Below are 230,686 nucleotides of genomic sequence, written 5' to 3' on the forward strand. Positions count from 1 at the left end.
CATCTCAGGATGGGTGGCGGCAGCCACGATCGCAATCGCGGGCATCATTTTGCCCGCGGGCGCGGATGCCGGCATGGGTTATGCCGTCGTCCCGACGACGATCATCTACCCCGGCGACACATTGTCGGGCAGCCAGCTTCAGGAGGTCGAGGTCACCAACCCTAACCTTGCCGGAGATTATGCCAAATCGATTTCGCAGGTCGAAGGCCTGGTCTCCAAGCGCACGCTGCTGCCGGGCCGCACAATTGAGGTTTCCGCCTTGCGCGAACCCTATACGGTGACGCGCGGCTCCTCGATCCGCCTGGTCTTCTCTCTTGGCCCAATGACGATCTCTGCCGCCGGCTCGCCGCTTGAAGACGGTGCGACGGGGCAGCTCATCCGCGCGCGCAATATGGATTCCGGTGTCATCGTCAGCGGCACGGTGCTTGCGGACGGCACGGTCCATGTGAGGGCAAAATGAAATTGTTCTTCCGTTTCTTAACCCTTGTCGCGGTTCTCGCCATGAGTTTGGTTGATGTCGCGCCCGCCTGGGCGCTGACGTCCCGCATCAAGGACATCGCTTCCCTTCAGGCTGGTCGCGACAACCAGCTGATCGGTTATGGTCTCATCGTTGGCCTGCAGGGGACCGGCGACGGCTTCCGTTCCTCGCCCTTCACCGAGCAGTCGATGCGGGCGATGCTGCAGAACCTCGGCATCTCGACCCAGGGCGGCCAATCCAACGCCAAGAATACGGCGGCGGTCATGGTCACCGCCAACCTGCCGCCTTTCGCAAGCCCCGGCAGCCGTATCGACGTCACCGTGAGCTCGCTCGGCGATGCGACGTCGCTGCGCGGCGGCACGCTCGTCATGACCTCGCTCTCCGGCGCCGACGGCCAGATCTATGCCGTCGCGCAGGGAGCCGCCATCGTTTCCGGTTTTCAGGCGCAGGGCCAGGCGGCGACCGTGACCGAAGGCGTGACCACCGCCGGCCGGGTGCCCGGCGGCGCGATCATCGAACGTGAACTGCCGTCTCGCTTCAAGGACTCGGTCAATCTCGTCCTGCAACTGCGCAATCCCGATTTCTCAACGGCGACCCGCATCGCCGACATCGTCAACGGCTATGCCTCGAAGCGTTTCGGCGGGCCGGTCGCCGAGGCGAAGGATTCGCAGGAGGTGGTGATCCAGAAGCCGCGCACGGCCGATCTCACCCGGCTGATGGCCGATATCGAAAATCTCATCGTCGAAACCGACACGCCGGCCAAGGTCGTCATCAACGAGCGAACCGGCACGATCGTCATCGGCTCGGACGTCCGCGTCTCGCCGGTCGCCGTCAGCTACGGCACCTTGACGGTCCAGGTCACCGAGACGCCGCAGATCATCCAGCCCGAACCCTTCTCGCAAGGCCGGACCGCGGTCCAGCCGCAGACCGATATCGCGGCCGAGCAGACCGGCGGGCGCGTCGCCATCATCGACGGTCCCGATCTCAGGACCCTCGTCGCCGGCCTCAACAATATCGGCGTGAAACCCGATGGCATCATCGCCATTCTCCAGGGCATCAAGTCGGCGGGCGCCCTGCAGGCGGAGCTTGTGCTGCAATGATGAAAATATTCAATCCTGATATGACGGTCCTGCAGCTGCTGCGCCGGCTGGCGCTGCCGGCAGCAGGCCTGGTCCTTCTGTCGATCCCCGGCGCCTTCGCGCAGGAGCATCCGGAAGGCGACATCACGTCCCAGGACGAGATCAAGCAGTTCTGCACCAATATCGCCGATCCCGCCCGCGACCAGCGTTATCTCCTGCAGAAGCAGGAGCTGGAAAAGCTTCGCGCCGACATCGACGCCCGCATGGCCGAGATGGACAAGCGCAAAGCCGAATACCAGGACTGGCTCAAGCGGCGTGACGATTTCCTGAAGCAGGCGGAAGCCGGCCTCACCGAAATCTACAAGAAGATGAAACCGGACGCGGCCGCAATCCAGCTGCAGGACATGAAGATCGAGGTGGCCTCCGCCGTGATCATGCGCCTCGGGCCGCGCCAGTCGAGCCTCATCCTCAACGAGATGGACCCGCAGAAAGCGGCGGCCATCGCCAGCGTCATCGCCAGTGCGTCCGATCCCAATACGTCGAAGGATCCTTCATGAACATGCGTTTCCCGGCCGCGATCGCCGCCCTCGCACTCCTTGCAGGCTGCCAGTCTCCGACGGCGGTCAGCGAGATCGGCCGCGCGCCCGCCATGAGCCCGATCGGCAGCGGCCTTGCCTACGGCCAGACGCCGCAGATGGCACTCTATCCGAAGCAGCCTCGCGCCGTGGCGCAGGGCTATTCGTTATGGAGCGATTCGCAGGCTGCTCTCTTCAAGGATGCGCGCGCTCTCAACGTCGGCGACATCCTGACGGTTGATATCCAGATCAACGACAAGGGATCCTTCGACAACGAAACCAACCGCAGCCGCAAGAATTCGAGCGGCATGAACTGGGATGTCAACGCCCAGATCTTCGGCTGGACGCCGCAGTCCAAGACGGATCTGACCTACGGCTCTGACACCAGCACCGACGGGAAGGGCAAGATCGAGCGCACTGACAAGCTTAACCTTCTGGTTGCCGCTGTTGTCACCGGCATTCTTGAAAACGGCAACCTGGTCATCTCGGGCTCACAGGAAGTGCGCCTGAACCAGGAACTGCGCATCCTGAACGTGGCCGGTATCGTTCGTCCGCAGGACGTCAACGCCGAGAACCAGATCTCCTACGACAAGATCGCCGAAGCCCGCATTTCCTACGGCGGCCGCGGCCGCCTGATGGAAGTGCAGCAGCCTCCGCGCGGCCAGCAGGCCGTCGATCTTTTCTCGCCGCTTTGAGGCTGAACGACGATGGCAGATCTAGACGCAGCCGCAGGTCAACCGAAGAAATCCGGCTCGCTGATGACCATCATCGGCATCGCGGTGCTGACGCTCGTCGGCGCCGGCGGAGGCTGGGCGGTCGGCACGATCGTCGCGCCCAGCATCAAGGGCGCCAAGGAGGCCGAGCAGGCCAAGGACGCCGAGGCAAAGAAGAAGGCCGAGGAAGGCCTGGCGCGTATCTCGACCAAGGAGAACAACGTCGTCCAGCTCGAGCCGATCACCTCGAACCTCGCCTATCCCTCGGAAAACTGGGTCCGACTCGAAGTCGCGCTGCTGTTCAACGGGCCGCCGGATGTCAAGATTTCCGAGGATATCCATCAGGATATCCTCGCCTATATCAGAACCGTTTCCCTTCAGCAGATCGAGGGGCCGCGGGGCTTTCAATATCTCAAGGATGACATACAGGAACGTGTTGACCTTCGCTCGCAAGGGCGGGTATCGAAGGTCATGTTCAGGACATTTGTCATCGAATGATTCGATTTATAGTTTTCCTTGCCGTCATGATGGCGGTACCGGAACTGGCGGTAGCCCAGCAGCTCCCGACCGATTTGTTGAACGTGCCGGTCGACGGCTCCGTCGCCGCCTGGATCATTCGCACCTTCGGCCTGCTGACCGTTCTTTCGGTCGCGCCGGGCATCCTGATCATGGTGACGAGTTTTCCTCGTTTCATCATCGCCTTCTCGATCCTGCGTTCGGGCATGGGCCTCTCCTCGACGCCCTCCAACATGATCCTCTTGTCGCTGTCGTTGTTCATGACCTTCTACGTCATGTCTCCGACCTTCGATCAGGCCTGGCAGAACGGCGTGCAGCCGCTACTTGCCAACCAGATCAACGAGACCGAAGCCGTCCAGCGTATCGCTGAACCCTTCCGTACCTTCATGTCGGCCAATACTCGCGACAAGGATCTCGCGCTCTTCGTCGATCTCGCGCGCGAACGCGGGCAGAAGATCCAGACGACCGATCCGATCGACTATCGCGTGCTGATCCCGGCCTTCATGATTTCCGAGATTCGCCGCGGCTTCGAGATCGGCTTTCTCGTGGTATTGCCGTTCCTCGTCATCGACCTTATCGTTGCCACCATCACCATGGCGATGGGCATGATGATGCTGCCGCCGACCTCGATCTCGCTGCCTTTCAAGATTCTCTTCTTCGTGCTGATCGACGGCTGGAACCTGCTCGTCGGCAGCCTGGTGCGCTCCTTCAGCTGACCGGCCGCGGTTCATATCTTCGCCAATGAGAAAACCCGCCGGATTGCTCCGGCGGGTTTTCGTGTAGGTTGGCGGGGTCACTCGGCCGCGAAGGGCTCCGTGCGCGGCGGCAGCGCCGCAATGTCCATATGGTCGGGTGCGAGACCCTGCTTGGCGCGCTCGGCCATGATTTCATAGGCCTGTTCCAGATGATGGCAGAAGCGCTCGGCGTCGAAGAGCGGCGCGATATAGCGCTTCTCTTTCAGATGCTCCTTGTACTCGGCGATGCGGCCGGGATTCTCAGCGAGCTCGACGGCCATATCCTCATAGGCTTGCAGGTCGTTCGCGACGAGATCGGGCAGGTCGATGGCCCTGAGCAGGCTCTCGCTGACGCGTGAGGCGAAGTTGGTGCCCTTGACGGTCAGGACCGGCAGGCCGCCCCAGAGCTGCTCCGAAGTGGTCGTGTGACCGTTGACGGGGAAGGTGTCGATGCCGAGGTCGGCTGCCTGCTGGCGGTCGATATGTTCCTCGTACTGCGCGCGTGGGCAGAAGATGATCCGCTTGCCGGAAATACCGGCCGCCTGGAACTGCTTCGAGAGGTTCGCCTGGTTTCGCGGTGAATTCGCCATCAACCAGAGCACGCTGTTCGGCGCCCGCTTGAGGATCCGGCACCAGCTGTCGATCGTTTCCGGCGTGATCTTGCGGTTGCCGTTGAACGAGGCGAAGATGAAGGCCTCTTCCGGCAGGCCAAGCTTTTCGCGCGTGACGGGACGGGGCTTCGGACGATGGGTCGGGTCGTTTGGCTGGTAGCTCTCCGGCAGCCGGCAGAATTTCTCGTGATAGAAAGGTTTGGCCACATCAGGCAGCACCGAATGGTCGCCGATGACGTAGTCGAGATCGATGTTGACAGTGCTGCCGGGAAAACCGAGCCAGCCGACGTGCACCGGTGCGAGCGGCATGTTAAAGGCCAATGCGCGGCTGCCCGAGGTATGGCCCTTCAGGTCGACCATGATGTCGATATTGTGTTCGCGGACCGCTTCCAGCGTCTCTTGGTCGGAGAAGCCGTCAACGATCACGATCTTGCCCCAACGGCTGCGATCGGTATCGTTATGCTTCAGGGATTCCGAACTGGTATGGCAGAAGAGCGTCACCTCGAACCGGTGCTTGTCGTGCAGTTCCAGGATGCGCTGCAAGAGCTTCATCGTCGCGTGACGATCCCAGAAGTCCGATGACATGTAGCCGATCCGTATTTTGTCCGACCAACTGTGCGGCTGGCTGCGGCGGAAGGCCACCCGTTCCCGGTTGAGGGGAGTGGTGCCGATCGTTGCATATCTGTTGTAATCCTCATTGCCGCACCAGTGCAGGTGATAGAACGGATTGTCCTTGCGTAGGACCTCGATATCGCCTTTCGCAAGCGCCTCGTCGATCACAACCTGATGCCTGGCTGCCTCCTCGAACTCGTTGAATTCGCGGGCGAAAACCAGATAGAGGAAGCGGACTGCATAATTGCCCGGAAAACGCTTGAAGAGGTTGCGCGCAAGCTTCTGGTTGGTTGCGTCGTTGAGATCGTCGCTGAGCAGCAGGGCTGCCAGGCGCATATGATCCGGATTGGAGCTCTGCGACAGCACCGTCTTGAACGGCCGGATGATATCCCGCTGCTGGCGCTTCAGATAGATCGCGGTGATGATGAAGGCGAGTTCCGCGTCTTCCTGCGCCTTGGCGAGGTTTCGCATGGCGATCAACAGCGCGTCGTCCTCGTTGCCGGCCTCGTAGTGCAGAATTGCAGCCTGTTTCTGGTATTCGTAGGCGTTCGGTCCCTCGCAATTGCCGGCCAGCCCATAGGCCTTCGCGGCATCGGCCTTGAAGCCGAGCTGCACGAGGTTCTTGGCCAGCAGAGCATAGGTCTTAGCGTCCTGCTGGATATCCATCAGCTGGTTGAGCGTCGCCAGGGACTGTGTGTAGCGGCCCATCTGGTAATCCTTGGACGCCGCAGAGAACGAAACTTTGCTGTTCAAAACCCAACTCCGTGAAGAAATGTTCCGGCATGACTATCAATCGCCGACGCGCCCATGGGTCGTCCTCCCTAAAAGCGGGCGGATCGGTCCGATGATGCTATCCCGGCGCCTGCCACATTGCCATTCGAAGCTTGCTTGAAACCGGTGGCTCGATGGACGCCTGCTCCCCGGGGAAGGCGCGCTTTTTCCGCCGAATTTGGGCCTAAGAAGGTGCATTCAGCAGACATTAACTATGCGTCGTGAGGAGGTATTAACTATGCAACGTGAGCGGCCGGCACGGGCTCGCACTTTTAAGAAGTTGGCAAGCATTGGCTGCGAGATTGCCCTGGACATGACGGGTTTGGGCCAAAACAAACAGGCGCCGAGTAGCATGAAGCTGGTCCGTCATCGCCGGTATCACAGTCCGGTATGTCCTCCTTTTTTGTATCTAGTTTCCAGGGGACAGACTTATGACAAGCATTAACACGAACACTTCCGCACAGGCCGCTCTCCAGACGCTGCGCAGCGTCAACCAGGGCCTCAACCAGACGCAGAACCACGTTTCTTCTGGTTACCGCGTTGAAAAGGCTTCTGACAACGCCGCTTACTGGTCGATCGCAACGACCATGCGTTCGGACAACAAGGCTCTTTCGGCCGTCTCCGACGCTCTCGGCATGGGCGCTGCCAAGGTCGATACCGCTTACACCGCCATGTCCAGCGCCATCGACGTCGTCGGTGACATCAAGGCCAAGCTGGTTGCCGCTACCGAAAACGGCGTCGACAAGGCGAAGGTTCAGGAAGAAATCGGTCAGCTGCAGCAGCAGCTCCTGAGCATCGCTCAGTCCGCTTCCTTCAACGGCGAAAACTGGGTTGCTGGCGCTTCCGGCACCAAGAGCGTGGTTTCCTCCTTCGTTCGCGATGGCTCCAACGCCGTTTCGGTCACCACGACCGACTATGCTCTCAACAACGGCGCCACGGGCAACGTTCTGTTCGGCATGAGCGGCGGCTCGGTCGACACGGCCTCGGGTATCCTCGGCTCCACGAGCGGTTCGAGCGGTTCGATCTACTCGATGAACATCACCACCTTCACTACCGGCCAGATCCAGACGGCTCTGACCAACGTTGAAACGGCGCTGAAGTCCATGACCAGTGCCGGCGCTGCTCTCGGTTCGCTCTCCAAGCGTATCGACAACCAGGATGACTTCGTCAACGCTCTGAGCGACTCGATCGACTCCGGTATCGGCCGTCTCGTTGACGCGAACATGGAAGAAGAATCCTCCAAGCTCAGCGCCCTGCAGACCCAGCAGCAACTGGCGATCCAGTCGCTGTCGATTGCGAACTCCTCTTCGCAGAACATCCTATCGCTGTTCCGCTAAGACCAGTCACTACAGGCTTCCAAGTTTCGCGGCCGGGTCGTCCCCGGCCGCGAAATGTTTTAAAATAAGGTTAATAGAAATCCATCTAAGCCTCAGATATTTTTACGTTATTTCAATTTCGAATTTAGCCTTCGTTAACCATCTTGCTGTTTTCTAGGCCCATCGAAACGGCGAGTTAACCCTAACAGAGATGGTTAACAGGCATGATGCTGATCGCTGTGGGCCGGCCGAAAATCCGGAATGTCCCTGTTTAAAATCTGCCAACAAGGGGCAAGCAAACTATGACGAGCATCAACACCAATAACGCTGCAATGGCAGCCCTCCAGACTCTCCGTGGCATCAACCAGGGTCTCCAGACGACTCAGGCTCACGTTTCTTCCGGTTATCGCGTCGGCAAAGCCTCTGACAACGCGGCTTACTGGTCGATCGCAACGACCATGCGTTCGGACAACAAGGCTCTCTCGGCCGTCTCTGACGCTCTCGGCCTCGGCGCCGCAAAGGTTGACACCGCTTACTCCGCCATGTCCAGCGCCATCGACGTTGTCGGTGACATCAAGGCCAAGCTGGTTGCCGCCACTGAAAACGGCGTCGACAAGGCCAAGGTGCAAGAAGAAATCGGCCAGCTGCAGCAGCAGCTCCTGAGCATCGCACAGTCGGCTTCCTTCTCCGGCGAAAACTGGGTTTCCGGCGCTAACGGCACGAAGAGCGTCGTTTCTACCTTCGTCCGTGATGGCTCCAACGCCGTTTCGGTCATGATGACCGACTACGTCCTCGACAACAGCGCCACGGGCAACGTCCTGTTCGGCATGAGCGGCGGCTCGGTCGATACCTCCTCGGGTATCCTCGGCTCCACGAGCGGTTCGAGCGGTTCCGTTTACTCGATGAACATCACCACCTACACGCTCGGCCAGATCCAGACGGCTCTGACCAATGTTGAAACGGCTCTGAAGTCCATGACCAGCGCCGGTGCTCAGCTCGGTTCGATTTCGAAGCGTATCGAGATGCAGGAAAACTTCGTCAACGCTCTCAGCGACTCGATCGACTCCGGTGTCGGTCGTCTCGTCGACGCCAACATGGAAGAAGAATCCTCCAAGCTCAGCGCGCTGCAAACCCAGCAGCAGCTGGCGGTCCAGTCGCTGTCGATTGCGAATTCCTCTTCGCAGACCATCCTCACGCTGTTCCGCGGCTAATAGCCCGCGTAAACATCAGCCCGCCGGCCTCCGGCAGGCATCCAGGAATAGAGCCGCGCTTCGATGGAGCGCGGCTTTTTTGTTTTCGTTAACTGTTGATTAACCATAATGCTGTCTTCTGCCGCTAACGAGACGGCGAGTTAACCAAATTTAAAAACCGGTTAACAGGCATGAGGCTGATTTCCCGTTCCCGGTAGCCTTCCGGAATGTCCCTTTTTCCCACCTGCCAATTAGGGGCAATCATTTCATGACCAGCATTTTGACGAACGTCGCGGCGATGGCCGCTCTTCAAACACTCCGCGGCATCAACAACAACCTCGAGGACACGCAGAACCGCGTATCGTCGGGTTACCGGGTCGAAAAGGCTTCCGACAACGCCGCTTACTGGTCGATCGCGACGACCATGCGCTCGGACAACAAGGCCCTCTCAGCGGTTTCGGACGCTCTCGGTCTTGGCGCCGCCAAGGTCGACACCGCTTACTCGGCCATGGACAGCGCCATCAACGTCATCAGTGAAATCAAGGCGAAGATCGTTGCCGCCACGGAAAAGGGTGTCGACAAGACCAAGATTCAGGAGGAAATCGGCCAGCTCCAGCAGCAGCTCCTGAGCATAGCCCAATCGGCCTCCTTCTCCGGTGAAAACTGGGTTGCCGGCCCTGACGGCACCAAGAGCGTCGTTTCGACCTTCGTCCGCGACGGCAACGGCAATGTCTCGGTCAAGACGACGGACTACGTCCTGAGCACAGGCTCGATGGGCAACGTCCTCTTCGGCATGACCTCGGTTGGCGCGATCGAGACGACCTCTGGCATCATCGGCACCTCCAACGGTACGATCGGCTCGATTTTCTCGATGAACATCAGCACCTTCGGTTCGCCTGAGATCTCCATGGCACTGACCTCGATCGAGGCTGGATTGGAGGCGATGACCAAGGCGGCATCGCAGCTCGGCTCGATTTCGACTCGCATCGAGCTCCAGGAAAATTTCGTCGGTTCGCTGAGCGACTCCATCGACTCGGGCGTGGGCCGCCTCGTCGATGCCAATATGGAAGAGGAATCCAGCAAGCTGACGGCGCTGCAAACGCAGCAGCAATTGGCCATCCAGTCGCTGTCGATTGCCAACTCTAGCGCGCAGAACATCCTCACGCTGTTCCGCAGCTAAATCGGGCGCTGAAGCTGGACCGAATCTTGCGCCTTCGTCCAGCAGCAACCGAAAGGCCTACCGGACCGCGCCCGAAACGGCGCGGTTCTTCTTTTTATATCAATGGCTTGATCGGTTCTGTGCTTGGCCGGCGGCACTCGCTCCTCCACTCTTGCCGAAAAGGTTGATATCGAGTTAACTTTGCCTTGAGTTGATTTGCTTTTTTGCGACGGCCGGTGGAAATCGCCGGAGGCATGACGCCACTTCAGTCGCCGCCGGCAATCCGGCCTGCCCTTTCACCTTTTCCGAGACCCTGTGATGACCGTTAAGATTACCAGCGCGGCCGCGGTGAATGCGCTTGCAGTGTTGCGCAGCATCAATAAAGAAGCCGGCCAGACCCAGCAGCAAGTTTCCTCGGGATATCGTATCGAGACGGCCGCCGACGATGCGTCCTACTGGTCGGTCGCGACCGTCATGCGTTCGGACAGCACCAATCTCGGCACCATTGGAGATGCGCTCGGCCTCGGCGCCGCCAAGGTGGATGCGACCTACACGGCGATGAACTCGGGGATCGATCTCCTTACCCAGATCCGCACCAAGCTCGTTTCAGCAAGAGAGCCTGGCACCGACAAGGACAAGATCAACGCCGAAATCAGCGAGCTCAAACAGCAGCTGCAGACGGTCGTCGAATCGACGTCCTTTGCGGGCGAGAACTGGCTGCTGAACGGTGACACCGCCGCGCCGCCGACATGGTCGGTCATCTCGGGCTTCGTGCGCGCTCCGACAGGCGAGTACCAGGCGCAGACGATCGATTTCCCATCGTCGCAAACCATCCTCGTCGACAAGAACAATGCCAGTGGCGGCCTGTTGACCAAATCGGTCGATGCCCAGGCGATCAACAAGAGCGGTACGGGCCCGCGCAACTATTACCTGCTGAACGCCAACTCGACCACGCCGGCGACGGGCACGGAGATTGCGATCGGCAAGAACACGACCGATACCCAGCTCTCGGATATGCTCGATGTGACCGACTCGCTGCTCTCTTCGCTGACGACGACGGCCGCTTCCATCGGCGTGATGAAAGCGCGTATCGACGATCAGATCGATTACACCGCCGATCTGTCGGATTCGATCGACAAGAGCGTCGGCGCCCTGGTCGATACAGACATGGACGAGGCTTCCATCCGCCAGAAGGCGATCGAGACCCAGAAGCAGATGGCCGTCGAAGCGATCTCGATCCTCAACACGGCATCGAGCAAGATCCTCATTCTGCTGGAATAAAGGTGGGCGCGATTGCGAGTGGCGGCGGCGCCATTCATCCTCGCGCAAGTTTGACTTCCTAGTTTCCGGCATGAAGGCATCGCCCGAATCCGTGCCGGCGCAAGGTCAAGTCCTTGCCCGTTTCGAAGGAGCATGCCGGAGCGCAGGTCGTTTTGAGCCGGGCGGGCATGCTGCATGCCCCCCGAATGCTGGATGGTTTTAATGAGCATTTCGCTTTCCCGGTATTTGAAGGATTTCGGTCAGCCGGAGCCACCGGCGCCGATGATCGACATCGATGACTTCCCCGGCGATGGCTTTCCCGAAATCCTGGCCGAACCAGCGATCGACGTCGAGGCGGAGCGCCGCGAAGCCTATGCGCAAGGCCATGCCGCGGCGACCGTCGAATTGAGCGAAAAATACGAACTCGAGGCGCGGACGCTGGCTGAGGTCCATGCGCGCGAGATCGAGGAGTTGAAGCTTCGTTACGAAGTCGAGGCCGCGGCGGTCATCGCATCCCGCATCCGTGATATCGCCGAAGAGGTCGCCGAGCTGGTCAGCGCCGGCGCGGCTGCGGTCATCGCGCCCGTCATGACCGAAGCGCTTGCCGTCAAAGCCACCGAAAGCCTCGCTGCTCTGCTGCGCGACGCCATCCTCGAGGGCGCGGCCGCACCGATCCTCGTCAAGGGGCCGGTGCGACTCTTCGACAGATTGAAGGCCGAGCTCGGCGAACACGCAGGAGCGGTTCGCCACATTGAGACCGACGATATCGATCTTGCCGTCGAAATCGCTGAATCCGTCATCGTCACCCGCATGTCTGCCTGGGCGGCCAGCTTGAAGAAAGTTCTCGAATGAGCGAAGGCGAAAACCATCACCACGGCAAGAACGAGATCATCATCGTCAAAAGGCATGGCGGCGGTGATCACGATGGCGCCCATGGCGGTGCGTGGAAAATTGCCTATGCCGACTTCATGACGGCGATGATGGCGTTCTTCCTTGTCATGTGGCTGGTCAATGCCGCCAACGAGGAGACCAAGGCGTCGGTGGCGACCTATTTCAATCCGATCAAGCTTTCCGACGAAAAGCCGACCGAGAAGGGCGTGAAGAAGCCCGTCGACAATGCGGAAGGCGAGGAGAAGAAAGACAAGTCGAAGCAGAAGGAAGAAAATCCGACCGAGGGCAAATCTGCGAAGGATGGTGACGACCAGACTTCGACCTCAGGCGACCACACCAATTATTCGGAAGCCGATTTCTTCGAGAACCCTTATTCGGTTCTCGCAGAGATCGCCCAGGAAGTCGGCCAGCAGGCCAATGTCAGCGCCAAAGGTGACGGCGGTGCCGCCGATTCCGGCCCGGCCACCGGTGCCGATGGCGGCGAGGCCTATCGCGATCCTTTCGATCCGGATTTCTGGACGAAGCAGGTCGAGGTCACGACGGCAGGCAAGTCGCAGGCCCCCGGCAAGAATGAGCAGCAGCTGGAAAGCGAAACGACCGAGATCGCCAAGGCAGAGAATGTGAAGCCCGAGGACATCAAGGCGGTGCCCGCGGAGCAGAAGACCGGCAAGGAAACCAAGGGCGCGGTCGAGGCCAAGGATGGCAAGGCGGCGAGCGGAAAGTCGCCTGACAAAGACAAAGCCGAAGCTCAGAAGGACTCCGATCATCAGAAGGATGCGGATAAGACCGAAGAGCAGCAGCAGAAAGAAGCCGAGCAGCTGCAGCAGCAGATCGCCCAACAGATCGGCGGCGTTGCCGGCAAGCTCGCCGAAGGCCTGACTGTGACGGCATCGGAAGGCGGCCTGCTGGTCAGCATCTCCGACCAGAACGACGATTCGATGTTCAATATCGGCTCCGCGGTGCCGCGCCAGGAGATGGTGCTCGCCATGGAAAAAATCGGCGCGATCCTGAAGGAGCGGGGTGGGGCAGTCGCCATTCGCGGTCATACGGACGGGCGCCCGTACAAGGGCGGGCAGAACGAGAACTGGCGGCTTTCGATGGACCGCGCCCAGAGCGCCTATTACATGCTTGTGCGTGGTGGGCTCGACGAGAAGCGTATCTCCCAGGTCTCCGGCTTCGCCGACCGCCGGCTGAAGCTGCCGTCCGACCCGTTCAACGCGGCCAATCGCCGGATCGAGATTCTGGTGCAGGCGGATCAAGGATAGTCGGATGGCGCGTCGGCAACATCGCTACGTCAGATTTGTGGCTCTCGGTATGGCGATGCTTTCGCCTGCCGCAGGCAATACGCAGGATCCGGACGACCTCGCGCCGTACAAGATGTTGCGGTCGCTGCAGTTCGTGCAGGATTCCGTCGTAACCGGCGATCATTCGGCCGGCGAGATGCAGCGCTTCATGCTGGGCACCATCGACGAGCGGTTGCGCACTGTCGATCCTTCGATCTTCGACGATGACCGCAATGTCGATGCGGCGCTGATCTATGCGATGAGCGGCGGCAATCCCCAGACGCTCGAATATCTGGTTGCCCACGACGTCAACGGCTATTTCGACAACCGCATCACCGATGTGCTGCGCAAATATCTGAGCGGCAAGGGTCTTCTCGTCGCAAAGACGCTGGAGGAAACGGCCAGCGAATATCGCGACAAGAAGATTGGCCCCTACCTTGCTCTGATCGGCGGCAACGTCCTGATCGCAACGAAGCCGACGGACGCGCTCGATCTCTACGACCAGGCCCGTCTCGCCGCCCCGGGCACGATCGTCGAGGAGGCGGCATTGCGCCGCTCCGTCGCCATTTGCCTAGACAAGGGCATGCTCGACAAGGGGATGGCCTATTCGCAGCGTTACATCAGACGCTTCTTGCATTCGCCCTATGCCGGCCAGTTCGCCGATCTCTTCGTCAAGCTCGTCGTCGGTCACGATCACGACGTGAAGCCGCAGGATGTGGCCGACATCCTGTCTTTCATGGACGCGCCGCGCCAGCGTGAGGTCTATCTGCGCATCGCGCGCGCGGCCGCAATCGCCGGCAAGCCGGAACTGGCGCGCATGGCGGTCCAACGCGTGCAGTCGCTCGGCGCGGGCACCGACAATGCCTTTGGCCCGCTCGCGGATTTCTATGGCGGCATGGCCGGCCTTCCCACGGAGAATATCGACCAGGCGGCGAAGAATGTCAGCGGCATCGACGGCAATGTGCTTTCGCCGCGGGATCAGGCGCTGCAGGAAGCGGCAAGATCCGTCGCCGACCAGATCTTGCGCGCCCCCGATCCGGCAAGCCTCACGCAAGCATCCAATCCTAACACTGATCATCAAGAAATCACTTCTGAAAAGGCTGCGGCGATAGCCATGCAACCGGGAGCGCCAGGCGCGCTTCCCGAGCCTGTTCCGGGAGGTGTGGCATCGGCTGGCCAAGGCCAGGATACCGACCCCTCATTCAACGCATTTGTGACGACCAATCGGTCCAAGCTCGACGAGATCGACGGTCTTCTGGCGCAAGAAGGCAATTAAAATGATGGATATGAGCGTCTCGGGCGGAGCCTCTGGTACGGAGGCAACCGCGGTTGCAAAATCCGCACGCCAGACTGGAAAGGGTGATGCCGCCGGTCAAAAGAACGAGTTCTTTGACGCGCTCGCCAAGGCGGGCGGCGCTGCGGCCAGCGACGAGGCCGATGACGCGCAGCCGGATCAGGGCGGGATTGTCGAAAACGGCGCCGAGAAGTCGGCGCGGGCGCTCCGCAGCCGTGCGAAACCGCTGATCGATCTCAGGGACGCCGCGTTGAAGGCGCAGGCAGATGCGCAGCCGGAAACCATCGCCGATGCCGAAAAAGGCGTCGCGAAGCCCGCAAAAAACCCGGCGAAAATGCCGGCCGATCTCGGTTTCGAGAAGCTTGATCCGAAGGACCGCTCTGCAGAAGAAGCCGCCCAGTCAGCCAAAAGCGTCAAGCACGCCAAACCAGATGCGTTGGAAAGCCATACCGACAAGGATGGCAGCGAAGACGATGACGGTGGGGTTTCCGATGTTCTCGGCCTGCTGAAGCAGGGGGGCGCCGACGGAACCGCGGCCTTGCCGGCAGCGGCGGCGGCCCATCAAGCCTCCGCCAAGACCGGTGAGGCCGGAACGGCCGACAAGAAGGTCGACGGCATCAATGCCAAGGCAGGCGGCAATGCGTCCGATGCTCTGGCGGCCGTCAGCGCCAATGCCGACGACCTCAGGGTGCCCGGAACGGAAAATGCCGACGCCGCCGATGGCAAGACGTTCAGGATCAGCCGCGCCGATGGCCGCGGCGTGTCGATGGACGTTCATATCGGTGCGGATGAAGCGGGGCCGAAGGACAGCTCGAAGAAGGCCGATGTCGAAAATGTCTCGGTGCTCGAATCGCGCCGCTATATCGGTCTTGCGCAGAACTCGAATTCCGCCGCCGTGACCGCCGCTCTCTCCGGCGATTCCGAATGGGCGCGCGCCATGGAGCCGAGCTCGGCGCTCTCCAACGCGGCGGAATGGACGAGCACCGGGAAGGTCGTCAATACGTTGAAGATCCAGATGAACCCGATCGACCTCGGCCTGGTAACGGCGACCATGCGCCTGTCGGGCGACGCGTTGAACGTCGACCTGAAGGTCGAAACCGGGGCGGCCTACCGTCAATTGAAGGAGGATCACGGCAAGATTCTCGAAGCGCTGCGCAGCCAGGGCTATGCGGTCGACAACGTCACCATCAGCATGGCGCCGGTCGAGCGTTCCGACGCCGGCAACCAGGCGGGAAGCCAGAACCAGACCTCCCAGCAGTCGCTCGCGCAGCAAGGACAGGGCGGCGAGGCGCGCGAGCGCCACAATCAGACGACGCAGCGGACGAATGGGGGCTTCAATGGCGCAGGCGAGACCGGTATTGAAGACGTTTCTGCTGGCCGGACTGGCAGCGGCAGCGCTGGCGGGGTTTACCTCTGAGGCATCAGCCTCCACCGGCGCCTGTGAACGCGAGATCCAGTCGGCGGCGGCCAAATACGGCATCCCGGAAGGCATCCTCTATTCGGTCGGTCTGACGGAAACCGGCCGGAAGGGCTCGCTTTATCCTTACGCCATGAATGTCGAAGGCAAGGCGATCTTTCCGCCCTCTCAGCAGGATGCGATGAGGCAGTTCGACATCGCCAGCAGAAGCGGCGCGAAGCTCATCGACATCGGATGCATGCAGATCAACCACTATTATCACGGCGAGAATTTCAGCTCCGCCGAGGATATGTTCGATCCGCATCGCAACGTGGAATATGCGGCGAAGTTCCTCCGCAACCTGCATGACCGTCATGAGACATGGACGATGGCGGTAGCCAGATACCATGCCGGCCCCAACAACGACCCCGCGCAGAAGCAATATGTCTGCCGCGTCATCGCCAATCTGGTCGCCACGGGCTACGGCAAGTGGACTCCTAATGCGAGTAACTTTTGTGGAAATTGATTCAATCAAAAATTGAGACGGGATATTGTGACGAAACTGTGTCATAATATGGCAAGAATTCGGCGCAATACGTTGGGCAAGTCATAATTAAGAGACCGTTAACTTTTCCACGAAATTTTTGTGTGGATATTCAGCAGTGGCCACTAGATGTAGATCAAATCGCCACCCAGGTCTTAATCAATTATTAATTTCTGCCATTAACTTTAACGAGTTGTCGCCGATTCGTGCGATTCGTACCCATAGATCATCGAAGTGCCACACTGATTCGGAGGCGGACGAATGATCGTAGTGGTTGATGAGCGTGAGCTCGTGAAAGATGGATACACATCTCTGTTTGGTCGAGAGGGCATTCCCTCCACCGGCTTTGATCCTGCGGAATTCGGCGAGTGGGTTCAGACCGCAGCGGATTCCGATATTGCTGCAGTCGAGGCCTTCCTGATCGGCCAGGGCCAGCGCAATTTCGAGCTGCCCCGGGCGATCCGGGATCGGTCGATGGCGCCGGTGATTGCGGTCAGCGATCAGCCCTCGCTCGAAAACACCCTTGCGCTTTTCGATTGCGGCGTCGACGACGTGGTGCGCAAGCCGGTTCATCCCCGCGAAATCCTCGCCAGGGCGGCCGCGATCCGGCGCCGGCTGAAGGCGATCGCCAACTACACCGATATCGGCGGAATCCGGGTCTTCTCGGATGGTCGCGACCCAGAGATCAACGGCGAAGTCTTCGCGCTTCCCCGGCGCGAGCGCCGCATCCTCGAATATCTGATCGCCAATCGCGGTCGCCGGGTCACCAAGACCCAGATCTTCAATGCCATCTACGGCATCTTCGATGAAGAGGTCGAGGAAAACGTCGTTGAAAGCCACATCTCGAAGCTGCGTAAGAAGCTGCGTAAGAAGCTCGGTGTCGATCCGGTCGATTCCAAGCGCTTCCTTGGTTACTGCATTGATTGGGCTTGATTTTCTCGGCCGGGTGGCGATGCCCGGCTGAACCTGGATATTTGGCCTCGCAGCTCGCCATGACAGACAGCTTCACGCAAGGCCCGACAAATACTCTCGATTTTAACAGGTAAAACGAGGTTTTCAGATGAGCATTTTCGGCAGCATGAAGACGGCAGTATCGGGGATGAACGCTCAGGCAAACCGTCTCAGCACCGTCGGCGACAACATTGCCAACGTGAACACCACCGGCTACAAGGCCGTGTCGACGAGCTTCTCGTCGCTCGTTCTGCCCTCCTCGGGCGGCAACTACAATTCCGGCGGCGTTCAGACTTCGGTCCGCCAGGCCGTTTCCGACCAGGGCGATATTTCCTACACCACCTCGAGCACCGACCTTGCGATCTCAGGCGACGGCTTCTTCATCGTTCAGGGTCCTGACGGTACGCCGGTCCTGACCCGCGCCGGCGACTTCACCAAGGACGACGAAGGCAACCTTGTCAATGCCGCCGGCTTCCAGCTGATGGGCTATTCGTACGGCTCGGGTGCTCCCGCCGTCGTCGTCAACGGCTTCGATGGGCTCGTTCCCGTCAACGTCAGCCAGGATGGCCTGACCGCTATTGCCTCCACGTCAGGTTTCTTCAAGGGCAACCTCGATTCCAACGCCAAGGTCGCTCCGGTCGCTCCCGCGACGCTGCCGAGCGCCAACCTCGCCACCACGACGACCGATACCAAGAAGGTCTCGATGGTCGCCTACGATCGCCTCGGCAACAAGGTGATGTACGACTTCTACTTCACGAAGACTGCAGTCGCGGCAGCGCCGCCGCCGGCGCCGCCCGCTACCGCAGCGACCTGGGAAGTGGCAATGTATCGCAACGCCAACGCGGCGACGGGCGGCACCACCTCCTTCCCCTACAGCGCCGGTGGCTCAGTCGGCAACGGAACGCTCACCTTCGACGCCAACGGCAAGATGACCTCGACCGGTGCCGTCACCATCAACGATGGGGTAACGGGCCAGGCGATCGCCATGGATTTCTCGGGCTTCACGCAGCTCGGCGCCGCCTTTTCCGGTACCGGTACGCCGAATGGTCAGGCGGCGACCCCGGTCCAGGACGTCACGATCGATGGCGACGGCATCGTCTATGCCAAATATGAGGACGGCAGCACCAAGCCGCTTTACCGCATTCCGCTCGCCAACGTCGCAAGCCCCGACAAGCTGACGCTGATGAGCGGCAACGTCTACAGCGCCAACGGCCAGTCTGGCGTCACCGTCACCGGTTTCCCGCAGACCAACGGCCTCGGCACGATCAAATCGGGCGCTCTCGAAGGTTCGAACGTCGACCTCGCCGGCGAACTGACCGAAATGATCGAAGCACAACGCAGCTATACCGCCAATTCAAAGGTCTTCCAGACGGGCTCGGACATCATGGACGTCCTCGTCAACCTCAAGAGATAAGTAGGGTAACGGGTAAGCCATGTCGCTCACATCCGCACTTAATACCGCGCAGAACATATTCAACAATACCGGCACGCAGAGCAGTGTCGTATCGAACAATATCTCGAATGCGGGCAACAAGGATTATGTGCGCCGGCAGGCGATGCTCACCACGTCCCTGAACGGCGCGCAGGTCGTCAAGATAGACCGGGCGCAGGAAGACGCCCTGCTGCGCCAGTATCTGAAGTCGTCCTCGCAGGACAGCGCCCAGCAGGCGCTGCTGAGCGGTCTCGGGGATCTCAAGTCGATCATGGGCGGCAACGACTATGAAACGGCGCCGTCCACCTATCTCGGTGTTTTCCAGCAAAAACTGCAGGCGTTCAGAACCTCGCCGGGCAGCACCGTCGCGGCTCAGGGCGCCATCACCGCCGCCCAGGACGTTGCCAACTCGCTGAACAACGCATCGAACTCCGTTCAGGACGTTCGCGCCTCCGCCGACAAGCAAATCGCTACGGCGGTCGACAGCCTGAATACGCTTCTCAGCCAGTTCGAGAAGGCCAACAATGCGGTGAAGACCGCGACGGCCTCGGGCGCGGATGCATCGAGCGCTCTCGATGAGCGTGAGAAGGCCCTCAAGCAGATTTCGCAGATCGTCGGCGTCAACACGACGACACGCGACAACAACGACATGGTGCTGAGCACCTCTGACGGGACGATCCTCTTCGAGACGGTCTCGCGCAAGGTAACGTTCCAGGCCAAGGATGTCTACAACGCCAACATCGCCGGCAATTCGGTCTATGTCGACGGCGTGGCGCTTCCGCGCGGCAGCGGATCGACGACCACAGGGCAAGGGAGCCTTCAGTCTCTCCTCCAGATCCGCGACGAGATCGCTCCCAATTTCCAGAAGCAGCTCGACGAAATCGCCCGCGGCCTGGTCTCGCTCTTCAAGGAACAGAACACGGCAGCTGGTCCGGCCTATGTGCCCGGCCTCTTCACCTGGGGCGGCGGCACGGTCGATACCGGTGCCACTGCCGTTGCCGGCATGGCGGCGACGATCAGTGTCAGCAGTCGCGTGATCACCTCGCAGGGCGGCGATCCGATGCGCCTGCGCGATGGTGGCGTCAACGCCACAGGTCTCGTCGCGAATCCGACCGGCCTCAGCGGCTACACGAATGAGCTTGATCGCCTATATACAGCGATGGGCTCCGATATCGATTTCGATCCGGCGGCGGGACCCGCAGTTGGTTTCGACAACTCGACGGGCATCGATTCGAACGTCAGCATCATGGAATATGCGACCAATTCCTTGGGTTGGCTCGAGCAGTACCGCAGCAACGCCACGACGGCGGCGGAGAATACCTCGGCGGCGCTGTCGCGTTCCGACGAGGCCTATTCCAACGAGACGGGCGTCAACCTCGACGAGGAACTGACCCTGCTTCTCGACATCGAGCAGTCCTACAAGGCGGCGACCAAGATCCTGAACGCCGTTGATGAAATGTTGAAGTCATTGCTGGATATTGCGAGTTAAGCCATGAAGAGCTCATTTATTTCAAGTTCGGCCATCCAGAATGCAATGCGGTTGACGATCCGTCAGGCGCAGAACCAGATGACGAAGGCGTCGACGGAAGCGACGACGGGAGTCTATGCGGATATCGGTGTCTCCCTCGGCGGCAACGCTGCCAGGAGCGTGGACTTCAGTCGTGAGGTCGACAGGATAGATTCGATCAAATCAAGCAATTCGCTGGTCAACGCGCGCATGGAATCCTCGCAGCTCGGCCTCTCCAAGATGAAGGACGTCGGCGACGGTCTCGTTTCGAAGCTGACGGCGCTTCAGGGCAGCCGCGATCCAGGCAGCATCACCGTCGCCATCCAGTCGGCGACCAGCGCCCTGTCCACCATGATGGATACGGCCAACACCATGGTGAACGGCGAATATCTCTTCTCCGGCATCAACACGGATGTACAGCCGCTGACCGACAAGACGGCTGCGACGAGCGCGGCGATCGTTACGGCGCTGAACACATATGCGACGGGTCTTGGCAAGCCGGTCAACCAGTTGACCGGCGCTGAAATGGACACTTTCATCACCACGCAGGTCGAGCCGATGTTCAGTCAGGCCAACTGGACCAACCCGGCGACCGGCTGGTCGCAGGCGTCGAACCAGAACATGACGAGCCGCATCAGCAACTCGGAAGTGATCGAATCCTCGACCAACGCCAATTCCGAAGGCATGCGTTATTTCGCTCTCGCCTCGGTCATGACCTCGGCGTTGCTCGGGCAGAATCTCAGCACCGACGCGATGGGCAAGGTCTCCAGCAAGGCAATCAGCTATACGACGAAGGCGACCACCGGCCTGGTCACCCAGGCAAGCCAGCTCGGCCTTTCGCAGGAGCGCGTCAAGAAGTCCAACGACGCTCTCGATGCTCAGTCTAACATCATCAAGAACAAGCTCGTCGATCTCCAGGGCGTCGACCCCTATGAAGCTTCGACCCTCGTCAAGACTTTGGAAACGCAGCTTGAAACCGCCTACACGATCGTTTCGAAGATCCAGCAGTTGAGTCTCGTAAACTACCTTTGATGAGCAAAGGCGCGCAATATAAAGAAGGATGCATGAATGTATCAGTTCTCATATGCCGAAGTCATGCAAGACTCGGTGGCCGACGCGAAAGAGCGGGAATGGCAGGTTCTTGACCGGTCCATAGACCTGCTGTCGTTGGCGCGCGACAAGGAAAAATACGGCCGGGAAGCCATTGAAGCCCTGTTTTATACGCGCCGGGTCTGGATCAGCTTCATCGAGGATCTGAAAAATCCCGACAATCAGCTGGAGATCGAGCTCAGGGCCAACCTCATCTCGATCGCGATCTGGATACTGAAGGAATGCGACAGGATCAGAAAACGTCTGTCTAACAACTACCAGGGCATCATCGACGTTACCACCATCATCAGGGATGGACTTAAATGAAAAGTACACTTCGCATTTCTCTGAAAGCCGGAGAAAGAATCTTCATCAACGGCGCCGTCCTGCGCGTCGACCGCAAGGTCGCGCTGGAATTCCTGAATGATGTGACGTTCCTTCTCGAAAATCACGTGCTCCAGCCGGAAGGCGCCACGACGCCGCTCCGCCAGCTCTATTTCATCGCGCAGATGATCCTCATCAACCCCGAGGGCAAGGACCACTCGACGGCGATGTTCCGCAAGTCGATCACCATGCTGCTCACCTGCTTCAAGAACGAAGAGATCCTCGCGGAACTGAAGCGCATCGATGCACTCGTCTCGACCGGCCGCGCCTTCGACGCGCTCAAGGCCATTCGCGGCCTCTACGCGATCGAAGACAATATCCTCAACAACCACGAACTGCCGCCGACGATGGTCGAGCAAATTCGCAGGGAGATCGCACCATGGCGGTAGATGCAACGTCGAAGGTGAACACTTCCACAGCCTCGACTGATATGACGAATACGGCTCAGAAGAAGGCGACGCTGAACTACGACAACTTTCTTCAGCTGCTCATCGCGCAGATGAAGAACCAGGACCCGACCGATCCGATGAAGGCGAGCGAGCAGGTGGCGCAGCTTGCGACCTTCTCGCAGGTCGAGCAGACGGTCCAGACCAATACCAAGCTGGACACCCTTCTGGCAAGCTCGAGCCTCACCCAGGCCAGCAGCTATGTCGGCAAATACATGGAAAGCGCCGATGGCACCGTCAAAGGCGTCATCGATTCCGTCAAGGTTTATTCCGACGGCATCATTGCGACGACCGAGAATGGCGGTAAGATACTCGTGCAGGCGGGAATCACCGTTGCCGACAAGGCTCCAAGCGGCAGCTCCTGATGCAACCCGCGCCGTGCGCCGGTTTGATGCCAACAATCGCGGCCTTGCCAAGGCGGGGCCGCTTCAAGGCGATATGAGGTTGCCTTTCGATGAACGAAGCTGATGCATTGGATCTGTTCCAGGCCGCGATCTGGACCGTGCTGATCGCCGCCGGTCCCGCCGTCATCGCCGCGATGGTGGTGGGCCTCGTCATTGCCTTGATCCAGGCCCTGACCCAGGTGCAGGAAGCGACGCTGACCTTCGTGCCGAAGATCGTCGCGGTGCTCGTCACGGTCGGCGTCACGGCCCCCTTTGTCGGCTCGCAGATCTCGATTTTCACCAATCTGGTCTTCTCGCGCATCCAGTCAGGTTTCTGAGCCACCTTCGCGCAAGCTTCGCCATTTAACTCTCGATCCGAATTGGGCGGACTTCATGTCTGCCTCCTCTCATGAAGAGACGGAATCGTTATGGCGCAACCACCTGCACTACCCCTTCCTAAAGTCGCCCCGAGCCTGCGCGACGTCGGTTTTGCTCTCGGCATCGTCGGCATCATCTGCATTCTCTTCCTGCCGATCCCGCCGTTCCTCATCGATATGGGACTTGCCTTCTCGATCGCCTTCTCTGTGCTGATCCTCATGGTCGCGCTGTGGATTCAGAAGCCGCTCGATTTCTCGTCCTTTCCGACCATTCTGCTGATCGCAACGATGACCCGCCTGGCGCTGAATATAGCGACGACGCGCGTCATCCTGTCTCATGGCAATGAAGGTCACGACGCAGCCGGCGGCGTCATCGCCGGTTTCGCAAGCCTTGTCATGTCCGGCGATTTCGTCATCGGTCTGATCGTCTTCCTGATCCTCATCACCATCAACTTCATCGTCATTACCAAGGGCGCCACGCGTATCGCCGAAGTCGGCGCGCGTTTCACCTTGGACGCCATCCCCGGCAAGCAGATGTCGATCGACGCCGATCTCTCGGCCGGGATCATCGACGAGAAGGAAGCCCAGCGCCGGCGCAGGGAGCTCGAAGAGGAAAGCTCCTTCTTCGGCGCGATGGACGGTGCGTCGAAGTTCGTACGTGGTGATGCCGTCGCTGGCCTCATCATCACCGCCATCAACGTTTTCGGCGGCATCATCATCGGCTATTTCCGCCACGGCATGCCGATCGGCGAAGCGGCCGACGTCTTCGTCAAGCTCTCCGTCGGCGACGGCCTCGTCTCGCAGATGCCGGCCCTCATCGTCTCGCTCGCCGCCGGCCTTCTCGTCTCGCGCGGCGGCACCACCGGCTCGACCGACCAGGCGGTCGTCAACCAGTTGAGCGGCTATCCCCGCGCGCTCTCCGTCTCGGCCGTGCTGATGTTCGTCCTGGCCTTGATGCCGGGCCTGCCGTTTGTCCCCTTCGTCATTCTCGGCAGTCTTCTCGCCTTCGGCGCCTGGTTCATCCCGCGTCAGGTCGAGGCTGAAAACAAGCTTCGCCGCGAGCAGGAGGAAAAGAAGGTCGTCCAGAGCAAGGAGCTGGAAAAGGATTCGGTCAAGTCGGTGCTTCGCACCTCGGAGATCGAGCTGGCGCTCGGCAAGATGGTCTCGACGCGCCTGCTCGGCGCCCACCAGGAACTCGCCTTCCGCGTCGGCAAGATGCGCAAGAAGTTCGCCACGCAATACGGTTTCGTCGTGCCCGAGATCAAGGTGACGGACGATATCGCCATCGCCGAGAAGTCCTACCAGATCCGCATCCACGGCACGACGGTCGCCTCCAATCTGCTGCGCGTCGGCGAAGTCCTCGTTGTCACCGGCGCCGGCCGCCGGCCGAGCATTCCGGGCGACGAAATCCGCGAACCTGCTTTCGGCATGCCTGCCGTCTCGATCCTCGAAAACTTTGCCGACGATCTGAAGCGCGAAGGCTTCCAGCCGATCGACAACGTCTCCGTCGTGCTCACGCACATGAGCGAGGTCATCCGCAACAACCTGCCGCAGCTTCTGTCCTACAAGGACGTCAAGGTGCTGATCGACCGCCTCGACCCCGAATACAAGAAGCTCGCCGACGAGATCTGCTCGTCGCACATGTCCTATTCCGGCCTGCAGGCGGTACTGAAGCTCCTGCTTGCCGAGCGCGTCTCGATCCGCAACCTGCACCTCATTCTCGAAGCGGTGGCCGAGCTTGCCCCGCATGTCAGGAAGACCGAGCAGATCGTCGAGCACGTCCGCATCCGCATGGCCCAGCAGCTTTGCGGCGACCTGGCCGACAACGGCGTGCTGCGCGTGCTGAGGCTCGGCAGCAAGTGGGATCTCGCCTTCCATCAGGCGCTGAAGCGTGACAACAAGGGCGAGGTGATCGAATTCGACATCGATCCCCGCAGCCTTGAGGAGTTCAGCGAGCAGGCGACCAAAGTTATCCGTGAGTTCATGGATCGCGGCCTGCCATTCGCCCTTGTCACGTCGCCGGAAACACGCTCCTATGTGCGCATGATCATCGAACGGCTGTTCGCCACGCTGCCGGTCCTGTCGCATGTCGAACTGGCCAAGGGCATCGAGATAAAGATTTTGGGCTCTATTTCATGATAACAGACCCGCAAGGGACCGTTCTCGCGCTGTTTCTGGTTTTCTGCCGGATCGGCGGCTGTGTGCTGGCTCTTCCTGGTTTTTCTTCGGCGCGCGTGCCCGAACAGCTGCGCGTCTTTATCGCTTGCGCTCTCTCGATCGCCGTCATGCCGTTGCTCTGGGACACCGTCTATCCGGCCGTCCATACAGGCGCCGGAACCTATATCGGCCTGATCTTCACCGAATCACTGGTCGGTGTGATGTATGGGATGCTGGCGAGAATCTATACGCTCGGCATGCAGTTCGCCGCTTCGATCCTCGCCACGATGGTCGGCTACACCCAGCCGGGTTCTGCCGACGTCATCGAAGACACGCCGGAGACCAGCCTATCGGCCTTTGTCACCTTCGCCGGCATCATGATTCTCTTCATCATGGATTTCCATCATATCGTCTTTCGCGCACTGATCGATTCCTACACGACCATGCCCTTCGGTGGCCTTGTGCAGATGCGCTCGACGCTGATCACCTTCACCGACACGCTGGAACAGACCACCTACATCATGCTGCGGCTGTCGAGCCCCTTCCTGATCTACGGCCTGATCTTCAACGTCTCGATCGGCTTCATCAACAAGCTCGCGCCGCAGATCCCGGTCTACTTCATCTCCACGCCTTATCTGCTGATGGGCGGGCTCTTCCTGATCTATTTCTCGATTGCCGCGATGGTCAGCCAGTTCGGCCAGGCCTTCGATTCGATCTATATCGGGCGATGAGGCTGATATGGTCGACAAGAACCGCTCCCAGAAGCTCAAGCGTCTCATGTCGGTGCAGCGGCATATCGAGAGGATGGCCGAGAACGATCTGGCCGAAACCAGCCGGCAGCGCGTCGAGGTCAATGCGGCGATGGACGACGTCATCACCGCACTCGGCTCGATGGACCCCGTTCACCATGCCTTTTCTCAGAATTACGCCGATCGATTCGGCCGGCTCACCATCAAGGACCAGCAGCTGACCGGCATGCAGCAGGTTCACGAGATGCGGTTGATGCGCGAGCGCGCCAAGGCCGATCGCCTGGAAGAAGGCATGAAAGAGGCCCTTGAGGCCGAGCGTCGCGAGATCGACGACAATGCCGTCTACGATGTAATCGATCAGCAATTCGCAACGCCAGCCTCCAGCAAGCTTCAAAAACCATAGTCGCTACGATCTTAAATTAGAGGATTGTAACGTGGCTATTTCGCCCCCCAGTGATCTGGTCCTGGACGTTGTCAAAGCTGCCGACCCCATGGAGGTTCAGGCAGCTCAGGAAAAATTGAAGGCAAATCGTGCGGCCTTTGCCGCAACGAGCCTCGCCGAGAATGGCAAGGGCTTTTCCAATACTGTCGACGTTCTCGATCATGTCGGTCAGAAGAGCGGCCTCTCCAACATCCAGAACCGCACCAAAACCGAGGACGTTCCGGAAAGCTACCGGAAGTTCGAGGCCATGGTTCTGCAGAATTTCGTCAAGTCCATGCTGCCGAGTGAAAGCGACGACGTCTATGGCAAGGGCGCGACCGGCGATATCTGGAAGGGCATGATGGCCGAGCAGCTCGGCAACACCATGGCCAAGGGCGACGGCATCGGCATCGCCAAGCAGATGTACAGCGAGCAGCTGCGCCGGCAGGAAGGCAAGATCGTCAACGCTTCGACCGATGATCACGACCGCAACACCGCGCTCAGCATGATCGACGACTTCCAGCGCAAGACGTTTGGCACGCCGACCGCCGAAGCCAAGACCGCAAGCGACGCATAACCGAGGGTAAGATGGAAATAGTTTCGAACGAATACAGGATCAAATCCGTTCTCGGACGCCTCGAGATGATCATCGACAATGAGAACACCCGGATCGGCAGCGATCCGCAGTTCGATCTCAAGGTCTCCAACGCGCACAAGAGCCGTTGCCTCTACGAGCTGTCGATGCTGTTTCGCGATACCGATCCGGCCGAGCTTGCCGCTGCCCATCTCGATCAGCTGCACGGCTTGAAGAAGAAGCTGGTTCTCAATGCCCGTCGCGTCGAGGCCCATCTCGAAGCGGTTCGCGCCGTCGCCGATCTCCTGAAGAATGCGGTTCAGGACGCCGATGCCGACGGCACTTATTCCCAGGAACAATTCGCCTCGCGTGGAAACTGATGATCAAGCTCGTCCTCACCGGTATCTGGGTTTGCGCCATCACTTTGGCATCGGTCTATTTTTCGGTGTACCTGGCGACCGCGCCGGCGCCTGCGGCAACGGATTCCAAGCAGAACGCGCTCGAGCTGGTGAAGGGTGAAACGATCACGGTGCCGATCATCGGCGACGGTGCGGTCACTGGCTACTTCCTCGGCCGCGTTTCCTTCATGATGAACAAGGACATGCTGAAAGGCGTGACGCTGCCGCTGACCGAAATGACGACGGACGAGCTTTTCAGTCTGCTCGTCGGCAACAAGATGGTCGATATCGCCCACATCAAATCCTTCGATCCGAAGGCCTTTCGCGAAGAGGTCAAGAAGGGCATGAACGAGCGTCTCGGTGGCGAATACGTCGCCGAAGTAATGCTGGAGCAGCTCGACTATCTCTCCAAGGAAGACGTCAAGGAAAACTCCTCCGGTAAGCCGACGAAGATGGGCACACCGGTCAAGATCGTCGAGACCGCGCCAGCCGGCGAGGCGCCGGCGCCAGCCGCTCACTAAAGCGTGCCGTCATCTTTCAGTCTCGCTTGTCACGCCTGTGCGCAACCTGCTCCAGGCGATATCGAATCATTCGCGACAGACGGCGCCCGAGGGCGCCGTTTGTCGTTGGCGCGTGTGGTTAATAAACCACTTATACGAGCATTGAAATTCAAGCCATTTTCCTAAGGGTTGTTTGAAACCCGCCTGATATAACCGGCGCCACAGCTTGGCATGCGCTGCCTTCCGGGATCGGAGCGGCGCCGTCCCGGCGGGACGCGACCGGTCCTTTCGAGACCTCCGGTGCGGAAATATGGGCTTGTTTTCCGGGATGTCGGGGCATGAAGCACCCACGGCAGGAGGTTGGAATGAATCTGATTGCGAACTTCGCGGTGCTCGCATCGCGGCGGACGATCTTCGATCTGCCGGTCTGTGATCTCGGCTGGGACGACGCCCTCGTTTTCATCAACGAGCTGGCCTCCATTCCTGTCGGTCAGACCGTGGTTTGCTTCGTCAACGCCCACAATATGCTGACGGCGCTGCACGACGATGAATATTACCGGATCATGTCGCACAATCTGGTGCTGCCGGATGGCATTGGTCTCAACATCGCATCGCAGATCGCCCATGGCGCGCCGTTTCCCGCCAACCTGAACGGCACCGATTTCGTGCCTGCCTTCCTGACCTTCATGGAAGCTCCGCGCCGCATCGGCCTTATCGGCGGCAAGCGCGAGATCGTCGAGGCGGCTGCGGAAAATTTCCGCAAGCATGCGCCCTGGCACGAATTCGTCGTCGTTTCCGACGGCTACTTCGACAAGATCAACTCCGCCCCCGTGGTTGAGGATATCGAGCGTCACAAGCTCGATATCCTGATCGTCGGCATGGGAACGCCGCTGCAGGAGAAATGGGTCCACGATAACATCCGCGCCGATCACGCGCGCCTGGTGCTGACCGTGGGCGCTCTGTTCGACTTCGTTTCCGGCGCTGTCCCGCGCGCGCCCAAGACGGTGCGGATGATGCGCATGGAATGGGCCTACCGCATGATGCAGGAGCCGGCGCGCCTCTGGCGCCGTTATGTCGTCGGCATCCCGGTCTTCCTTTATCATGTCCTGCGCTACCGCTTCCGCCGGCGCGAGAGGATTCTGAGCTATCCCGAAGAGAGCGCCGGCGCACTGCAGCAGCCGTCGCGGGCGGATCATAAGAAGGCAAGCTAAGCTCAAAGCATGTCGCGCAAAGGTGTGCCGTGGTTTTGCGACCACGGCATAAGGCGTTGCGGTTTCTTGCCGACCGCGGTTAACCATTTATTTGCCATGAATATTTAAAGTAGCTTAATCATCCGCATTTCGTGCGGATGATCGAACTCGGCCATCATGTGCATGAGATGTGGCGCAAATGTACGATATCAGGGCCAGAAGCAGCTTCCACGATCGCGCAGCCGCAGCGCCGCGCACCCATGACGATTCCTATCGGCCGCCCCGGCCGAACCGGTCGGACGTCGCGCCGCCGGAGGCCGAATTGCTGCGGGCTATCGGCCGCGCACTGGAAGAGCAGCGCGAAAAGGCGGCACGCACGGCGCCGCTGGTCGACCGCATCGAAACCATCCTCGGCAATCACCTGCGCGCTGCCAACGACGTCGGCTCTCGTCTTTCGCCGGAGCCCTTGGAGAATGAGGGGCTGATCGTACCGGCCGACGAGCCAGTGATCGAACCACCGGCCGCAATACATCAGGAACGCGCTGTGCGCCGGCCCGCAGCGCCGCAGCGCAACGCGCGCGGCACCGGCCTTGCGGCGATGGTCGCCGCAGCCACGATCCTCGGTGCCGGCTCGCCGGTGTTGATGCCGGCGTCGCCGTCTCTCTACCGCGCGGAGACGACGCTTGCGGTGAAGACGGATGCCGCAAGTCGGGCGGCCTTCACCCAAGCCGCGGCGAAAGGGCTGCTGTCGGCGCGGGTTGTCGCTTCGACGGTCGCCGCCCTGAAGCTCGATCACGATGCCGAATTTGCCGGCGCCGGCGCCAATGCGCTGGGCGTCGCGCTCGACCTCCTCTCGGCGACCGGCGCCGCCGCTGATCCCGCTTCCCGTGCCGAGGCGACACTGAAACATGCCGTCGAGATATTGCCCGATGGCGCCGCCGGCACGATCCTCGTGAGGGTGACGACCGGCGACAGCGGCAAGTCCACGCGTATTGCCGCAAGGTTGGCCGATGCAGTTTCCGTAGGGGATAGCCCCGCCGGGAGTGCCGAAACCGACGCCGCCTTGCGCAAGACCTATGACGACGCCAAAGCCGAGCTTGCCGCCTTCACGGCAAAGAGCGGCGAAGGCAACGTCAAGGTTGCGATCGATCTTCGCCGGCAGGTCGACGGGCTCGATGCCGATCTCAAGGAGGCCGATCAGAACATCCTCGCCGCCAAGGCGCAGGCGGACCGGCTGAAGGCCGCAAAACTCGCTGAGGTGCTCGACGGCTCGTTGCCTTCCGATATGCTGTCACCGGCGCTGCAGGACTGGCGCGACAAATATGCCGTCGCCAAGACGACGCTTGCGCAGCTTTCCGCCGAACTCGGCCCGCGCCATCCGCGCCTGCTGCAGCAGCAGGCAGAAGCCGATGGCCTGAAGGAAAATATAGGCAAGGAGCTTGTCCGTCTTGCCCAGGCTGCCAACGCCGCGGCCAAGGCCGCCGTCGATGCACGCAAGGGCCTGAACGATCGCCGGAACACGCTGATCGCCCAGAGCCGGGATACCGGCGTCGATCTTTCCCGGTTGACCGAACTGCGCGAAAAGGCGAATGCCGCGCGTTCGCGCCTTGAAGACGCGACGTCCACAGCGGTCGGAGCGGCCGCCGACGGTCGTATCGTTCTCCTGAAGCCGGCGCTGGTAACCGCGGTATCGGGAGCAGATGGCCTGACCGGCCGCTCGCTGGCCGGTGCAGCGGCGGGTCTTGCGATAGGCCTTGCCGCGGCTTTCCTGCTACGGCTGTGCAGGCCTGCCGCCGCGCCCGCAAAAAGGGAAATGCCGCTCTCCCGGGCACAGGCTCCATTGCCGTTAATGCCTGCGCCGGATCCCGCGCCAGTCGGCGAAATGGAGGCATTGCGCTCCGAAATCTCCGGCCTGCGCGACCGGCTGCGTGTTCATGCGCTCGAAGCGCGGCAACCGCTGCGCTGAGCGAAATTTCCTTGCAAGTTTGCTATTGCGTTGCCGCTTTCGGACAGGATAGGGCGTTGGTGAGCAATTGACGCTCGCCGACTATCCATAGATTGACGCGAAACAGGGCGGAGAGACGCGTGACGACAGTAATCGATGGCAAAAACGTAGCCGCATCCGTCATTCAGACGGTAAAGGCTGCAACGGCAGCGCTGGAAAAGACGAGCGGCGTTACCCCCGGTCTTGCGGTCATCATCGTCGGCGACGATCCGGCAAGCCATGCCTATGTCGGCTCCAAGAGCCGCATGGCCAAGGAGTGCGGCTTCAAATCGGTGCAGCACACGCTGCCGGTAGACACGAAGCAGGAGGAGCTTGCATCCCTCGTCGCCAGCCTCAACGCCGATCCGTCGATCCACGGCATCCTGGTGCAACTGCCCTTGCCGAAGCCGCTCGACAGCGAGCCGATCATCCAGTCGATCCTGCCTGAGAAGGATGTCGATGGCTTGAGCACCGTCAATGCCGGCAAGCTAGCCATCGGCGACCTGAAGACCGGGCTGGTCTCCTGCACCCCGGCCGGCGCCATGGTCTTCGTCCGCCGTACCCATGGCGAGGATCTCTCCGGCCTTAATGCCGTCGTCATCGGCCGTTCCAACCTGTTCGGCAAACCGATGGCGCAATTGCTGCTCAATGCCAATGCAACGGTGACGATCGCGCATTCGAGGACCAAGAACCTCGCCGAGGTCTGCCGCAATGCCGATATCCTGGTGGCCGCGGTCGGCCGGCCGGAGATGGTGAAAGCCGACTGGGTCAAGCCGGGTGCGACGGTGATCGACGTCGGCATCAACCGTATTCCGGCACCCGAAAGAGGCGAGGGCAAGACCCGGCTCGTCGGCGACGTCGCCTTCGCGGAGGTCTCCAAAGTCGCCAGCACCATCACCCCGGTTCCGGGCGGCGTCGGGCCGATGACCATTGCCATGCTAATGGCCAACACCGTCATCGCCGCTCATCGCACTGCCGGACAGACCCCACCGCAGTTCTGATTATGACCGCTGCGGGGCGGGGCCGGTCGAGGACCTGACGATCAGCTCTGTCTTCCAGAGCTCCTGGTCGGGGAAGGGGCCGGCCTGTTTCACCGTTCCGATCAGCCGCTGGGCGATGCGCGCACCTGCCGCCCGCAATGAAGAGCGCGTCGTCGTCAACGGCACGGAGAAGTTTTCCGGCTTCAGCAGCGGCAGCACATCGTCATGCGCAATCAGCGAAATATCTTCGCCGAGCCGCAATCCCGCCTGGTTGACGGCGCGGATCGCGCCAAGCGCCAGCACGGTGCTGGAGCAGAGGATCGCTGTCGGCCGCTCGGGCAGCTGCAGGAAGCGTTCCATTGCCAGCAGCCCTTGCTCATCGGTCATGAGCGCGTGGCTCACGCAGTCTTCATCGAGCGTCAGTCTGCGTTCGGCAAGGGCTGACATGACGCCGTTCCTCCTGCGGATGGCGAAATCGAGATGCATCGGCCCGTTCATCAAGGCAAAGCGCGTGTGGCCGAGCTGCAGCAATAGCCGCGTCGCATCGTAAAACGCCCCTTCGTTGTCGATGTCGAGAAAGGGATAGTCCGGCTCCGATCCGAAGGAGCGGCCGTGCACGACATAGGGCATGGAGAGCGATTTCAGCATGGCGAGCCGGGGATCGTGGCCACGCATGTAGGCGACGAACAGCGCATCGACATTGCCGCTGATCGCAAGGCGCCGGAGCGCGGCCACCTCATCGTCGGGATCGGCCGGCATGATGACGAAGTGGAAGTCGTGGCGCACCGCCTCCTCGCCGAGCCCCGCCAGGAATTCGCCGAAATGCACGTCGGACTGGTGGCCCGGCGCTGTCGGCATGACGAGGCCGATCGAGCCGGCCTTGCCAGTCGCAAGCCGCTGCGCCGCCTTGTTGGGCCGGTATCCGGTTTCCTTGACAGCCTGAAGCACGCGCTCCCGGGTCGCCTCGTTGACCTCGGGATAGCCGTTGAGCGCCCGGCTCACGGTCGTCTGCGAAAGTCCCAGCAATTCCGATAGCTGTTTGAGATTCACCTGCTATGCTTCCTCCCGGCCCGTTCTGGCGCCGTCTTGAAAGATGCAGCCTCCCAGCAGCACCCAAAGCGCTTTCAATTATGTATCATTTGACGCGCTTGACTCAAGAAAAATCGCTCCATATTCCCCAATAGGCGTTGCTGAGCTGCGTATTCTGCGTGTTCACGGCGAGATTTCGTGAAATGACTTGACTCCATTCCACCGAAAGTGGAATGAGTGAAGCTGTCAAAGCGCTTTGAAATTTCCTTTTGAGGGAATTCGGCGTGGGTTGGGATTGTGATGGGAGGATGATCACATGAAAAAGTCATTTTTGATGGGCGTTGCCGCGGCAGCGCTTTTTGCCGGCGCTGCGTCGGCGGCCGATTTGAAATTTGCCCCGGGACAGGATGCCAAGTTCAACTGGAAGAGCTATGACGAATTCAAGGCTGCCCATGCCGACCTGAAGGGTCAGCCGCTGACGATCTTCGGGCCGTGGCGCGGCGAAGACGAGGCGTTCTTCCTGAGCGTTCTCGCCTATTTCACCGAAGCGACAGGCGTCGAAGCCAAATATTCCTCGTCCGAAAACTACGAACAGCAGATCGTCATCGACACGCAGGCGGGCTCGCCGCCGAACATCGCCGTTCTGCCGCAGCCCGGCCTGCTCGCCGATCTCGCCAGCAAGGGCTTCCTGACGCCGCTCGGCGACGACAACTCCAAGTGGATCAAGGACAATTACGGCGCCGGCGACAGCTGGGTCGGTTACGGCACCTACAAGGGCAAGGACGGCAAGGAAGCCTTCTACGCCTTTCCTTACAAGGCCGACGTGAAGTCGCTGGTCTGGTACGTGCCGGAGAATTTCGAGGAAGCTGGCTACAAGATCCCGACGACCATGGAAGAGCTGCATGCGCTTACCGATCAGATCGTCAAGGATGGCGGCGTTCCCTGGTGCATCGGTCTCGGTTCCGGCGGCGCCACCGGCTGGCCGGCGACCGACTGGGTCGAAGACATCATGCTGCGCACACAGCCACCGGAAGCCTATGACAAATGGACGACCAACGAGCTGAAATTCACCGATCCGGCCGTCGTTGCCGCGATCGACGAGTTCGGCAAGTTCGCCAAGAACGGGAAATATGTCGATGGCGGTGTTGCGGCCGTGGCCTCGACCGATTTCCGCGACAGCCCGAAGGGCCTCTTCGCCGTTCCGCCGAAGTGCTACATGCACCACCAGGCCTCGTTCATTCCGTCCTTCTTCCCTGAGGGTACGAAACTCGGCCAGGATGCCGACTTCTTCTACATGCCGACCTTTGCGTCGCATCCCGAGCTCGGCAAGCCGGTTCTCGGCGCCGGCACCCTCGTCTCGATCGCCAAGGACTCGAAGACGGCCCGCGCCTTCATCGACTTCCTGAAGACCCCGATCGCGCATGAGGTCTGGATGGCGCAGTCGAGCTTCCTGACCCCCTACAAGGGCGTCAGCACCGAGGCCTATGCCAATCCGCAGATGAAGAAGGAAGGCGAGATCCTGACGTCGGCTACCACCTTCCGCTTCGACGGTTCCGACCTGATGCCGGGCAAGATCGGCGCCGGCGCTTTCTGGACAGGCATGGTCGATTTCGTCGGCGGCAAGTCTGCACAAGATGCTGCTGGCGAGATCCAGAGCGCCTGGGATGGCATCAAGTAATCCTTCAAATTATGCCGCCGGCTTGCCGGCGGCATGGCTTGCATGACTGGCCGGGCTCGCAAACAGCCCGGCCATAGCAGGATATATTGTGGTCAGGCAATACAAAGAGATTGACGATGACCGGCGTTGACCCGTCAGAATAAAAACCGGTCGGAATAAGATCAGGGGAAGCAGGGGAGGGACGAAATGCTGTTGCAGATTGTGTCCGCTTTGGGCGTCGTGGTCGTCGCCGTTTTCGCGTGCTCGGCCTATTTCTATTTTTCGAACAAGATTCTGGATCTCGCTCTGCCGGTGAAGGATGGCGACATCCGCGCCGCATCGCGCAATCTCAACCGTCGTGCGCTCGTCCGGCCCTGGCTGTTCGTCGGTCCGGCGCTCTTTCTTCTCGTCGTCTACCTCGTCTATCCCGTTGTCGCGACGGTCGTCCTGTCGTTCTACGACCGGTCGGGCCTGCAGTTCGTCGGCCTCGCCAATTATCAATGGGCGCTCGGCGACCGCGAATTCCGCCAGTCGATCTTCAACAATATCCTTTGGCTCGCCGTCGTGCCGGCCGCCTGCACCTTCTTCGGCCTCGTCATCGCCGTGATGACCGACCGCATCTGGTGGGGCAATATCGCCAAGAGCATCGTCTTCATGCCGATGGCGATCTCCTTCGTCGGCGCCTCCGTCATCTGGAAATTCATCTATGAGTATCGCGGCGGCAACGACGTCCAGATCGGTTTGCTGAACGCCATCGTCCAGCTGTTCGGCGGCACGCCCGAGGTGTGGATCTCCGTTCCCTTCTGGAACAACTTCTTCCTGATGATCATCCTGATCTGGATCCAGACGGGTTTTGCCATGGTCATCCTGTCGGCGGCACTTCGCGGCATTCCCGAGGAGACGATCGAGGCGGCCGTCATCGACGGCGCCAATGGCTGGCAGATTTTCTGGCGCATCATGGTGCCGCAGGTCTGGGGCACCATCGCCGTCGTCTGGACGACGATCACCATTCTCGTCCTCAAGGTCTTCGACATCGTGCTAACCATGACCAACGGCCAGTGGCAGACGATGGTGCTGGCGAACCTGATGTTCAACTGGTTGTTCCGCGGCGGCGGCGATTCCGGCCGAAGCGCCGTCATTGCCATCATCATCATGCTTGCCGTCACGCCGATCATGGTGTGGAACGTGCGCCGCGCCAATCGCGAACTGAAGGGGCACTGAGATGACCGCTGCCGGAAGCTATTTCAAGATCGGCCCCGCCCGTCTCTTCGTTCACGCCGCCGTCCTGCTGATCGTCATCCTCTGGCTGATCCCGACGCTCGGCATCTTCGTCAGCGCGCTGCGTGACAAGGACCAAATCGTCGTCTCCGGCTGGTGGACGTCCTTCGTCGGCTCGACGCAGACTGTCGCGGTGCGCTTGGGCACGCCGGACCAGCAGAAGCAGGAAGGCGCCACCTACGTCATCTCGGGCAATGTGCTGGAGGGTCAGACCGGCCGCTCGGTCAAGGCTTTCGGCAACCGCGTGCAGCAACCGGCTGCCTTCAAGGCCGGCGAGACTGCCGACCTCGGCGACGGCGAAACGCTGCAGATCAACAGCGACGGCAGCTATCGCTACATGAAGAACGCCGCGTTTTCGCCCGATGAACGTCCTCGGCGCATCTACGCCTCCGTCTCCGCGCCGCCGCAATTCACCACGCAGAACTACAACACGGTTCTAACCGGCGAGGGTATCGGCCAGTCCTTCATCAATTCGCTGACGGTCACGATCCCCGCGACGATCATCCCGATCCTGATTGCCGCTTTCGCAGCCTACGCGCTGAGCTGGATGGAGTTTCCCGGCCGGGCGCTGATGATTGCGCTGGTCGTCGGCCTCATCGTCGTGCCGCTGCAGATGTCACTGATCCCGCTTCTGCGTCTCTATAACGAGATCGGCAACCTGCTCGGCCAGCCGTCGAAGACCTATCCCGGCATCTGGCTTGCTCACACCGCCTTCGGCATGCCGCTCGCCATCTTTCTCCTGCGGGCCTATATCGCCGGCCTGCCGAAGGAGATCATCGAATCCGCCCGCGTCGACGGCGCAAGCGATTTCGAGATCTTTACCCGCATCGTTTTGCCTCTGTCCTTCCCGGCGCTCGCCTCCTTCGCCATCTTCCAGTTCCTGTGGGTGTGGAACGACCTGCTCGTCGCCATGGTCTTCCTCGGCACCGACAAGGATCACCTCGTGCTGACCGGCAGCCTGAACGCGCTGCTCGGCTCGCGCGGCGGCAACTGGGAGATTTTGACGGCGTCAGCCTTCGTCACCATCGTCGTGCCGCTGCTCGTCTTCTTCGGGCTTCAGCGTTATCTGGTGCGCGGCCTGCTGGCGGGCTCGGTCAAGGGAGGCTGACCATTTCCAAACGTGACTTCAGACAGGATATTCCATGAACGTGGCTTCCCAATCGATCTTGACCGCCGATAAGGACTGGTGGCGCGGCGCGGTGATCTACCAGATCTATCCGCGCTCCTACCAGGACTCGAACGGTGACGGCATCGGCGACCTGAAGGGCATCACCGCCCGCCTGCCGCATGTGGCAAGCCTCGGCGCCGATGCGATCTGGATCTCGCCCTTCTTCACCTCGCCGATGCGCGATTTCGGTTATGACGTCTCCGACTATGAGAATGTCGATTCCATCTTCGGCACGCTGGTGGATTTCGATACGCTGATATCAGAAGCCCATCGCCTCGGCATCCGTGTGATGATCGACCTCGTCATCTCCCACAGCTCGGATCAGCATCCCTGGTTCGTCCAGAGCCGTTCCAGCAAGACCAACGCCAAGGCCGACTGGTATGTCTGGGCGGACGCCAAGCCGGATGGTACGCCGCCGAACAACTGGCTGTCGATCTTCGGCGGCTCGGCATGGGCGTGGGATCCGACGCGCATGCAATATTACCTGCACAATTTCCTGACCTCGCAGCCTGATATGAACCTGCACAATCCGGAAGTGCAGGACCGTCTGCTCGATGTCGTGCGCTTCTGGCTTAATCGCGGCGTCGACGGCTTCCGCCTCGACACCATCAATTTCTATTTCCACGACCCGCTACTGCGCGACAATCCAGCCCTTGCCCCCGAGCGGCGCAACGCTTCGACGGCGCCGGCGGTCAATCCCTATAACTTCCAGGAGCATGTCTACGACAAGAACCGGCCGGAGAACCTCGCCTTCCTGAAGCGCTTCCGCGCAGTTCTCGAAGAATTCCCGGCGATTGCCGCCGTTGGCGAGGTTGGCGACAGCCAGCGCGGCCTCGAAATCGTCGGCGAATACACCTCCGGCAACGACAAGATGCATATGTGCTACGCCTTCGAGTTCCTGGCGCCCGATCCGCTGACGCCGGAGCGCGTCGAGGAGGTCATGCAGGATTTCGAAGCCGCTGCCCCCGATGGCTGGGCCTGCTGGGCTTTCTCCAATCACGACGTCATGCGCCACGTCAGCCGCTGGGGCGGACTGGTTGCCGATCACGACGCCTTCGCCAAGCTTTATGCCTCGCTGCTGATGACGCTGCGCGGTTCCGTCTGCCTCTATCAGGGCGAGGAGCTGGCCCTCACCGAGGCGGATCTCGCCTATCAGGATCTGCAGGATCCCTATGGCATTCAGTTCTGGCCAGAATTCAAGGGCCGCGACGGCTGCCGCACGCCGATGGTCTGGGACAGTCAGGTCGCCCAGGGTGGCTTCTCCACCGTCAAGCCCTGGCTGCCGGTGCCGGTCGAGCATATCCTGCGCGCCGTCAGCGTCCAGCAGGGCGACGAGGCTTCGGTGCTGGAGCACTATCGCCGCTTCATTGCCTTCCGCAAGCTGCACCCGGCCTTTGCCAAGGGCGAGATCGAATTCGAGGAGACGGAGGGCGATGCCCTGGTCTTCACTCGCGAATACGGCAATGAGAAGCTGCTCTGCATCTTCAACATGAGCCCGATCGAGGCCGGCGCCACTTTGCCCGCAGGAGAATGGCAGGCATTGACGGGCCATGGCTTTACCAGCAACAACTATGGCGACAAGATCGATATTCCGGCCTGGGGGGCGTATTTCGCCCGTCTTGCCTAAGGGAATGCAGGCCTAAGGAAGACAGGCCCAGGGAACACAGGGAGAGAGACATGACTGGACTGACGCTGAAGGATATCCGCAAATCCTACGGTTCCGTGGACGTTCTCCACGGGATCGACCTCGATATCAAGCAAGGCGAATTCATCGTCTTCGTCGGTCCGTCGGGCTGCGGCAAATCCACGCTTCTGCGCATGATCGCCGGTCTCGAGGCGATCACCGGCGGTGAGATGTATATCGACGGCCATCTCGTCAACGACGTGCCGCCCTCCAAGCGCGGCATCGCCATGGTGTTCCAGTCCTACGCGCTCTACCCGCACATGACCGTGTTCGACAACATGGCTTTCGGCATGAAGATCGCCGGCGAAAGCAAGCAGGAAATCGACCGCCGCGTCCGGGCGGCGGCCGAGAGCCTGCAGCTCACCAAATATCTCGACCGCCTGCCGAAGGCACTTTCCGGCGGCCAGCGCCAGCGCGTGGCGATCGGCCGCGCCATCTGCCGCGATCCGAAGGTCTTCCTGTTCGACGAGCCACTGTCCAACCTCGATGCCGCGCTGCGCGTCGCGACCCGCATCGAGATTGCCCGCCTGAACGAACAGATGGCGGATACGACAATGATCTACGTGACCCACGATCAGGTCGAAGCGATGACGCTCGCCGACCGCATCGTTGTTCTCTCGGCCGGCAACATCGAGCAGGTCGGCGCGCCGCTGGAGCTCTACGAACGCCCCGCCAATCTCTTCGTCGCGAAATTCATCGGCTCGCCGGCCATGAACATCATCCCCGCGACGGTCGTCGGGACGGGAAGCGAGACGACGGTGACGCTGACCGGCGGCATGTCGGTGACGCTCGATGTGGCGACCGACGCATCCGAGAAGGGCAAGCAGGCAAGCTTCGGCGTTCGTCCCGAAGATCTCAGGATCGCCGACGGCGCCGACTATGTTTTCGAGGGCGAAGTCTCGATCGTCGAAGCGCTCGGCGAAGTGACGCTGCTCTATATCGAGGGCCTGGTTCCCGGCGAGCCGATCGTCGTCAAGCTGCCCGGCATCTACGATGTGCATAAGGGCCAGAGGATGCGATTTGCCGCCGACAGGCAGAAGCTGCATCTCTTTGATGCGAGCGGCCACACCTATCGGAAATGAGGCAGCCATTTTTGGGGTAATAATACCAGAAATTGTGCGGCGTGCGCCGGATTCTCACTTTCTGTTAAAGATCGGCTGCTACCTTTTCCCAGTCAATTTATGAGGGGGATAAGCAAGTGGCCGCTTCCAATCCGTCACAGCCAAAATCTCATTTCCTGAGCAAGGAAGAATCCTTCATGTACGACCGCGAGGCGCGGTTCAAGATGGAGGACACGATGAATGCCGCGCGCATCGAATATACGGAAAAGGGCGTCATGCACGCGGCTTCGCGCCGCTGCGATATCGTCCGGATCTCGATGAGCAGCGCGACGCTGGCGATTCTGACCCAGTTCAACCTGCCGAAGCAGTTCTATCTGGATATTCCGGATGCCCGCATCACCAAGGTCGGTTGCCTGCTGATGAAGGTCAACGCCAACAATACCGTCGAAGTTCGCTTCCTGCGCCTGCTGACGCAGAAGGAGTTGAACAAGATCTTCGTCTACAGCACTCATCCGGCGCACCGCGACTACGTCCTCGATATTCGAGCCTGATAGCACCGGACTGACAATATGAAAAACCCGCGGGGTGCTGCGCGCGCCACGCGGGCTTTTGTTTATCTGGGAGCCTCTGTACTCAGTGGAAGAGCACGCTGGCGCCCTGATCCGAAGCCCCGACGGCGCGGCGGAACGGCGCGAAAAGCTCGCGGCCCATACCGAATTCATTGTCGGAGAGATCGACGGTCACCGGCTCGCGCTCGGCCAAATCGGCCGCATCGACGAGCAGCTCGAGCGTGCCCTTGATCGCGTCCAGGCGAATGATGTCGCCGTTCTTGATGCGGGCGATCGGGCCGCCGTCGACTGCCTCCGGGGTGACGTGGATCGCCGCCGGTACCTTACCCGACGCGCCAGACATGCGCCCGTCGGTCAGGAGCGCCACGCGGAAGCCGCGGTCCTGCAGCACGCCGAGCGGCGGCGTCAGCTTGTGCAGTTCCGGCATGCCGTTCGCCTTCGGGCCCTGGAAGCGCACGACGGCGACGAAATCGCGGTTGAGCTTACCTTCCTTGAAGGCGTCCTGCAGTTCCTGCTGGCTGTGGAAGACGATGGCCGGCGCCTCGATGATGTGACGCTCCGGCTTGACGGCCGATATCTTGATAACAGCCTTGCCGAGGTTGCCGCGCAGCATCTTCAATCCGCCATTCGCCTGGAAGGGCGTCTCGATGCTGGAAAGCACCTTCGGATCGTGGCTCTTCTCCGGCGAACGCTGGCGCAGGACTGCACCGTTTTCGCCGAGCAGGGCATCGACCGTATAGGCTTCGAGACCCTGGCCGAAGACGGTGCGCACGTCGTCATGCACCAGGCCATGCTTCAAGAGTTCCTTGATCAGGAAGCCCATGCCGCCGGCCGCCTGGAAATGGTTCACGTCGGCAAGCCCGTTCGGATAGACGCGGGCAAGCAGCGGAACGATCTCCGAAAGCTCGGCGATGTCCTGCCAGGTGAGCTGGATTCCGGCCGCCCGCGCCATGGCGACGAGGTGCAGCGTATGATTGGTCGAGCCGCCGGTCGCATGCAGGCCGACAACGCCGTTGACGATCGAGCGTTCGTCGATCATCTCGCCAGCCGGCGTGAATTCGTTGCCGAGTGCGGTGATCGCCAGCGCCCGCTTGGCGGCTTCGCGCGTCAGTGCTTCGCGCAGCGGCGTGCCGGGATTGATGAAGGAGGAGCCGGGCAGATGGAAGCCCATGATCTCCATCAGCATCTGGTTGGAATTGGCCGTGCCGTAGAAGGTGCAGGTGCCCGGGCCGTGATAGGATTTCGATTCCGCTTCCAGGAGCTCGGCGCGGCCGACCTTGCCCTCGGCAAAGAGCTGGCGCACGCGTGACTTCTCGTCGTTCGGCAGGCCCGTCGTCATCGGACCGGCCGGCACGAAGATCGACGGCAGGTGCCCGAAGGAGAGTGCGGCGATGACGAGGCCCGGCACGATCTTGTCGCAGACACCGAGGAAGAGGGCGGCATCGAACATGTTGTGCGACAGGCCGACGCCCGCGGCCATGGCGATCAGGTCGCGCGAGAACAGCGATAACTCCATGCCCGGCTGCCCCTGGGTGACGCCGTCGCACATGGCAGGCACGCCACCCGCTACCTGGGCGACGCCGCCCGCCTGGGCGGCCGCCTCGCGGATGATCGCCGGATAGGTCTCGAACGGCTGGTGAGCCGAGAGCATGTCGTTATAGGCGGTGATGATGCCGAGATTGGGAACGCGGTCGCCGGCGAGCGCATCCTTCTCGGCGGGGGAACAGACCGCAAAACCGTGGGCGAGGTTGGCGCAGCCGAGCACTGAGCGTTGCACGCCCTTGGAAGCCTCGGCGCGCAGGCGCCCCAGATAGCGCTCGCGGGTAGGCTTCGAGCGTTCGACAATGCGGTTCGTGATCGCAGCAATGCGTGCGTGAGCGGACATGGAAAATCCCTGCCTTGTTCTAGTTCGTCTCTGTTTGTTCGCCGGCTCCGGCGGCTGTCAGGCCGTATCAGGGAGCCCAGTAAATCTCGACCGGGGAAGTGGCCCGGCGCAGAATGGCGCGGATCGGCATCTCTGCCTCGTCACCGCTGCCTTCCGCCTTGGCGAGAACCTCTTTTTTGCCTTCGCCCTCAATATGAAGAACCAGGAGTGCTGCATCCTGAAGACTGGAGAAGGTGAAGGTCAGGCGCGGTTCGCCGGCCCCTTCCGCTTCCATGGTAATGATGCCGCGCGGCGTCGAAGCGTCAAGCGCCTCGGCAAGATTACTGCCGCCTGGAAAGAACGAGGCGGTGTGGCCGTCGCCGCCCATGCCGAGGATGACCACGTCGAAGGGGATGCCGATCTCGGCGCTCTTGACCGTCGCAAGCCGGGCGGCCTCCTCGACAGAGGCCGCCGGCTGGTAAAGCGGCACGAAACGCGCCGCCTTCGCCTTGTTCTGCAAGAGATTGGCATCGACCAGCAGGTGGTTCGAGCGTGCATTGTCGGCCGGAACGAAGCGTTCGTCGACGAGCGTGATCGTCACCTTGTCCCAGGCAATATCGTGCGTCGACAGCGCCTGGAAGAAGGCCTTCGGCGTGGACCCGCCGGAAACGGCGATGGATGCCGATCCGCGCGCGGCAATCGCCGCCGAAAGCGTCTTGGCGACCTTGTCGGCGAGGCTGCCTGCGAGGTCTGCGGCACTGGCGAAGGAATGCAGGGTCGATGCCATCGATTTCCTCCTAGATATCGTCATGCCAGGTGCGGCCGTCACGCTCGATCAGCGCGATGGCTTGGCTCGGACCCCAGGTGCCGGCCGTATAGCCCTGCACCTGCTGGCCGGTCGTTTCCCAACCCTTGAGGATCGGATCGACCCATTTCCATGCGGCTTCGACTTCGTCGCGGCGCATGAACAGCGTCTGGTTGGAGCGGATCACGTCCATCAGCAGGCGCTCGTAGGCGTCAGGATTGCGGACGTTGAAGGCCTGGGCGAAACTCATGTCGAGCGACACGTTGCGCAGGCGCATGCCGCCCGGGCCCGGATCCTTGATCATCAGCGACTGCTTGACGCCCTCATCCGGCTGCAGGCGGATGATCAGCTGGTTGGCGACGATGCGCCCGGCCGCCTGATCGAAGATCGCATGCGGGATCGGCTTGAAGGTGATGACGATCTCCGACATGCGCCCGGCAAGGCGCTTGCCGGTTCTGATGTAGAAGGGAACGCCCGCCCAGCGCCAGTTGTTGATCTCGGCCTTGATGGCGACGAAAGTTTCGGTGTTCGACACGCCGCCTTCGAGCTCTTCAAGGTAACCCTTGACCGGGCCGCTGCCCGATGCGCCGGCGCGATACTGGCCACGGACCGTCGCCTGCTCGACGTTGGAGGCATCGAGCGGCTTCAGCGCGCGCAACACCTTGAGCTTCTCGTCCCGCACGGCTTCCGAATCCATCGACGAGGGCACTTCCATCGCCGTCAGGCAGAGCAGCTGCAGAATGTGGTTCTGCACCATGTCGCGCAGCGCGCCAGCGGTATCGTAATAGCCGGCGCGGCCTTCGAGGCCGACCGATTCAGCCACCGTGATCTGCACGTGGTCGATGTAATTGGCGTTCCACAGTGGCTCATAGAGCGCATTGGCAAAGCGCAGCGCCATCAGGTTCTGCACCGTTTCCTTGCCGAGATAGTGATCGATGCGGAAGATCTGCTCTTCCTTGAAGACGCGGCCGATATTGTCGTTGAGCTGCAGGGCGGAGGCAAGGTCGCGGCCGATCGGCTTTTCGACGACGATGCGGGTCGACTTGGTGATCAGCTTGTGCTCGTGGATCTTCTGCGAGATATCGCCGAAGATGCCGGGTGCCACGGCGAGATAGAAGGCGCGCACACGGTCCTTGCCTTCGTCGAGCAGCTTCTTCAATTGATCCCAGCCGCTGTCGGCGCGGGCATCGACCGAGACGTAGTAGAGGCGGGCGCAGAACTTCTCTACTTCCTTGTCGTCGTATTCGCCCTTCTTGAGGTGTTCCTTCAGCGCATCGCGGGCAAACTTGCGGTATTCCTCATCCGTCAGCGGGCTGCGCGAGGCGCCGATCACGCGGGTCGGTTCGCCGAACTGGCCTTCGATCTGGCGATGATAGAGGGCGGGCAGCAACTTGCGTTCGGCAAGGTCGCCGCTGCCGCCGAAAACGACATAATCAAAAGGCTCAACGGGAATGATCTGGCTGCTCATGAGCTTGTCTCTCAATCAGGCTTGGTTGACGGCTCTTTTAATCTAATCGATTTAAAAAAGCCAGTGTGCAGTGCAATGAATCTCTCGGGCACCGGTTTTAGAGCGAATTTCCGGAAGTGGAAATCCCGCAATCGGACTAAAACTTGTCGCGAAGCGCAAACCACGACAAGGCGAGGAAAAGCAACGGCGTCCGCATTCGGGCACCGCCGGGAAAGGCGGGAATATCGAGCGATTTGAAGAGGTCGAGATCGCCGGATTTTCCAAGCACCATTTCTGCATAGAGCTTGCCACAGTAGTTTGACAGCATGACGCCATGGCCGGAATAACCGCCGATCGAGGTGACGCCGGGCATGACTTCGCGCACGAAGGGTTCGCGCGGCATGGTGATGCCGACGCTGCCGCCCCAGGCATGAGTGATCTCGATATTCTCTAGCGCGGGATAGATCTCGGCGATCTGCCGCCGGATGTGCTGTGAAATGTCCCGCGGATTGTCCGACGTATAGGCCTCCCGCCCGCCGAACAGCAGGCGGCCGTCTCCGAATTTGCGGAAATAGCGCACGACGAAGCGCGAATCGGCCACGGCCTCGCCGCCTGGCAGTACATCGGGATGGCCGTCGAGCGGCGCCGTGGCGCCGATGAAGGAGCGGATCGGCATGACATGGCTTGCCGTTACCGGTTCCAGGCCGTCGATATAGCCGTCGCATGCGATCAGCACGCGCCCGGCGGTGATCGTTCCCTTTTCGGTTTCTATCGTCACCTTGCCGCCGCTCTGGCGGATCGCCTTTGCCCTGGTCATCTCGAAGATCGAAGCACCGGCATTGGCGGCGACCCGGGCGAGGCCGACCAAGAGCTTCAGCGGATGGATATGGCCGGTGCCGACATCGCGCACCCCGCAATGGAATCGCTTCGAACCGAGCCTCTCCTGCGTTTCCTTCTCGTCCATGAAGCTGATGTGCGGATAGCCATAGCGTAGCGCGGCGATCTCGGCATTTTCCTGATAGTCGCGCTGGTAGCTCGCCTTGTGCGCGACGTTGAGTTGGCCGGGCACATAGTCGATCTCGATCTGATGCTCGCGGGCGAAATCGATGAGGTGGCGCTTGGCCGCCTCGGCAAGATCGAACAGGGCCTTCGAGCGTTCGTAGCCGATCTTCTTTTCGAGCTCTTCCGGCCACCATCGCTGGCCGGTCCCGAGTTGGCCGCCATTGCGGCCTGACGCCCCGTCGCCGAAGCGGCAAGCCTCGATCAGGACCACCGAGGCGCCTGATTTGGCAAGATTGTAGGCGGCCTGCAGGCCGGTATATCCGCCGCCGACGATGGCGACGTCGGATGTTATCGACCCGTCGAGAGCGGGATAGGTGGGCCGCTCGCCGACGGTTGCCTGATACCAGGATAATCCCGGCGCGATCGGGCTCTGCCACATCTCTTTCGATGCCATGACAATTCCCTCACACGTTGAGCAGAAGGAATTCCCGCTCCCAGGGGCTGATCACCTGCATGAAGGTCTCGAACTCGCCGCGTTTGACGCCGGCATAAAGGCCGATGAACTGCGAACCGAATATCTCCTCGAAGGCGGGCTCGTCTTCCAGCAGTGCCACGGCTTCCAAGAGGCCACGCGGCAGGTCGATAGAGCCTTCATTGGCCGAATCCTCGGTCGGCGCCGTCGGCTCGATCTCCTTCATGATGCCGAGCAGACCGGCGGCAAGCGAGGCGGCGAGCGCCAGATACGGATTGGCGTCCGAACTCGGCAGCCGGTTTTCCACGCGCCGCGCCTGCGGATCGGAAACCGGAACGCGGAAGGCGGTCGTTCTGTTGTCATAGCCCCAGGCATTGTTGACGGGGCAGGACATATCGGGCTGCAGGCGCCGGTAGGAGTTCACGTAGGGCGCCAGCATCGCCATCGCGCTCGGCACAAATTTCTGCATGCCGCCGATGAAATGGAAGAATTCCTTCGAGGCCGATCCATCCGCATTGGAGAAGACGTTCTTGCCCGTCTCGATATTGACCACCGACTGGTGGATATGCATCGCCGAGCCTGGCTGGCCCTGCATCGGCTTGGCCATAAAGGTCGCGTAGATATCGTGTTTCAGCGCCGCTTCGCGGATCGTGCGCTTGAACAGGAACACCTGGTCGGCAAGCTCGATCGGGTTGCCGTGGCGCAGGTTGATCTCGAGCTGCGCCGGTCCCTCCTCGTGGATCAGCGTATCGATCTCCAGGCCCTGCTTTTCCGAGAAATGGTAGATGTCGTCGATCAGTTCGTCGAATTCGTTGATGCCGGCGATCGAATAGCCCTGGCCGCCGAGGATCGAGCGGCCGGACCGGCCTTTCGGCGGATGCAGCGGATAATCCGGATCGTCGTTCTTGGCGACCAGGTAGAATTCGATCTCGGGCGCCACGATCGGCTTCCAGCCGCGGTCGTGATAGAGGCTCATGATGCGCTTCAGCACGTTGCGCGGCGTGTAGGGCACCTCCCCGCCGTCCGAATCGACGATGTCGCAGATCACCTGCGCCGTCGGGTCGGTCTCCCAGGGCACGACCGATAGCGTCGAAAGGTCGGGCATCAGCTTCAGGTCGCTGTCGCGCGGCTCGTATCGGAAGCTCTCGGTCTCGTCTGGATATTCGCCCGAAATCGTATGCCGGTAGATCGCCGAAGGCAGCGCCAGCGAGGTGTTCGAAGTGAATTTCGAGCTCGGCATCATCTTGCCGCGCGGAACGCCGGCAAGGTCCGGCGTGATGCATTCGATGTCTTCGATGCCCCTGTCCCGCAGCCACCGTGCTGCTTCCTTCCAGTTCGCAACGCCGCGCAGGGATCCGGGGTCCGGGGGAGCTTTCGTCGAGGCGGGTACGTTTCTGGCAGGCTTCAGCGTCGTCTTTTTTGGGGACATGACACACCGGTTTGCGTTGATCTTGACGCCATCATAACCAGACTTTGCCAATTGGCGAGGGGTTGATAACGTTGACTTTCGCCCTTTGATGGAAAAAGAAGACGCTGTCTTGATCGGGGAAACGGGTTTGCAGCGTAAAAGCGACGTCATCGTCATCGGCGCCGGGGCGGCGGGCATGATGGCGGCCATCCGTGCGGGAAAACGCGGCCGCTCGGTCGTGGTTCTCGATCATGCAAGGGCGCCCGGCGAGAAGATCCGCATCTCAGGCGGTGGGCGCTGCAATTTCACCAATATCCATGCTGGGCCGAAAAGCTTCCTCTCGGCCAACCCGCATTTCTGCAAATCCGCGCTTGCCCGTTTCACGCCCGCCGACTTCATCGCCATGGTCGATCGCCACCGCATAACCTGGCACGAAAAGACGCTGGGCCAGCTTTTCTGCGACGATAGCGCCAAAGACATCATCCGCATGCTGCTGGAGGAGATGCGTGCAGCTGGCGCCGTGCTGCATCTCGGCGCCGAGATATCAGGCGTCGAAAGGGCAGGCGAGGTGTTCCGCGTCGCCACTAGCGACGGCGTCTATGAAGCGCCGTCGCTGATCGTTGCAACCGGTGGCAAGTCGATCCCGAAGATGGGCGCCACCGGCTTTGCCTATCGCCTCGCCGAGCAGTTCGGCCTGGCCGTGCTCGAAACCCGCCCCGGCCTCGTGCCGCTGACACTCGATCCCGGCCTGCTCGAAAGCATCGCGCCGCTCGCCGGCATTTCCGCCCCGGCCGAAATCCGCCATGGCAGGACCGCATTCCAGGAGGCGCTGCTCTTTACCCATCGCGGGCTGAGCGGCCCCGCCGTCCTGCAGATTTCCTCCTATTGGCGCGAAGGCGACGAGATCGTCGTCGCTATCGAACCGGATATCGACATCGCGGCGCATTTGAAGACGGCAAAGCAGCGCAACGGCCGCCAGTCGCCGCAGACGGCACTCGGCGAGATCCTGCCGAAGCGGCTGGCGCAGTTTCTCGTAGAACGCGAAAAGATCGCCGGCAACATGGCCGACCTGCCCGACAAAGCGCTGCTGCGTCTTGCCGCTAGCGCCCAGAGCTGGCCGGTCAAACCGTCCGGCTCCGAAGGCTACCGCACCGCCGAAGTGACGCTCGGGGGCATCGATACGGCAGCGCTCGATTCACGCAGCATGGAAGCGAAAGCCGTGCCCGGCCTCTATTTCATCGGCGAATGCGTCGACGTCACCGGCTGGCTCGGCGGCTATAATTTCCAATGGGCCTGGGCCTCCGGTTTTGCCGCGGGCGAATGCGCCTGAAGCGCCTCAAGCCCGGCGTTATTCCCGAACGATCGTACACTTCCGTACGGCATATATTAGCAATAGTGATTCAAGACTTCTTAAGAGAGGTGCGCCATCCTGTCTCAATTGGCGGTTTGCAAAGCTCTTCCTAGATTAAGCTTTACCAGCAAGCCGTTTTGTTGGATTGTTGTGTCAGATAGAAGTGAGGTTTCGAGCATGACCAGAAACACACGACGCGCCCGCGCCATTGCAATTGCGCAGGCAAAGCCGGATGCCAGGATGGTCGCCCTGCGGTATCTGATGCTTGCTGCCGGCGCCACCGCCGCCAGTCTTGCGCTGCTGCTGTCGCACTTCATCTGATCCTGTCGGCAATGCTGGATGACTTTCCGGCATCATGATCGCCGCGTCTGCGGCATGACGGCCCACAATTTGCAATTATTTCACCGCCTTGGCTTAACCCGCCACCACCGCTTATCCGAAAATTAATATCTAATCTGACACAATTGCCCGCGAATATTTGGGCATCTCCAAGTTGTTGGAAATGAATTGGCAATGACTGCCGCCTGGCCTCCGGGTTTCCCGATGTAATTAAATTAAGAATAGCTCGGTGTGCACCCGGCTGGCGCCATGTGGCCGCCTGCGGGAGGAGTGGTGTATGAAAGGCCCGGAACGCAATGTTGATTGACAAGATTCTTTCCCGCTTCAGGATCAAGACGAAGGTCCTGATCTTCGTTCTGCCCTTCGTCGTCACCATTTCGGCCGTGGGCTTCACGGGGCTCTACGCTTCGGGACTTCTGCAGGGCCGCATGGAAATCTCCAACAGCGTGCTGCAATCGCTGAGCGGCTTCAAGGATCTCTACGGGTCCATGGACGATTTCCTGCGTGTCACCAGCCCTGCGGCCCGCGACAAGCTGACCGCCGATCTGAAAACCCAGCAGGGTGTGCTCGATGCGACGCTGCAGCAGGTTGGTGACGAGGCGGCCGGCCGCGACAGTCTTGCCGAAGCGTCCAGCCGCACCAAGGACATATCGGGCGTGGTCGATAAACTCTGGGCTCTGCATGAGCAGGAGCAGGCGTTGCACGAGCAGATCGATGCGGCGCAGAAGAGCCTGATCAGCACCCGCTTCACCGTCTCTTACCAGGCCGAGGAATTGCAGACCGCGCTCCAGCAGGACGAGGGCGCCGCCACCATCACCCTTCGCACGGCCGATCGCCTGCTGAAGGGCGGCGATTTCCTCGGCGCCGTCGCCAGCGGCTACAGCAAGCCGCAGACGCCGCAGGACAAGATCGCCTTCATCAACGAACAGATGCCTGAGATCATCAAATCCCAGCGCCTGATCGCTATTTCGGTTCCAACCAACCAGAAGAACGTCATCGACGCGCTCGCAGCGACCATCGACAGCATCAAGGCGATCACCCAGATGCCCAGCCCGACCGACGAGAACATCGCCGAACTCGGCCGCCTCGTTTCGCGCTTCCGCCAGACCTCGACCTATACGCAGCTGACTGCAACGCAGAAGATGCGCGAGGCGACACAGCGCTTTGCCGAACTCGAGGGTCGCATCGCCCAGACCAACTCGGTTCTTCAGGATACCCGGCGCCTCGAAAATTCCGTCTACTCGCTGCAGATCGTCCTTTCCGATTTCCTCGCCAACTCAAGCAAGGAGAATCTCGTTCGCCTGCAGCAACAGACCGGAACGCTTGGCAAGGATATGCAGGTGCTGATCACCAGCGCCAAGGGCATGGGTTTTGCCGAAGGCATATCAGGCGCGATTCAGCCTGCACTTGACGCCATTTCCGGCGGTGGCTCGAAGATCGTCGATACGATCGGTGAGCGCGTCACGGCCTATGCCGCGGCCCGCCAGGAGCTCGATCACATCTGGACGAAGCTGACCGATTTCGCTGAGCTGCAGAAGCAGACGGCCGGCACCGAACGGACCCAAGCAAACAGCATCTCCGTCATGACCACAGGTCTCGGCATCCTCCTGTCGATCCTCGGCGGCATCGCCTTGGTGCTGACGCTGCAGCGCCCGATCAGCCATATCACTGCCGCAATGCGCCGCATCGCCGAAGGGGCGCTCGATACCAGCATCTCCGGCGAGCAGCGCTACGATGAAATCGGCGACATGGCGCGTGCGCTTGGCATCTTCAAGGAAAATGCCATCTCGAAGATCCGTATCGAGGAGCAGAGCGACGAGGAACGCGCCGCCGCCGAACATGAGCGTCAGCGCAACGATGCCGAAAAGCGCGAGATGGATCGTCAGATCGAATTCGCCGTCAATGCGCTCGCTGCCGGCCTCGAACGCATGTCGCAGGGTGATATCTCGACGACGATCGAAACGCCCTTCATCGGCCGCCTCGAACAGCTGCGTCAGGATTTCAACGGTTCGATGATGCGCCTGCAGGCGACGATGAGCCAGATCCGCGACAATGTCGAACTCATCCAGGGCAACGGCAACCAGATGGCCCAATCGGCCGAGGATCTTTCCAAGCGCACCGAACAGCAGGCTGCTTCGCTCGAAGAGACCGCAGCCGCTGTCGATGAGATCACCGTTACGGTCCGCTCGTCGGCCGAACGCGCCAAGGATGCCGACCAGATCGTCCGCCAGGCCAAGCGCAGTGCCGATGATTCCGCCGTCGTCGTCAGCAACGCGATCGACGCGATGGGCCGTATCGAGGAGGCCGCGCGCCAGATCGAGCAGATCATCGGCGTCATCGACGAGATCGCCTTCCAGACCAACCTGCTGGCGCTCAACGCCGGCATCGAGGCGGCGCGCGCCGGCGAAGCCGGCAAGGGCTTTGCCGTCGTCGCCATGGAAGTCCGCGAACTGGCCCAGCGCTCGGCAGCTGCGGCACAGGAGATCAAGGGCCTGATCAACAAGTCGACCAACGAGGTCAGCTCCGGTTCGCAGTTCGTGCAGGAAACCGGCACCGTACTTGCCAAGATCAGCGCCCAGATCGTCACGATCAGCCAGCATGTCGAGATGATCGCCCGCGCCAGCCACGACCAGTCCAATGCGCTGCAGAGCGTCAACGCAACCGTCAACCAGATGGACCAGATGACGCAGCAGAACGCGGCCATGGTCGAAGAGACGACGGCCGCCAGCCGCGAACTGGCCGACGAGGCGGGTTCGCTGCGCAGGCTCATCCAGCAGTTCAAGATCGACGGCGAGGCAACCGAAGCGCAGGTCTACCGCGCCGCCTGATCGTCGCTCTATCCTGTCTTTCCGCGAACGGCCCCGGGCTTCCCGGGGCCGTTCTGTTTATCGCGCGAGACCTCGGGGATGAAACGGCTGAATGCCTGATGTCTGTTGCATCGGCGGAGAGGAAGATCCAAAACGAGACGGATTAATATCTCCGACGGCCCTGATTTACGGAAAATTTTCCTTAACGCTTTTCGCTTAATTTAGCCTCGGTTTATCTCCGGGGGTTTTGATGCTGCGCCTTTTCTCTTCGTCGATCGTACGCCAGATCGTTGCGATCACGCTGTTTCTGCTGGCGATCAGCACCGCCGCCATCGTTGGCGTGACCTATTACAATCTCAGCCGCTATGTCATGGACGGCGCCGTCTCCGACGCGAAGGACGCCACCCGCGCCATGGCCGTCCTCTACGCGGCCGCCGACCAGGCTTCAAAGATCGAGCTGAAGGACAATCAGCTCTCCACCGTCACGGAAGACGCCATTCCGGCGCTTGCCGATCATTCGCTGGTCGATCGGACCGCGCAGTCGATCGCGGGTGTTGCGACCATCTTCCAGAAGCAGGGCGGCGACTACGTCCGCATATCCACAAACGTCAAGAAGGAAAACGGCGACCGCGCCGTCGGCACCAAGCTCGTGGCAGATCACCCCGCCCAGCCGGTTCTCGCCAGGGGCGAGGCCTATTATGGTCCGGCGGAGCTGTTCGGCCGCAAGTTCATGACCGGCTATTTCCCGATCAAGAATGCATCGAGCGCCAATGTCGGTATTCTCTTCATCGGCATTCCGATGGAGGTCTATTACCAGCACATGTATCAGCTGCAGATGCTGGTTCTCGGCGCCGGCCTCATCGTCATGCTCATTGTCGGCGTTCTCGCCTTCTATGCGATCCGCTTGTCGGTGAAGCCTTTGCAGGCGCTGACAGCGAGCGTCCATTCGATTTCCTCGGGCGATCTGGAGGGTGCGATCCCCTGTGTCGAGAAGAAGAACGAGTTCGGCGACATCGGCCGCGCCTTGGCGCTCTTCAGTGACAGCGCCCGCGCGAGACGCGATCTCGAAACGCAGGCCGCCGAACAGCGTGCTTTGAGCGATGCCGAGCGCGCCAGGAACGATGCCGACAAGCGCTCGCTCGATGGCCAGATCGACTTTGCCGTCAGCCAACTTGCGGCCGGCCTCGGGCGTCTGTCGCAGGGTGATGTCTCGCAGACGATCGGCACGCCCTTCGTCGGCAGGCTGGAGCAGTTGCGTGTCGATTTCAATGCTTCCCTCCTGCGGCTGCAGGATACGCTGTCAGGTATCCGCGACAGCGCCTCGACGATCCAGCGCAACAGCGGCGCCGTCTCTGCCTCTGCCGGCGAGCTTTCCAAACGCACCGAGGCGCAGGCCGCCAGCCTTGAAGAGACCGCGGCCGCCGTTGAGGAGATCACCGTGACGGTGCGCTCGTCCGCAGAACGCGCGCGTGAGGCGAACAATGTGGTGGCTGCGACCAAGCGGACGGCCGACAGTTCCGGCGCCGTCGTCGGCGATGCCGTTGCCGCCATGGAGCGTATCGAAGAGGCTTCGCAGCGCATCGAGCAGATCATCGAGGTGATCGACGATATTGCCTTCCAGACCAATCTTCTGGCGCTGAATGCCGGCATCGAGGCAGCGCGCGCCGGCGAGGCGGGCAAGGGCTTTGCCGTCGTCGCCCAGGAAGTTCGCGAACTCGCGCAACGTTCGGCCGATGCGGCGCGCGAGATCAAATCACTGATCGAGACATCCAGCCGCGAGGTGAATGCGGGCTCCGAACTCGTCCAGAAGACCGGCAGCGTGCTTGCCTCGATCAGCCAGGAGATCATCGCGATCAGCGGCCATGTCGAGACCATCGCCACCGCCAGCCGGGATCAGTCGGCCGCATTGCAGGAGGTCAACGGATCGGTCAATGCCATGGACCAGATGACCCAGAAGAACGCCTCGATGGTCGCCGAGACGACACAGGCAAGCCGCCTGCTCGCCGGTGAGGCCGATACGCTGGTGGCGCTGATCGAGCGCTTCCGCCTCGTCGCCGATTCCGCCCCTTCTCATCTCGGAAGCAGAAAAGCCGCCTGAGCCCCGCAATCACAGCTGCTGCGGGATTGCGGCTCGGTTTTGCCTCGCCTTCCCAGCCGAAGATCGAGCGACGCTAACCAGCCGCCGAAGCGAATGAGGCGGCTGTTTCCGAACTCGGCATAGAACCTGTCCTCCTCCTTCTTGCCACCGCATCGCGGGTAGTAGTGCCGATATCCTTGGATGCCGGCTATGGTGATCAAGTCGATCATGGGGATGTCCTTTCCTGTAGAAGACATCACTGATTTAGGAATCGAATTTCTCTTCATAAACGGGCAAAAACCCACTATGTTTTTCATTCATGAAAAACGCAAACTGGGATTCCTATCAGCTTTTCCTGCAGGTCGCCCGGCTGGGCGGGTTGACCGGCGCAAGCAACGCAAGCGGATTGAGCCCGGCGACCGTCGGGCGGCGCATGCTTGATCTCGAACAGGAGATCGGCCGGGCGCTGTTTTCTCGCAGCCAGACCGGATATCGCCTGACACAGGATGGCCAGGGGCTGCTCGATCACCTTCAGGAAATGGAAGCTGCTGCCCGCAAGGTGGAGGCATGGCGGCAATCCGGCGAGGGTGGCGCGACCGTCAGGGTCGCCGCCGGCACCTGGGTCGCCTGGCTGCTGACGGAGAATTTCGCTGCGATCCGCACGCCGGGCGATGCCTTCACCATTTCGCTCACCATCGGCGAGGCGCGCGCGAGCCTTGCCTACCGCGAGAGCGATATCGGTATTCGCGCCTTCGAGCCGGAGGAGGCCAATCTTGCCGCCCGTCTGCTCGGAGAGGTGGCCTATGCGGTCTATATCAGACGCAATGCCGCCGAGACCGATGAGCGCTGGATTGCGGTCGCCGAGGAGGAGGCGATATCAGCTTACTTGCGTTGGCCGCACGCCAATGCCGCGGCAGGGATCGTCGCCACCGTCAACCGGCCGCGTTCGCTGCCGGATCTGGTGCGCGCCGGCGCCGGCAAGGCGGTCCTTCCCTGTTTTGTCGGCGATCTGCATCCGGAATTGCAGCGGCAGGGCGGCGAGCTGCCGGAATTGCGCCATCGGCAATGGATCGTCATGAATGCCGAGGACCGTCATCGCCCGGAGATCCGCACGGTCGCCGACCGGATGACGAAGCTCATCAGAAGTTATGCCGATCTCTTCGCCGGAAAACGGCCGAGCCGTGCTTGAGATTTACGGCATCAGCCGGCGCACCAGAGCCACCTGGCTGTTCACCCCAAGCTTGGAATAGATGCTCTTCAGGTGCGAGCGGGCCGTCTCATAGCTGACATCGTGCGTGGTGGCCGCCTCCCGCAGTGAAAGCCCGTCGGCAATCGCAGACGCGATACGCATCTCGGCGGCCGTCAGCTGTTTGTTGCGTGCCAGCACCTCATTGATATCGGCTCTCTGCGCCGTGCCTGACCGCTCGATGATGAGCGCGATCGTCGGACCTTCCAGAAAGGCAGTGATGAAATCCGATTGCAGCCTCACGAGCGTGCATCTGACGCTGCCGTCTTTCGCCTTGACGAGCGTCGACGACGGCAGCGTGCTTGCCGGCATATGATGATGGCTCAGCATGTCGAGCTGGGCGCTCAGCGTCGTGTCGCCGATGACGATCCGCCCGGACAGGCCGATGCCGATCCCGACACCCTCGGCAAGCATCCGTTCCGCGGCCGTATTGAACGAGCGGATCTGTCGGTCCTCGCCGAGATAAACGATGCCAACGCCGATGGCATCGAAGAGCGCCAGCCCGTTCTCGTCGTTCTGGCAATCGCGACGATCGCGCCGAACGAAATCGAAGGCGCGTTTGAGATGCGGCGCGAGATCGCTCAGCAGGTCGGCATTCGCCCGGTTGCGCTCGGGATCGGCCGAGGAGGTCAGGGTCGACAGGTTGAAGGACCGGCCGTTCTCCCGCATGATGGTGACGCCGACGCTGCTTTCGCAGCCGATATTGCGGATGAAGTCGTTGTAGAATTCGGTCTTGAGGAGGTCGCAGCGCGGCAGCATCTGTTCGGCGATAACGCCGAGGCCGACCGGCCGGACAGCGGCCTTGGGCATCCACGGATTGATCCTCGCATAGTAGCGGTTATAGGCGTCGACCTCCGCATCCTGAATGCCGGAGGCGAGCGAGAGGCCGCCGGTGCGCGTGACGGAATCGTGGAAGAACAGCGTCGACTTCGCATCCGGCATCGTCTCGTTCAGCACGTCGAGAAATGCCTGCCATGTCGTCTCACCGAAGAGCGCGGCGTAGATCAGATCGGTCAAGGCTTCGAGTCTGGGGTGCGGCGCGCCGGGCATAGGCAATTCCAAACGAAGATGACCCATTATGGCTCGACTTCGCGGCGGTGACAATTGCGGCAAATGCGACGGCTGGTGCATCGCGATCGAACGTATTAAGTCCGGAATCGAAATCGGCTTCGGAGGAATTGCACGCGGATAACGATAAAGCGCCCGCGCATCTCCTCGGATGTGCGGGCGCTCTGGCTGAGGAACAGGGCCGACGTCGTCGGCCGCCTTTCATCAATGCCGGTTGGTGACGACGACGGGAATGAGCAGGTCGCCCCAGTTGCCGTCGCCGCCGTGATGGCGGGCCGAGCGCACCAGCTCGACCGAAACCCCAGCCTCGACGGCTTTCATGACCGATTGGTTCAGCCGATGAAGGTCGTTGGCGAGCATCCGGATCGTCGTCTGCTGATCCTCGCTCATGCTGGTCGCCTGCTCTTCGGCCCGTTCCCTGACGCGTGTGATGGATGCCATGGTCTTCTCCTCCTCTTCGGGTTATTCCGCAGCCGGTTTGAACTGCGCATGTTCGGTGGAATCGTGCATTGCCGTCGTCGAAGACCGGCCGCCGGTGATTGCCAGCGACACGGCGTCGAAATAGCCGGTGCCGACCTCGCGCTGATGCTTGGTGGCGGTATAGCCATTGGCCTCGGCCGCGAACTCCGCCTGCTGCAGCTCAGAATAGGCCGACATCTGCCGCTGCCGGTAGCCGCGCGCCAGCTCGTACATGCCGTAGTTCAGCTGGTGGAAGCCGGCGAGCGTGATGAACTGGAACTTGTAGCCCATCGCGCCGAGCTCGCGCTGGAACCGTGCGATCGTCGCCTCGTCGAGGTTCTTCTTCCAGTTGAAGGAAGGCGAGCAATTATAGGCGAGCAGCTTGCCCGGGTGGACCCTGTGCACGCCTTCGGCAAAGCGCCGCGCCTGATCGAGGTCCGGCTTCGAGGTTTCGCACCAGATGAGATCGCAATGCGGCGCATAGGCGACCGCGCGGGCGATGCAGGGCTCGATCCCGTTTCTGACCTGATAGAAGCCTTCGACCGTGCGCCCGGCATCGTAATCGACGAAGGGCTGGTCGCGCTCGTCGATATCGGATGTCAGAAGCTTTGCTGCCTCCGCATCGGTGCGGGCAACGACGAGCGTTGCAACGCCCATGACGTCGGCGGCAAGCCGGGCGGCGTCGAGATTGCGGATATGGGCGGCCGTCGGGATCAGCACCTTGCCGCCGAGGTGGCCGCATTTCTTCTCCGAAGCGAGCTGGTCCTCGAAATGAACGCCGGCAGCGCCCGCTTCGATATAAGCCTTCATGATTTCGAAGGCGTTGAGCGGTCCGCCGAAGCCGGCTTCCGCATCGGCGACGATCGGCGCGAACCAGGTGTCGACGGAAAGCCCCTGGCCCTCGGAGGTCTCGATCTGATCGGCGCGCTGCAGCGTGCGGTTGATGCGCTTGGCAAGTTCCGGCCCGGCATTGGCGGGATAGAGGGACTGATCGGGATACATTGCCGATGCCGTATTGGCGTCGGCCGCCACCTGCCAGCCGGAGAGATAGATCGCCTTCAGCCCGGCGCGGACCATCTGCATGGCCTGGTTGCCGGAAAGTGCACCGAGCGCATTGACGAAATCCTCCTGGTGCAGAAGCCGCCACAACCGGTCCGCTCCCATTTCGGCCAGCGAATGGCGTAGCGCCACTGAACCGCGGAGCCGCTGCACGTCATCGGCCGAGTAGGGCCTTTCGATGCCGTCGAAGCGGCCCGTGGGTGCGTTTGGGACGAGTTTGTAAAAATCGGTCATGCTGCTCTCCTCACTGGAAGTCCGATACAAAATGGCTGCATGACAAGATTGACAAAATTGCGCGGCGTGACCAGGAAAACCTTTGATTTCTGGGCCGGAAAGAGGTTAAGATGAGCAGGATTGACAGAGAGGCGCTGTGAATTTGTAAATTATTGTAAATACGGCGCGCCTTGCTTGTCAAAGGGTGTGACATGGCGGAACGGAAGATATTCGCAGGCCCGAAGGTGAGGCGCATCCGCAATGCGCTGTCGTTGACGCAGACTGCCATGGCCGAGGCGCTGGAAATCTCACCATCCTATCTGAACCTCATCGAGCGCAACCAGCGGCCGTTGACGGTGCAATTGCTGCTCAAGCTCGCGGCCGTCTACAGGGTCGATCTTGAGGAGTTGCGGGGCCAGACCGGTGGCGGTCTCGACCAGCTGAAGGAAATCTTTGCCGATCCGCTACTTGTCGGCGAGTTGCCCGGCGATCAGGAACTGGTGGAGGTCGCCGAGGCGGCGCCCAATGCCGCAAGCGGCATGATCAAGCTTTATCGCGCCTATCGCGAGCAGGCGGCAAGACTTTCCGACTTGACGGTGCTGATGGCTGCCGAGGGGCACGCCCCGGTCGCCGCTGGCCGTTTGCCGCTGGATGAGGCGCGCGAGGCACTGGAGCGCCGATCCGCCTATTTCGCGCGGATCGAGGCGGCGGCCGAAGCCTTTGCCGCGACGCTTTCCGGCGGTACCGATCTTGCCGCCGGGCTGAAGGACTGGCTGCGCGCCGAGCGCGGCATCGCCGTGCGTGTGCTTCCCGTGCATGTCATGCCGGATCTGCGCCGGCGTTTCGATCGCCATTCCATGCGGCTTTTCATCTCGGAACGCCTGTCGCAGGCCGACCGCGCGCATGAGATCGCCATCGAGACCGCGATGCTCGCGCTGCTGCCGGCGATCGATGCCGAACTCGATGATCTCTCGCTCTCCTCAGCCGAGGCGCGTCGTATCGCCCGTTTCGAGCTTGCCCGCATCGCCGCGCTGGCGCTCGCAATGCCGTACGACGCTTTTCTCTCGGCGGCGAAATCGACGCGCTACGATATCGATATTCTTCGGGCGCGTTTCGGCGTTTCCTTCGGTCATGCCGCCGCGCGTCTTGCCATGCTGCAACGCCCGGGGGCGGCGGCCATCCCCTTCTTCCTGATCGAGATCGATGCTGCGGGCCACCGGCTGCGCAGGGCGGGCGCGCAGGGCTTTCCGCAGGCCCGTTTCGGCGGCGGCTGCCCGAAGCTCAACATTCACGCCGCCTTCCTGCAACCGGGCCAGATTCTCGCCGAAACGGTCGTCATGCCGGATGGCGCATCCTTCCTGACGATCGCCCGCACCTTAGAGGGGCCGAGCGTCGAATTCGGCGAAAGGGTGAGGCGCACCGCAATCCTGATCGGCTGTGACGCCGCCCTTGGTGAGGGCCTTGTCTATGGGCAGGCGACGGCGCTCGAGCCGGTTACGATCGGTCCGGCCTGTCGCCTCTGCGAGCGGCGCGGCTGCCTTTCCCGCGCCGAGCCGCCGTTGACGAGGCCGCTGGCGCTCGACGAGATGGTGGCGGGGCTCAGCGCCTTCGACTTCCAGTGATTGTGAAATCATTGAGAGCGCAGGATTTTGCGCTTGTGGGCTGTTAAAATCCTTCTTAGTCTGCACAAAAAACCAGAGGGAAAAGATGTCCGGGGGTGCGGAATCTTTGAACAAACAGGAGAAGTCATGAGGTCAACCATCCTAAGCGTGACGGCTGCCGCCGTTACCGCACTCCTTGCCGCCGCGCCGGCCTTTGCGCAGGAGCGCGTGGTCAACGTCTACAACTGGTCGGATTATATCGACAGTTCCATCCTTGAGGATTTCACCAAGGAAACCGGCATCAAGGTCGTCTACGACACCTTTGATTCCAACGAGACGCTGGAAACCAAGCTCCTGGCCGGCGGTTCGGGTTATGACGTCGTCGTCCCCACGGTATCCTTCATGCAGCGCCAGATCGCCGCCGGCGTCTACCAGAAGCTCGACAAGTCGAAGCTGCCGAACCTGGTCAACATGTGGGACGTCATCATGAAGGGCGTTGCGTCCTTCGATCCCGGCAATGAATACAGCGTCGACTATATGTGGGGCACGACCGGCATCGGCTACAATGTCGACAAGGTCAAGGCCGCACTTGGAACCGACGACAAGCCCAATTGGGATGCGTTGTTCGACCCGGCGAAGGCCGCGAAACTCAAGGATTGCGGCATCTATATGCTGGATTCCCCGACCGACGTCGTGCCCTCCGTGCTTGCTTATCTCGGGCTCAATCCCAACAGCAAGGATCCCGCGGATCTGAAGAAGGCGCAGGACGTCCTTACCGCCGTTCGTCCCTTTGTCCGCAAGTTCCATTCCTCGGAATATATCAGCGCCCTTGCGAACGGCGATATCTGCATCGCGCTCGGCTATTCCGGCGATATGTTCCAGGCCCGCGACCGCGCCAAGGAAGCCAATGCCGGCGTCAAGGTGGATTATTCGGTCCCGTCCCAGGGCGCTCAGATCTTCTTCGACGTCTTCGGCATTCCGAAGGATGCGCCGCACGTGGCGGAAGCCCATGAATTCATCAATTACATGATGAAGCCGGAAGTCGTCGCCAAGGCCTCGAACTTCGTCTTCTACGCCAACGGCAACAAGGCGTCGCAGCAGTTCCTCGACAAGGAAGTCATCGACGATACGGCGATCTATCCGACGCCCGAGGTCATGGCGAAACTTTTCACCGTTCCGCCGCTCGATCCGAAGACGCAGCGGATCGTGACGCGGCTATGGACCACCGTGGTCACTGGCCAATAATCTGATCGCGGCCCGGACGGAAACGTCCGGGCCTTTTTTGACGATCCCGGCCGGGTGAAGCCGGGCAGAAAAGCCGAGAACAAAAGCAAAGAATGTATTTTCGGGGAACAATATGAAGTCTTTAGGCAATATTCGCCGCTCTTTCGCACCTTGGACCGATCCGTCCGCCAAGCCGTTTATATCAATCAAGAATGTCACCAAGCGTTTCGGCGATTTCACCGCCGTCGATAACCTGTCGCTCGACATCTATCATCGCGAATTCTTCGCGCTGCTCGGCGCCTCCGGCTGCGGCAAGTCGACGCTTCTGCGCATGCTCGCCGGTTTCGAGCAACCGACCTCGGGCGAAATCGTGCTCGACGGTACCGACATGGCCGGCACGCCGCCTTACAGGCGCCCCGTCAACATGATGTTCCAGTCCTATGCGCTCTTTCCGCACATGACGGTCGAGAAGAACATCGCCTTCGGCCTGAAACAGGATGGCATGCCGAAGGACGAAATAGCAGAGCGCGTGTTGCAGATGCTGAAGCTCGTCAAGCTCGAGCAGTTTGCCTCCCGCAAGCCGAACCAGCTCTCCGGCGGACAGCGCCAGCGCGTGGCGCTGGCTCGCTCGCTCGCAAAGCGCCCCAAGGTGCTGCTGCTCGACGAACCGCTCGGCGCGCTCGACAAGAAGCTGCGCGAGGAAACCCAGTTCGAACTGATGGACCTGCAGCAGAATCTAGGCCTCACCTTCGTCGTCGTCACCCACGACCAGGAAGAGGCGATGACCATGGCCGATCGTATCGCCGTCATGAGCCACGGCAAGGTCGTGCAGGTGGCGACGCCGGCGGAGATCTACGAGGCGCCGAATTGCCGTTTCGTTGCGGATTTCATTGGCGACGTGAACATCTTCGACGGAAAAGTTGCCTCATCGGGCAATGGCACGGTCGAGATATCAGTCGATAGCGGCTTCAGCGTGCGTGTCGCCGCTTCCGAAACACCCTCGGCGGGCAGCGCCGCCGGCTTCGCCATCCGGCCGGAAAAATTGCGGGTCGGGCGGACGCCTCCCGCCAACGCTTCGGTCAATGCCGCCAGGGGCGAACTCTGGGATATTGGCTATCTCGGCGACATGACCGTCTTCCATGTGAAATTGCAGAGCGGCAATATCGTCAAGGCCTCATCCCTTAATGCGCAGCGCACCGTCGACGACCCCTTCACCTACGATCAGGAAGTCTGGGTCTCCTTCGACGAGAATGCCGGCGTCCTGCTGAAGGATTGAGATCATGGGCAAGCTCACGTCCGGCCTCTACAATCGCCTCGTCATCATCATCCCTTATGCCTGGCTGCTGCTCTTCTTCCTGGCGCCCTTCTTCATCGTCTTCCGCATTTCGGTATCGACGACGGCGATCGCCATGCCGCCTTATGAGCCTGTCTTCTCTTTCGCCGACGGCTGGGCCGGCCTCTGGAGCAAGATCGGCGATCTCTCCTTCGACAATTACACCTATCTCACTGACGACCCGCTCTATTTCAACGCCTATATCTCGAGCGTGGTGATCGCCGGGATTTCTACCTTCCTGACGCTGCTGATCGCCTATCCGATCGCCTACGGCATGGCGCAGGCGCCCCGCGGCCTGCGCCCGACGCTGGTGATGCTGGTCATCCTGCCCTTCTGGACGAGCTTCCTGATCCGCGTTTACGCCTGGATAGCCATCCTGAAGCCGGAGGGCCTGTTCAACCAGCTCTTGCAGTCGCTGCACCTCATCGACACGCCGCTGATCCTGCTCAACACCAATACCGCCGTTTATATCGGCATCGTCTATTCCTATCTGCCCTTCATGGTGCTGCCGCTTTATTCTGCGCTCGAGAAGATGGACGGCACGCTGATCGAAGCCGCGCAGGATCTCGGCTGCCCGCCGATCACCGCCTTCTGGCGCGTCACCTTTCCGCTGTCGATCCCCGGCGTGGTGGCCGGCTGCATGCTGGTCTTCATCCCGGCCGTCGGCGAATTCGTCATTCCCGATCTGCTCGGCGGGTCGCAGACGCTGATGATCGGCAAAACGCTATGGAATGAATTCAATTCCAACCGCGATTGGCCCGTCTCCTCGGCGGTGGCGACCATCCTGTTGCTGATCCTGGTGATCCCGATCGTCTTCTTCCAGAATATTCAGGCCAAGGCCGAAGAGCGGGGGAAATAAGCCATGCTGAAATGGACCCGTTTCAACATCGTCTCCGTCACCCTCGGCTTTGCCTTCCTCTATCTGCCGATTGTGCTTCTGGTGATTTTCTCCTTCAACGAATCCAAGCTCGTGACCGTCTGGGGCGGCTTTTCGACGAAATGGTATGTCTCGTTGATGAGCAATCAGGCTTTGCTCGACGCGGCCTGGGTGACGCTGCGCGTCGGTCTGCTGTCGGCGACGTTTGCGACCATCCTCGGCACGATGGCGGCGCTGACATTGGTGCGTTACACCCGCTTTCGCGGCCGAATGCTGTTTTCGGGCATGGTCTACGCGCCGCTCGTCATGCCGGAAGTCATCACCGGCCTGTCGCTGCTGTTGCTCTTCGTCGCGATCGGTCTCGACCGCGGCTTCTGGACGATCACGCTCGCGCATACAACGCTGACCATGTGCTTCGTCGCCGTCGTGGTGCAGTCCCGCCTCATGAGCTTCGATCATTCGATCGAAGAAGCGGCGCAGGATCTCGGCGCGCCCCCTGTGCGCACATTCTTCGAGATCACCCTGCCGATCATCGCGCCGGCGGTGCTCTCCGGCTGGATCCTTGCCTTCACCCTGTCGCTCGACGATCTGGTGATTGCGAGCTTCACGTCGGGGCCTGGCGCCACCACGCTGCCGATGAGGATTTACAGCCAGGTCCGCCTCGGGGTAACGCCGGAGATCAACGCGGTTTGCACGATCCTGATCGGCATCGTCGCAGTCGGCGTCATCTGCGCATCTGTAGTCACCAAGCGCCGCGAAGTGCAGCGCGAGCGGGATGAGCGAGCCGCAGCGGCCGGCGCATGAGCTGAAGCATGCCGCGCAAACGTGCGCGGCGGTTTTGCGTCCGCAATTGTGTGAAACAAAAGATGGAGCGCTTCCGTATTTTGAAGAAAACGGAGACGCTCTATTGCGCGCGGGGAACCGGTGAGATGACCGGGTTCGGCCAGGAGCCGCCGACAAAAAACGGCAGAGACGGCAGCTCGGCTACCTTGGCCGGATCGGTCGCCTCCAGCGATCCCGAAAGCGCCAGCCCGTTCGACTGATAGGTGATGACGCCGGAAAGCGTCAGCGTCTGCGTCGCGCCGGTAATATGAGCGTCGCGGATCTCGGCGGAACCGTTGGCGAAATCGGCCTGAAGGTTGATCTGGTCGAAGCTGAAGGCGCCGTTTGCGGCCGCGCTTAGCGGAAAGAACGGCTTTTCGGCAGCCTGTGTCCGCAATGCTGCCGCATCGATGCCGGGCATCGTGCCCTCCTTGGTCCAGAAGCGCAGCTTGCCGGTGACGTCAGCAAGTCCGGCCGTCCAGATCGCCTTCGACGACTGCAGGTCGAGATCGAGCGATCCTCGCGCAAGCGGCAGCGGTCCCTTGAGCTGCAGGCGCTCGGCAAGAGCTGCGAAGTCGGCATCGCGGATCGACAGCTGCAGCTTGCCGCCACCGTCGAAGTCACGCTTTGTCGCCTCCAGATGGGCGGTCATCTCGCCGCCTTCGAACTGGCTGTCGCCGATATCGAATTTCGCCTCGCCGCCGGCAACGATCATGCTGGCTCCGACGTCGGAAAGCTCGAAGAGACCCATCTGCGCGCGCCGTGCCGAAAGCCTGACGTCGACATCGAGCAGCTGCAGCGGCTCACTCATGCCGGTGGAGATCTCCTCTGCCTCTCCGGCGGCAAGCCTGAGTGCGAAGGCGTCGAGGAACGGCTTGAGGTTCATCTGGTCGAAGGCGAGCGTACCGCCGATCTTCGGCCGTTTGCCGGGCTGGGTTAAAAGATCCATCACCCCGGTGGCGCTCGCGTCGTTGAGCGACAGGCTGAGATTGTTGAAGCGCAGCCCGCTGCCGGACGACATGATGTCGGATTCCACCGAAGCACTCTTCAGCGTCCCGATGCCGGGGATCGATTTACCCGACCAGGTCAGAAGCGCCGGCACATCGGGAATGGTGGCGGTGATGTTGCCGGAAAGGGCGGAAAGGCTGGCGATGCTCGCAATTCCCTGGAAATGCGCCGTCAGCAGATTGGATGTCAGCGATGTCCGCGTTTCGGCATTCCTGCCGGCAAAGGCGAGCAGCGGCTGGCGCGAGGCGAAATCGACCTTCAGGTCCTCGCCGTTGATGCGGGCGATGACGACCGCCGAGATCGCGCCCGATAGCCGCGGCCAGGCGATGTCGGCCGTGACGCTGTCGAAATGGTAGATATTGCCGGTCCTGATGTCGGTGACCACAAGCGCACCGTCCTCGACGGTCACCGCGCCGATCTCGGCATCGAGATCGGGATCGAGCACTTCCGCTCCGTTTTCGTAACGCACGCCGCTGATCGCGCGGGCGAGCAGGCCCGCATAACTCCAGTCGATCAGTCCCTTTTCGTCGCGCGTCAGCGCAAGGTTGGGGCGCAGCAGGTGGAACTCGTGGAAGCTTGTGCGCCCTCTGAGCGCATCGATGAGGCTGAAATCGGCCGACAGGCTTTCGATGCTGCCGAGCAGCTTGTCGCCGCTTTCGCGCGGCTGGCGGATCGTCACCTGGTTCAGCGTGATGCGCGGCGTCGGCCAGAATTCGAGGACCGGGGTGCCCTTGATCTCGGCATGATAGCCCGTCCATTTCGACAGGGCGTCCTCGATGCCGGAGCGCACGAAGCCGGTCGTGATGAGATAGGGCGCGGCGACCCGGAGAGCCACGAAAAGTCCGAGCGCGATGAGGAGGAGAACAGTCGAAAGACGGGCAACGGCCGGCAGCCAGCGCGAAACGGGTCCGATCTTCCTGCGCCACCTGCGATGTCTTGACGTACCCATGATCTCCGCCGGTCATCAGCCGGTTATGCCGTTATGCGCTGATTTCGCCGGATATAGGAAATATCAGGCATATGCAAATACCCTACAGCACCGCGCGACTTTTCAGGCGCGCAAAGGACGCCGTGCTGATGCGTGCCGCCTAACTGCGCAGCGGTTTTGGGGTAACGGCATGCTTAAATCAAAAACCTGAAGCGCGTCACATGAATCCGGTGTGACATGACGCGTTTAGGCGCCGGATCGGGGCGGTTCCGCACTTTATAATGCAATGCAGCATGATATAAGAACGGCATTGGGGAGGAGGATTGAATGCAGGATAACAAACCACTTTGGGTGCCCTCTGAGGCCGCCGTCGCAAAAAGCCCGATCCATGCCTTCATGGAGCGCTGCAACGCTGATTTCGGGCTTTCTCTCTCGGGCTTCGAGGATCTGCATGCATGGTCGATCGCCGAGCGGGAGAGTTTCTGGTCGACTGTGTGGGATTTCTGTGGCGTGAAGGGAGAGCGCGGCGCAGAGGTGCTGGTCAACGGCGACCGCATGCTGGAGGCCCGCTTCTTTCCGGATGCGATGCTGAACTTCGCCGAAAACCTGCTGTCGGGCCGGGGGGAGGCGGACGCCATCATCTTCCGCGGCGAGGACAAGGCAGAGGACCGCTGGTCGTGGGACCGGCTGCGCGCGCTCGTCTCGAAGCTGCAGCAGGCCTTCAAGGCGCTCGGTATTTCGGAAGGCGACCGTATCGCCGCCATGGTGCCGAACATGCCGGAGACCGTCGCGGCCATGCTCGCCGCCGCCTCGATCGGTGCCATATGGTCGTCCTGTTCCCCTGACTTCGGCGAGCAGGGCGTGCTCGACCGTTTCGGCCAGATCGCTCCGAGGCTCTTTATCGCCTGCGATGCCTATTGGTATTCCGGCAAGCTGCAGGATGTCGGCGCCAAGGTCGCCACCGTCGCAAAAAGCCTGGGCGTTCCGACGGTCATTGTTCACTATGCTGGCGATGCCGAGGCAGTCGCGGGCAAAACGCCCGATGCTTCGACGCTCGAGGCCTTCGTCGCGCCCTATGAAGCGGGGGAGGTCGAGTTCACACGGCTTGCCTTCTCGCATCCGCTCTACATCCTCTTCTCGTCGGGCACGACCGGCGTGCCGAAATGCATCGTGCATTCGGCCGGCGGCACGCTGCTGCAGCACCTCAAGGAGCAGCGGCTGCATTGCGGCCTGCAGGCAGGCGAGAAGCTGTTCTACTTCACCACCTGCGGCTGGATGATGTGGAACTGGCTGGTGAGCGGGCTCGCGAGCGGCGCCACGCTCTGCCTGTTCGACGGCTCGCCCTTCGCGCCTGACGGCAACGTGCTGTTCGACTATGCCGAGGCTGAGAAATTCGCGATCTTCGGCACCTCGGCGAAATATATCGACGCGGTTCGCAAGGGCGGCCTGACGCCGCGCCACAGCCACGATCTATCGAGCCTCCGATTGATGACGTCCACCGGCTCGCCGCTGTCGCCCGAGGGCTTCACCTTCGTCTACGAGGGCATCAAGGAGGACGTGCAGCTCGCCTCGATATCGGGCGGCACCGACATCGTCTCCTGCTTCGTGCTCGGCAATCCGTTGCAGCCGGTCTGGCGCGGCGAGATCCAGGGGCCTGGCCTCGGTCTTGCGGTCGATGTCTGGAATGACGACGGCCAGCCAGTGCGGGGGGAGAAGGGTGAACTCGTCTGCACCAAGGCCTTCCCCTCGATGCCGGTCATGTTCTGGAACGACCCCGATGGCGCCAAATATCGCGCCGCCTATTTCGACCGGTTCGACAATATCTGGTGCCATGGCGATTTCGCCGAATGGACGGAGCACGGCGGCCTGATCATTCACGGCCGTTCGGATGCGACGCTCAATCCCGGCGGCGTGCGCATCGGCACGGCCGAGATCTATAATCAGGTGGAGCAGATGGAAGAGGTGGCCGAGGCGCTGTGCATCGGTCAGGACTGGGACGACGACGTGCGCGTCATCCTCTTCGTCCGCCTGGCGCCCGGCGTGACGCTGACCGAGGATCTCGTCAAGGCGATCAAGACACGTATTCGCACCGGCGCCTCGCCGCGGCATGTGCCGGCAAAGGTCATCGCGGTTGCCGATATTCCCCGCACCAAATCCGGCAAGATCGTCGAGCTTGCTGTGCGCGAAGTCGTTCACAACAGGCCGGTGAAGAACCAGGAAGCGCTCGCCAATCCCGAGGCGCTGCGGCTCTTCGCCGGACTAAACGAATTGAAGGATTGATAGGAACCGTAAACTACAAGCTTTCACCATCTATCAATCTTCTGTCATGGAAACCTTTCGTTAAGAAAGCTTTGTCAAATGTGAAGCCAACCTTGGGGGCCGCACATGAACGAGGCGGCCTGAGGCCTTCGGGCTTACAACATGACGTTGATCGACTGAGCTTTTGTTGAACAGCACAAATTTTCAAGGCAGCCTCCTGGCTGCCTTTTCTTTATGGTGGCCACTTTCTTTTCGCAGAGCAATTCCCGCAAAAGCGCACGGCGGTTTTGCGTCCGGAAATGCGTGAAAACAAAGAATTCCAGCGATCAGCCGGCCAGCACGCGCTGCGACGGGAAGGTGATCTCGACGAGTGTGCCTTCGTTCGGCGCCGAATTGATCGAGAAGGTCGCCCGGTTGGCATCCACCATCGCCTTGGTCAGCGGCAGGCCGAGGCCGGTGCCGTCGCCGCGATGGCGCGATTGGGTCGAGGAGACCTGCCGGAACGGCTTCATCGCCTGGTCGAGTTCGCTGCGCGTCATGCCGACGCCGGTATCGCGGACCCTCAAAACGACGCTGCCATTCGTCTCATAGGAGGTGGAAACGACGATCTGCCCGCCCGACGGGGTGAAGCGGATGGCGTTCGACAGGATGTTGAGGGCGATCTGCTTGATCGAGCGCAGGTCCGCCACGACATCGGGCACCGAATGCGACAGCGCCGTGCGAATGATGACGCGCTGGCCGTTCGCCTGCGGCTGCACCAGTGCGACGGCTTCCGAGACCGCCTCGTTGAGCCCGACGGCGGCAAAATCGAGGTCCATCTCGCCCGCCTCGATCTTTGAAATGTCGAGCAGGTCGTTGACGATATCGAGGACGTGCCGGCCGGAGCGGCCGATGTCGTTGGCATATTCGATGTAACGGGGATGGCCGATCGGCCCGAAGCGTTCGCCCGCCATCATGTCGGAAAAGCCGATAATGGCGTTGAGCGGCGTGCGGATCTCATGGCTGACGCGGGCGAGGAAATCGGTCTTGTGGGCGTTGGCGGTTTCGGCCGCGCCCTTGGCGTTGCGCAACTCGTCCTCGGTGCGCTTCCACTGGGTGATGTCGCGGATGACGGCGCAATAGCCGTTGGAGGAGGTGAGCTGGCCCATCGTCATGAACAGCGGCACGAAGCCGCCGCTGGCCTCGCGGCCGATCACTTCACGCCCGTCGTTCAGCACGCTTGCCACGCCATGGCCCGAGAGGCCGTTCAGATAGTCGATCACCGCCTTCTGGCTCTCATGGGCAAACAGCATGACGAAGGGTTTGCCGCGCGTTTCCTGTTCGTCATAATTGAATAGCGCGCTGGCGGAGCGGTTCATCGAGCGGATATCGCCTTCCGTGCCGATGACGACGACGCCGTCGGTCGCCGTTTCCAGGATCGAGCGCAATTCCTCAACTTCGACCTGAAGTTTGGCGACCTTCTCGACCATCCGCTCGGGACGCGCTTCGGATCGGCCCTCGGAACGGCTTGCTTCGCCGCGGCTGACTTCCTTGCCTTCGACAGGCATCAGCGCCAGCATTAGGGCATTGGCGTCTTCCCAGCGCACCGATTGCAGCCGCGCGGTCACCGGCACCAGCCTATCATCGGCCTTGACGAGCATCATGGTGCTAGAGCCGGCCGCCTTTTCCTCAAGCTCGCGGCGCTGCAGCAGGGCTTCGATGCCGCCCACTTCGCGCAGCGCGTCGAGCGAAGCATAGCCGGTCAGCCGCATGAATTCGGGATTGGCATGGATCAGCGCATCACCGATGTGGATGAGCACGGCGACGGGCAACTGGTCGACCGTTCCCACAGAAAGACCGTCGGTCATCTTGACGCGCGGCGGAATGAAGCTTGTGAGAACCTCGATCTGGCTGACCGTCTCCTCAAGTCCTTCCGTCGCTTCGTCATCGGCGACAACAGCCGGCTCTTCGACATCGTCGTGGCGCTTAGCCTCGACGGCATTCTCGAAGATCGCCTCCTGCGGCGCCGTCTCCTCGACGAAGGGCGTCTCGCTTTTGTCGGAAATGGCCGCTTCGGACGGAGATTCCTCGGTTGCGGAGGCCTCCTCGAAACCGGCCGGCTCCGTGGTGTTTTCTTCAGCGGCTGGAGCGGCGGGCTCTTCCTTGCGCGTGCCGAAGGCTTCGAGACGCTTGGCGATCTCGCGGAAATTGGCCTGCTCGGCGGCCGTCAATCCGGCGCCGGTGTTGTGAAGTTGAACGATCTTGTCGGTGAAACGGCGATTGGGCGTTTCCGAAATGCGGAGCGCAGGCGGCTCTTCTGGAGGATTGACGACCGGCTCGGCGGCAGATGCGTCGTCGGCATCAGCATTGATTGCCGGTTCCTCCCCGGCATTTTCGAAGGCGGCTTCTTCGGCGGCAGTCTCGTCCGCTACCGGCTCTTCGGTCTCCGGCTCAGCTGCGGCGAGTGCCTGGTCGTCGATCTCTTCCGCTGCGGTGGTTTCGGCTGGCGGCTCTTCGGGCGCAGCTTCCACGTCATGCGTGATTTCCGCTATCGGGCCGAGGATTGCCGCATCATGGCCGACGCCATCCGGGCCGAGTGTCAGGCCGAGCGCCAGCGGATCTTCCTGCGCATCGGAAAGCCGCACGACGCCGAAGCCGCGGAAACCGTCAAAGTCGCGATTGCGGGTGTAGGTCGGCAGTGCTGCGAGATCGACCGGAACGACGAGGCTGGTGCCTTCGACGGGCCAGAGAATCGTCTTGCCCGACCATGTGTCGCGGCGGGCGAGCGCTTCGGCAAGTTTGCCATCCGGGTCGAGGTTGAAGAGGGCGGCGATATCGCTGAAGGCGGAGCCGATGATGTCGGATGCGTGCGGACCGACGGCCTCGGCAAATTCGTGGCTGACCTCGTTGAACCGGCCCTCGGCGTCGATCTTCCAGACGAAGCGCGTGGCGCGGCTGTTCGGCCTGAAGACGAAGCCGGGCTCAGCCGCGAGCTGCGGGGCAGGGGCGGCTGCGGGAGCTGCCGGCGTTGTTATGGTGGGCTCTTCGAAGGCCGTTTCCGGTGCTTCTTCAATATATGTCTCGGTTGCGTCGGCCGGCGGTTCCGCGATTTCGGCCGCGTCCACCGGCTCCGGATCGGAGGCTACGGCTTCCTCGATGATCGCGGCCGGTTCATGGACCTCATTCGCACTGCCGTCGCTTACGCCGCTGTCGCTCTGTGGCTCCTCGTACCCCTCAGGCTGTATCCCGTCCATTGCTTCGTCGGCGGATGCTGCAGCGGTCTCGGACGGATGTTCACTTTGACCGGCGATTTCCTCGAGCGTCTCCTCGACCTCTTCGATCCCGGAAACCGCGTCGATGATGTCGGTGTAGCCTGTCGCGGCGACGGGTTCGTCCTGGAGCGCCTCGGCGGGCGCTGGGCGTTCTGTTTCGTGGGTTTCGTGCGCGGGCGCATCGATCGGGTCGAGATGGCCGAGCACGGTTTCGACGGCAAAGAGCAGATTGAGCGCCGGTTCGTCGCTGAGCTTGCCGACCGCAGCCGGAAGATAGCCTCTGCCGGTGGCGACGGGCCGCTTCACCAACCGGTCGGGATGTGCGCCGGCAAGATTGATCAACGTCTTTGCGGTCTCACCGGAAATACCAAGCGAGGCAAAGCCCGGCGAGGCGGCGATGACTTCGCCATTGGCGCCGATGACGGCCATATGTGTATCGGGATCGTCCAACCCCTGCAGCATCTGGGCGGCCGACGCGCCGGCCGCAAGCGGTTTTGCCGAGACCGGCACCGAAAACAGGATGGCCTTCTCGCCCTGGGAGAGCCGGATCAGCTCGGCTGCCGCCTGCACCTGCACACGCTGAAAGCCCTTGGCGACGCGGATCATCAGGTTACGGCTGTCGCCGATATCGGCAAGCTGGCGGGCGGCCGTTTCCAGCTGGCGGAAGGTGATGTCGGCCCGGTCGACGCCCTGGTCGAGCAGGTCATAGACCGCCGAATGGCCGAAAAGCTCCGCACCCGCGCCGTTTGCCCAGAGCAGACGGGTGAGATCGGCCGAAAACAGCACCATCGCCTCGCCGCGTGAAAAGCGTTCCCGCACCCGCGCATGCACGGCGATGTCGATGAACGGATATTGGACTGCGGGCATGATCGAACCTTGTCGCTGTCGGCCTCTTTAAATTAACGGCTTATTAATAACTGCAGGGCGCGAGCCGGTCCAGAACAGCGGGTGGCTTTCGGCCGGAAAGGTTAACGACTTGTGCGCTGCACAAAAAATGTTGCAATGCACAATTAGATATTCTATATAGACGTCATTCAATGATCACAGGCAGCGACTGCCTCAACCCAAGGGAATGCGACCATGGCTACCATAAAGACCGATGACGTTTTTTCAATCGCTTCTTTCGACCCGTCCAAGCTCGCGGAATCCTTCCGTGACTTCGCCGAAAAGGGCGCCCAGCGGTCCAAGGATGCCTATGCCAAGCTGAAGACGGCTGGCGAGGAAGCCGGCAAGACGCTCGAAGCCACCGTCCAGACCGCACAGGCCGGCACCGTCGAACTCGGCCTGAAGGCGATCGACGTTCTGCGCGTCAACGCCGAGAGCTCGCTCTCGCACATGGAAGCGCTGCTCGGGGTCAAGTCCCCTGCCGAATTCTTCGAACTGCAGACCTCCTTCCTGCGCAAGCAGGCCGAGCTTGCCGTCGAGCAGGCGAAGTCGATCCAGGAAACCACCAAGCAGGTTGCCGAAAAGCTTGCCAAGCCCTCCAAGGATGCCGCCGAAAAGGCGATGGCCTCCTTCAAGAAGGCCTGATCGGTTTTACCGTTCAGAGACAAAGGGCTGGACCTCGTGTCCAGCCTTTTTGTATATTGGCGATGAATGGGACTTGAATTCCTCGCCAAGTCCTCGTATGTGACCCCCGTCGCGCCAAGCGCGATTTATGCGGTTGTAGCTCAGTTGGTTAGAGCGCAGGTTTGTGGCACCTGAGGTCGGAGGTTCGAGACCCCCCAACCGTACCATTTCCCCATCACTTGAATGAAAACTCGGTTCCCATCGTTTCGATGGAACCCATGTCGCGCCGGGCCGTTCTCCAGTTGACGGGAGAATATGCATGTCAAAAACCCTTCTCTACGGCGCGACCAAGATCGACGAGACCAACAGCGCCTATTCGCCGGCGGAAAGCCTTGCCGCCTTCCAATGGAAGAACCGCGTCTTCATCCTTTTTGCCGACAAGGATAATGCCCGCGCCGCCCGCCAGGAAAATCAGCTGCTTGCCGACCGGGCCGGTCTCGACGAGCGCGACATGGTGGTGCTCAAGGTGTCGGGCGATAGTGTGCGACCGCTCTTCGGCGCGGCTGACGGTCTCGACGGCGAAGCGATCCGCCGCGACCTGGAGGCGCCGGAGGCTGGCGAATTCGCTGCCTTCCTTCTCGGCAAGGACGGCACGGTCAAGCTCAAGGCCAGCGAACCGATCGCCAATGGCGAGCTCTTCGCCATCATCGACAGCATGCCGGTGCGCGCTGCCGAATCGTTGAAGCCCGACAAATAGCTCGGGCAAACATCGCTCTCAGAACGAATATAGTGAAAGGGAGGCGGTCATGTCCGTGCCCAACGAACCTATTCCCGATCAGCCGCCGATGCCCCCACCCGGCTGGAAGCCGGTGCCGCCGATCAAGGAGCCGGACCCCGACCGGCTTGCCGATGAAGCGCCGGTTCCAAATCCCGATGAGAACGACGCGCCGCCCAAGCACGTCTCTTAAAGGAAGATGTGACGTTCGGCGCTGACGAGTTCCTGAAGAAAGTCGGCGACGCTCCTGACGCGCAGCAGGTCGCGGGCCGTTTCGTGATAGGTCGTCCAGTAGGCGCGCCGGATCGAAACCTCCGGCAGGATGCGCTGGAGTTCGGGATATTGCCGGGCGATGTAATCGTGCAGAATGCCGATGCCGGCGCCGGTGCGGACCGCCTCGGTCTGCCCGATCGCGGTCGAAATCTCGAAGCCTGCATTCCAGCTCCGCATCACTGCGCTGGAGAAATTCAGCGATGCGGTAAAGATCAGGTCTTCGACGTAACCGATGCGGCGATGCGCCTTGAGTGCGTCGATATCGGCGGGTGCCCCCTGTGAAGCCAGATAGTCACGCGAGGCATAGAGGCCGAGCGTATAGTCGGTAAGCTTGGAGGAGACGAGCCGGCCTTGTTCTGGCCGCTCGAGCGTGATGGCAATATCGGCCTCTCGCTGCGAGAGCGAGAAAGAGCGCGGCACGGGCACAAGCTGGATCTTCAGTTCCGGATGGCGCTCGATCAGCCTGCCCATGCGAGGTGCAAGAAAGGAAACGCCGAAGCCGTCGGGCGCGCCGACGCGCACCGTTCCGGCAATTGCCGCATCGGTGTGGCCGAGATTGGCCTGCACGGCGAGCATTTCCGTTTCCATCCGTTCCGCGGAAGCAAGAAATACTTCGCCTTCCGCCGTCAGCTCGCAGCCGGTCGGCCGGCGGACGAGAAGGCGGGTCTTCAACGCCTCTTCGAGCAAGGTCAGTCGACGCGAGAGCGTCGCGTGGTTAAGTCCCAGCCTTTTCGACGCGGCAAGGATCTGTCCCGTGCGGGCAACAGCCAGGAAGATGCGGACATCATCCCAGTTCATGATTTGCCGCGCATCATGATCGGATCGACGTCGATGAGCGTCAGCGACGTCACCATGCCTGATGTCTCGTTCTTGTATTTGAGAAAATGCGGCGTTTTCAGATGGGCTTCGTAAGCTTCCCTGTTGGCGTAGACCTCGAGGATACGAATGCTGCTCGGATTGTCCTTAAGGCAAACCGCATTCAGCGAGAGGACGCCCTCTTCCCGCGCGACGGATGCCTCGATCTCTTCGACCAGAAGGGTCCGATAGCTCTCGAGCATGCTCGGCTCGATCTCAAGCTCCGCCATTCTGACGACAAGTTTTCCGCTCATCGATCATTGTCCCTTTTTATCGAAAGACTTCAATCTACGCACAATGGTTGCTTATATCAGCGCATTGATTTGTGCAAATTGAAGTGCGACTATGGGCCATCCAAAAACAGGAGGAGCATCCCATGCGTGAGATCGGTCATTTCATCGGCGGCAAGCATGTTGCCGGCACCAGCGGCCGCGTGAGCAACGTCTACAATCCGGCAACCGGCGAAGTGCAGGCGACCGTGGCGCTTGCAAGCGTCGAGGAACTGCGCGCCGCAGTCGAAAATGCCAAGGCCGCGCAGCCGAAATGGGCTGCCACCAATCCGCAGCGCCGCGCCCGCGTCTTCTTCAAGTTCGTCGAACTCCTGAACACGCACATGGACGAGCTTGCCGAAATGCTCTCCAAGGAGCACGGCAAGACGATCGAGGACGCCAAGGGCGATGTCATCCGCGGCCTTGAAGTCTGCGAATTCGTCTGCGGCATCCCGCATCTTGCCAAGGGCGAGTTCACCGAGGGCGCGGGTCCGGCGATCGACATGTATTCGATCCGCCAGCCGGTCGGCATCGGCGCCGGCATCACGCCTTTCAACTTCCCCGGCATGATCCCGATGTGGATGTTTGCGCCGGCAATCGCCTGCGGCAACGCCTTCATCCTGAAGCCCTCCGAGCGTGATCCCTCCCTGCCGATCCGCCTCGCCGAACTGATGATCGAGGCCGGCCTGCCGGCGGGCATTCTCAACGTCGTCAACGGCGACAAGGGTGCTGTCGACGCGATCCTCACCGATCCGGATATCGGCGCCGTCTCTTTCGTCGGTTCCACGCCGATTGCCCGCTACGTCTACGGAACGGCGGCGATGAACGGCAAGCGCGCCCAGTGCTTCGGCGGCGCCAAGAACCACATGATCATCATGCCGGATGCGGACCTTGACCAGGCCGTCAACGCGCTGATGGGCGCAGGCTACGGTTCGGCCGGCGAGCGCTGCATGGCGATCTCGGTTGCCGTTCCGGTCGGTGAAGAAACCGCCAACCGTCTCGTCGAGAAACTGACGCCGAAGATCGAATCTCTGCGCATCGGTCCCTACACCGACGAGAAGGCCGACATGGGCCCGCTCGTCACCAAGGATGCCTACACCCGTGTTCGCGGCCTCATCGATCGCGGCATCGAGGAGGGCGCCAAGCTCGTCGTCGACGGCCGCGATTTCAAGCTCCAGGGCTATGAAGACGGCTATTTCGTCGGCGGCTGCCTGTTCGATAACGTCACGCCGGAGATGGATATCTACAAGACCGAGATCTTCGGACCCGTCCTCTCTGTCGTACGCGCCCAGAACTACGAGGAAGCGCTGTCGCTGCCGATGAAGCACGAATACGGCAATGGTGTTGCGATCTACACCCGTGACGGCGATGCCGCCCGTGATTTCGCCTCGCGCATCAATATCGGCATGATCGGCATCAACGTTCCGATCCCGGTTCCGCTCGCCTATCACTCCTTCGGCGGCTGGAAGGCATCGAGCTTCGGCGACCTCAACCAGCACGGCACGGATTCGATCAAGTTCTGGACGAAGACCAAGACCGTCACTGCCCGCTGGCCCTCCGGCATCAAGAGCGGCGCGGAATTCGTCATGCCGACGATGAAGTGATCTTCACGACATTCCGATCTGTTATCTCTCGGGGGCCTCTTGGCCCCCGATTTCTTCGATTTTCATGCTGTTGATTTCCGCCCGCCTGGCTTTCAGGTGAACCGCCGGTCTGCGATTGCCGTTTCTGGCGCGCCGAGTGGCGTCGCGGCAAATGGCCTCATAAGCTGAATGCAAATTTCATATTTTGGAATTGTTCAAAACTACCAAACCGCCTATATAGGTCTGAACAGGCACGAGTCAGGAGATCGGCATGCGGTTGACGAAGCAGACGAACTATGCGGTTCGCATGTTGATGTATTGTGCCGCCAATGATGGGCACCTGAGCCGGATTCCGGAAATCGCCAAGGCCTATGGCGTATCCGAGCTCTTTCTTTTCAAGATCCTCCAGCCGTTGAACAAGGCGGGTCTGGTCGAGACCGTGCGCGGTCGCAACGGCGGCGTGCGCTTGGGTAAACCGGCGGCCGAGATCACGCTTTTCGACGTCGTGCGCGTGACGGAAGACAGTTTCGCCATGGCCGAATGCTTCGAGGACGACGGCATGGTCGAATGCCCGCTGGTCGACAGCTGTGGTTTGAATTCGGCCCTGCGCAAGGCGCTGAACGCTTTCTTCGGCGTGCTGTCGGAATATACTATCGACGACCTCGTCAAGGCGCGTCCGCAGATCAATTTCCTTCTCGGAATCACCGGTGAGCAGCCATATCGCAAACCCGCGATCGTTGCCCCCGCCGCCTGAATAAACGATCCGAAAACTCATCTGAACCGCGGTTGCCCCGGCAGCCGCGGTTTTTGTTTTTGCGGCGTGCCGCCGGTCTCCAAAACCGCGGGGAAACGGCGCCTGCATGTCGCGATGGCGGCGATTTTATACCAAATGCGACAAAATTCCGGTCTTTTTTGTGCGAATATTTCCAATTGGGGCGGGTTTTTGACTGAAAATTTCTAAAATTGTCCAGCTGGAAAAATTTTCCGCGTAGCCCGTTGCTTTCAGTAGATAAATATCGTTCCATCAACCGTCGATCGAGAAGTCATTCTACGATCTCCAAACATCAAAAAGAACAACCGGGAAACAAATATTATGAAAAAGATCTCTGTCCTCCTGGCAGCGACGGCCCTGATTTCCGTCATGGCGACGTCGGCCTGGTCCAAGACCCTTGTCTATTGCTCCGAGGGCTCGCCGGAAGGCTTCGACCCCAGCCTCTACACGGCAGGCACGACCTTCGACGCGTCGTCGCGCACGGTCTATAGCCGCCTCGTCGAATTCAAGCATGGCGGCACTGAGATCGAGCCGGGCCTGGCCGACAGCTGGAGCGTTTCGGCCGACGGCACGGAATACACCTTCAAGCTTCATCCGGGCGTCAAGTATCAGACCACCGACTTCTTCACACCGACGCGCGATTTCAACGCCGACGACGTCGTGTTCTCCTTCGAGCGTCAGCTGAAATCCGACAATCCGTGGAACAAGTATGTCGAGGGCGGTTCTTACGAATACGCGGCCGGCATGGGCTTCCCGGATCTGATCAAGTCGATCGAAAAGGTCGATGACCTCACCGTCAAGTTCAAGCTCAACCACCCGGAAGCGCCATTCCTCGCCGACCTCGCCATGGACTTCGCCTCGATCGTCTCCAAGGAATATGCCGACAAGCTTGCCGCCGACGGCAAGATGGCGCAGCTCAACCAGCAGCCGCTCGGCACCGGCCCCTTCACCTTCGTCGCCTATCAGCCGGATGCCGTCATCCGCTACAAGGCCAACGAAACCTATTTCAAGGGCAAGGAAAAGATCGACGACCTGGTTTTCGCCATCACCTCTGACGCCGCCGTCCGCGCCCAGAAGCTGAAGGCCGGCGAATGCCACCTGATCCCTTATCCGAATGCAGCCGATGTGCCGGAACTGAAAAAGGATGGCAATCTGACGGTGATGGAACAGGCTGGCCTCAATGTCGGCTTCCTCGCCTACAACACCCAGATGGCTCCGTTCGACAAGCCGGAAGTTCGTCGCGCGCTGAACATGGCGATCAACAAGCAGGCGATCATCGACGCCGTCTTCCAGGGTGCCGCAGCCGTTGCCAAGAACCCGATCCCGCCGACGATGTGGTCCTATAACGACGCCGTTCAGGACGACAAGTACGATCCCGATGCTGCCAAGAAGGCTCTTGCCGATGCCGGCGTCAAGGATCTCAGCATGAAGATCTGGGCGATGCCGGTTTCGCGTCCCTACATGCTGAACGCCCGCCGCGCCGCCGAACTGATGCAGGCGGATTTCGCCAAGGCCGGTGTCAAGGTCGAGATCGTCACCCATGAATGGGCCGAATATCTGAAGCTCTCCTCCGACGTGAAGCGCGACGGCGCCGTCATCCTCGGTTGGACCGGCGACAACGGCGACCCTGACAATTTCATGGATACGCTGCTCGGCTGCGATGCCGTCGGCGGCAACAACCGCGCTCAGTGGTGCAACAAGGACTATGACGCGCTGATGACGAAGGCCAAGCTGACGGCCGATGTCGGTGAGCGCACCAAGGCCTATGAACAGGCGCAGCTGATCTTCAAGAAGGAAGCCCCCTGGGCGACGCTCGACCACTCGCTCGTCTTCGTTCCGATGAGCAAGAAGGTCTCGGGCTTCTTCATGGACCCGCTCGGCATTCACCGTTTCGACGGCGTCGACGTATCCGAATAACAAGAATAATGTAAGAATGCCCGGCAGAGCTGGGCGCAGCCGGCGGTCAGGTCCTCCTGACCGCCGGAAACTATTGGACATCTGCCATGTTGCGTTTTTTCATCGGCCGCTTTGCGGTGCTGATCCCGACATTCCTCGGCGTTTCCCTCATTGCCTTCTCGTTCATCCGCCTGCTTCCCGGCGATCCCGTCATGCTTCTGTCGGGTGAACGTGTCATGGCGCCGGAACGGCACGCCCAGATCATGCACGATCTCGGTTTCGACCGGCCGATGTATGTGCAGTATTTCGATTATCTCGGAAAAGTGCTGCACGGCGATCTCGGCACCTCGATCGTCACCAAGCGGCCGGTTCTCGGCGAGTTCTTCACATTGTTCCCGGCAACGCTGGAGCTTTCGCTCTGTGCCATCATCATCGCTGTCTGTCTTGGCGTGCCCGCCGGCGTCTTTGCTGCCGTCAAGCGTGGCACCTGGTTCGATCAGGGCGTGATGGGAGTTGCCCTCGTCGGTTATTCCATGCCGATTTTCTGGTGGGGCCTGCTGCTCATCATCTTCTTCTCCGGCTATCTCGGCTGGACGCCCGTTTCGGGCCGCATCTCGCTGATGTATTTCTTCAAGCCGGTCACCGGCTTCATGCTGATCGACAGCCTGCTGTCGGGCCAAAAAGGGGCATTCGCCTCGGCCGTCAGCTACCTCATTCTCCCGACCATCGTGCTGGCGACCATTCCGCTCGCCGTCATCGCACGCCAGACACGCTCGGCAATGCTCGAGGTTCTCGGCGAAGACTATGTCCGCACAGCGCGCTCGAAAGGCTTGAAGCCGCTGCGCGTCGTCGGCGTGCATGCGCTGCGCAATGCGATGATCCCAGTCATCACCACGATTGGCCTGCAGATCGGCGTTCTTCTTGCCGGCGCCATCCTCACCGAGACGATCTTTTCCTGGCCGGGCATCGGCAAATGGATGGTGGATTCAGTATTCAAGCGGGACTACGCTGTGGTCCAGGGTGGCCTTCTCCTGATCGCCGGCGTCATCATGATGGTCAACCTCATTGTTGATGTTCTCTACGGCTTCATCAATCCGCGTATTCGTCACTAGGAGCGGTCCATGAGCACGGTCACCGTCAAAACCGGCCAGCCATCCGCTCTTGCGGAGTTCTGGCATTATTTCTCCCGCAACAAGGGCGCCGTCATCGGCCTCGTTGTTTTCGTCATCATTCTTGTCGTCGCGGTCTTCGCGCCGCTTTTTGCGCCGCATGAACCCAATGAACAGAACCGTGCGGTGCTGCTCGCCGTGCCGGCTTGGATGGAAGGCGGCAGCGCTTCCTTCCCGCTCGGAACGGATGCCGTCGGCCGCGACATCCTCTCGCGCCTGATCTACGGCGCGCGGTTCTCGCTGTTCATTGGCGTCGTCGTCGTCACGCTTTCGGTCATTTCAGGCGTGCTGATCGGCCTCGTCGCCGGATATTTCCGCGGCAAGGTCGATACCGCGATCATGCGCCTGATGGACATCATCCTTGCCTTCCCGTCGCTGCTGCTCGCTCTCGTGCTCGTCGCCGTTCTGGGGCCTGGCCTTACCAACGCGATGATTGCGATTTCATTGGTCAACCAGCCGCATTTCGTTCGACTGACGCGCGCCTCGGTCATTTCAGAGCGTGAGAAGGAATATGTGATCGCCTCGCGTGTCGCCGGTGCGGGCACCTTCCGGTTGATGTTCAAGACGATCCTGCCGAACTGTCTCGGGCCGCTGATCGTTCAGGCAACGCTCGCCTTCTCGGCGGCGATCCTCGATGCCGCCGCCCTCGGCTTCCTCGGCATGGGCGCCCAGCCGCCGACACCCGAATGGGGAACGATGCTTGCCGAGTCCCGTGAGTTCATCTCGCGTGCCTGGTGGGTTGTGACATTTCCGGGTCTTGCCATCCTCATCACCGTTCTTGCCATCAACCTGATGGGTGACGGCCTGCGCGATGCGCTTGACCCCAAGCTGAAGAGGTCGTGATGCCACTTCTCGAAATTGAAAATCTGACCGTCGAATTCCAGACGTCATCCGGTCTCTTCCGCGCCGTCGACGGCGTATCGCTCACCTGCGACAAGGGCGAAATCCTTTCGGTTGTCGGTGAATCCGGCTCGGGTAAATCCGTTGCCATGCTGGCTCTGATGGGCCTGCTGCCCTGGACGGCGAAGATCACCGCCGACCGCATGCAGTTCGATGGTCAGGATCTGCGCGGCATTTCCGCCCGCCAGCGCCGCAGGATCGTCGGCAAGGACATTGCGATGATCTTCCAGGAGCCGATGTCGAGCCTCAATCCGTGCTTCACGGTCGGTTTCCAGCTGGGCGAAACGCTGCGCGTCCATATGGGGCTCAATCGAAAGGAGCGCCGTGAGCGCTCGATTGAACTCCTGAACCTCGTCGGTATCCCGGCGCCGGAAGATCGCCTATCGAACTTCCCGCATCAGATGTCGGGCGGCATGAGCCAGCGCGTCATGATCGCCATGGCGCTCGCCTGCAATCCGAAGCTTCTGATTGCCGACGAGCCGACGACGGCGCTCGATGTGACGATCCAGGCGCAGATCCTCGATCTGCTCGTGCGCCTGCAGAAAGAGCAGGGCATGGCGCTGGTGCTGATCACCCATGACATGGGTGTGGTCGCCGAGACCGCCGAACGCGTCCAGGTGCAATATGCCGGCCAGAAGGTCGAGGAACAGCCGGTGAGAGCGCTGTTTCGCGATCCGCATCACCCCTATACGGCAGCTCTGCTCGCCGCCCTGCCGGAACGCGCCGAAGTCGGCCACCGCCTTCCCTCGATCGCCGGCGTCGTTCCCGGCCAGCACGGCCGCCCGACAGGCTGTCTTTTTGCGCCGCGCTGCGGCTACGCGACGGTCGAATGCGATCGCGGCGTCGTCCGCCAAGGCCCGGAACTCGGACTGGCGCTGTGCAACTATCCTTTGAAGGATGGCAAACCGCTCGGGCATCCCGGTGTCATGGCCGTTCAAACCGCAGGAGACCTGGTATGACGGGCGCTGTTCTCGAGGGCAGGGATCTCGCCCGCTTCTATACTGTCAACCGCGGCCTCTTCAAAGCCGATGCGACGGTCAAGGCGCTCAACGGCGTCAGCTTCAGCCTCCATTCCGGCAAGACGCTTGCCGTCGTCGGTGAATCCGGCTGCGGCAAGTCGACACTCGCCCGCCTGGTCACGATGATCGAAGACCCGACGGCAGGCCAATTGCTGATCGACGGCAAGCCCGCCAATGTCGGCGATCGCAGCCTGCGCAGCCAGGTGCAGATCGTCTTCCAGAATCCTTACGGCTCGCTCAACCCGCGCCAGAAAGTCGGCTCCATCCTCGAAGAGCCGCTGAAGATCAACACCGATCTCGATGCCGCCGCCCGCCGCCGAAAGGTGGAGGAGATGATGGCCCGCGTCGGCCTGCGTCCGGAACATCACGGCCGCTATCCTCATATGTTTTCGGGTGGCCAGCGCCAGCGTATTGCGATTGCCCGCGCTCTGATGCTGCGGCCGAAAGTGCTGGTGCTGGACGAACCGGTTTCGGCGCTTGATCTCTCGATCCAGGCGCAGGTGCTGAACCTGCTGATGGACCTGCAGAAGGAGATGGGGCTTGCCTATCTCTTCATCTCGCACGGCCTGTCCGTCGTCCATCATATCGCCGACGAGGTGATGGTGATGTATCTCGGCCGTCCCGTCGAAACCGGTCCCGCAGCCGAGGTCTTCGCCAGGCCGCGCCATCCCTATACCGCAGCCTTGCTGTCGGCGACGCCGATCGCCGATCCCGAACGCGCGAAGAACCGCATCCGCCTGCAGGGAGAGCTGCCTTCGCCGCTGAAGCCGCCGTCGGGCTGCCACTTCAATCCGCGCTGCTGGAAGGCGCAGGAGCATTGTCGTCAGGTTTCTCCCGAACTAAGGGGAGAGGGCGCACAACAATATGCCTGTCACTTCCCGCTCGACTGAGCGGGGAAGATAAGCCTGAGGAGAAACCATGCCGGATGAGCGGATGAATAAACTCCATGCGATCATCGTCATGGGGGTCAGCGGTTGCGGCAAATCCTCGGTTGGCGAAAAGCTCGCAGAAGCCTTGCACCTGGCCTTCGTCGAAGGTGATGCGCTTCACCCGACCGCCAATGTCGAGAAGATGTCGAAGGGCATTCCGCTGACCGATGAGGACCGGATCCCCTGGCTCGACCGTATCGGCGAAGTCATGAAGGCCTCGCTGGAAAAGAGCAAGGGCATCATCGTTTCCTGCTCCGCGCTGAAGCGCCTCTATCGCGACCGCCTGAGGGCGGCCGTTGGCGGCAATCTGTTCTTCGTCTATCTCGAAGGCTCCAAGGCGCTGCTGACGAAACGGATGGGCGAGCGCAAAGGGCATTTCATGCCCGTGTCGCTGCTCGAAAGCCAGTTGGCGACGCTCGAGGTGCCCACAGGCGAGCCGGGCGTCGTCACCGTCGATATCGACGACACGGTGGACGGCATTGCGGCGACGGCCCTCCAGGGTCTCATTGCTCTCGGCGTTACGGCTTGAAACGCTGCGGCGAATAGGCCGCAATATCGATGAACGGCGTCTCGCCAGTGATGAGTTCGGCAAGCGCGCGGCCGGTCACCGGCCCGAGCGTCAGCCCGTGATGGGCATGGCCGAAGGCAAACCACAGGCCCTGATGGCGCGGCGCCTTGCCGATAACAGGCATCATGTCTGGCGTGCAGGGGCGCGCGCCCATCCAGGGTTCGGGATCGAGCCGCCTGCCGAGTGGAAAGATGGTGCGGGCAACGGCTTCAGCCCGGTCGAGCTGGACCGGCGTCTTCGGCGCATCAAGTGTTGCAAACTCCGCCCCCGTTGTCAGGCGGATGCCGCGGTTCATCGGCGCAAGGAGATAGCCGCGTTCGGCATCGAGCATCCAGTTGTTGAGCACGGCATTGCCCTCGGCGGCATAATGCATGTGATAGCCGCGCTTGACCCCGAGCGGGAAGGAATAGCCGAGCCGGCGCGTTGCAACGGCCGCCCAGGGGCCGAGCGCCATCACCGCATCGTCGGCTTCGAGCGGACCTTCCCCAGTCATGATCTTCCAGCCGGAGCCGAACGGGCCGAGCGAGGCTGCATCCCCCGTGACGAAACGGCCGCCGAGACTTTCGAAATAGCGGCGGTAAGCCGATGTCAGTGCATGCGGGTCGAGCACCGACCACGGGTCGCGCCAGTGGATGCCGCCGGCGAAATCACTGGTAAGATCAGGTTCCATGCGGGCGATATCGGCCGCACTGAGGCTGTCATACTCCACCCCGAATTCATTCTGCCAGAGTGCTGCCTCCGCAAGAGACTGGTCGCGCTTGGCCTGCGTGCGGAAAAGCTTCATCCAGCCGTCCTTGCGGATCAGCGCTTGCGCCTGCGATGCCTCGATCAGGTCCTTGTGTTCGGCGACCGAATTTTCGATCAGCGGCGCATAGGCGCGGGTAATGATCGCATGGCGCCGCGCGTTGGAGTTCCACCAGTAGCGGGCGAGAAAAGCGATCTGGCTCGGCAGCGTGCGCAGATGATAATGCGCGTCGATGCGGTTATTCAGCGCATAACGCAGCAAAAGTCCGAACTGCTGGGGAAAGCCGTAAGGCGCGACACCTTCCCGCTGGATCAGGCCGGCATTGCCGAAGGAGGTTTCGTTGCCTGGATCCTTGCGGTCAATCAGCGTTACCTGCCGGCCGCGCCGCTGCAGATGGATGGCGGTGGAAACCCCGACGATGCCGGCGCCGAGCACGATTGCGTTCTTGGTCATTTCCCCTGTGTTCCGCTTTGTTTATCGGCGTGAAAATGCCTGTGCCGATAGTATGGTGCAAACGAAAAATCGCATTCATTTCAAAATCATTGCGCTTTCCAGTGCGGCATTTTCGGCCTTTACCCTGATGAGGAGAACACAGGCGTTGAGAAGCGAAAAGACGACCCCGTAAAGCGGCAGGCCGAAGGCGAGGGGAAGAGCGGCGATCTCGCCGATGACGATCACATAATTCGGATGCCGCAGCAGGCGATAGGGCCCTGATCTGACGAGCGGCGCGCCGGGCAGAATGATGATACGCGTCGTCCAGCGGCCTTTTAGCGTCGCCAGCACCCAGAGCCGCAACGCCTGCAACCCCATGAACAGGGCAAACCAGAAGAGCTCGACCGGCCTTCCCGCTGCAAGCAGCCACAGGCCGACGATCCAACCGGCATGCAGCGCCACCATGAGGGGATAGTGCTCCGGCGCGACCTCTCTGGCGCCCCTGGCAAGAAGGGCGGCGGTGTTGCGCCGGGCGAGCACGAGCTCACCCAGCCGCTGTGCCGTTACGAATGCCAGAAGCGCGATCGAGGGCCACATCATGGGACCCTCCGGAGTGTGACGCAGCTTGCCGAAAAGCCTGGCCCCATGGCGATCATCGCGGCGCGCTCCGGCAATCCGGCGCGGATTGCCCGCTCCAGCACGAACAAAATGGTCGGCGAGGACATGTTGCCGTATTCGGCAAGTACGGCGCGCTCGTGATCCAGTGTTCCCGGCACCAGCGACAGCGCGCTCTCCATCGCGGCCAGCACCTTCATGCCGCCGGGATGGCAGATGAAGCGGCCGATATCCTCCACTTTCAATCCGTTTCGCGCCAGAATGGCCGTAACGGCCGGGCCGAGCTCCCGTTCGGCAAAGGGCGGCAGCGATTGCGCCAGTACGATGCCGAAGCCGCCGTCATCGATCTTCCAGCCCATGATATCGAGCGTGTCGGGAAAGAGATGTTCGCCTGTCGACTCCACCTCCGCCAGCCCATCTTCGCCTGATCGCAGCACGCAGGCAGCGGCGCCGTCGCCGAAAAGCGCGGTCGCGATAATGTTCGGCCGCGTCAGCTCGTCCAGCCGGAAGGCCAGCGTGCAAAGCTCGATCGAGACGAACAGCACGACGGCGCCCGGCCGGCTTCGCGCGAGCCGCGCGGCGATCGCAAAACCCGACACGCCGGCGGCGCATCCGAGCCCGAAGACTGGCACGCGCTCGATATCGGCCCTGAAACCCATCCTGCGGGCAAGCTGCGCATCGAGGCTCGGCGTCGTGAAACCGGTGGAGGAGACCGTAACGACACAGTCGACATCGCCGGCCTCAAGCCCCGCCTGACGAAGGGCGGAGCTGGCGCTCTCGACGAAGAGCCCGCCCGCTACCTCTGCATAGGCCTGCATCCGGTCCCGCCAGCCATGTGGCTCGTCGAACCAGGCAAGCGGCCGCGCCGCATGGCGCTTTTCGATGCCGGCGCTATCGAAGACGCGGGCAAGATGGCGGAAATCCTCGAAACGGTCGGCAAACAGCCGGGCTGACGCTTCGACCGCTTGTTTCTGGAAAATGACATGTTCGGGTGCGGCGACGGCGAGGCTGACGAGTTTTACGGTATTGGTCACAGAATTCTCCTTGTCCCTCCGGCGGAACGAAGGAAAACACGCGGACGCCGAAATTATTCAGCTTAGATGCTTCACGAAAGGGTGATGAAAGAAATGTGAGCGGCAGCCGAATAAAGCCTGATGCAGCGGTGTTCTCTCCTCGCAACGTCACTTTCGAGGAGTTTCCCCATGACGATCATGACAGCCCGCATCGCTTCCATCGTTCTCGGCGGCTGCCTTGCCGCTTCTCTTTTCTCCGGCCCGGTCTTTGCGCTCGGCGATAATAGCAGCACAATGCCCACCTGCAAGAAGGGCGAGATCTACGACCAGAAGACCAAGAAATGCGTCAAGCAGCAGGGCGCTAACGTCTCCGACGAGAACCGCACCGACTATGCCTATTCGCTTGCCAAGGACGGCCGCTATGAAGAGGCGCTTGCCATGCTCGACACGGTCAAGGACCAGAACACGGCCGAAGTGCTGAACTATCGCGGCTATGCCACCCGCAAGCTCGGCCGCACCGACGAAGGCATTTCCTATTATCTGAAGTCGGTGAAGATGGATCCGCAATACGCCAAGGTCCGCGAATATCTCGGCGAAGCCTATGTCATCAAGGGTCAGCTCGATCTCGCCAAGGACCAGCTGAAGACAATCAAGGCGATCTGCGGCACCGGCTGTGAGGAATATCAGGATCTGAACGCCGCAATTCTCGACCCGTCGAAGATTTGACCGGTAGGCCGTGGGCAGGAAGATGGAAGCACGAAAGGGATATTCGAATGTCGGTCGCGCGCACCTATTTTCCTGCCTATAGTCACGCAAGAATGGAATCGCCTATTCATCAGGCGATTCCGAAGGATGCAAGACGGGCGGAGGCGGCCATCCCCAGCGAAGCGGATATCAGGAGCGGCCTGACGGAAAATCTGGCGCGGCTCTGGCGTTATGGTCTCGTTCTCTCGCATCAGCGCGATGTCGCCGACGACCTGGTGCAGGCCACTTGCCTTCGCGCGCTGGAGCGCGCCGATCAATTCATGCCCGGCACGCGGCTCGATCGCTGGCTGTTTTCGATCCTGCATTCGATCTGGCTGAACGAAATCCGTTCCCGCCGGGTGCGGCAGGGCCAAGGGTTCGTCGATGCCGGGGAGGCGCTGACCTTCGACGGTGCCCACAACACCGAAACACATGTGATGGCGGGGCAGGTGCTGAAGCAGGTGAATGCACTGCCCGAGGCGCAGAGGACAGCAGTTTTCCTCGCCTATGTGGAAGGACTTTCCTATCGCGAGGTTGCAGGCATATTGGATATCCCGATCGGAACCGTGATGAGCCGGCTCGCGGCTGCCCGCGCCAAGCTCTCCGGCACCGGACCGGAAGGGGAACGGCAATGAACACGAAATACACCATTCCCTCTGACGAAGAGCTGACCGCCTTCATCGACGGCGAACTGACGGCCGAAGAGGCCGCGCGCATTCAAACCCTGGTAAACGAAGATCAAAGCGTTGCCGAACGGCTGGAATTTCTGGCCCGCGCCAATCTGCCGTTCGAGCAGGCCTTCGCCCCGCTTCTCTCCGAGGCACCGCGCGCGAAATTGGAGGCGATGCTCGGCGCCATCCCGGCGCAGAACAGCGCAAGCTCCGCTTCCGCATCACCAACCGCCACACGCCGCCGCTTCCTCGGCGCTCTCGCCGCTTCGCTCGTTGCCGGCATCGCCATCGACCGCGCCGTCATCGGGATCGGCAGAGGCCTTTCGGCAAAGGACGAAAACAGCGAATGGCGCGCCGTGGTGGCCGAATATATCTCGCTCTACTCCGCAGAAACGCTCGCCGGCCCCGTCCCTGCGAGAGAGGTGCAGGCCAGCCAACTCGCGAGCCTCGACGAAAAGCTCGGCCTCACGCTCTCCCCCGAAGCCGTCTCCCTTCCCGGCATCGATTTCAAACGCGCTCTGCTCCTGCAATATGACGGCAAACCGCTGGCCCAGATCGCCTACCTCGACCCCGAAACCGGCCCGATGGCGCTGTGTATCGTGCTGTCCGACGCGGGCCGCAAGGCGCCGGACCTCGAAAGCCGCAAGGGCATGAATGTGGTTTACTGGTCGAGCGAGACGCATGCTTTCATGCTGATCGGGCATGCTGCGGCGGATAGGATGACGGCGATTGCGGATGGTGTGCGGGAGAGGGTGTGAGGGATTTGCGTAAATACCAGTTCCTGTTTTAGTACCGCAGAAAACGACGAAGCAGCTCTTTTAAAGCAAAAGGCAGATATTGCTGTGCCCAGCGCCTGCGAGTTACGTGCCGCGATGAGCGCAAACCGCCGGAAAATCCTGGAGTAATTTTTCGCACTCTCTCTAATGTTTGCATGAGCGCGCTTTCATAAGCGAGATAGACCTCGTTAGGTTCTGGGCAAATGGATGTGTAAAAGGTCGAGAGTCGATCGAAACCACCATTATCAAGCAGTTGAAACTGATGGAAATGGTAAAAGATCAGCGGTGACGCATCAACAATAATGGCGCCGGTCGCATCCACGCTGAACGCGTGCTTCTCGTAATTCCACGGCGCAACGCCTGCACCTGGATGCTCTATAATATGACAGTTCTTATATCGGTCCGGCCACTCATCGAGATATTTCTGATCCCCCATTTTTCCGTCTTCGAGACGATAGTAGCACCATTCGATGCATTGATCGCGCCACCTGGAAAGACAGGCCATTCCTTCTTCGCTGCGTCGGAACGTAACCCACTCTACGCAGAATCTACCGTTCACCTCACGATTGCGGAGCCGCGGCGCAAAGCGGTGTTCAATAATCGCAATGGAGCTGTCTCGGATCTCGTCAAAAATCGGCTGGGTCGGAGAATAAAAGAGAAGATCGGAATCGAGATAGGTAAGTAAATCTATTTCCGGATGGTTTTGGAATATATGCCAGGGAAGGGCGGGCGAAAGCGTCCAGCAATATTCCGCCACACCACGTGTCTTCTTTGCTTGCAGAAGTTCTTCGGTTTCAACCTCGGCAAGAGAAATGCATGTAACTCCCGCGATATCCAGGCGGTTCACTATTTCCTTGGTTTGCCGATCCATGCACAGCACGAAGACGTGAGAGCCAGGACTCTGACGCATGAGGCTGTCGATCATGGTAATCCCCTTGATGAGGTAACCACTATCGAAGAGCGTGCAGAAGTACTTTGTCATGGTCAGGTCGTCTTTTTGGGGGGGGGCGATCGGCGAGCCGGCGTTCGAAACACCGTCAAATAGCTCGCTCGGGAGTACCAGGCAATGTGAATTGTCCGTAGGCCAATGGCCCAGGCGTTTTAACCATAGGCGCGCATGGCGTATTCGCCGCCGAGAAAAGCACGATATGCGTCGGCGATTCCCTCATGGAGACTGATGCTCGGCTTCCAGTTGAAGGATCGCAGTTTTGCCGCACTCATGAGCTTTCGCGGCGTCCCGTCTGGCTTCGAGAGATCGTGAACAAACTCCCCGGGAAAGCCAACGACATCACAAATAAGCTTTGTCAGTTCCAGGATGGTGACGTCGTCGCCTGATCCGACATTGATATGGCTGTCATCTGAATAGACCTTCATGAGATGCACGCACGCATCGGCGCAATCGTCGACGTGCAGGAATTCACGTCGGGGATTTCCTGTACCCCAGACGGTAATCGTAGGCTCGGCCGACATTTTGGCCTCATGTGCCTTTCGGATCAGCGCTGGCACGACATGGCTGGAGTTAAGATCGAAATTGTCGCCTGGCCCGTAGAGATTAGTGGGCATAGCCGATATGAAATCCGCACCGTGCTGGCGGCGATAGGCCTGACACAGTTTGATGCCCGCGATCTTTGCAATGGCATACCATTCATTGGTCGGTTCCAACATGCCGGTCAGCAACGCTTCCTCTACGATCGGCTGGTTGGCGAATTTGGGATAGATGCAACTTGAACCCAAAAACAGCAGCTTTTCTACTCCGGCTTTATATGCGCCATGGATGATGTTCGCTTCCATCATCAAATTGTCGTATAGAAAATCGGCAGGAAACTGGTCGTTGGCAAGGATGCCGCCAACCTTGGCAGCCGCAAGAAAGACCGCCTGCGGGCGGAGCGACGTCATCCAGGCTTCGACCTGCGCTTGGCTGCGAAGATCGACATCCTTGCGATCCGTTGTCAATATTTCGCAACCTTCGCTCCGCAGCCGGCGGACAATGGCCGAACCCACCATGCCCTTATGACCGGCAATCCAGACTCGTTTACCCGCGAGGCTGTAGAGGATTTCAGACATTGACCAAGCCCTTGTTGCCACCGTCGTCGAAATGCGTACGAGCCATGACCTTCAAGTCTTCGCGTACCATTTCCTCGACCAGCTGCTTGAGACCGATTTCATGTTTCCAGCCTAGCTTTTCTTGCGCCTTGCGGGGATCTCCAATCAGCAGCTCTACCTCCGTAGGGCGGAAATAGCGAGGATCGACTTCAACGATGGGGCGGCCGGTTGTGGTGTTGTATCCCTTTTCATTGACCCCTTCGCCCTTCCACTCGAGGGTAATCCCGACTTCAGCAAAAGATTTTTCAACGAAACTGCGTACCGTGTGGGTCTCGCCGGTTGCCAGAACATAATCGTCCGGCTGATCTTGCTGCAGCATAAGCCACATGCCGCGTACATATTCGCGAGCGTGTCCCCAGTCGCGCCTGGCATCCAGGTTGCCGAGATAAAGTTTGTCTTGAAGGCCCAGATATATTGCTGCTGCCGCGCGCGTAATCTTGCGCGTCACAAAGGTCTCACCGCGAATTGGACTTTCGTGGTTGAAGAGGATGCCGTTGGATGCATGAATTCCATAGGCTTCGCGATAGTTAACTACGATCCAATATGCATATAATTTGGCGACTGCGTATGGGCTGCGTGGATAGAAAGGCGTCGTTTCGCTTTGGGGTACTTCCTGCACCTTTCCATAAAGCTCAGATGTGGATGCTTGGTAAAAGCGCGTCTTCTTCGTTAGTCCCAGGAGACGAATCGCCTCGAGGGCACGCAGCGTGCCGATGCCGTCGGCGTTTGCAGTATATTCTGGGGTCTCAAAACTGACCTGCACATGGCTCTGCGCTGCAAGGTTGTAGATCTCGTCCGGTTGGGTTTCCTGAATAATACGGATGAGGTTAGTCGAATCCGTCAGGTCGCCGTAGTGTAGAATAAAGCGCGGGTCCTCTACATGCGGATCTTCGTAAAGATGCTCTATTCGAGACGTGTTGAATGACGAGGATCGGCGCTTGACGCCATGAACGATATAGTTTTTCTCTAGCAGAAGCTCAGAAAGATACGCCCCGTCCTGTCCGGTCACGCCCGTTATCAACGCCACCTTCTGATCGCCATGCCTCGTCTGTTTCATAAGTCTCGTTTCCCGATACAATAGATTTGCGGTTCAAGCGCGGACCGGTGCGTCATTAGCTTGTTGTGGCGACATAGCGTAAAATGCAATCATTGGCACCCCCGGAATGCTACGATAACGCATCCGGTATCAGCTCAGTCTCGATTTTCTTGCTTCTTTCGTAGAAATTGCTGCAGCCGGTTTAGAAGCTTAGGCACCCAGAATCCGAGCGGGGAGACTTTGAGGCCATGCACTGCCAACGCCTGGAGAACTTCGGTATTTTGCCGCAGAATGTTGCTGAAGTTCTTGTTCGTCGCTCCCCCCAGACGCATCTTTACCAATACCTTGGGAATATAGAGGGAGGTGATGCGAGCTTTTTCGAGAAATCGCATCATCAATTCGATATCAGCTCCTAGAGAATAGCGTAAATCGAAGCCGCCATATTGCGCGTAGACCGCGCGGCGGACATAAAAGGTCGGATGCGGCGGCGACCACCCTCGGCGGAAGGTCCCGATCTTAAACATGGAGGACTTCCAATAGCGAACCTGCCGAGTGGGATCTTGCTGCGAAACGTAGATCAGGTCGCCATAGCAGCAATCGAGTTCTTCACTCTCAAGTGCTTTGGCGATCGTTTCGAGCGTTCGATTGCCCGCGAACATATCGTCCGCATTGAGGAAACCGATGATGTCTCCCGACGCCCGCGCGATTCCCTTGTTCATTGCGTCATAGATGCCCTTATCGGGGCCCGAGAAAACGGTGCGGCCACCGGCTGCAGCGACGATCGCCAGGGTTGCATCCGTTGAACCACCATCGATGATCAGGTGTTCGAAGTCACGGAACGTCTGCGCGTCGATGGAGGCCAATGTGCTTGCTATGGTCTTTTCCGAATTCCAGCAGACAGTAATCAATGTGATGCGGGGGCGCGAAGCGCCAACGGGGCCGGCTATCATCATGAAAGTGTCGCAGCCATTATCGAAATAGCCAAGCGGTGGTCATACATGCGACGACTCCGATTTGCGGCAGAGGATACTGACGACTTCAGAAGGGCCGCGCGGTGTTTGCTCGGTCGACAGGGTCGCCGTTTGAATAATTTCGAGCCCATGGTCGGCTGCCAGTCGATAGAACAATGTATCGGAAAGGTGAATTTCGATCGTCTCAATGCCGTAAGCCACCTTTGTGAAGACTTCGGTCGGCCTGCCAATCACCAAGGGTGTGCGGTGAAATAGCACGAGGTCGCGCGCAACACGCGCCGTCTCGGCTATTGCCGTTGCATAGTCCGGAATGTGTAGCAGGCAGCAACCTGAGACAACGGTGTCGAAAGACGCATCAGGATAAGTCAGTTGCGTTGCATCTTCGACCCGGAAATCAAGTCTGGGATAAAGATTTCGTGCCATTTCTATGAAATAGGACGAATAGTCACATCCGCTGTAAGCGAAAGGAAGCCCGCGAAGTCTTAGGACGTCAGAATAGTATCCACTGGAACAGCCGATCTCGAGAAGGCTTCGCGACTGCCCCGCTGACGCGTGTGGTCTGAGCAAATCGACAAAGACATCGAAGGCTTGTACGGATTTGCCGGAGGCGAAATCCCACAACTGCTTGTCGACCAGTTGTCGCTGGCGAGCGGGAATGTTCTCGTCCGTCCAGGATTTCGCAAGCCGCTCGGCTTCCACCGAAACCTTGTTCCCAGCGACGAGGGAGTATTGCGACGATACGCTAAACCGCGGGTCGACAAAACTCATCAGCAGTTTGGCAGCATCCCGCAACCGAGGGTGTCGCATCAGCAGATGACGTGCCATGTTTTTCATGCATGCCTTCCCCGGCCGTCAATGTGACGACCGAGAATACCGATGAGCTCGTGCATGCGGTGCTCATAGGTATGTTCGCTGAATGTCCGCCGCTGGCCAGCCGCCGCAATTTGGTTGATCTCGTCATGCTCTAGCAGCAGTCGATTTATTTGTTTCACAGCATCGCGCGCATCCGAATAGGACACCACTTCCTGCCCTTCGACAAAAAGATCGCCGAGATTACTCTTGCTATCGGTCAGAAGGAGCGCGCCGACGCCTGTTGCTTCGTAGAGTCGCATATTGTTGGCATATTTTTCTGCGACCGCGATATGTCGGTTGATCGTAATACGGCTCCGCGCGAGCGCGCGATACATATCAAGGCCCCAGACTTCGCCCCGGTGAGCGGCAAGAATAGGCGAGCCTTGTGGCAGGTTATTTGCTCCATAACCGAAGAATGCGATATTCGTGTTGCGGGCGAGATGTTCGAGGATGGGGATTGCGTTCTTGTGATGAGCGCTGATGCCGCCAACGAACGAAATATCAATATCCTTCTCGACGGCGCCCAGTTCATCGAGAACCCGGCGCTCGAAAGCGATGCGAAAATATTCCGATCTGATGCCTAGCGCCTGTATGCGCTCTACAAAATGTGGAAAGGAGGTGAGAATAAGGTCATAGCCGGAAAGAAAATCCGATGGTGGCAGGGGGGAGGCGATCTGACCGACGATCAAGCGTATGTCGCTTTTCAACTCTTTCAGGACACGGCCTGGGAAAAAGCTGAGATCTTGGCAATAAAGGACATCGGGCTTCAATTTGCGGATCTGAGCGACGGCAACGTCGAGCAGACCTGGCATAGAGGAGAGCAATGGACCGATCAGCGGCACTCGAAAGAAGCGATGCGGTATTTTCAGTGAAAACTCGCGAATGTGAAAGTCGTTCTCGCGAGCCCATGCCATTTGTAACGGCACACAATTACCGATCAGATCATGCGCCTCCCAGCCGAGATTATTGAGATGGCGGGAATAAAAATCCGATGTGCCGAAGAATTGCGAGAGCAAGTTGCGCCGCTGGTCCTCAAAGCTTCTATCGGCGAGCTTAGGGTTGGCGGCGTAATGTCGCGTGAGAAATTGCCGATAGTAGGTATCGAAAATGACAATCCGCATCCAAATGTTGCTTCCTTTGCTGCCGCCCACTTAGCCGATCGGCAGATCGTACGAGCTATTGAAGCCTGGCACTTAGTCTTGTTTATGCAGAACGACGAGAAGGCTGTCGCCGAGACCTAGGCGATCGACCAGCCTGTTGAGACGCGTCATCGTTCTGCCGGCTGTGCCGGAAACACGCGATGCGAAGCGGTTTTTCCACCGCATCGCGAATGAACTTGTTGAGGGAACCGAAGGGCCGCGTCCCGTCCATGCCGAAGATGCCTGTCCTTCAGCGGTAACGTCACCGAATGCCCGCAACTGCAGGATCGTCCAGACATTTGGCGTGATCGTCCTCATGCTTGCCACCCGATAGCCGGTCTTGGCAGCAATGAGGCCGAAAGACTTCTTATTATAGTGGTGCAAATGGTAGGGGATATGCCAGTTTATCCATTTCCCACGGGAAACCTTGCGGTTCAGCGATCCCGTATTGGGAAATGCAAGAATGACCTTGCCACCCGGGGCAAGCCTCTCGCGCACGATGCGCAGAAGTGCCAGTGGTTCAGGCACATGTTCTATGACCTGGTTGAGTACGATCAAATCAAAGGTGCGACCGGGAAAGGGATTGTCATGGATGCTGCCGATGTGCACATCGAGACCAAAATGCTCGGCGATCGCTCGAACATTCGGATCGGCCTCGATGCCAAACGCCGTACCGCCAAGATTGCGAACCTCAAGCAGTGAAACACATGAGCCGCAACCGATGTCGAGCACATTTTGACCGGGAAGGACGGCGTAATGCCCTTGGTTGTCGGTGCCTTCGCGATACCGTTTCTCCGACGCCCCAGGCGCCAAGACCAGTGCCGCTTCTCGCTCGATCGCACCGAGATCGACATTGCCGCGTGGGTAGTAACGACTATAGAGACCGGGAAGATCATCTTCCGACAGGGGCGGAGAAGTGACCATTTGACCGCAATTTTCGCACTTCAAAACAGAGAATATTCCGGGGCTGCCATAACGATCATCCCAGATACGGTCGATGAGAGGCTCATTCTTACCGCCACACGCGATACATGCCCCGATGTTACCTGCTGCCATGAAGATCCGTCTCGCTCTCAATATACTCATCGTCTGAGGCCCTGCCATATAGCTTTAGCAAGCAGCCGTAAAGGTGCAGTCAGACGTTGCATCGGTGTCCCAACCAAGCAGAAAAATGTCAGAGTATGGCGCAGGTTTCTCGATGAGCGGATGCTAAAAAAACGCTGCCATAAGTTCATTCCCTCCGTTGAATTGCCGTAGACTGGAGGGGAAACGACAAAACCTTCGCGCGACACGACCAGACGCACTCCTGCGCGTCGAAAGCGCATCGACAATTCGTAATCCGCAAAATAATGCGGCAAAAGTTTTGGCACCAAAGTTCCATATTGACCGAAAACACTGACCGGAAAGAGTGTGCCTCGGCCAGAAAGCGCATCTGGAAAATAGAATGCAGCCGGATCTGCCCGCTCAATCGCCGAGAGTTCGTCGACGATATCTGTGACCCGCATACGAGCAACATCGATACGCGCCCCGATGCTGACAAGCGGTGGCTGGGCGCTCTCATCATGAATCATGCTGCCAACTGCGGCATCGCCATTCTCGCGACTCGATCGAACTAGAGCGTCGACATATCCGGGGGAAAAAGACGTGTCATTATTTAGAAATAGAATGTAGTCGCTCTTTGAGCAAAGTGGCAGCGTGTATTGCAAGCCGCGCTCCATTGCTCCACCCCAAAAAAGGGTTCCGTCACCTTTCAATTCAACCAGATCAGGTTGCTCGGCGAGGTATTCGGCCGTGCCGTCAGTTGATCCGTCGTTGATCACGACAATAACGAGCTTTGCCTCGGTTTCTTGAGCCCGCAGGCACTCTACCATCGCCTTGGTATGATGCAGCCTGTTGAAAACGGGAACGAGAGCAAAGACGCTAAAACTCACGTGGATCCATCCGAAAGGGGTGTATCTTTCATGAGGACGTCTGCGTCATAGATATAATCATCCGCTTCGTATGGACGGTCACAGAGCACTATCACCGTAGAATGCTCTTGAGGAAATGTCAGTGTTGCAAAAATGCCTGGAACGATGTTGGCATATTCACCTGCGGACAGCTTGATTTCCTCGTTCCGCGTGCCGTCGAAAGCGTCGATCTCTACCTCCCCTCGTCCGCACACAATGAACTGGGTGCAGGCTTTGTGTGCATGCGCCCCACGTTTCCCACCTGCTGGTACGTCGTGGATCCAGAACATTCGCACCGGCGCAAAAGGAATTTCTTTTGGGAAATCAAGGACACCGAGCGCTCCGCGCGCATCCTTAAACAAGCTCACCTTGCCGCGTGTCACCCTATCAAGAGCTGTGCTTGGTGTCATCTCAATGCCCGCCGCGGAAGAAATCTTGGACAGCTCCAATGACCTTGTCGATCTCAGCATCTGTCATAGTGACGAAGAGCGGCAGGCTTAGAATTTTTGCTTGAAGGTCAAGCGTCACTGCAAGGGAGCCAGCCGTGCGTGTACCTTCGGAAAGACCTGGCTGAACGTGCGCGGGGAATGGATAATGAAGTCCCGTCATAATCCCGGATTTGGAGAGATGTTCGCGCAAGGGATCACGAAAATCCGTCTTGACTACAAACAGATGGTAGGCGTGGTAGGCTCCGGGACGTTCTACGGGTAGTTCAATCGGCAAATCGACAAGCCGGTCTTTATATATTTCAGCGACCCGCCGTCGGCTGTTGATGTCCGCGTCCAACAACGGGAGCTTGACGTTGAGGAAGGCGGCCTGCATTTCATCAAGGCGGGAGCAGCGTCCGAGAGGCAGATCGGAGTATTGGGGTTCGCTCCAGCCATAGGTTCTCAGCTTGCGGACGATTTTCAGCCGTTCGGCGCTCCCGCTGACTGCGCCGCCATCACCAACGGCGCCCAGATTCTTCGTGGGATAAAAGGAGAAGCAGCCGAGATCGCCGATCGAGCCTACCGGCCGATCACGGAGTCGCGCACCCTGCGCTTGCGCGCAATCTTCGATGAGGATCAGACCGTGATGCGTTGCAATCGGCTTTAGCCGATCCATATCTGCCGGGTGGCCGTAAAGGTGAACGGCGAGAATGGCTTTGGTCTTCGACGATATGGCCTCTTCAACGCACTGGGGATCCAGGCAGGCCGTATCCGCTTCGACATCAACGAATACCGGTGTGGCAAGGATCGCGCGGATAGCGGCGACGCTGGGACCGGCCGTGTGCGACGGGACAATGACTTCGTCGCCGAGGCCGATACCGGCCGCGAGCAACGCCAGGATCAATGCATCCGTCCCGCTCCCGACGCCGACGACTGGCGATTCAAGCTGGAGCGTCCGTCCCATCGCTTCTTCGAAAGAGCGCACTTCGGTTCCGTTGATGTAGAATCCGCTTGCAATGACGCGCCGTGCGGCGTCGACCAACTGATCTTCAAATCGGGCAAGGTCACGTTTCGGATCGGCAAGGCCGACTGTGCTTTCCATCAGTCCGCTCACGAGAAGAAATCCCCTTTCAAATCTTCAATTCTTATCGGCAAAACTTGTTCATCATCCTGGTAGCGCTAAGTCCGACCTCAGTGCGTTTTCTCAAATAGATAGCCTCTGTAAGTGCACTGCTCCGGCGCATTCGGCACAAAAGGGCGTTCGTCATTCAGAAATTCACGATCAAGCCGATAACCTTTCGCTTTCATAAAGTCGACAAATTTGAAGCGATTGAGAAACCAGCCGGTATACTCCGTGTTGTAGCCGTAACGGTGCGGGCGCTGTAGCACGACAAAATCGTGCGCATGATCGATGAACGGCATACGACAGACCATGATCCATCGGCTGCCGCTTTCTGCCATCTTCGACAGAAGACCATAGATATCTCGACTGTATTGCAGGGAACTGCTGGCAAAGATCAGATCGTAGGATTGTGACAGCGCCTCATCATCATCGCAAAGAAAGCTAACCTGCGGCAAAAGTGGCCTGCCTGCCTCCGCCAAGGTCTCAAGTTCGCGGATCACGTAGTCAAAATGTGCTCTGGGAAAGAGTTCACCCGCAAGTGACGCATAGTGGCCGATACCACCGCCCCAGTCGAGAAGTCGCGTTGGATCCCCATTTTGTTTTTCGGCAATGACCCTGCCGACGGCATAGCCAAACGTCATCGTGATGTTGTGGGCGCTGACGTTGACCACCGCGCCGGGGTTTGCTTCGTGAGACTTGCCGAAGGGCTCAGGACACCGGATCGACTGCGAGAACTCTCGCCACTTTTCGATCTGGGTTGCAACGATCGAAGGATGAAGCCAGCCATTGCTCGCAGTCCATCGATCGGCTGGCACGGCTTCCCATTCGGACTTTTCCCCTGAGACGGCATTTCCCAAAGCTTCTTTAAGAGAATTGGCTTGTCTCGCACGATGCTTCACAGAACGCAGGAGATCGGCGAGAATTGGCGGTAGCAATCGAACGAGCACTTGTCTTGCGTTGGCCATCTCACCTCTCATGTTTTCGCGGCAGGCCGTTAGGAGCTTGGTCTTTGACTGACTGCGACCTAGATCGCCAGAATAAGATTACCGCCTAACCAGGAACGGATTGCGTCCCTGAGCGGATGGCTCGTATCCGCTGCAGTCATGAATCCGGCTTTTCTGGCCTGGTAACTGATCTTCCGGAGCCGGCTTGCATAGTCGGCGAAAAGAAGGCGCTTCGCCGCATTTGAAAAATCATATCCCCATGCTGGAATGGCCGCGATGTGTGCGAGCCCTGCTATGGAGACGGTCCGAAACGCATGATAGTGGAAAAACACGACGGGAGCGTCATCAATCACCGGCTGCGTCGCATCCCCGCTAACCGTATAGGTTACGAGGTTCCATGGTGCCACTCCTCCGCCAAGATTTTTGAGGATGCGCAGCCCAGGATAAAGCGACGGCCACTCGTTCAGATATCCTTGATCACCACAATAGCCGTTTTCCGGATCAAGGACACATTTGTCGAGAACCTGCTGGCGCCAGCGGTTCACGCAAGTTCGCGCCTCATCGCCGACGCGGAACGCGACGAATCCGACATTGAAGCGGCCGGAAGAAGGTTCGTAGTGCAAACGGTCGGCCGAATAGCGATGCTCGTGAATGAGAATGGCGCCTTCATCGGCGAGCTCATCCAGAAGGATCTGAGGGGATCGGAAGAAGAATAAATCGGCATCGACATATACAACGACGTCGCCGTCTGCACTTCGGTTGACCACGTGCGCTGAAAATGCTGGAGCGCACGTCCAGCAAAATTCCCGGTGCGGGCGGGTATTGCGGGCTTCCATTAGTCCGACGTCGCCCATCCGGTCGACAGTCAGGACTTTCCATTCTGCGCGGCCCATGGTTTGGATCAATGCCGGCACTCGATCATCCATCGCGAGAATGGTAACCGTCATGTCGCCCGTGAACTTGGCGTGGAGACTTTCAAGCATAGCCAACCCACGTGTCGCGTAGCGCATGTCGAACAGTGTGCAAAAATGAACGGTCATTACTCGGACGCTCGGTCTCTCTCAAACGAAATTGGGAAGTTCCAGCACATATTTTCCATACTCGCTGTTCTTGTAGCGTTCGGCATGAGAGAGCAAGTCGGTTTCGGAAATCCAGCCTTTTCGAAATGCAATTTCCTCAAGGCAGGCGATCCGCAATCCCTGGCGACGTTGCAGTGTCGCGACAAAATTGGTTGCGTCGAGCATCGAGGTGAAAGTGCCCGTATCGAGCCAGGCGAACCCGCGGCCAAGCTGTTCGACGTAAAGATCGCCCATTTCGAGATAGCGCTTGTTGATGTCGGTTATCTCTAGCTCTCCACGCGCCGACGGCTTCTGTTCATGCGCGAACTGCACGACGCGCTCATCATAAAAGTAGAGTCCGACTACGGCAGAATTCGACTTTGGCTTTTCCGGCTTTTCCTCGATTGCCAAAGCCCGACCGTCCGCACCGAAGGAAACGACTCCGAAATCCTTTGGGTTCTGAACTGGATAGCTGAAGACCGTCGCTCCCCGTGCCCGGCTTCCAGCTGTCATGAGATGATCCGAAAAACCTTCACCGTAGAACACGTTGTCGCCGAGGACCAATGCGCTTGATAAGCCATCCAGAAATTTCTCTCCGATGATGAAGGCTTCCGCTAGTCCGTTTGGATTTTCTTGAACCGCATAATGCAGGCTAATTCCGAAGCGCGAGCCATCTCCGAGCAGGTGCTGAAACAGCGGAAGATCACGCGGGGTCGAAATGATCAGAATCTCTCGAATGTCGCTCAATAATAGCGCCGAAAGCGAGTAATAGATCATAGGTTTATCGTAGATCGGCAGCAATTGTTTGCTTACGGCCGTCGTCAAGGGCGCCAGTCGGGTCCCACTGCCGCCGGCCAAAACAATGCCACGCCTCATATCTTGGCTCCCCCGATACGCTGGATGGAATATCCCCGATTGCGGATATAATCCATCCAGCTGCCATTTTCGAGATACCAGCGGACTGTCTTGGCGAGGCCCTCTTCAAAGGTGGTCTCAGGCTTCCACCCAAATAGATGCTCGACATTCTCGCTGCTCATGGCATAGCGCGCATCGTGGCCCGGCCGATCCGCAACATGAGTCACGGATTCGGCGTAGGACACCTGCTTCGGAACGAGACCGTCGAGAATTGCGCAGATCGATTTGACGGTGTCGATATTTCGACGTTCCTGTCCGCCCGCGAAATTGTATATGCCCTCAGCCTTGCCTTGAGCGACAACGTGCTCGAGGCCTCGTGCAACGTCGCCGACATACATCCAGTCGCGAACCTGGTCGCCAGCTCCATAAACGGGAAGCTGCTTACCAGCCAACGCCGAAGCAATCATATGAGGTATCAGTTTCTCTGGAAACTGACGTGGACCGTAAGTGTTGGAGGCATGCACGATTGCTGTTGGTAAACCGTAAGTTACGCGATAGCTTCGCGTAAGATGGTCGCCGGCGGCTTTGGATGCTGCGTATGGCGAATTGGGAGCATAATTGCTTTCCTCCGTGAACATACCTTCGCTGATCGAGCCATAGACCTCATCTGTAGACATTTGAACGAAGAGAAATTCAGCCTTTTCGACAGCGGTCAGCTTGCGCCAATAACCAAGGCAAGTATCGAGAAGGCTGTGAACAGCGATGACGTTTGTCGTGAGGAAAGGTGTTGCGTTGTCGATCGAACGGTCCACATGGCTTTCCGCGGCCAAATTGAAAACCATATGCGGACGAAACTTGGAAAGAGTATCGGCAATCAGAGCGCTGTCGCCAATGTCGGCGTGCAAAAACGCATAGTTGTCCTCGTCCGCAAAACTCTGCGTATTGATAGGGTCGCCAGCATAGGTCAACGCGTCGATATTGACGACGCGGTAACCCTTCTCAAGAAGAACCTCGATGAAATGGGAACCGATAAATCCACAGCCACCAGTAACAATTACAGTCTTCATTCTGCTCTGCTTTCCGATATCCAAGTCGGCGCTACCTAATGGCATTTACCGCACGTGCCAAGTTCTTATTGCCTCTCCGAGCACCATTTTCAACCGTTCGATCGAGCGCTCGCGAACATAGGCTTGAAAATTTTCAGTGGGCCATTCGCGTTCTGCCGCCGTTATCAGAGCGGTCAGAATGAGGTCTGGGTTGCCTTCGGGCACGGCGATGCCGGTGTCGTATTCACGGATCAGCCGCCCCATCATGTAACGGTCGCTGACGAGAAGGGGAATATTGAACTCGGCCGCCTTCGTCAGGATATTGCTGGAACTCGGAAAATTTCGGTACACGGCATAGGCTATATCCGCTGAGGCAACAACTGAGTTGTAGTCGCGTTCATCATCGATGAAGCCATTGTACACCAGAACGTTCTCTGGAGGATTTGAGAAGAAGTCTCTGATCCGGTCGGCATCATCGCCGAAGGTCTCGTCATAGACCTTTCCGACGAAAGCGAAGAAGAAGCGTCGGGGGTCCGCTTTGGGGACTACCTCTAAGAGGTCGAGAATGCCCTTATGCGGAGTGAGCGTTCCGATCTGCAGGATGACTGTCCTGTCGCCTGCATTCGTGCGAATGCTCTGTGCAATCGCAGACGGTTTTTCGGCGGGCTCGAGATCGGCAACATCAGGAACGACGGCTATAGACAGGGTATCGCAAGCTGAGCGATAGTCCTCTGCCGCTTCCGGGACAAGAAATAGTGCGCCGCGCACGCGCGGTGTCAGGAGGTATTGCTCAGGCCCCTTGATCTTCAAGCACTCGCCGCTTCTTGGATGGAACAGGATGCCACCCCAAAACGGTACGTTGTCGCCATCCAGTGCGTCAAGGCTCTCCCGATCCTCCGCCATCATGTCCAGGTAGAGAAAAAAGATCAGCCCTTCGGGAAGGTTACTCCATTCACGGGCAAGATCGATCCTCGGCGGGAAGGGCGCAAAGGAGATACGGGGATTGCTTCGGCTCAATCCTAGAAATGTTCCCATTGTGGGGAATAATCGCATAACAATGCGGGATAAATATAGGTGAAGCCTGTCCTGAACGCCTGAAAGGCCTTCCTCCGCCAGAACCAATCGAGCGCGGGCAAGTGTGGTGAGATTGGCACGTGGACTGTTATTGCGCGAGCGCAGTTCATCATCGAGTGCATCGAATGAAAAGAAACGAAAATTCTTGACCATGGCGGGAACGTTGCGCGCCAGATAAGCGGTTGTTCCGCCATCGGATGGCGCTACCAGGACGACCTGGTGGCCGAGCTCGGTGAGGGCGCGTGCATAGAGACGAGCATAGGCATCCAAATGCCCGTGACCAGAGATAGGATTGACAAGATAGATGGTGGAGACTGTCACTAAGCCGACACTCCACTCTTTATGATATCTGTATCATTCACGGATTTCAGGCAGATACAGTGGTCCAAGGAATAGGTGCCATTCGAGTGATGCTCAGCTATGTTCCGTTCCATTAGATTTAGTGCCGTCGAAACCTCGACTCCGACCGAAGCCAGCCGCTCGATAAAATCGCGTCGATATTGATGAACATGATCGTGGTGATGCCAATTACCGGAACAGTAATTCCTTTGCGCATCCGCTCGGCTGTCCCTTTCATGGATAATGACGGCAATCCGCCACGAAGGCGATCCGTTTGAGGCGTTCATGATCCCAGATTCACCGAGACAATTTTTTCAAACTGCAGTTTGAATGGGCCGCTGTCGGAAGCCTCAAGCATGCGCTTCAATTCCGGATAGGCAAAGAGTGCATCGAAGTCTTCATCCCACTGATTGAGCTCGTTGCGGCGATCGATGACAGCGATGTGTGCGCACGCACGCAGTTTTGCAAATCCGCCAAGTCCAAGCTGGATAGCCTGTAAAAATGCGATCTTCGCTGCCCCCATTTCATCCACGGCGAAAGCATTCATGGCACGAAGATAGGAAGTGATAGCGGGGAGCGTTTGTTCTGCCTGTAAACTAAGAGCCTTTGCTCGATCTGAATAGGAAGATGAAAAGAATCCTCTAAGGTCGTTCAGAGCTAGTTGCGTGTCCTGGCTGATTCCGCCCGCGACGAAGCTTGCGCAAATATCCTTCAGATTCTCTCCGAGGCCAAATTGAATAAGGCAACCAAGAACGTCCAGTGTCTTTCCATCAAATTCGGTGTGGCCGGGGGCGGCTGACAGAACCATTTCATAGGGGATGGTATTCAGCAGGCCCGTAGGAAAGGCCCGAAACATGTTCAACTCATTGATCTGGAAGCCAGATAGCGGGTAGTCCGATGGCTTCGATACCCCTGCTTTTCCGTGGGAATTGAAGGACAAAAATATGCCGCCAGGCGCCAATATGCCTGCTATCCAGGAAAAATAACCTTCTACGGTCGCAAGATCCATCTCCTGCAAACTGAAACTATTGATGACGACATCATATTTCTGGCCGAGAACGGGCAGGCAGCCCGGCAGGCCAAACGCAAGGGAGCCAGGCGCAATGCTGTCGATCTTCGGCTCGACCATTTTAAGCGGAACAAGGCGAATTCCCTGTGTTGCCGCCACATAGTTGGTTGAAAGAAAGAGATTTTCTGGAAGGTCGATGATCGCATAGCTGGCGATATCGAGGAGTTGATACAAGAGATAAGAGACACAACCCCAGCCGGCGCCGATTTCCAGCACGTTGAGAGCCCGCGCTGGAGCAGGGTGGTGGTGCTGAATGAGGTCACTTATGCGTAGGGCAGTTGTCGCATTCGTCCAGAAAGCAGCGCTACGCAAAGCGCCGAAATTCTCGAAGACGAAGGGAGCGCCGAGAGGGGACTCATCCAATCCTGTAATCCGGTTAGGATCGATCGTCTGGCGAAATATTTCGCTGGTTCGACGGGCATGCTCCTCTTCACGGGCAAGCGCGCCTTGCCGTTCATCGGCCATGCCATATCCAAAATCTGCTCGCCGAAATGCAAGGAAATCAACCATCGACGGAAAATTGGACCGCTCGCTGAAGATGCCTTCCCAAAATTCGGACGTTCGCCCCCAAACGGTTGCGGCCGACTTCCCTGCGTCGGTGTCGATCAGATCTTGGACCAGGGAAAAATTGCTGTTCAGCTTCTGGATTGAAGTCATGCGCGGTGCCTGTTTCATAGAATTCTGCCTCCTCAAAAGAGTAGGCTCACGAGTTTAGCCCGCGATCATGTCCGTGATACGCTCTGCCGTGCCGGGCATCATCGGCGCAAATTTCTGCAGCATCGTGTCGCCAATCTGGAAATGGTGATAATAATAATTCGTCAACGCATAGCGACGGCCGCGGAGCAACGGTGTGCCTCGGTGAACACCCGTCGTATTTGCGAGGACGAGCGTTCCCGCCTTGCCGATGAACGTTCTGGCCGAGGCCGCACCGGAAGCGATCATCTTCTGCACCCGAGCGTCGTCAACCCGACTTTCCGGAGGAACCGGCAGCCGACCGAGCGCCGAATCTAGCACCACCCGCCATTCCTTGTGGCTGCGAGGAATGTATTGGAACGGCCCGTTCTCCGACGTTACGTCGCAGAGATAGATAATCGCCTTGAATTGGAAGCCAAAGGCGTCGCGATGCCACCCGTCGCCCGATCCACGGTTGGTATCCGTTGCATCAATTCGCGCACCGAGCGTGGCGAAATTGTAGAGTCCGCGGCCCCCAAGTAATTCCCCCATCGATCGAAGATATTTGTCCTCATGAAAAAGCCGGGCAGTTTCGCTGACCATTTCGACGCCAAACATGCGCATATCCGCGCCGCCGGAAAATTGCCGTACACAGTCCGGATAAGTCTCGATGACCCCGTCCATTTCCGCAAGCGCTTTCGCGCATTGTTCGGCTGACCAGTAATTCTCGACAACAGCAACTCCCTCGGATGCAATACGCTCTACGATATCGACGGAATCCGAACGAATCGACATCAAATAGGCCGAGAGGTCGTCTGCCTTAACAGGCAGCGCGTGCTCGTGCTGCGACCTTAAGATCGATTTCCAATAATTCCTCGCGTCAATCCCATTCTTGATGCTCAACATCGCTACACCTGTGGTTGTCTTAAAGGTTTTCTGAAAGCGTAAAACGTAAACCACGTCTCGCGCCAGGCGCCGAATGCATCCACTGGTACCAAGTCGTTAGCGTTGCCGCCACCTTGCCAGTTATTTCGGCGACCAAGAATATCATAGCCACTCAATACCTCCTCAACTGGCCCTGCATTTTCAAACAGAGATGCTAAGCCGGCATGTGTGTACCGGAAATAATCGCCGGGCGATTCATGGTAGCGCTGCGAGAACGGGACAACTGTAATACACACACCACCGGGCTTAAGAATGCGATAAGCATTCTCCGCTGCGATCCACGGTCGGCGAAGATGTTCGAATACGTTATTAGAATAGACGACAGCCGCAGACTCGGGCTGGCAGCCGGAACTCTGAAGGAATGACAGCGAGCAAATATCGCCACCGAAAATGTTCCGTTCCACGTCTCCCTCAAGATCATTGCCGCGATACTGGAACTTCTGTTCGAAAAGTACTCGATTTTTTCTCCGTTCCTGTTCATCGAACTTGAAGTTACCTTGGATGCCAAGCAAATAAGTTAAATCACCGTCGCCGCTTCCGATTTCGAAAAAAAGGCCACTCGGTGTGTTCGCATCGAAAATGATCCGTCGTGCGTCGATTTCCTTGTTAATTTCAGTGTTAACTGCAACGTCTCGCTTTTCGAAAGTACCAAGACTAGCATGTTTGTCGTAAATGAGCCTCCCGTCCGCCCATTCGATGGATACGGCAGCGTCTGAACTGGCCTTCTGTCGTCGAAGGAAATGGACTGCTCGGAGAAGATCGACAAAGCTCATCGTTTCCGTGCTCCGAACTTGGAAAGAAGGGTCGAAATGGCATCATTTCTTTTCGGAGTTCCCGCCGATTTCGCAATAGTCCGATTTGGTTCGGGCATTTCACCGAATTTGAGAAAGAAGCGCGCCGCCATCTCTGCCGAAGCATCCGCATGCATTTGCGAATAATACTCCTGCATTGATATCGGTCCCAGATTGCCGTCATGTGTCTTGCGGGCTGCGAAAATCAGGATCGCCTCGGGCGCCATCTCTGTGATGTATTTTCGACCATGCGTTCGATAAAGATTTTGTTCTGCGGGCATAGCATACGGACTTTCCGCAAAGACAAACAGCGATGAGGTCAGGACTTCAAAGCCAGCCTTTTTGTAAAAGGTCCGATAAAGATCAGGACTGATTTGCCAAAACCCATGATCAAGAAAGCCATTACTTGGAGTCGCATGAACGACAACGCCTCCAATTCTTACAAGTTGTGCAATCGATCTCATTGCCGACGGTGCGTCGAATATATGTTCGAGCGTGCCGCTGTCGTAGACGACATCGAATTGCCTGCCGATTTTTTGGGGCAAATCAGGATCGTTCAAATCTGCAATGATATCAGCCCCTTCGTAGTCAGAAATATCCAGGGCCGATATGTTGTCGAAACCTAGGTTGCGAAAAAAGCCAGCCGCCGTATCAAATGGCTGCTTGCCGATGGCCGCATCTTTTAAGTCGGGATGGGTGCTCCAGTGATGCAGAAAGTGTTCATCGCTGAAATTAAGTGTCGGCACGCCAAGCGTTAGGCAGCTCTTTTTTTCCGCAGTCTCTTGCGCAATTCTGCTCAAGACCAATGCATCGTAAATTAACATTCCCATCAGCGTTTCCTCTTGGCTTCCAGCCACCGTCGAGAAGCGGCCCAGAATGCCCACCCCCCGGGGGATTGCTGCAACTCAGTTCTCTGTGCACCCGGCGGCAAATTTGTGTTTCGATCTGATGAGAAAGCCTTCGGCACTCCCGATACTGGAGTGTTGTTTGTCGCCTGTTCGGACCTGTTATCCACCGTTCGCGAGATACTCTCGAGGCATTGGCCGAGGGCGATCTCAGGATCAGGTTCAGATAGGGATTTGAGGAGAACATCGTCGGGCGAATTGATCAAAACGTCACAAAATCCCTCAATCGAATAGTCTAGGCGGTTACCGCCCACTGCCAGCAGATGATGCCGCCCAAGACGAATGTCGAGGCCTCTCGGAATAATGGCATGACGGGACATGATCCCACGGTCCGAGGTCGCGGCGATCTCGCCCAGCATCTTGTCGACCTTCTCAGCGGATATGATACTGGAGAATTCGCCCGATACAGCAGACCAATCGCTTTTGGTCGTTTCGCCATATTGCAAAGCACGAGTTACAGCATCCGCAATATCAGACGGATTTTCATATTTGAAGAGGTAGGGCGGCGCGTGAAATCCAGCCGGAAGAATACTGGCGACATGCTCGTTTGCAACGACCGACATACCACTGGCCCAAGCATAAGCCGCTGTCCTGCAACGACGCTCTTCCGGTGCCGGATGGAGAAAAACACGACTGTTTCTGTAGAAGAATGAGAGCGTTTCCAGATCCAGGGGAAATGGATAATCCCAATCCAACGTCAACAATGTGAAAAACTGGCGTTCCTTCGGTGTGAATGTTGCCTCAAAATGCTCTCGAAGATCGTTAATTCCGGGCAGCTCGATCTTTTTCGGCGTCGGGCATATAAAGAGGACCCGGTACATTTGTCCTGCATCGTAAAGCGCACGTACTGCGGCAAACAGCTCGGGAATACCCTTGAAAGCGACCGCGCGTGCAACGTACAAAATATCCCAAAACGGTTCAGCTGCTCGCGGCTGCAGAAAGAAATCCGGTGAGAAATTGCACGCATCTAACGGAATACGTGCAAACGGTGCGTTATCCGCCTCAATGAGATCACCATCGCCAGCCATGCTGAAATCAAAAAGCGGATCGTAGCGGAACGAATAATCGTGCCAATTATGATGCAAGCCTATGAGATAGCGCTTCTTCAGACGTTCCAAGGTGGCGCGGGTGCTAGGGGATCTGCGGACGAAATTGTCACGTTCCGGCGTGGTAAACACGACACAGCCCTTTGTGTCTCCTGCGGGTGCCTTCAGAAAACAAGCCATATGATTCAAAAGACCTCAGAAATTCAGAATATGAACCTGATCGACATCACCTGCCACCTGGTGCACATCAACTGATGTGCAGCCCGTCTTGCTCAGCAGAAGGTTATAGTGGTCGATGGAGAAGGAACGACGTAGGTAAGGCACTTCCGCTTCACCATTTCCGACATCAAGCATACGTATTTCGACCAGATCGAAACCATCGGCCGGAGGTTGGAAGAAGCGGATCATGATCCGCGGTGCCATCTTTCGGGCAGCTGTGAGTGAGGCGCCTGGCGCCTCCAACATTTCAAGGACATGCGAATAAAGGACGATATCGGCATTGCCAAGATCGGCGGTCGGATCCTGAATATCTCGTTCGAGAAACGCGGCTTTATCGTCATCGGCGTAGCGTTCCCTTGCCGCCTCTAATAGAGACGTCGAAAAATCGTAGCCTGTGTAACGAAGATTTAAGCCGCGTTCTCGAAAGAAGCGATAGAGATGGCCATTGCCACACCCAAAATCGGCAAGATGAAATTCCTTACCGCCAAAAATCTCGATCAATACACTAGCCATGAGATGCTTGGATCGATCCGAGGGGTGCCCAAAGCCGTCGAGATATATCTTCGCAATATTGGAATCGAATGAAGACCAGCTTTCCTTGACGACAGACATTGGTTACCTCTCTTGACGTCCGGCAAGTTGCTTGAGCCTATTATATAGGCGGGTGCCGAAAATAAGACGGGCAGCACGAAACACCCATTGAGGTATTTCCAATCCGCTTGTCGTCTTGGCCGGTGTGGTCGACCCGGATACTATACGTTCGATAGGCGTTTCCCAACTGTGATACCGGAAAGACACCGGTGAAAAGATTGCGGCCGGCACCATTCTCGAGACGGTCACGTTGCCCTTTTCCGGTTCTTGCACTGTTTAGGCCTCCAGCTCAGATGGAATACCACCGCAGATTTATCGCCGATTAATCGGACTTCTTAATCAGCCGAACGATATTGTCTAGTGCTGCGTCTCTCTGGGCGGCAAAAAAGCGGTTTATAATAACCGGAATGCGGTGCCGCATATGAGAAATCTCCCCGCCAAGAAGATTTTTGGTCGCGATTTTTGCGTGATCAAAATCGCAAACTTCTACAGCGACACCCATTGCTTCCAGATCGGGTGAGTAGCGGGGCGCACCCGTGATATTGACGATAAGCGGCACGACATGACGTCCTAGGGCTTCAATCAACGTTGTCGAGAAGAATGAGACCGCCAGTTCGGACCGATCAAGAACCTCCTGCAGCGGCATCTCGCGGGCGGGGCAGAACACGATGTTCTCAAGATTACCGATCATCGCTGTTTCCTCAGCGGTGAGCGGTCCGGCGGGATGCTCCCGAACGAGAATCTCACGATCGGGCCAGGTGGTTGCACACCAGTGGACGAATTCGAGCATTCCGATCCAGGCGGCCTGCGTGATCAGAAGGGAATCCTTCTGAAGGAATACGGAAATCCCGCGCGCGACGGGATCAGCCTTTCTCTCCAAAGGTGCGATCATGTGGCTTCCTGTAACCGCGAAGGGCTGCCTCCGATTAAGAGGGCGGAGCATTCGCGCAAATTCCTCACCCCAAACACAAAACAGGTCGAACCGCATGCGACGGAAACCGTTGTGAACGACGGGCGACCAGCCCTGCTGAATGCAAATGCTCCGCACACCAGCCGATTGTGCCGCACGCGCTAGAATTTCATCGTCGGGATTGTTGCCTTCTGCGACGACAACCGTTGCTGCCGACAGCTTGCAAAGGACATCGAGGAAATGATCATACCGCCAGAGGTTTGCATCCCAGTTCGTCAGGGGGCCAAGAACTGGTGCTTGCGGCTTTATCTCGGGCGCGGTCGGAAAGCGCTCCACTCGTTTGCCCTGCGCGACGAGCTCATCTACCCAAGGCTGATTATCGGGAACGAGCCATATCGGATCGTTGCTTGATAGTTGCATGATGGGCGAGAGATACAGGTAGAATCGTCGCGACAGGGCAAGCGCCACAACGGGACTTTCTTCTTCGCGTCGAACATGTCTGTTCTGTTGTCGATATTGCTTCCGGCTGCCAGTGCGCCATTCATTGAGATGCTCACGAATATAGGATTTCCAACCACTTAACGTTGTCAGCGGGTTGCGATAACGGCCCGACATGTGTTGAAACACCCAGTTCGCAACAGTCGAGATGGGTATGGCGTCGGGGTGGTCGGGCAATGCCTCTCCGGCGGTCTGCCGATCAAAGGCCTTTCGCAGATCCGCGTCGTTGATCAGGCGGAAATAGAGTTCGATCGCGATTACCCGACCAAAATCAGCTCCCCTATACTGGAGAGCACGCAATCGGGTGCGCCTCAGAGCCGAAACATGTGCTTCGATTGCTTCAATCAGCGCCGATTGAAAACGATAGGCCGTTACATCGACAACTTCATCACGCGCGGGCTTATCCCCCACGTTTTTTCTCCGCGTCAATATCATGCAGAACCATTTCACGGATTAGTTCTTCAAACGATTTTCGGGCGCTCCATCCGATTTCTCGCTCGATAAAGCGCGGGTCGCCGCAGAGCGGTATGGGCTCCAGCGGCCGGAAGAATCGAGGATCCTGCTCGATGCAGCCCGCGGGGTCCAGATGGAGAACGGAGCAGGCCGTCTCGACCAATTGCCGAACGCTTCTCGCTTTGCCTGTGGCGACAACATAGTCTGCAGCAACACGATGCTGCAAGATGCTCCACATTGCTTCAACATAGTCCGGGGCATACCCCCAGTCTCGCAGGGCATCGAGGTTTCCAAGGCTGACATGCTGCTGTCGCCCGAGCGCCACTCTTGCCAAGCCGCGCGTAACTTTGCGGGAGAGAAAAAATTGCTCCCGACGAGGTGATTCATGATTGAACAGAATGCCTGTGCAGGCGAAGCTGCCGAGAGCCGTGCGATACCGCGCGACAAGATCGGTTGCCGCAAGCTTCGCAAATCCGTAGAGAGAGCGCGGATTGCGAGCGCTCGATTCAGACTGTGGTGTCTGCAGGGGGGTGCCAAAGATCTCGGATGTGCCGGCAAGAAAGAAGCGGCTGCCGGGGCGATCAGTTAAAGCGTCGAGCAGCGCCTTGGTGCTGCCGAAGATCGCATGATAGACATCCGAGCTGCCTGTAACGTTGCTGTCAACGCGGCTGGGACCGCCGAGATGATAAGTTTCATCTGGCGCAACTGATCTGCATATACTGGAAATCTGTGTGCTGTCTCGCAGATCGGCGCCATGGACGACGATCCGCGACAGGAGCATTTGAAGATATTCCGGCATCAGCGCCTGATGTGCCAGGCGCTCAGGCCTGACAACGCCATGTACTTCGTAGCCCTTCCGCAAGAGCAGTTCAGCCAGATAGGAGCCGTCCTGACCGGTTACGCCCGTTACAAGTGCACGGATCGTCATGGCCAGTGTTCCCCGATCACAGAGTTCCTTCCAGCCGGTCGAGCGCGATCCAGAAGCCCTCGCCGGCATTCTTGTGCCCCTGCCAGATCTCCGGAATAAAGGAAATACCCGGGCTGAGTTCGGCCAGCCGCACACCGAGGCTGGTGAAATCAATTTCGCCTTCGCCAATCTGCAGACCTTCGCTATCCACGCCGGCCGCGTCGACGATATGCAGATGGCCGGTCACAGGCGCCAATAGCTCGACGTATTCGTCAAAAGAACGTCCCCGATGATTGGCCGCAAGTTTGGAATGCGAAACATCGAAACAGATTCTAAGCCCGTTGGTTTTGGCAAAATCCAACGTATCTTCGGGGTCGACGAAGAGATTGCAATGCAGTTGCCCACCGAGATACCACGGGAATGGTGGCAATGTTTGCGGCATGATCTCCACGCCATCACTGTCGATGCGTAGGAGTGAGTCCGCGACGCGTTGGTAGAGCTCAGGAATACGATCCTTCGCGACGGCCTCATCGCGGGACATGCCGCCGAGACTTACAACAAGTGGTATTTTGCCTGCATTAGGAAACCAGCGCCTAAGGCTTCGTGCGGCGTCTATGGCCGATTGCAAGTGGCCTATCGAGATTTCCCGATATTCCTCGTCGTCGGCCGCCAGATTCAGAATATGATCATTTGCGAAGAGGTCTGGACTGTGGACCACTAGCCCCGTCTGCACTTCGGCGTCAAAAAAACGATCGAGATCGGCTTCTATATCCTTGTATGAAAGATGGAATTCAATGAAATCCATCGGCAGCCCTTGATGAAGCTGCCGCCAGTCGTGGTAACGAACGGGGATACCCCAGGGGCGTTTGAATGAAAACGCCCTCGGCCTTACGATCGCATCCTGCAAATCCGTCGGATAGAAGAAATCGCCCACGTCGATCTGGCGGTTTGAAACTCGGCCAATAAGCTCGTTGATGCGATTGGGCTGGAGCCCTTTCCCGGGGCTGGTGATTGACACCATCGACGCGTCAATCTTTGTACCTTCAGCTATGTCGCAAGAAGCAACGAGACTCTTGGCGAGCACTTCGCGATTCATCATTTCGCCGACGGAAGGCTCCCGAACCGCCGATGTTCCCAGAGCAGCTTCGATCTCGCGGATAGCCGTTACCATATCCTTGAACTCGCCCGGTTCGAGGCTGACCTTATGATCGTTTCCGACCATGTTCCGATCCAGTGTGATATGCTTTTCAATGATAGAGGCACCGCGAGCGACTGCAGCAATCGGCACGGAATAGCCCCGCTCATGTCCCGAGTAGCCAACGATGGCGCCTGAGAGTTTTGCCAGCCGGTCCATATAACGAAGATGCACATCCTTGAAAGGCGCGGGATAAGTGGAATTGCAATGGAGAAGCGCAAATTGCGCGCCTGCTCGACGCAATTCACCGACACTCTCCAGAATCTCGGCTTCGCGTGACATACCTGTCGACAAGATCATCGGCTTGCCGGTGGCCGCTACGGCGCGGAGCAACTGATGGTTGGTAAGATCAGCTGATGCAATCTTGAATGCCTCAACACCCCAAGCGGCAAGGTAGGCGACGCTACGCAGATCCCACGGGGTGCAAAGCGGTATGATGCCGCGCGAACGGGCGTAATCGAGAATCTCGCCCATTTGTTCATTCGTAAGATTGGACCGGGCGAGCACCTCAAGCGTATATTGCGCGCCGAGATCGGCGCTTGCATCGTCGGACTTGCCGCTATTTCGGTAAAGTGACTGCAGGTCCCGAAGCTGAAATTTGGCGCAATCGGCACCTGCCTCCACCGCGCAGTCGACGAGCTGCTTTGCGATGTCTACGCTGCCATTATGGTTCACCCCGATCTCCGCGATAATGAAGCTGGGCTCGTCAGGACCAATTCTCCGTCCAGCGATTTCGAAGCCGTCATCGGTCTGCGCCAGGGCGATCGCCGTCACTTTTGCGTGCGCATCGACCAACGGTATGAATTTGACCTGACCGTTAAACAATCCAACAAGCAGTTCGGTTGGACTGTCGTCACGCGCACTGACTGCCGAGCGATTGCAGATCGACAATACAGGTTGATCCAGCTCAATGCGCGGAGTTGCTGATATCCACCGCCGGAAATCGCCGTCCGTCAGGATACCATCCAGGTGGCCTGTGGGACTGAGGCAAAGAACAAAGCCCTTTTTGATCTTCGATATCTGGGCAAGCGCCTCGGTGATGGAGGCTTCTGAAAGCACTGCGTATTTAGAGATGTTCCGGTCGATGATCATAGCATACCTGTCGAGCGAAGCGCAGCTTCCGCGAGCGCAAGGTCGTCAATCGTATCGATGTCGACGCTTTCAATCGCAGACATCTGATAAATTCCAATCTTCCCACCGAGGCGACATTTGTCCCGCAGGAGAATTTCTGTGCGAGTTATATATATGGAACCGTTCTCTTCAAAGAGCCCATCCTCCTCTGCAACATCCTGACGGCGCGGCCGATTGCGAAAATCATAATGCGCGCGGGCGTCCGTGGGCCGTTGCCAAAGGAAGGGATGGATCTCTTTCGCCGATACGATGCTGTCGCTGGCAGTATTCAGAAGGGTCTGGATGGACTGCTCGACAGATCCCGGCTTGCGGATTGGGCAGGTGGGTTGAAGAAGAATAACAAAATCCGGACTATAGCCCGTCTTCGCCAACATCTCCACGGTGTGGATCATCGCCTCCTCTGTTGAAGATGTATCGGTAGAAAGGTGGTCGGGTCGCAGGAAGGGTACGTCCGCGTTATATTGGCGTGCGACTTCGGCAATATCGGCGCCATCCGTCGACACAACGACCCGATCGATCGAAGTTGCTTCCAGCGCTTGTTGGATGCTCCATGCAACCAGCGGCTTATTGCCTAGGGGCAGCAGATTTTTGCGAGGAATGCCCTTGGAGCCGGCGCGTGCCGGTATGACTGCAAGTATTTTCACGGCGGAACCCAGTCTGTCAGAAATATCAGAGCTCAATTGTATCCCAGAGGCCGGGGGCAATGATATGGCCTAGCCGCTCTCTCTTATAACCTCGGTATGCTGTATTTTCAGAGAGTTCCTCAATTGTGAATTGTATGGAGGCCGGTACCTCCAGCAGCAGGTCGCTTACGGTGCCAAGGTAGGTAGTAATCGAATAGCCGCCCGCCTTCAGGAAGCGCGGCGAAATATGAAATGATGCACGATATCTGCCGGGGTCACGGCGAATCAAAGGCATCTCCAAACCGTCCGTGTCGAAACTGGAAAACAATTCAATCATATTGCGAAGGGCAACAATGGTTAGCTGCAATGTTTCAAGCGGCTTATGAACCTCGTATTCGAAAGTGAGAACGATCTCATCGTTGATATCGAAAACCGTTTCTGGCGTGCCATCTGGCCTAGCCACCGCGACGCGATTCAAGCTCACACCATCACCATGATAACCCGCGTCGTTCTGGGTTGTGGAGCTGTCGGCGATGAGCTTGGTATATTCCTCGATAGTCTCGCTGACACCTCCGGATTTTACCATCTTTCCTTTGTGGAGAAGGACTGCCGAGTTGCACAGCTCGTTGATTGATCCGATATTGTGGCTAACGAAGAGGACTGTTCTGCCGCTCCGCATCAAATGGTTGATTTTCACCAGGCATTTCTTCTGGAAGGCCGCGTCGCCGACGGACAGAACCTCGTCGATGATTAGGATTTCCGGATCCAGATTAGCGGCAACCGAAAACGCCAACCGGGTGTACATGCCGCTGGAGTAACGCTTCACAGGCGTGTCTATGAAAACGCCGATTTCAGAAAATTCAACGATCTCATCGAATTTCCTCTCGATCTCTCTTCGAGCCATCCCGAGGATCGAGCCGTTGAGGAAGACGTTCTCACGACCGGTCAGTTCAGGGTGGAAGCCGGTTCCCACCTCAAGTAGCGACCCAACGCGGCCGTGAATGGTGGCCGAGCCGCTGGTCGGGTCCGTTATGCGGGATAGAATTTTCAGCAGGGTACTTTTGCCCGCGCCGTTGCGGCCAATAATCCCCGTGACCTGTCCTCTTGGCACCTCGAACGAGACATCCTTCAGTGCCCAGAGGTCTCTCGTTGTTTGCGCCGTTGAGCGAGGCTTGAAAAGCGATGTCAAAGACGACATCACCCCGCCGGTCGAGGCGGTTTCGCCCAGTCGATAATACTTGGATAAGTTATCGACCGTGATAACTGGATGCGACATTTTCGGAGGCCCTAGATATGATCGACGATCGTGCGTTCCAAACGCTGGAACAGCATCGCGCCGATCAGCAAAAGAACAATGATGACACAAGCGGAGTTGGCGACTGCCCAGGCCGGCGGTGCTGCGACATTCCCCCCGAGCAATGCCCAGCGGAACCCCTGCACCAATGGTGTCGTCGGGTTGAGGAGGTAGTAAACCTTGAATTTCTCTGGAACGAGTTCAATCGGGTAGATGATTGGAGACGCAAAATACCAAAGCTGCGTAACGAGCGCCAGTCCGTGACGCACGTCTCGGATCAAAGCGTCAAGTCCTGTAAGAATGAGTCCGACCGCAAGCGCTAAGAGACCAAGCAGTACCAGATAGCCGAAGGCGATAACCATGTTGAATGACGGCGGGACACCGAAAATCACCATCACGCAAAGGAGCATCAGAAAAAGCACTGCAAGGTCGGAAAGCGAACTCAGCAGAGCAGCGATCGGAGCGAGCAGCCGAGGGAAGTATATCTTGCTCAGAAGAGCTTGCTGATCGGCGAGACTCGTGCTGACGCTTGTCAGCGAGCGGCTGAAAAATTGCCAGCAGGTGATGCCTGCAAGAATATAAACTGGGTATGGCACGCCTTCCGACGGAAATCTGGCGAGATAGCCAAAGAACACGGAATAGATCACCATAGTTGCAAGCGGTTGCAACAAAATCCAGATGATGCCGATGTAGGACTGCTTGTAGCGTGTCTTCACATCTCGCCAGACAAAGAGGTAAAGCAGATATCGGTATTCAAACAACTCAGCAAAATTCACCGACGCGAAGCCCTTCCTCGGGTGAATTTTCACAATGTGTTCGTTTGTATGTTCCATGCGCCAAAGCCGTCCTTCAATTCGCTGCTAGGCAAACAGCTTCGATAGTTCTTGCGTTCGTATGTTGTAGTTGTGTTCATTGAGAGTTCGCCGTTGACCTGCTTGCGCGATCCGCTCCCGCTCGCGATCATTATGCTGGTAGAACCGTATCAGCTCAGCACATTCCTCTGCGCTTTCGTAGCATACGATTTCTTTTCCAGGCTCGAAGATCTCCGCAATATTCGATTTACGATCGGTCACGAGAAGCGCGCCCATGCCCGTCGCCTCGTAAAGCCGCATGTTGTTTGCGAAATTTTCAGCAATGCCGATATGGTTGTTCACCGTGATTTTGGACGAACCGAGAATACGGAACATATCCGAGCCCCAAGCTTCGCCTCTGTGTCGCGGCAGGATAGGCGAGGCATTGCTCAACTGGTCCCCGCCGCCGCCCCATATAGCGATGTCGGTGTTTCTGGTCAAATATTCGAGCAGTATCGTTCGACCTGCATGCGCTTGAGAAACACTACCAACGAATGACACATCGACACTTCGTTCCAGCCGGCCGATTTTTTGGAGAACGCGCGGATCGAATCCGAGCCTGTTGAGATGCGCGGGAATACTTTTCTGTCTGAAATAGTCGACAAAATTCGGCAACGACGAGATCATCATATCGTAAGCGGCATAGCTTTCATTGTCAGGCAACGGCGAAGCTATCTGGCCGACAAACTTTCCTGCATAAGGCTTCATCTTCAAAAGAAGATCTGAACCCACCTCGCTCACTGATTGATTGAGAACAATGTCGGGGCGGAATGCTTTGACCTGCTCAAGCAGCATTTCGGCCAAAGACCACCCTTCAATCGGTGTTGCTGAGCGAAGGGTGACGCTCGAGTCGATTAGTTGCCGGGCTTTCCCTGGGGGTAACAAACGTCTTGCCGCCCGGGCCCATAAGGAAGGTTTGGAACGGGTGGTCGAGCGCGGAGGCACATAGCCGTTTTCCTTCATCCAGATCGTTTGCATCGAGCCATTGTTGGCATGAACCTCGATCGCCTCATGGCTGGAGTGACGAAATCCGACTGAATAGGCGTCAAAGACACCAAAAAGGCTATCATTGCGCGCAGCCATTTGTTCAGCGTAGGAGGCCGAACCCAAAAGGGGGAGATCAGCATACAGCTTGCGAAGAAACACGGGGTAGTCGGTGTTGATAATGAAAACGCGCATGGCCATACTTTGAAAGCGTCCAATCGTCTATTTAATGTCTTCTTCCGATGCTATCTCAGCGGCATCTCAGCGACAGTTAAAAGGGTGCTGAAACCGAAAAGCACTCAGGATGGAACTGCGGGAGGAGCGAGCAGATCTTATAGCTCTCTCGCGTGCGGCGAAGCATTCTCCATCTCTGATAGCAAGCGCAGGTGACAGAGATCGCGCGAGCAGGACGACAATCGTTTGCCGGCAAATCGACCGAAGCCTGATATAAGTCTCGGATCGAAAATTCATCTGCTCCAGCCGTTGCTTCGACTTTGCCCGGCGAGTAGGAATCGCTGATGTCGGTTTATTTTTCTGCACTATCGCAGTGAGGTTGATATGGCAACAAGGGCAATCCCTTACCGCGATCTAGAAGCGGTTGTCGACGGTCACTGAGTGACATGTTGAGAGCCTAGGTGAAGCAGCATCAGCGCGCAATCCGCCCAGAACATCTTCCGGCTTGGTTCTATCGATGTTTGGTTCTAGCGAAATCAATTGGCTGGGGAACCTGGATTCTCACATGATTTCAATAACTTAGCGAAATCGCCTTTGAATTCTCTATGTTTTCCCATCGCGAGCGACCGTGGATGCCACCTTTGTGCCCTGGCTTTGGGCATCAGTCAACAGGGCGGGCGAGCGGCAATAATTTCCGCTGTCTAATTTCGGATTGGCTGCCGGTCCGCCATAACTCGCCCCGCGATAGCACGTCCACCTGTCGGTAATACAGGGCGCTGCAACGGTCCGGATTAGGTATCGTCTTGGGCACGGCCCCGTCCACAGCGCGCCATGAAGCGGACGGCGCTACGCCTGGCTGCAGCGAGGTGGGAAGCGGACATCTGGTGGTCGATGGGCACCCATGTCTACGATCACAAACCAGCAAGTTTAGCTAAGCTCGCTTATGCGGATACCACAAAGGGCGTCGCGCTTTCCCCCGTCCTGTAGGTCCATTCGACACCGTCTTGCCCGGTCCCCAGCAGATTGAGGACGGCGCAAGGCAGGTTTCGAGATGTCATCTTCCGCCGCAGAAACTCTGCCTGAGCGCGGTCGTGAGTTGATAAGAGCACCTGATATCCGCGGCTGGCCACAAGATTACAGACGAAATCCGCGAAAGCGGCAGCGTGGATAGTGTCGTTGTGCTGAAGCGGGTCATCCAGGACCAACCCCCGCCAGCGGGACCATGGGTAGGTTAGGCTGGCGGCACACAGCATACTGACTGACAAGGCTGCCATTTGGCCTTCGCTGTGTATCAACCGTGCATCTATGGACGCGATCTCAGGAGGGAGGGCCTGCCCCTCTTTTGTTGGCCGCTGTTCGACGCGGCGGTTCTTAACGTATGACTCCAAGCCCACCCTTGGATCGCCCATGATTGCCATGTTTATGGCCTTCATGAGGGTGTCGAGAGGCTGCATGTAGCTGGTGTTGAAATCCGCCAGTTCGTCGAGAATGTCTGAGCTCGCGGCCTGGGCGATGTCTTTTGTCTCTCGGGTTGCCTGCGTGAGTCTGACCTTGGCAGACACGCGATCCTGCGCCTCCTTACGAAGCTGCAGTCTCTCGCTGTTCGGGGCGCCACTTACCGCGACCCGCAGCCGCTCCAACGCTGCCAGATGATTATCTACGAGAGCCTTGGCAGATCGACCGTCCCGCAGCCGCTTCATTAAATCATCGGCTTCTCTCAACCTCTCTCGCAGTCGGCCGATGGTCGTTGTCCACGGAGTGATCGCGTGCTTGTCGGGTACTTCCGATTGAGCGAAAGCAAGTCTCTGCCAAGTTTCCTCGGCGTAGACTTTTCGTCGCGTCACAGCGGCGACCTGATCAATAGCCTGTTGTTGACGCGTCCTTGCGGCCGGGAGTGCAACGTCAAGCGATGCCAGCCGCTGTTCAATCGACTGCCGCGCCTGCGTTGCTTGTCGGCTCTTCTCCTCAGCCGCAGAAAGTTCGCTCTGAGTTCCACGGATTGCTTCCGCCAACTGGGCCTCGCCGAGATCACCAACGATTTCCACGAGCTCTCGAACGGAGAACGCCGCGGCGTCGAATTCGGCTGCAGTAGTCGACTGTGTTTAGGTTGCGGCGTTCAGTTGAAGCTGAGCTTGGTCACGCCTCCTGATGGCAGCGGCCTGCTCGCCTCCGGGCGTGAAGAAATCGCCGTTCAAGCGGTTCCGCCAATACCACTTCCGCTGCCTCAGCCTCAATATTTCTTCGGCGCTCGTCGCCAGTTGTCGATGACGCTCTTCAGCGACCACACGGTCAACTACAGCGTCGCCGAACACACCAATACCCACGTCAGTCCTTGCGCGTTCCTCGGATTGGAGCTCTTCAGTGAGCGTGGTCAGCTCTTGCTTGGCGGTCTTCAGTCGGTCGAGGCGGTTGGTGGCTGTCTCGGAGCGCTGCGACGCAGATTGAACGCGCTCCTCTTGCGCAAGAACCAGGGGAGCCAGCCTTGCTGCTGCACTTGCTGCCCGTTGTTGTAGTTCACCCTTAACCTCGAAGTGGGTCGCGCAAACAGGACAGTCGCATGCATCATGCGGAAGGTTGGCGGCAACGCTAGCGACCGCGCTCGACATTTCCGAGACCGTCTTCCTTAACTCGATAAGGACGGCGTTCTGCTCATCAAGGAGTGTCTTCGCTTCTCGAGCCGAGACGTCCGCCTGCTCGATGTCCAAGTCTAGCGTGGGGAAGCGCAGTTGGGACGACTGTATCGACGCCTGCAGCTCCACAACCTTCGCATCGCGAGCAAGCCACAGATCCACATTATGCCTCTCGGTCTGGTCTAATCGGCTCCTTTCATCGAGCCGGCCAACATCACTTTCAATTCGACGCACGATCTGCAGCCGACGTTCCAAGGCCTTCACGGTTAGGTTTTCGTCAGCGACTGCCTCGTAAGCCCCGACGAGGGCAGCGTCCGCCTCCTCCTTCCGAGTCTGCGCAACCGCCTGGGCAGTCTTTGCGTCCCGCAGGCCGGTCAGCAGACTGAAGACGTCTCGGTGCGCTTCTGCCAAGCTGGTCGCGCTGACCTCCTCGGCCTTGGCCTTCTCCAATGAGGCGGCGGTCTCCGCGTGTTGTGACGTCATAGTCACTACCTGCCCGTCAGCGATCGCCTTTGCAGCCTCATGCTCGAGCGCTTGCCGCGTCGCGCTCTCCCATTCCTCAAGTACAGACGTCGCCTCGGCCAGACCTTTTTCAAGGCTCCGCAGTCGTATCCGCTGCTCATTGAGGCGCTCGTCCAACGCCGAGATCGTGTTCTGATCGAAGCCAGCTACTGGCGTCTGAGACTTGTTGCCCGCCGCATCATCCAGTAGCCGCGAAATTGTATGGGTTGCCTCGGTGGCGGCAACGTCATCCAAGGCGCCAACTCCGGTCAGCCCGGACCAAAGATTCGCCTCTGTGTCGAGAATACCTTGGAGAGCGTCGACCTCGTCACTCAGCAGTTTGATCCGGCCGTTATAGGCTCGGGCGGCTTTCGTATTGCCCTTGCCATGAAGCGCATTCGCGACGTCTTCGATCTCTTTGCTTTCGGCTGCCTCCTTCAGGATATCGAACCGCTCACCCGGATCTCGGTTCGTGAGCCGGGACATCGTGGACTGTCCAAGGAAGTGGGTGAGTAGCAAATACCTCGACAGTCCGGAAATACTCCGGCCCCAGTTCTCGTCTTTTAAGAATTCCGTAATGTCGTCGATATTGCCGCCCGTGACCGACCTGGTAGCCTCGGAGGAAGACAGGGTGCGCGAAACACTTTTCTCCCCAGTGAAGTCCATGGTCACGGACGTGGGGCCAGGCGTTCCTTCGCGCCACCGGCAAAGATAGCTGCCAACCTTTTTGACCCCGTCGGCATCACGGAAGTGGTCAATCCTGTCTGTCAGCGCCCATTCGAGTCCATCGAATAGTGAGGACTTACCGATACCGTTGCTGCCCTGAACGATCAGCACGCCGGGACCGTCACGGAGGCGAATATCCAACTGCCTGAAGGTTCGGTACTGCTCTAGCCGGACGCGGGTAAGGTAAACGCTGCTCATTTCGACGCCTCCCTTGTCAGGACAAGTTCTGTCACAAGGCTCTCTGGGTCGTCTATCAACTGCTGTGAGAGCGAAACCCACTGCTGAGCTACATCCTGATTGAGCCCGTGTTTCTCGAGAAGGCGCTGAGCCAATTCGTGTGTCTGATCGAGCGGTGCGTCACTCACCGCCGTCACATGCTCCCACGGCATCGACAGAAAAGTTCTCGCCAAGAAAACGTCGAACGACTCCTGCACCGCCGTCTGTTTCGGGATCCAAACCAGTTTCCGACAGACGGTCTCGTCACGTTCGATGAGGTCGACCAGCCGGGCCCAGTCCCCTGTCGGAGTAGGAGCGGTTGCGCATAGCAACAAATGTGCGTTTATGACCTCTCGCTCATACATATATGACCTGGCGACGACCATCTGGGCGTGCAGCTTTTTGAGTGCAGCCGTAACGCCCTCAACCGTATCGAGCGCTATAGGCGCGACGATCACCGGATACTGACCCAGGCGGAGACCAAACAGGCCAGGCATCGCCTTCGTCTCGGCTTCAGCCGGCCGGCTGCGAAACGTCGGTGAGGCGAAGTCTTTGACTTCGTCAGCTCTCCAACCCAGTTGCTCCGTCGCGGCGACCAACAGGAACTTCAAAACCTCAGGTGTCATGTCAGTACCCTATCGCGATCGTTGTTCTGCCGCTCACGCCACGCCTGAAATTCTTCCTTCACCGCGGTTTTCCACGCAGGAAGCCCAGTCTTGAGTGCCGTGCGCCACGGCCCATCATTCCGAACGATCGCCGGCTTGGTACGTCGCGCTACATCAAGCCCGGTTCCGGGATCTCCGCCGTTCAGGATTGTGTCGTCAGGTCCTGTTACGAATACCTCGGAGCTGCGAGAGAGGATAAGGGCGTCGACGTCCCAATGTTCGGGCAAACTCCATTCAGTGAGCAAGCCGCCATCGTCCAACTTGTCAGCGGATGAACCCAGTGCATGCCCGTTCTCGTCGAAGCTAAGATTTCCTCTGGGCACTGATGCCGGCTGGAGTGGCTCACCGAGGTGGGTTGCAAGGATCAGCACCAATGCGCCCGCCATGCGCTCGAGCACAGTTACGTCGCCGCTCCATGGCTTTGCGCTCTCAGGGCCGATACTGCCCAACCAAGCAAGGAAATCACGGCGGAGGGCGGGTGACGCATCAAGTGTATGGCGCCATCCGGCCCAGGTGGCGAGAACCTCTGCAAAAACATCTGCTGCGACCTTTCCCAAAGTATCGCATGTACCAGCAGCCTGCGCTGCTACGAGCATGGCTTCCAATTGGCGGACGAGAGAGGCATCGACATGCTCTCTGATATTGATCGCGCTTACCAACCGGTAGGGATAGCGTGACGCCGCAGTCATAGCGGTGGCGGCGTTGGGCAGCCTGGATTTCCACGCCTCTTGCACGGTTGCTCCAAGGCTGAGGGTGATCTTGCCTCCACTGGCTTTGCTCAAGCGAATCAAGTCATCAGCGTCGATTTTCTCCGGTGTCACCTCTAGTTGCACGACGACAGGTGTGGCCGCGGACTCGCACTGGGTCACCAGCTCCTCAAGCAAGACCTTGCCGCGCTGCACCAATGTCTGGGTCGCGACGTCCCAGGTGACTAAAATGGTGGAGGCCTCAAGGGCGGATCGCCCGGCGAGCTGCGATTTTCTGGCAGCGTCGGCAAGTCTATGCAGCCAGAGGTCGAAAAACACAGTATAAGTTTCGGCATCGAGGGTGGGCGGGACAAGCAGTTCGGGCTTCGCCTTGAACCGGTCCGTGGATACCCTCTGATACTCGTCGAACTGCTCTTTTGCTGGGAAATACCGCTCGTTCTTATCTGGGCCATGCCGCAGGATCACATGATGGAACCGCTTCACAAGGGCTGCCCCATTCAAGGTTATCCCTACAGGCTCAAGGCCATCTGCGTGCTCGATCACATCTTCGATCATACCGGAGCTGCGGCGGACGACGACACCTTTCTGCTGAGCTGCGTGCAGGACAGCGAAGACCATTGCTTGGTTGAGCTGAGCTGCCTTTCCCACTGAGAACAGCGGACCGCTGGAGTTGACGGTCAGAAGCCGATCGGCCCGGACTTGCGGCACCAGCCGATCTAGTATCCCCCGCTCACCAAAGGTCGTGAGCACGTCCTTCTCGAATATCGGCTCCAGATCAGCCTCCGGCGCGAGACCCTCGTACGCCTTCAGGACAGTAGTTCGCAGGATGTCTTGATTGAAATAGCCGAGGAAGGTCTCTGTAAACGGGACGTGCTCGAACCCATCGATAAGGAGGTTTAGGATGTCAGTTAGTGCGCCATCGCCATTCCCGCTTACAAGATAGGTCGCAGGCGCAATGGCCTCGACCGCGGCTGTCCCGACGCCCCGCTCCTTCCAATAGTCATAGGTGTCAGCCGCCCCGACGGTCCGTTCGTCTCCAAAGCCCATGGCGAGGAAGACCTTCTGGACGATCTTTGACACGCCACCGGCGAACGTCATTCGCCATTCCGCACCGGACTTTTCCAGCTTCTCGAGGCGAGCTCCCTTATTCCAAATGAGCTTCGGGAGCATGGCGTTGTGGCTATGGAATTCGGCTGCTAGCCGCTTCGCGATCGGCTTGCCGGTATCCAGATCCCAGTCGAGGAACGGCAATCCGGCGCTCTTGTCGAGCGACCCTGGCGCTGGCCATTCGTAGATATGGGGATGGAGCAGGCGAGGCGAGGCGCTCTGAAGTTGAAGCACTTCTAGCGCGGGGTCGTACAGGCCGACGTCGTAGTCCAGAAGGCCCAGTGCCAATGCGCAAGTCACGCCCGCGGCGCCACCACCGACAACGGCCACTGTATCGTTCGGCTTAAGCATGCCTCGCTCGTGCAGCGCTCTGACCAATCGGAATGCACGGACCTGCTGGGAATAGAATGTGATGCGCCGCTCGAACGTGCCTAGAAAATATAGACCGTCGCTTCCCGGCAGCGTGCTTGCCGTAATCCAATCATTTAGCGGGTCCGAGATACCGATCATGCCTACTTTGCTCGGCGCGGGCATCCTCGCGCACAGCGCGGCGCCGACCAATTGCTCCGAATTCGTTGTTTCCCCCAGCTCAGGATTTCCAAAGGAATCCGAAGCACCGGGTCAATCCTTGCCGGCAAAATCCGGCCCGCGCAATAGTCGATCTACGAAAGAACACCCCAAAAGGTTGAGTAGGTCGTTTTGGAGTGACGATTGGGGAGACCGTCCGCTTCTGGCAATCGGCCGAAGCAGCATTTACGACCGAGGCGCGTAGCCGCCGTGCCGCGGTGGTTGCCAGTAAGGTAGCTTCGGCGCTCAGCGCGGAAATTATTTCCGCTTACGCCGCCGGTTGCCGCCACGCGAAGAACCCAGGCGCAAATCCCCTCTGTGAGGCATCAGGAGCAGTTAACAGTCGCCACGGTAGAGGGTCGTATTGTAGAACTGAGTTGGATAGGTGGCAATTTCGTAAAGTTCTTGTGTGGTACAAGTAGAACGTTGGCCTTTCGCCAATCACACGACCGTGATCGCTAATCGTTTAGTCACGTGATTAGAACTTGTTGCAAATGGCTGAGCCTCTCCAACACTTCCTGCAGCGTTGCGTTTCGATCGACCTGGAAGTTGATCCTGCAACTGCTAGCATCTTCGCTTTTGCGGCAGTGAGCGATGATGCTCGTCTCTCGATCCTGGCAAAAAAACGCGATCTCGTGATGGCCCTCGACCGCCTGGAAGCAGAAGCAACCGAGGGCGTGCACCTGCTCGGCCACAACATACTTCGGCATGACTTGCCTCATCTGTTCGCGGTGCGGCCCGGGTTGGCGAATGTTCTTCGATCACCGATAGACACTCTATGGCTCAATCCCCTCGCATTTCCGCGCAATCCCTACCACCACCTGGTCAAACACTACCATGACGGGCGCCTGCAAGCGGGCCATGTCAACGATCCCGAACTGGATGCGCGACTGGTGTTTCAGGTAATGCGCAATCAACTGGCGGCTTTGAGGCAGCAGAACGCCGACCAGCCCGATGCCGTTGCGGCCTTTCATTTCCTTGCTACGAGGATGGAGAACCCAGGTGGGTTCGACGCGGTGTTTCGGGAGGTTCGCGGAGCTCCCGCGCCCGATCCTCTTGCGGCACAAGAAGCGATTTCCCGGCTTCTGGCGAGGCGCGCCTGCGGGATGCGGCTCGAGCAGACGCTGAACCGCCTTTCTAATCCTCAGCTCGGTTGGCCGATGGCCTATGCTTTGTCCTGGATCCTGGTTGCGGGCGGGGATTCCGTCATGCCGCCCTGGGTACGGGCGCAGTTCCGCGAGGCTGCACTGATCGTGCGGCATCTACGCGACGCTAATTGCAAAAGCCCGTATTGCGCCTGGTGTAGCGAGAAGAACGACCCGGTGCGCGCGCTGTCACGCTGGTTCGGGTTCGATGCCTTCCGCGCGGAGCCCGTGGATGATATGGGCCGCCCCCTACAGCAGCGGATCGTCGATGAGACGATGCGCGGGTCGAGCGCCCTCGGCATTCTGCCGACCGGCACCGGCAAATCGGTCTGTTATCAGATTCCCGCCCTGTCGAGGTTCGACAAGACCGGAGCGCTGACAGTGGTGATCTCGCCGCTGGTCGCGTTGATGGCTGATCAGGTGCAGGGTATGGCGCGGGCAGGGATATCCTCTGCCGTGACCGTCAATGGAATGCTTTCGATGCCTGAGCGGCAGGATGCGCTGGATCGTGTCCGCATGGGAGAGGCCGCAATGCTCCTGATCTCACCCGAGCAATTGCGCAGCAACTCGGTTCGATCGGTTCTGGCACAGCGTGAGATCGGGCTCTGGGTGCTGGACGAAGCGCATTGTGTGTCGAAATGGGGACACGATTTCCGGCCTGATTACCGCTATGTCAGCCGCTTCATCAAGGAATCTTCGGGCGATGAAGCGCCTGCCCAGGTGCTCTGCCTAACCGCCACCGCCAAGCCAGAAGTGGTGCGGGACATCCGAGAGCATTTCAAGTCACAGATTGGACGCGAACTTTTGCTGCTGGACGGTGGCGCAGTGCGCACCAATCTCAGCTTCGAGGTCCGGCCGACGCAGCGCGGCACCAAGCTGGCGGACATCCTCGATGTGATCGAGACCAAGCTACCACAGGAGGGCGCTTCGGGTGCCGTGGTTTATTGCGCCACCCGCAGCGAGACACAGCGAGTGGCCGAGTTCCTCAAGCAGCAGGGTCTGTCCGCGGAACGGTTCCACGCCGGGCTGACGTCCGAGGAGAAGCGTGACATTCAGGAACGATTTCGCATCGGAGATCTGCGAATTATTGCTGCGACCAACGCCTTCGGCATGGGGATCGACAAGCCCGATATCCGATTGGTGGTCCATGGCGACATTCCCGGATCACTGGAGAACTATCTGCAGGAAGCGGGGCGAGCGGGCCGTGACCGTGCCCATGCCAACTGCGTGCTGCTCTTTGGCGAAGAGGACGTCGAGCGCCAGTTCTCGCTTTCGGCTCGCTCGCGCTTAGCCCGGCACGAAATCGGCGCGATCCTCAAGGCCCTGCGGCGTCTTGACGAGCGGACGAAAAAGACCGGCACCGTGGTCGCTACGTCGGGCGAAGTCGTGCGAGCTGAACGCGATCAGGAATTCGAGCGCGACACTAACACCGACGACACCAGGGTGAAGACCGCGGTATCATGGCTGGAGGAGGCCACGCTGCTGAGCCGCGAAGAGAACAAGGTTCAGGTCTTCCCCTCATCGCTCAGGATCCGCAACCTGGAGGAAGCCGAGGCGATTCTGGCCAGAGCCGCGATCACCGGCACCCGTCGCAAGCAGCTTCTGGATATCACGCGCCACTTGATGAACGCGCCGCCCGATCAGGGCATTTCCACCGACGAGCTGGCCGGGATCAGCGGATTGACAGGGGGTATGCTGAACAAGGCGCTGGCCGATCTCGAGGCGCTCGGGATCGCCCGCAACGACGTCGTGGTCACGATATTTGTCCATGTTGCGGTGGACGGTCATTCGCAGCAGCGCCTGACGCAGGCCGCGCGACTTGAAACGGCGCTGATTGCCCTGATGCGGGAGGCCGCCCCAGATGCGGAAGGCGCAGGAGACGTTCCCTTGCATCTGGCTGAAACCTGCCAGGCGCTCCGCAATCAGGGGCACAGCGCAGTGCGGCCCGACATCGTGGAGAAGCTCTTGCGTAGCATGGGCCGCGACGGGCGCGATCAGGATGGTGGTAAGGGAAATCTGCGGCTGCGCAAGGCTTCGCGCAACACGTTGATGGTCACGCTGCAACGGTCTTGGCAGGCGTTGGAACAGACAGCAATCCTGCGGCAGCAGGGGGCAGAACGATTGCTAGGGCACCTTCTGGGCAAGTTGCCGAAGGGTAGCCGCGGCAAGGACATCCAGGTCGAGACCACGATGGGTGACCTGCTCGCCACCCTGACAGGAGACGCGCTGCTGCGCGGCAGCGGCATTCAGGACATGACAAAACTGATGGAGCGCGCACTCCTGTGGCTGCACGAGCAGGAGGTTGTGACCCTCGGCAAGGGACTGACTATTTTCCGGCAGGCGATGACGGTTCATTTGAACCCTTCGGGCGGCCAGTTCACCGTAAAGGATTTCACACCCTTGGAGGATCACTACACGGAGCAGACCATTCAGACCCATGTGATGGCGGCCTATGCAGAAAAGGGCCTTGCCGCGATGGAGCAGGCGCTGCGGCTGTCCGAGGATTACTTTGTGCTGGAGCGCGACGCCTTTCTGCGCCGCTGGATGCCCGGCAAGGGTGGTGAGATCCGGCGTCAGACTACTGGCAGCTCTTGGAAGACGATCGTAGAGGCGCTGAAGAATCCAGTCCAGCAGGAGATTGTCGCTGACGACCGCGAACAAACAAGCGTCCTGGTTCTTGCAGGACCGGGCTCGGGCAAGACGCGCGTTCTGGTGCATCGCATCGCCTACATAATCCGTGTCCGCCGTGAGGACCCGCGCGGCATCCTCGTGCTGACCTACAACCGTCATGCCGCTGCCGAGATACGCATCCGGCTGCGGCATTTGATCGGCGATGATGCGGCTGCGGTGACCATATCCACTTGTCACGCACTTGCGATGCGACTGGTGGGCGCGAGCTTTGCCGGAACTGCAAACGAGACGTCCCACGACTTCGACGGGATCGTTCTGGAGGCAGTGCGCCAGTTGAACGGGGAAGGACTGAGCAAACCGGAGGCAGAGGCACAACGTGATACGCTGATTCAAGGCTACCGCTGGATCCTGGTAGACGAGTATCAGGACATTGGCCCCGAGGAATATGCTTTGATCTCGGCCGTCGCAGGCCGCTCGCTGGACGATAAGGAGCTTCGGCTCAGCCTGTTTGCGGTAGGCGACGATGATCAGAATATCTACGCTTTCGCTGGGGCGTCCATCCGCTTCATCCGCCAGTTCGAGGCCGACTATAGCGCACGACCGATGTTTCTTGTCGAGAACTACCGCTCGACTGGGCATATCATTACCGCCGCCAACGCAGTCATAGCGCCAGCCGTGGCCCGCATGAAAGCCGGCCATGACATTGCCATAGATCGCAAACGCATCAAGGCTCCGCCCGGAGGAGATATGGCGGCGCTCGATCCGGTAGCCCATGGGAGGGTGCAGGTGTTGGACTGCCCGCCCGGCGATGTGGCGCAGGCGATGACCGCGGTTGATGAACTCGTCCGACTATCACGCCTCGATCCGGAGTGGAGCTGGTCGCGCGCGGCGGTCATAGCTCGCGACTGGCGGCGGTTGGCCCCAGTGCGCGCCTATGCCGAAAAGCTTGGCATTCCGGTGGAGATGGCAAATGAGAGCCTGCCAAGCATCTGGCGTTTGCGTGAGATGCAGCAGTTTATCGATGTCCTGCGCCGCGATTCGACACGTCTGCTGGGCGTGCGTGATCTGGTGGGCGTGCTGAATGCGATACAGTCCAATCGCTGGACGGATCTGATCGGCGAAGGCATCGCCGCGCTGGCCAAGGAGCTTGCGAACAAGACCATGCCCGTACCTGACCTCGTCGAGTGGTTCGCTGAGTGGGCCCACGATGCGCGCAGCGATCAGCGCGCACTCCTGCTACTGACAGCGCATCGATCGAAGGGCTTGGAATTCGACGACGTCGTCATCCTGAATGGCGGTTGGGACAAGCCTTCTAGGGGCGAGGATTCTGATGCGCCGCGCCGGCTTTTCTATGTCGCCATGACCAGAGCGCGACGTAGCCTTGCCATCATTGCCGAAGGACAGCATCCGTTCGTCCCGCACGGCGAAGAGCATGTGCTGCGCCGCGCCGCGCCAACCATCTCTGCTGCGGCCGATTTTCCCGCTGCGCTATACCAGGTGCCGAACCTCAAGACCGTGGACCTGTCGTGGGCCGGACGCCTCGGCCCCGGTCATCCCTCGCTTACCGCAATCTCGGCGGCAAAGGCAGGGGACCCACTTCAGATCGTGCGCGATGGCCCTACTTGGATGATGCAAGATTCTCGGGGGCAAACTCTCGGACGCATGGCCAAAAGCTGGTCGCCTCCTGAGGGTCTCAAGTTCCTCCGCGGCGAGGTCGGTGCCATCGTGCGCTGGCGCAGGGCCGACAACCAGGAAGAGTTCCGGGTGCACCTTCGCCGAGATGTTTGGGAGGCGGTCGTGCCTGAGCTCGTCTTCGGATAAGAGATCAGGCTTGAGCCCGTTTGAGACCTTTGCAGTTGCAGAAACGTCTGCTTCCCGCGCGGTAACACTCGAGCCGTCAGGCGTTGGAAACGGGAGGCTTCCGGCTGACCCATTGCACTAGAAGGACAGGAACCTTGGCTTAGAGACTTGATCGGATCCGCTAGTTGTCGAAGACTATCTGGTCTCGCAGGTGACATTTCTGCTGCCGGACAATCCTCGCCGTTCCGAAACCGAGGCTTGATGTCTGCTTACGCTGCCAACTCACCGAGCTAGGCATCATCGTCGCACTTGCCGACGGAGATGTTCGAGATCAGCCCACAGTTGAGCCTTAGCCGCCGAACAAGGTGTCGGCCAACCGCGCGATCGAGCCGCTGTCGATGCCCCCGGCGAGATTGTCTTCGGTCACGACGAGCCGTCCTGTCGGGTTTGCGGGGCTCCATTCTGTGATGCCTTGTGCGGCATACCACTGTTTCTTTCGCGCCCACCGCTCGCGGTATTGCGGCTGCCCCATCAAACCGCAATGCTCCCAATACCAGACGTCCTGACCCTTCTCGATCGTGAAGTCTGGCCACCGGGTTGCACCAGCCGCGTCGGTCAAAGGCTTCTCGAAGCTGTATCGGATACGTTGTCGCTGTTCGAAGTCATTGAGGATGTCGGCGATCACAAGCTCTGACTTCGAGCTCACAAGGTCGCCGCGCCGAGTCGCGTGGATCAGCTTCGCTGCGAGCCAGCCCGTCCGAAGGCCGCCGGTCGCGACAACCGACATTTCCTGCATCACTGTCAGCCCGAAGAGGTTGGTCGAACGCCGTTTAGTTTCGGAGAAGAAGTCTGATCGCAGGCGAAGCAGATTTCCCAAGCTCCCTTGATGCAGCACCCAAACGCGGTTCTTCTGCCTCGTGAGAGCGGTGTAGAGCATCTCTCTTGACAGAAGCCGGCTGTTCTCCGGCATCACGAGTATGACCGTCCCGAACTCTGATCCCTGTGCCTTGTGCACGGTGACGGAATAGGCCAATTCAAGATAGGGGCTTCCTTCATCAGAGAAGTCCTTTCGAGAAAAGCCGTACGTTTCTCCGAGCTGGGACGCAAACTCGACATTGGTGTAGACGAGCCGGTGCTCACCCGAATCACCGTGGACCATCCCAATCTCGCCGTTTGCGAGATATCCTCTCTGGCGGCCCTCTTGTTTGCTCCAGCAGCCGCGCGAGTGGTTGCGGAGGCAGATCACTTTGTCGCCGTAGGTGATCTGATCGGAGCCACGGGGCTCGATCATTCGCCAACCGCGGCCTCGACGACGGGCCTCATGCAGGCGGGCCGCCCGAACGGTCTGCTTCATGAAGCGGTTGAGCTCGGCCGATCCGCTGGCCATGTTTCGATGGGCGGAAAGTATCTGCCAGCTTTCCGCCTTCGTTCCGCAGCCACGATTGAAATAGATGAACTCCCCATTGCGAGTTCCGCCTAGGGAGAGTTCGAGCCCAGCCTCCAGCTCACCGTCCCGAGCTCCGAACTCGAGAGCAAGCACATCTAAAAGCCGCTCTCGCAGAGTCGCGGGTGTATCCCAGGTCAGCAGCTTGAGGCGCTCGTTGTCCTGCCGCAGAGCCTCGCACGTGATCTCGTCCTCCCCCGGTTCGGAAGGGCGCCCGGAGAAGACATTGGCGAGCTGGACGTCGGGCAGCGAAAGTGCTGGAACGAGTTCATCGCCAGCCTGCCGCCGGCTCACCGTCAGGTCCGCGAGACCCGCGCCTGCATGTTCGTCCCGCAAATGGGCAATGATGTCGACGAACGGTCGGCCAGCACCGATGGGCGGCAATTGCTGAGGATCGCCCACTAGAACCAATCGTGCCGAGATTGGCAGCGCACTGCAGAGAGCCGCCAGTTGGTCCTCGGTGAGCATTGAGCATTCGTCGACGACACATGTGGATACGGCGGCCGTTGCCCCATCCGAGACGGCAACATACCGACCCGTGTCCGCATCGTAGCGGCCATGCTCGAGAAGGAACTGCGCGAGCGTGCGGGCCTGGTCCGGCCGCTTCGTCTGCTGGCCCAGTCGCACTCGCGCCTTGCCCGTCGGAGCGAGCAACAGCACGTCGCTGCCGACGATCTTCTTCTGATCGAGAAAGAGCTTGAGGAGCGTCGTCTTTCCGGTGCCGGCTGGTCCGGTTAGCACGCCGATTCGACTGGTCTCTAGCATCTCCAGCGCTCGGACCTTCTCTTCCTGCGCGGCGATCTCGTCTGCGTCAGCTCTGGCAGGCGCTCCAAACTCCCTTTCGACGAGTGGGCGCCATTGGATCGCGGGCTTTGCCACTCCGATCCGTTCGCCGACGTGTCGGGCTATGATCTCGCCAGCTTCGACGTAACGGACCAACTGAGCGAACACGGCACCGTCTTGCAATGTGACGGCCACCTCGGGCGCGAAGTCGTCGGCGCAAATCTCGAGGGCTGTCTCATCCGCCGATGCGGGCGCTGAAAGCGGCAAAGCCTCAACGATGCTGGTCAGGCGCTTGGCGGAAAGAATTGTATCGCCGTCGGCCGCAGCCTTCTCAAGGGCCGCGATGACGAGAGCCCGCAGCCGAAGTGGGTGCTCCGGTTCTTCTAGGTCGATCGACATGCCTTCGGGAAGGCCCGGTCGGACCGTCGCCGCATCCATCGGGAACATGCTGCGGTCGACTGTACCCAGAGCAACAGGATCGGCGGTATTTCTCGATAGCTCATAAAGTCGGTAGGGGTTGTCGAGGATCGTCTCGACGTCGTCGCCATCGAACGCCGTCTTCGCTTGGTCGCGGGTCAGCTCGAAGCAGGCGAGGAGGCGCATGAGCCGCATGCCCTCGGGATCCGTTCGGTGAAGGTGCTGCCAGCGCTTCCGCTGCATCGTCGTGACGCGCGGCGCGCCAGTTGGTGGCTTGCGCCGATCGGCGAAGATTTCCTCGACGATCGGCCAAGGGTCCGTCCCATCCGCCAGCTCACCCGCTAAGGCGTGGGCAAAAAGGGTGCCGTTGAAGTGCGGGTCGAAGCAGGACAATGCGCTACCCAAGCCCGGTGCCGGACCCTGCATTGACCAGAGTTCGCTTAGTTCCCGATCGATCCATTCAATATAGCGCGCCCAGGGTCCGGAAATGATGCTCGAGACAGCTTCGAGAGAGGCGCGGACCGACTGTAGCGCGCTGATAGCGCTGCCGTGCGTGATGTGGTCGGTGCCGTAGAGGAACTGATCGTAGGCGTCATCGGGCACTTCGGCAGCCAGGCCGGACACATCAAGATCGTCACGAGTCGCGGCCCGAGCGATCAGAGCGTGGTAAGGAAGCACGACGCCGCCGAGCCACGCTCCCTCTTCATCCGGATCTGGTCTAAGCGTGTGCTGAAAAGGCCGCTCCCAGATCATCGACCGGATGCGCCCGTCCGCGCCGCCCCCCTCGTATGGATATTCAAAGACCTTTCCGAGTGTCGCCAACTTCGCGACCGCGACGATCTGACGTCGGGCCGAGTCCGTTAGCGGAGTCTGCTTCGCGTAGAAGAAGATCAGCGAGCTCGTTTCCGACAGGCTGTCGGCGAAACCTTCAAGGAGAGCAGCCTGGTTGTCGCAGTCCTGCACCCATGCGGTATCTACGATCAGGTCAGGGGCTTCACCTTTTTTTGGTTCGTTGCCCTCGCTCGCCTCGATGCCGTAGGCGTCAGCGAGCTTCCAGGCATGCTCGCGCAGCATCCATCTGTAAGGAGTAAGCACGCCCCCGTAGGCCGGCACATGAACAGATTGAGGAAGGATGTGGCGGTGGTCGGCGCTGTAGTCGGCGTAATCGAGTTTGGTAGGCAAGGAGACCGGGAACGGAGATAGAAAGCCTCCCCGCTCGGATAAACACGGCGGAGCTTGCTCCATGTCGTCAAATCGGGTTCCGGCGCATGAAGCCTCGTAGGCGTCGTTCCGATTTTCGGCCGTGCGCTTCAAAGCAAGGCAAGCAGAATTAGCTCGGGCGTCTTGGCATACGCGACCGTTCCACATTGAGTCATGCCAAGGCACGCGGACCGACAGGTGACGCACATTTCCTCGACCCACAGTAAACTCCCGACTGATTCTACGTTTCAGCTCAGGCTATCGAGGGCATCTTACCTTAACAACTCGATTAATTTTGTTCACGTAGATTAGGATCGTCTGCAAGGGGGAGCAGTGGTGACAACAAAAATTGCAGTGGCGAACAGTAATGACAACGACTTCGGTTCTCTGAAAGCTTTTGTTGCAGAGGAGTGCGATCGTCGGCTCCGGGCGTACAGCGCGCAGCCGCGAGACGCGAACGAGCACTATGAAACTGAGATCGAGGTGCTGTCGGGCGGCTACGCCTATCGTCAACTCTTCGAGCTTGTCCAAAACGCCGCCGACGCTATCGGCGAGGGAGGAGAGGGCCACGGCCGCATCCATGTCCGACTGGACCGCTCTCACTTGATGGCGGCGAACACGGGGGCGGCCCTCGACCGGGACGGTGTCGTCGCGCTACTCAATGCTCGAAGCTCGTCAAAACGGGCCGGGCAGATAGGCCGGTTCGGAATCGGGTTCAAGTCGCTCCTTAAGCTCGGTGGAAGCGTGGAACTCGTCAGCCGCTCGATAGGCCTCCGCTTCGACCCAGAATGGTGCCGTGCAGCGATCCGTGCCCATCTAAGTCTCGGAGCGGACGCACGCGCGCCGGGAATGAGGCTGGCGAAGGTTCTGGACCCTGCCAGCCAGGGCAGCCCGCTGTGGAAGTATGATGGCTTCGAGTGGGCGACGACCGTGGTCACGGCGGAGATCGTCGAAGCAGGGGTCTATGACCGTCTCGCGGACGAGATGGTCGCGTTCCCCGCTGAATTCGTACTATTCCTCGAAGCGGACATCGAACTCATCCTTGAGGGGGGCGCGGGCGTCACGCGCACGATCAGACGTCACCGGGATGGTGACGTGTTCGTCGTCGATGACGGCACGATGGTGAGTCGCTGGCGCCTCTTCCAGACGAAGGTCCGGATCACGGACGCGTCGGCTAAAGCGGACGCCCAGCATCTCCAGGCCCGGGACGAAGTCCCGCTTGCGTGGGCGGTGCCGCTGGGCGCGCGCGAGGTCGCAGGTCGCTTCTGGGCGTTCTTTCCGACGCAAAGCGAGACGCTGGCTTCGGGCATCCTGAACGCACCCTGGAAGCTGAACAGCGACCGCACCAATGTGATCGCTGGCCCGTGGAATTCGGCTCTCATGAGGGAGGCGGCGCGCCTCATCGCAGACAACATCACCGCACTTTCGACACCGGAAGATCCGGGCGCCCCCGTGTCCGCCCTTCCGCGGCAGCTCGAACGGAAGGACGAGCTGGCCGCCGCGCTCATCGATCCACTCTGGGACCTCCTCGTCGGCCGGGCGATCCTCGCCGACGGCGCCGGCCGGCTCAGGGGTGCTTATGAGTTGGGTCGCCATCCGGTCGAGGATGGGGAGGCGCTCAAGTGGTGGTCAGCCTTCGCCGATGAAACGGTAAAGCGCAGGCTCGTCCATCCGAGCTGCCAGTCGGGGCGGCGGCGCGCTTCGAGGCTTGAGGCGTATGCCCGCGAATCGGGGGCGCGTGCGCCCAAGGACGCCGCGCCGGCTCTGACCCAGTGGAACGAGGGCGCCTGGCTGGAGGCGGCAGCGGCAGCGGAGCCGAGTGCGGCGATTCCCTTCCTCCACTTCGTCGACGAGGTGGTGAACACCGGGAAGCTCATCGCGCAGCAGCGGATCCGACAAGCACAGATAGTACCGTCGCAGGAAGTTTCGCTGATCCGTCCTCATGATGCGATCATCGCGCCTCTCAATCTAGTCCCGTCTGGACTTACGGCCGTCTCGCTCGCCGTGGCCAGGGATGAGCGTGCCAACCGCTTCCTTACCGAGACGCTGGCTGTGAAGGAGCTCACCCCAGACGTCTGGCAGACTGTGCTTACGGAGTCGCTGATGAACGCGGTTTCCATTGATGATGAGAAGAGTTGGACCATCTTCTGGGCGAACCTATCCGAGGCTCCCGGCGAAGCGGTCGACAAGTTTCTCGAAGACAACGAGATCACCGAGCTGCGATACCGAAACGCGGAGGGCGAATTCTGCCCGCGTGACGAGCTGATCGCAGTAAGCCAGGAGGATGAGGCTGGCGTCTTGCCCCAACTGAAGCTGGATCTTGAGTTTCATGCCCCCCATCGTAGTCGGCTGCCCGACGAGATATGGCAGACCTATCCGCCTCTGGCGTACAACGCTGTTGCCGAATGGGACGGCCTGAGTTCGGAGCGGATACAACCCTACTTCGACAAGGTTTGCCAGCTCGGTTTTCGCAAAATGACAGGCAACCCGCAATACGGGAAGCTTGGAATTCTGGATCGTGACCAGATCCTCATGCCTTCCGGTTGGCGTCTACTTCCCCTCCTGCCGGCAGCACATCAGGCCGAGCTCACACTGCGCCTCATCCAAGCTACAGAGCGCACCCGTTGGGGTATAGCCACGAACGGCACGCCGCCGATGCTTCCGCAGATCATCTATGGCCACTTCACTAGGCGGGACCGGTACCAGGCCCTTTCGGCGGCCCACCCGCTAATCTTCTGGCTGATACGATACGGCGTGCTTGCGGTTGGATCTGCGTTGGTCCGCCTGCAAAGTCTTCCGGGCGAGGTCGCCCACGCGCTAGCTGACCTTGGACATGCCGGGGGTCAGAGGGTTCAAGCTGTGCTCCTCGCACACGCAGCTCAGACGAACATCCGTGTCGGGCGCGATGTCGACAATCTCAATCCTGAGCTGAAGTCCGGCTTCTGGGCGTCAGTCTTTTCGGAGGTTGCCGTGGCGCGAGAGAACCTTCCCAAACTCAGGCCTCTCTGGGAGCGAGCGGCGTCCGACGAGGAGACACCCACCTTGGTGCCCACATCGGCGGGACCGATGGCGATCGGCGAGATTTTCGTCGGCATCGACGGGCAAGCGGCGGCAGCGAACATCGACGACGGCCGCATCGTGATACTCTCAGGGGCTGCTGCCGAAAGCTGGGAGGCAGCAGGGGCGAAGCCCCTTTTGGAAAATAGTGACGTGGAGGCAGATGAGCAGCTAGGGGATCCGCTGCGTCTACGCGACATCTTTCCTGAGTTGGCATTGGTGTTGAAGACGCGGGCGGCAAAGCGAGCGGACGCCGTATGGGTGCGTGGCCTCGTTGAACGCGCAGGGCACAGAGTCACGACACCGGTGATCGCACGCGACAGCACCGGCCTCATCATGATCGATCGGGACAGGTTCCGCCTGCTCGGATGGCTCAAGGGCAGGCGGCAAATCCTTGACGCGCTGATCTCGTTCGGTCTGCTGGAAGGCGACGCCGGCAACCTCGTCGAGGAACTGGCAGCATCGCGCGCGCTGGAGGCGCGGGCAAAAGTGAGGGAGGCGAACGGTCTTCCAGCAAGGCTGCTCAGAGCCATTGGAGAGACGCCTCATCCGTTGATTTCTATCCTCCCGGAACCGGTCGTCGAAGCAATCGATGGCACACTTCCTGATGAGAGCGTGGCCGAGCTCGCCCTTGCGGTGCACGGTCCGACGATCCTGACGAAGCTAATCAGCGTCCTGGAGGCGGAGGGGCTTCAGCCGCCGGGACGCTGGGGCGGCGAGGCGGCACGGCAGTTCGTGGTCGAACTCGGCTTCCCGATAGAATTCGCCACCAGCGCCTCCGTCCGCCGAGACGCCGAGTTGCTCGTGAGCGGTCCGATCGTGCTTCCCGAGCTTCACGACTATCAGAAGGGCATCCTCGACCAACTCGAAGATCTACTGTCGTCCGGAGCCGGCCGGCGGCGCGCCGTAGTCAGCCTGCCGACCGGCGGCGGCAAGACGCGCGTCGCCGCGGAGGCAGTGGTGCGCCTCGTGCTAAACGGACAAGAAGCCAGGAGTGCGTTGTGGATCGCGCAGACCGACGAGCTCTGCGAGCAGGCAGTGCAATGCTTCCGGCAGCTATGGTCAAACCTGGGGGCCGAAGGCGAGGAGCTACGCATAGTCCGCCTATGGGGCGGACAAACGAACCCCACCCCGCCGGAAGCCGGCGAGGCGATCGTCGTCGTGGCGAGCATCCAGACCCTGAATGCAAGGATGGAGCACGAGGGCCTCGACTGGCTGAGCCGGCCTGGAATCGTCGTCATCGACGAGTGTCACCATGCGATAGCACCCAGCTACAGCTCCTTGCTGCGGTGGCTCGATGTGCAGACCGGCGGGGAGGGCGAGCGTGATCGCGAACCACCGGTGCTCGGTCTCAGCGCGACGCCATGGCGTGGCCGTGACAACGACGAATCGGCTAGGCTTGCCAGCCGCTTCGACCGTCGATGGCTGCCAGCCGACCAGGAGGGGCTGCATCAGGAGCTCAAGCGCCGGAAGGTGCTATCCGAGCTCCATTACAGCCCCATCCAGTACGACCGTCCGGTGTACCTGTCACCATCCGACGTCAGGCACTTCGAGCAGTATGGCGAGCTGCCCGAGTCGGTCGTCGAGGAACTTGGCTCGGATCCGGACCGGAACAAGCGCATCCTGGACCGCGTGCTGTCGAGCAACGCCTCGTCCATCCTCCTGTTCGCGAATTCGGTGAAACACGCGCAATACCTTGCTGCGCGTCTGCATGTCGCCGGCTGCCCCGCTGCCGCGGTGAGCGGGGAGACGGATAGGCTGGCTCGTCAACACTTCATCCGGCGCTTCCGATCGGGCGAGATCCGCGTGCTATGCAACCACAGCGTCCTGACGACAGGCTTTGATGCCCCTAGATCTGACATGGTCCTGATCTCTCGACCGGTATTCAGCCCGGTCCGATACATGCAGATGGTGGGGCGCGGGCTGCGCGGTCCCGCCAACGGCGGAACTGAGACGTGCGAAGTCGCGACGGTCGAGGACAACATCCTCAGCTACCGGGACAAGCTCGCCTACCACTACTGCCGGATGTTTTTCGATGTGGCCAAATAGGACCGTCCCATGCGCGGTCTGCTGCCGATCGTCTGCGGTGGTGTTGGGTGGCGCGCGCGCCTCCGCGGAAACAGGACAGTGTAATACTGAACAGCGCCGGGTTTGCCGGAGGCCATTTCGTTTAAGTTACGCAGCCATGGTTCGTTCGGCCAACATGGCGTAACGTTGCTCCTCGGCTTTGGCAGGGCAAAGGTTAACTCTTGGTTGTCCAGACATAGTCATAGGCCAGGCCGATGATACTGCCTTTGCGAACCTTGGCCATTAGCCCCTGGTCGGAAACCGACGCTGCGACTACCGCCACATCATAGGCTTTCAGATAAGGCGAACCGTGCGGCCGCCCGTCGAGTGTCTTTTGGCAGACCTTGACGGTTGCCATGAAGCGTGTGCCGATTGGGAACATCTCGCGCAATGCCCGGGGAAATTCGACGCGAACATCGGGTGAGAAGGAACCAGTCGGACGAACGCGCGGCCGCGAGATATCAGCATCGCGGCAGGTCTCAAGTTCGATATGTCCGAAGAAGCGGCCGACCAACATCTCCAAGTCAGCAATCTTTTTCGCGTTTCCGATCGTTCCCTTCACTTTTCCTCCCACAATCCAGCCCAAAGATCGAGACTGTCCTGGCCCAAGCCTCTCACGAATCCTGTAAGTATTCGTTTCGCTTTCCGTGTTGTGTGTCCTAGCAGCGGACGATCTGTCACCGGCCCCATTGCTCTCCCGCGGCAGGGTCGATGGTCTTGCTTGTCTCAGCCGCCAATTTTACGTAGGTTACGTAGAACCCTTTGATCACTCGATGATCCTGCAAACGATCCCCCAGAGAAAAGCCCTCTGTCTTGATAGGCGACTGGAAGATGTCGAGTCCGCGATCGAGCACGATCTTCCAGCCAGTGTCCGTGACGATGTCGCGAGCGTGCGCTGTTCCAGACGTGTCGAAGGCCCAGCTAAATTCCACCACTGAGCCAGTGCAGGCAGCCGTGATCGAGTCGAGAAGTTCCCGCTGACGCGACACATTGCCCTCATCGGGTGCCGTAACGAGATGTATTTTGACCTGATCCTCGGGCGGTTTGCGACGGATCATCATCTCGACGAATTCCATCATGTTCCGGATCTGGTAGAAGAGCCGGATGTATGGATCTGTCACGACTATGAGAGACGCGCCATCAAGGTAGTCCCCAAAGAGCTTATCGTAACTGACGCCCTTGCGGTTTTCAGCATACACAAAGTGGCCTTCTGCGAGCGCTGGAGCGATTTTGCTCGCTGGCAGAACTGACACCGTGGTTGGGACAACTCGCTCCTTCGTGTCATGCGGAGAAGGAGCTACCGCAGGTTCAATCGGAACTTCTTCATGGCCCTCCGGATCTGCCGCACCTCTCGTGTGGTAGAACTGCGGATATTCCTCTTCCTCCACGGTGGTCACGCCACGCTTAAAGCCATCGGAGCCGATGTAGTGGAAATCCACCTCAGGGTAGGTGCTGTCGATGCGGGCAAGCTGGTCCTTCACCCGCTTGCGGCTCTCCATGGCAAGCCGTAGCAGTTCCTCGACCTCAGCGTCCGTCTGGCTTCCATCCGGAAAAATCAGTTTAAGAAGACCGGACATTGTCTTGGAGATCGCGGTGCGATCCCGTTCTGAAATCTTTTCGCTGACCTTGAAGAACTGGTGGACCCGGTTTGAGAAATCCTCCGAACGCAAATGACGCAAGATCTCGGCGAGGTAGTCGACAATGAAGCCGTAGCCCTTCGTGAACATCTCGCCGCGTATGACATCGATCTCCCAGCCCGGAAGATAGGCATGCAAACGGTCGATGAAGGCAGAGTCATGGAATTGTCTTGGCAGTGCTTCGAACAGGTCGCTGTTCTTCAGCATATAGGGAACGTTGTGATCAGTGTTGCCCACGAAGGAGAAGCTGGCCTCGGCCCCCATGGGATTGATCCCCCGCGAGAAGCTCTTGTTGGCCATGTAGTTCTTCATGATGTCGACCAACGCCTTGTTCGCGGTCTTTTCGCGTCCGGCAAACTCGTCAAAAGCAACGACGTCCCAGTAGCCGACGAGGCCGATACGACCGTTCGAATTGTTCACGAAGAGCTTCGGTATCGTGACCTCGCCCCCTGAAATCAACTGACCGTGCGGCGAGAACTCGGAATAGACGTGCGACTTGCCTGTTCCCTTGGGGCCGAGCTCAATGAGGTTGTAGTTGCGCTCCACGAACGGGATGAGGCGCAGCAATTGTAGCAGCTTGCTACGCCTGCCGAAGGCCTCTGGCCGGAACCCGATGCTCTGCATCAGCAGGTCGATCCATTCATCGCTCGTGAAAGCCCGGCGGACGTCGCGATACTGTTCGTAGTCAACCTTGGCGATCTGGATCGGCTTGATTGATTCCAGAATCCACGGCGAAACCCTTGCTTCTTCCGTGAACTCGTACTGGACGTCGGCGATGCACCAGACACCCGTCACCAGCAGTTTTGGATGCGCCTTGACCGTGTTACTATCGACGGCCACCTTTTTGATCCCGAGGTTCTCGAACACCGCCTCATAGCTGTCAGTCTTCTCGTTGAGCGAGACGCTGATCTGGTCAATGACCTTGTAACGGCCGCGTTCCCGGATGGTCGACTGGATGAGACCTGCCTCGCTGCGGTGAACATAGTGCTTGCGCAGGATGTCCTTCACGATCTCGATACCCGCCTGGATAGTTGCCTCATCATCCGTCGCGCAATACTGCCCCAACAGATATTCAAGCACGTAGGTCGGGACGATTGCGTTGCCCTTCACGGCTTTGACAAGGTCTTTCCGGACAACAAAGCCCGCAAAGTGTTCGTTGATCTTGCTGTCGAGATCGCTCATCCGCAGGTCCTCAGAAATCAAAGTCGGTGGTCATGCCGCGTCGCAACTGGAAACGATGGTTGGCATAATCCTGATAGAGGCTGGTTTTGCCAACGCGTTCTCGCAGCTTCAGGATGACATCCTGGTTGTTGAAGCGGTCCGCTTCCCGAGAAAGCAGGAACTTGCGGGGCATTTCCCGCTCACGAGGGTTCTCGGAGCTGAAGTCGAAGAGCAGCGTATGTTCGTCGGAGATCAGCGTCCCATCGCTGGCGTAGATACCCGCCAACACCTCGCGCGGCCGCATCTTTTCGGACATAGGCTGCACCTGATACAGCGTGACCGCCGTCTGGCCAGAAGAGATCAGGCTGCGACCGGAAACAAGGATCTGGACTTCGACCTGACCGATGTCGGCTTCACGCTGCTTGCCGACCCGGATGACGGGAATGACGACTTCCTGCAGGCTCGCGCCGCCATGAACGAAGCGACTGCCAGCACCTTTCACCCGCATGCGGTTGATCGAGTTCGGGATCAGAACATCCAACTCGCCGGAAAGCCCCAGGTGGGGGGCTGTGAAATGTTTCATCCCGGCGGTTGAGGCAAGGCCCCGGCCAATAACGAAGCGCCGATTGCGGAACAGAATTTCATCGCCTCTCGGATCGGCGATGGCAAAGTCGCTCTCATCGAGGGCGCGATGTTGATAGAGGAAGCCGTGGTCCGCAGTAATCAGGATATTGGAGAAGTTGGCTGACGTCAGCTTGCGCACCAGCTTGGTCAGATCCTCGATGGCATCCTCGGCGGCTTCGGGCAGCAGCTCTTCCGTCTGCAGCTTGTCGCCAATTGCGTCGATGCGGTTGTGATAGATGTAGAGGATGTGATTGTCGCGGAAGAGGGCCTTTCCTTCGTCGACGCGCATGTTCATGACGTCTTCGAATTTCAGCGCCTTGGCGCTGTCGCCGTTGCGGCCGGCGGCCAGCAGCTTTTCCCGTGCCGCCAGGCCTCTGGTGTTTTCACCACCCGAGAGAATATCGCCGCTGCCGTCCTCGGCCATTGCAAGCCCGTTGTGAGGCAGGAGTGCGGCCATGCCGAGCTGGGTATAGCTCGGCAGCGAACTGATCATCGGCTTCAGGTCGGCGTCGAACCGATCCAGTGCCCGGATCCGGCGCAGGCATTCCTCGGCGACCTCAAAACGCAGTGCATCGGAAATAATTACCGCTACCTTCTGATCCTTGCGGCGATACTCCGCCGCCTGCTCCCGGTAGAAATCGGCCTGCGATGCGTAGCCGGGGATCTTCCAGTCGCTCAATCGCGCAATCTGATCCTGCCAGGCGTCGTTGACGGCCAGAACATAGCTGTTGGTGTAGCGGTTTTCGACCGACTCGTAGAGATCTGCCAGCAGTTGCGCCTGACCGCTCTTCTGCATGTGGTAGATGAATTTGCGATAGAGCTGGTCTAGCCGGTACCAGGTGCTGACATAGCGCTGCACGCCCTCGGAGGCACTGGTCATGCCGAGATGGGTTTCCGCCAGCGCCTGCTGGAACTCGGTGGCAAAACCGATGGCCTGATAGATATCCTCGTATTTCGAATACCAGTGGCTCTGCCGCCGTTCGCGCACCCAGGTCAGAACCTCCGGCGCGCCAACAGCCTGCGCAGAAAGAGCCTGTACGATCTGTCGGATGATCTCGCGGTCGATTTCCTCGAAATGGTCGATGGTGACGAAGGTGCGGAAATCACGCTTGTTCAAGTCGGCGGGAATGGCCAGCAGAGCCTGATGGCGGGCGGAGAGTGTCTCAAAGGCTGCCGCCCAGTGTCGGTTGTTCTTCCAGCGGCGGAAAACGAGCAGTGCCTCGGCATTCAGCGCCCCATCCTCGCCCAGCACGCGGGCATAGGCGGATTGGAAGAGGGAGATCGCGAAGTCCTCGAAATCCGGCTCGCCCGGTTTGTAGCCGTAGGCTTGTCCAACCTGCGTCCAGAAGAATTCCGTCAGGCCGGAGCGCTCGATCAGCCGCAGCCCGTCATCCTTGCCAGCGGCAAGATCTCCCAGCAGAGCTTCGATCACCGTATCCAGGCCGCCCTCGGCGCCCACGCAGACGGCAAGCATTTTAAGGCGCATCTGGGTCTGGGTATCGGACGTGTGCAGCAGCTTTTTTAGTACCTCGACACGAGGCTTGGCGCCGAAGAAACCGATATGCGCGCGCACGACATTTTCGAATTGCAGCGGCAGGCCCAGCTCCGCAACCCAGATGGCGGCCTGATCCGCCTTGAACACGGTCGTTGCCAGTTGCACATCCAGCAGCCAGTTTTCTGCCATCGGCGGCTCAGGCCCGTCCTTGAACAGCAGGAAACGACCGTCCGGCTCCTGCCGCAGGATGCGGTATTTCAAGCCAAACTCGTTGTTGGCAATGTCCAGCTTGGTCACACCGGAAAGCTCGAGCGCGTCAAATTCCTCCCGCATGTCACGGTCGGTATCGTACCAGAAGACGATTCGGTGTTCTTCGAAGAGACGCCGCAGGCTGGCGGCGATGCGATCACTCATCCGCCGCCTCCAGCCCCTTGATGGGCTTCAGCGCCGCGCCGAACAGCGGATAGTTGCGCTTCACGCCATCATCCAGATCGATCTCGATCTTCTTCTGCGCCAGCGGGAAGATGACATCGCGCTCCCATTCCTCCAGCTCGGCGATCTGCTTAGCGACAGTGCCGACATCCTTGAGGGCGCGGGTGCGAACGTTCTGGGCCGCCGATGGATCATCGGAGAGCTTGTCCAGCCGGGCACGCTCGGCTTCCAGCTTGCGGATGAACTCGCGCAGATAGTCATTCAGCAGCACGGAAACCGTGTCAGGCCGGTAGCGGTGCATATAGATCAGCGCCTGGAAGGTGCCCTTGGGGCTTGAGAACATCCAGTAGATCGGCCGCTTCTTGTAGCGCTTCAGATGGTCTTCATAGAAGGTTTTGGTGAAGTATTTGCGGATGTCGCCGATCTGCGCCTCGATGAAGGCGAGGTTTTCGCGGAAATGCTCTTCACCAAAGGTCACGCGCAGAAACTTGCGGAACCGGTCCACAATGTCATCCGGGAACCAGTCACCATCCAGCACGGGGATTACATTGTCCGCATCCGGCAGGAAGCTCGGCTCCGCCACGCCCTTCTCTTGCAGCGTGGCCAGATAATCGGCAAGCGTTTCGCCCTGATTGGCAAGGATCAGTCCCGGCGCATCGAGGCTGTAGCGGCCGAACATGCAGCCCACGGCATAGGAGAGAAATTCGGCCATGGTGTCAGCCTTGAGCCGCGCTTCCCGCTCTTCCGCCGTGCCCTTCACGCCATAGCGATAGGCCGGGTTGCAGGTCAGCGTTATTTCCTCGATCGGCACATCGGGTGTCAGCTCGTCAGACAAACCATAGGCGTCGATGAAGATGCGGTTGTTCTCTTCCTCCAGCCGCTGCATTTCATCTGTCATCCTTCGCCAGTGAGCGCGCAGGCAAGCGTACGTTTCTTCAATCGTCTGGTCTACGTAATCGGGAGAGAGCAGCGGAAAAGCGGTGAAATCCCAAGAAGTCTCGTAGGCGTCCCAGTCGGATCTGGCCAATTCAACTGCCTCAGACCTCAATTGGTCAGTGTGGGCCTGTGGTACCTTAACAAATGGTGTGTCCATAAAGTTTGCGGAATGAAAATGGACTGTCGGATTAATCACTGTGGCGATTATTTCGAATGCCTTTGAATTCCCGAAACACAGCGCTGCGGAAAGGTCGCCGTTATGCTCCGAAAATGCAGAATGGGCACTCGTATCAAACACATATCCCACCGGATACGTTCTGAAAGAATTTCGCGAAACGGTGTAGCTCAACCAGCTAACGCTTTCACGAAAGTAGTGTGTTGGACTGCGCATCACTGATTTCGGCTTGAGGCTCGAAAGTGTTTCCCCGTCATTCTTCCAAAATAGAACGTGTTCAATGTTTCCGTACCATCGGCGAAACTCACCGCCTTTGTTGTAGGGTGCCCAGTGCAGCGACCCGTCCGCATAATCTTCTCTTTGAAGTCCAACAGATCCGCGTTTTTGGTTTTCCACCTCCCACCATTGACGGATAAACCTTGGGTTATCTGAAGTCGAAAGACCTTGGCGCGCGTCAACGATGGCCTCTAAGCGCGGTGCGGATTTGAAAACAGCGCGCAACCCCGGAGAGATCCAATAGGCTATTGGACTACCAGGGATCGACAAAAAGTCATCTTGATTTGCTAGGTATCTCCGGTAACTCTTGTCGAGAAAAAGGGTTTCGATTGCTTCAGGAGTACGAACATCGACCTGTTTTTCGAAGAGCCGTCGGTAGACTGCTTTCGGTGTACCTGAACGCTTCGTTTTATTGATAACGAACGCTACCGCACCGAAGTCTGGGCCGAATAGCCCGCGACCCGCGTGGACCAAGCTTGCAACAAATTGATTTGATAGGATGTTTTGGCGGAGCTTCTCGAAGGTCGCTAGAAACATCCATGTCGGAATATTGATCATTGCCCAATATCCGTTAGGAGCAGTGAGCCGCTCGGACCTCTCCATGAAACACGTCATGAGATCAGCTTTGCTGTCAGGAAAGTGCTCCTTTAAATATTCAGACAACCTTCCGTTCATGCCAGTTCCGCCCATATAGGGCGGGTTTGCTACTACCACGTGATACTTCGGCGCGAGAGCCTCAGCCATGCACAGCAAGTTGACGACCCGCGCCTGCATTTCCTTCAGCAACATGTCGGAGCTGAAATCCCGTGCCTCCACTGCTCGTAGCGTCTCTACTGGGTCACGCAGCTTCGGCACAATCAGCGAACCGAAATTCTTCGCTTGCTCGAACTGTGTCAGGGTTTCGTGAAGTTCGTCCGTGAAAAGATCCTTGCCCACCACGGCGGCCACATCCGTCAGTTCGGCGTGTGTGAAAGTGACGTTTTGCAGCACGACGATATCCGGCTTCACCTCCATGCGCAGGAAGCGGCGGCGGCCCAGTTTCGCCGCCGCCTTCATGGAAAGCGCGAAGGCCGCCAATGCGCCTGCGCGGTCATCGATCTCGATGCCGGTAAGATTGTGCTTCAGGATCAGCGCCGGGATCTCGGCGGGATCATAGCCTTCTTCTTCGTAGATCGCGTGGAGTAAATCGAAGGCATAGGTCAGCATATGGCCGGAGCCGCAGGCCGGATCGCAGATCTTGATCTCTTCCGGCTTGCCGATCTTCAGGAAATCCGTTTCCGGCTCTTCCGGCGCGATGTAATAGTCCATCTGCGCGGCCAGCTTCGAGCCCGGCCTGTTGGGCAGCCACAGCCGCCCCAGCGAGTTTTCCACGAGGTAACGGACAATCCAGTGCGGGGTAAAAAGCTGGGTGGCGGCGGGTATGTTTTCCGCCGTGATCTTGATGTTCTTCTTCAGCTCGGCAAAGACCTGATCCTTCTTTTCCGAGATGTAGAACTGGTAGAGCCAGCCGATGATTTCCACATCCGCACAGGCATCCTCCGCCATCGCTTCCCGCAGCCTTGCGAGAATGGATGTGGGCGACAGCAGATCCTCCGGCATCAGCAGTTCGGTGTAATCGCCCACCTTCTCAAACAGGAAGGGCATGGCCCCATGCCAGCCATTGCAGGCATGCACCAAGAGCAGCCGGTAGGCTTCCGCCTGCGGATCGTTGGAGGGATTGCGGCCTTCAAGCAAGGCCGAGATCGCGGCAGGTGCCTTCTCCGGCAGATTGCCCGCCAGGGCTTCCGCCAGAATTTCCGGCCGCGTCGTGCCTTCCGCGGGGGAAACCACGCGCGGATTTGTGTAGCCGTTCACATCCATGAAGCGCAGCGCCGTGAAGCGGTTGAACCAGGTATAGGCCACCTGTTCGATCACCTCCCGCTCGCTGGTCTCCCGGATCGCGCTTTCCAGTGCCTTGACCGCCGCCGGCTGTTCACGCCGCGCTGCAGAGGCGGCATCCAAGACCACAGCCAGCTTTGCGGTCACCTGATCGATCAACAGATTGCGGGCGCTCTGCGCGAATTTCTTCAGGGCATTGGTATCCATCAGACGATCACTTTCTTGCCTGCTGCGATCTCGGCCAGCAGGGTCTTGCGCAGTTCATTGACGTATTGCTCTACATCCGCCGCTTCGGCGAGATAGGTGCGTGGATAGGACACCTTGATCTCAGAGGCATTGATATAGGTTGGTGGCTGTATTGGCGGCGTTGGTCGCTCGGACATTCCCGGTGTCGTGGGCTCGGGTTTTGCAACAGGAGGAGGCGCCATCCGAGCAATCTCTGCCAGGATCTGCTGCATCAGGCTGGAGCGGGCACCATTCGCCCTGTCGCGCAGGATCGGGATCATGCTGACCGCATCTACGCCAGCTTTGTGGATTTCGATATCGCGACGGATCTTCTCCTGTTGCTCCGGGGCAAGCGCCAGAAACTCCGGCGTCTGGACTATCTTTGCGGCACAATCATCCACAGCGGCGATTACGGCCTTACGCTCCTTCAGGACATCTAGTTCCACCTTGTCCTTCAAGGCGTAAAGGTCTGCCTTGAGCGACTGGATGGCATTGCCCTGGTAGCAATCGGGATCGTTCAGCGCCGCTAGCAGCTTTTCCCCCGCGTTCACATCCACATAACTGATATTGGCCTGCTGAGACTGCACGAAGGTGCGGACATCGCCGTAGATCTCTCGCTGCGCGCCAGCCATGAAGCTGCGGATCTTGTCGAGTATGCCTTCCTTCGCATCGAGCAGGGCGTCTTCCTGCTTCACCGGCTCGGTGATGTACCAGGCGGGGGGCTTGCCCGTCATCTCCACGATGCGGTCCCGCAGCGGTTCGAGGGCTACGAGGAAGGGATAGTTGTGCCTGTCAGCCAGCAGCTTGTTCACCTCGTCCGCCAGCTTGCGTGCGCTCTCCGCCCACTCGCCGCCAAGTACGCGTGCATCGGATCCATCGGCAGGTTGCCCAAACAGTTCGCGATACAGATCCTTCGCTGCGCGGATCTGGGAGGAGGTGAACTCCAGTTGCGGGGTGAGAAGGATATTGCCCAGGACATGACTGTTATTGAGTGCACGAGCGAGATTTGCCCCCTCCAGCGGCGCGCCATCCGATCGGGCTTCACATTTGCCCTTGGTGACAAGGCTGGCGGTCAGGCAGAGTGTTGCCACCGTGGGCCAGCCATAGGGCTTAGCTCCAAACCGCTCGGTCAGGCTTTTGACCGAAACCTTCACGCCGTTGCGTGCCTGCCCCTGGACATGGTTCAGGACTTCGAGTTCCTCCTCTCTCAGTCCGGAATCTCCGAAGAGGCCACCGTTCGGGAGCGTTGCCTTGGCAATGTCTGCCTCGTGGTAGTTCACGCCTCGAAGCATCGGCAAGTTCACGTAGACCTTGTCGACAAGAGATTGAAACGCCTTGACAATACGGTCCTGCGGCTCGTCACCGCCAATGTCCAGTTCGTCCCCGCGCACAAAGAGACGTCCGTCCGCCATCAACTTTCGCAGCCGAAGTTCCAGATCTTTGGCGCGGCGCCCATTCTGCTCGCCTTTCTCGAGGACGATCCTGTCACGGCCTGGCTGCGGCGAACCGCTACGCGACTGCCTGATGAACTTGTCGGTCTGGCGGAAAAGCGTCAGGTCCCTGATGAATCGGACGTCTGGCTGCAACACAATCGCCAGCTCTTCGCGCCCCAAATTCCGCATCCGCACGGCTTCCGGCGCTGCGACGTCGTCGCTGAAAGGGCTGATGATGTTTATAGACAATTCATACTCACGCCCGAGGAGGTGGTCGTCCAACTTGCGGCTGAATGAATATTCATAGCCGGTCGTCAGATGCTTGATCTTGCGATGTCGCAGGATGGTATCGAATGCCAGGGTTTCGAGTTCTTTGGTGATCTCAGCCGGATCGACGTCCAGCGCCTTGATTTCGGCCTCGACGTCTTTCTCTTCATTGGTGAGGAACTCGTACACCTCGCCATTACGCTGGATGTAAGTTTCCCGCTCGAGACCAGCCAGGGCCTCCTCGATCTTGCGGCGCTGCTCAGCCTGATCGACATCGAATTCTGACAGCAGCAGGATGCTGATGTTCCGCACCGTTGGCTTGAATTCCTTGACATACTTGACGAGGAAAAGGGCCTTCAGCACACGAAGGGCGAAAGGATCGTCAAGGTTTCGCTCCGCAATCTGGATCGACTGTTGCACCGAAGATTTCAGGGCACTGCGGATGCCCTCGAACATGAGGTCGAAGGTCGCAAGGCCTCCGACCTCTTTGTCAGCCAAAGCTTTAGCGACCTCCTGGAAGACACCCAGCATCGATCGTTCGCCGACCGAGCTGTGCTTGCCTTCGAAGGCGTTATGCTGCGACAGCGACGTAATCGCCATCTGGAAGAGGGTGTACTGATAGGGTGGGAACGGATAGCTCGCGATGAAATGGCCACGGTCGCGATAGTTTTTCAGTCGGATCGAGCCATCGGCAAAATCGAACAAGGTTCTGAGATTGCTCTCCTCCTTGTCGTGCAGATTGCCCAACCTGATTTGGGCTGCATCGGTCTTTGACAGCAGGCGCTTCTGAATGACCTCAGCCACATCGGCCGAGTTCAGCGGCATGCGATTGGCGAAGCGAGCCTGGATTTTGGAGAAGTCGTTTTCCTGGCGGGCTGTCATGTCGCCCACGACATCCGTCAGAGCCTGCTGCGCTGTGACGATGACCCACGCCTGACCCTTGCATTTCGTATTCAAGCTCTCGGCAATGGTTTGCAGGTTCGTCATCAGCTTGACGTTGTCAGCGATGTACTGACCAACCTCATCGACAAAGAAGTTCAGCCGAAACTTAGGCGCCTGCCGGTCGATCCAAGCTTTCACCGTCTTGGCGAAATCCTCGATCGAAACTCGGGTGTCCTTACGATACTGGACGAGAATGTCCTTGGCATCCGCTGGATCCGTACCAGTAGCGCGGGCGAAGGCCGCGGCGATGTTTCGCCCTTCCAGCAAAGCCTCTTCTCTGCCTCGCGTTTCCCACGGGTTACCAGAGAGCTCCGAAAAGGCCGCCTTGAACGCATCGAATTGTCCACGCTCATCCAGTTGCCGCTCGAACTGGGCGATATGCGGCTGCTTTCCGTAGTAGCCGCACATTTCGTCGAACACCTTCTGGAACACGGCCAGCAGCGCGTCGACGTCTGTCTTCGAAATGACATCGGCCTTCTGGTCGATATTGAAGAGGATCGACTTCGAAGGAATCGACACGGCCTTGCGCAAAGCGCCGGCCAGCATTGGATTGTTCTTCAGTTCATCCTTCTGCGCAAAGATATCGAAAGCCTTGACGCCATCAACCTCTCGGTTCTCCAACAGCAGGGCGAGCATCTTCAGGAGGTGAGACTTACCCGAGCCGAAAAAGCCGGAAATCCAGACTCCGTTGGCAGTGCTATAGTTGTTGTAGGCGTGGAGGAACTGGTCCAGGCGCTGGCCGATTTCTCCAGTGATGACGTACTCGTCCAGCTCTACCCGCAGGCTTGCGTCGTCATCCGCCTTGATGACGCCATCAATGGAACGATCGACAGGTTTCTCAAAAATATCACGCATCGCGATCGTCATCGGCTCAGACCTCGTAGTTCAGGATATTGAAAGCTCGGTAGTATTTGTCATCGTGCAAGCACCCAAAGAGGTCGAGCGAAGCCCCCGTCGCGAGCGCATGGGTATAGCTTCCCGGAAAGAATAGGAGGGTCGGCTTGTCCTTGGCTGTGCTTTGGAGATTGTTCAAAACGTTGTGCGAGCGGATATAGGGATAAACCTCACCGACCCCAGATAGGAAGATGACATCATGGGGCGTCGATGCAATCGCTTCGCCAATCTTCGGAATTAGGTTGGCCTTGGGATCCAGCACGGACTGCAGCAGCTCGCGGATCTCACTCTTATCTGTCTCGCATTCGATTTCCAGAACCTGCTCAAGTATCCCGCGTTCTTCAAGTATGCTTAGAGATAGTTCGTACAAACTCAGATCCAGGACGGCGACGCCTGCGTGCTCAATCCTGGTCACCAGATCGTGCCGGTCCCCATTCATCGACAGCCCTTCTTTGGCGTCGTAGGGGTAAATGAAGAACGGGACTTCATTGCCTAAACCCTGCTTGGTGAGGAACCGCTCACTGGTAATGACTTTGAAGAGATGTTCAGCGCGAGCCTTGCGAGTAGCCGGGATCGTCATGCGGCGCCTCCTTGACGATGCATTCCAGTAAATAGCAGCAGATCTGGCGGCCTATACTCTTCAACTAGAGCTTTGAGCCGCGGCGAGATATGGCCCGCCACAATCTGGCTATCCTGCGTGATGACACCTGCTTCACGCATTATCCGATAGAGAACCTGTCGCAGTTTGGACCGCGTCGTAGGACTTATGCCGGCGAGGCCATCATTCCACTCAGCTTTGGCAGCAAAGAAAGTATCAAAGCTTTCGAGCGGTAGATTGAGCTGAAGAGATAGGAAGCGCTCCCGGACTACCTCGGTCGCAAACTCACGTACGAAGCGATACTCCCTGCAGACTGCCAGCCATAACAATGCCTGTTGATCCGTTCGGTCTGCCATTTCAACGAAGAACTCCAGCTCCGCGTCGTTCAGGGTGGATATCCTATTGACGATTTCGCGGAGTGCCCGGCGCCGAGAGGCTGCTTTGGGCAAAGACGTAACCCCCTCATCAAGTGCCCTAAGCAACGTCGCGTCCCATTGCTCTGAAGGATCGTGAAGTCTCGCGACATCCATGCTTTCGTTGAGAAACAAACCGCCAACGACAAAGGACATCTTGTAGGGTTTATCGTATCCAGTCGTCACAATGCTATGTTCCTGCAGTTCATCTAATTTTCGCGTTTGGATATGCTTGGTGAGCAGCCACCAAGGACTCCCCCCTGAATGCACCAAACAAGCAGCCATTGTATTCCGCGCGAACCATCCTAGTTTTGCTCATGCTTATTCCCTCCTTGGCGGAAAATTCATTTCCGACTCATCGAAGAATTGCAAGACAGAGGCTCTCGCTGTCTGTTGGATGTGGCGTTCGTAAGGTGCTGCGCCGGAAATAATTTCCGCTTCGTCACCCCTTGAACACCCGCTCACGATGGTACTGGAGAAATTGCGAATGTGGACGTTCGTCAGCACGTGATGGAACGAGCAGACATCCTTCCGGATTGATCAGCCGTGCCACTGTGTCGGGGGCGCTGCCGCTTGCGATCAGCAGGCTGTAGTCGTCGTCGATCGAGATCAGGCCGCGGTCGAACATCCAGTGCACGGTCCCAGAAAGGGCGAGGCCGTTGCGGACGCTGTCCGGGCCGCCGTCCGCAACGGGGCGAATGTGCGCTGCCTGAACTTCCGAACGCCCACCACCATTGATGAGCTTTATGCCAGTGACGGCGCAGGTGTCATGGTAGGCCGTCTTTATGGCTGCGGAGAAAGCGCGGTCCCGGAAGGGACGTTGAAGCACCTGCGTGACTATACGGCGGTCGATGCTGCCGGCCTCAAAGGGCATCTGCGGGTTGTCACCAAATCCGACGCGCGCTTCCTCGGCCGGATCCGGCGTCGGCCTCTCGCGGTCACGGTTTCCAAGAACATGCGCAAAGCCGGCAGCGAGGATGAGGTCATACTCAGCGTCGGGAATGTTGCGGACAGCGCGGCCGAACGCGCCCTTGTTGGTCGAGCCGTCCTCCTTGCGTAGGCCGCTCTCGTAATAATGGTCGGCCTCCTTGAACGGGACGGCATGACTGAAATGCAGGAAATCCTCGATGAGCGCGTAAAAGTGATCGGGTTTCGATGGGTCTGGGATGATGTCGGCAATTCGTGCCGTCGCGAAATACGCCTGTCTTCCGCCTGTCTTCATCAGGTCGCCGCTCGGACGCCTCGGCTCGTAATAGACGATCCAGTCCCGGCGAGCCGCCTCGACCTGACGTAGATAAGTGCGCGGGAAGTGATACCGCTGCTCCGGCAGGTCGTCGTAGGTCGGGTCGATCTTCGTGGTGAGTATGGCCTTCGCCATCGGATGGACGTGCTCTCTGACTGCAAAATAGAACTCTGTTGAACTTGCTACCAGGTGGAAGGCTGACGTGAAAGAGCCCGAGCGAGTATCCCCTTCGGCTCCAATTGCATGGCGTGAATGCACGTATTAATTGTTCGCGTTGCTTGGGCCTTCGGCAAGCAAGATTCCTAAACTTCTCGACGAAATTTGCCAAATTCAAAGCAATATAAGTATTAATTGCAATGCGTTACTTGGCTACATTTATTTACAAAAACCTTAGATTGGTAGCCTGGCGGTTGTGTGCTTGAGATAATAGAGGGGTAGAAGCGGATATGCTTTTACGATCATTCCTCTTACATGGAGATAACCATGAACAAGACTGCCAACGCATCCGCTCTCCCGTCCGCCGCCCGCACGTTCTACGAAGCCAACGCTGTCGCAGAAGACATCAAGAGCCAGCTCGAAGAGACGGCCATGTTCCTCATCGGCGTTTCGCGCCGTTCGACCGAAGATACCTTCAAACTCGGCGAGCATCTTGAACGCGCAGCCGGGCTGCTCCCGGAAGGAACGTTGGAAATGTGGGCCGTCGAGCGCTGCGGTTATACCGCGCGCCACGTCCGGACCCAGCGCGCGGTGTTTCGCAACCTGGATGCATATCGGGATATTCTGGTGGAACTGGCCGTGGGTCCCACGGTCCTTGGGAAGTTGAGTGCAGCGGAGCCCGAGCAGATCGAGCAGGCTATCGGCTTTGCTGCGCAGAACGGCAAACTCAGGGTGCAGGACGTCACGGCGATTATGGCCGGCTCGAAAAACGAGGCAGAGGCACGGCCGGAGGTCGATCCGTATGATGTTGGCGGCATTGATGGGCTCAAAGCGATCATCGCAATGAAGATCCGGGATGGCGTCAAATCGTTCGTCGGACATATCGAGGAGATCCGCGCGCACGTCAGTGAGGCGTTGCCCAAGAAGAACATCGTCAAGAAGACCCTCGCTGAAAAGACACATCTGACGGCGCGCCTTGCCCACAAGGAACTGGAAAGTCTGGCGCAGTTCGTCAGGCCCTATCCAACCGCCGCATATGTGATCTCAAATATTGCCCTGCCGGGCAAGACTGGTTGGGCCGCGGTCAGCACGCTGCTCTACAAGATGGGCAGCGAAACGACCTGGCCGGACAAAGGCGAGCTTCGGACCTGGTTGGAAAGGGAAGTCGTGCCGATGCTGGAATGGGTGACCTCCAAATCAAGCGCCCCGGCCTGGCCTCGCGGTGAAACCAGTGACATGCCGAGCGCGAACGTTCTGGACGAGGTTCGTATGGATGGCCCGATTTCTGCGAATGACAGCGGCATCCCTGATTCGGTGGCCGCGCGCGTCTCCTCGGTGGAAGAAAGAATGGGATCCATCGCTGCGGCTTTTGGAGCCACTGCCACGATCGAGGCGCCCAAGTCCAAGCGCACATCGGACGTTGACGTTCCTTCCGTCGCTGAAGCACTTGCCCAGCCTGAAAAGCGCCTGACCCGCCATGACATGGTTAAGCAGATCAAGTCAGAGTGGAGCGCCGCGAAAAAATCGGCAACATCACCAAACGCCGCGGCGTGATACGCTTAGCCCAAGACCCATGCTCGGAATCCCGGGCCTTCCCACAAACTTCAAAGGGCCGCATGTCGGCCCTTTTCCTTTTGGATTGCCGGTGGCGAGTCAAAACCCGCTTCCGGGCAATGTCGATAAACTAGCGGGTTCGTGGGTCTCGCGCTTTGTGAGCCCGCCGTTAACCTTGTACCGGCTTCGTTCTCTTTTTTACTCTCGGGTCCTTGAGCCCGGCTCCCGGTCCTGCCAGGTTGGGGTCGTTCGGAAGACCGGACACTAAACGGCCCAAGCCAGTGTTTGCACCACTGACAAGGGCCTAACCCTCAGCCTTCGCGAAAAGGAATCGGGCTATGACCACGCATACTCTCTCTGTCCCCGCCGGGGAAGTTCTCCGTTCGACCGCAGCAGCGGCATCTGTCTTCTCCCACCGTTCCGTCGGTGCTGGTGCCCGAAACGGCATCGGCGAGCCGCCCGCGTTGCGCCGCCATCCGCACATCGTTCGCTTCCGTGAAGTCGAGGCCGATCTCGATCTGCTGATCGACCGCGCCATCGCGGCGATTGTCGACGGCGAACCGGTCGAGGACGAAATCCTCGGCCATTACGTTCACATCGCCTCGCTCGTTCGCGCTGTTTCGTTCCGTGAAGGCAAGCTCCTGGAGCAGGCGGTCGAGCGTCTGGCGAAGGCCAACCCCAACATCGTTGTCTTGACGCAGTCGCTGAAGCTGCCGCTGGTCAAGGCGGCGCTCGAAGCTGTCTCCGGAAACGACTGGCAGAGTCTCGATGGTGTGAAGCTCGATTGCGAGGCGCCGGCCAAGGGATCGTACACCCCGGACCTCATTCTCGTGAACCGCGCCCGGCACAACGCCTATATCCTCGACCTCAAACGGTCGCTGGCCTCCTATGGCGACACCAGCCGGCTCGAGGAGTTGAAGCTGAAAATGATGGCGTCGGCGATGGTGCTGCCGGACTGGCTGTACAAGCATCACAAGCGCATGATGGTTGACACGGTTGAGGTTGCCATTGTCGACGGCGCCAGCCGTCCGAGCGATCATGCCGCCGGCATCTGGGCTTTGTCCGAGATCGACGACCTGCTGGAAATCGACGGAGTTGCAGCCTGTATGGCGGAACTGCGTCTGCGCTTCGGCCGCCGCGTGCAGCAACTTCTTGAGGCGGAAGCCCGCAAAGCGCTCGGCGTGATGATGGTCGCTTCGGCCTCGGCCGTTTCCGGCAAGTCGCTGATTGCCTTGAACGGTCCCGCGCGAAGCTACGAGGAAGAGCAGGCGATGGTCGCGCCGGATGAGGATGATGGCCATTACGATCTTGGCTGCTTCGACGATCAGGACGACGAGCCCGAACCGGTCCGTATCCGGGTCGGCTTCGCCCGCCGTCCGCGCCGGCACTGACGAGCCGCCAGCTTAACGGCACTGATCGCGGCCGCGCCTGAAACGCGTGGCCGGCTTCTCCAGTCCTTTCCATTCCACCAACGCCGGATGCGATGCGCTCCGGCGAGGAGACAGTCATGTCCATCGATACCCACAGCCCGTCCGTGGCCGGCTTCCGTTGCGAAGCGGTCACGACCGATACCGTCGCGTCGCTCTGCCTTCACGGCAGGCTCGCGAATATCCCTCCTGTACAATCCGATGACGTGGATCGCGGTTCGAGCTATCGCGACGACCCCGCCGTTCTGATCGGGCTGGCGCTCGCCTTCGTCCGGCAAGGTAGTTTGTTGGGTGGCCTTGTGCCGGAACCTCTGATGCTGCGGTTAAGTGCACTTGCCGCCGGCGGCAATGCGGCATGCCGCCTGCTGCTCGATTGGCTGCGAAGCCGCAACCGGGATCTCGATCGGTCCCGGAACGAACACCTGAGCCTGTCTGTCTCGACCGGTTCGTCGGCTGACGCGTATCCATCGCGTCGTTCGCCGCGCGAGCGTGTGTTGGCGCGGATCCCGAATCCCGGTGGCATTGACGGGCGGCGGCGTGGTCGGACGCGTCCGCGCGATCCGGTGCAGAACGCCCAAACGGCAATTATTGCCGCGGAGACGGGAGGTCGGATTGATGGATAAGCTTGCTCGTCTGTTTATCCGCCGCCTCCGTCATCTTAGCCTTCGCGAGGCGCGCCGGATCGCTCTGCGCAACGGTCTGCTGGAAAGCAAGATCGTCGATGTCGATGGTCATCTCACCTGCCGCTACAGCCCGGCTTTCGACACGACACGACTGAGCGGCGATCCGATCCGTGACGATACCTGGTTCCGGCGGAATTTTGGTGACTGGCTTGTCGCACCGAAGGAGACCGGCAATCCGACGCCGGGTTCCGGTGGCGATGGTGTCGTGACCTCCGGGATCGTTCATCCGCCGATCGCTTCGCAACTCATGGGCCTTCCTCGGGCGCGTCGCAGCACAATCCCGCAAGACGCGGTGCTGGGCAACAGTATCGATCGGCGTGCCTATGCCGTCGGTCTTGTGGATCGGGCGGCGGCCGAGCCGCTGGTCAGTCACATCGTTGCAACCCTGGTTCTGGCCCGCGCGGTGCAAAGGAGCGGACGGTCGCTTCGGGAGATCGTTTATACGCTGACCCGTTTGGCACCGGTCGTCACCCTCCATGCGCCACTTGCGGGCTTCGAGCGGGAAGTGCTGCGGCTCCTGGAGAAATCCCGGCTGGTACCCGGCGGCCCGTTCGCCATCATCGAGTCCGATCACATGTTCAACGACGATCACTTCGATGTACTCGAAGCTGAGACACGCAGGCGCCTTATGACCTTCTCGGGCGCGGGCGTGCATCGCGTCACGGGCAATGCCCTGCGCCGGCGGATGCTCAGCGCGCTGTCGCGCGACCTGTCCGTCCTCGCCATCGCGGAGAAACGATCGGACATTCCCTCGCTGCTGCAGATCTCCGCCGACCTGTCGCTGGAAACGGGAAAGCTCGATCGCAGGTTCGTCGCCGATCTGGTCGAGGTGCTTCATCCGGACACGGCAATCGAGATGCTGGGCCTGCCGTCGGATTCCGATGCGCGCTGGCTGTCGCTGGAGGATCTGGTCCTTGCGTTTCGCCCTGGACGGCATGTTCGCGACGTGCTGCATGTTCTTGCAGTGCTCATTGAGCGCAATCGCAGTGACTTCGAGGAAGAGGAGGGCGGTGGTGGCGACAGGGCATCCGGATCGGCATCGTCCAGCACATCCACCGACAAATCCCAGGGCTCGGACGAAAAGTCGAAATCGACCGACACTGATAGCAACGGCCGCTGGAAGAAGGACAAGCCGTCCGGCGCTGAAGTGATCCAGCCGGAGCCAGTGCCGACGGCAGGTGAGATCGGCCCAAAGCCGCCATTGACCGTCGAAACGCTCTCCGGATATGGCAAGGCGAAGGACTGGGCGCTCGATCTCAAGGCAGATCTGGACGATTACCGGACAAGCATCCTCGCCTGGTCGGAAATGAGCACCAAGCTGCTGCTGTCCGGCCCGCCCGGGACCGGCAAGACCACCTTTGCCCGGGCGCTGTGCAACAGCCTGCAAATCCCGTTGGTAGTCACGTCCGTCTCGATCTGGCTGCAGGGCGGACATTTGAACGACGTCATCGACAGGATGAGCAAGACATTTGTCGAAGCGCGGGCCATGGCGCCGGCGATCCTGTTCGTAGACGAGATCGACGGTATCGGCAAAAGGCAGCCGGCCGAGCGGGAATATGCCGACTATTGGAATACCATCGTCAACAAGGCGTTGGAACTGCTCGATGGCGCGATCAAGAACGAAGGGCTGATCGTCGTCGGCGCCACAAACCGACCCGATCATATCGACGAGGCCATCAAACGATCCGGACGATTGGAGACCCATATCGAAATCCTCAAGCCCGATGTGCCGACGCTGGCCGAAATCCTGGCTCATCATCTTGGTGACGATGTGATGTCGCTGATCCCGGAGCCAGTACCAGAAACGCGCTCGGAAGCCGAGGACGGCTTCTCGCTGAGGAAGATTGTCGCCGATCATCTGGAGCCAGAGGCGGAAGAGGAACGGAAAGGAGCCAGCCGATGACCGAGCCGCAGAACAGCAACACGGCGGTAGCAGCCGGCCAGCAAGCCCACTGCATCAACGAAATTCTGAAGCGTCTCGCCGTGCGGGCTATGGGGCTGACGGGCGCTGATATCGAACGCATCGTCCGGGAGGCGCGATTGAAGGCGCGCCGCGGCAAGCGGGCGATCCGCTACGAGGACATCGAAGACGGCATCCGCGGTAATCGTCCGCCCGTGCCTTATAATCTCCGTTGGCGCTTCGCTTTCCACGAGGCAGGACATGCGGTCGTCCATCATACCCTCGATCTCGGACCGGTTCGCGGCCTCAATATCGATACCGGGGAGGGCGGCTACAATCTCGTCGGCTTCCACGTCTGGGCGACCGATACCCGTGATTGGTACGAAAACATGCTGACCATGCTCTTGGCCGGGCGGGCCGCCGAGCAACTGATGCTCAAACGGGTCTCAAGCGGCTCCGGGGGCGCCGACGACAGCGATCTGGCGCGTGCCACACGGATGGCCCTCGATATGGAGCGGACGCTTGGCTTCGGAGCCGAGCATCCGCTGCTCTATCGACCGCATCGCGATCCGGGCGCGGTTCTCGACCGTGACGCCGAGCTGGCCGCACGCGTCCATGCCAGGCTGGAAGCGGCACTCGACCGGGCGGCGGCAATCCTCAGGAGGCGCAGACCGACCTTCAATTCTTTGGCCAAGGCGCTATTCGATGCCCAAGCGATGGATGAAGGGGCCGTACTGCACATCCTGACAGACGGTGATCTGCCGCCCTAAAGCTGATAGGCATGCGACCGATGAGGAGAAGCGGAGTGCAGGATGAGCATCGCGGTTGTCGCCCATTGCGATTGGAGCATGGAGCAGAAAAAGCGCTGGATGGCCGTGGCCATCAAGCGCGGCGGACACTGGCATGTTCAGCCTCCGGAACTCGTCAGTGACACGTCGAGCTTGTTCGAGCGGCTGCAGCGGCGCGCCGTCGATCCGGGCGCGCTTCTCATCGGCTTCGACTTCCCGATCGGCCTGCCGGAGGCCTATGCACGGGCAGCCGGCATCGGTTCCTTCCGGGAGGCACTGACGTCATTCGGTTCAGGGATCTGGTCGGATTGGTACAATGTTGCTGATCATCGCGACCACATTTCGCTGCAGCGCCCGTTCTATCCCGTCCGCCCAGGTGGCACGGCACGTGTCCATCTCTTCGATGCCCTTGGCATTTCTGGTGCGTCATCGCTCCTGCGTGTCTGCGAACGGGCGACCGCCGATCGGCAGGCTGCCTGCATGTTGTTCTGGACGCTTGGCGGCAATCAGGTCGGCAAAGGCGCGATTTCGGGATGGCGGGAAATCATCGTGCCGAGACTGGATGAGATCGGGCTGTGGCCGTTCGATGGAAGCTTGGCCGAGCTCGCCAACAGAAAGCCAATCATCGTTGCAGAAACCTATCCTGGCGACGTGTACCGTCAGGTCGGCCTGCCGCGAAGTGGTTGGAGCAAGCGGCGCCAAGCAGACCGGACACGGATGGGACAGAGTATGGTGCCTTGGCTTGCAGCACGGCCGGACCTCACCACCGATCTGCTCCTTCTCTCAATCAACGATGGCTTCGGCTCGGACAAGGCTGGCGAGGATCGGTTCGATGCCGTGGTTGGACTGCTGGGGATGCTCGATGTCGTCGATAGGCGGCGCGGTGAAGGCATCCCTGCAATCGATGCCGTTCAGAAATGGGAAGGCTGGATCCTCGGCCACCATCGTGATGATGCGACATAATTTGAGACAACGTGTGCCACGTTGTCGGCAACTCACATCAAGTCTCCGGCAACCTGAAACAAATTGCGCTCATTTGATTCCGAACTCCGGATTTTTGATTCGGAACTCGAATACGACGATTCACCAACGCCGTTGGCGGTCGAACAGGTCGTCTTGACGTGAGATAACGTGCCCGCAACTCGAAACAAATTGCGGTCATTTGATTCATTGTTCTGCGCCGCCGATTCAAAGTCCGAAATTTCCGATTCAGCCGAACAAGGCTTGCGCCGGCAGGCCGGTCCCCTGACCATTGAAGAGGTCGAGGATCGGGAGGAGCATCATGAACCTGAAGGCAGCAAGGCAGCGACAGAAGGCACTTCGCGACGCCAACAGAAGGGCGAAGCGGCCTGATCGAGATGATGTGGCTCGGGTGGCGCTGTTCTGGCTGATCCGGCGGGCGATTGAGAAGGGTCAGCAGATGGAGCTCGAGAAGTTCCGGAACAAGATCGTCTCGATGCTGACGGATCAGGGTTTCGATGAGCGCGAATGCGACGCAGTGTTCGACGATCTGGTCGCCAAGTACCGGATGGGCGGCTCGCCGTTTCGCAGGAAAATCCACCTGATCTATCCCGATGGTCCCGACCAGGAGGTCTGAGCGCATCCGTGTCCACTTGGTCTGTTGTTACCGGATCTGCTTGCTCGACGAGGCCGACCAACGCCTAACGGCGTTTGCTTCCTTTACGACTTCTCCCCCCATTACTCCCGAAAACGCCGTTTGATTCTGAATCGGATTTCTGAAGATGCAGACGGCTCCAATCCTTCGTTAATCCGCTTCGCTTAGCTCGGCCGGCCCCTCGCATAGAGGGTCCGAGTAACGAACATGATGAAGTGAAATGACCAAGCTAACTGCAATCAAAGCCTTCCAACGTAAGATCGACGCCTATTGCGAACTGCGTCTCTCGACCGCCTTCTCCGGCGAAGAGGCCGAAGCCCTTAGGGCCTATATGCGGCGGCTCATCGAAAGACGGTGTGCGCCACCGCGGACGGCAGGCCGCACCGAATGGGATGTCATTGCCCGTATGACCGGGATCGATGCTCGATCGCTTGCATCCCATCACCGTTTGATCGACCCCGGGTTTGATGCCATCGTTCGTTGGAACAGGGACGACGGGAAAACTGCTGGAGCGGCGCAAGAGGGTTCTCGGAAGCCTGGAGGCGCAACGAGGACAAAAAAAGCCAGCGCCGAGAAAACGAAATCGACAATCAAGTCCGCGCCTCCTAAAGCGGCACGTCCTCACCTTGCCTCGGCGGTGCATAAGCCTGGCGTCAACGTGGAGTTTCCAGAACCCCTGTTTGGCGAGTGGGATGACCCTGCGGATTTCGCGGCCGCGCTCCAGCTTCACATGCGTCGCCACGGTGAAACCTACTGGATTCTCTATCGATCGGTCGTGCGACCTGATGAACCCATGGACAAGAATACACTGCTGAGCTGGATCGAGGGCCGGCGCGTGCCGCGGAGCACTGACAGCTTCGACGTGCTTGGTCGTATCGAGCGCCGTTACCGTCTCCCGGAAGGCTATTTCAAAGCGAAGCTGCCGCATCAGTCGCGATCGGCGTCCGGGTTCAACCTCTCGGGCATCGAGCCCGCGGAACGACGCAGGATCGCATGGCATCTACCAGATGACTTCAATTCGCTGCCGTTCGCCAAGCGCGAGGAAATCCTCGATTGGATTCGTCGCGTCATCATCAGCGGGTCGACGGATTACCGCAAGTTCCAGGCCGCCGCGGCCAAGCAGCGTTACGCTATCCGCTTTCCCGGGGTATCCTACGGTGGACGCGCGCCACGTGATGGAAAGATCGCGGTTCCGGCGAACTATGAAGAGACCTGGATCGAGGATCCCGACCTGTTGTCGGGCGTCATCGACGCGCCGCCGATGCTTGCCATGGAGATGGCCGACCTTGTCCGCTTCAAGACATCCGCGCTGACCTCGATCGGATTTCAGCGAAATGGTGTCTGGGGTGAGGAAACCGCCTCCCAGAAGATTGAGCATCTTGGCCTGATGTTTGGCGCACTTGCGGCGTCAAAGGCGGGAGAGATCAGGGGATATGGGGTGCCGCTGCGCCAACTGACCTTCGGGCTTCTTATCTTTCCGGGTGTCTGGGACTGGTATCTGCAATGGCGCGAAAGCCGTCGGGGTTTCTATACGGCGTGGGAAGTCGACATGCTGCGGATCGCCCTGGCAATCACCAAGGAAAGCACCGGGTGGCTTCGACAACATCCTGAACTCTTGGCGCGTGTGCAGCCAATTGCCGGTCTCGTCTCGCAGAACGAGATCGATTATGCCCGGGAGGACTGGCACGGCGCCTGCGAGGATTTTCACAAACATGCCTCCCACCGTGTCAAAGAGATCCAGCGCATCGCCCGGGTCCATCGTGATCCGTTCGAGCCGATCATGCCGGTGCTCGAAGCTGACAGCCCGGTCGGCGAATACCGGAAGATCACCGAAGAGATCATCCGGCTGATGCCTGACGCGGAGCGCTATCCGCGTCCGGCTGCCGAGGCGGTTCGCTCGTTCCTCATGCTGCGGCTAGGGCTGCATCTCGGGCTTCGCCAGAAAAATCTGCGGCAGTTGATGCTATGCCCACGGGGACAGATGCCGCGTCCAGAACGGGTGCTCGAAAAGCTCAAGCGCGGAGAAATCCGCTGGAGTGACCGAGACGGTGGCTGGGAGGTGTTGATCCCGGCGGTGGCATTCAAGAACGCCCATTCGTCGTTCTTCGGAGACAAACCATTTAGGCTGGTGCTGCCCGATCTGCTCGACCTCTACCGCCACATCGATGATTACGTCGAGCGCCATCGTTCGGTCCTTCTTAAAGGTGCTGCCGATCCCGGGACGTTTTTCGTGAAAACGGTCAAGACGACGAGTACCGACGCAGCCTACGACATCACCAGCTTCTATGAGGCATGGCGGCTCACCATCCAGCGCTACGGCATCTACAATCCATACACGGGCCGTGGGGCGATCAAAGGCTTGCTGCCGCACGGTCCTCATAACGTTCGTGATGTGTTGGCGACCCACATCCTGAAGCAGACCGGCTCATACGAGCAGGCGAGCTATGCCATCCAGGATACAGCAGATATGGTCGCCAAGCATTACGGCCGGTTCCTTCCGCAGGACAAGGCGGCACTGGCTGCCCGCATTCTCAACCAGGTCTGGGAAGCGGCCTGATTTTGACCGAGACGCCGGAAATTATTTCCGGCGCCTTTCTTCATTTTTTGCCTTGCGCGCCCAGGGCGGCGGGAGACATTTCTCCACCCATGGCAGAAGCTGAATCGGCTTAGCCTCAATACCAGCGGTAATGATCGGGTACTTGCTGAGTGCGTCCCGCATCAGCGGCAGACCTGCAGGATTGGTATATCGCGTGTTCGTTTCACTGCCTTCGCTCAGCCGGCCCGAAATGTCATCGATGACTTCGGGCGAAACGCCTGCCTGCTTCAAAGTGTCTGCCATGCCGTGGCGAAGAGCATGAATGGATCGGCTCCACATTTTTTCGCCCAGCGCGCCGCGCATGACAGGAATAAAGGTGTCGTAGAAGCGATCTCCCGGATCGTTTTTCGTCTGATCCGAGAACAGATCTGGGAAAAGTGCCGCGTATCCCAGCTTCTTGATCGCGTGATAATAATCGATGAAGCCCAACCGAACCATTTCTTCGGGCATGGGTAGCTGTCGTTCTGACTGTACGGTCTTCAACCGTCGAATGCCGTTCGTGCGAATGATGATGACGTAACCTTTGTCGTCCTTCGCAATGTCGTCGACTGTAAGTCCAGCAAACTCTGCACGTCTTGGTCCCAGATAGGTGAATAGGACAGGCAGATAATAGAGCGAATCGTGGAAGACATGTTTGCCCGGTTGGCGTCTTTTCCCCCGCAGATGGCCGAGCGCGCCCGTATAGATTGGACTTGAGAAAATCGGGGCAACATCGTCCGGCGTTGGCTTGTATTGCTGGCGACGGATGTCACCAGCTTTGGGTTTTCTCGGACGCAAACCTTCGAATGTCCAGGTTTCGATTTCGAACCCATGGCCTTTCAGATGCTTGAGGAAGTGCTGTAGGTTTCCGAAGTGCTTTCGGATCGTCCCGGCGGCCAGGCCAACCTTTGCCTCGGTTTTCGAAGCCTCGGCAGCCTTTCGTAGCTTGTCGGCCTCCGCGCGAAGCTCCGGCGCCGACATGACGCGCATCCGGCCGCTTTTGCCCCAATTGGTCGGAATGTCGTTGAAGTGCTGGCGCAGCAGGCCGATGTGGTACTGCTCGATCTGCCCGGAATGTTCGACCCCATGTTCCACAAGCACCGATTTGAACATCCGCACCAACGCCATTGCGTCTCGCGCCGTTGCTGGCTCCCATTCCTTGCCCATGTTCGCGATGAGTTTTTCGCACTCTTGCTCGAAATCCGTGACAGCAACAGTTCTCTGGTTGAGTTGTTGAGTGCCGAGCGCCCCCTTCTCGGTCGTTGGCGTCACGCGCGGCGAGAGGTCAAGGTAGGCGATTTCCTCTGGCTCCGGGATAACGGTTGCAGTCGGTTCCGACTGGCTCTCGTTGGCCAGCACCAACGAAGGAGGGGGAGCCGTAGGTTCGACCTCAGCCGGCTTCTTCTCGATCACGGATGTGTTCGCTCTGCCGCCACCTGTGAATTCGCTTAAGGTGCGGTCGACGAGGTCGTGGCGTTCGTCGATATCCAGCAGGGCCGCTGCTCGGCCTTCGAACATTTTCGACATGGCGCGTTCGCGATTGAGCGCCGTGTCCTCAATCTCGAAGTGGTAGATCAGTCGTCTGATACCATCCTCAAATCCAGGGCTGCGAGCCTTGCTCAGCTCGCCTCGATAGTTCGCCCGGATAGCATCGACATGCGAGGCGGGGACGCCATTCTTCAGAAGATAGGTGAGACCAGAGCAGTCGCCCTCGAGGCTGAGCTCCGAGCGGGTCCCGAACTTTGCCAGGAGTTGGCAGGCCCAGCCGACCTCGAGATCGAGCTCCATCTCGACGACATCGCCACCGCGACCATTGCGCTTGGCCATCGTGCTGATGTCATCGAGCCTTTCGATTTCCTCATCCCGCACGTGCTCGAACAGGATCTGGAGCTGCTTCTTGGTAGACATCGCTTCCTTCGAATTCATCTTCAGTTCGGCCAGTCGCGTATTGAGCTTCCGGCCGATGATCTGCGCCTTTCTATGGTCGGAACAATGAAGGCTGAGTGAAAGGCGGCTGCCTGGGCGGCAATGGACGAAGACGGAGGGGATGCGTGCCCGCCAGTAGAAGATGTTTCCGCGGCGGATCAGATTCTCGACCTCGTGGCGCACGGCCATGATCAATGCCCTGTCTTTTCCCGGAGGGCTTGACCATCGCGCTCGATCGGCGTGGGCATCACCTTTGGGCTACAGTTCCGGGCATCAGGTCGCCAATGATGCCAAAACGGGATCCGGCACGACTGGAAAATCAAGGAATTAAAGGATTTTAGGGAGAATTGGCTGGGGAACCTGGACTCGAACCAAGATTAACGGAGTCAGAGTCCGTCGTTCTACCATTGAACTATTCCCCAGCAGTTGCCGCCGAAGCATGGCTTGGCTGCTGTGCGGCGCTTATAACCAAAAGCCGGCGAATTGCAAATACCCGTTTTGAAAAAATTCGGCACTGTCGGCGAGAGGTGAAACCATCCTCAAATCCCCTGTCCAAAAAAGAATTTGGCGATTTCGGTGGGCGCTGATATTCTTGCGGCAACGCAAAAATCGAATGAGCGCCTGCTGCATACCTCAGGACTTGCGCGGCGCGATGGAAAAAGAACGTGGAAGACCCCGAAGGCGGCGCAAAGCCGCAGTTTGACGGGGCGTCGGCGGCAGGGCGCAAGGACGGTAAAAAGTCCAGGCGCCGCAAGGGCAAGCGCGGCGGGCAATCCCGCAACGCGGCTCATCCCGCTTCGCATGAGCTTTCCGGCAGTGCCGGACAGCCTGCGCGCCCGCTAGAGGATGCAGCCGGGACTCCGGCCCGCAAGCGAAAGCGTCGCCGTCGCGGCGGCCAAGTTGCTGCGCAGGACGGTGCATCTCACCCTCAAGCCATGGAACAGACGGGAGCGGCAGGCCAATCCGCCCGGTCCGATGGCGATTCGACGCCGAGCCGGCGCAATCGCCGCAAACATCGCGGCAAGCGCGGCCTTCAGGGCCGGCCGCTAATACCGGTGAAGCCTTCCGGCGCAACGCAGCAGGAAAGCCGCGCGGAAGAGACGGCACGCAGCGTCGAACTGCGCGAAGCGCAAAATGGCGCAACCGCCGGCCGCAAAGGCCGCGGGGATAGTGATGCGCGTCCCGGCCGCGAAGGAGATCGCGAGCACGCGTGGCCAGACGAACTCTACGCCGCTCTCGATCTTGGCACCAACAATTGCCGTCTCCTCATCGCTCAGCCGACCCGTCCGGGTCAATTCCGCGTCGTCGACGCCTTTTCCCGCATCGTGCGCCTCGGCGAGGGGCTTGCGGCAAGTGGCCGGCTGTCCAACGAGGCGATGGATCGGGCGATCGAGGCGCTGCGTATCTGTGCCTCGAAGCTCAGGAACCGCGAGATCCGCCGCATGCGGCTGATCGCCACCGAAGCCTGCCGCCAGGCGGTCAATGGCGAGGAATTCCTCGGCCGGGTCGTTGCCGAAACCGGTCTCACACTCGAAATTATCGATCGCGAAACCGAAGCGCGGCTGGCCGTCTCCGGCTGCTCGTCGCTGGTCGGGCGTGAGACGCGCTCCGTCGTACTCTTCGATATTGGCGGCGGTTCATCGGAGATCGCCGTTATCCGCATCGGCGACAATCGCTTCAGTCGCCTCGCCAATCACATCACCCACTGGACCTCTCTGCCTGTCGGTGTTGTGACGCTGTCGGAGCGCCATGGCGGGCGCGACGTCACGCCGGAGGCTTTCGAAGGCATGGTGCAGGAGGTCGAAGGCATGCTCGGACGTTTCGATTGCCCGGAGATCGAGATCGCCCAGACCGGCGACTTCCATCTGATCGGCACATCCGGCACGGTGACGACGCTTGCTGGTGTCCATCTCGATCTGCCGCGTTACGACCGGCGCAAGGTCGATGGCATCTGGCTATCCGACGACGAGGTCTCCGCCATGCAGGCGAAGCTTCTCTCCTGGGATTTCGATAGCCGCGCCGCCAATCCCTGCATCGGGCCGGATCGCGCCGATCTGGTGCTGGCCGGCTGCGCTATCCTCGAGGCGATCCGCCGCCGCTGGCCGAGCCCGCGCATGCGCGTTGCCGATCGCGGCTTGAGAGAAGGCCTGCTCACAGACATGATGGCCGATGACGGCGTGTGGCGGCGGAACCGCAATCGCCGCGGCCAGCGCGCCCGATCCGGATAATTCTAGGCCGGATCGGCGCAAAAATTATCCGGATCTAAATCAAACAAATAGAGCATGATGTCGTCCGAAAACCGCTCACACTTTTCGGCATCATGCTCTAAAAGGGAAGGCATGACCAAGGCACCGATCGCGGGAAACCGCACCGGCCGCAAGCTCGGCCAGCGCGTCAAGAACAAGAAGATGAAGGCGTCCTCGCGCCAGTGGCTGCAGCGCCATATCAACGATCCCTATGTGCAGCGCGCCCAGCTCGAAGGCTATCGCGCCCGCGCCGCCTTCAAGCTGCTGGAGATCGACGAGAAATACCATATCCTGCGCGGCGCCAGGCGTATCATCGATCTCGGTGCTGCTCCGGGCAGCTGGTCGCAGATCGCCTCCAAAGTCACCGGCTCGACGGATGACGATATCCGTGTGGCCGCGATCGATTTCCTCGAAATGGCCCAGCTGCCGGGCGTCAAGATCCTGCAGCTCGATTTTCTTGATCCTACCGCGCCGGAAAAGCTGTTGGAGGCTGTCGGCGGTACGCCGGATCTCGTCATATCTGATATGGCGGCACCCACCACTGGCCACCATCGCACCGATCATCTGCGCACCATGCATCTCTGTGAAGTCGCGGCGCATTTCGCCATCGAGGTGCTGGGGGAGGGTGGACATTTCCTCACCAAGACCTTCCAGGGCGGCACTGAGCGCGACCTGCTCGCCATGCTCAAGCAGAACTTCCGCCAGGTCGTTCACGTCAAACCGAACTCCTCACGCGCCGAATCGGTCGAAATGTTCCTGCTCGCCAAGGGCTTCAAGGGGCGCAAGGCCGAGGGTGAAGCAGAGCAAGCTTGATCACCGGACCGGTCCTGACGGATGATGGCGCTCTACTCGCGTAATTCCTTAAATCGGAATCGATTTCAGGGTAGAATTATGCAGCAACTGAAAGCGTTGCATCGCTCCTTGCGCGTCTGAAAGGACGCGCGGCGCCGCAAAGACGAGAATCGCTGATCCCATGCTTCTCTACGTGACACTCGGAACCAACGACCTTTATCGGGCAGGGCAATTTTACGATGCCGTGCTGTCTGCACTCGGCTATCGCCGCCAGCACTATTCCGAGGAGGAAGTCGGCTATTCCGCCGACGGAGATACACGCTGCCGCTTCTGGGTGGTGACCCCGTTCAATCGCCGCCGGGCGACTGCAGGCAACGGTGCAATGGTGGCGTTTGCAGCTGATACGCGGGCGGCCGTCGATGCCTTCCATGCGGCGGCGATAGCGGCAGGCGCCGTCGATGAAGGCGGGCCGGGCCTGCGCCCCTACCATGCCCATTTCTATGCCGCCTATGTCCGCGATCTCGACGGCAACAAGCTCAGCGCGGTCTGCGAAAGCCCCGAATAACCACGCCTATTTCGCCGCCGACTGCTCGGCGTCGATCGTCGATGTCGCCATGCGCCGCGAGCGGTGGCCGGAAACGAGCGCGCCGGCATTGCGGTCCATCCTGATGAAGGGAATGGTCGCAATGACCGTCAACCCGGCGATGATGAAGAAGGCGAGGTGGAAGTCGGCCACCTGCAATGCTTCGCCGCGGAAATAGATCGAGGTTTCCAGGATCGAGGCAGCGACCGCGACGCCGAGCGCCAGGCTGATCTGCTGCATGACGGAGCTCATCGATGTCGCCTGGCTGGCTTCGGCGTCGTCGATATCGGCAAAGGCGAGCGCATTGACGCCGGTAAACATGAAGGAGCGGGAAAAGCCGCCGAGAAGCAGCACGCCGATGATGACGAGATGCGGGGTCGACGGCGTGAACAGGCCGGTAATCACGGTCACGAGCGTTGTCACCATGGCGGCGCCGAGGAGCGTCGTGCGGAAGCCTGTGGCTGCAAAGACGCGCTTTGCCATGAACTTCGTGGTGATCGCCCCGATCGCGCCGGCAAAGGTGATGAGGCCGGATTGGAACGGCGTCAGTCCGAAGCCGAGCTGCAGCATCAGCGGTGTCAGGAACGGCATGGCGCCGACGCAGATGCGAAAGAGCGTGCCGCCGACGGTGGAGGCTCTAAACGTCGGGTTCCTGAACAGGTTGAGGTTGAGGATCGGCGCCGGGTGGCGCTTCGCATGGCGCACATAGAGGAAGCCGCAGATGAGGCCGATCGAGGTAGCGGTGACGCCGATGATCGGGGGCAGGGCCGGGAGGCTGACGACCGACAGGCCGAAGACGACCCCGGCGGCGGAAAATGAGGTGAGCAAAAAGCCGGTGAAGTCGAGCTTCGGCGGCGCCGTCGCCTCCACCTCCGGCAGGAAGATCGTTGCAAGCCAGATGCCGATGATGCCGACCGGTACGTTGATCAGGAAGATCCAGTGCCAACTGAAATAGGTGGTGATGAAGCCGCCGAGCGGCGGGCCGGTGAGCGGGCCGACAAGTGCGGGGATCGTGAGCAGCGCCATGGCCGAGACGAGATCGCTGCGCTGCGTGGTACGCACCAGCACGAGGCGGCCGACCGGCGTCATCATCGCGCCGCCCATGCCCTGCAGGAAGCGGGCGAAGACGAATTCGAGGAGGTTGGATGAGATGGCGCAGAAGATCGAGCCGATGACGAAGACTGAGATGGCAAGGCGAAAGATCTTCTTGGCGCCGAACCTGTCGGCCATCCAGCCGCTGACCGGGATGAACACCGCCAGCGCCACCATGTAGGACGTCAGCGCCAGCTTCAGCGTGATCGGCCCGACATTGAGATCCCTAGCGATCGCCGGCAGCGCCGTCGAGATCACGGTAGAATCCATCTGTTCCATGAAGAGAGCGACGGCAAGGATCAGCGGAACGATGCGATTCATAGGCGGGAGCCTCGGTGGGCTGTGGGTTGGCGCTGGAAAGGCCCGTGCTGTTTAGTCCCGCTTGCCGGTCATGCCAATCCCTCAATCCGCGTGGACGACGCGTTTGGTTCACGTCTGCGTGAGACGGCTTGTCGGACAACCCAGCCTGTCAAGATTGACCTATATCTCCTGCGGCGAGACAGGAAATCCGGCCGGGGGATCGGTGCGCCGTGCCGTGACGCACCTGCTGTCATGGGAGAAGGGATATATGGCGATTTCAACGGGGATGACGCGGCGCACGCTTTTTGCGGCAGGCCTCGGGCTGCTGGCGGCGCCGGCAATTTTAAGAGAGAAGGCCGAAGCGGCCGCGACTGGAGAAAGCAGAAATATGAATGTAACGCCTTTGCCTGAGATCAATCAATTCAAGCTTGGTTCCTATAAATTCACCGTTGTGCGCGACGGCATCAACATTTCGGAAAAGCCGTATGAGACGTTCGGCACCAATCAGGACCCCGAAACCGTCAAGGCCTTGCTCAGCGCGAATTTCCTGCCGGCCGACAAGTTCGTCAACGGCTATTCGCCGGCCCTCATCGACACCGGTTCGGACGTTATCCTCGTCGATACCGGCTTCGGCGCGAGCGGTCGCGCGCGCGGCGCCGGCCAGCTTGCCGAAGGCCTGAAGGCCGCGGGATATTCGGCCGACAACGTCACTGTCGTCGCACTGACCCATCTGCACGGCGACCATATTGGCGGGCTGATGGAAGACGGCACGGCCGCCTTGAGGAATGCCCGCTATGTCATCGGCCAGGCTGAGTATGATTTCTGGTCGGACAAGGCACGCGAGGGCACGCCAGCCGAAGGTGGACACAAGGCGGTGCTTGCCAATGTTGCGCCGCTCGCCGAAAAAGCCACCTTCATCAAGGACGGCGACAGTGTCGCGCCCGGTCTGACAGCGATGCTGGCAGCAGGCCACTCGCCGGGGCATATGGTGTTTCACGTCGAATCCGAAGGCAAGCGCCTGGTGCTGACCGGCGATACGGCCAACCACTATATCCTGTCGCTGCTGCGTCCGGACTGGGAGGTGCGTTTCGACATGGACAAGGCGCAGGCGGCGGCCACTCGCCGCAAGGTTTTCGAGGTGATCGCGACCGACAAGATCGCCTTCCTCGGCTATCACATGCCGTTCCCGGCGGTCGGTTTCGCCGAGAGGCAGGATGGCGGTTATCGCTTCGTGCCGAAGACCTATCAGTTCGACATTTGATCTGGAGCAGTTCCAGCAAAAGTGCCCAGCGGTTTTGCCAGGAAAAACCCGAAGCGACTTTCCAAGGAATGCGTAAATATAAAGATCTGAAGCGCGAGGAGCGAATCTGAACGATCGCGATGCGCTTTGGACGCATGGCACCCATGACGAGCCCGGCGGACATGCCGGGCTTTTTCCTATTTCCTTCCTGTCATAGACGTGTTACCAGCCCTCGCCAACTTCCAAGCAACTGATGCACACCACCGGGGCTGACGATTCGTTTCCGGACCGGGGTTGCATTTTCTAGAATGAAGGAATTTGGCCATGGCACGCATCATTGAAACGGCAACCGGCGCGGACGCGCTTACCTTCGACGACGTGCTGCTGCAGCCGGGACATTCCGAGGTCATGCCGGGTCAGACGAACATTTCCACCCGCATCGCCCGCGATTTCGATCTCAACATCCCGATCCTCTCTTCGGCCATGGATACCGTCACCGAAAGCCGGCTGGCGATCGCCATGGCCCAGGCCGGCGGCCTCGGCGTCATCCACCGCAACCTGACGCCGGTCGAACAGGCCGAAGAGGTTCGCCAGGTGAAGAAGTTCGAAAGCGGCATGGTCGTCAATCCGGTCACCATCGGTCCGGAGGCAAAGCTTGCCGAAGCGCTCGGCCTGATGAAATCGCACGGCATCTCGGGCATCCCGGTCGTCGAGAAGTCCGGTCGCCTGGTCGGCATCCTCACCAACCGTGACGTCCGCTTCGCCTCCGATCCGGAGCAGAAGATCCACGAGCTGATGACCAAGGACAATCTGGTCACCGTCAAGGAGAGCGTCGATCAGCAGGAGGCCAAGCGCCTGCTTCACTCGCACCGGATCGAAAAGCTGCTGGTCGTCGATACCGAAGGCCGCTGCGTCGGTCTCATCACCGTCAAGGATATCGAGAAGTCGCAGCTGAACCCGAACGCGTCCAAGGATGGCCAGGGCAGGCTTCGCGCCGCCGCCGCCATCAGCGTCGGCGATGACGGCTTCGAACGCGCCGAACGGCTGATCGAGGCCGGCGTCGATCTGCTGGTCGTCGATACCGCCCATGGCCATTCGCAGCGCGTCCTCGATGCCGTCACCCGCGTCAAGAAGCTTTCCAACTCGGTGCGCATCATGGCCGGCAACGTCGCCACCTATGACGGCACCAGGGCGCTCATCGATGCCGGCGCGGATGCCGTCAAGGTCGGTATCGGCCCGGGCTCGATCTGCACGACCCGCATCGTCGCTGGCGTCGGCGTTCCCCAGCTCGCGGCCATCATGTCGGCGGTTCAGGCAGCGCAGGATCAGGACGTTCCCGTCATCGCCGATGGCGGCATCAAATTCTCCGGCGATCTGGCGAAGGCGATCGCCGCCGGCGCTTCCGCCGTCATGATCGGCTCGCTGCTGGCCGGCACCGATGAAAGCCCGGGCGAGGTCTATCTTTACCAGGGCCGTTCCTTCAAGGCCTATCGCGGCATGGGCTCTGTCGGCGCCATGGCCCGCGGCTCGGCCGACCGCTATTTCCAGGCGGAAGTGCGCGACACGCTGAAGCTCGTGCCGGAGGGCATCGAGGGCCAGGTTCCCTATAAGGGCCCGGTTTCCGCCGTCGTCCACCAGCTCGCCGGCGGCCTCAAGGCGGCCATGGGCTATGTCGGTGGCAAGGACATCAAGGATTTCCAGGAGCGGGCGACCTTCGTGCGCATCTCCGGCGCGGGCCTTCGTGAAAGCCACGCCCATGATGTGACGATCACCCGCGAGAGCCCGAACTATCCGGGCGCCGGCCTCTGATCATGAAAGCGGGCAGCGGGATACCCCTTTGGGTGGTCGCGCTGCTCGCAGCCCTCTGCCTTGGCGTTCTCGCCTGGACGACTTTCGGCTTCGTCGTTCCGTTCAAGCACGAAACCGGGCAGGCGGTGCTCGATAGCTATTTTGCCGGTTACGACGAATCGGCCGTCCTCCACATGCAGAAGCTGCTCGACGACAACGAGACGGCGACAAGGCTGCTGCGCGCCATGTATTTCGGGCCGGAGCTTATTTTCCCGGCATTGCTGACGGCGTTGCTCTTCCTTGCCTTCCTCAAGCTTGGACCTGCCGGCTCGTGGTTTGGCCGATCGTTGCATCCGCTCGTCGCGAGCGCGGTCTACCTGTTGCCGTTCATCTATGGCGTCGCAGACTATGGCGAGAACATCTCGAGCCTGATCGCCTTCGGCGACGGCCCATCCGCTACGCTTGCAACGCACTTTTTGCCGTGGATGACGCGGCTGAAATTCGCAAGCCTCGCCATCTGCTTCATCCTCATCGCCCGGCTCGCCATCGCCCGCTGGCTCTCGCCGCGCGAGGATTGAGGGCATCCGTCCCGACTATCTCTGCGATCTATGGTCGCGCTGGTATCCGGTTTCCGTTTCGGCTACTGCTCGCACCGACTGAAAATGCGGAAAGGGACGCGGCCATATGACCGGCTATCAAATTTTCTGGCCACTCCTTGCTCATGTGGCCCTGGTCTATGGTCTTTATGCTCTTCTCGGCATGCGGCGTGCAAAAATGGTCCGCGCCGGCAAGATCGCAAAATCGGATTTTTGCGAAAATCGGGGTGAGCCGGCGGAAAGCCTGGTCGTCAAGAACTGCCTCGCCAACCAGTTCGAACTGCCTGTGCTCTTCTACGCCTGCTGCGTTCTGCTCTATGTCACCGACTCGGATAATGTCGTCGCCCTCGGTCTCGCCTGGATCTTCGTCGCTTTGCGTTATGCCCATGCCGCCGTCCACGTCACCAGCAACGACCTGCGCTACCGCAGCCCGATCTTCGCCGCCGGCTATCTCGTGCTTGCCGCCATGTGGCTGTGGCTTGCGGTCTGGATGGCAGCGAGCTGACGCCACGGCAGGCTCCGTCTCGCCCGTCGCCGCTAACGTCTGCCGACTCTTCTTTATCAACGAATAATACAACCATTTCAGGTCTGTTGGGTACTGGATCAATTAACGCGATATGCGTTGGTCCGTGCTTTTGCCGATCGCTAAAATGCAAGCGTTTCCGTTTACCGCCGTTGAAGGCCTGCATGTCATATCCGCTCGACGTGCTGGTGTGGCAGATCGCCGCCGGCGCGAAAAAAAACATAAGAATGGGAACGACATGGGCGCGGAAAGCATGGATCGCATAGGCCTGCGCAGGAAGCCGAAGCAGGAGCGCAGCATCCAGAGGCTGGATCTCATTCTCGCCGCCGCTGCCAAGATTATCGCCAAAAAAGGCGTCAGCGCCATGCGGATGACGGAGCTTGCCGTCGCCGCCAAGGTACCGATCGGTTCGGTCTATCAGTATTTCCCCGAGAAGGCTGCGATCGTTAAAGCCCTGTTCGACCAGCACGCCTCGGCGATCCAGGCGAAGACCGCGGCGATGTTCACCGATGTGCGGTCGCTCGATCAGGCGCTCGACCTCGTCTGCGCCGTGATCGACTGGTATTATGAGTCCTACCGCAACGATCCCGTCTATCTCGGCGTCTGGATGGGCACGGAGATGGACCAGGACCTGCTGCAATTGAACATCGAACATAGCGGCCGCGTCGCCGGCATTTTCCACGATGCTGTTCGCGGCCTGGCGCCCGACCTTTGCGACGAAGAGATGTACGCGCGCACTTACCTGTTCAGCCACCTGGTCGGCGCCGTCATCCGGCTTGCCGCGGTGAGCGAAGAGGCCTTGGCGCGGCGCACACTCGACGAGTGGAAACGCGTCATCCGCGTCTCCCTTTTCGCCACGACCGCACAGAAAGCGGCTTAAGCGCTTCTACCAGCTCGGCACCATATTGGCGGCCTTCAGCCGCGGATAAAGGCGCGCCTGGGCGGATTTGACGTCTGCCTCGAGATTGTCGTCGACGACGGCAGGTGTGATGTTGTCGAGGCAGGCCGTGATATGCGCCGTAATCGCATTCATCAGCGAGAGCGAGACGCCCGGCCGCTTCATGATGCCGATCTGCACCGGCGGCAGCGCCGGAAAGCCGTCCGCCTGGCTCAGCACCTTCATGCCCGTCCGCAGCGCCGATTCCGGCATCACTGAAACTGCCATGCCGGCGAGCACGGCGGCGGCAACGACGGTGCAGGACCAGCTGGTGAACAGGATCTGGTGTTCGCGTCCCACAGCATCGAGCGCTGAACAGGCGAGCTGGCGCCACTGGCAGTCGCGCCGCCCGACGGCAAGCGGCACCGGCGCGTCGTCGCGGATCGGATGGTTGGCCGAGCCCACCCAGCAGAGCGGCTCGGTTCTCACCACATCGGACATGCGTTCACGCGGATTATGGGTGACGAGCGCAATGTCGAGCTCGCCCTTGTGCATGCGCTCGGCAAGATCCACCGAAGGCTCGCAGACGATGTAGAGCTCGACATTCGGATGCGTCTTGGCGAAGCGGCCGATGATCTCGGGCATGTAGCGGTCGGCATAATCGTCCGGTGTGCCGATCCGCAGCGTCCCCTCCAGCCTGTTGTCGTCGAAGGCCGCGATCGCCTCGTTGTTCAGGCGGATGATGCGCCGGGCGTAATTGAGCAGCTTTTCGCCCTCGACCGTCAGCCTGTTGCCGCGTCCGTCCTTGATGAAGAGCTGCTTGCCGATGCGCTCTTCGAGGCGGCGCATCTGCATGGAGACGGCCGATTGGGTCTTGTAGACCTTGTCGGCAGCCTTGGTGAAGCTGCCGGAATCGACGATGGCGATGAACGTCTGCAACTGGTCGAGATCAAGAGGCGCGGCCATGATTTCACCCATAAAGATAGCTGATGATAATCATTAGAAACATTCGTTGGACTGATCAATAGGTCTTTGGCATCTTCGGGATGCAAATCAAGCAAAGTGAAGGACAGACACCCTGCCTGTCCGAGCCGGATACAGCCTTGCTCCTTCCCGCACGACCTCGCGGGAGGGGTGAGCTGTTGCGCGCCCAACAGCGCCGAGCGTCTTTCCAGATGCGCAACGGGTGCTGTAACATATTGAATTGCTGGATAATTCGTTAAATCGAGCCCGATTTAAGGAGTTATCCAGCAGAGAAAGGAGAGTGCGATGCACATGACAGACCGAACACTAGAACTCGACTGCGGTAAGGTTACGCCGACGTTTTCCCAGCGTCTCGTGGCAGGCCTCGCACCTCTGACCTCCGTCTTTCGCGCGTTCCGCAATCGCATGGAGATCAACAGGCTGCATGATCTGAGCGACACTCAGCTGAGGGATATCGGCCTCACGAAAGCGGACCTCACCTCCGCGTTCCTGGCGTCGACCTTCTTCGAGGACCCGTCAGAACATCTGACGCGCTCGGCGCGCAATCGTTGGCGCCTATCGTCGCTTCTGCGTTCCTACGAAGAGTAGGGACGCCCGAGTTTCCCCGCAGGGTGATAGCCAATAGCCCTGCCGCTTGACCCGGTGATCGGCTTTCCCAAGCCATCTCCGGGTTTTTTTATGCCTTTGTTTCAGGAGGCTTGGGCCGATAGGTTTCGAAGATCGTCTCCAGGCTCTTCTGGTAGCTCTTCTGCACTTCGAGCCCGCTGTCGAACATGGCGTTCAGCATATTGGCATAGCTGTCGGCATTGACTTTCGCCTCTTCCTTCGGCGCTTCCGGCGGCTTTGATGCCGGTTGCTGGGCCGCCGGCTGCTGGCCGAGTCCGGCCATCATCTCCTGGAAGGCCTTGGCGAAGGGATTGTCGAGGAAGGGGTTCGGCTGAGCCGCCGGTTGCGGCTTCGGCGTCGAAAACATCAGCTGCATCGCCTGCGTGAACGGATTGTCGAAGATGCTGGGCTCGGGTGCTGCCTTCGGCTTCGGCGCGAAGCCGGTACTCTCAAGCCATTTTTGGATGGTTTCGCCCATCGCCGTGTTGACGAAGGGATTGACCGGGGAAGCCATCTGGCCGGTCGTCTGCTTGAAGAGCCCGCCCATCAGCGTATCGGCCAGCACCGGCAGCATCTGCTTGTAGATATCCTGGCCGATGCCGGTCATCTGTGCGGCCTGTGCGGCGACCGCGCGCGAAACCTCCTTCGAGCCGAAAAGCTGGGCAAGGATATTGTTGCCGTCGGAAATCCCCTCCGGGGTGAAGGCCCGGCTCATATCCTCGAAATATCGCGCGTAGTTGCCGGAGGCGACGGCTTGCATCAGCCCGACAAAATCATAAGGATTGCTGGTGCTGCGTTTCAGGCCGGCGGAAAAAGCCGGCATCAGCGCCGCCATCGCCTTCGTCGCCTGTTCCTGCGCCAGGTTGAACTGCCGGGCGACCGCTTCCATAGCCGCACCGTTCTGCGCCTGCATCATCATGTCGAAGAGTGGCAGCATGGAAGTCCCTTTCCCCGAGTCGTGACGCGTGTAACGTCACTATATCCGGAAATGGTAATGCGCAAACGGCTTTTTGCCAGAAGAGCTTAAAGCGATTCCAGCCGAACCGCTCAGCGGTTTTGCCCCTGGCATTGTCCAGGAGGAACCCGGGGAGGGCTCAGTACTGATAATCCTCGAAGACCGGTTCGACGGAGCCGTTCCAGCGGCCGTGATAGAGCGACAGCAGATCCTCGGCGAGTGTTGCCTTCTTGGCCAGCACCTCTTCGAGCGGCGCCAGGAAGATGCTCTCGTCCTGACCTTCGCCATTGAGCTTGCCGCGCGCCTTGAGGCCGGCTCTGGAAATGCCGATCACCTCGCGCGCCATATCGAAGAGCGGGTGCCCGCGAAACTCAGCCCTCAAGCCTTCGGCGGGAACGGCGTTGCGCAGGGCGCTGATCTCGGCAAAGGTCCAATCCTTCGTCAATTCGTCGGCAGCCTCGAGTGCCGCATCGTCGTAGAGCAGGCCGACCCAGAAGGCCGGCAGGGCACAGATGCGCCGCCAAGGGCCGCCGTCGGCGCCGCGCATTTCGAGGAAACGCTTCAGCCGCACGTCGGGGAAGAGTGTGGACAGATGGTTCGTCCAATCGCCCATCGTCGGCGAGGGATCGGCGACCTCGCCCTTCAACGCGCCGTTCATGAACTGGCGGAAGGTGACATGCGTACAGTCATGGTAGTGGCCGTCGCGGACGATGAAATACATCGGCACGTCGAGCGCCCATTCGGCATAGTCGCGGAAGCCGAAATCGTCGCGGAAGGTGAAGTCGAGCAGGCCGGAGCGCTGGTTGTCGACATCGCGCCAGATATCGCCGCGCCAGGAGAGCAGCCCGTTCGGCTTGCCCTCGGTGAAGGGCGAGGATGCGAAGAGGGCGGTCGCCAGCGACTGCAGCTTCATCGAGACGCGCATTTTCTTGCGCATATCGGCTTCCGAGGAGAAGTCGAGATTCACCTGGATCGTGCAGGTGCGGTACATCATGTCGAGACCCTTGGTGCCGACCTTCGGCATATAGCGGGTCATGATCTCATAGCGCGATTTCGGCATCTGCGGCGTTTCAGCGTAAGTCCATTTCGGACTGCCGCCGATGCCGAGGAAACGGATGCCCATCGGTTCGGCAATTTCGCGCAGTGTCGCCAGATGCTGGTTCGATTCCTTGCAGGTCTCGTGGATCGTCTCCAGCGGTGCGCCGGAGAGTTCGAACTGGCCGCCGGGCTCAATCGAGATCGCGCCCATGCCGTTCTGCTCGGCAAGCCCGATGATGTTGCCGCCGTCGGTGATCGGCTCCCAGCCGCATTTCTTCTGCAGGCCGGTCAGCAGAGCTGAAATGCTGGCATCGCCGAAATAGGGAACCGGGCTGTTGTCGGCGCGGAAGAAGGCGAATTTCTCGTGTTCGGTGCCGATCCGGAAGCGCTCCCGCGGCTTGTTGCCCGCGGCGATATAATCGGTCAGATCCTGAACCGAAGAGAGCGGTGTCTGGTCGGTGGTGTCGCGGGCCATGCGGGATACCTGTATTCGAAAAGGCGCCCAGGGGGCCGGGCAATTGGAAGGGTGATTAGGACCCAAGCCGCGTATCTTGCAAGTGAAATTGTTTCAACGACGCATCAAAAAAATAGCGGCCATTTCCGTGTCAACCCGTTTTCGACCTTAGTTCCAGTCGCCGATCGCCGCCTGAACCACCGCGAGTGCCGCAACGGCGGCCGTATCGGCCCTGAGGATGCGGGGCCCGAGCGGAATGGCGGTGACGAAATCGAGGCTTCGAAGCCGCGCACGCTCCTCTTCCGAAAAGCCGCCCTCCGGCCCGACGAGCAGGGCGAGATGTCTTTCCCTGATCGCCGACAGCACCGGAAGCGGGTTCTGCCCGGCATCGCCCTCGTCGCAATAGATGATGCGGCGCTCGCTCGGCCAGCGGTCGAGCAGGTCGAGAAGTCTCACCGGCTCGGCGACATCGGGAATGCCGAGAATGCCGCATTGCTCCGCCGCTTCGACGACATTGGCGCGCAGTTTGTCGAGATTGGTGATCTTGCCCTGCACGTGCTGGGTCATGACCGGCTGCAGCAGACCGGCGCCCATCTCGACCGCTTTCTGCACGAGATAATCCAGGCGGCCAACCTTGAGCGGCGCAAAGAGATAATGCAGGTCCGAGGGGGCGGGCTGCGGCCGCGTCTCTTCCGTTGCGGTCAGCTGGATGCGTTTGCGTGTAGGGAAGGAGAGGGTTGCCTTCCACTCGCCGTCGCGGCCGTTGAAGAGCAGGATCTCCGCGCCTTCCTCCAGCCTCAGCACATGGGCGAGATAGTTGAATTGGTCGGCATTCGCCTCGAGGACAGCGCCGCTGGAAAGCGGTGCGTCGACGAAAAGCCGTTGCATGCGGAAATTGGCGCGCATTTGGACATCCGAGGGCTCAGACAAAGAGCGCGAACATAACCCAATAAATCATCGCCGCAAGCACTCCTGAAACCGGCACGGTGACGATCCAGGCGGCGGCGATCGTCATGAAATGCGAGCGGCGTACGAGATAGCGCCGCCGCGTCTCGTGGATATTGGGCTCCGCCGGTTCGTCGATATCGTAGCTCTCGGCCTTTCGCCTGACATAGGCGATGCGGCGCTTGGAATGACGGGTGTACCATTCGCGGAAGAAGCCGACGCCGAAGACGGAGCCGACGGCGATATGGGTGGTGCTAACAGGCAGGCCGAGCCAGGAGGCGAGGATGACGGTGAAGGCGGTCGACAGAGCAACGCAATAGGCTCGCATCGGATTGAGTTTGGTGATCTCCTCGCCGACGAGGCGGATGAGACGCGGCCCGAAAAGCAGCAGGCCGACGGAGATGCCGAAGGCGCCGATCAGCATCACCCAGAGCGGTGGATGCCCGACAGCGTCGCCGCCGATGCCGACCGAATGGACGATCGCCGAAAGTGGCCCGACCGCATTCGAAACGTCGTTTGCGCCATGTGCGAAGGAAAGCAGTGCCGCAGAACCGATCAGCGGCAGACGGAACAGGACGCGCAGCGAGCTGTTGCGGTTTTCGAGATCCCGCGCTTGGGCAAGCACCAGCGGTCGGGCGGCAAGCCAGCTCACCAGCCCGATGCCGATCCCGATGAGGATGATCGTGAAAGAAGAGAACCGGCCGTGGGGGGAGAGTTGCAGCACCATGTAAGCCATGAAGCCGCCGGCCATCACCGCGACCAGCACCGGAACCCACTGTCGCGCCGCTTCGATCTTGTCGTCGCGGTAGACGATGAGGGTCTTGACGAAATAGAGGAGGCCGGCCGCGATCAGCCCGCCGATCAGCGGCGACGTAATCCAGCTCGCGGTGATCTCCAGCATCACCCGCCAGTTCACCGGTTCCGGCCCGACAGCGCCGATGCCAGCGCCGATCACCGCGCCGACGATCGCATGCGTGGTGGAAACCGGCGCGTTCATCCAGGTCGCGAGGTTGATCCAGAGGGCTGCCGCCATCAGTGCCGCCATCATGATCCAGCCGAGTGCGGCCTGCGGCACCTGGACGGTATCGACGATATCGGAGGAAATCGTCTTGACCACCTCGCCGCCGGCGATCGTGGCGCCCAAAACCTCGAAAATCGCGGCAATGACGAGCGCCTGGCCCATCGTCATGGCGCGCGCGCCGACGGCAGCGCCGACATTGTTGGTGACGTCATTGGCACCGATGTTCATCGCCATGTAGCCGGCAAGAGCGGCTGCGGCCACGACGAGCATGGCTCCCGGCCGGTCGAACACATAGACGCCGGCAAAGAGCATGGCGAGACCGACGAAAATCAGCCCGAGACCGGGCGCCACCAGCAATCGCAAAACATGTTTCGTCACGTCCTCGGCACGAGTGAGCTTCTCGAGATCCTTGTCGAGCGTGCGTTTCGTGAGAACTGCGGGACGTGGCGGCATTCGTTATTCCAGCGAATGAATCTGCTTCTACGCTGCTTTTCTAGCAGTGCAAGATGGCAGGATTCATTTCGCTGAAATTTGCTTTGCCGCCGGAGTTTGTTTCGCCGCCTTGGCCGAAACCCTGTCAGCCATCTTTCGCTTGAAGGCGAGAAGGATGCCGCGAAGCTCCGGTTCGCGCACGCGCCCAGCCGCCTCGTCGAATGAAACCCATTCGATGATGCGCTCGCCTTTTTCCTTGAAGTTCTTCGCCATGTCGGTGACTTCGAGCGCATAGACCTGCACCTTGCAGATCACCTGCACCCCGTCGCGCAACAGTTTCGGATAGCTGTAGGCGCCGAGTGTTTCCGTCTCGACTACGCCGCGGACACCGGCTTCCTCGAGAGCTTCCCGCATGGCAACGTCGTGGGCGCATTTCCCGTTCATCGGCCAGCCCTTGGGAATGACCCAGCGGCCAGTGTCGCGGCTCGTCAACAACAACACTTCGACTTCGCCGCTCTTCTTCTTCACCCGATAGCATAGCGCGCCGTATTGCTGTCGCGGCGGGCGCCGGAACATCAGTTGCACATCGGAAGCCAGTCGGGCGAAAAGAGTCAATTGGTGGGTCACCTTCACAGTCGTCGTTAGGAATCACTCATATAAGTATATCATGGAAAACTTACGCAATCCAAAATAGCACGGCCATTCGAAACGCGATTTGATCGCCATTGATAGGGAAATCAAGCCGGGGCGGGCTTGGAAAATCCGTCATATCCTGTTTCGAATGCGTCACAGTGCACAGCTGTACAATATGGCGTGACCTTGCCTTTCGTTCAATGGCAAGATCAAGTGATCCACTGCGATTTTTGAATGTGGTACCCATGCGCCTTCCCCCGCTCAATGCCATCCGCGCCTTCGAGGCCGTCTGCCGTCACGGCAGCATTTTGAAGGCTGCCGAAGAGCTGAATGTGGTGCGCGGCGCCGTGCGCCAGCAGATTGCCACGCTGGAGAATCACGTCGGCCGCAAGCTCTTTGCGCGTGACGGCCGCAAGCTGGTCCCGACCGTGCAGGCCAGCGCTTTCGCCGCCGCAGCGGGCGCGGCTTTCGACATCCTGCAGCGAGCCGCTTTGGAGCTCGAAAGCACGGTGCCCGGCCGCATCCGGCTCGGCGTGCCCTCTGCCTTCGCGGTCTGGTGGCTGATGCCGCGCGTCGCGGATATGCAGGCAAGCCTCGGCGATATGTCGGTCGATATCGTGCCGATGACCGTCGTCGAGCCGCTGCAAATGCACCCAGAATTGGATGCTGTGATCATGGGCGGCGAATATAGGCCAGCCGCCGGGATCACCGCCCTGCGTTTCATGGAAGACGAGTTCGGTCCCGTCGCGACGCCGGCGCTTGCCGCGACACTATCCGGGGGCCCGACGGGGATGGGCGCGCTGACGATGCTCGCCAGCCGCAGCGTTCCGAAGCTCTGGGACGAATGGTTCGCCGAAAGCGGCACGCCGCCCGTCGTCTTTTCCCGCGTCCAGGAATTCGAGGATCTGCTGCTGGCGCTGGCTGCTGCCCGCTCGGGGCTTGGCATTGCGCTTGCGCCACGTGCCTCGATCGAAGACGATCTCAAACGCGGAGATCTGGTTGCGCCCTACGGCTTCATCTCCCGCCCGTCAGGTTACAGCCTCTGCTGCCGCACGCCGGATGCGAAACGGCCGACCTTTGCGGCTCTGTCCGGCTGGTTGCTTAGCTGCGGGATGCCGGCCTGAAAGGGCAGTTTTTCTGCTCTTTCGCCAGAATTACTTCCATATTCGCAGCGCTGTTGCTCCGCTAAAAACAGAACGATACGCAAATAGGGAAGAGTTGATGGAAAAGACCACGACCCGCATCGACTGGATCGGCGGCAGCTGCCGGCTGCTTAGGGCGACGGCGGCCGAATTCGAGCGCACCCGTCCCTTCGAGGGCCTGTCGATCGGAACCGGCATCCATCTCGAACCGAAGACGGTGGCGCTGCTGATGACGCTGCGCGCCGGCGGCGCGCGTCTCGTCTGCACCGGTAATCTCAACAGCACCCAGCCGTCGACGGTCGAGTTCCTGCGCTCGCGGGGCATCACGGTCTTCGCCACCCAGACGACCGATCCCGCCGCTCATCATCAGAGTCTCGAAGCGGTCCTTGCCGAAAAGCCGGACCTGCTGCTCGACAATGGCGGCGATCTCTTCGCCATCGCGGCGGAAAAGCCTTATGCCAGTCTCCGCGGCGGCACCGAGGAAACCACCTCGGGCCGCACCCGGCTGCTGCCGCTGCGCGAGCGCCTGAACATGCCGATCCTTGTCATCAATGACAGCCCGATCAAGCAGTTTGCCGAAAACCGGCATGCCGTCGGCCAGAGCCTGTTCGAAAGCTATCTGCGCTTCACCAACCGCTCCACCAATGGCAAACGCGTGACCGTGTTCGGTTACGGCGCCTGCGGCAAGGGCACGGCCACCTGTTTCCGCAATGCCTATTCCACGGTCAGCGTCGTCGATATCGATCCGGTGACGACGCTCGAAGCCCATCTCGACGGTTTTGTCACGCCGCTGCGCGACCAGGCGATCCGTTCGGCCGATATCATCGTCACCGTCACCGGTTTCGCCGGCATCGTGACGGCCGCCGACCTGCCGCTCATCAAGGACGGCGCGATCCTGATGAATGGCGGCCATTTCCCGCATGAAATCGATGTCGAGGCCTTCCGCCACCACCCCGACGTCACCGGCGTCGACCGCTATGAGGCAGATCATATCGAGACTTTCCATCTGAGCGACGGCCGCTCCTTCCACGTGCTTGGCGGCGGTCATATGGCCAATCTCGCCGGCCCGCGGCCGCTCGGCAATACCGCCGAATCGATGGACCTCGGCTTCACGCTCCAGGCTCGCTGCCTGGAACGTGTCGCCAGAGGCGAGGCCGGCGCCGAATCCTGCATCGTGCCTGTGCCTAGGGATATCGATGCGATGGTGGCAAACGCCTATCTCGATCTGGCGCGTTAAGATCAGTTGATCTCGACGACGAGCTTCCCATCTGCCTGCCGATTTTCGAGCAGCTGATGCGCCGTATCGGCATCGGCAAGGGTGAAGCGGCGCGGGTCGAGCTTCGGCATCACCTTGCCGGCTTCGATGAGCTTCGTCATCTCCCGCATGATTTCGCCGTGATGGGCGTGTCCCTCGCCGGTCAGAAGCGGCAACAGCGTGAAGACGCCGGAATAGCTGGCGGCCTTGACGGAAAGCGGGGCCAGTGCATGAGTTCCCCAGCCGAGACAGCTCACGACATGGCCGAACCGTTTGACGGCCTGAAACGCCGTGTCGAGCCCTTGAGCGCCGATCGTGTCATAGACCAGATCGAAACCCCTGCCGCCGGTATATCTGCCGACATAGGCTTCCACCGTTTCTGCCGTATAGTCGATCGGCGTGGCACCCAGACTGCCGAGATAAGCCGCCTTCGAGGCGCCGTCGACGGCATAGACCTCGGCGCCGACAGCCTTGGCGATCTGCGCGACGATATGGCCGACGCCGCCACCGCCGAGCACCAGAACCTTCTGGTCGGCCTTGACTCGAGCGCGATCGACCAGCCCTTCCCAGGCGGTGATTGAGATCAGCGGTAGGGAGGCTGCCTCGCGCATGGAAAGATTGTGCGGCTTTGGCGCAAGCAGTGCTGCGTCGACGGCAGCGAATTCTGCAAGCGATCCCTGAATGCCGCCGACCCCTCCCGTCATGCCATAGACCTCGTCGCCGCGGCGGAAGCCGCTGACGCCTATTCCGATTTCTTCGACAACACCCGCCATATCGATGCCGAGAATGGCGGGAAGCGGATGACGGGCATGGGCGGCTTTGCCGGCCCGGATCTTGGTATCGAGCGGATTGACCCCGCTTGCCTTGATGCGCACCAGGACTTGGCCATCGCCAGGCACCGGCTTTGCAATATCGGCGATGCGCAGTGGCGAATTCGGCGATTCCGCCAGCAGCGCCTTCATCGTTGATCGTGCAGACATGGAACTCTCCTTTGTTCGCCTTGCCGCGCCTGTTATGGGGCGCCTGCAATGATTGTTTGTCCTGAAGAAAGATGGCTCATTGAAATTCGAATGAAAACAAAAGATAGTGACTGAAATCCATGCATTTTTGTTTGGCAGATACGACGGTGGAATGGAGCGACCTGAAACTGTTTCTGGCGATCGCGCGCTTCGGCACACTGGGGGCCGCGGCGCGCAGCCTCGGCCTGACGCAGCCGACGATGGGCCGGCGCCTGCGTGCGCTTGAGGCAGTTCTCGGCCAGACGCTTTTTCAGCGCACTGCCGATGGCTTTGTGCTGACCGATGAAGGTGCGTCCGTGCTTGCTAGCGCCGAGCGCATCGAGGAGGAAGCGCTGGCTATGGAGCGCACGCTTGCCGGCGGCAGTCGTCAACTCGATGGGTTCCTCAGGCTGTCCTCATCCGACTGGTTCGGCGCGCATGTGCTTTCGCCGGTGCTGGCGGAATTCTCGCTGGCCTATCCGAAGGTCGTGGTCGAACTATTGACCGACAGCCGGCATCTCAGCCTGTCGCGGCGCGAAGCCGATCTGGTCTTTCGCATCGCGCCCTTCACGGAGACGGAAGTCATATCGCGCAAGCTCATCCATATCGAATATGGCCTTTACATCAGCCGCGGTGCGCCGCACCCGCAGGCAGGCGACGGCACGGGCGCGCGTCTCGTCACCATGGATGAGGCTTTCGGCGGCATGCCGGATGTCGGCTGGTTGAAACGCATGCTGCCACAGGCTGAAATCGTCATGCGCAGCAACAACCGCGATGTGCAGGCCACGCTCTGCGCCAACGGAGCCGGACTTGCCGTCCTGCCGCGGCCGCTCGGCGATTCCCTTGCGGCCATCGAACTGGTCGATTTCGGCGAAGCGCCGCCCGGCCGGGACACCTGGGTCGGCTATCATCGCGATATGAAGCGCCTGTCGCGGCTGCGAGCCCTGCTGGATCTCGTCATCGAGAGGCTGGCGCACTGAATCGGTCGACGTCTGCCCCTACCGCTCCCAATAGGGGATCGGACCGTAAAGCTCTGCCAGATAGTCGATGAACAGCCGCACTTTCGCTGGCAGGAACTGCCGGCTGGGATAGACGGCCGACAGCGCGACATTGTGCGAGCCCTCATAGGCCGGCAGTACCTGCACCAGCCGGCCCGCCTTGAGCTCTTCGCCGATATCCCAGGTGGAGCGCAGCGCAATCCCAAGGCCGGCGATCACTGCTTCCCGGATCACCTCACTGGAGTTGGTAATCAGCATGCCCTCCGGCCTGAGACTCAGCGCGCCGTCGGGCCCATCCAGCCGCCAGGTGTCGTTGTTGTGCGCCGGCAGGCAGCGATGGTGCTTCAACTCGTCGATATGCTCCGGCTCGCCATGGGCGGCAAGGTAATCCGGTGAGGCGCAGAGCAGCCGGCGCACCGGCGCCAGCCGGCGGGCGACGAGGCTTGAATCGGTAAGCTCCGCGATGCGGATGGCCAGATCGAAGCCGCCGCCGACGATGTCGGAGAATTCGTCGGTCAGCACCAGGTTGATCGTAAGCGCCGGATGCGCCTCCATGAACGCCTTCAGATGCGGCGCGATATGCATGCGTCCGAAAGAGGTGGGCGCCGAGATCTTCAGCGTGCCGTGCATCTGCGCCGATCGGCCGGAAATATAGAATTCGGCTTCTTCCAAGCCGGCGAGAATGCCGAGAACACGATCATAGAAGCCCTGTCCGGCTTCCGTCAGCGAAATCTGCCGCGTGGTGCGCTGCAGCAGCCGCGTTCCGAGCCGGTCCTCCAGCCGCTTGATCCGCTTGGAGATGACGGCCGGGGAAAAGCCGAGTGCACGTCCGGCAAGTGACATGCTTCCTGTTGCGACGACCTTGGCGAAGATTTCGAGATCACCCAGATTGGTCATGAGGTTGCGACTTTTTCCCCTTTAGGCATAAGTGCTTAGCATTTGCGCCACTTTCGGGAAAGTGCTAAGCCGATTGTCTCCGGCGGGGAGGTTTGCGGGCCGGTTCCCGCTGTCATTTTCCGTTGTCATGGCCAGGGAGAACGCTATGTCCGACGCGATTTCGTTTCTCGCTCCGCGCGCCGATGTCCTGGCGCGTCGCGCTCAGATCGTCGCCGATCTCACCGACCTCCTGCCGCCGGAATGCCTGGTTCATGAGGCCCGCGAGCTGGTTCCGTTCGAGACCGATGCCTTCGTTTCCTATCGTCGCCTGCCGCTCGCCGTCGCGCTCCCGCGCAGGACGGCCGAGGTTTCGGCGATCATGCGCTATTGCCACCGCTACGGTATTCCCGTCGTGCCACGCGGCGCCGGCACCTCGCTCTCCGGCGGCGCCATTCCGCAGGAGGATGCCGTCGTGCTCGGCCTGTCGAAGATGAACGCCATCCTCGACATCGATTTGCCGAACCGGGTCGCCGTCGTTCAGGCTGGTGTCACCAATCTCAACATTTCCGAAGCCGTTTCCGCGGACGGTTTTTTCTATGCACCTGACCCGAGTTCACAGCTCGCCTGTACTATCGGCGGCAATATCGGCATGAATTCCGGCGGCGCCCACTGTCTGAAATACGGGGTTACGACCAACAATCTGCTCGGTGTCAGGATGGTGCTGGTTGACGGCACGGTGATTGAGCTCGGCGGCAAGGCGCTGGACGCGCCGGGCTACGATCTGCTCGGCCTCGTCTGCGGTCATGAGGGCCAGCTCGGCATCGTCACCGAGGCGACGGTGCGGCTGATCGCCAAGCCGGAAGGCGCGCGCCCCGTGCTCTTCGGTTTCGAAACTTCGGAAGAGGCCGGCTCCTGTGTCGCCGATGTCATCGCTGCCGGCATCATCCCCGTTGCGATCGAATTCATGGACAAGCCGGCGATCGAGATCTGCGAGGCTTTCGCCCATGCCGGCTATCCCCTCGATGTCGGCGCGCTGCTGATCGTCGAGGTCGAGGGTTCGGAAGCGGAGATGGATGCCACGCTGAAGGACATCGTCGAGATCGCCCGCCGGCACGCCGTCAAGACCGTGCGCGAATGCCAGTCGGCAACTGAGGCGGCGCTGATCTGGAAGGGCCGCAAATCCGCCTTCGGCGCCACCGGCCGTATCGCCGACTATATCTGCATGGACGGCACCGTGCCGCTCAGCCAACTCTCCCACGTGCTGAAGCGGACCGCCGAGATTGTCGATCATTACGGCCTGCGCGTCGCCAACGTCTTCCACGCCGGTGACGGCAACATGCACCCGCTGATCCTCTTCAATGCCAACGATCCCGAAGATGCCGCCCGCGCTGAAGCGGCCGGCAACGACATCCTGAAACTCTGCGTCGACGCCGGCGGCTGCCTGACCGGCGAACATGGCGTCGGCATCGAGAAGCGTGACCTGATGCGGCATCAATATTCCGAGGCCGATCTCGCCCAGCAGATGGCGGCGCGCGCCGCCTTCGATCCCGGCTGGATTCTCAACCCGTCGAAGGTCTTCCCGCTCGAAGGGCGCCCCGCCGTATGATCGATCTGATGCCGACGAGCGAAGAACAGGCGGCGGCGATCGTTCGCGCACATGTGGAGACGAACCGGCCGCTCGCCATCTGTGGCGGCGATACGCGCTCGGGTTTCGGCAATGTTGTTGCCGCCGAAGACCGGCTGCGATCGACCAGGCTTTCCGGCATCGTCGCCTACAATCCCGGCGAGATGGTCATGACAGTCCGCTCGGGGACGCCGCTTGCCGAGGTCGAGGCGGCGCTGTCCGAAGCTGGCCAGATGCTTGCCTTCGAGCCGATGGATCATCGCCCGGTCATGGGCAGGTCGGGCGAGCCGACGATCGGTGGCGTCTTCGCCGCCAATGTTTCCGGCCCGCGCCGCCTCATCGCGGGCGCTGCTCGCGACAGCCTGCTCGGTGTACGCTTCATCAACGGCAAGGGGGAAGTCATCAAGGCCGGCGGCCGGGTGATGAAGAATGTCACAGGTCTCGATCTCGTCAAGCTGATCGCCGGCTCGTATGGCACGCTGGGTTTCCTCACCGAAGTCACCTTCCGCGTGCCGCCGCGCCCGAAGACGGAGTGCACTGTGGCTCTGTCGGGCCTCAACGACGCTGAAGCGGCAAACGCCATGGCGGCGGCGATGGCACTGCCGGTGGAGGTCTCGGGTGCCGCTCATCTGCCGCTGACGGTGACGTGGAAATTTCTTGGCGGCAAACTGCCGGAAGGCGAGGCGACGGTCTTGCGTATCGAGGGCCTGCCGGGCTCGGTCGACGTGCGCGTTGAAAAGCTTGCGGCGGCGATGTCGACGTTTGCGACCGTCACCAGACTGGAGCAGCCGGAAAGCCGCAGGCTCTGGCAGGAGATCCGCGATGTGTTGCCTTACGCCGATGGTACCCTTCGGCCGGTCTGGCGCGTCTCGGTCGCCCCCGGTACCGGCCATCAGCTGGTCGCTGCCCTACGCCTCGAAGCCGGTGTCGACGCCTTCTACGACTGGCAGGGCGGCCTCGTCTGGTTGCGTATGGAGGCCGGCCCGGAAGCCGAACTGGTGCGCCGCTACATCAAGGCGCTCGGCGGCGGCCACGCGACGCTGATCCGTGCATCGGCTGAGGCGAGGGCGGTCACGTCAGCCTTCCATCCGGAGCCTGAGGCAGTGGCGATGCTGTCGCGGCGGGTAAAGGAGAAGTTTGATCCGGCCGGCATATTCAATCCGGGGAAGATGGGGTGAGGGCGAAGATGAGTCTGTGTGCGGTTTACCCCCCTCTGTCCCGCCGGACATCTCCCCCACAAGGGGGGAGATCGGCAAGAGGTTGGACCACCGCTTTCTATCTCCCGTCCCGAAGTCACAGTACCTTAGTTGTTTGGGGAAGCCATCGCCCCCATCCGATCTCCCCCCTTGTGGGGGAGATGTCCGGCAGGACAGAGGGGGGTACCCCAAGCACGACCCGCGATATCCTCCCAGAGTGGAGGCGCCGCTAGATGCAAACCAATTTTACCCCCGCCCAGCTCGCCGATCCTGATGTCGCCGAATCAGAGCAGATCCTGCGCAAATGCGTCCATTGCGGTTTCTGCACCGCCACCTGTCCGACCTATGTGACGCTCGGTAACGAGCTCGACAGCCCGCGCGGCCGCATCTATCTGATCAAGGATATGCTGGAAAACGGCCGGCCGGCTGATGCCGAGGTCGTCACCCATATCGACCGCTGTCTCTCCTGCCTTGCCTGCGTCACCACCTGTCCCTCGGGCGTCGACTACATGCATCTGGTCGATCACGCCCGCGCCCATATCGAAAAGACCTACAAGCGCCCGCTCATGAACCGGATGACACGCGCCATCCTTGCCGCCGTGCTGCCCTATCCCGGCCGTTTCCGCCTAGCGCTCAATCTCGCCCGCCTCGGCCGGCCCTTCGCCGGCCTGATGCGGGGTGCGGCGCTGAAGCCTTTTGCCGCCATGCTGGCGCTGGCGCCGCGCCGCATCCCCGCCGCTTCGGCTTTCGCAAAACCCGGCAGCCATCCGCCCCAGGCGGAACGGCGCGGCCGCGTGGCCATCTTGACAGGCTGCGCCCAGCCGGTGCTCGATCCTGGGATCAACGCGGCGGCGATCCGGCTGCTGACGCGGCTCGGGGTCGAGGTCGTGGTGCCGGAAGGTGAGGTCTGTTGCGGTTCGCTGGTCCATCACATGGGCCGCGCCGAGCAGGCGCTTGCCAGCGCTCGCGCCAATGTCGATATCTGGACGCGTGAGATCGAGGGCGAGGGCCTCGACGCGATTATCATCACCGCCTCGGGCTGCGGCACGACGATCAAGGATTACGGCCACATGCTGCGCCTCGATCCCGCTTATGCAGCAAAGGCGGCGGCGGTTTCGGCGCTCGCCAAGGACGTCACCGAATATCTGGCGACGCTCGACCTGCCCGCGCATATGCCGAAGGGCATCACGGTCGCCTATCATTCCGCCTGTTCCATGCAGCACGGCCAGCGGATCACGCTGGCGCCGAAGCAATTGCTGAAGGCAGCGGGCTTTACGGTGCGCGATCCCGCCGAAGGCCATCTCTGCTGCGGCTCCGCCGGCACCTACAACATCATGCAGCCGGAGATCTCGGCAGCGCTGAAGGCGCGCAAGGTGAAAAACATCGAGGCCACCAAGGCCGATATCATCGCCACGGGCAACATCGGCTGCATCACCCAGATCGCCACTGGCACCGGCATTCCGATCCTGCATACGGTCGAGCTTCTCGATTGGGCCTATGGCGGCGCTGTGCCAGAAAAATTAACAGGTTTGCCCTTAGTCTGAGGCCTGCGAAGCCCCCGTCGGGGCCGCTCTCGGGAGAGTTTAGGCGATGTGGCGTGGAATGATTGTGCTTGCGGGACTGCTCGGCACGGCAGGCATCGCCCATGCGGATAGTCGCATTTTCTGTTCCGCCGATGACAAGGAAGCGCGCTTCACGGTCGAAAGCGGTTTCGATAGCAACGCCGGCCATCGCCTCAACCATTTCCGCGGGGCATTGGCCGTCAAGGATCCGAGCCAGTCGGCGGTCTTTGGAAAACGTGTTTTCGAATCGGGGGAGCTGACCAACCACTGGTCGCGCGACGGCGATCTGCTCCTGGAGGTCTTCGATCCCGGCGGCGACGATACTGGTGGCCTGACGCTGGATCTGGTGGTGGTCGCCGGCGAGCGCGGCAAGCCGGCGGCAAATTTCAGCGGCACCTATTCCCTGACGATCGAAGGCGGCAGCAAACCCTACGCCGTCGAGGGCAAAGTCAGCTGCGGCGCGAAATAGCGCAGCGGCAATTCAGATGTTGCAGCGTCCTTTGCACCTCTGAGAAGGCGTGCGCCGCCGAGCGAACAATCGCGAAATCGGAATTCAATAACAAAAAAGCGCCGCGCATCCCATCGGATACGCGGCGCTTTCTTTCGATTGTTCTATTACCAGTGGAACGATACGCCGACGTTGACGGCATTCGTGAAGATGTTGGTCTTCAGGTCCACGCCGCTATCGATCGGAACGTCGATGCGCGAATAGGTGCCCTTGTATTCGACGAAGGTCGACCAGCGGTCGGTGACCTTGAAGTCGACGCCGGCCTGAGCCTGCAGCGTCACGCCGCCGAATTCATAGGCCCAGGTCTTGCCTTCGGGGCGAATCACTTCGACATGCGGAATGTTTACGCCGACACCGGCGCCGAGATAAGGCGTCCAGCGGCGGGTCGGATCCTGGAAGCGATAGAGACCGTTCACGGTGAGCAGGTTCAGGCCGTCGGTGAATTCGAAGTGCGACCAGCCGGTCTTCTCGAGCGTGTCGTCGTCGGCATAGACCTTGTCATGGGTGTAATCGAGCGAGATACCCCAGTTCGGCTTGTTGAAGTTTTCGAGCCACCAGGTGACGCGGCCGCCGTAATAAGGCGGGCTGCCGAAGGACTTACCCTCCCAGCCGGCGGTGAAATGCGTGCCGTCGGAAAGATCGACGCCGCTATGCGGCGCGGTCTGGTAGCCGCCGTAAATGGAGAATTCCAGATCTTCAGCCGAAGCCGAGGCTGCCGAACAGATTGTGAAAAACGCGATGCCCGCAAGAAGCGAAGCGGAGGAGCGCAGCGCAGACGTCATTGAATAACCCCAAATTGCATTATGTCGACTCTGAGGCAGGTTTGCCAGTTTTCCGCCGCAAAGTCTAAGCAAAACAAAAGGTGCCTCGAATGGCACCTTTCGTTTTTTTCTAAAGTGTTGCTCAGCCGCCGAACAGCGTGCGCAGCACGTCGATGCCTTTGTCCTCGAAGGCAACCTTGCCCTGCTTGTTGCCAGGGCCGATGACGATCACCTTGGTGCCAACAGGCGCGCGGTCGTAAAGATGCGTCACGTCAGCGTTCATCATCCGGATGCAGCCGGAAGACATGTTGAGGCCGATCGTCCAGGGCTGGTTGGTGCCGTGGATACGGAAGATGGTGTCGCGGCCGCCCTGGTAGAGATACATGGCGCGCGCGCCGAGAGGATTGTCCTCGCCGCCCTCCTGGAAAGCGGGGATGATGTGCCCCTTGGCGGCTTCGCGTCGGCGCATCTCGGACGGCGGCGTCCAGTCCGGCCATTCGGCCTTCCGGCCGATCTTGACGACACCCGACCAGCCGAAGCCGTCGCGGCCGACGCCGATGCCGTAGCGGGTGGCCCGGTTGTTGCCTTCGACGAGGTAGAGATACTTGTTGTTGGTGTCGATGATGACGGTGCCGGCAACTTCCGTCGTCACCAGGCGCACTTTCTTGCGCTTGAACTCCGGCTTCACATATTTCGGCATCTGCGCCACACGCACGATCTGCGCCGGGCGCTGTGCGTTGTCGGGAGTGGAGCCGGCGGGTGCGGCAAAGGCGGACGCAGACATCAAGGACAGGACAAGTCCGGCCGCAGCCAGACCTGGCATCAATTTGATCATGGTCGATTCCCCTCAAGCAAAATCCGCTCGAAGCTACATGAACTTCTGCCCGATTCAAGATCGGTGCTGACGGATACAGCTTTTTTGGGGAAAGGAGCCGCTTGTTCTTGCGGCTCCCGAAATACAGCGCCGTCGTTACATGACGATGACGCGGGTCCCGACGCTGACGCGATCATAGAGATCGACGACATCTTCATTGCGCAGGCGAATGCAGCCGGAGGAAACGGCGCTGCCGATCGACCATGGCGCGTTGGTGCCGTGGATGCGATAGAGCGTCGAGCCAAGATACATGGCGCGTGCGCCGAGCGGGTTTTCCGGGCCGCCGTCCATGCGCGCCGGCAGATAGTGGCCCTTGGCGGCCTCGCGGCTGACCATTTCGGAAGGTGGCGTCCAGTCCGGCCATTCTGTCTTGCGGGTGATCGTGTGGGCGCCAGCCCATTCGAAGCCCGGCTTGCCGACGCCGACCCCGTAGCGCCGCGCCTTGCCGCCTTCCATCACCAGATAGAGGAAGCGGTTGTTGGTGTCGATGACGATCGTGCCGGGTTTTTCCTGCGTAGCGTAGTCGACCATCTGCGGCAGGAATTGCGGTTCGATCGGATGGCGGATCGCCGGTATGCCGGGATTGATCGCAGAAACGGTCTGCGGCGCAACCTGCGGCGCCTGGCGGATGATCCGGCGCTGAAAAAGGCCGCGCTGCTGCGGCTGGACGACCGGACGCTGGTAGACGACGGGACGAACCGTGCCGCCGCCGAGCTGGTTGATCCATGGCGCGGTCAAATCGGGGCTGAGCACGACAGGCGGACGGGTGGCGTAGCGGTCGTCCGCAATGGCCGTCGTGGAGAAGATGCCGACGAGGGTTGCGGCAAGGACAAGCTGTTTCATCATCGGACGAACTCTCTACAAATGACCGAAAATGGCTGGCGGAGCATTTCCGCCCCCGGCGGAGATGTTCCGCCTGCAAAGACGCTGCCACCCTATCCGCCAGCGAATGGTAAAGATCGATTCATGAAAAGCCGAGCGACCGGATAAACTTTTCGTCAGGGTTACCGTTCGGTTTGGAAAGACGGTTTGCAAATGGTAAAGCCGGAATCATGAGCAGAGAACGAAGCAAACCCCAAAGAATGAAGCGGATATGAGCGCGACAGGCATCATCATCGGCGAGGATGGCAGGAGCCGCTGCCACTGGCACGCCAATCTGCCCGACTATCTCCGCTATCATGACGAGGAATGGGGCCGCCCTGTCACCGATGACATCCGCCTTTTCGAGAAGATCTGCCTCGAAGGCTTCCAGTCCGGTCTTTCCTGGCTGACGATCCTGCGCAAGCGGGAGAATTTCCGCGCCGCCTTCTCAGGCTTCGACTTCGAGAAGGTCGCCCTTTTCGGTGAGGACGATGTCGCGCGCTGCCTGGCCGATGCAGGCATCATCCGCCACCGCGGCAAGATCGTCTCCACCATCAACAACGCCAGGCGCGCAATCTCGCTCCGGGACGAATTCGGCTCGCTCGCCCATTATTTCTGGCGTTACGAACCCGGCCACAACGAACGGCCCGTCGTGGTCGACCGCGATCACATCGTCGCCAATCCGACGACCCCGACATCGGTGATCATTTCCAAGGATCTGAAGAAACGCGGCTGGACCTTTGTCGGTCCGACCACAGTTTATGCCTTCATGCAGGCGATGGGCCTCGTCAACGATCATCTGGAGGGCTGTTACTGCCGGCCCGAGGTGGAGGCGATGCGCGCTGTCCTGGTTCGCCCATGAAAGATCTATCCGTGAGAACAATATTCGCCGCTGCCGCCGCCGCCCTGTTCCTCCTGGCCGCCCCTGCCATGGCGCAGACGCCGCAGCTCGATCCCGGCGAGAAGCTGGAAAAACTGCAGTTCCCGGCTGTCACCATGCAACTCAAGGGCTGGACGAAGTTCGGCAACAGCCACGTCTATACGCTGCCGGTACACGCCGGACAGCACATGAAGATCAGCTTTGCCACAAAGAGCAAATTCGCCTTCCTGGCGATCTTCGACCTGTCTAGACCGGATGACGAGGCCTTTTTCGGCACCGACGAGGACGGCATGAGCTTCGAGACGACGGTCAAGGAAAATACGACCTGGCTGTTGCGCCCCTATTATTCCAAGGTCTCGCCGCGCCGCGGCCTTGGCGCTCCCTTCAGCATCCTGATCGAGCCCTTGGCGGCGGCCCCGCAGCCGCCGCAAAAGCCGGCCGAGCCGGAGCGCCCGTCGTTGTTTCCGAAGGCGCCTGCCAAGCCGCAATGAGCCGGGAGCGCGAAAGCGCGACCTGAACCAGCGCGTCCCGGCCTATGCGAGCCGATCGATCAGGTCGCGCAATTCACCGAGGTGATCGATCTTGCGGAAGCGCGGCGCCTCCTTCGGCTCGTCGACATGTTCCAGCACCCAGGTCAGTTCATGCGGCACGAAGACGCCGTAGCTGCCGGCGGCGATTGCCGGCACGATGTCCGATTTCAGCGAATTGCCGACCATCATCGCCCGCTCCGGCCCGTCCCCGACCTTGGCGAAGATGCGGCGGTAGGTGACGGCCGTCTTGTCGGAGACGATCTCGACGGCGTCAAAGAAGTCGCCGAGCCCCGATTGGGCGAGCTTGCGCTCCTGATCGAACAGATCGCCCTTGGTGATCATGACAAGCAGGTATTTGCCGGCAAGCGCCTCCAGCGTGTCGCGCACATGCGGCATGGTCTCGACGGGATGGGAGAGAAGATCGCGGCCGGTATCGAGGATCTTGGCGATCACGCCTGAGGGAACCTTGCCCTCGGTGATCTCGATCGCCGTCTCGATCATCGACAGCGTGAAGCCTTTGATGCCGAAGCCGTAGTGGCGAAGGTTGCGCTTCTCGGCTTCCAGCAGCCGCTCGGAAATCTTCGGCCCCTCGGCGAAATCGGCAAGGAGCCTGGTGAAATGCTCTTCGGTCAATCGGTAATATTGTTCGTTTTGCCAGAGCGTGTCGTCGGCATCGAAGCCGATCGTGGTCAGTGGTCGCGTCGTCATATGCGCACCTCTTGAAATATGGCCGGCAATCTATCGGCTGCCTGTGTCGAGACAAGGGCATCCGGGCGGCGTTGAAAAGCGCTGCCGCCGCACTACATGAAACTCGCCTCACCCTGCAGCCAGCCACGGCTGTGCCTGTCACGCGCAGGCCAATAATCAAAAAATGAAGTTCTTGAGTTCGCAAGCCCCCTTGCGGCACACACAAAGGAATTTTTCGACCATGCGTTACAATCAACTCGGAAATACGGGACTTTTCGTCTCGGAAATCTGCCTGGGCACCATGACCTTCGGCGAAGCCAAGCAAGGCAACCTCTGGGGCGCCATCGCCGATGTCGACCAGAATGCCGCCGACCGGATCGTCGAGCGCTCGCTCGCCGCTGGCGTCAACTTCATCGACACGGCCGATGTTTACTCCGTCGGCGAATCCGAAAGGTTGCTCGGCCAGGCGCTGAAGAACCTCGACGTGCCACGCAAAGACGTCGTCATCGCCACCAAGGTTTATGGCGTCATGGGCGACAAGCCGAACGACCGCGGCGCCTCGCGTGGCCATATCATGGATTCCGTCGAGGCGAGTCTCAAGCGGCTGCAGACCGATCACATCGACCTCTATCAGATCCATGCGACCGATACGGTGACGCCGATCGAGGAAACACTGCGCGCCTTCGACGATCTCGTCTCCCGCGGTCTCGTGCGTTATATCGGCGTTTCCAACTGGCAGGCCTGGCGCATTTCCAAGGCGCTCGGCCTCTCCGAACGCCGCGGGTTCGCCCGGTTCGAGAGTGTGCAGGCCTATTATTCGATCGCCGGCCGTGATCTCGAGCGCGATATCGTGCCGATGATGCAGGAGGAGAAACTCGGCCTGATGGTCTGGTCGCCGCTTGCCGGCGGTCTGCTCTCCGGCAAGTATGGTCCGGGCGCCCCCGGCAATGGCGAGGGCCGCCGCGCCAGTTTCGACTTCCCGCCCGTCGACACGGACAAGGCCTGGGCCTGCGTCGCCGTCATGCGCGAGATCGCCGAAAAGCACGGCGTCGGCGTCGCCACCGTGGCGCTCGCCTATATCCTCGCCAAGCCCTTCGTCACGTCGGTCATCATCGGCGCCAAGCGCGTCGAACAGCTCGACCAGAACCTAGCCGCCGTCAAGCTGAAGCTCGATGAGAACGATATGACGAGGCTCGACGAGGTGAGCGCACTTGCACCCGAATACCCGGGCTGGATGCTGGCGCGGCAGGGTGCGGGCCGCCGCCCGGCCGACTTCGAACCGAAGGATTGAGCAAAACTGTTGCAGAACGCCGGAGATATCCGGCGTTCTCTTTTTTTGAAAGGCCGATTACTTGCCGTGCGCCTTGAGCCAGGCGTTCATCTCGGCGATCTCCGCTTCCTGCGCTTTGATCACGCCTTCGGCGAGCTTGCGGATTTCGGGATCCTTTCCGTATTGAAGCTCGACTTTCGCCATGTCGATCGCGCCCTGATGATGAGGGATCATCCCGCGGACGAAATCCACGTCGGCATCCCCGCTATACTTGATCATCATATCCTTATGCATCTTGTCGTTCGCCTCGCTGAAGGCGTGGCTGGAGGCTTCGTGGTTGCCCATCGGCTTGCTCATGTCCATCGGCTTGTCTTCGGCAAGGACGGGGGTGGCAACGATGGCGAGCATTGCGGATAAAGCGATGATTTTCAGAGACATGAGAGTTCCTTCCTCTGTCTGACAATAGATCTTCCGGGCGGCTGAGCCACCTGATTGGCATGGATCGTCGCGATGTCAGGACAGTCGGGGAGGCGGCGCCTGCGGGGCGGGCCGGTTATCGTCAAGTGCTCGGGCAAGTGCCGGGGCGGGATAGGCGAAGGCAGATTTCCCGCTATCAGCAACCGTAACCGCCGGTGGCAGCAGGAGACAGGCGGCGCAAACCGGCATGTGCGCGGTATCACCGGTCGTGCAGGGGTCTTTCAAAGGATCGGTCTTATCAGCCGCCCGGGGCATATCCATGTCTGCCATCTGATGGTGCACGCCGGCCTCGATGACGACCCGCGTATTCATCGACGCGCATGTCGGACAACCCGCCCATGCGGACATGGCGCTGTAGACCAGCCAGCTGAAAACCATCGTGACGAGAGCGAGCGTGCGCATACCTCCTTATAGGCGAACGCCTTGTACAAGCCAAGCCGACCGGCGGTGACATCCTGGTCACCAGGCGGCAATGACCTTGTGTTCTATCCGGTAATCCTTGCTTTCCTCGCCGAGCGGCGCAACCGGCCATGTCCAGACCGCTTTTGCCGGTGGGGGTGAAACGCCGTGCAGCAGATCGGCCTGCTCATGCGTTTTGCCCTTTCGGTCGATGACGGTATAGGCGATGTCCGTTACCAGGCAGCCGGGGCAGGAAAGCCCGGAAAGCCCGGCCAGATGCGCCGTAATCAGCCTTTTCACCGTATCTTCAGGCATTCGTCCGGCCTCGGCCTCGTATCGCCGTTTCACTCCGCGGCCGATCTGCGAGAGCAGATTGGCCGAAACCACAAAATCGAGATAGGGCACGGAGCGCAGGAAGCCGAGCGGTTCGGGTTCGCCACCGGCCGCAAGATGGTCGTAGCCGGAGAGATCGCGCTCGATCAGCCTGATATTGCGATAGCCCTTGGCCGTAAGCCGGAGGCGCACCGAGGCGAGATGAACGAGATCGACCAGAACGACGGTGTCGAAATCCCTCGCCAGCTCCTTGATCGGCACATCCCGCAACAGGCCGGAACCCAGCACGACGGCCGTCCGTTTCTGCCTGAGGCCGGTGGTTGCCGCGCGGATCGCATCGCGGCTCATCTCCTCATGTTCGGCCCAATCCTTGGCGCAACGCCCGGCCCGCGACCAGAGATTGACGGAATAGCGGATGAACTTTCGATGCGGCTTGCCGGTGAGCGGCAGGGTCGCGGCATAAAGAAGGGCCTCGGTGATCATGAGAATATCCGCATTTCGATCGATGTCCCTTCGTTCAATCGATTCTGGGAGCGGCATCAAGGCCCTTCGCCCTTGCCGCTCCCCGCCCAATCCGCTAGGAAACCGCCCACTGTCACAGCCAGCGGAATTCCCGGAAATGAACGACAAGCAGAAGAAACCGCAAAAGCTCAAGGCCCGCCTGCCGCGCGGCTTCGTCGACCGGACGGCCGCCGATATCCGCGCTGTCAACGAGATGACGGCAAAGATCCGGGAAGTCTATGAGCATTATGGTTTCGATCCTGTGGAAACGCCGCTGTTCGAATATACCGATGCGCTCGGCAAGTTCCTGCCCGACAGCGACCGGCCGAACGAGGGCGTGTTCTCGCTGCAGGACGACGACGAGCAATGGATGTCGCTGCGTTACGACCTGACGGCGCCGCTCGCCCGTCATGTCGCCGAGAATTTCAACGAGATCCAGCTGCCCTACCGCACCTATCGCGCCGGTTACGTCTTCCGCAACGAGAAGCCGGGTCCGGGCCGCTTCCGCCAGTTCATGCAGTTCGATGCCGATACGGTCGGCGCGCCTGGTGTTCAGGCTGACGCTGAAATGTGCATGATGATGGCCGATACGCTCGAAGCCCTCGGCATCAAGCGCGGCGACTACGTCATCCGCGTCAACAACCGCAAGGTTCTGGACGGCGTGCTGGAAGCGATCGGCCTCGGTGGCGACGACAAGGCCGGCCAGCGGCTCAACGTGCTGCGCGCCATCGACAAGCTCGACAAGTTCGGGCCGGAAGGCGTCGCGTTGCTGCTCGGCCCCGGCCGCAAGGATGAATCCGGCGACTTCACCAAGGGCGCCGGTCTTAACCAGGAGCAGATCGACAAGGTGCTGTTCTTCGTCGGCATCAAGGACTATGCCGAAAGCGCCGCGCGCCTGGCCGAGCTCGTTGCTGGGACCTCCAGGGGTGCCGAGGGCGTCGAGGAGCTGAACTTCATCGGCGCGCTCGTCACGAGCGCCGGCTACGCCTCCGACCGCATCAAGATCGACCCCTCGGTCGTGCGCGGCCTCGAATATTACACCGGCCCGGTCTACGAGGCCGAGCTTCTCTTCGACGTCACCAACGAGAAGGGCGAAAAGGTCGTCTTCGGCTCGGTCGGCGGCGGCGGGCGTTATGATGGTCTCGTCTCTCGTTTCATGGGCCAGCCGGTTCCGGCGACGGGCTTTTCGATCGGTGTCTCCCGCCTGATGACGGCGCTGAAGAACCTCGGCAAGCTTGGCGCCAGCGAAGTCATCGAGCCGGTGCTCGTCACCGTCATGGACGGCGATGTCGAGGCGATGGGCCGCTATCAGAAGATGACCCAGGAACTGCGCGCCGCCGGCATCCGCGCCGAAATGTTCCAGGGCAACTGGAAGAAATTCGGCAACCAGCTGAAATATGCCGACCGCCGCGGCTGCCCCGTCGCCATCATCCAGGGCGGCGACGAACGCGCAGGCGGCGTCGTCCAGATCAAGGATCTCATCGAAGGCAAGCGGCTCTCCGGCGAGATTGAGGACAATGCCAGCTGGCGCGAAGCGCGTGTGGCGCAGGACACCGTGCCGGAAACCGACCTTGTCGCCAAGGTGCGGGAAATCCTTGCCGCGCAGGCGGAGGATCGGAAGAGGGCGGCGAATGCGCAGTAAACCCCTCCCCAACCCCTCCCCACAAGGGGGAGGGACTTTATCTGGCGCCGCTGTACCGAACTCAGCCTTCGCTTCACCGAGCGCGCGCTCAATCTGTTTCGGCGATCGCCGCGAGTTAGTCCCTCCCCCTTGTGGGGAGGGGTTGGGGAGGGGATTTTTCCCGGGAGCGATACGATGCCCCTGATCAACCTCCCCGATTTCTCCAACGACCTCCTGGCCGAATTTACCGCCCGAAACGCCGAGCGCATCGACACGCCAGTCATTCAGCCGGCCGAACCCTTCCTCGATATTGCCGGCGAAGATCTGCGCCGGCGCATCTTCATGACGGAAAGCGAAACCGGCGCCAGCCTTTGCCTGCGTCCGGAATTCACCATCCCTGTCTGTCTGCGCCACATCGAGACCGCCACAGGCACGCCGAAACGTTATGCCTATCTGGGCGAAGTTTTCCGCCAGCGCCGCGACGGCGCTAACGAGTTCTATCAGGCCGGCATCGAGGATCTGGGCGACATCAACATCGCGACGGCCGACGCCCGCGCCATCGGCGATGCCACAGGCATTCTCGCCCGCCTGCTACCGGGCCGGCGCCTGTCGGTGACGTTGGGCGATCAGGCGGTGTTCGAGGCTGTTGTTCAGGCGCTTGGCCTGCCGCTCGGCTGGCAGAAGCGTCTGATCCACGCATTCGGCAATATGACGCAGCTGGAGGCGCTGCTTGCGAGCCTCGTCAGCCCGCAATTCGTGACCGGGCTCGACGACGATATTGCACGGCTTATAGCTTCCGGCGACGAACAGGCGCTGGTTGCCCATCTCGAGCAGGAAATGCAGAAGACGGGTTATTCGACGAATGCCAGCCGCTCGCCGCTGGAGATCGCCCGCAGGCTCAAGGAAAAGCTCATCCTCTCCGAAACGCGCCTCGACGACGCGGCCTTCCACGTCCTGGAAGAGTTCCTGTCGCTCGATGTGCCGCTCGTCAATGCATCCGCAGCCCTTGCCGGCTTCGCTGATGCTGCCGGTCTGAAACTCGGCAATGCGCTCTCCCGTTTCGACGGCCGCGTCGCAGCTCTCGCGAATGCCGGCGTCGATCTTTCCGGCCTGAGTTACCGCGCCGCCTTCGGACGGCCGCTCGATTATTATACCGGCCTCGTTTTCGAGGTGACGGTCGAGGGCTCGGCCGCGGTTCTGGCCGGCGGCGGGCGTTTCGACCGGCTACTGACTTTCCTTGGTGCGACGGATCGCATTCCGGCCGTCGGCTTCTCCTTCTGGCTCGACCGCATCGAAACCGAAAGGGCAGCCGCATGACCGTCACGATCGCGCTTCCCTCCAAGGGCCGGATGAAGGACGACGCTTCGGCGATCTTCGAGCGCGCCGGCATGCCGATAACGGCTGTCGGTAACGACCGCTCCTATCGCGGCCGCGTCGAGGGCTGGGACGATGTGGAAGTCGCCTTCCTGTCAGCCTCCGAAATCTCCCGCGAAATCGGCAACGGCACCGTCGATTTCGGCGTCACCGGCGAGGATCTGATGCGGGAGGGTTTTGCTGAGGTGGATAAGCGCGTCGAATTCTGCGCCCGCCTCGGTTTCGGCCATGCCGATGTCGTCGTTGCCGTGCCTGAGATCTGGCTTGATGTTGAGACCATGGCCGATCTTGGCGATGTCGCCGCCGATTTCCGCGCCCGTCACTCCAGGCGTCTCGCCATCGCCACCAAATACTGGCGGCTGACCCAGCAGTTCTTTTCGAGCCAGCACGGCATCCAGCTTTACCGCATCGTCGAAAGCCTGGGCGCCACCGAAGGCGCTCCCGCTTCCGGCTCGGCGGATATCATCGTCGATATCACCTCCACCGGCTCGACGCTGCGCGCCAACCACCTGAAGGTGCTCCAGGACGGCGTCATCCTGCATTCGCAGGCCTGCCTCGTGCGCGCCCGCAAGGAAAGCCATGCGGACGAGCCGACCGTGCAGGCCATCATCGAGGCAGTGCGCGCCGCCCTCTGATCTCCGCCCTAAAGGCATGGAAAAACCCGCCGTCTGATGACGGCGGGTTTTGCATGTTTGGGAGGATATCTGTCTTCGATCAGGCTGCTGCGTAGGCGCCGCGGCGGGCGTCGAGCGAGTAGGCGCCTGCGCCATTGGTGGCGAGCATGATATAGGCGCCGGCGAGCGTGATGTTCTTCAGGAAGTTGACGAAGTTCAGGCCACTGAGCCAGGCGTTGGCGGCAGCCGGGAAATCAGGAACGTTGATCGGCGCGAAGTGGAAGACGAAGCCGGTGAAGACACAGAAAACGGCAAGCAACCAGCCGACGATGCGGACCTGGAAACCGACGAGCACGGCAATGCCGGTTGCGAGTTCGAAGAGACCAGCGAGATAGGTGAGCGCGGTGGAGGCCGGCAGGCCGGCACCGGCGATCATGCCGGCAGTGGAAGCCGGGTCGGTGACCTTGCCGAAGCCGGCGAAGATGAACATGAAGGAAAGAAGGATGCGGGCGATCAGGATGATGACATTGTTGGCGTTCGACATGGACGTTGTCTCCGTTTGAATGGCTCTGGAGATCTTGGTGCCCCGGCACCGGTTGGACCTCTGATGCTTCTATGTCGCCTTTTTCTGGCGTTATGGAAAGATAAACGGAAGGGGACACTTTGTTCAATAATGTGGAACGATGAGGTCGCGGCTGCTGCTTGCCTTTGCCGAGCCTGTTCTCTTATGGTCGGCTGATAACATGGAGAATCCGATGGCAGATCTTTCCGCATTTCCGATCACGAAACGCTGGCCGGCGAAAAACCCCGATATTATCCAGCTCTATTCCCTGCAGACGCCGAACGGCGTGAAGGTTTCGGTCGCCCTCGAAGAACTCGGGCTTGCCTATGAGCCGCACTATGTCTCCTTTGCCGCCAACGAGCAGAAGTCGCCGGAATTCGAATCTCTCAACCCGAATGGCCGCATTCCGGCGATCATCGATCCGAATGGCCCTGTGGGAAAACCGATCGGCCTTTTCGAATCCGGTGCTATCCTGCTCTATCTTGCGGAAAAGACCGGCAAGCTCATCCCTGCCGATGCCGCCGGCCGCTACGAGACCATCCAATGGGTGTTTTTCCAGATGGCCGGCATCGGCCCGATGTTCGGTCAGTTCGGGCATTTCCACAAGTTCGCCGCCGACAAGGTCGCCAACAACTCCTATCCGGTGGAACGCTATCGCGACGAATCCAAACGCCTGCTCGGCGTGCTCGAAGACCGGCTGAAGGGGCGTCAATGGATCATGGGCGATCTCTACACGATCGCCGACATCACCACCTTCACCTGGGTTCGCGGCGCCGATATTTTCTATGGCGGCCGCGAGATTCTCGAATATGCGAAATTCCCTGCCGTTTCGGATTGGCTGGAGCGCTGCATCGCCCGTCCGGCAAGCGCCAGGGGCCTCAACATTCCGGTCAAGCCGGAGTAACGGATCGTCCATCGGAAAATGCGAAAGGCCGCCCTCGCGAGCGGCCTTTATCTTGCGCTACCGATTTTTACTGCCGGCTTATGATCTGGCTTGCATCCTGCAGCTTGAAGCGCGGGAAGATGAAGACGCCGGCCATGCTGCCGCTGTATTTTTCCTCGAGCCCGGTCGACTCCCCCATGCAGAAGAGCGGCTGGCGGAAACCGTTCGGCGTGATGATCGTCGTCGAAAAACAGAAAGAGGAGCAGTGTGTCGCCGCCTGCTCGAACAGCCCCAATACGTGGCTGCGGTCCTTGGCGTCATAGCAGCGTATCAGGCTCAGCAGTCCGCATTCCGCTGCGGAAAGACCGTGTATCATCGAGCTCCATTCGCCAAGATGGATCATGCCGCTCGAAAAATCCCCGCTCCAGGCTTCGGAAAAGGAGAACTGCGCCAACATTTCGTGATTTCGATTGTTGTCGTTGAGCGAGCCGGAGATCGAGGGCGCGGCTGCATTGGTTTTGGCAATCTTAAACAAGGCGTTCCCCAGTTCGGATGCGGCTCCTCCGCCGCATGCTCGGCAAACACAAAGAAACAGGATCACGTAGCTGCAGGCGTTATGCCCGGGCTTGTATCTGGCATTGTCGTCAGCCCTCAAGTCTCCGCAACAGGAGCTTTTGCAAGCCGAACGTTCTCGCGTGGTCTTTCGCACTTCAGCCTCGTCTGACGACGAAAATGACGGCCGGGCGCGCTTCAATTGCAGCGCGGATTTATAAGAGCTTTTGCTCAAACGGCAACGGCTTTTTAAGGGGTATTGAATTTGGCCTTTTTTGCCGAAATCTCTGAATTTTCGGATGCGCCGCGAGGATTGGCATCTGCAAATCTATTTTCAGCGCTTTGAAAACGTTTCCACTCCATGCAGGCGAGCAAATCGTGCCGCGACGCTGCGATCTCCCCCATTGTTTCGCCGACTCTGAAATATGCGGCGAAGCAAGCTTGGCGAAAGTTTCGGTCCGGGAACCGAGGGTCGGCGGCGATTAAACGCAGATGGCGGGATAAAATTGCGCGCAACGGATCGAATCGTTTTGGGCAAAAGAAAAGGGCGACCCGAGGGCCGCCCTTCCTATTCCGGATGCCGGAATGGGTAGTCAGTGAAGGCTTTGGCCTATCACATCATGTCCATACCGCCAGTTCAGCGCGCTTGACGCGCTGAACCATCTTAGATGATGGGCGGTTTCATGAACGATGCTGTGAAAGGCCGTGGCCTATCACATCATGTCCATACCGCCCATGCCGCCCATGCCGCCCGGCATAGCCGGAGCGTCCTTCTTCGGCAGCTCGGCGATCATGGCTTCGGTGGTGATCAGCAGCGATGCGACGGAAGCGGCATCCTGCAGGGCGGTGCGAACGACCTTGACCGGGTCGATGATGCCCATGCCGATCATGTCGCCATATTCGCCGGTCTGGGCGTTGTAACCCCAGTTGTCCTGATCCTTGTCGAGGATCTTGCCGATGACGATCGAAGCTTCGTCGCCAGCGTTTTCAGCGATCTGGCGAGCCGGAGCCTGCAGAGCGCGGCGAACGATGTTGATGCCGGCTTCCTGGTCGTCATTGACACCCTTAGAGGTGATCTTGACGGAAGAACGCAGCAGGGCAACACCGCCGCCCGGTACGATGCCTTCCTGAACGGCAGCGCGCGTCGCGTTGAGAGCGTCGTCGATGCGGTCCTTCTTTTCCTTCACTTCGACTTCCGTCGAACCGCCGACGCGGATGACGGCAACGCCGCCAGCGAGCTTGGCAAGACGTTCCTGCAGCTTCTCGCGGTCGTAATCGGAGGTGGTTTCTTCGATCTGGGCCTTGATCTGGGCAACACGGCCTTCGATGTCGGACTTGGCGCCCGAACCGTCGACGATCGTGGTGTTTTCCTTGGAGATCGAAACCTTCTTCGCACGGCCGAGCATGTCGAGCGTGACGCTCTCGAGCTTGATGCCGAGGTCTTCGGAGATAACAGTACCGCCGGTCAGGATCGCGATGTCTTCGAGCATGGCCTTGCGGCGGTCGCCGAAGCCGGGAGCCTTGACGGCAGCAATCTTGAGGCCGCCGCGCAGCTTGTTGACGACGAGCGTTGCCAGAGCTTCGCCTTCGACGTCTTCAGCGATGATGAGGAGCGGCTTGCCGGTCTGGACGACGGCTTCGAGAACCGGGAGCATCGACTGCAGGTTCGAGAGCTTCTTCTCGTGAAGGAGAATGAAGACGTCTTCGAGATCGGCGATCATCTTTTCCGGGTTGGTCACGAAGTAGGGGCTGAGGTAGCCGCGGTCGAACTGCATGCCTTCGACGACTTCGAGTTCGGTTTCGGCGGTCTTGGCTTCTTCAACCGTGATGACGCCTTCGTTGCCAACCTTCTGCATGGCTTCGGCAATGTCGAGACCGACCTGACGTTCGCCGTTTGCGGAGATCGTGCCGACCTGGGCGACTTCTTCCGAAGTGTTGATCTTCTTGGCCTTGGCCTGGAGATCCTTGACGACTTCGGCAACGGCGAGATCGATGCCGCGCTTCAGGTCCATCGGGTTCATGCCGGCGGCAACAGCCTTGGCGCCTTCGCGAACGATCGCCTGGGCGAGAACCGTAGCGGTCGTGGTGCCGTCACCAGCGATGTCGTTGGTCTTCGAAGCGACTTCGCGGACCATCTGGGCGCCCATGTTTTCGAACTTGTCTTCGAGTTCGATTTCCTTGGCGACCGAAACGCCGTCCTTGGTGATGCGCGGAGCGCCGAAGGACTTGTCGATGATGACGTTACGGCCCTTCGGGCCGAGCGTTACCTTGACTGCATCGGCGAGAATGTCGACGCCGCGCAGCATCTTTTCGCGCGCGGTGCGGCCAAACTTGATTTCTTTAGCTGCCATGTTTGTGACTCCTGAATTCGATTTGTTCGGGCAAAGGCCCGTCAGTCATTTCGGGAAAGCGGGTCGGCTGATCAGCCGATGATGCCCATGATGTCGGCTTCCTTCATGATCAGAAGGTCTTCGCCGTTGATCTTGACTTCGGTGCCGGACCACTTGCCGAACAGGACGCGGTCGCCAGCCTTGACGTCGAGTGCGACGACCTTGCCGGACTCGTCACGAGCGCCGGAGCCGACGGCGACGATTTCGCCTTCCTGGGGCTTTTCCTTGGCGGTATCGGGAATGATGATGCCGCCTTTGGTCTTCTCTTCGGACTCGACGCGACGAACGACGACGCGGTCGTGAAGCGGACGGAAATTGGTGCTTGCCATTGTCTAATCCCTCGATCGAATGACATTCGCGGACCGGAGTGGCCCACATGGATAAATGTTAGCACTCCCTTGTGATGAGTGCTAGCGCCGAGCATTTAGGGATGGCTCCGAAAGGAGTCAATGAGAGCAATCACGAATTTTTGTGCCGGAATTGTGAAGAGGTCGGAGAATTCCCCGAGATTCCAGCCGAAACCTCCGCCGGCCAAGCTTTGCCCATCCGCGCTCGCCGGGACTGCCGTTCAGGCACTTCCCGGCGGCCGGCAGCGAAGAAAATGCCTTGCCATCGCCTTGCGCCTTTGCAATGTCACCGGTGACTGAAGCAAATCGGGAAATCGGAATGGCCAAGCGGATAGAAAACTTCTCGGAAATCACAGATCACTATGATGTGGTGCTCTGCGACGTCTGGGGCGTCGTTCACAACGGCGTCGATCCGTTCCCGAAGGCGGCCGCGGCCCTTGAAGCGGCTCGCAAGAGCGGTCTTGCCGTCGTGCTCATCACCAATTCGCCGCGCCTTTCCTGGCAGGTGGTCGAGCAACTGCGCCAGATCGGCGTTCCCGACAGCGCCTATGACAGGATCGTCACCTCTGGCGACGTCACGCGCGGGCTGATTGCCGAAGGGCCGAAGACGGTCTTTCTGCTCGGCCCCGAGCGCGACAAGGCGCTTCTCGAAGGCATCGGCGTTGAGCGGCGGCCGGCGGGCGAAGCGCAGTCGCTCGTCTGCACCGGCTTTTTCGACGATGAGACCGAGAAGCCGGAGGATTACACCGACATGCTTCTCGATTTCAAAGCGCGCGAGGTGCCGATGATCTGCGCCAATCCCGACCTCGTGGTCGAGCGCGGCCACCGCATCATTCCCTGCGCCGGCGCCATGGCCGCTTATTACGAGCAGCTTGGCGGCAAGACCCGCATTGCCGGCAAGCCGCATCGGCCGATCTACGAGGCGACGCTTGCGGCGGCCCGCGAGCTTCGCGGCGATTTCCCGGTTGAGCGCGTGCTGGCGATCGGCGACGGTATGCCGACGGATGTGCGCGGCGCCTTGAATTATGGGCTGGACCTCCTCTACATCAGCGGTGGTATCCACGCCAAGGAATACACACTCGACGGTGAGACCGACGAGGCGATCCTCAACGCCTATCTCGAACGGGAAAAGGCCGCGCCGAGGTGGTGGATGCCGCGCCTTGCATAAAGAGAAGCCAGCCGATGACCGTTTTCCACCGCAATGAAACCCGGGATCCTTTGCCCGCCCATCTGAAGGGCGGCGTGATCGCCATCGGTAATTTCGACGGCGTGCACCGCGGCCATCAGTCGGTGCTGAACCGCGCGCTGGAGATTTCCAGGGCGCGCGGCATTCCCGCCCTCGTGCTCACCTTCGAGCCGCATCCGCGTACGGTCTTCCGGCCGCAGACGCCGGTCTTCCGCCTGACGCCGGCGCCGCTGAAAGCCCGCATTCTGGAAACGCTGGGTTTCAACGCCGTCATCGAATATCCCTTCGACTACGAATTCTCGCAGCGCTCGGCCGAGGATTTCATCCATTCGATCCTGAAAGACTGGCTCGGCGCTTCCGAAGTCGTCACCGGCGTCGATTTCCATTTCGGCCGCGGCCGCGAGGGCGGTCCGGCCTTTCTCATGGATGCCGGCCGCACCTATGGTTTCGGCGTCACCCTGATTGATGCCTTCCGTGACGAAAATGCCGATGTTGTCTCCTCGAGCCATATTCGCGCGCTGCTGAAGGACGGCAATGTCAGCGAAGTCGCCGGCATGCTGGGTTACCGCTATACTGTCGAGGCCGAAGTGATCGACGGCGAAAAGCTCGGCCGGCAGCTCGGCTTTCCCACGGCCAACATGCGCCTGCCGCCGGAAACCGATCTCGCCGCCGGCATCTACGCCGTCCGATTCCGGCTTCAGGACGGAACGCTCTACGATGCCGTCGCAAGCTACGGCCGCCGCCCGACGGTCACGGAAAACGGTGCGCCGCTGCTCGAAACCTATCTTTTCGACTTCAGCGGCGATCTCTACGGCCAGCTCTGCGCCGTCTCTTTCTTTGGCTATCTCCGCCCGGAGCTGAAATTCGACGGTCTCGCTCCGCTCGTCGCCCAGATCAAGCGCGACGAGGAGGAGGCGAGGGCACTGCTGGCGGGTGTGGTGCCGCTCGGCGAACTCGATCGGAAGCTCTGCTTTTCCTGAGGTCTGCCTCAGCTCGGAATTGTCGGAGCACAAACCAGATTCAGCCGCGCCTCGGGATCGCATGCAGGTAATTTCTTCTCTTCCTTTTCCCGGCAAAAACGCCTATGAACCGGCGCTATGACGAAATTTCGGCTGGCGATTACGATACGAATTATCGGCCCGGCCTTCCGCGCGCGCTAAGCGGCCGGGAGGTCCGGGTTTTCGGCGCTTGCGAGCAAGCGCTTCCGCCGCCACCTATTTTCACGCCCGTTGCGCCCTTCCTGGGCCGCCAGAAACGATTGTCACACATGACCGAAACAGCCGATAAGATCGACTACTCGAAGACCCTCTACCTGCCTGAAACGGATTTCCCGATGCGCGCCGGCCTGCCGCAGAAGGAGCCGGAACTCGTTGCCCGCTGGCAGGAGATGGATCTCTACAAGAAATTGCGCGCCTCCGCCGCCGGCCGGGAAAAGTTCGTCCTGCACGACGGCCCGCCCTACGCCAATGGCAACATCCATATCGGCCACGCGCTGAACAAGATCCTCAAGGACGTCATCAACCGTTCGTTCCAGATGCGCGGCTACGACGCCAATTACGTGCCGGGCTGGGATTGCCACGGCCTGCCGATCGAATGGAAGATCGAGGAAGAAAACTATCGCGCCAAGGGCAGGGCCAAGCCTGACCTGACCGAGCCGTCGGCGATGATCGAATTCCGCCGCGAGTGCCGCGCCTATGCCGAAAAGTGGATCGCTGTCCAGGGCGGTGAATTCCAGCGCCTCGGCATCGTTGGCGATTTCGAAAATCCGTACCTGACGATGAACTTCCACGCGGAAAGCCGTATCGCCGGCGAGCTCCTGAAGATCGCCAGGAGCGGCCAGCTCTATCGCGGCTCCAAGCCGATCATGTGGTCGGTGGTCGAGCGCACTGCGCTGGCGGAAGCCGAAGTCGAGTATCACGACTATGAGTCGGACACGATCTGGGTGAAGTTCCCGGTCGTTGGGGTCGTTGAGTACAAGCATCCGGACGGGCGGATGTACCATGACGTTTCGCTGGAAGAGGCGAAGGCCGTTGACGCGTCGGCCGTCTCTTATCGTGAACAGTCAATGCGGAACCGTGATCTCCTTGGTGCCTCAATTGTCATCTGGACGACCACGCCTTGGACGATCCCAGGCAATCGAGCGATCGCTTATTCGCCCAAGGTAGCCTATGGCCTCTACGAGGTGACCGCAGCGCAGAACGATTTCGGTCCGCGGCCCGGCGAGAAACTAATCCTTGCCGATGCCTTGGCCGCGGATGCATTTGCAAAAGCAAAATTGGAGTTCAGACGTCTGCGTGAGGTCTCGCAGTCCGATTTTGCCGAGATTTCCCGTGTGGAACATCCTTTGAAGGGGTTGGGCGACGGTTACAACTTTACCGTCCCGCTGCTGACCGGCGATCATGTCACTGACGACGCCGGTACCGGTTTCGTCCACACGGCGCCGAGCCACGGCCGTGAAGACTTTGATGTCTGGATGGCGCATGCCAGGGTTCTGGAAGAAGATGGCATCGAGACCAAGATCCCGTTCCCGGTTGACGACGGCGGCTTCTACACATCAGATGCTCCCGGCCTGGAAGGCGCGCGCGTCATCGACGACAACGGCAAGAAGGGCGATGCCAACGACCGCGTCATCAAGGCGCTGATCGAGCGCAACGCGCTCTTTGCCCGCGGTCGCCTGAAGCACCAGTATCCGCATTCCTGGCGCTCCAAGAAGCCTGTCATTTTCCGCAACACGCCGCAGTGGTTCGTCTATATGGACAAGACGCTGCCTGATGGAACGACGCTGCGCGCCCGTGCGCTGAGCGCCATCGATGACACGCGTTTCGTCCCGGCTGCCGGCCAGAACCGTCTGCGTGCCATGATCGAACAGCGCCCGGACTGGGTTCTTTCTCGTCAGCGCGCCTGGGGCGTGCCGATCTGCGTCTTCGTCGATGAGCAGGGCGAAGTTCTGCAGGACGATGCCGTCAATCAGCGCATCCTCGATGCTTTCGATGCCGAGGGTGCTGACGCCTGGTTCGCCGAAGGCGCCAAGGAGCGATTCCTCGGCAACGAGCATGACCCGGCCAAGTGGTCGCAAGTCATGGATATCCTCGACGTCTGGTTCGACTCGGGCTCGACGCACACCTTCACGCTGGAAGACCGCCCAGACCTGAAATGGCCGGCCGATCTCTATCTCGAGGGTTCAGACCAGCATCGCGGCTGGTTCCATTCCTCGCTGTTGGAATCGGCGGCGACGCGTGGCCGTGCGCCTTACGACACCGTTCTCACCCATGGCTTCACCATGGACGAGAAGGGCGAGAAGATGTCGAAGTCGAAGGGCAACGTCACAGCACCGCAGGAAGTCATGAAGGATGCCGGCGCCGACATCCTGCGTCTCTGGGTCATGACGTCTGACTATGCCGATGACCTGCGCGTCGGCAAGACGATCATCCAGACCAATGTCGATGCCTATCGCAAGCTGCGCAACACCATCCGCTGGATGCTGGGCACGCTGGCGCACGACAAGGGCGAGGTCATCGCGCTTGCCGATCTGCCGGAGCTCGAGCAGCTGATGCTGCACCGCCTCTCCGAGCTCGATCAGCTCGTGCGCGAAAACTATGACGCCTTCGACTTCAAGAAGATCGCCCGTGCATTGATCGACTTTGCAAATGTCGAGCTCTCGGCCTTCTACTTCGACGTCCGCAAGGATGCGCTCTATTGCGATGCGCCCTCCAGCCTTCGCCGCCGTTCGGCCCTCTATGTCATCCGCATGATCTTCGATTGCATGGTGACCTGGCTTGCGCCGATGCTGCCCTTCACGACCGAAGAGGCATGGCTCTCGCGCAATCCCTCGGCCGTCTCGGTGCATCTGGAGCAGTTCGCCCCGGTCGCCAGGGAATGGCGCAACGAGGCGCTCGCGGAAAAGTGGAAGAAGATCCGCGCGATCCGCAGCGTCGTGACGGGCGCTCTCGAAATCGAGCGCAAGGACAAGCGTATCGGTTCGTCGCTGGAAGCGGCCCCCGTCGTCCATGTCGCCGATGCGGAATTGCGCAAAGCGCTTGAAGGCCAAGACTTCAGCGAAGTCTGCATCACCTCAGGCATCACGATCGAGGCGAGCGCCGGCCCGGCCGACGCCTTCCGGCTGCCTGAAGTGTCCGAAGTCGCGGTCGTTCCCAAGCTTGCCGAAGGCGTGAAATGCGCCCGTTCCTGGCGCATCACCACCGATGTTGGGTCCGATCCGGAATATCCGGATGTCTCGGCGCGTGACGCTGCGGCACTGCGCGAACTCGGCATCCCAGCCTGAAGATATTTCCCGGGTGAATTGCCTTTTCGCGGTTCATCCGGTAAAAGCTGCCTGAAAATGGCCGGATTTTTGCGTCAGGGGGACGGTTGTCCGGTTGGGCAACGATTGCACCGGTGTCTGGAAGGGTTTTCATGTTCGCAACGCATTGGTTCCGTATGGGCGCCTGCCTGTCTGTTGTCATGGCGGGATGCTCCTTGGTGTCCAGTTGCGCCAGCAGCCCGACCTACGGCACCGGCAAGACCGCCGTGGAGCAGCTGACCGACGATCTCGGCCAGTCCGTGTCGCTGACCGGACCGGACCCGAAGAACAAGGGCGTCAAATATACGCCACGCCCGACGCTGGTGATGCCGGCCCAGGGGCAGAAGGAGACCCTCGTTGCGCCGCAGCCGACGGTCGCCAACAAGGACAATCCGCAGTGGCTTGAATCGCCGGAGGAAACCCGTGCCCGCCTCGTTTCCGAGGCTGACCAGAACTCGGACAATCCGAATTACCGCTCGCCGCTGGCAAGCTCCGCGATCGAAGGCGGCCGGCGCACAACGGAAGCACAGACTCAGGCCTATCGTGAAGCGCGCGCCCTGCAGAAGGGCTCCTATATCGATCAGCGCCGCTCCATCTCCGATCCGCCGACCGGTTACCGCACCGTCGACGATCCGGCAAAGCTCGACGATCTCGGCGAACCCGAGCTCAAGAAGCAGAAGAAGCGCAAGAAGGACGCGGCGATCGCCAACAGCGGCAAACAGTGGTGGAACCTCCTGCAATAGTAGGTTTCCTCGACCCATCGGCGCGAACCGGAGAGCCGGGCGCGCGGCCAAAGATGGCGCTGCCGCGCAGACGCTGAGGTTACGGCGTCTCTCTCTTTTGCGAAAAGAACCTTCTCAACATTTCGGCGGACTGGACCTCGTTGAAGCCTGAATAGACCTCAGGCGCGTGATGACAGGTCGGTTGCGCATAGAATCGCACGCCGTTGTCGACGGCACCGCCTTTCGGATCCTCGGCGCCGTAGTAGAGCCGCCGGATGCGCGCAAACGAGATGGCTGCCGCGCACATGGTGCAAGGCTCCAGCGTCACATAAAGATCGGCGCCGGCAAGCCGCTCCTGCCCGAGCGCTTCGCAAGCGAGCCGGATGGCGACGATTTCGGCGTGCGCGGTGACGTCTTTCAGCTCGCGCGTACGGTTTCCGGAGCGTGAAACGGCAATATCGTCGATGACGACGACGGCGCCGATCGGCACCTCGCCGCGCTCTTCGGCTGCCCGCGCTTCGTGAAGCGCCATCTCCATGAAACGATTTGTCTTCACGATCGCAAGAATTTCCACTTAACCGCAGATGCGTGACCTGATAGACAGGCCCAAAAGGCAGGCAAACAACAAATGACAACCAAAGACAAGCCAAAACGCCCGGGCGCAAAGCCCTTTTCTCGGGATGCCGGCGCTAAAGCCGGTCCCAAGGCTGGCAGCGCGAAGCCGGCAAAGGCTGCCGCCGCGGGCTCGGTCGCGGCCGGGACCGATGGCGAGGCCAAGGCCGAACGCATCTCCAAGGTGATGGCGCGCGCCGGCGTTGCCTCGCGCCGCGACATCGAACGCATGATCATGGAAGGCCGTGTGACGCTGAACGGCAGGGTTCTCGAAACCCCCGTCGTCAATGTCACGCTCACCGACCGGATCGAGGTCGACGGCGTGCCGATCCGCGGCATCGAGCGCACCAGGCTGTGGCTTTATCACAAGCCCGCGGGCCTCGTGACCACCAATGCCGATCCGGAAGGCCGCGCGACCGTTTTCGACAACCTGCCGGAAGAGCTGCCGCGCGTCATGTCGATCGGCCGGCTCGACATCAACACCGAAGGCCTGCTGCTGCTGACCAATGACGGCGGTCTCGCCCGCGCGCTCGAACTGCCGGCGACCGGCTGGCTGCGCCGCTACCGTGTCCGCGCTCATGGCGAGATCGATCAGGACGCGCTCGACAAGCTGAAAGACGGTATCGCCGTCGACGGCGTGCTCTATGGTTCGATCGAGGCGACGCTCGACCGCACTCAAGGATCGAACGTCTGGATCACCATGGGCTTGCGCGAAGGCAAGAACCGCGAAATCAAGAACGTGCTCGGCGCGCTCGGTCTCGACGTCAACCGCCTGATCCGCATTTCCTATGGCCCGTTCCAGCTTGGCGACTTGCCGGAAGGCCATGTCATCGAGGTGCGCGGCCGCACGCTGCGCGACCAGCTCGGCCCGCGCCTCATCGAGGAAGCGAAGGCCAATTTCGACGCGCCGATCTACAATGCGCCGGCCGTCGCCGCTGAAGAAGAGGCAGAGCCGGCAGCCCCTGAAAAGCGCGAGCGTCCGCGCCGCGATGAGGACAAGCGCGAACGGGCGCTGAGCCGTCTCGATACCAAGCGCGACGACCGCCATGGCGGCGGGCGCCGGGATGACGATCGCCGCGACGGCGGCCGCAGGGATGACGACAAGCCGAAGCGTCCCCAGCCGCTCGGTCAGCGCCGCAGCGCCAATGTCTGGATGGCGCCGGGCGCCCGTCCGCTCGGTGAAAAGGCGGCGGCGAAAGCCGCTAAGAATGCGCAGACCGCGCGCAAGCGGGGCGAGCTGGCGCCGGCGAAGAACACGGGTTTCGACCGCATCGAGGATCGCCCGCGCACGCAGGTGAACCGTGTGCGCGAAGAGGATGGCGAATGGATCCGCTCGAGCGAGCCGCCCCGTCGCAAGGATGAGGGCGAAGGCTCAGATCGCAAGCGCTCCTTCGGTGATCGCCCCGCCCGTGAAGACCGCGGTTTTGGCGACCGCCCGGCGCGCGGCGAACGCCGCCCCCGCGAAGGCGGTGACGAACGCCCGCGCACCAGAAGCGCCGCCGGCGAAGGCCGTTCGGAGCGTCCGCGCGGCGACCGGCCTTTCGGTGATCGTCCCTCGCGTGGAGATCGCCCCTTCGGCGACAAGCCGCGTGGTGATCGCAGGCCGCGTGCGGATGGTGACGAGCGTCCCCGCGCATCAAGAGCGTCCACCGGTGAGGCCCGTTCGGAGCGTCCGCGCGGCGATCGGCCTTTCGGTGATCGTCCTTCGCGTGGTGACCGCCCGTTCGGCGACAAGCCGCGCGGGGATCGCCGGCCGCGCGAGGACGGCGACGAACGTCCCCGCGCTGCCAGAACGTCCGCCGGCGAGGGCCGCTCCGAGCGTCCACGCGGTGAAAGATCGTTCGGCGAAAAGCCTTCGGGTGATAAGCCACGCGGCAAGGGCTTTGCGGGCAAGCCCGGCGGGCCCAAGAGTTTTTCCGGCAAGCCCAAGGGCGCCAAACCGGGCGGTGACAGGCCGGGCGGCGACAGGCCTGCGGGCGGGCCGTCCAAAGGTGGTGCTAGAGGAAAGGGAATGACGCGCGGTGCGGATCGTCGGCGGTGAGTTTCGCGGACGGCCTCTCGCCGTGCCAAAATCCAACGACATCCGGCCGACTGCCGACCGGACGCGCGAGAGCCTGTTCAATATTTTGAGCCATGCCTATCCGGATTGCGTCGATGGCACCCGGATCCTCGATCTTTTCGCCGGAACCGGCGCCGTCGGCCTGGAAGCTGTTTCGCGCGGCTGTCGCCATGCGCTCTTCGTCGAAAACAGCGTCGAGGGCAGGGCGTTGCTCTGGGAGAACATCGATGCGCTCGGCCTGCACGGCCGCACGCGCATCCTGCGCCGGGATGCGACCGATCTCGGCAGCGTCGGCAATCTCGAACCTTTTGACGTGCTCTTTGCCGACCCGCCCTATGGCAAGGGGCTCGGCGAGAAGGCGATGGCTGCAGCCGCCGAGGGCGGCTGGCTACGGGTAGGCGCGATCGCGGTGCTCGAGGAGCGTGCCGATGTTGTCGTTTCCGTCCATCCTTCCTATGTTTTCCTCGAAAGCCGCATCTTCGGGGATACGAGGGTGCATTTCTTCCGATATCAGCCGCAATAAGCGCGAGGACGGGGCGTGCAGCAGGCAGAGATCATCAGTCCGAAATTGCCTGCGATCAGCGATCTCCCGACGGTCGCGGTCGCCTTCGGCGGCGGCGGCGCGCGCGGGCTTTCCCATATCCATGTCATCGAGACGCTCGACGAACTCGGCATCCGGCCGGTGGCGATCGCAGGCTCGTCGATCGGCGCGATCATGGGAGCCGGCATGGCGGCCGGCATGTCCGGCGCCGAAATCCGTGAACATGCGCTGGCGACCGTCGGCAACAAGACGGCCGTCGTCGCCCGCATCTGGGGCATGAGGCCGGCAACGGTGCGTGATGCGGTGGCCAAGGGCATCCGCATCGGCCAGTTCAATCTGGAGCGCATCCTCAAGGCCTTCCTGCCGTCCGAGCTTCCGGCCCGCTTCGAGGATCTGCTGGTCCCGATGAAAGTCATCACCACCGATTATTACGGGCAGAACGAAGTCATCATCGAAGAGGGCGAGCTGTTTCCGGCGCTGGCGGCCTCTTCGGCCATCCCCGCGGTTTTCATGCCGGTGCGCCTGCACGGCCGTGTGATGATCGACGGCGGCATCAGCAATCCGGTGCCCTATGAATGCCTGATGGACCTCGCCGATATCGTCGTCGGCATCGACGTCGTCGGTGCGCCCGAAGGCGACGGCACCCATATTCCGAACCGCATGGAAAGCATCTTCGGCTCCGGCCAGCTGATGATGCAGACCGCCATCTCGCTGAAGCTGAAGCTTTGCCAGCCGCAGATCTTCCTGCGCCCAACCGTCGGCCGCACTGGTGTCATGGATTTCCTCAAGGCCCGCGAAGTGCTCGCCATGTCCGTCGGTGTCAAGGACGACCTGAAATTCGCCCTCGACCGCGAAATCGAAGCGCGTATGAAAAATTAGAGCATGTCGCGCAAAAGCGTGCGGCAGTTCAGGTGGCACGTTGTCTTGCGTCGGAGATCGTCGATCTGGTTTGGAACGGCTCCGCGATGCGGTCGAGATCCTGAACCTCGTCGGTGAGCGCGCCGGCGGCTTCGCTGGCCCGCGCCGACGAATTGCGAACCGGCAACCTCATCGAAAGAGGTGCCTAACCCCAGAGCATGATGTCGCCCGAAAAGTCTAAGCGGTTTTCGGATGTCTCTGTTCTACGCGTCCGCCGTTGCATCGACAGTGCCCGCCAGCGGATCGTCCTCGAAAGGATCGGCTGCACGCTTCGGCTTGACCAAGGGTTCGGGGCGGACGGGGTGGGAATACAGCATGTCGCGACCGGCCTGCAGCCCTTCGGAAACCTGCAGCACCAGGCGGGCTTCGTCGCGCTTGCGGATATCCTCACCGATTTCGTAGGCGTCGACCTCGGGAACCCCCAGCGCCTCCAGCGTCCGCCGTCCGAAGAGCAGGCCGGATTCCAGCGTTTCGCGCAGCTCGTAGTCGACGCCCTTGTTGCGCAGTTCGATCGAATGGATGCGGTCGTAGGAGCGGACATAGAGCCTTGTGTGCGGGTAGTCCGCCTGCACCAGTTCCACCACCTTGTCGGTGACTTCCTTCTTTTGCGTGCAGACGAGCACGATCTTCGCACGGTCGATGCCGGCCGAGCGCAGCACATCCTTGCGGGTGCCGTCGCCGAAATAGATGCGGAAGCCGAAGGAGGAGGCCTGGCGGATGCGGTCTGCCGAAAACTCGATGACAGTGACGCTGCGTCCGCCGGCAAGCAGGATCTGGGCGGCGATCTGGCCGAAACGCGAGAAGCCGACCATCAGCACGTCGGCGCCTGCGCCTTCGAAATCCTCATCCAGCTCCTCTCGTTCGTCGCCGCGCAAGAGCCGCTTCGATAGCGCTGAGCCGATCGGCGTCAGCGCCATGGAGAGCGTGACAATCGCGACCAGCAGCGATGCCGTACTCGTCGACATCAGCCCGGCCACGCCCGCCGTCGTGAACAGCACGAAGCCGAATTCGCCCCCTTGCGGCAGCAGGAAGGCGATGCGAATCGCATCGTCATGCGGCGAGCCCGAGATCCGGCAGAGCCCGTAGATGACGATTGCCTTGACGGCCATGACGATCGGCACGGCGACGATGACCAGGAGCGCGTTGTCGACGAGGACATCAAGCTCCAGCGACAGGCCGACGGCGATGAAGAAGATGGCGAGCAGCACGCCGCGGAAGGGCTCGATATCCGCCTCCAACTCGTGCCGATAGGAGGATTCGGCCAGCATCACGCCGGAGAGGAAGGCGCCCATCGCCATCGAAAGCCCGGCAAGCTGCATCAGGCTTGCCGATCCCATGACGACGAAGAGGGCGGCGGCGATCATCGCTTCCCGTGCGCCGGTACGGGCGATGACCTGAAAGAGTGGCGTTAGCAGGTAGCGCCCCATGATGATCATCGCCCCGACCGCGCCGACGGCCAAGGCAAAATCGGTGAGCGGCGCATCGCTGCCCTTGCCGCCGTCGAGGACGGTGATCAGCGCCAGAAGCGGCACGATCGCCAGGTCCTGGAACAAGAGCATCGAGAAGGAGCGCTGCCCGTATTTCGTGTTGACGTCGCCGTCGCCCTCGAGGATCTGCATGGCGAAGGCCGTCGAAGACAGCGCCAGGCCAAATCCGGCGACGATGCTGCCGCGCCAGTCGAGAAGTTGGGAAAACCAGGCAAGCGCGGTCAGCGCCAGTCCCGTCAGCACCACCTGGGCGGTGCCGAGGCCGAAGATGTCGCGCCGCATTTGCCAGAGGCGGCTGGGCTTCAGCTCCAGCCCGATGATGAAGAGCAGGAAGACAACGCCGAGTTCGGCGACGTTGAGGATCTGTTCGCCGTCGGTAATGCCGTGGAAAACCGGGCCGATGACAATGCCGGCCGCGAGATAGCCGAGCACCGTGCCGAGCCCGAGTTTCTTGAAGATCGGAGCGGCGACCACCGCGCCTCCGAGCAGCAGGATCGTTTCGGAAAAAAGGGCGTTGGGCGCTGACATGCTGACATTTTCTTTCGACGGCGGAGAGCATGCAGGCCGCTCCGACAAAGAATCGGCGACGGCGGCCTTGATGCCTGGGAGAGTGCACAATAAATGGAAGCCGAAGGAAAGGCCAAATCATGTCCTCTGAAATCGATTCCTCGACACTTCTTTCCCGCGCAAGCCAATTGATCGATCTGGCGAAGAAAGCAGGGGCCGATGCCGCCGATGCCGTCGTCGTCCGGTCGCGCTCGCAATCAGTCAGCGTGCGCCTCGGCAAGGTCGAGGGAACGGAATCCTCCGAAAGCGACGATTTTTCCCTGCGCGTCTTCATCGGCAAGCGCGTTGCCAGCGTTTCGGCCAATCCGGGCTTCGATCTTCAGGCGCTCGCCGAACGCGCCGTCGCCATGGCGAAAGTCTCGCCGGAAGACCCTTTCGCCTGTCTGGCGGATGAGGCGAACCTTTCGAAATCCTATCCCGATCTCCAATTGCTCGACACGACGGAAGTGTCCTCCGAGATGCTGCGTGAAGCGGCTCTTGCCGCCGAGACGGCGGCCCTTGCAGTCAAGGGTGTCACCAATTCTTCCGGCGCCGGTGCGTCCGCCGGCATGGGCGGCCTGGTTCTTGCCACCTCCCACGGTTTTGCGGGCAGTTACATGGCTTCCCGTTTCGGCCATTCCGTTAGCGTCATCTCGGGCGAAGGCACCGGCATGGAGCGCGACTATGATTTCGACAGCCGTCTTTACTACGCCGAACTCGACGATCCCTCAGAGATCGGCCGTCGCGCCGGCGAACGGGTGGTAAAGCGCATCAATCCGCGCCAGGTGCCGACGGGCAAGGACGTTACCGTCATCTTCGATCCGCGTGTGGCCCGCGGCTTCGTAGGCCATATCGCCGGCGCGATCAATGGCGCGGCCGTCGCCCGGAAGACCAGCTTCCTGCGCGACAAGATGGGCCAGCAAGTGTTGAAATCGGGCCTGTCGATATCAGATGATCCGCTGATCGTGCGCGGCCCCTCCTCGCGGCCCTTCGACGGCGAGGGCGTGTCCGGCGAACGGCTTGTCATGATCGAGGACGGGGTTCTGAAGCATTGGTTCCTCTCGACTTCGACCGGTCGTGAGCTCGGCCTTGAGACCAACGGCCGCGGCGTGCGCGGCGGCACATCAGTCTCGCCGTCCTCCACCAATCTCGCCCTCGAACCCGGCGACATCTCACCGGAAGAGCTGATCCGCAGCGTCGGCAACGGTTTTTATGTCACCGAGTTGATCGGCCACGGCGTCAACATGATCACCGGCGAATACAGCCGCGGCGCGACCGGCTTCTGGATCGAGAACGGCGAACTCACCTTCCCGGTGTCGGAGGTGACGATCGCCTCGAACCTCAAGGAAATGTTCATGCGCCTGACGCTGGCAAACGACATCGACCGCAAGTTCGGCGTAGCAGCCCCGACCTTCGCCATCGAAGGCATGACGCTTGCAGGGCGCTAGAGCACGATTGTTCACAAACGGATTGACGGGATGAGCGATAGGGAAAAGGCCCGCTGGCAGAGCGATCTCGCGCTGATCGCCGATGCTGCGAAAGAGGCCGGCGCAGTCGCTTTCGGCTTTTTCAACCAGTCTCCCGAAGTCTGGTGGAAGAACGAGGACCGCTCTCCCGTCAGCGCTGCCGATTTCGCCGCCAACAAGACACTCGAATCCATCCTGCGCAAGGCCAGGCCGGATTATGGCTGGCTGTCTGAGGAAACCGAGGACGATGCCGAGCGCCTGTCGCGCGAGACGCTGTTTATCGTCGATCCGATCGACGGCACGCGCGCCTTTCTCGGCGGGCAGAAGGTCTGGTGCGTCAGTGTCGCGGTCGTTCACCGCGGCCGGCCGGTCGCCGGCGTGCTTTATGCTCCGGCGCTCGATGAATTATTTGAGGCCGTCGAGGGCGGCGTAGCATTGAAGAACGGCGAGCCTCTCACCGTTTCCGTTGCGGGACCGCAGGAGATAAGCCGTCTTGCGGTCGGCGAGGACTTGCTGAAGACCTTTCCGCAGGAGTTTCGCGACCGGGTCAGCCGTGAGAAATATATTCCCTCGCTCGCGTACCGCATCGCCATGGTGGCGGATGGCCGGCTTGAGGGCACCTTCGTCAAGGGCAATTCGCATGATTGGGATCTTGCCGCCGCCGATCTGATCCTCGCCTGCGCCGGCGGCGGTCTCGTCGATCTCTCGGGCAAGCCGATCCTCTACAATCGACCTGAAGTCACCCACAAGGTCCTTTGCGCGGCGCCCGCGCCCCGCCTCAGGGAGTTCCTCGCGGCCTTTCCCGGCCGACGAGACAGTTGACGTTTTCGTCAAAATCCCGCAGATGAGGAGGCGGAGGAGAATAGGCAGAAAGAGAACAAGAAAATGACTGACTCCGGTGACAAGAAGCAGCTTTTGCATCTCGTTTTTGGCGGCGAACTGGAAAGCCTCGATGACGTCCAGTTCCGTGATCTGAACGGTCTCGATATCGTCGGCATTTTCCCCGACTATGCCACAGCGCTGACGGCCTGGAAGGCGAAGGCGCAGCAGACGGTCGACAATGCGCATATGCGCTACTTCATCGTTCACATGCATCGTCTGCTCGATCCGCAGGCCAAGGGCAACTGACCCTGGCAGGTGCCGCCGGCCACCGCTCGCCGAGCGGGGATTTCGTGTATCGAGCCCCCGCCGATCGGATTGTCTGACGCATTCTGAACAAATTAATCGGTCATTCCGGCCGCAACGATAATTGGGGAATGGGGTTGATGTCGATCGCTTTTGATCGGAGGCTGGCGCAATGAGTTCCAGGATGGCGCGGTTCGGTCTGAGCGCATACCGTCTGGCGGGAACCGTTGCCTCTCCTGTCGTCGGCCTCTATATCACCTACCGCACCGCCAAAGGTAAGGAAGACCGGGCACGCCGCCTGGAACGCTTCGGCTATCCGAGCGCCAACCGGCCGCAGGGCCCGCTCGTCTGGTTCCATGCCGCTAGTGTGGGCGAAACCAACGCCGTTATTCCGCTGATCCGTGAAATCCGCCGGCGCGACATTCATGTCATCCTGACGACCGGCACCATCACGTCGGCGAGACTCGCGGCCGAGCGCCTCGGCAATGAAGCAATCCATCAATATGTGCCGCTCGATCTGAAGCCCTCCGTCAGCCGCTTCCTCGATTATTGGCAGCCCGATTGCGCCATCATCGCCGAATCCGAGATCTGGCCGGCAACGGTGCTGGAACTCGGCCGCCGCCGCATCCCGCAGATCCTGATCAATGCCCGCATGTCGGACCGCTCCTTTGCCCGCTGGCGCCGCCGCCCGGCGATCGCCGAAGCCTTGTTCGAAAATCTGGCTTTGGTCATCGCCCAGTCGGATGTCGATGCCGAACGTTTCCGCGATCTCGGTGCCGTGCCGGTCATCACCTCCGGCAATCTGAAAGTCGATACCGACGCACCGCCCTATGACAGCGCTGTCCTTGCCCGCTACAAAAAGCAGATCGGCGATCGCAAGACCTGGGCGGCGATTTCGACCTTCGACGGCGAGGAGAATGCCGCCGCCATCGTTCATCGCGCCCTCAAAGAGCGCGATCGTCAACTGACGATCATCGTGCCGCGCCATCCCGAGCGCAGCGACGAGATCGAGGCGGCTCTGATCAAGCACGGGCTGAAGGTCGCCCGCCGGACCCGCGACGACGCCTTGTCCGCCGATGTCGATATCTTCCTCGGCGATACGATCGGCGAAATGGGCCTCTATTTGAGACTGACGGAAATCGCTTTCGTCGGCCGTTCGCTCTTTGCCGAAGGCGGTCAAAATCCGCTGGAGCCCGCCATGCTCGGTTGCGCCATCCTGTCCGGTGGCCACGTGCAGAATTTCCGCGATGCCTATCAGAAGCTTGCCCGCAGTGGCAGCGCCCGCATGGTGCGTGACACTGAAATGCTGGCCAAGGGCGTGCATTACCTGCTGATCAACGACGAAGCTCGCCGCAACATGATCGAGGCCGGCATCACCGCCGTGCACGACATGCGCGGGGCTTTGACGGCGACGGTGAAAGGGCTGGAACCCTATATCAATCCCCTGACGGTCAAGGCGCGGCTTTTGCCGAAGGCCGCGGCTCAGGGCTGAGGAGGCGCAATGTCGGCCGCAGCTGCTATCAAAGGCATCCTTTTCGACAAGGACGGGACGCTGCTCGATTATGACGAGAGCTGGCTGCCGGTAAACCGGGAGCTTGCGCGCATCGCCGCCAAAGGGGATCAGGTTCTCGCCGACCGGCTGCTTTCCGCCTGCGGCATGGATCCCGTGACCGGCCATATCGTTCCCGACAGCCTGCTTGCCGCCGGCAATACCCGCCAGATCGCCGAAGGTCTCGTTGCCGCGGGCTCGATGGTCGAAGTCAACGACCTGACGATCAGCCTTGACGAACTCTTTTCCAACGCTGCGCAATTCTCCGTGCCGGTGACAGACCTCGCAGGCTTCTTCGCCCGGCTGCATCGGCGCGGCTTCAAGCTCGGGGTCGCCTCCAGCGACAATGAGCGCTCGATCCGCCAGACGGCGGAACGTTTCGGTTTCGCCCGCTACGTCGATTATATCGCCGGCTACGACAGCGGGTTCGGCGTCAAGCCGGAGCCCGGCATGGTGCTCGGCTTTTGTGCCGCAACCGGTCTTTCTCCCGAAGAGGTCGCCATGGTCGGCGACAACAACCACGATCTGCACATGGGCCTGAATGCCGGGACGGGGTTGAGGATCGCGGTGCTGACGGGCACTGGTTCGCGGGATTCGCTTGCCGCCGCAGCCGACCATGTGCTCGACGATATCACCGCCATCGAGACGCTGCTGCCGGATCTACAGCCGGCCTGACCGGTAAGGGCTTGCATTTTCATCGATTTTGACCTCTCAATCCGGCCGGAAAACGGAAATTTTCGCCGGGCAGGGAGCAGGACGGCAAAATGATATCAGAAGCGCCGCCGTTCTGGTGGAGGAAAGCCGACTGGCGGGCCTGGCTGCTGCTGCCGCTTTCCTTTCTCTACGGCCGCATCGCCGGCCACCGCATGGCCCATGCGCGCCGCGCCTCCGTTCCCATTCCGGTCATCTGCGTTGGCAACTTCACCGTCGGCGGGGCCGGCAAGACGCCGACCGCCTTGACGATCGCCCGCGCCGCCAAGGCAAAGGGGCTGAAGCCGGGCTTCCTCAGCAGGGGCTATGGCGGCTCGCTCGATGTGACGACGGTCGTTGATCCCGATCATCACCGGGCGGTCGCCGTCGGCGACGAGCCGTTGCTGCTCGTCCAAGAGGCGCTGACGGTGATTTCCCGCAGGCGCGTCGAAGGGGCTCAGCGCCTGGTGGCCGAGGGCGCCGATCTGATCATCATGGATGACGGCTTCCAGAGCGCCCGGCTGGCGATCGACTATGCCCTGCTCGTCATCGATGCGACGCGCGGCCTCGGCAATGGCCATATCGTGCCGGGCGGCCCGGTCCGCGCGCCGATCCGCCAGCAGCTGCAATATGCGACCGCGCTCTTGAAGGTCGGCGACGGCAATGCCGCCGACAGGATCGTCCGCATGGCGGCGCGTGCCGCAAAACCCTATTTCACCGCAGCGCTGAAAGTGCGCGGCGACAATACGCTTGCCGGCATCAAGGTGCTTGCCTTCGCCGGTATCGCTGATCCTTCGAAATTCTTCCGCACCGTCCAATCGCGTGGCGCCGAGATCGCTGTCGCCAAAACCTTCGGCGATCACGAGCACCTTACCGAGGAAGAAATCGACGACATCCTGACGACCGCCGAGCGTCAGGATCTCCTGATCGTCACCACCTCCAAGGATTTCGTCCGCCTCTCCGGCCATCACGGCAAGGCGCAACAGCTTGCCGAAAAGAGCCGCGTGATCGAGGTCGACATGGTGTTTGCGGATCACCTCGCGCCGAACCTCATCATCGACCGGGCGATCGTCGCCTGCCGCGAACGGCGGCTACGAGAGATCAAGGCCGGGGTTAAAGCAATTCCAGGAAAGGCTGAGCCGCACTGACAGGCTGCTGCAAAGCTATTACACGATCGAGCGAAGCAAAGTTTCGCGTGCCGAGGTCAGATGCGACCGACAAGTGCGATCGATCAAGGAGATATTGCGGCTTTCGAGGGCGTCGATCAGCGCGAGATGTTCCCGAATGGCGACCTCATTCCGCGTGCGTTCGTCGCGCTTGTTCCACTGATAGTGATAGTGGAAGACAATGGCGATCACGTCCTGGAAGCTTTCGATGAAGCGGTTCGGCGCGACCGCCGCAATCAGCCGATGGAATCGACTGTCCAGCTCCGAGAAGTCCTGAAACCGGGCGTCGATATCCGCGAGCAATTCCAGATGCGCCGTCCGCATAGCGCTGACCTGCTTCCAGACGGGCGAACCGTCAGGCAGGGTAGCGAACAGCCGTGCGGAGCGCATTTCGAACATCTCTCTGATCTCGAACAGTTCGAGTGCGAAACTCGCGGTGAACCCTTTGAAAACCCAGCCTGCATTCTGACGCTTCTCGATCAGCCCATATCTCTGAAATCGATTGAGAAACTCACGCACGATCGTGGTCGCGACGCCGAATCTCCTGGCCAGTTCCGCCTCATTGATTTCCGTGCCCGGACAGGCGTTGTCGCGCAGCATCCATTCCATGAAATTCGTTTCGACCTGTTCGGAAATGGCTAAGGTCTCTTCCTTCGGATAGCGCTCTATCTGCCGCGGCTGCTCCCGCATGATCCGTTTGTGCGCTTCAGATGTGATGATCCCACGAGCCGACATCCCCGCCAGTACCTTCCGCACTGTCGTCCTGCTCACGCCAAGCTGAGTGCGCAACGCGTTTTCGGACGGCAATTCCTCCCCAAGGTCGAGGGTTCGAAGGATATCAATCATATCATTGAAGGCCCGCTTAAAGGTCGTATCCGTTCTCATAAGCAACCCTTGGTATGGTTTTGTATCCATAAAAAACAAGTTGACGCATGTTTATCACATGTTTCTTATGTATAAAAAACGGGGGAGGCTAGGGGAATTTGGAAGACTCTGGGATTCTGCCTCAGAATTCGTCCCGGCCTGGGGGAGCGCAAGACGCAACCTTCCCTCCGAGACAATCCGGCATCACATTGGGACTGAAGCTGTTGAGCTTAGGCCCTTTATTGATCCTCATTATACTCGTTGCCGTCGTCAGTTTAATCACGCCGGCTTTTCTGAAGCCTGTTAACCTCGGGAACATCCTGGCGCAGACGGCCGTGATTGCTGTCGTGGCAATGGGCCA

The 230,686-nt window shown here is 60.0% G+C and carries 194 protein-coding genes and 2 tRNA genes (2 of these 196 cut by a window edge); 111 read left to right on the forward strand and 85 right to left on the reverse strand.

Going from position 1 to position 230,686, the window contains the following annotated elements:
* The 6 genes in view from flgA to fliP are tightly spaced (at most 12 nt apart) and all read left to right on the forward strand, a layout consistent with a single transcriptional unit that may run on beyond the window.
* On the forward strand, positions 1–460 hold the 3' portion of the coding sequence (gene flgA, locus EFQ99_RS06340) for a flagellar basal body P-ring formation chaperone FlgA (RefSeq protein WP_126919909.1). The gene continues 23 nt to the left of window position 1, outside the view; the window shows 460 of its 483 coding nt (coding positions 24–483); its start codon lies off the left edge, out of view; the stop codon is at positions 458–460.
* Complete coding sequence (locus EFQ99_RS06345) at positions 457–1,578, forward strand: flagellar basal body P-ring protein FlgI (RefSeq protein ID WP_126919911.1); 1,122 nt, start codon at positions 457–459, stop codon at positions 1,576–1,578. Before flgA ends, EFQ99_RS06345 begins: the two co-directional genes overlap by 4 nt.
* Complete coding sequence (locus EFQ99_RS06350; RefSeq protein WP_008523723.1) at positions 1,575–2,114, forward strand: MotE family protein; 540 nt, start codon at positions 1,575–1,577, stop codon at positions 2,112–2,114. Before EFQ99_RS06345 ends, EFQ99_RS06350 begins: the two co-directional genes overlap by 4 nt.
* The gene (gene flgH, locus EFQ99_RS06355) at positions 2,111–2,827 is read left to right on the forward strand and encodes a flagellar basal body L-ring protein FlgH (protein ID WP_126919913.1); all 717 of its coding nucleotides are present in this window, start codon (positions 2,111–2,113) and stop codon (positions 2,825–2,827) included. Before EFQ99_RS06350 ends, flgH begins: the two co-directional genes overlap by 4 nt.
* Positions 2,828–2,839: 12 nt before the next feature.
* Positions 2,840–3,343: a flagellar basal body-associated FliL family protein gene (locus EFQ99_RS06360; RefSeq protein ID WP_126919915.1), complete on the forward strand. Its 504-nt coding sequence runs from the start codon at positions 2,840–2,842 to the stop codon at positions 3,341–3,343.
* A complete protein-coding gene (gene fliP / locus EFQ99_RS06365) occupies positions 3,340–4,077 on the forward strand; it encodes a flagellar type III secretion system pore protein FliP (RefSeq protein ID WP_126919916.1) in 738 nt (245 codons plus the stop codon). Before EFQ99_RS06360 ends, fliP begins: the two co-directional genes overlap by 4 nt.
* 77 nt (positions 4,078–4,154) lie before the next feature.
* On the opposite strand, the gene EFQ99_RS06370 is transcribed toward fliP, so the two are convergent.
* Complete coding sequence (locus EFQ99_RS06370; protein WP_126919918.1) at positions 4,155–6,071, reverse strand: O-linked N-acetylglucosamine transferase, SPINDLY family protein; 1,917 nt, start codon at positions 6,069–6,071, stop codon at positions 4,155–4,157.
* A gap of 449 nt (positions 6,072–6,520) precedes the next feature.
* Between EFQ99_RS06370 and EFQ99_RS06375 the strand changes: the two genes are divergently transcribed.
* The 26 genes from EFQ99_RS06375 (at position 6,521) to folD (ending at position 31,965) form a co-directional block, all read left to right on the forward strand.
* Positions 6,521–7,426, forward strand: a complete 906-nt coding sequence (locus EFQ99_RS06375; RefSeq protein WP_126919920.1) for a flagellin N-terminal helical domain-containing protein — start codon at positions 6,521–6,523, stop codon at positions 7,424–7,426.
* A 281-nt stretch (positions 7,427–7,707) separates the two neighbouring features.
* Positions 7,708–8,616: a flagellin N-terminal helical domain-containing protein gene (locus tag EFQ99_RS06380; RefSeq protein WP_126919922.1), complete on the forward strand. Its 909-nt coding sequence runs from the start codon at positions 7,708–7,710 to the stop codon at positions 8,614–8,616.
* A gap of 247 nt (positions 8,617–8,863) precedes the next feature.
* A complete protein-coding gene (locus EFQ99_RS06385) occupies positions 8,864–9,775 on the forward strand; it encodes a flagellin N-terminal helical domain-containing protein (protein WP_126919924.1) in 912 nt (303 codons plus the stop codon).
* Between the two features lie 297 nt (positions 9,776–10,072).
* On the forward strand, positions 10,073–11,035 hold the full coding sequence (locus tag EFQ99_RS06390; protein ID WP_126919926.1) for a flagellin N-terminal helical domain-containing protein: 963 nt from the start codon (positions 10,073–10,075) through the stop codon (positions 11,033–11,035).
* Between the two features lie 201 nt (positions 11,036–11,236).
* Positions 11,237–11,866 carry a hypothetical protein gene (locus tag EFQ99_RS06395; RefSeq protein WP_126919928.1) on the forward strand — a complete coding sequence of 210 codons (630 nt, stop codon included), beginning with the start codon at positions 11,237–11,239 and terminating at the stop codon, positions 11,864–11,866.
* Positions 11,863–13,170 (forward strand): MotB family protein, encoded by a 1,308-nt coding sequence (locus tag EFQ99_RS06400; RefSeq protein ID WP_126919930.1) that lies wholly within the window; start codon positions 11,863–11,865, stop codon positions 13,168–13,170. Before EFQ99_RS06395 ends, EFQ99_RS06400 begins: the two co-directional genes overlap by 4 nt.
* 4 nt (positions 13,171–13,174) lie before the next feature.
* Positions 13,175–14,464: a chemotaxis protein MotC gene (gene motC, locus EFQ99_RS06405; protein ID WP_126919932.1), complete on the forward strand. Its 1,290-nt coding sequence runs from the start codon at positions 13,175–13,177 to the stop codon at positions 14,462–14,464.
* Position 14,465: 1 nt separating this feature from the next.
* Positions 14,466–15,899, forward strand: a complete 1,434-nt coding sequence (gene fliK, locus EFQ99_RS06410; protein WP_126919934.1) for a flagellar hook-length control protein FliK — start codon at positions 14,466–14,468, stop codon at positions 15,897–15,899.
* Entirely contained in the window at positions 15,841–16,404 is a 564-nt protein-coding gene (locus tag EFQ99_RS06415; RefSeq protein WP_126919936.1) for a lytic transglycosylase domain-containing protein, read from the forward strand. Before fliK ends, EFQ99_RS06415 begins: the two co-directional genes overlap by 59 nt.
* A 279-nt stretch (positions 16,405–16,683) precedes the next feature.
* Entirely contained in the window at positions 16,684–17,355 is a 672-nt protein-coding gene (gene rem, locus EFQ99_RS06420) for a transcriptional activator Rem (protein WP_126919938.1), read from the forward strand.
* Between the two features lie 127 nt (positions 17,356–17,482).
* On the forward strand, positions 17,483–18,787 hold the full coding sequence (locus tag EFQ99_RS06425; protein ID WP_126919940.1) for a flagellar hook protein FlgE: 1,305 nt from the start codon (positions 17,483–17,485) through the stop codon (positions 18,785–18,787).
* A 19-nt stretch (positions 18,788–18,806) separates the two neighbouring features.
* Positions 18,807–20,294, forward strand: a complete 1,488-nt coding sequence (gene flgK / locus EFQ99_RS06430; RefSeq protein WP_126919942.1) for a flagellar hook-associated protein FlgK — start codon at positions 18,807–18,809, stop codon at positions 20,292–20,294.
* A gap of 3 nt (positions 20,295–20,297) precedes the next feature.
* Positions 20,298–21,344, forward strand: coding sequence for a flagellar hook-associated family protein (locus tag EFQ99_RS06435; protein ID WP_126919944.1), 1,047 nt, complete (start codon positions 20,298–20,300; stop codon positions 21,342–21,344).
* 36 nt (positions 21,345–21,380) lie between these two features.
* Positions 21,381–21,728 (forward strand): flagellar biosynthesis regulator FlaF, encoded by a 348-nt coding sequence (gene flaF / locus EFQ99_RS06440; protein ID WP_125842599.1) that lies wholly within the window; start codon positions 21,381–21,383, stop codon positions 21,726–21,728.
* Positions 21,725–22,174 carry a flagellar biosynthesis repressor FlbT gene (flbT, locus tag EFQ99_RS06445; RefSeq protein ID WP_012482697.1) on the forward strand — a complete coding sequence of 150 codons (450 nt, stop codon included), beginning with the start codon at positions 21,725–21,727 and terminating at the stop codon, positions 22,172–22,174. Before flaF ends, flbT begins: the two co-directional genes overlap by 4 nt.
* Entirely contained in the window at positions 22,165–22,596 is a 432-nt protein-coding gene (gene flgD / locus EFQ99_RS06450; protein ID WP_126919946.1) for a flagellar hook assembly protein FlgD, read from the forward strand. Before flbT ends, flgD begins: the two co-directional genes overlap by 10 nt.
* Positions 22,597–22,685: 89 nt before the next feature.
* Positions 22,686–22,952: a flagellar biosynthesis protein FliQ gene (gene fliQ / locus EFQ99_RS06455; RefSeq protein ID WP_126919948.1), complete on the forward strand. Its 267-nt coding sequence runs from the start codon at positions 22,686–22,688 to the stop codon at positions 22,950–22,952.
* 90 nt (positions 22,953–23,042) lie between these two features.
* Positions 23,043–25,130, forward strand: coding sequence for a flagellar biosynthesis protein FlhA (flhA, locus tag EFQ99_RS06460; RefSeq protein WP_126919950.1), 2,088 nt, complete (start codon positions 23,043–23,045; stop codon positions 25,128–25,130).
* A complete protein-coding gene (locus tag EFQ99_RS06465; RefSeq protein ID WP_126919952.1) occupies positions 25,127–25,879 on the forward strand; it encodes a flagellar biosynthetic protein FliR in 753 nt (250 codons plus the stop codon). The genes flhA and EFQ99_RS06465 overlap by 4 nt, the downstream gene beginning before the upstream one ends.
* Before the next feature lie 7 nt (positions 25,880–25,886).
* The gene (locus EFQ99_RS06470) at positions 25,887–26,300 is read left to right on the forward strand and encodes a hypothetical protein (RefSeq protein WP_126919954.1); all 414 of its coding nucleotides are present in this window, start codon (positions 25,887–25,889) and stop codon (positions 26,298–26,300) included.
* A 31-nt stretch (positions 26,301–26,331) separates the two neighbouring features.
* Positions 26,332–26,895, forward strand: coding sequence for a rod-binding protein (locus tag EFQ99_RS06475; RefSeq protein WP_126919956.1), 564 nt, complete (start codon positions 26,332–26,334; stop codon positions 26,893–26,895).
* A gap of 11 nt (positions 26,896–26,906) precedes the next feature.
* A complete protein-coding gene (locus tag EFQ99_RS06480) occupies positions 26,907–27,272 on the forward strand; it encodes a hypothetical protein (RefSeq protein ID WP_097619885.1) in 366 nt (121 codons plus the stop codon).
* Complete coding sequence (locus EFQ99_RS06485; RefSeq protein ID WP_126919958.1) at positions 27,272–27,811, forward strand: hypothetical protein; 540 nt, start codon at positions 27,272–27,274, stop codon at positions 27,809–27,811. Before EFQ99_RS06480 ends, EFQ99_RS06485 begins: the two co-directional genes overlap by 1 nt.
* 344 nt (positions 27,812–28,155) lie before the next feature.
* Positions 28,156–29,001, forward strand: coding sequence for a WecB/TagA/CpsF family glycosyltransferase (locus EFQ99_RS06490; RefSeq protein WP_126919960.1), 846 nt, complete (start codon positions 28,156–28,158; stop codon positions 28,999–29,001).
* Between the two features lie 178 nt (positions 29,002–29,179).
* Positions 29,180–30,946 (forward strand): GumC domain-containing protein, encoded by a 1,767-nt coding sequence (locus EFQ99_RS06495; protein WP_126919962.1) that lies wholly within the window; start codon positions 29,180–29,182, stop codon positions 30,944–30,946.
* Between the two features lie 119 nt (positions 30,947–31,065).
* A complete protein-coding gene (folD, locus tag EFQ99_RS06500; RefSeq protein ID WP_126919964.1) occupies positions 31,066–31,965 on the forward strand; it encodes a bifunctional methylenetetrahydrofolate dehydrogenase/methenyltetrahydrofolate cyclohydrolase FolD in 900 nt (299 codons plus the stop codon).
* On the opposite strand, the gene EFQ99_RS06505 is transcribed toward folD, so the two are convergent.
* A complete protein-coding gene (locus tag EFQ99_RS06505; protein ID WP_126919966.1) occupies positions 31,966–32,994 on the reverse strand; it encodes a LacI family DNA-binding transcriptional regulator in 1,029 nt (342 codons plus the stop codon). It lies immediately after the preceding gene.
* 295 nt (positions 32,995–33,289) lie between these two features.
* On the opposite strand from EFQ99_RS06505, the gene EFQ99_RS06510 reads away from it, so the two are divergent.
* The 6 genes from EFQ99_RS06510 (at position 33,290) to EFQ99_RS06535 (ending at position 40,372) form a co-directional block, all read left to right on the forward strand.
* On the forward strand, positions 33,290–34,651 hold the full coding sequence (locus tag EFQ99_RS06510) for an ABC transporter substrate-binding protein (RefSeq protein WP_126919968.1): 1,362 nt from the start codon (positions 33,290–33,292) through the stop codon (positions 34,649–34,651).
* A 186-nt stretch (positions 34,652–34,837) separates the two neighbouring features.
* Positions 34,838–35,851, forward strand: coding sequence for a carbohydrate ABC transporter permease (locus EFQ99_RS06515; RefSeq protein WP_126919970.1), 1,014 nt, complete (start codon positions 34,838–34,840; stop codon positions 35,849–35,851).
* Position 35,852: 1 nt separating this feature from the next.
* On the forward strand, positions 35,853–37,016 hold the full coding sequence (locus tag EFQ99_RS06520; RefSeq protein ID WP_126919971.1) for a carbohydrate ABC transporter permease: 1,164 nt from the start codon (positions 35,853–35,855) through the stop codon (positions 37,014–37,016).
* Positions 37,017–37,050: 34 nt separating this feature from the next.
* The gene (bglA, locus tag EFQ99_RS06525) at positions 37,051–38,703 is read left to right on the forward strand and encodes a beta-galactosidase BglA (RefSeq protein ID WP_126919973.1); all 1,653 of its coding nucleotides are present in this window, start codon (positions 37,051–37,053) and stop codon (positions 38,701–38,703) included.
* A gap of 50 nt (positions 38,704–38,753) precedes the next feature.
* The gene (locus tag EFQ99_RS06530) at positions 38,754–39,842 is read left to right on the forward strand and encodes an ABC transporter ATP-binding protein (RefSeq protein ID WP_126919974.1); all 1,089 of its coding nucleotides are present in this window, start codon (positions 38,754–38,756) and stop codon (positions 39,840–39,842) included.
* 176 nt (positions 39,843–40,018) lie between these two features.
* A complete protein-coding gene (locus EFQ99_RS06535) occupies positions 40,019–40,372 on the forward strand; it encodes a hypothetical protein (protein WP_008523602.1) in 354 nt (117 codons plus the stop codon).
* Between the two features lie 82 nt (positions 40,373–40,454).
* Here EFQ99_RS06535 and edd read toward each other — a convergent pair whose 3' ends face one another.
* The 5 genes from edd to EFQ99_RS06560 form a co-directional block, all read right to left on the reverse strand.
* Positions 40,455–42,275, reverse strand: a complete 1,821-nt coding sequence (gene edd, locus EFQ99_RS06540) for a phosphogluconate dehydratase (protein ID WP_126919976.1) — start codon at positions 42,273–42,275, stop codon at positions 40,455–40,457.
* A 67-nt stretch (positions 42,276–42,342) separates the two neighbouring features.
* The gene (gene pgl / locus EFQ99_RS06545; protein WP_126919978.1) at positions 42,343–43,041 is read right to left on the reverse strand and encodes a 6-phosphogluconolactonase; all 699 of its coding nucleotides are present in this window, start codon (positions 43,039–43,041) and stop codon (positions 42,343–42,345) included.
* Positions 43,042–43,051: 10 nt separating this feature from the next.
* Entirely contained in the window at positions 43,052–44,527 is a 1,476-nt protein-coding gene (zwf, locus tag EFQ99_RS06550; protein WP_126919980.1) for a glucose-6-phosphate dehydrogenase, read from the reverse strand.
* A gap of 136 nt (positions 44,528–44,663) precedes the next feature.
* Complete coding sequence (locus EFQ99_RS06555; protein ID WP_126919982.1) at positions 44,664–45,962, reverse strand: NAD(P)/FAD-dependent oxidoreductase; 1,299 nt, start codon at positions 45,960–45,962, stop codon at positions 44,664–44,666.
* Positions 45,963–45,972: 10 nt separating this feature from the next.
* Positions 45,973–47,409: a glutamine synthetase family protein gene (locus EFQ99_RS06560; protein ID WP_126919984.1), complete on the reverse strand. Its 1,437-nt coding sequence runs from the start codon at positions 47,407–47,409 to the stop codon at positions 45,973–45,975.
* Between the two features lie 88 nt (positions 47,410–47,497).
* Between EFQ99_RS06560 and EFQ99_RS06565 the strand changes: the two genes are divergently transcribed.
* From EFQ99_RS06565 to EFQ99_RS06575, 4 genes are all read left to right on the forward strand, one after another.
* Entirely contained in the window at positions 47,498–48,718 is a 1,221-nt protein-coding gene (locus EFQ99_RS06565; RefSeq protein ID WP_126919986.1) for a BaiN/RdsA family NAD(P)/FAD-dependent oxidoreductase, read from the forward strand.
* Positions 48,719–48,916: 198 nt separating this feature from the next.
* Positions 48,917–49,060 (forward strand): hypothetical protein, encoded by a 144-nt coding sequence (locus tag EFQ99_RS34920; RefSeq protein ID WP_164736338.1) that lies wholly within the window; start codon positions 48,917–48,919, stop codon positions 49,058–49,060.
* 314 nt (positions 49,061–49,374) lie between these two features.
* Positions 49,375–51,906, forward strand: coding sequence for a methyl-accepting chemotaxis protein (locus tag EFQ99_RS06570; protein WP_126919988.1), 2,532 nt, complete (start codon positions 49,375–49,377; stop codon positions 51,904–51,906).
* Positions 51,907–52,135: 229 nt separating this feature from the next.
* Positions 52,136–53,983 carry a methyl-accepting chemotaxis protein gene (locus EFQ99_RS06575; RefSeq protein ID WP_126919990.1) on the forward strand — a complete coding sequence of 616 codons (1,848 nt, stop codon included), beginning with the start codon at positions 52,136–52,138 and terminating at the stop codon, positions 53,981–53,983.
* Here EFQ99_RS06575 and EFQ99_RS06580 read toward each other — a convergent pair.
* Positions 53,956–54,192 (reverse strand): hypothetical protein, encoded by a 237-nt coding sequence (locus EFQ99_RS06580; RefSeq protein ID WP_126919992.1) that lies wholly within the window; start codon positions 54,190–54,192, stop codon positions 53,956–53,958. The genes EFQ99_RS06575 and EFQ99_RS06580 overlap by 28 nt on opposite strands.
* Before the next feature lie 89 nt (positions 54,193–54,281).
* Between EFQ99_RS06580 and EFQ99_RS06585 the strand changes: the two genes are divergently transcribed.
* A complete protein-coding gene (locus EFQ99_RS06585) occupies positions 54,282–55,151 on the forward strand; it encodes a LysR family transcriptional regulator (protein ID WP_126919994.1) in 870 nt (289 codons plus the stop codon).
* Between the two features lie 3 nt (positions 55,152–55,154).
* On the opposite strand, the gene EFQ99_RS06590 is transcribed toward EFQ99_RS06585, so the two are convergent.
* The 3 genes from EFQ99_RS06590 to aceA all read right to left on the reverse strand — a co-directional run bounded on the left by EFQ99_RS06590 (position 55,155) and on the right by aceA (position 58,028).
* On the reverse strand, positions 55,155–56,258 hold the full coding sequence (locus EFQ99_RS06590) for a response regulator transcription factor (RefSeq protein WP_126919996.1): 1,104 nt from the start codon (positions 56,256–56,258) through the stop codon (positions 55,155–55,157).
* Positions 56,259–56,480: 222 nt separating this feature from the next.
* A complete protein-coding gene (locus tag EFQ99_RS06595; RefSeq protein WP_072639610.1) occupies positions 56,481–56,717 on the reverse strand; it encodes an SMc00767 family acetate metabolism repressor in 237 nt (78 codons plus the stop codon).
* Between the two features lie 21 nt (positions 56,718–56,738).
* Positions 56,739–58,028, reverse strand: coding sequence for an isocitrate lyase (gene aceA, locus EFQ99_RS06600; protein ID WP_126919998.1), 1,290 nt, complete (start codon positions 58,026–58,028; stop codon positions 56,739–56,741).
* A 191-nt stretch (positions 58,029–58,219) separates the two neighbouring features.
* Between aceA and EFQ99_RS06605 the strand changes: the two genes are divergently transcribed.
* From EFQ99_RS06605 to EFQ99_RS06625, 5 genes are all read left to right on the forward strand, one after another.
* Positions 58,220–59,629 carry a helix-turn-helix domain-containing protein gene (locus EFQ99_RS06605; protein WP_126920000.1) on the forward strand — a complete coding sequence of 470 codons (1,410 nt, stop codon included), beginning with the start codon at positions 58,220–58,222 and terminating at the stop codon, positions 59,627–59,629.
* A gap of 126 nt (positions 59,630–59,755) precedes the next feature.
* Complete coding sequence (locus EFQ99_RS06610) at positions 59,756–60,853, forward strand: polyamine ABC transporter substrate-binding protein (RefSeq protein ID WP_126920002.1); 1,098 nt, start codon at positions 59,756–59,758, stop codon at positions 60,851–60,853.
* Positions 60,854–60,965: 112 nt separating this feature from the next.
* Positions 60,966–62,108 (forward strand): ABC transporter ATP-binding protein, encoded by a 1,143-nt coding sequence (locus EFQ99_RS06615; RefSeq protein ID WP_126920003.1) that lies wholly within the window; start codon positions 60,966–60,968, stop codon positions 62,106–62,108.
* A 4-nt stretch (positions 62,109–62,112) separates the two neighbouring features.
* Positions 62,113–63,024: an ABC transporter permease gene (locus EFQ99_RS06620; RefSeq protein ID WP_126920005.1), complete on the forward strand. Its 912-nt coding sequence runs from the start codon at positions 62,113–62,115 to the stop codon at positions 63,022–63,024.
* 3 nt (positions 63,025–63,027) lie between these two features.
* Positions 63,028–63,846: an ABC transporter permease gene (locus tag EFQ99_RS06625; RefSeq protein WP_126920007.1), complete on the forward strand. Its 819-nt coding sequence runs from the start codon at positions 63,028–63,030 to the stop codon at positions 63,844–63,846.
* 100 nt (positions 63,847–63,946) lie between these two features.
* Here EFQ99_RS06625 and EFQ99_RS06630 read toward each other — a convergent pair whose 3' ends face one another.
* A complete protein-coding gene (locus EFQ99_RS06630; protein WP_126920009.1) occupies positions 63,947–65,821 on the reverse strand; it encodes an AsmA family protein in 1,875 nt (624 codons plus the stop codon).
* 306 nt (positions 65,822–66,127) lie between these two features.
* Here EFQ99_RS06630 and EFQ99_RS06635 point away from each other — a divergent pair, with 306 nt between their 5' ends.
* A complete protein-coding gene (locus EFQ99_RS06635; RefSeq protein WP_126920011.1) occupies positions 66,128–68,080 on the forward strand; it encodes an acetoacetate--CoA ligase in 1,953 nt (650 codons plus the stop codon).
* 305 nt (positions 68,081–68,385) lie between these two features.
* On the opposite strand, the gene EFQ99_RS06640 is transcribed toward EFQ99_RS06635, so the two are convergent.
* Positions 68,386–72,177: an ATP-binding protein gene (locus EFQ99_RS06640; protein WP_126920012.1), complete on the reverse strand. Its 3,792-nt coding sequence runs from the start codon at positions 72,175–72,177 to the stop codon at positions 68,386–68,388.
* Between the two features lie 213 nt (positions 72,178–72,390).
* On the opposite strand from EFQ99_RS06640, the gene EFQ99_RS06645 reads away from it, so the two are divergent.
* From EFQ99_RS06645 to EFQ99_RS34925, 4 genes are all read left to right on the forward strand, one after another.
* The gene (locus tag EFQ99_RS06645; protein ID WP_126920013.1) at positions 72,391–72,840 is read left to right on the forward strand and encodes a phasin; all 450 of its coding nucleotides are present in this window, start codon (positions 72,391–72,393) and stop codon (positions 72,838–72,840) included.
* Positions 72,841–72,969: 129 nt separating this feature from the next.
* Positions 72,970–73,046 (forward strand) — tRNA-His (locus EFQ99_RS06650).
* Positions 73,047–73,138: 92 nt separating this feature from the next.
* Positions 73,139–73,576 (forward strand): DUF4174 domain-containing protein, encoded by a 438-nt coding sequence (locus EFQ99_RS06655; RefSeq protein ID WP_126920014.1) that lies wholly within the window; start codon positions 73,139–73,141, stop codon positions 73,574–73,576.
* Positions 73,577–73,625: 49 nt separating this feature from the next.
* The gene (locus tag EFQ99_RS34925; protein ID WP_164736339.1) at positions 73,626–73,787 is read left to right on the forward strand and encodes a hypothetical protein; all 162 of its coding nucleotides are present in this window, start codon (positions 73,626–73,628) and stop codon (positions 73,785–73,787) included.
* Here EFQ99_RS34925 and EFQ99_RS06660 read toward each other — a convergent pair.
* Positions 73,784–74,665, reverse strand: a complete 882-nt coding sequence (locus EFQ99_RS06660; protein ID WP_126920015.1) for a LysR family transcriptional regulator — start codon at positions 74,663–74,665, stop codon at positions 73,784–73,786. The genes EFQ99_RS34925 and EFQ99_RS06660 overlap by 4 nt on opposite strands.
* Positions 74,662–74,976: a putative quinol monooxygenase gene (locus EFQ99_RS06665; protein WP_126920016.1), complete on the reverse strand. Its 315-nt coding sequence runs from the start codon at positions 74,974–74,976 to the stop codon at positions 74,662–74,664. The genes EFQ99_RS06660 and EFQ99_RS06665 overlap by 4 nt, the downstream gene beginning before the upstream one ends.
* A gap of 122 nt (positions 74,977–75,098) precedes the next feature.
* On the opposite strand from EFQ99_RS06665, the gene EFQ99_RS06670 reads away from it, so the two are divergent.
* The 8 genes from EFQ99_RS06670 to EFQ99_RS06705 all read left to right on the forward strand — a co-directional run bounded on the left by EFQ99_RS06670 (position 75,099) and on the right by EFQ99_RS06705 (position 83,788).
* Positions 75,099–76,595, forward strand: a complete 1,497-nt coding sequence (locus EFQ99_RS06670; protein ID WP_126920017.1) for a CoA-acylating methylmalonate-semialdehyde dehydrogenase — start codon at positions 75,099–75,101, stop codon at positions 76,593–76,595.
* A gap of 250 nt (positions 76,596–76,845) precedes the next feature.
* A complete protein-coding gene (gene rirA, locus EFQ99_RS06675) occupies positions 76,846–77,328 on the forward strand; it encodes an iron-responsive transcriptional regulator RirA (RefSeq protein WP_126920018.1) in 483 nt (160 codons plus the stop codon).
* Between the two features lie 339 nt (positions 77,329–77,667).
* Positions 77,668–79,263 (forward strand): ABC transporter substrate-binding protein, encoded by a 1,596-nt coding sequence (locus EFQ99_RS06680; protein ID WP_126920020.1) that lies wholly within the window; start codon positions 77,668–77,670, stop codon positions 79,261–79,263.
* Between the two features lie 86 nt (positions 79,264–79,349).
* Positions 79,350–80,354, forward strand: a complete 1,005-nt coding sequence (locus tag EFQ99_RS06685; RefSeq protein WP_126920022.1) for an ABC transporter permease subunit — start codon at positions 79,350–79,352, stop codon at positions 80,352–80,354.
* 9 nt (positions 80,355–80,363) lie between these two features.
* Positions 80,364–81,254, forward strand: a complete 891-nt coding sequence (locus EFQ99_RS06690; RefSeq protein ID WP_126920024.1) for an ABC transporter permease subunit — start codon at positions 80,364–80,366, stop codon at positions 81,252–81,254.
* A complete protein-coding gene (locus tag EFQ99_RS06695) occupies positions 81,254–82,270 on the forward strand; it encodes an ABC transporter ATP-binding protein (RefSeq protein ID WP_126920026.1) in 1,017 nt (338 codons plus the stop codon). The genes EFQ99_RS06690 and EFQ99_RS06695 overlap by 1 nt, the downstream gene beginning before the upstream one ends.
* Positions 82,267–83,220: a peptide ABC transporter ATP-binding protein gene (locus EFQ99_RS06700; RefSeq protein ID WP_126920028.1), complete on the forward strand. Its 954-nt coding sequence runs from the start codon at positions 82,267–82,269 to the stop codon at positions 83,218–83,220. The genes EFQ99_RS06695 and EFQ99_RS06700 overlap by 4 nt, the downstream gene beginning before the upstream one ends.
* Before the next feature lie 28 nt (positions 83,221–83,248).
* Entirely contained in the window at positions 83,249–83,788 is a 540-nt protein-coding gene (locus EFQ99_RS06705) for a gluconokinase (RefSeq protein WP_126920030.1), read from the forward strand.
* Here EFQ99_RS06705 and EFQ99_RS06710 read toward each other — a convergent pair.
* The 3 genes from EFQ99_RS06710 to EFQ99_RS06720 all read right to left on the reverse strand — a co-directional run bounded on the left by EFQ99_RS06710 (position 83,778) and on the right by EFQ99_RS06720 (position 86,653).
* Positions 83,778–85,025 (reverse strand): NAD(P)/FAD-dependent oxidoreductase, encoded by a 1,248-nt coding sequence (locus tag EFQ99_RS06710; RefSeq protein WP_126920032.1) that lies wholly within the window; start codon positions 85,023–85,025, stop codon positions 83,778–83,780. The genes EFQ99_RS06705 and EFQ99_RS06710 overlap by 11 nt on opposite strands.
* Positions 85,026–85,100: 75 nt before the next feature.
* A complete protein-coding gene (locus EFQ99_RS06715) occupies positions 85,101–85,604 on the reverse strand; it encodes an isoprenylcysteine carboxyl methyltransferase family protein (protein ID WP_126920034.1) in 504 nt (167 codons plus the stop codon).
* A complete protein-coding gene (locus EFQ99_RS06720) occupies positions 85,601–86,653 on the reverse strand; it encodes a type III polyketide synthase (protein ID WP_126920036.1) in 1,053 nt (350 codons plus the stop codon). Before EFQ99_RS06720 ends, EFQ99_RS06715 begins: the two co-directional genes overlap by 4 nt.
* 168 nt (positions 86,654–86,821) lie before the next feature.
* Here EFQ99_RS06720 and EFQ99_RS06725 point away from each other — a divergent pair, with 168 nt between their 5' ends.
* The 3 genes from EFQ99_RS06725 to EFQ99_RS06735 are packed head-to-tail and all read left to right on the forward strand — an operon-like array spanning position 86,822 to position 88,805.
* On the forward strand, positions 86,822–87,358 hold the full coding sequence (locus tag EFQ99_RS06725) for a tetratricopeptide repeat protein (RefSeq protein WP_126920038.1): 537 nt from the start codon (positions 86,822–86,824) through the stop codon (positions 87,356–87,358).
* A gap of 47 nt (positions 87,359–87,405) precedes the next feature.
* Entirely contained in the window at positions 87,406–88,011 is a 606-nt protein-coding gene (locus EFQ99_RS06730) for an RNA polymerase sigma factor (protein WP_126920040.1), read from the forward strand.
* Complete coding sequence (locus tag EFQ99_RS06735) at positions 88,008–88,805, forward strand: anti-sigma factor family protein (RefSeq protein WP_126920042.1); 798 nt, start codon at positions 88,008–88,010, stop codon at positions 88,803–88,805. The genes EFQ99_RS06730 and EFQ99_RS06735 overlap by 4 nt, the downstream gene beginning before the upstream one ends.
* A gap of 28 nt (positions 88,806–88,833) precedes the next feature.
* Here EFQ99_RS06735 and EFQ99_RS06740 read toward each other — a convergent pair whose 3' ends face one another.
* The 32 genes from EFQ99_RS06740 to EFQ99_RS06895 form a co-directional block, all read right to left on the reverse strand.
* Complete coding sequence (locus EFQ99_RS06740) at positions 88,834–89,748, reverse strand: hypothetical protein (RefSeq protein WP_245441455.1); 915 nt, start codon at positions 89,746–89,748, stop codon at positions 88,834–88,836.
* A 176-nt stretch (positions 89,749–89,924) separates the two neighbouring features.
* Positions 89,925–90,887, reverse strand: coding sequence for a GDP-L-fucose synthase (gene fcl, locus EFQ99_RS06745; protein WP_126920046.1), 963 nt, complete (start codon positions 90,885–90,887; stop codon positions 89,925–89,927).
* Positions 90,880–91,983 (reverse strand): GDP-mannose 4,6-dehydratase, encoded by a 1,104-nt coding sequence (gene gmd, locus EFQ99_RS06750; protein ID WP_126920048.1) that lies wholly within the window; start codon positions 91,981–91,983, stop codon positions 90,880–90,882. The genes fcl and gmd overlap by 8 nt, the downstream gene beginning before the upstream one ends.
* A 134-nt stretch (positions 91,984–92,117) precedes the next feature.
* Positions 92,118–92,912: a glycosyltransferase family 2 protein gene (locus EFQ99_RS06755; RefSeq protein ID WP_126920853.1), complete on the reverse strand. Its 795-nt coding sequence runs from the start codon at positions 92,910–92,912 to the stop codon at positions 92,118–92,120.
* A gap of 42 nt (positions 92,913–92,954) precedes the next feature.
* A complete protein-coding gene (locus EFQ99_RS06760) occupies positions 92,955–93,767 on the reverse strand; it encodes a class I SAM-dependent methyltransferase (protein WP_126920050.1) in 813 nt (270 codons plus the stop codon).
* Positions 93,764–94,906, reverse strand: coding sequence for a CgeB family protein (locus EFQ99_RS06765; protein ID WP_126920052.1), 1,143 nt, complete (start codon positions 94,904–94,906; stop codon positions 93,764–93,766). Before EFQ99_RS06765 ends, EFQ99_RS06760 begins: the two co-directional genes overlap by 4 nt.
* Positions 94,907–94,978: 72 nt before the next feature.
* Complete coding sequence (locus tag EFQ99_RS06770; RefSeq protein WP_126920054.1) at positions 94,979–95,980, reverse strand: class I SAM-dependent methyltransferase; 1,002 nt, start codon at positions 95,978–95,980, stop codon at positions 94,979–94,981.
* A 26-nt stretch (positions 95,981–96,006) separates the two neighbouring features.
* Positions 96,007–96,855 (reverse strand): glycosyltransferase family 2 protein, encoded by an 849-nt coding sequence (locus EFQ99_RS06775; RefSeq protein WP_245441456.1) that lies wholly within the window; start codon positions 96,853–96,855, stop codon positions 96,007–96,009.
* Positions 96,852–97,322 carry a sugar 3,4-ketoisomerase gene (locus tag EFQ99_RS06780; protein ID WP_245441457.1) on the reverse strand — a complete coding sequence of 157 codons (471 nt, stop codon included), beginning with the start codon at positions 97,320–97,322 and terminating at the stop codon, positions 96,852–96,854. The genes EFQ99_RS06775 and EFQ99_RS06780 overlap by 4 nt, the downstream gene beginning before the upstream one ends.
* Positions 97,285–98,403: a DegT/DnrJ/EryC1/StrS family aminotransferase gene (locus EFQ99_RS06785; protein ID WP_126920058.1), complete on the reverse strand. Its 1,119-nt coding sequence runs from the start codon at positions 98,401–98,403 to the stop codon at positions 97,285–97,287. The genes EFQ99_RS06780 and EFQ99_RS06785 overlap by 38 nt, the downstream gene beginning before the upstream one ends.
* Before the next feature lie 89 nt (positions 98,404–98,492).
* Positions 98,493–99,389 (reverse strand): methyltransferase, TIGR04325 family, encoded by an 897-nt coding sequence (locus EFQ99_RS06790; RefSeq protein ID WP_164736341.1) that lies wholly within the window; start codon positions 99,387–99,389, stop codon positions 98,493–98,495.
* 59 nt (positions 99,390–99,448) lie between these two features.
* Positions 99,449–100,408, reverse strand: coding sequence for a hypothetical protein (locus EFQ99_RS06795; RefSeq protein WP_126920062.1), 960 nt, complete (start codon positions 100,406–100,408; stop codon positions 99,449–99,451).
* 21 nt (positions 100,409–100,429) lie between these two features.
* Positions 100,430–101,302 (reverse strand): glucose-1-phosphate thymidylyltransferase RfbA, encoded by an 873-nt coding sequence (gene rfbA / locus EFQ99_RS06800; RefSeq protein ID WP_126920064.1) that lies wholly within the window; start codon positions 101,300–101,302, stop codon positions 100,430–100,432.
* Positions 101,299–102,348 carry a dTDP-glucose 4,6-dehydratase gene (rfbB, locus tag EFQ99_RS06805; protein WP_126920066.1) on the reverse strand — a complete coding sequence of 350 codons (1,050 nt, stop codon included), beginning with the start codon at positions 102,346–102,348 and terminating at the stop codon, positions 101,299–101,301. Before rfbB ends, rfbA begins: the two co-directional genes overlap by 4 nt.
* A gap of 45 nt (positions 102,349–102,393) precedes the next feature.
* The gene (locus tag EFQ99_RS06810) at positions 102,394–103,722 is read right to left on the reverse strand and encodes a glycosyltransferase (protein WP_126920068.1); all 1,329 of its coding nucleotides are present in this window, start codon (positions 103,720–103,722) and stop codon (positions 102,394–102,396) included.
* 301 nt (positions 103,723–104,023) lie between these two features.
* Positions 104,024–105,484 carry a putative sugar O-methyltransferase gene (locus tag EFQ99_RS06815; RefSeq protein WP_126920070.1) on the reverse strand — a complete coding sequence of 487 codons (1,461 nt, stop codon included), beginning with the start codon at positions 105,482–105,484 and terminating at the stop codon, positions 104,024–104,026.
* Positions 105,485–105,520: 36 nt separating this feature from the next.
* Entirely contained in the window at positions 105,521–106,387 is an 867-nt protein-coding gene (locus tag EFQ99_RS06820) for a phytanoyl-CoA dioxygenase family protein (protein WP_126920072.1), read from the reverse strand.
* 2 nt (positions 106,388–106,389) lie between these two features.
* Positions 106,390–107,199 (reverse strand): class I SAM-dependent methyltransferase, encoded by an 810-nt coding sequence (locus EFQ99_RS06825; protein WP_126920074.1) that lies wholly within the window; start codon positions 107,197–107,199, stop codon positions 106,390–106,392.
* Positions 107,196–108,047: a class I SAM-dependent methyltransferase gene (locus EFQ99_RS06830; RefSeq protein WP_126920076.1), complete on the reverse strand. Its 852-nt coding sequence runs from the start codon at positions 108,045–108,047 to the stop codon at positions 107,196–107,198. Before EFQ99_RS06830 ends, EFQ99_RS06825 begins: the two co-directional genes overlap by 4 nt.
* Positions 108,047–109,300, reverse strand: a complete 1,254-nt coding sequence (locus EFQ99_RS06835; RefSeq protein WP_126920078.1) for a glycosyltransferase — start codon at positions 109,298–109,300, stop codon at positions 108,047–108,049. The genes EFQ99_RS06830 and EFQ99_RS06835 overlap by 1 nt, the downstream gene beginning before the upstream one ends.
* Positions 109,301–109,363: 63 nt before the next feature.
* Entirely contained in the window at positions 109,364–109,999 is a 636-nt protein-coding gene (locus EFQ99_RS06840) for a class I SAM-dependent methyltransferase (RefSeq protein ID WP_126920080.1), read from the reverse strand.
* A gap of 301 nt (positions 110,000–110,300) precedes the next feature.
* Positions 110,301–111,797: a hypothetical protein gene (locus EFQ99_RS06845; RefSeq protein WP_126920082.1), complete on the reverse strand. Its 1,497-nt coding sequence runs from the start codon at positions 111,795–111,797 to the stop codon at positions 110,301–110,303.
* A complete protein-coding gene (locus EFQ99_RS06850) occupies positions 111,787–112,767 on the reverse strand; it encodes a GDP-mannose 4,6-dehydratase (RefSeq protein ID WP_164736342.1) in 981 nt (326 codons plus the stop codon). The genes EFQ99_RS06845 and EFQ99_RS06850 overlap by 11 nt, the downstream gene beginning before the upstream one ends.
* A 16-nt stretch (positions 112,768–112,783) precedes the next feature.
* Positions 112,784–115,033: an N-acetylneuraminate synthase family protein gene (locus EFQ99_RS06855; protein ID WP_126920086.1), complete on the reverse strand. Its 2,250-nt coding sequence runs from the start codon at positions 115,031–115,033 to the stop codon at positions 112,784–112,786.
* Entirely contained in the window at positions 115,030–115,716 is a 687-nt protein-coding gene (locus EFQ99_RS06860; protein ID WP_126920088.1) for an acylneuraminate cytidylyltransferase family protein, read from the reverse strand. The genes EFQ99_RS06855 and EFQ99_RS06860 overlap by 4 nt, the downstream gene beginning before the upstream one ends.
* Positions 115,717–115,741: 25 nt before the next feature.
* Entirely contained in the window at positions 115,742–116,971 is a 1,230-nt protein-coding gene (locus EFQ99_RS06865; protein WP_126920090.1) for an ABC transporter ATP-binding protein, read from the reverse strand.
* 11 nt (positions 116,972–116,982) lie between these two features.
* Positions 116,983–117,822 (reverse strand): ABC transporter permease, encoded by an 840-nt coding sequence (locus EFQ99_RS06870; protein WP_126920092.1) that lies wholly within the window; start codon positions 117,820–117,822, stop codon positions 116,983–116,985.
* A gap of 27 nt (positions 117,823–117,849) precedes the next feature.
* Positions 117,850–119,025 (reverse strand): CgeB family protein, encoded by a 1,176-nt coding sequence (locus EFQ99_RS06875; protein WP_126920094.1) that lies wholly within the window; start codon positions 119,023–119,025, stop codon positions 117,850–117,852.
* 914 nt (positions 119,026–119,939) lie between these two features.
* Positions 119,940–121,043: a hypothetical protein gene (locus EFQ99_RS06880; protein WP_126920096.1), complete on the reverse strand. Its 1,104-nt coding sequence runs from the start codon at positions 121,041–121,043 to the stop codon at positions 119,940–119,942.
* 57 nt (positions 121,044–121,100) lie between these two features.
* On the reverse strand, positions 121,101–123,053 hold the full coding sequence (locus EFQ99_RS06885) for an AAA family ATPase (protein WP_126920098.1): 1,953 nt from the start codon (positions 123,051–123,053) through the stop codon (positions 121,101–121,103).
* Positions 123,050–123,697 (reverse strand): ABC-three component system middle component 1, encoded by a 648-nt coding sequence (locus EFQ99_RS06890; protein WP_112737364.1) that lies wholly within the window; start codon positions 123,695–123,697, stop codon positions 123,050–123,052. Before EFQ99_RS06890 ends, EFQ99_RS06885 begins: the two co-directional genes overlap by 4 nt.
* Positions 123,694–126,060, reverse strand: a complete 2,367-nt coding sequence (locus EFQ99_RS06895) for an ABC-three component system protein (RefSeq protein ID WP_126920100.1) — start codon at positions 126,058–126,060, stop codon at positions 123,694–123,696. Before EFQ99_RS06895 ends, EFQ99_RS06890 begins: the two co-directional genes overlap by 4 nt.
* A gap of 551 nt (positions 126,061–126,611) precedes the next feature.
* Between EFQ99_RS06895 and EFQ99_RS06900 the strand changes: the two genes are divergently transcribed.
* Complete coding sequence (locus tag EFQ99_RS06900; RefSeq protein WP_126920102.1) at positions 126,612–131,714, forward strand: RecQ family ATP-dependent DNA helicase; 5,103 nt, start codon at positions 126,612–126,614, stop codon at positions 131,712–131,714.
* A gap of 328 nt (positions 131,715–132,042) precedes the next feature.
* Here the strand turns inward: EFQ99_RS06900 and EFQ99_RS06905 are convergent, their stop codons facing one another.
* A complete protein-coding gene (locus tag EFQ99_RS06905; RefSeq protein ID WP_126920104.1) occupies positions 132,043–135,705 on the reverse strand; it encodes an AAA family ATPase in 3,663 nt (1,220 codons plus the stop codon).
* Between the two features lie 168 nt (positions 135,706–135,873).
* Between EFQ99_RS06905 and EFQ99_RS06910 the strand changes: the two genes are divergently transcribed.
* Entirely contained in the window at positions 135,874–140,643 is a 4,770-nt protein-coding gene (locus tag EFQ99_RS06910; RefSeq protein ID WP_245441458.1) for a DEAD/DEAH box helicase, read from the forward strand.
* Between the two features lie 193 nt (positions 140,644–140,836).
* Here the strand turns inward: EFQ99_RS06910 and EFQ99_RS06915 are convergent, their stop codons facing one another.
* The 8 genes from EFQ99_RS06915 to EFQ99_RS06950 all read right to left on the reverse strand — a co-directional run bounded on the left by EFQ99_RS06915 (position 140,837) and on the right by EFQ99_RS06950 (position 155,425).
* A complete protein-coding gene (locus EFQ99_RS06915) occupies positions 140,837–141,247 on the reverse strand; it encodes a hypothetical protein (RefSeq protein ID WP_126920106.1) in 411 nt (136 codons plus the stop codon).
* 91 nt (positions 141,248–141,338) lie between these two features.
* Positions 141,339–143,480 (reverse strand): BREX system Lon protease-like protein BrxL, encoded by a 2,142-nt coding sequence (gene brxL, locus EFQ99_RS06920; RefSeq protein WP_126920108.1) that lies wholly within the window; start codon positions 143,478–143,480, stop codon positions 141,339–141,341.
* A gap of 10 nt (positions 143,481–143,490) precedes the next feature.
* Positions 143,491–145,992, reverse strand: coding sequence for a BREX-1 system phosphatase PglZ type A (pglZ, locus tag EFQ99_RS06925; protein ID WP_126920110.1), 2,502 nt, complete (start codon positions 145,990–145,992; stop codon positions 143,491–143,493).
* On the reverse strand, positions 145,985–149,482 hold the full coding sequence (gene pglX / locus EFQ99_RS06930) for a BREX-1 system adenine-specific DNA-methyltransferase PglX (protein ID WP_126920112.1): 3,498 nt from the start codon (positions 149,480–149,482) through the stop codon (positions 145,985–145,987). Before pglX ends, pglZ begins: the two co-directional genes overlap by 8 nt.
* Complete coding sequence (gene brxC / locus EFQ99_RS06935; protein WP_126920114.1) at positions 149,482–153,009, reverse strand: BREX system P-loop protein BrxC; 3,528 nt, start codon at positions 153,007–153,009, stop codon at positions 149,482–149,484. The genes pglX and brxC overlap by 1 nt, the downstream gene beginning before the upstream one ends.
* Before the next feature lie 4 nt (positions 153,010–153,013).
* On the reverse strand, positions 153,014–153,616 hold the full coding sequence (locus EFQ99_RS06940; protein WP_126920117.1) for a DUF1788 domain-containing protein: 603 nt from the start codon (positions 153,614–153,616) through the stop codon (positions 153,014–153,016).
* Positions 153,613–154,332 (reverse strand): DUF1819 family protein, encoded by a 720-nt coding sequence (locus EFQ99_RS06945; RefSeq protein WP_245441459.1) that lies wholly within the window; start codon positions 154,330–154,332, stop codon positions 153,613–153,615. Before EFQ99_RS06945 ends, EFQ99_RS06940 begins: the two co-directional genes overlap by 4 nt.
* A 157-nt stretch (positions 154,333–154,489) precedes the next feature.
* Entirely contained in the window at positions 154,490–155,425 is a 936-nt protein-coding gene (locus tag EFQ99_RS06950; RefSeq protein WP_126920119.1) for an HNH endonuclease, read from the reverse strand.
* A gap of 348 nt (positions 155,426–155,773) precedes the next feature.
* On the opposite strand from EFQ99_RS06950, the gene EFQ99_RS06955 reads away from it, so the two are divergent.
* The 8 genes from EFQ99_RS06955 to EFQ99_RS06990 all read left to right on the forward strand — a co-directional run bounded on the left by EFQ99_RS06955 (position 155,774) and on the right by EFQ99_RS06990 (position 165,970).
* Positions 155,774–157,000, forward strand: a complete 1,227-nt coding sequence (locus EFQ99_RS06955; protein WP_126920121.1) for a hypothetical protein — start codon at positions 155,774–155,776, stop codon at positions 156,998–157,000.
* 338 nt (positions 157,001–157,338) lie between these two features.
* Positions 157,339–158,391 (forward strand): hypothetical protein, encoded by a 1,053-nt coding sequence (locus EFQ99_RS06960; protein WP_126920123.1) that lies wholly within the window; start codon positions 157,339–157,341, stop codon positions 158,389–158,391.
* 116 nt (positions 158,392–158,507) lie between these two features.
* A complete protein-coding gene (locus EFQ99_RS06965; RefSeq protein ID WP_126920125.1) occupies positions 158,508–159,050 on the forward strand; it encodes a hypothetical protein in 543 nt (180 codons plus the stop codon).
* The gene (locus EFQ99_RS06970) at positions 159,043–161,013 is read left to right on the forward strand and encodes an AAA family ATPase (protein WP_126920127.1); all 1,971 of its coding nucleotides are present in this window, start codon (positions 159,043–159,045) and stop codon (positions 161,011–161,013) included. The genes EFQ99_RS06965 and EFQ99_RS06970 overlap by 8 nt, the downstream gene beginning before the upstream one ends.
* Entirely contained in the window at positions 161,010–161,780 is a 771-nt protein-coding gene (locus EFQ99_RS06975; protein WP_126920129.1) for an ATP-dependent metallopeptidase FtsH/Yme1/Tma family protein, read from the forward strand. The genes EFQ99_RS06970 and EFQ99_RS06975 overlap by 4 nt, the downstream gene beginning before the upstream one ends.
* A 42-nt stretch (positions 161,781–161,822) precedes the next feature.
* Positions 161,823–162,761 (forward strand): DUF429 domain-containing protein, encoded by a 939-nt coding sequence (locus tag EFQ99_RS06980; RefSeq protein ID WP_126920131.1) that lies wholly within the window; start codon positions 161,823–161,825, stop codon positions 162,759–162,761.
* Positions 162,762–163,080: 319 nt separating this feature from the next.
* Positions 163,081–163,395 (forward strand): hypothetical protein, encoded by a 315-nt coding sequence (locus EFQ99_RS06985; RefSeq protein WP_126920133.1) that lies wholly within the window; start codon positions 163,081–163,083, stop codon positions 163,393–163,395.
* Positions 163,396–163,633: 238 nt separating this feature from the next.
* Complete coding sequence (locus EFQ99_RS06990) at positions 163,634–165,970, forward strand: hypothetical protein (RefSeq protein ID WP_126920135.1); 2,337 nt, start codon at positions 163,634–163,636, stop codon at positions 165,968–165,970.
* Positions 165,971–165,991: 21 nt separating this feature from the next.
* On the opposite strand, the gene EFQ99_RS06995 is transcribed toward EFQ99_RS06990, so the two are convergent.
* On the reverse strand, positions 165,992–168,103 hold the full coding sequence (locus tag EFQ99_RS06995) for a site-specific integrase (RefSeq protein WP_126920138.1): 2,112 nt from the start codon (positions 168,101–168,103) through the stop codon (positions 165,992–165,994).
* A gap of 159 nt (positions 168,104–168,262) precedes the next feature.
* A tRNA-Gln gene (locus tag EFQ99_RS07000) sits at positions 168,263–168,336 on the reverse strand.
* A 243-nt stretch (positions 168,337–168,579) separates the two neighbouring features.
* Here EFQ99_RS07000 and EFQ99_RS07005 point away from each other — a divergent pair.
* The 3 genes from EFQ99_RS07005 (at position 168,580) to EFQ99_RS07015 (ending at position 171,517) form a co-directional block, all read left to right on the forward strand.
* On the forward strand, positions 168,580–170,142 hold the full coding sequence (locus EFQ99_RS07005) for a Ppx/GppA phosphatase family protein (RefSeq protein WP_126920140.1): 1,563 nt from the start codon (positions 168,580–168,582) through the stop codon (positions 170,140–170,142).
* Between the two features lie 111 nt (positions 170,143–170,253).
* Positions 170,254–170,973 (forward strand): RlmE family RNA methyltransferase, encoded by a 720-nt coding sequence (locus tag EFQ99_RS07010; RefSeq protein WP_126920142.1) that lies wholly within the window; start codon positions 170,254–170,256, stop codon positions 170,971–170,973.
* Between the two features lie 160 nt (positions 170,974–171,133).
* Positions 171,134–171,517: a VOC family protein gene (locus EFQ99_RS07015; protein WP_126920143.1), complete on the forward strand. Its 384-nt coding sequence runs from the start codon at positions 171,134–171,136 to the stop codon at positions 171,515–171,517.
* A 6-nt stretch (positions 171,518–171,523) separates the two neighbouring features.
* Here EFQ99_RS07015 and EFQ99_RS07020 read toward each other — a convergent pair whose 3' ends face one another.
* Complete coding sequence (locus tag EFQ99_RS07020; RefSeq protein WP_126920145.1) at positions 171,524–172,948, reverse strand: DHA2 family efflux MFS transporter permease subunit; 1,425 nt, start codon at positions 172,946–172,948, stop codon at positions 171,524–171,526.
* A 247-nt stretch (positions 172,949–173,195) separates the two neighbouring features.
* On the opposite strand from EFQ99_RS07020, the gene EFQ99_RS07025 reads away from it, so the two are divergent.
* From EFQ99_RS07025 to EFQ99_RS07045, 5 genes are all read left to right on the forward strand, one after another.
* On the forward strand, positions 173,196–174,188 hold the full coding sequence (locus EFQ99_RS07025) for an MBL fold metallo-hydrolase (RefSeq protein WP_126920147.1): 993 nt from the start codon (positions 173,196–173,198) through the stop codon (positions 174,186–174,188).
* Positions 174,189–174,491: 303 nt separating this feature from the next.
* Positions 174,492–175,976, forward strand: a complete 1,485-nt coding sequence (guaB, locus tag EFQ99_RS07030; protein ID WP_126920149.1) for an IMP dehydrogenase — start codon at positions 174,492–174,494, stop codon at positions 175,974–175,976.
* A 2-nt stretch (positions 175,977–175,978) separates the two neighbouring features.
* The gene (locus tag EFQ99_RS07035) at positions 175,979–176,533 is read left to right on the forward strand and encodes a hypothetical protein (RefSeq protein WP_126920151.1); all 555 of its coding nucleotides are present in this window, start codon (positions 175,979–175,981) and stop codon (positions 176,531–176,533) included.
* 106 nt (positions 176,534–176,639) lie between these two features.
* A complete protein-coding gene (locus tag EFQ99_RS07040; protein ID WP_126920153.1) occupies positions 176,640–177,056 on the forward strand; it encodes an MAPEG family protein in 417 nt (138 codons plus the stop codon).
* A 256-nt stretch (positions 177,057–177,312) separates the two neighbouring features.
* On the forward strand, positions 177,313–177,954 hold the full coding sequence (locus tag EFQ99_RS07045) for a TetR family transcriptional regulator (RefSeq protein ID WP_126920154.1): 642 nt from the start codon (positions 177,313–177,315) through the stop codon (positions 177,952–177,954).
* 6 nt (positions 177,955–177,960) lie between these two features.
* Here the strand turns inward: EFQ99_RS07045 and EFQ99_RS07050 are convergent, their stop codons facing one another.
* On the reverse strand, positions 177,961–178,917 hold the full coding sequence (locus EFQ99_RS07050) for a LysR substrate-binding domain-containing protein (protein ID WP_126830062.1): 957 nt from the start codon (positions 178,915–178,917) through the stop codon (positions 177,961–177,963).
* A gap of 303 nt (positions 178,918–179,220) precedes the next feature.
* Here EFQ99_RS07050 and EFQ99_RS07055 point away from each other — a divergent pair, with 303 nt between their 5' ends.
* Positions 179,221–179,523: a YjiS-like domain-containing protein gene (locus tag EFQ99_RS07055; protein ID WP_126920156.1), complete on the forward strand. Its 303-nt coding sequence runs from the start codon at positions 179,221–179,223 to the stop codon at positions 179,521–179,523.
* Positions 179,524–179,611: 88 nt separating this feature from the next.
* On the opposite strand, the gene EFQ99_RS07060 is transcribed toward EFQ99_RS07055, so the two are convergent.
* The 5 genes from EFQ99_RS07060 to EFQ99_RS07080 form a co-directional block, all read right to left on the reverse strand.
* Positions 179,612–180,478: a DUF937 domain-containing protein gene (locus EFQ99_RS07060; protein ID WP_126920158.1), complete on the reverse strand. Its 867-nt coding sequence runs from the start codon at positions 180,476–180,478 to the stop codon at positions 179,612–179,614.
* A gap of 157 nt (positions 180,479–180,635) precedes the next feature.
* On the reverse strand, positions 180,636–182,009 hold the full coding sequence (locus tag EFQ99_RS07065; protein ID WP_126920160.1) for a glutamate--cysteine ligase: 1,374 nt from the start codon (positions 182,007–182,009) through the stop codon (positions 180,636–180,638).
* Between the two features lie 147 nt (positions 182,010–182,156).
* Positions 182,157–182,894 carry a 16S rRNA (uracil(1498)-N(3))-methyltransferase gene (locus EFQ99_RS07070; protein ID WP_126920162.1) on the reverse strand — a complete coding sequence of 246 codons (738 nt, stop codon included), beginning with the start codon at positions 182,892–182,894 and terminating at the stop codon, positions 182,157–182,159.
* Positions 182,895–182,910: 16 nt separating this feature from the next.
* Positions 182,911–184,407, reverse strand: a complete 1,497-nt coding sequence (locus EFQ99_RS07075; protein WP_126920164.1) for an inorganic phosphate transporter — start codon at positions 184,405–184,407, stop codon at positions 182,911–182,913.
* A gap of 63 nt (positions 184,408–184,470) precedes the next feature.
* Complete coding sequence (locus EFQ99_RS07080; RefSeq protein WP_126920166.1) at positions 184,471–185,001, reverse strand: NUDIX hydrolase; 531 nt, start codon at positions 184,999–185,001, stop codon at positions 184,471–184,473.
* Between the two features lie 263 nt (positions 185,002–185,264).
* On the opposite strand from EFQ99_RS07080, the gene EFQ99_RS07085 reads away from it, so the two are divergent.
* The gene (locus EFQ99_RS07085; RefSeq protein WP_208722726.1) at positions 185,265–186,143 is read left to right on the forward strand and encodes a LysR substrate-binding domain-containing protein; all 879 of its coding nucleotides are present in this window, start codon (positions 185,265–185,267) and stop codon (positions 186,141–186,143) included.
* 97 nt (positions 186,144–186,240) lie between these two features.
* Positions 186,241–187,398 carry an adenosylhomocysteinase gene (locus EFQ99_RS07090; protein ID WP_126920170.1) on the forward strand — a complete coding sequence of 386 codons (1,158 nt, stop codon included), beginning with the start codon at positions 186,241–186,243 and terminating at the stop codon, positions 187,396–187,398.
* 2 nt (positions 187,399–187,400) lie between these two features.
* Here EFQ99_RS07090 and EFQ99_RS07095 read toward each other — a convergent pair whose 3' ends face one another.
* The gene (locus tag EFQ99_RS07095; protein WP_126920172.1) at positions 187,401–188,396 is read right to left on the reverse strand and encodes a zinc-dependent alcohol dehydrogenase family protein; all 996 of its coding nucleotides are present in this window, start codon (positions 188,394–188,396) and stop codon (positions 187,401–187,403) included.
* 146 nt (positions 188,397–188,542) lie between these two features.
* Here EFQ99_RS07095 and EFQ99_RS07100 point away from each other — a divergent pair, with 146 nt between their 5' ends.
* A complete protein-coding gene (locus EFQ99_RS07100) occupies positions 188,543–189,394 on the forward strand; it encodes a LysR family transcriptional regulator (protein ID WP_126920174.1) in 852 nt (283 codons plus the stop codon).
* A gap of 18 nt (positions 189,395–189,412) precedes the next feature.
* Here the strand turns inward: EFQ99_RS07100 and EFQ99_RS07105 are convergent, their stop codons facing one another.
* Positions 189,413–190,309 carry a LysR family transcriptional regulator gene (locus EFQ99_RS07105; protein ID WP_126920176.1) on the reverse strand — a complete coding sequence of 299 codons (897 nt, stop codon included), beginning with the start codon at positions 190,307–190,309 and terminating at the stop codon, positions 189,413–189,415.
* A gap of 145 nt (positions 190,310–190,454) precedes the next feature.
* On the opposite strand from EFQ99_RS07105, the gene EFQ99_RS07110 reads away from it, so the two are divergent.
* The 4 genes from EFQ99_RS07110 (at position 190,455) to EFQ99_RS07130 (ending at position 195,139) form a co-directional block, all read left to right on the forward strand.
* The gene (locus EFQ99_RS07110) at positions 190,455–191,894 is read left to right on the forward strand and encodes an FAD-linked oxidase C-terminal domain-containing protein (RefSeq protein WP_126920178.1); all 1,440 of its coding nucleotides are present in this window, start codon (positions 190,455–190,457) and stop codon (positions 191,892–191,894) included.
* Positions 191,891–193,090 carry a glycolate oxidase subunit GlcE gene (glcE, locus tag EFQ99_RS07115; protein ID WP_126920179.1) on the forward strand — a complete coding sequence of 400 codons (1,200 nt, stop codon included), beginning with the start codon at positions 191,891–191,893 and terminating at the stop codon, positions 193,088–193,090. The genes EFQ99_RS07110 and glcE overlap by 4 nt, the downstream gene beginning before the upstream one ends.
* Positions 193,091–193,341: 251 nt before the next feature.
* A complete protein-coding gene (gene glcF / locus EFQ99_RS07125) occupies positions 193,342–194,652 on the forward strand; it encodes a glycolate oxidase subunit GlcF (protein WP_126920181.1) in 1,311 nt (436 codons plus the stop codon).
* Between the two features lie 46 nt (positions 194,653–194,698).
* Positions 194,699–195,139, forward strand: a complete 441-nt coding sequence (locus EFQ99_RS07130) for a hypothetical protein (protein WP_126920182.1) — start codon at positions 194,699–194,701, stop codon at positions 195,137–195,139.
* A 146-nt stretch (positions 195,140–195,285) separates the two neighbouring features.
* On the opposite strand, the gene EFQ99_RS07135 is transcribed toward EFQ99_RS07130, so the two are convergent.
* From EFQ99_RS07135 to EFQ99_RS07145, 3 genes are all read right to left on the reverse strand, one after another.
* A complete protein-coding gene (locus EFQ99_RS07135) occupies positions 195,286–195,960 on the reverse strand; it encodes an outer membrane protein (RefSeq protein ID WP_126920184.1) in 675 nt (224 codons plus the stop codon).
* 121 nt (positions 195,961–196,081) lie between these two features.
* On the reverse strand, positions 196,082–196,774 hold the full coding sequence (locus EFQ99_RS07140) for a L,D-transpeptidase (protein WP_125843864.1): 693 nt from the start codon (positions 196,772–196,774) through the stop codon (positions 196,082–196,084).
* A gap of 135 nt (positions 196,775–196,909) precedes the next feature.
* Positions 196,910–197,659, reverse strand: a complete 750-nt coding sequence (locus EFQ99_RS07145; protein ID WP_126920186.1) for a L,D-transpeptidase — start codon at positions 197,657–197,659, stop codon at positions 196,910–196,912.
* Positions 197,660–197,906: 247 nt separating this feature from the next.
* Between EFQ99_RS07145 and EFQ99_RS07150 the strand changes: the two genes are divergently transcribed.
* Positions 197,907–198,536 (forward strand): DNA-3-methyladenine glycosylase I, encoded by a 630-nt coding sequence (locus EFQ99_RS07150; protein ID WP_126920188.1) that lies wholly within the window; start codon positions 197,907–197,909, stop codon positions 198,534–198,536.
* Positions 198,533–199,045 (forward strand): hypothetical protein, encoded by a 513-nt coding sequence (locus EFQ99_RS07155; RefSeq protein ID WP_126920190.1) that lies wholly within the window; start codon positions 198,533–198,535, stop codon positions 199,043–199,045. Before EFQ99_RS07150 ends, EFQ99_RS07155 begins: the two co-directional genes overlap by 4 nt.
* A 42-nt stretch (positions 199,046–199,087) precedes the next feature.
* On the opposite strand, the gene EFQ99_RS07160 is transcribed toward EFQ99_RS07155, so the two are convergent.
* A complete protein-coding gene (locus EFQ99_RS07160) occupies positions 199,088–199,792 on the reverse strand; it encodes an HAD family hydrolase (protein WP_126920192.1) in 705 nt (234 codons plus the stop codon).
* Positions 199,793–200,012: 220 nt separating this feature from the next.
* Between EFQ99_RS07160 and EFQ99_RS07165 the strand changes: the two genes are divergently transcribed.
* Positions 200,013–201,062 (forward strand): aldo/keto reductase, encoded by a 1,050-nt coding sequence (locus EFQ99_RS07165; RefSeq protein ID WP_126920194.1) that lies wholly within the window; start codon positions 200,013–200,015, stop codon positions 201,060–201,062.
* A gap of 57 nt (positions 201,063–201,119) precedes the next feature.
* On the opposite strand, the gene copM is transcribed toward EFQ99_RS07165, so the two are convergent.
* The 3 genes from copM to EFQ99_RS07180 form a co-directional block, all read right to left on the reverse strand.
* Positions 201,120–201,479, reverse strand: coding sequence for a CopM family metallochaperone (copM, locus tag EFQ99_RS07170; protein WP_126920196.1), 360 nt, complete (start codon positions 201,477–201,479; stop codon positions 201,120–201,122).
* A 75-nt stretch (positions 201,480–201,554) separates the two neighbouring features.
* Positions 201,555–201,920: a hypothetical protein gene (locus EFQ99_RS07175; protein WP_126920198.1), complete on the reverse strand. Its 366-nt coding sequence runs from the start codon at positions 201,918–201,920 to the stop codon at positions 201,555–201,557.
* 57 nt (positions 201,921–201,977) lie between these two features.
* Entirely contained in the window at positions 201,978–202,733 is a 756-nt protein-coding gene (locus EFQ99_RS07180) for a hypothetical protein (protein ID WP_126920200.1), read from the reverse strand.
* Positions 202,734–202,869: 136 nt separating this feature from the next.
* Between EFQ99_RS07180 and hisS the strand changes: the two genes are divergently transcribed.
* From hisS to hisG, 3 genes are all read left to right on the forward strand, one after another.
* On the forward strand, positions 202,870–204,393 hold the full coding sequence (hisS, locus tag EFQ99_RS07185; protein WP_126920202.1) for a histidine--tRNA ligase: 1,524 nt from the start codon (positions 202,870–202,872) through the stop codon (positions 204,391–204,393).
* Positions 204,394–204,567: 174 nt separating this feature from the next.
* Positions 204,568–205,689 carry an ATP phosphoribosyltransferase regulatory subunit gene (locus EFQ99_RS07190; RefSeq protein ID WP_126920204.1) on the forward strand — a complete coding sequence of 374 codons (1,122 nt, stop codon included), beginning with the start codon at positions 204,568–204,570 and terminating at the stop codon, positions 205,687–205,689.
* The gene (hisG, locus tag EFQ99_RS07195) at positions 205,686–206,381 is read left to right on the forward strand and encodes an ATP phosphoribosyltransferase (protein ID WP_126920206.1); all 696 of its coding nucleotides are present in this window, start codon (positions 205,686–205,688) and stop codon (positions 206,379–206,381) included. Before EFQ99_RS07190 ends, hisG begins: the two co-directional genes overlap by 4 nt.
* A 79-nt stretch (positions 206,382–206,460) precedes the next feature.
* Here the strand turns inward: hisG and EFQ99_RS07200 are convergent, their stop codons facing one another.
* Entirely contained in the window at positions 206,461–206,904 is a 444-nt protein-coding gene (locus EFQ99_RS07200) for a DoxX family protein (RefSeq protein ID WP_126920208.1), read from the reverse strand.
* Between the two features lie 211 nt (positions 206,905–207,115).
* On the opposite strand from EFQ99_RS07200, the gene EFQ99_RS07205 reads away from it, so the two are divergent.
* The gene (locus EFQ99_RS07205) at positions 207,116–207,826 is read left to right on the forward strand and encodes a glutathione S-transferase family protein (RefSeq protein ID WP_126920210.1); all 711 of its coding nucleotides are present in this window, start codon (positions 207,116–207,118) and stop codon (positions 207,824–207,826) included.
* A gap of 67 nt (positions 207,827–207,893) precedes the next feature.
* Here the strand turns inward: EFQ99_RS07205 and EFQ99_RS07210 are convergent, their stop codons facing one another.
* The 3 genes from EFQ99_RS07210 to groES all read right to left on the reverse strand — a co-directional run bounded on the left by EFQ99_RS07210 (position 207,894) and on the right by groES (position 211,076).
* Positions 207,894–208,340 carry a hypothetical protein gene (locus EFQ99_RS07210; RefSeq protein WP_126920212.1) on the reverse strand — a complete coding sequence of 149 codons (447 nt, stop codon included), beginning with the start codon at positions 208,338–208,340 and terminating at the stop codon, positions 207,894–207,896.
* 730 nt (positions 208,341–209,070) lie between these two features.
* Entirely contained in the window at positions 209,071–210,708 is a 1,638-nt protein-coding gene (gene groL, locus EFQ99_RS07215; RefSeq protein WP_125843878.1) for a chaperonin GroEL, read from the reverse strand.
* 71 nt (positions 210,709–210,779) lie between these two features.
* A complete protein-coding gene (groES, locus tag EFQ99_RS07220; protein ID WP_004675403.1) occupies positions 210,780–211,076 on the reverse strand; it encodes a co-chaperone GroES in 297 nt (98 codons plus the stop codon).
* Positions 211,077–211,413: 337 nt separating this feature from the next.
* On the opposite strand from groES, the gene EFQ99_RS07225 reads away from it, so the two are divergent.
* The 4 genes from EFQ99_RS07225 (at position 211,414) to EFQ99_RS07240 (ending at position 217,323) form a co-directional block, all read left to right on the forward strand.
* Positions 211,414–212,262 (forward strand): TIGR01459 family HAD-type hydrolase, encoded by an 849-nt coding sequence (locus EFQ99_RS07225; protein ID WP_126920214.1) that lies wholly within the window; start codon positions 211,414–211,416, stop codon positions 212,260–212,262.
* 14 nt (positions 212,263–212,276) lie between these two features.
* A complete protein-coding gene (locus tag EFQ99_RS07230; RefSeq protein WP_126920216.1) occupies positions 212,277–213,260 on the forward strand; it encodes a bifunctional riboflavin kinase/FAD synthetase in 984 nt (327 codons plus the stop codon).
* Between the two features lie 287 nt (positions 213,261–213,547).
* Positions 213,548–216,562 carry an isoleucine--tRNA ligase gene (gene ileS, locus EFQ99_RS07235; RefSeq protein ID WP_126920218.1) on the forward strand — a complete coding sequence of 1,005 codons (3,015 nt, stop codon included), beginning with the start codon at positions 213,548–213,550 and terminating at the stop codon, positions 216,560–216,562.
* 131 nt (positions 216,563–216,693) lie between these two features.
* Complete coding sequence (locus EFQ99_RS07240; RefSeq protein WP_126920220.1) at positions 216,694–217,323, forward strand: hypothetical protein; 630 nt, start codon at positions 216,694–216,696, stop codon at positions 217,321–217,323.
* Positions 217,324–217,402: 79 nt separating this feature from the next.
* Here the strand turns inward: EFQ99_RS07240 and EFQ99_RS07245 are convergent, their stop codons facing one another.
* On the reverse strand, positions 217,403–217,840 hold the full coding sequence (locus EFQ99_RS07245; protein WP_126920857.1) for a nucleoside deaminase: 438 nt from the start codon (positions 217,838–217,840) through the stop codon (positions 217,403–217,405).
* 90 nt (positions 217,841–217,930) lie between these two features.
* Between EFQ99_RS07245 and EFQ99_RS07250 the strand changes: the two genes are divergently transcribed.
* Genes EFQ99_RS07250 through EFQ99_RS07260 form a run of 3 tightly spaced genes read left to right on the forward strand, consistent with a single transcriptional unit; the run spans position 217,931 to position 221,393 of the window.
* Complete coding sequence (locus EFQ99_RS07250) at positions 217,931–219,955, forward strand: pseudouridine synthase (protein WP_126920222.1); 2,025 nt, start codon at positions 217,931–217,933, stop codon at positions 219,953–219,955.
* A complete protein-coding gene (gene rsmD, locus EFQ99_RS07255; protein ID WP_126920224.1) occupies positions 219,936–220,496 on the forward strand; it encodes a 16S rRNA (guanine(966)-N(2))-methyltransferase RsmD in 561 nt (186 codons plus the stop codon). The genes EFQ99_RS07250 and rsmD overlap by 20 nt, the downstream gene beginning before the upstream one ends.
* Before the next feature lie 15 nt (positions 220,497–220,511).
* Entirely contained in the window at positions 220,512–221,393 is an 882-nt protein-coding gene (locus EFQ99_RS07260; RefSeq protein ID WP_126920226.1) for a patatin-like phospholipase family protein, read from the forward strand.
* A gap of 28 nt (positions 221,394–221,421) precedes the next feature.
* Here the strand turns inward: EFQ99_RS07260 and EFQ99_RS34930 are convergent, their stop codons facing one another.
* Positions 221,422–221,565, reverse strand: a complete 144-nt coding sequence (locus EFQ99_RS34930) for a hypothetical protein (RefSeq protein WP_164736344.1) — start codon at positions 221,563–221,565, stop codon at positions 221,422–221,424.
* Positions 221,566–221,635: 70 nt separating this feature from the next.
* Entirely contained in the window at positions 221,636–223,447 is a 1,812-nt protein-coding gene (locus EFQ99_RS07265; RefSeq protein ID WP_126920228.1) for a monovalent cation:proton antiporter-2 (CPA2) family protein, read from the reverse strand.
* Positions 223,448–223,566: 119 nt separating this feature from the next.
* On the opposite strand from EFQ99_RS07265, the gene EFQ99_RS07270 reads away from it, so the two are divergent.
* The 6 genes from EFQ99_RS07270 (at position 223,567) to lpxK (ending at position 229,443) form a co-directional block, all read left to right on the forward strand.
* On the forward strand, positions 223,567–224,913 hold the full coding sequence (locus EFQ99_RS07270; RefSeq protein WP_126920230.1) for a TldD/PmbA family protein: 1,347 nt from the start codon (positions 223,567–223,569) through the stop codon (positions 224,911–224,913).
* Positions 224,914–224,943: 30 nt separating this feature from the next.
* The gene (locus EFQ99_RS07275) at positions 224,944–225,753 is read left to right on the forward strand and encodes a 3'(2'),5'-bisphosphate nucleotidase CysQ (protein ID WP_126920232.1); all 810 of its coding nucleotides are present in this window, start codon (positions 224,944–224,946) and stop codon (positions 225,751–225,753) included.
* Positions 225,754–225,816: 63 nt separating this feature from the next.
* Positions 225,817–226,059: a DUF4170 domain-containing protein gene (locus EFQ99_RS07280; protein WP_126920234.1), complete on the forward strand. Its 243-nt coding sequence runs from the start codon at positions 225,817–225,819 to the stop codon at positions 226,057–226,059.
* 169 nt (positions 226,060–226,228) lie between these two features.
* Positions 226,229–227,548 carry a lipid IV(A) 3-deoxy-D-manno-octulosonic acid transferase gene (waaA, locus tag EFQ99_RS07285; RefSeq protein WP_126920236.1) on the forward strand — a complete coding sequence of 440 codons (1,320 nt, stop codon included), beginning with the start codon at positions 226,229–226,231 and terminating at the stop codon, positions 227,546–227,548.
* 9 nt (positions 227,549–227,557) lie between these two features.
* Positions 227,558–228,280, forward strand: coding sequence for an HAD family hydrolase (locus EFQ99_RS07290; protein ID WP_126920238.1), 723 nt, complete (start codon positions 227,558–227,560; stop codon positions 228,278–228,280).
* Positions 228,281–228,369: 89 nt separating this feature from the next.
* Entirely contained in the window at positions 228,370–229,443 is a 1,074-nt protein-coding gene (gene lpxK, locus EFQ99_RS07295) for a tetraacyldisaccharide 4'-kinase (RefSeq protein WP_126920240.1), read from the forward strand.
* An 18-nt stretch (positions 229,444–229,461) separates the two neighbouring features.
* Here the strand turns inward: lpxK and EFQ99_RS07300 are convergent, their stop codons facing one another.
* Positions 229,462–230,346: a GntR family transcriptional regulator gene (locus EFQ99_RS07300; protein WP_126920858.1), complete on the reverse strand. Its 885-nt coding sequence runs from the start codon at positions 230,344–230,346 to the stop codon at positions 229,462–229,464.
* Between the two features lie 98 nt (positions 230,347–230,444).
* Here EFQ99_RS07300 and EFQ99_RS07305 point away from each other — a divergent pair, with 98 nt between their 5' ends.
* Positions 230,445–230,686, forward strand: the 5' portion of a protein-coding gene (locus EFQ99_RS07305) for an ABC transporter permease (protein WP_208722727.1). It continues 817 nt past the right edge of the window; the window shows 242 of its 1,059 coding nt (coding positions 1–242); its start codon is at positions 230,445–230,447; its stop codon lies off the right edge, out of view.

The organism is Rhizobium vallis (genome assembly GCF_003985155.1).
Taxonomy (GTDB): domain Bacteria; phylum Pseudomonadota; class Alphaproteobacteria; order Rhizobiales; family Rhizobiaceae; genus Rhizobium; species Rhizobium vallis.

What these genes read in the sequence shown, in the direction of transcription:
- EFQ99_RS06345 (WP_126919911.1), top strand. Translation starts at nt 457, where the DNA reads ATGAAATTGTTCTTCCGTTTCTTAACCCTTGTCGCGGTTCTCGCCATG.
- EFQ99_RS06350 (WP_008523723.1), top strand. Translation starts at nt 1,575, where the DNA reads ATGATGAAAATATTCAATCCTGATATGACGGTCCTGCAGCTGCTGCGC.
- flgH (WP_126919913.1), top strand. Translation starts at nt 2,111, where the DNA reads ATGAACATGCGTTTCCCGGCCGCGATCGCCGCCCTCGCACTCCTTGCA.
- EFQ99_RS06360 (WP_126919915.1), top strand. Translation starts at nt 2,840, where the DNA reads ATGGCAGATCTAGACGCAGCCGCAGGTCAACCGAAGAAATCCGGCTCG.
- fliP (WP_126919916.1), top strand. Translation starts at nt 3,340, where the DNA reads ATGATTCGATTTATAGTTTTCCTTGCCGTCATGATGGCGGTACCGGAA.
- EFQ99_RS06375 (WP_126919920.1), top strand. Translation starts at nt 6,521, where the DNA reads ATGACAAGCATTAACACGAACACTTCCGCACAGGCCGCTCTCCAGACG.
- EFQ99_RS06380 (WP_126919922.1), top strand. Translation starts at nt 7,708, where the DNA reads ATGACGAGCATCAACACCAATAACGCTGCAATGGCAGCCCTCCAGACT.
- EFQ99_RS06385 (WP_126919924.1), top strand. Translation starts at nt 8,864, where the DNA reads ATGACCAGCATTTTGACGAACGTCGCGGCGATGGCCGCTCTTCAAACA.
- EFQ99_RS06390 (WP_126919926.1), top strand. Translation starts at nt 10,073, where the DNA reads ATGACCGTTAAGATTACCAGCGCGGCCGCGGTGAATGCGCTTGCAGTG.
- EFQ99_RS06395 (WP_126919928.1), top strand. Translation starts at nt 11,237, where the DNA reads ATGAGCATTTCGCTTTCCCGGTATTTGAAGGATTTCGGTCAGCCGGAG.
- EFQ99_RS06400 (WP_126919930.1), top strand. Translation starts at nt 11,863, where the DNA reads ATGAGCGAAGGCGAAAACCATCACCACGGCAAGAACGAGATCATCATC.
- motC (WP_126919932.1), top strand. Translation starts at nt 13,175, where the DNA reads ATGGCGCGTCGGCAACATCGCTACGTCAGATTTGTGGCTCTCGGTATG.
- fliK (WP_126919934.1), top strand. Translation starts at nt 14,466, where the DNA reads ATGATGGATATGAGCGTCTCGGGCGGAGCCTCTGGTACGGAGGCAACC.
- rem (WP_126919938.1), top strand. Translation starts at nt 16,684, where the DNA reads ATGATCGTAGTGGTTGATGAGCGTGAGCTCGTGAAAGATGGATACACA.
- EFQ99_RS06425 (WP_126919940.1), top strand. Translation starts at nt 17,483, where the DNA reads ATGAGCATTTTCGGCAGCATGAAGACGGCAGTATCGGGGATGAACGCT.
- flgK (WP_126919942.1), top strand. Translation starts at nt 18,807, where the DNA reads ATGTCGCTCACATCCGCACTTAATACCGCGCAGAACATATTCAACAAT.
- EFQ99_RS06435 (WP_126919944.1), top strand. Translation starts at nt 20,298, where the DNA reads ATGAAGAGCTCATTTATTTCAAGTTCGGCCATCCAGAATGCAATGCGG.
- flaF (WP_125842599.1), top strand. Translation starts at nt 21,381, where the DNA reads ATGTATCAGTTCTCATATGCCGAAGTCATGCAAGACTCGGTGGCCGAC.
- flbT (WP_012482697.1), top strand. Translation starts at nt 21,725, where the DNA reads ATGAAAAGTACACTTCGCATTTCTCTGAAAGCCGGAGAAAGAATCTTC.
- flgD (WP_126919946.1), top strand. Translation starts at nt 22,165, where the DNA reads ATGGCGGTAGATGCAACGTCGAAGGTGAACACTTCCACAGCCTCGACT.
- fliQ (WP_126919948.1), top strand. Translation starts at nt 22,686, where the DNA reads ATGAACGAAGCTGATGCATTGGATCTGTTCCAGGCCGCGATCTGGACC.
- flhA (WP_126919950.1), top strand. Translation starts at nt 23,043, where the DNA reads ATGGCGCAACCACCTGCACTACCCCTTCCTAAAGTCGCCCCGAGCCTG.
- EFQ99_RS06465 (WP_126919952.1), top strand. Translation starts at nt 25,127, where the DNA reads ATGATAACAGACCCGCAAGGGACCGTTCTCGCGCTGTTTCTGGTTTTC.
- EFQ99_RS06470 (WP_126919954.1), top strand. Translation starts at nt 25,887, where the DNA reads ATGGTCGACAAGAACCGCTCCCAGAAGCTCAAGCGTCTCATGTCGGTG.
- EFQ99_RS06480 (WP_097619885.1), top strand. Translation starts at nt 26,907, where the DNA reads ATGGAAATAGTTTCGAACGAATACAGGATCAAATCCGTTCTCGGACGC.
- EFQ99_RS06485 (WP_126919958.1), top strand. Translation starts at nt 27,272, where the DNA reads ATGATCAAGCTCGTCCTCACCGGTATCTGGGTTTGCGCCATCACTTTG.
- EFQ99_RS06490 (WP_126919960.1), top strand. Translation starts at nt 28,156, where the DNA reads ATGAATCTGATTGCGAACTTCGCGGTGCTCGCATCGCGGCGGACGATC.
- EFQ99_RS06495 (WP_126919962.1), top strand. Translation starts at nt 29,180, where the DNA reads ATGTACGATATCAGGGCCAGAAGCAGCTTCCACGATCGCGCAGCCGCA.
- EFQ99_RS06510 (WP_126919968.1), top strand. Translation starts at nt 33,290, where the DNA reads ATGAAAAAGTCATTTTTGATGGGCGTTGCCGCGGCAGCGCTTTTTGCC.
- EFQ99_RS06515 (WP_126919970.1), top strand. Translation starts at nt 34,838, where the DNA reads ATGCTGTTGCAGATTGTGTCCGCTTTGGGCGTCGTGGTCGTCGCCGTT.
- EFQ99_RS06520 (WP_126919971.1), top strand. Translation starts at nt 35,853, where the DNA reads ATGACCGCTGCCGGAAGCTATTTCAAGATCGGCCCCGCCCGTCTCTTC.
- bglA (WP_126919973.1), top strand. Translation starts at nt 37,051, where the DNA reads ATGAACGTGGCTTCCCAATCGATCTTGACCGCCGATAAGGACTGGTGG.
- EFQ99_RS06530 (WP_126919974.1), top strand. Translation starts at nt 38,754, where the DNA reads ATGACTGGACTGACGCTGAAGGATATCCGCAAATCCTACGGTTCCGTG.
- EFQ99_RS06535 (WP_008523602.1), top strand. Translation starts at nt 40,019, where the DNA reads ATGTACGACCGCGAGGCGCGGTTCAAGATGGAGGACACGATGAATGCC.
- edd (WP_126919976.1), bottom strand. Translation starts at nt 42,275, where the DNA reads ATGTCCGCTCACGCACGCATTGCTGCGATCACGAACCGCATTGTCGAA.
- pgl (WP_126919978.1), bottom strand. Translation starts at nt 43,041, where the DNA reads ATGGCATCGACCCTGCATTCCTTCGCCAGTGCCGCAGACCTCGCAGGC.
- zwf (WP_126919980.1), bottom strand. Translation starts at nt 44,527, where the DNA reads ATGAGCAGCCAGATCATTCCCGTTGAGCCTTTTGATTATGTCGTTTTC.
- EFQ99_RS06555 (WP_126919982.1), bottom strand. Translation starts at nt 45,962, where the DNA reads ATGGCATCGAAAGAGATGTGGCAGAGCCCGATCGCGCCGGGATTATCC.
- EFQ99_RS06560 (WP_126919984.1), bottom strand. Translation starts at nt 47,409, where the DNA reads ATGTCCCCAAAAAAGACGACGCTGAAGCCTGCCAGAAACGTACCCGCC.
- EFQ99_RS06565 (WP_126919986.1), top strand. Translation starts at nt 47,498, where the DNA reads ATGGAAAAAGAAGACGCTGTCTTGATCGGGGAAACGGGTTTGCAGCGT.
- EFQ99_RS34920 (WP_164736338.1), top strand. Translation starts at nt 48,917, where the DNA reads ATGACCAGAAACACACGACGCGCCCGCGCCATTGCAATTGCGCAGGCA.
- EFQ99_RS06570 (WP_126919988.1), top strand. Translation starts at nt 49,375, where the DNA reads ATGTTGATTGACAAGATTCTTTCCCGCTTCAGGATCAAGACGAAGGTC.
- EFQ99_RS06575 (WP_126919990.1), top strand. Translation starts at nt 52,136, where the DNA reads ATGCTGCGCCTTTTCTCTTCGTCGATCGTACGCCAGATCGTTGCGATC.
- EFQ99_RS06580 (WP_126919992.1), bottom strand. Translation starts at nt 54,192, where the DNA reads ATGATCGACTTGATCACCATAGCCGGCATCCAAGGATATCGGCACTAC.
- EFQ99_RS06585 (WP_126919994.1), top strand. Translation starts at nt 54,282, where the DNA reads ATGAAAAACGCAAACTGGGATTCCTATCAGCTTTTCCTGCAGGTCGCC.
- EFQ99_RS06590 (WP_126919996.1), bottom strand. Translation starts at nt 56,258, where the DNA reads ATGCCCGGCGCGCCGCACCCCAGACTCGAAGCCTTGACCGATCTGATC.
- EFQ99_RS06595 (WP_072639610.1), bottom strand. Translation starts at nt 56,717, where the DNA reads ATGGCATCCATCACACGCGTCAGGGAACGGGCCGAAGAGCAGGCGACC.
- aceA (WP_126919998.1), bottom strand. Translation starts at nt 58,028, where the DNA reads ATGACCGATTTTTACAAACTCGTCCCAAACGCACCCACGGGCCGCTTC.
- EFQ99_RS06605 (WP_126920000.1), top strand. Translation starts at nt 58,220, where the DNA reads ATGGCGGAACGGAAGATATTCGCAGGCCCGAAGGTGAGGCGCATCCGC.
- EFQ99_RS06610 (WP_126920002.1), top strand. Translation starts at nt 59,756, where the DNA reads ATGAGGTCAACCATCCTAAGCGTGACGGCTGCCGCCGTTACCGCACTC.
- EFQ99_RS06615 (WP_126920003.1), top strand. Translation starts at nt 60,966, where the DNA reads ATGAAGTCTTTAGGCAATATTCGCCGCTCTTTCGCACCTTGGACCGAT.
- EFQ99_RS06620 (WP_126920005.1), top strand. Translation starts at nt 62,113, where the DNA reads ATGGGCAAGCTCACGTCCGGCCTCTACAATCGCCTCGTCATCATCATC.
- EFQ99_RS06625 (WP_126920007.1), top strand. Translation starts at nt 63,028, where the DNA reads ATGCTGAAATGGACCCGTTTCAACATCGTCTCCGTCACCCTCGGCTTT.
- EFQ99_RS06630 (WP_126920009.1), bottom strand. Translation starts at nt 65,821, where the DNA reads ATGGGTACGTCAAGACATCGCAGGTGGCGCAGGAAGATCGGACCCGTT.
- EFQ99_RS06635 (WP_126920011.1), top strand. Translation starts at nt 66,128, where the DNA reads ATGCAGGATAACAAACCACTTTGGGTGCCCTCTGAGGCCGCCGTCGCA.
- EFQ99_RS06640 (WP_126920012.1), bottom strand. Translation starts at nt 72,177, where the DNA reads ATGCCCGCAGTCCAATATCCGTTCATCGACATCGCCGTGCATGCGCGG.
- EFQ99_RS06645 (WP_126920013.1), top strand. Translation starts at nt 72,391, where the DNA reads ATGGCTACCATAAAGACCGATGACGTTTTTTCAATCGCTTCTTTCGAC.
- EFQ99_RS06655 (WP_126920014.1), top strand. Translation starts at nt 73,139, where the DNA reads ATGTCAAAAACCCTTCTCTACGGCGCGACCAAGATCGACGAGACCAAC.
- EFQ99_RS34925 (WP_164736339.1), top strand. Translation starts at nt 73,626, where the DNA reads ATGTCCGTGCCCAACGAACCTATTCCCGATCAGCCGCCGATGCCCCCA.
- EFQ99_RS06660 (WP_126920015.1), bottom strand. Translation starts at nt 74,665, where the DNA reads ATGAACTGGGATGATGTCCGCATCTTCCTGGCTGTTGCCCGCACGGGA.
- EFQ99_RS06665 (WP_126920016.1), bottom strand. Translation starts at nt 74,976, where the DNA reads ATGAGCGGAAAACTTGTCGTCAGAATGGCGGAGCTTGAGATCGAGCCG.
- EFQ99_RS06670 (WP_126920017.1), top strand. Translation starts at nt 75,099, where the DNA reads ATGCGTGAGATCGGTCATTTCATCGGCGGCAAGCATGTTGCCGGCACC.
- rirA (WP_126920018.1), top strand. Translation starts at nt 76,846, where the DNA reads ATGCGGTTGACGAAGCAGACGAACTATGCGGTTCGCATGTTGATGTAT.
- EFQ99_RS06680 (WP_126920020.1), top strand. Translation starts at nt 77,668, where the DNA reads ATGAAAAAGATCTCTGTCCTCCTGGCAGCGACGGCCCTGATTTCCGTC.
- EFQ99_RS06685 (WP_126920022.1), top strand. Translation starts at nt 79,350, where the DNA reads ATGTTGCGTTTTTTCATCGGCCGCTTTGCGGTGCTGATCCCGACATTC.
- EFQ99_RS06690 (WP_126920024.1), top strand. Translation starts at nt 80,364, where the DNA reads ATGAGCACGGTCACCGTCAAAACCGGCCAGCCATCCGCTCTTGCGGAG.
- EFQ99_RS06695 (WP_126920026.1), top strand. Translation starts at nt 81,254, where the DNA reads ATGCCACTTCTCGAAATTGAAAATCTGACCGTCGAATTCCAGACGTCA.
- EFQ99_RS06700 (WP_126920028.1), top strand. Translation starts at nt 82,267, where the DNA reads ATGACGGGCGCTGTTCTCGAGGGCAGGGATCTCGCCCGCTTCTATACT.
- EFQ99_RS06705 (WP_126920030.1), top strand. Translation starts at nt 83,249, where the DNA reads ATGCCGGATGAGCGGATGAATAAACTCCATGCGATCATCGTCATGGGG.
- EFQ99_RS06710 (WP_126920032.1), bottom strand. Translation starts at nt 85,025, where the DNA reads ATGACCAAGAACGCAATCGTGCTCGGCGCCGGCATCGTCGGGGTTTCC.
- EFQ99_RS06715 (WP_126920034.1), bottom strand. Translation starts at nt 85,604, where the DNA reads ATGATGTGGCCCTCGATCGCGCTTCTGGCATTCGTAACGGCACAGCGG.
- EFQ99_RS06725 (WP_126920038.1), top strand. Translation starts at nt 86,822, where the DNA reads ATGACGATCATGACAGCCCGCATCGCTTCCATCGTTCTCGGCGGCTGC.
- EFQ99_RS06730 (WP_126920040.1), top strand. Translation starts at nt 87,406, where the DNA reads ATGTCGGTCGCGCGCACCTATTTTCCTGCCTATAGTCACGCAAGAATG.
- EFQ99_RS06735 (WP_126920042.1), top strand. Translation starts at nt 88,008, where the DNA reads ATGAACACGAAATACACCATTCCCTCTGACGAAGAGCTGACCGCCTTC.
- EFQ99_RS06740 (WP_245441455.1), bottom strand. Translation starts at nt 89,748, where the DNA reads ATGATCGACAGCCTCATGCGTCAGAGTCCTGGCTCTCACGTCTTCGTG.
- fcl (WP_126920046.1), bottom strand. Translation starts at nt 90,887, where the DNA reads ATGTCTGAAATCCTCTACAGCCTCGCGGGTAAACGAGTCTGGATTGCC.
- gmd (WP_126920048.1), bottom strand. Translation starts at nt 91,983, where the DNA reads ATGAAACAGACGAGGCATGGCGATCAGAAGGTGGCGTTGATAACGGGC.
- EFQ99_RS06755 (WP_126920853.1), bottom strand. Translation starts at nt 92,912, where the DNA reads ATGATAGCCGGCCCCGTTGGCGCTTCGCGCCCCCGCATCACATTGATT.
- EFQ99_RS06760 (WP_126920050.1), bottom strand. Translation starts at nt 93,767, where the DNA reads ATGAAAAACATGGCACGTCATCTGCTGATGCGACACCCTCGGTTGCGG.
- EFQ99_RS06765 (WP_126920052.1), bottom strand. Translation starts at nt 94,906, where the DNA reads ATGCGGATTGTCATTTTCGATACCTACTATCGGCAATTTCTCACGCGA.
- EFQ99_RS06770 (WP_126920054.1), bottom strand. Translation starts at nt 95,980, where the DNA reads ATGGCAGCAGGTAACATCGGGGCATGTATCGCGTGTGGCGGTAAGAAT.
- EFQ99_RS06785 (WP_126920058.1), bottom strand. Translation starts at nt 98,403, where the DNA reads ATGGAAAGCACAGTCGGCCTTGCCGATCCGAAACGTGACCTTGCCCGA.
- EFQ99_RS06790 (WP_164736341.1), bottom strand. Translation starts at nt 99,389, where the DNA reads ATGGCCAACGCAAGACAAGTGCTCGTTCGATTGCTACCGCCAATTCTC.
- EFQ99_RS06795 (WP_126920062.1), bottom strand. Translation starts at nt 100,408, where the DNA reads ATGACCGTTCATTTTTGCACACTGTTCGACATGCGCTACGCGACACGT.
- rfbA (WP_126920064.1), bottom strand. Translation starts at nt 101,302, where the DNA reads ATGAGGCGTGGCATTGTTTTGGCCGGCGGCAGTGGGACCCGACTGGCG.
- rfbB (WP_126920066.1), bottom strand. Translation starts at nt 102,348, where the DNA reads ATGAAGACTGTAATTGTTACTGGTGGCTGTGGATTTATCGGTTCCCAT.
- EFQ99_RS06815 (WP_126920070.1), bottom strand. Translation starts at nt 105,484, where the DNA reads ATGAAACAGGCACCGCGCATGACTTCAATCCAGAAGCTGAACAGCAAT.
- EFQ99_RS06820 (WP_126920072.1), bottom strand. Translation starts at nt 106,387, where the DNA reads ATGTTGAGCATCAAGAATGGGATTGACGCGAGGAATTATTGGAAATCG.
- EFQ99_RS06825 (WP_126920074.1), bottom strand. Translation starts at nt 107,199, where the DNA reads ATGAGCTTTGTCGATCTTCTCCGAGCAGTCCATTTCCTTCGACGACAG.
- EFQ99_RS06830 (WP_126920076.1), bottom strand. Translation starts at nt 108,047, where the DNA reads ATGGGAATGTTAATTTACGATGCATTGGTCTTGAGCAGAATTGCGCAA.
- EFQ99_RS06840 (WP_126920080.1), bottom strand. Translation starts at nt 109,999, where the DNA reads ATGTCTGTCGTCAAGGAAAGCTGGTCTTCATTCGATTCCAATATTGCG.
- EFQ99_RS06850 (WP_164736342.1), bottom strand. Translation starts at nt 112,767, where the DNA reads ATGACGATCCGTGCACTTGTAACGGGCGTAACCGGTCAGGACGGCTCC.
- EFQ99_RS06855 (WP_126920086.1), bottom strand. Translation starts at nt 115,033, where the DNA reads ATGATCATCGACCGGAACATCTCTAAATACGCAGTGCTTTCAGAAGCC.
- EFQ99_RS06865 (WP_126920090.1), bottom strand. Translation starts at nt 116,971, where the DNA reads ATGTCGCATCCAGTTATCACGGTCGATAACTTATCCAAGTATTATCGA.
- EFQ99_RS06870 (WP_126920092.1), bottom strand. Translation starts at nt 117,822, where the DNA reads ATGGAACATACAAACGAACACATTGTGAAAATTCACCCGAGGAAGGGC.
- EFQ99_RS06875 (WP_126920094.1), bottom strand. Translation starts at nt 119,025, where the DNA reads ATGGCCATGCGCGTTTTCATTATCAACACCGACTACCCCGTGTTTCTT.
- EFQ99_RS06885 (WP_126920098.1), bottom strand. Translation starts at nt 123,053, where the DNA reads ATGAGCAGCGTTTACCTTACCCGCGTCCGGCTAGAGCAGTACCGAACC.
- EFQ99_RS06890 (WP_112737364.1), bottom strand. Translation starts at nt 123,697, where the DNA reads ATGACACCTGAGGTTTTGAAGTTCCTGTTGGTCGCCGCGACGGAGCAA.
- EFQ99_RS06895 (WP_126920100.1), bottom strand. Translation starts at nt 126,060, where the DNA reads ATGATCGGTATCTCGGACCCGCTAAATGATTGGATTACGGCAAGCACG.
- EFQ99_RS06900 (WP_126920102.1), top strand. Translation starts at nt 126,612, where the DNA reads ATGGCTGAGCCTCTCCAACACTTCCTGCAGCGTTGCGTTTCGATCGAC.
- EFQ99_RS06905 (WP_126920104.1), bottom strand. Translation starts at nt 135,705, where the DNA reads ATGTGGAACGGTCGCGTATGCCAAGACGCCCGAGCTAATTCTGCTTGC.
- brxL (WP_126920108.1), bottom strand. Translation starts at nt 143,480, where the DNA reads ATGAGCGATCTCGACAGCAAGATCAACGAACACTTTGCGGGCTTTGTT.
- pglZ (WP_126920110.1), bottom strand. Translation starts at nt 145,992, where the DNA reads ATGAGTGATCGCATCGCCGCCAGCCTGCGGCGTCTCTTCGAAGAACAC.
- pglX (WP_126920112.1), bottom strand. Translation starts at nt 149,482, where the DNA reads ATGGATACCAATGCCCTGAAGAAATTCGCGCAGAGCGCCCGCAATCTG.
- brxC (WP_126920114.1), bottom strand. Translation starts at nt 153,009, where the DNA reads ATGACGATCGCGATGCGTGATATTTTTGAGAAACCTGTCGATCGTTCC.
- EFQ99_RS06940 (WP_126920117.1), bottom strand. Translation starts at nt 153,616, where the DNA reads ATGACGATCCCGGCTACTCGCAAGGCTCGCGCTGAACATCTCTTCAAA.
- EFQ99_RS06945 (WP_245441459.1), bottom strand. Translation starts at nt 154,332, where the DNA reads ATGGCTGCTTGTTTGGTGCATTCAGGGGGGAGTCCTTGGTGGCTGCTC.
- EFQ99_RS06950 (WP_126920119.1), bottom strand. Translation starts at nt 155,425, where the DNA reads ATGGCGAAGGCCATACTCACCACGAAGATCGACCCGACCTACGACGAC.
- EFQ99_RS06955 (WP_126920121.1), top strand. Translation starts at nt 155,774, where the DNA reads ATGAACAAGACTGCCAACGCATCCGCTCTCCCGTCCGCCGCCCGCACG.
- EFQ99_RS06960 (WP_126920123.1), top strand. Translation starts at nt 157,339, where the DNA reads ATGACCACGCATACTCTCTCTGTCCCCGCCGGGGAAGTTCTCCGTTCG.
- EFQ99_RS06965 (WP_126920125.1), top strand. Translation starts at nt 158,508, where the DNA reads ATGTCCATCGATACCCACAGCCCGTCCGTGGCCGGCTTCCGTTGCGAA.
- EFQ99_RS06970 (WP_126920127.1), top strand. Translation starts at nt 159,043, where the DNA reads ATGGATAAGCTTGCTCGTCTGTTTATCCGCCGCCTCCGTCATCTTAGC.
- EFQ99_RS06975 (WP_126920129.1), top strand. Translation starts at nt 161,010, where the DNA reads ATGACCGAGCCGCAGAACAGCAACACGGCGGTAGCAGCCGGCCAGCAA.
- EFQ99_RS06980 (WP_126920131.1), top strand. Translation starts at nt 161,823, where the DNA reads ATGAGCATCGCGGTTGTCGCCCATTGCGATTGGAGCATGGAGCAGAAA.
- EFQ99_RS06985 (WP_126920133.1), top strand. Translation starts at nt 163,081, where the DNA reads ATGAACCTGAAGGCAGCAAGGCAGCGACAGAAGGCACTTCGCGACGCC.
- EFQ99_RS06990 (WP_126920135.1), top strand. Translation starts at nt 163,634, where the DNA reads ATGACCAAGCTAACTGCAATCAAAGCCTTCCAACGTAAGATCGACGCC.
- EFQ99_RS06995 (WP_126920138.1), bottom strand. Translation starts at nt 168,103, where the DNA reads ATGGCCGTGCGCCACGAGGTCGAGAATCTGATCCGCCGCGGAAACATC.
- EFQ99_RS07010 (WP_126920142.1), top strand. Translation starts at nt 170,254, where the DNA reads ATGACCAAGGCACCGATCGCGGGAAACCGCACCGGCCGCAAGCTCGGC.
- EFQ99_RS07015 (WP_126920143.1), top strand. Translation starts at nt 171,134, where the DNA reads ATGCTTCTCTACGTGACACTCGGAACCAACGACCTTTATCGGGCAGGG.
- EFQ99_RS07020 (WP_126920145.1), bottom strand. Translation starts at nt 172,948, where the DNA reads ATGAATCGCATCGTTCCGCTGATCCTTGCCGTCGCTCTCTTCATGGAA.
- EFQ99_RS07025 (WP_126920147.1), top strand. Translation starts at nt 173,196, where the DNA reads ATGGCGATTTCAACGGGGATGACGCGGCGCACGCTTTTTGCGGCAGGC.
- guaB (WP_126920149.1), top strand. Translation starts at nt 174,492, where the DNA reads ATGGCACGCATCATTGAAACGGCAACCGGCGCGGACGCGCTTACCTTC.
- EFQ99_RS07035 (WP_126920151.1), top strand. Translation starts at nt 175,979, where the DNA reads ATGAAAGCGGGCAGCGGGATACCCCTTTGGGTGGTCGCGCTGCTCGCA.
- EFQ99_RS07040 (WP_126920153.1), top strand. Translation starts at nt 176,640, where the DNA reads ATGACCGGCTATCAAATTTTCTGGCCACTCCTTGCTCATGTGGCCCTG.
- EFQ99_RS07045 (WP_126920154.1), top strand. Translation starts at nt 177,313, where the DNA reads ATGGGCGCGGAAAGCATGGATCGCATAGGCCTGCGCAGGAAGCCGAAG.
- EFQ99_RS07050 (WP_126830062.1), bottom strand. Translation starts at nt 178,917, where the DNA reads ATGGCCGCGCCTCTTGATCTCGACCAGTTGCAGACGTTCATCGCCATC.
- EFQ99_RS07055 (WP_126920156.1), top strand. Translation starts at nt 179,221, where the DNA reads ATGCACATGACAGACCGAACACTAGAACTCGACTGCGGTAAGGTTACG.
- EFQ99_RS07060 (WP_126920158.1), bottom strand. Translation starts at nt 180,478, where the DNA reads ATGCTGCCACTCTTCGACATGATGATGCAGGCGCAGAACGGTGCGGCT.
- EFQ99_RS07065 (WP_126920160.1), bottom strand. Translation starts at nt 182,009, where the DNA reads ATGGCCCGCGACACCACCGACCAGACACCGCTCTCTTCGGTTCAGGAT.
- EFQ99_RS07070 (WP_126920162.1), bottom strand. Translation starts at nt 182,894, where the DNA reads ATGCGCGCCAATTTCCGCATGCAACGGCTTTTCGTCGACGCACCGCTT.
- EFQ99_RS07075 (WP_126920164.1), bottom strand. Translation starts at nt 184,407, where the DNA reads ATGCCGCCACGTCCCGCAGTTCTCACGAAACGCACGCTCGACAAGGAT.
- EFQ99_RS07085 (WP_208722726.1), top strand. Translation starts at nt 185,265, where the DNA reads ATGCGCCTTCCCCCGCTCAATGCCATCCGCGCCTTCGAGGCCGTCTGC.
- EFQ99_RS07090 (WP_126920170.1), top strand. Translation starts at nt 186,241, where the DNA reads ATGGAAAAGACCACGACCCGCATCGACTGGATCGGCGGCAGCTGCCGG.
- EFQ99_RS07095 (WP_126920172.1), bottom strand. Translation starts at nt 188,396, where the DNA reads ATGTCTGCACGATCAACGATGAAGGCGCTGCTGGCGGAATCGCCGAAT.
- EFQ99_RS07105 (WP_126920176.1), bottom strand. Translation starts at nt 190,309, where the DNA reads ATGACCAATCTGGGTGATCTCGAAATCTTCGCCAAGGTCGTCGCAACA.
- EFQ99_RS07110 (WP_126920178.1), top strand. Translation starts at nt 190,455, where the DNA reads ATGTCCGACGCGATTTCGTTTCTCGCTCCGCGCGCCGATGTCCTGGCG.
- glcE (WP_126920179.1), top strand. Translation starts at nt 191,891, where the DNA reads ATGATCGATCTGATGCCGACGAGCGAAGAACAGGCGGCGGCGATCGTT.
- glcF (WP_126920181.1), top strand. Translation starts at nt 193,342, where the DNA reads ATGCAAACCAATTTTACCCCCGCCCAGCTCGCCGATCCTGATGTCGCC.
- EFQ99_RS07130 (WP_126920182.1), top strand. Translation starts at nt 194,699, where the DNA reads ATGTGGCGTGGAATGATTGTGCTTGCGGGACTGCTCGGCACGGCAGGC.
- EFQ99_RS07135 (WP_126920184.1), bottom strand. Translation starts at nt 195,960, where the DNA reads ATGACGTCTGCGCTGCGCTCCTCCGCTTCGCTTCTTGCGGGCATCGCG.
- EFQ99_RS07140 (WP_125843864.1), bottom strand. Translation starts at nt 196,774, where the DNA reads ATGATCAAATTGATGCCAGGTCTGGCTGCGGCCGGACTTGTCCTGTCC.
- EFQ99_RS07145 (WP_126920186.1), bottom strand. Translation starts at nt 197,659, where the DNA reads ATGATGAAACAGCTTGTCCTTGCCGCAACCCTCGTCGGCATCTTCTCC.
- EFQ99_RS07150 (WP_126920188.1), top strand. Translation starts at nt 197,907, where the DNA reads ATGAGCGCGACAGGCATCATCATCGGCGAGGATGGCAGGAGCCGCTGC.
- EFQ99_RS07155 (WP_126920190.1), top strand. Translation starts at nt 198,533, where the DNA reads ATGAAAGATCTATCCGTGAGAACAATATTCGCCGCTGCCGCCGCCGCC.
- EFQ99_RS07160 (WP_126920192.1), bottom strand. Translation starts at nt 199,792, where the DNA reads ATGACGACGCGACCACTGACCACGATCGGCTTCGATGCCGACGACACG.
- EFQ99_RS07165 (WP_126920194.1), top strand. Translation starts at nt 200,013, where the DNA reads ATGCGTTACAATCAACTCGGAAATACGGGACTTTTCGTCTCGGAAATC.
- copM (WP_126920196.1), bottom strand. Translation starts at nt 201,479, where the DNA reads ATGTCTCTGAAAATCATCGCTTTATCCGCAATGCTCGCCATCGTTGCC.
- EFQ99_RS07175 (WP_126920198.1), bottom strand. Translation starts at nt 201,920, where the DNA reads ATGCGCACGCTCGCTCTCGTCACGATGGTTTTCAGCTGGCTGGTCTAC.
- EFQ99_RS07180 (WP_126920200.1), bottom strand. Translation starts at nt 202,733, where the DNA reads ATGATCACCGAGGCCCTTCTTTATGCCGCGACCCTGCCGCTCACCGGC.
- hisS (WP_126920202.1), top strand. Translation starts at nt 202,870, where the DNA reads ATGAACGACAAGCAGAAGAAACCGCAAAAGCTCAAGGCCCGCCTGCCG.
- EFQ99_RS07190 (WP_126920204.1), top strand. Translation starts at nt 204,568, where the DNA reads ATGCCCCTGATCAACCTCCCCGATTTCTCCAACGACCTCCTGGCCGAA.
- hisG (WP_126920206.1), top strand. Translation starts at nt 205,686, where the DNA reads ATGACCGTCACGATCGCGCTTCCCTCCAAGGGCCGGATGAAGGACGAC.
- EFQ99_RS07200 (WP_126920208.1), bottom strand. Translation starts at nt 206,904, where the DNA reads ATGTCGAACGCCAACAATGTCATCATCCTGATCGCCCGCATCCTTCTT.
- EFQ99_RS07205 (WP_126920210.1), top strand. Translation starts at nt 207,116, where the DNA reads ATGGCAGATCTTTCCGCATTTCCGATCACGAAACGCTGGCCGGCGAAA.
- groL (WP_125843878.1), bottom strand. Translation starts at nt 210,708, where the DNA reads ATGGCAGCTAAAGAAATCAAGTTTGGCCGCACCGCGCGCGAAAAGATG.
- groES (WP_004675403.1), bottom strand. Translation starts at nt 211,076, where the DNA reads ATGGCAAGCACCAATTTCCGTCCGCTTCACGACCGCGTCGTCGTTCGT.
- EFQ99_RS07225 (WP_126920214.1), top strand. Translation starts at nt 211,414, where the DNA reads ATGGCCAAGCGGATAGAAAACTTCTCGGAAATCACAGATCACTATGAT.
- EFQ99_RS07230 (WP_126920216.1), top strand. Translation starts at nt 212,277, where the DNA reads ATGACCGTTTTCCACCGCAATGAAACCCGGGATCCTTTGCCCGCCCAT.
- ileS (WP_126920218.1), top strand. Translation starts at nt 213,548, where the DNA reads ATGACCGAAACAGCCGATAAGATCGACTACTCGAAGACCCTCTACCTG.
- EFQ99_RS07240 (WP_126920220.1), top strand. Translation starts at nt 216,694, where the DNA reads ATGTTCGCAACGCATTGGTTCCGTATGGGCGCCTGCCTGTCTGTTGTC.
- EFQ99_RS07245 (WP_126920857.1), bottom strand. Translation starts at nt 217,840, where the DNA reads ATGGAGATGGCGCTTCACGAAGCGCGGGCAGCCGAAGAGCGCGGCGAG.
- EFQ99_RS07250 (WP_126920222.1), top strand. Translation starts at nt 217,931, where the DNA reads ATGACAACCAAAGACAAGCCAAAACGCCCGGGCGCAAAGCCCTTTTCT.
- EFQ99_RS34930 (WP_164736344.1), bottom strand. Translation starts at nt 221,565, where the DNA reads ATGAGGTTGCCGGTTCGCAATTCGTCGGCGCGGGCCAGCGAAGCCGCC.
- EFQ99_RS07265 (WP_126920228.1), bottom strand. Translation starts at nt 223,447, where the DNA reads ATGTCAGCGCCCAACGCCCTTTTTTCCGAAACGATCCTGCTGCTCGGA.
- EFQ99_RS07270 (WP_126920230.1), top strand. Translation starts at nt 223,567, where the DNA reads ATGTCCTCTGAAATCGATTCCTCGACACTTCTTTCCCGCGCAAGCCAA.
- EFQ99_RS07275 (WP_126920232.1), top strand. Translation starts at nt 224,944, where the DNA reads ATGAGCGATAGGGAAAAGGCCCGCTGGCAGAGCGATCTCGCGCTGATC.
- EFQ99_RS07280 (WP_126920234.1), top strand. Translation starts at nt 225,817, where the DNA reads ATGACTGACTCCGGTGACAAGAAGCAGCTTTTGCATCTCGTTTTTGGC.
- waaA (WP_126920236.1), top strand. Translation starts at nt 226,229, where the DNA reads ATGAGTTCCAGGATGGCGCGGTTCGGTCTGAGCGCATACCGTCTGGCG.
- EFQ99_RS07290 (WP_126920238.1), top strand. Translation starts at nt 227,558, where the DNA reads ATGTCGGCCGCAGCTGCTATCAAAGGCATCCTTTTCGACAAGGACGGG.
- lpxK (WP_126920240.1), top strand. Translation starts at nt 228,370, where the DNA reads ATGATATCAGAAGCGCCGCCGTTCTGGTGGAGGAAAGCCGACTGGCGG.
- EFQ99_RS07300 (WP_126920858.1), bottom strand. Translation starts at nt 230,346, where the DNA reads ATGAGAACGGATACGACCTTTAAGCGGGCCTTCAATGATATGATTGAT.